This is a genomic window from Sediminicoccus sp. BL-A-41-H5 (genome assembly GCF_050632405.1).
In the GTDB taxonomy this organism is placed as follows: Bacteria; Pseudomonadota; Alphaproteobacteria; order Acetobacterales; family Acetobacteraceae; genus Roseococcus.
In genome coordinates this window covers 4,003,801-4,221,243 of sequence record NZ_CP192601.1, presented here as the reverse complement: position 1 = coordinate 4,221,243, position 217,443 = coordinate 4,003,801, and the positions used below count along the sequence as shown (strand labels likewise).

Here is a 217,443-nt window from a genome sequence, read left to right as displayed (position 1 = left end):
GGCCAGGTAGTATTCGGCATCCACCTGCCGCGCATGGTCGGCCGGGATCGCCTGCTGGACCTCCCGCGGGGAGAGCGGCTTGCGCGGCGGCGCCACCACCCCCGCCAGCCGGAACAGGCCCCGCGCCTCCAGATGGGCGATGAGCCGGCCCCAGGCCGCGTCGTTCTCCCGCAGATTGCCGTGGATCAAGGCTTCGTCGCTGCCATCGGCCGGTGTCAGGCGCGGCGCGAAGGGGCCGCGCTGCAGGTCCCGGTCCACCGGCACGGTCGGGATGCCGGCGGCCAGGGCCGCGGCCTTGAAGGCCAGGTCATCCTGCCGGGGCGCCAGCGCGCGCAATTCCTCGATCAGGCCGAGGTCCGGGAAGAAGCGGGTGTTGTAGAGGATGCCGCGAAAGCCGGTCGCGATGGTGAAGAGGCCGCGCTGGCCCTCCGGCACCTCGCCGAAGATGTCCGGCCCGGCGGTGAGCAGTTCCCAGTCGGCATAGGGCAGGAAGCGGCCGCCCTGGACAGGGATGGCGCGGCACCGATGCCCCACCACGCAGCGATGCCGCCGGTAGGTCTCGACCAGGCAGGCCAGCCAGCCCTCCGGATAGACCATGTCGTCATCCGCGGTGACGATCAGGCGCTCCTCGCCGGCATGGCGGCGCAGCGCCGGCAGCAGTTTGCGGTAGGGGCCGGTGTTCTCGGCATAGACCAGCTCGAATCGCCCCTCGGCCCAGAGCTGGCGCAGGCCCGGCGGCAAGGCTTCCGGCGGGACGCCCTCATCCAGCAGGTAGGGCTCCTGCGAGAGCACGAGCATGACGTGGTCCGGCGCGGGCGACTGCGCGAGGAGGGAGCGGATCACGCGGTCCACATGCCCGATGCGCGAACGGATGGACGTCAGCGAGATGGTGAGCGGCGGGAGATCCTGGGTGGCGCGCGCCGCGATGACCGCGTCCCCGCTCACCCGTCCGAAGCCGGCGCGGCGAAGATGTGGAAATCGGAGAAGGAGGTCTCCGCCCGCTCGTCGGGATTCCAGGGATAGGGATTCGGAATGTGCAGCACGCGGCGCCAGCCCGGCATCCGCGCCGCGACGAAGTCGGTGAAGCGGCGGTGGCGGATGTGCGAGCCGTCGTAGGGCTCCTCGTGATTGCTCGAATAGATCACGACGAAGCGGCGCGCATGGCCGAAAAGGTCCTCCATATGCGCCTCGAAGACCGCATCCTCGACCAGATGGTAGATGACATCGGCCGAGACGGTGATGTCGCAGCGCAGGTCGCCCGGCAGGTCGTCGGGGTGGAGGAAGCGGAAAAGCGGCTGGCCGGCGAAGCGCTCGCGCAGCGTGGCCAGCATGGTGCGGGAGACATCCAGGCCGACATAGGGCAAGGGCGTCATGAGGCTGAGCTGATGGCCGTCGCCGCAGCCGAAATCCATGAGGGAGGTGGCCTTGGTCTCGGCGATCACGCGGTTGATCACCTCGGCCTTGAAGCGCGCCAGCCGCCCGTAGCTGCCGCTGCCGGAATTCTTGCCGCGCTTGTATCGCTTCTCCCAGTAGTTGGCAGAATTGATCATCCGCGGTTCCTTTCCGGGGGACAGGCTTTCGGCGCGAGGATGGTGGGTCGGGAGGGGATCGAACCCTCGGCCGCGAGATTAAAAGTCCCGTGCTCTACCGCTGAGCTACCGACCCGGATTGGTCACCCCGCGCGGCGCGAAACACACCGCGCGGGGCCCCTTGTCAAGCCAGCCTCGGAGGATGGTCCGCGACGGTGGACGCACCGCCGCGGTGGATCATCCTCCCGGCCGGGCTCAGGTATCGGCCAGCACGCGCATGCGGATGAGGCGGTCGGCCGGCGCGGGCACCTGGCCGCTGCCGCCCACGCCGCGCTTGATGCGGTCCACGAATTCCATGCCGGCCGTGACCTGGCCCCAGATGGTGTACTGGCCATCGAGGCTCGGCGTCGGCGCGAACATGATGAAGAACTGGCTGTTCGCGCTGTTCGGGTCCTGCGCGCGGGCCATGCCGCAGGTGCCGCGCAGGAAGCGCGCGCGGGACGGCGGGCTGAACTCGGCGCGCAGATCGGCGAAGCCGCGGTCGCGGAAGCCGCCCATGCCGGTGCCGGTCGGGTCGCCGCCCTGCGCCATGAAGCCCTCGATCACGCGGTGGAAGGGCGTGTTGTCATAGAGGCCCTGGCGGGTCAGCGTCTTGATGCGCTCGACATGCTGCGGCGCCAGGTCGGGGCGGAGCTGGATGACCACGCGGCCATTGTCCTTCAGCTCCATGATGAGGGTGTTCTCGCGGTCCGGGGCGGCTTGCGCCTCGGCTTCGTTGGTCTCGGACATCATCGCTCCTGCTGCGATCAGGGTTGTGGTCATGAGTGCGCGGCGGTTCATGGGTGATCCCTCCGTGGTTGGACTTACTTGCGGACTTTCGCCAGCGTGCGTTCCAGCGTCAGCGCCGGCACGAAGCTGGAAACATCTCCCCCAAGCTGCGCGATCTCCTTCACGAAGCGCGAGGAGATGAAGTGGTTTCTCTCGCTCGCCATGAGGAAGACGGTCTCGATCTCGGGATCGAGCCGGGCATTCATCCCGCACATCTGGAACTCATAGTCGAAATCCGAGACGGCGCGCAGCCCGCGCACGATCATTTGCGCGCCCACCTCCCGCGCGAAGCCGACGAGGAGGCCGGTGAAGGGCCGCACCTCGATCACGCAGCCGGTGCGGGCCGCGATGGCGGCGGTCTCGGCGGCCACCAGCTCGGCGCGTTCCTCCAGCGCGAAGAGCGGCCCCTTGCCGATGTTCATCGCAACACCGATGACAAGGCGATCCACTAGCCGCGCGGCGCGGCCGATGACATCGAGATGCCCATTGGTCACCGGATCGAAGGTGCCCGGATAGAGGGCGATACGCTCAGTCATTCGGGTTGAGCATCCTGTTCTTGTTCCTCCGCTTCGTCTTCCAGCACGGGGAAGCAGCTCGTCACGCGCTCCGCCTCCTCCAGCCGTTGCAGCATGACGCCCTGGGACTGGCGCCCGGTCTTGCGGACCTGCTCCGCCTCGAAGCGGATGGCCTGGCCGCCATCGGTCATCAGCATGATGTGGTCGCCCACCTGCACGGTGAAGCAGGCGACGACCGCGCTGCCCGTGCGGCGGCTCAGGCTGATGCCGTTGATGCCCTGCCCGCCGCGCCCGGTGACGCGATACTCATAGGCGCTGCTGCGCTTGCCGAAGCCACGATCCGTGACCGTCAGTAGGAACTGCTCCGCCGCCTCCAGCTCCGCGATGCGCTCGGGGGTCAGCGTGATCTCCTGCGCCGTCTCCTCGCCCTCCTCGGGCGTGGGCGCCGCCTCGGCCGTCTCCTCCGTCCCGTCGGTGCGGCGCTTGTGCTTGAGGTAGGCGGCACGCTCCTCGACCGTCGCGTTCACATGGCCGAGGACCGCGAGCGCGATCACCTCATCGCCCTTCGCGAGCCGGATGCCGCGCACGCCCGTCGAATCGCGCCCGGCGAAGACGCGCAGCGTGTCCGCATCGGCGACGAAGCGGATCGCCTTGCCCTGGCGGGTGGCGAGCAGCACGTCATCGCCCTCGCGGCAGGTGGCGACACCCACCAGCGAGTCGCCCTCCTCCAGCTTCATCGCGATGAGGCCGGAGGAGCGGACGTTGCGGAAGTCACTCAGGCGGTTGCGCCGGACATCACCGCTCTGGGTCGCGAAGACCAGGTGCAGATGCTCCCACAGGCTCTCATCCTGCGGCAGCGGCAGCACGGCGGTCACGCTCTCGCCCTCCTGCAGCTGCAGCACCTGGCGCAGCGAGCGGCCCTTGCCGTTGGTGCCGCCCTCGGGCAGCTGCCAGACCTTCTCGCGGAAGGCGATGCCGCGGCTGGTGAAGAACAGCACCCATTGATGCGTGTGGCCGACGAAGCTGCGCACCACCACGTCATCCGCGCGGGTGGAGGCCGCACTCCGCCCCTTGCCGCCGCGATTCTGTGCGCGGAAGACGTCGAGCGGCGTGCGCTTCACATAGCCGTCGCGCGTCAGCGTCACGATCATCGAGGCCGGCGCGATCAGGCTTTCGTCATCAATATCCGCCGCGTGGTCCACGATGCGCGTCAGGCGCGGCTGGTTGAGCGTGGCGCGGGTCGCCAGCAGCTCCTCGGTCATTACCTCCATGCGGCGCGGCCGGCTGGAGAGGATCTCCAGCAGCTCGACGATGCGCGCCCCCACTTCCTTGAGCTCGGCATCGATCTTCTCACGCTCGAGGCCAGTCAGGCGCTGCAGGCGCAGCTCCAGGATGCCGCGCGCCTGCGCTTCCGTGAGGCGCATCGTGCCGGCGGGCGAGAGCTCATTGCCCTCGTCCTGCACGAGGGCCACCAGCGGCGCCACATCGGCGGCCGGCCAGTCGCGCGCCATCAGCGCCACGCGGGCGGCGGCGGCGTCCGGGCTTTCGCGGATCAGGCGGATCACCTCATCAATATTCGCCACCGCGATGGCGAGGCCGATGAGGTTGTGCGCCCGCTCCCGCGCCTTCATCAGGCGATGGCGCGAACGGCGGAGGATCACCTCCTCGCGGAAGGCGATGAAGGCCAGCAGCGCGTCGCGGATGCCCATCTGCTGCGGGCGGCCGCCATTCAGCGCGAGGAAGTTCACCGGGAAGCTCACCTGCAGCGAGGTCATCCGGTAGAGCTGGTTCAGCACCACCTCCGCCACCGCCTCGCGCTTCAGCTCGATTACGATGCGCAGGCCGGACCTGTCGGATTCATCACGCAGGTCGCTGATGCCCTCGATGAGCTTCGAGCGCACCAGCTCGGCGATGCGCTCGATCAGCACCGCCTTGTTCACCTGGTAGGGGATCTCGTTCACGACGATGGCCTGGCGGCCGCCCTTCATGTCCTCGATCACGCAATCGGCGCGCAGCGGGATGGAGCCGCGCCCCGTCTCGAAGGCCGAGCGGATGCCCGAGCGGCCCAGGATCAGGCCCCCCGTCGGGAAATCCGGGCCGGGGATGATCTCCATGAGTTCGGCGAGCGAGGTCTCGGGCTCGGCGATCAGCTTGAGCGTCGCGTTGATCACCTCGGTCGGGTTGTGCGGCGGAATGTTGGTCGCCATGCCGACGGCGATGCCGCCCGCGCCGTTCACCAGCAAGTTCGGGAAGGCGGCGGGAAGGACGCGCGGCTCCTCGGCGCTTTCATCATAGTTCGGGATGAAATCGACCGTGTCCTCGTCGATGCCCTCCAGCAGGGCGGCGGCGGACTTGGCGAGGCGCACCTCCGTGTAGCGCATGGCCGCCGGGGGGTCGCCATCCATCGAGCCGAAATTGCCCTGCCCATCAATCAGCGGCACGCGCATGGAAAAAGGCTGCGCCATGCGGACCATGGCGTCATAGATCGCAGAGTCGCCATGCGGGTGATACTTGCCCATCACGTCGCCGACGACGCGGGCCGATTTGCGGTGCGGCTTGTCCGCCGTGTAGCCCGCCTCGTGCATGGCGAAGAGGATGCGCCGGTGCACCGGCTTCAGCCCGTCCCGCACATCGGGCAGCGCGCGGCTGACGATGACGGACATCGCGTAGTCGAGATAGGAGCGGCGCATCTCCTCCTCGAGGGCGATGGGGGCCACGTCCAGGGGCTTGGGATCGTCTTCGCTCAAACTGGGTGATCCTGGTTGGTGGAGACCCAGGGGCTCCGCCCCTGGACCCCGGCAGGAAACTTAGTTTCCTGCACCTTCAACAAATCGTGGTGCAGGAGGCTGGCCTCCTGCTGGGGAGCGCGAGGGGCAAAGCCCCTCGCATCATTCAGAACGGAATATCATCATCCATGTCGGGCTTCTTCCCCGCGTCCCAGCCGCCCGAGCGCGGCGCGCCGCCCCGGGCCGGGGCCGAGCTGCGCTCGCCGGAATAGCCGCCACCGCCGCCACTCCGGCCGGAGGAATAGCCCCCCTCCTCGCCCATGTCGCCGCCACCGCCCGAGGAGCGGCCGCCCACCAGCGCCAGCTCGCCGCGATACTGCCGCAGCACGATCTCGGTCGTGTACTTGTCCTGGCCCGAGGAATCCTGCCACTTCCGGGTCTCCAGCTGGCCCTCGATATAGACCTCGCTGCCCTTCTTCAGATACCGCTCGGCGATCTCGCCCAGCTTCTCGTTGAAGATGGCGACGGCATGCCACTCCGTCCGCTCCTGCTGGTTGCCCTCGCGGTCCTTGTAGCGCTCGCTGGTCGCGATCCGCAGGTTCACGACCTTGCCGCCATTCTGGAAGTTGCGCACCTCCGGATCCTTGCCGAGGCGGCCCAGGATGATCACCTTGTTCACACCGGCCATGCGCGGCGACTCCTTGCAATTTGGTCCCGGAACCTAGCTTTTCCGGAATGCCCGGGCCAGCCCCGGACAAAGGCTTGGCACCAGCCCCCATTATGGTGCAAAAGCCGCGTGAACACAATGCGAACATTCGGATCAGGAGTTCCCCCATGCCGCGCGACACGCCCCCACTGCCGGCAGCCAAGACTGACCTGATCCGCATCCGCGGCGCCCGCCAGCACAACCTGAAATCGGTGGATCTCGACCTGCCGCGCGGCAAGCTCGTGGTCCTCACCGGCCTCTCGGGCTCCGGCAAGTCCTCGCTCGCCTTCGACACCATCTATGCCGAGGGCCAGCGCCGCTACGTCGAATCGCTGAGCGCCTATGCGCGGCAATTCCTCCAGCTCATGCAGAAGCCCGATGTGGACAGCATCGAGGGCCTCTCGCCCGCCATTTCCATCGAGCAGAAGACGACGAGCCACAACCCGCGCTCCACCGTCGGTACGGTGACCGAGATCCACGACTATATGCGCCTGCTCTGGGCGCGCGTCGGCGTGCCCTATTCGCCCGCCACCGGCCTGCCGATCGAGGCGCAGACCGTCTCCCAGATGGTGGACCGGGTGATGGCCATGCCCGAGGGCACGCGGCTGCTCATCCTCGCCCCCGTCATCCGTGGCAAGAAGGGCGAGTACCGGAAGGAGCTGGCCGAATACCAGCGCCGCGGCTTCGAACGCGTGAAGATCAACGGCACGCTGACGCTCATCAGCGAGGCCCCCAAGCTCGACAAGAAGCTGAAGCACGACATCGAAGTGGTGGTGGACCGCGTCGTGGTGCGCGACGGCCTGGCCCAGCGCCTGGCCGACAGCTTCGAGACGGCGCTCGCACTCGCCGACGGCATCGCCTATGCCGAGAACGCCGATGGCGGCGAGCGGACGGTATTTTCGCAAAAATTCGCCTGCCCGGTCTCCGGCTTCTCCATCGAGGAGATCGAGCCGCGCCTCTTCAGCTTCAACTCGCCGCAAGGCGCATGCCCCACCTGCGACGGGCTGGGGACGGAAAGCTTCTTCGACCCGGCCCTGGTCATCCCCAACCCGGCGCTGAGCCTGAAGGAGGGCGCCATCGTCCCCTGGGCCGGCAATGCCAGCAGCCCCTATTATGACCAGACGCTGGTCAGCCTCGCCAAGCACCTGAAGATCGGCATGGAGAAGCCCTGGGAAGAGCTGCCGGCCGAAGCCCAGCACGCCATCCTGCACGGCACCGGCAGCGAGCCCGTCACGCTGCGCTACAAGGACGGGTTGCGCGCCTATGAGGTCCAGAAGCCCTTCGAAGGCGTGATCCGCAACCTCGAGCGCCGCTTTCGCGAGAGCGACAACCCCTGGGTGCGCGAGGATATGGCGCGCTATCAGGCGGACAAGCCCTGCCACGCCTGCGGCGGCCATCGCCTGAAGCCGCAATCCCTCGCCGTGAAGGTCGCCGGCTGCCATATCGGCGAGGCGTCCGCGCTCTCCATCCGCCGCGCGAAGGACTGGTTCGCGGGCGTGATGCAGACGCTCACGCCGCAGCGCCAGGACATCGCCCGCCGCATCCTGCGCGAGATCGAGGACCGGCTGCAGTTCCTGAACGATGTGGGCCTCGACTACCTCTCGCTGGCGCGCAGCAGCGCGACGCTCTCCGGCGGCGAGAGCCAGCGCATCCGCCTGGCCTCGCAGATCGGCTCGGGCCTGACCGGCGTGCTCTATGTGCTGGACGAGCCCTCGATCGGCCTGCACCAGCGCGACAATGAGCGCCTGCTCGGCACGCTGCGCCGCCTGCGTGACCTCGGTAATTCCGTCATCGTCGTCGAGCATGACGAGGATGCGATCCGCACCGCCGATTACCTGGTGGATATCGGCCCAGGTGCGGGCAAGGCGGGCGGCACGGTCGTCAGCCAGGGCACGCCCGAGCAGGTGGCCGCCGACCCCGCCAGCCTGACCGGCGCCTATCTGGCCGGGCGGCGTGAGATCCCGATGCCGGAGCAGCGCCGCGCCATTGACCGCAAGCGCATGCTCCGCGTCGTCGGCGCCACGGGCAACAACCTGAAGGACGTGACGGCCGAGTTCCCGCTCGGCACCTTCACCGCCATCGCTGGCGTCTCGGGCGGCGGCAAGTCCACGCTGGTGATCGAGACGCTGTTCAACGGCCTGTCGCGCAAGCTGATGGGCGCCTCCGTCGTGCCGGCGCCGCATCAGCGGATCGAGGGGATCGAGCTGATCGACAAGGTCATCGACATCGACCAGTCGCCCATCGGCCGCACGCCGCGCTCCAACCCCGCCACCTATACGGGCCTCTTCGCCCCCATCCGCGACTGGTTCGCCGAACTGCCCGACTCACGCAGCCGCGGCTACAAGCCCGGCCGCTTCAGCTTCAACGTGAAGGGCGGCCGCTGCGAGGCCTGCCAGGGCGATGGCGTCATCAAGATCGAGATGCACTTCCTGCCCGATGTCTACGTCACCTGCGACACCTGCAAGGGCAAGCGCTACAACCGCGAAACCCTCGAAGTGAAGTTCCGCGGAAAGTCCATCGCCGATGTGCTGGACATGACGGTGACCGAGGGGCGCGAGTTCTTCTCGGCCGTCCCCAGCATCCATGAGAAGCTGAAGACGCTGGAGGAGGTGGGCCTCGGCTACATCCATCTCGGCCAGCAGGCGACGACGCTGTCGGGCGGCGAGGCGCAGCGCATCAAGCTGGCGAAGGAGCTCTCCCGCCGCGCCACGGGCCGCACCCTCTACATCCTGGACGAGCCCACCACCGGCCTGCATTTCGAGGATGTGCGCAAGCTGCTCGACGTGCTGCATGCGCTGGTCGCCAGCGGCAACACGGTCGTGGTGATCGAGCACAATCTGGAGGTCATCAAGACCGCCGACTGGGTGCTCGACCTTGGCCCCGAGGGGGGCGAGGGCGGCGGGCGGATCGTGGCGCATGGCACGCCGGAGGAGATCGCGGCCAATCCCGAGAGCCATACGGGCCGCTTCCTGGCGCCCATCCTGGCGCGGCATGCGCCCATGGCCACGCCCAAGGCCAGGCGCGCGCGCAAGGCGTAACCGGCGGAGGTCGGGGGGCGAAACGTCCCTGATGCCCCGCACCCTCCGCGCCGCCCTGCTCCTCCTCGCCCTCGCCGCGCCTGCCCGGGCGGAGATGCTGCATATGATGGAAGCGAGCCCGGCGCCGCGCAGCGTGATGCAGGGCCCGGCGCAGGAATTCTTCGTGCGCTTCGATGGCCCGGTGGATCATCACGCGTCACGCCTGATGATCCAACGCGGCGACATGGTTCTCCGCACCCTGCGTCCGCGCCTCGGCGCCTCGCCCAACACGCTCCATGCGGTCGCCGGCGGCCTGCCGCCGGGCGACTACGTGTTGCGCTGGGTGGTGGCGCCGCGCGCCGGCGGGGTGCCCAGCATGGGCGGGCTGGATTTCAGCATCCGCTGAGGGCGCCTCAATGCCAGCGGCGCGGCGGGCCGCCCTGCCATCCGGGGTTGTAGCCGCCGCGATAGGCCGGCTGGTGGTAGGCATAGCCGCGCCCATAGCCGCCGCCGTAGTGGCGCGGATGCGGGGCGACGCAGGCGGCGAGCCCCACCAGGAGGGAGAGCCCCCCCAAAGCACGGGCGATGCGGTGGAAGACGATCCTGGCCATCACGGCCTCCGAAAGCGACGGGGTTGCATCTGTCGCTGACGGGATCAAAGCGCCGCCGCATGGCGGCTGCACGCCGGAATCACGGCGGAATTACAGCGCCATCTTCGCCAGCATGATGTCGGGATCCTCCGGGCTGCGGCTGATGGTGAAACCCAGCTTCCGCACGAAGGCCAGCATGGGCGCGTTGTCCGCCAGCACATGGCCCACGATCTCGGTGACACCTTCGTGCCGCGCCCATTCCATCGCGCGCACCATCAGATGGCGCGCGAGCCCCGTGCCCTTGGCCGCCGGGCTCACCACCACCGCGAATTCGGCCGCGCTGCCCGCGCCCTCGCGGATGATGCGCGCGGTCCCGTAGTTCCGCCCCTCGCGCATGGCGATGAAGGCCATTTCACGCCCGTAATCGATCTGCGTGAGGCGCGCGAGCATGGCCGGCGGCAGCTCCTTCATCGCCGCGAAGAAGCGGAAGCGAACATCCTCGGGCGGCAATTCGAGGAAGAAGGCGCCCTGCGCCGCCGCATCCTCCGGACGGATCGGCCGCACCTCGAAGAGGCTGCCATCGCGCCCGGTGAACGGCGCCACCCACTCGACCGGATAGGGCGGGATGGCAAACAGCGCCGCGGCGCCCGGAGGACGCAGGCGCAGCGAGGCATCGGCCGCCACCACGCCCGAAGCATCGGCAAAGATCGGGTTGGCGCCGAGGGCCATGATCTCCGGGAAATCCACCTGGAGCTGGCTGATCCGCACCAGCGCATCGGCGATGGCGGTCTCGTTCACGGCGGGCCGGTCACGGAAGCCCGGCAGCAGGCGGGAAAGCCGTGTGCGCGCGATCAGCCCATGCGCCAGCGGCAGGTTCAGCGGTGGCAGCTCCAGCGCCTCGTCGGCCGCGATGTCGGCGGTGGTGCCGCCCTGGCCGAAGCCGATCCAGGGGCCGAACATCGCATCCTCGCCGAGGCGCAGGCGCAGCTCCATGCCGCCCCGCCGCGCCATGGGCTGCACGAGGAAGCCGCTGATGGTGGCCTCCGGCGCGCGGCGGGGCACTTCCTCGGCCATCTGCTCGGCGGCGGCGCGCACGCTGTCGAAATTCCGCAGGTTCAGCACCACCCCGCCCACCTCGCTCTTGTGGCGCAGCAAGGCGCGGATCTTGAGCGCGATGGGCGGCCCCAAGGCCACCGCCGCCACCGCGGCCTCCGTCGCGGTCGCCACACGGCGGGGGGCGAGCACGGGAATGCCATAGGCGGCCAGCACGGCCAGCGCTTCATCCTCGAAGAGGTCGCGCCGGCCTTCCGCGCGGGCGGTGGCGAAGATCGCGCGCACCGTGGCGCGGTCCGGCGTCAGCTCCAGCACGTCCGAGGCCGGAAGCTCCGCCGCCGTCGCCCGGTTGCGCTTTTCCTCCGCCAGGTGGGCCGCGCCGCGCACCACCGCTTCCGGCGTGTGGAAGACGGGCAGCCCCGCCTCGGTCAGTGCGGCCCGCTCGGCCCTGGCGCTCGCCTCGCCGGTCCAGCCAAGCAGGATGGGGGCGCCGCGATTGCCGCGCGCGGCCGTCGCGAAGGCCTCTGTGGGCGCGGCCTCCTGCTCGGGCGCGTGGAGTGCGATCACCACATCGACCTCGGCGGCGCCAGCCAGGATGCGCGCGGCCTGGGCGAGGCCCGCGCCCGCCCGGCTGCCGAGCGAGAGCGGGTTGCGCGCCTCCCACCCCGCCGGGATCAGCGGCGCCAGCAGGGCCTCGGTGGCCGGGCTGAAGCGGGCCAGCCGCAGCCCCTGCGCCAACGCCTCATCGGCCGCGAGGCGCGCGACACCCAGCCCATTGGCGATGATGGCGATGCGGTCCGCCTGGCCCGCGCCGCCGCGCGGCTTGGTGCGCGCCAGCGTCTCGGCCGCCGCCAGCCAATCCTCGAAACCCTCGGCGCGCAGCACGCCGGCGCGGCGCAGCACGGCTGCCATCACGCCATCCGCGATGCCGCTCGGGTCATCCATCCGCCCGCCCGCGCGCAAGGCCAGCACAGGCCGCGTCCGCGCCACCGCGCGCGCGGCGGAGACGAAGAGCCGCCGCTGCTTGATGCGCCGGATGTCGAGCATCACGCAGGCGGTGCCCGTGTCCCGCGCCAGCCAGTCGAGCCCCGAGGCGAAGCCCAGGCCATCATTGGAGCCCACGCCGATGATGTGGCTGAAGCCCAGCCCCTCCGCCGTCGCCCAATCGATCACCGCGCGCGCGATGGCCGAGGATTGCGCCATGAGCGCGAGCCGCCCGGGCTTGAGCGGCAGATGCGAGAGCGTCGCGTTCAGACCGATGCCGGGCAGCGCGAGCCCGAAGCTGCGCTCGCCCATCGCATGCACGCCCGCCGCCGCCGCCTTCGCCGCGAGGCCCGGGGCCGCCGTCGGCACCACCACCGCGAAGCAGCCGCGCGCGGCGATGCGCGCCATCTCCCGCGCCTGGGCTTCGGGCGGCACGCAAAGGATGGCGAGGTCCGGCGCGCCTTCCACGGTGGCGAAGCCATCGCCCATCAGTGCGCCGCGAAACCCGCCCTCGGTCAGGTTGCGCGTGAGGATGGCGGTTTCCGGCAATGCCGGGTCGGCCCGCAGCCAGACCGAGCGCGGCTGGAAGAAGGCGGTCTCGCGGAAGCCGCGGCCCGGCCGCCCGGTGAGGAGAAGCGACATAAAATAAGCATAGCAACAGGGGCGGGCTCTGGGGGAGGTTCCCCCGCGCGCCTCCCCTGCTCTAGGCTCATGCCGGAGCGGCCCCGCAGAGGACCGCCGAACAGGGAAGGAACGACCATGCGAAGCCTCTTCGCGCGGCTGGCCGCGCTTGCCATCCTCGCTTTGCCCGGTGCGGCATATGCCCAGGCGCCCATCACCGTCGTCGTGAACTTCGTGGCCGGCGGCCCGTCGGACCTGATGGGACGCCTGCTGGCGCCCGAGCTTTCGGCGGCGCTGGGCACCCAGGTGGTGATCAAGAACAGCGTCGGCGCCGCCGGCGGCATCGGCGCGGCGGAAGTGGCGCGCGCCCGGCCGGACGGCGCCACGCTGCTGCTCTCGCCCATCGGCGCCATGGCGATCCAGCCGCATTTCCGCGCGGACCTGCCCTACAGGCCCGCTGATTTCGCGCCGATCTGCCAAGTGGCCGATACGCCCGTGGTGGTGATGTCAGCCCCCGGCAGCCCGCTGCGGAGTCTCGCCGAGGTCGTCTCCCGCGCGCGGGAGGCGAATGGAAGCTTCAACTTCGGCTCCACCGGCCCGGGCTCGCTGCCGCATATCGCGACCGTGGCCCTGGCGCGCGCGGCCGGCGTGCCGATGACGCACATCCCCTATCGCGGCAATGCGGAGGCGGTGACGGCGCTGCTGCGCGGCGATGTCAGCATCTTCGCCGACCAGCCGGGCACGCTGCGCGCCAACAACCTCCAGGCCGTGGCCCTGCTGGCCGAGCGCCGCACCGCGGAATTCCCCAACACGCCGACGGCGCGCGAGCAGGGCGCGGACCTGGTCTATTCCATCTGGTCCGGCCTGTTTGCCCCGGCCGGCACGCCGCCGGAATTCCTGGCCCGCGTCGAGGCCGCCTGTCAGCGCGCGCTGCAGGCGCCCGCCGTGATCGAGGGGTTCCAGCGCCTCGCCACCCCCATCGTCTTCCGCAACCAGCGTGACTTCGCGGCCTTCTGGGCCTCCGAGCTTGAGAAGTTCCGCGGCATCGTCCAGGCGGCGGGGATTCGCCCGGGCGACTAAGCAGGGTTAGGCTCCTTCTCCGCGCAGAGAAGGAGCTTCCCCCGCATGTCCGATTGGCCCCGCCCGCTGGATGGCATCAGCATCCCCCGCTACGCCGGCCCCTGCACCTTCATGCGGCTGCCGGTGCGCGAGGACGCGACGGGCCTCGACATCGCGCTGATCGGCATCCCCTTCGACGGCGGCACCACCAACCGCCCCGGCACCCGCCACGGCCCACGCCAACTGCGCGAGGCGTCCGGTCTCATGCGCCGCGTGCATCCGATCAGCCTGACCGAGCCCTATACCCTCTGCCGCGTGGCGGATGTCGGCGACCTTCCCACCAACCCGACCGACCTCATGCAGACGCTCGACCTCGTGACCGAGGCGGTGGCGAAGATCCGGCGCGCCGGCGCCTGGGCGCTGGCGGCGGGCGGCGACCACCTGCTCTCCCTGCCCCTGCTGCGCGGCATCGCCCGCGCCGAGCCCGCCCTCGGCCCACTCGGCATGGTGCATTTCGACAGCCACTCGGACACGAACGACACCTATTTCGGCGGCACGCGCTACACCCATGGCACGCCCTTCCGCCGCGCCATCGAAGAAGGCCTGCTGGACCCGAAGCGGGTGGTGCAGATCGGCATCCGTGGCTCGCTCTATTCGGCTGAGGACATGGATTGGGCGCGCGAGGTGGGCATCCGCATCATGACGATCGAGGAATGCGTGGATCTCGGCCCCGACGCCGTGGCGGCCGAGGCCCGGCGCGTGGCCGGCCCCGGCCCCGCCTACCTCACCTTCGACATCGACAGCATCGACCCCGCCTTCGCGCCCGGCACCGGCACGCCCGAGGTGGGCGGCTTCACGCCCCGCGAGGCGATGCGGATTCTCCGTGGCCTGCGCGGCCTGGACGTCATCGCGGCCGACCTGGTCGAGGTCTCGCCGCCCTATGACCCCTCGGGCAATACGGCGATGGTGGGTGCGACCATGATGTTCGAGATCCTGTGCCTGATGGCTGAAACACGGGCACGTTTGCGCCCTCTCTGAGGCAGATCGGGGCTGGGGGCGCGAAATTCCGCCCCCGCCCCGCCTGTCACGCGCGGCGCGGGCGCGCGAGCCTCTGGCGTCCAATTGGGAGAGCCCCGATGCGCCGCGCCCTTCTGCTTCTTGCCTGCCTTGCCCTGCCGCTCGCGGCGGCGAGGGCCCAGACGCCCATCACCATCGTCGTGAATTTCGGCGCCGGCGGCTCGGCCGATCGGATGGCCCGCCTCATGGCGCCCGAGATGAGCGAGATGCTGGGCACCCAGGTCATCGTGAAGAACACGACCGGCGCAGGGGGCGCCATCGGCGCGGCGGAAGTCGCGCGCGCCCGGGCGGATGGCAACACGCTGTTGCTCTCCACCACCGGGCCCATGGCGATCCAGCCCTTCTTCCGCAACGACCTGCCCTATCGCGTCACCGATTTCGCGCCGCTCTGCCAGGTTGGCGACGCGCCGGTGATGATGATGGCTGCCCCCACCGGCCCGGTGCGCGACGCGGCCTCGCTCGTCGCCACCGCGCGCGCCGCGCGGGGTGGCTTCACCTATGGGTCGGCCGGCCAGGGCTCGATCCCGCACATCGTCATGGTGGCACTCGCCCGCCAGGCCAATGTCGAGATGGTGCACGTCCCCTTCCGCGGCAGCGCCGAGGCGGTGATCGCGCTGCTGCGCGGCGATGTCATGGTCTATGCCGACCTTCCGGGGCCGCTCCAGGCCAACAACCTCACCGCGGTCGGCGTGATGGCCGAGGCGCGCACGGCCGAATTCCCCCATGTGCCCACGCTGCGCGAACAGGGCTTCGACCTGGTGCATTCCATCTGGGCCGGCCTCTTCGCGCCGGCCGGCACGCCGCCCCCCGTGCTCGACCGCCTGCAATCCGCCTGCGAGCGCGCCTTGCAGCGCCCGGCCGTGATCGAGGGCTTCCAGCGGATCGCCACCCCCATCACCTATCGCGGGCAGCCGGAGTTCGCGGCCTATTGGCGGGCCGAGCTTGAAAAGTTCCGCGCCATCGTCCAGGCCGCCGGCATCCGCCCCGGAGACTGACATATGTCGACGGAACTTCAGCGCCCCGAGATCGAGCGCATCCTGCCGCGAATCCTGGCCCGCTATACCCCGCTGCGCGAGGGCGCGCTCGCCGACTACATCCCCGAGCTGGCCCGCGTGGAGCCGGACAGCTTCGGCATCGCCATCGCGACCGCCGAGGGCCATGAGTTCAGCGTGGGCGAGGCTGAGCGTCCCTTCACCATCCAGTCCATCTCCAAGGCGCTGACCTTCTGCCTGGCGCTCGAGCTGGCCGGGCCCCAGGCGGTGCGCGCGCGCGTCGGCGTGGAGCCGAGCGGCGACGCCTTCAACGCCATCGAGTTCGATCCGGTGACCCGCCGGCCCTACAACCCCATGGTGAATGCCGGGGCCATCGCCATTTCAGGCCTGCTGTATGGGGTGCTGGGCGAGGCCGCCTTCGAGACGGTGCTGGACCGCCTCTCCCAGGCGGCGGGCCGGCGCCTGGCACTGGACGAGGCGGTCTATCGCTCCGAGGCGGAGACCGGGCACCGCAACCGCGCCATCGCGCATCTCCTGCTTTCGGCCGGCGCGCTCGCGGGCCCGGTGGAGCCCGTGCTGGAGCTGTATTTCAAGCAATGCTCCATCCTGGCGACCGCGACCGACCTCGCGCGGATCGGCGCCACGCTGGGCCATCTGGGCGAACAGCCCTGGACCGGCCGGCAGGTCTTCGAGGTCGGGGCGGTGCGGGACACGCTCTCCGTCATGTTCAGCTGCGGCGTCTATGACTATTCGGGCAATTGGGCGCATGACGTGGGCATTCCGGCCAAGAGCGGCGTGGGCGGGGGCATCCTGGGCATCGTCAGCCGGCAGTTGGGGCTGGCCACCTTCTCACCGCGCCTCGATGCGCGGGGCAATTCGGTCCGGGGGGTCGCCGTGTTCAAGAGCCTGGCGGCCGAGCTCGGCCTGCATGTCTTCGACGCCACGAACCGCGGATCGGCGCTGATTCCCACCTATTTCAAGGTGCCGGACTGAGCTGCCCGGGTTGCAACGGCGACGCCGAGACGCAAATATCGGGGCTTGCAAAGCAGAACCCGACGCCCGCAATTCTTCTACACGACCACCCCCCTCCCCTGCCCCTATCTGCCGGGCCGGACGGAGCGGAAGATCGTGACCGAATTGACCGGCCCGGATGCCGAGGCGCTGCACGACCGCCTCTCCCGCGCGGGGTTCCGCCGCAGCCATAACATCGCCTATTCGCCGGTCTGCCCCGGCTGCCGCGCCTGCGTGCCGATCCGCGTGCGCGCGGCCGACTTCATGCCCAACCGCACCCAGCGCAAGATCATCGCCCGCAACGCCGACCTCGAGGTGCGGCCCGTGCCCGCCCGCGCCACGGCCGAGCAATTCGCCCTCTTCCAGCACTACCAGCAGACGCGCCACCCGGGCGGCGACATGGCGGCGATGGGCTTCTACGACTATCGCGCCATGGTGGAGGACACGCCCATCACCACGGGCCTGGTCGAGTTCCGCGACGGCACGGGCCGGCTGCTCGGCGCCTGCCTGACCGACTGGCTCTCGGACGGGCTCTCCGCCGTCTACAGCTTCTTCGCCCCCGAGGAGGATCGCCGCAGCCTCGGCGCCTATGCCGTGATGTGGCTGCTGGGCGAGGCGGTGCGCGGGGGTCAGCCCTATGTCTATCTCGGCTATTGGGTCGCGGAGAGCCGGAAGATGGCCTACAAGGCCGGCTACCGGCCGGCCGAGGTGCTGGTCCAGGGGCAATGGACGCCGCTCGGCGAGGATGCGCCGGTCTCGGGCGAGAGCGTCATCGCGGGCTGACGGCCCGGAGCCAGACCCAGAAGTTCAACGCGCCCGAAACACATCCGGCCGCACCGCGGCCGGCGCCGCCCCACAGACCTTATGGCGCGGCGAAGCCAAGCGCGCGGAGCGGGCGCCCGGCGTCTGAGGGCATCATCTAACTCTTGTGGACACCCGGCGCAGGTCATAGACCATCTGGCAGCGGCGGCCGGGATGGCTGCCGGTGAAGCGGCGCGCATTGTTCGCGCCCTCGAAGATCTGCCCCGTGCCCGCGCCGAACAGGCCGAAGGGCGGCAGCGTCACCGCGCCATTGGCGCCCACCGTCGCCTCCAGCGGCGGGTCGCCCGGCAGGGCGTCAATCTCGAAGCGGTTGCCGCGCAGCCGCGCCGTCACCCGAGCCTGCCCCGAGCGGCCGGTCGCCTGGCATTCCTGGACGCGCGTGCCCTCATAGGTGCCGTCATGCGGGCTGGTGCGCTGTTGCGCCTGGGCCGGCAGGGCCAGGGTGAGGAAAAGACCGGCGAGAAGAATACGGCGCATCATTCAGCTCCCGAAGCGGTTGCCGCGGGGGAAACCATTGGGCGGGGCCTTGCCCGCCCCGGCGCGGTTGCCCCGCCAGGTGGTGAGGTCGGTCTCGACGCGCATGCGCTCGCCCAGGCGCCAGCTCAAGCCCTCCGCGCGGGTGAAGACCTTGGCATCCGCGAGCCCGCCATCCTTGTAGGATTGCAACTGCACGCCACGGCCTCGCGTCATCACGGGCAATTGCTCGATCGGGAAGACCAGCAGCTTGCGGTTCTCGCCCAGCACGGCCACGTGGTCGCCCTCGGCCGGCACGCAGAGGGCGGCGCGGGTCATGCCCTCCAGCACCAGCACCTGCTTGCCCGTGCGCTTCTCGGCCAGCAGTTCGGCGCCCTCCACCAGGAAGCCCTTGCCGTCCCCGGCGGCGACGAGGTAGCGGGCACCCTCCGTGGGCAGGAACATCGCCAGCACGCCATCCTCGTTGGGCAGATCAATCATCAGGCGCAGCGGCTGGCCATCGCCGCGACCGCGCGGCAGCGTATCGGCGCGCAAGGTATAGGCCTTGCCGTTGCTGGCGAAGATGACGAGGCGGTCGGTGCTCTGCGCGTGCAGGCGGAAGCCGAGCTGGTCGCCCTCCTTGAAGCGCAGCTCGGCATCCTCGGCGAGGTGCCCTTTCAGCGCGCGGATCCAGCCCTTCTCCGACAGCACCACGGTCAGCGGCTCGCGCTCGATGAAGGCGCTCTCATCCACGGCGACGGCGGGCAGGCCGGAGCCGATGGCGGTGCGGCGGTTGCCCAGCGCGCCATCGCCGAACTTCTTCCGCGTCTCCTCGATCTCCTTGCCGATCGCCGCCCATTGCCTGGCCGTGCTGGCAAGCAGGGCCTGCAGCCCCTTCTGTTCCTTGCTGAGCTTCTCGTGCTCGCGCCTGATCTCCATCTCCTCCAGGCGGCGCAGCGCGCGCAGCCGCATGTTGAGGATGGCTTCCGCCTGCACGTCGGTCAGGCTGAAGGCGGCCATCAGCTTGGGCTTCGGCTCATCCTCCGTGCGGATGATGCGGATCACCTCGTCGAGGTTCAGATAGGCGATGAGGTAGCCGTCCAGCACCTCCAGCCGCCGCGCGATGGCGGCGAGGCGATGGTTGGTCCGGCGCAGCAGCACCACATGGCGGTGGTCGAGCCAGGCGCGCAGCGCCTCGCGCAGCGACATGACGCGCGGCGTGCGGTCGGCATCGAGGACGTTCATGTTCAGGCTGAAGCGGCTTTCCAGCTGCGTCGCGCGGAACAGCGTCTCCATCAGCACGGCGGGCTCCACCGTGCGGTTGCGCGGCTCCAGCACCAGGCGCACCTGATCCGTGCTCTCGTCGCGGATATCGGCCAGCAGCGGGAGCTTCTTCTCCTCCAGCAGCAGCGCCACCTGCTCGATCAGCTTGGACTTCTGGACCTGATACGGGATCTCGGTGACGACGATGCTCCAGGCACCACCCTTCGCGCGCTCGACATCCCATTTCGCGCGCAGGCGGAAGCCGCCGCGGCCGGTGGCATAGGCTTCGGCGATGTTCTCCGCACTCTCCACCAGCACGCCGCCGGTCGGGAAATCCGGGCCGGGCACATGGGTCAGCAGCTCGGCATGGCTGATCTGGGGGTTGGCGATGAGCGCGAGTGCGGCGCTGCACAGCTCGCCCGCATTGTGCGGCGGGATGCTGGTCGCCATGCCGACGGCGATGCCCGTCGCGCCATTGGCCAGCAGATTGGGGAAGGCGGCGGGCAGGACGACGGGCTCTCGATCCTCGCCATCATAGGTGGCGCGGAAATCTACCGTGTCCTCGTCAATGCCGGAGAGCAGCGCCTGCGCCACCTCGGTCAGCCGCGCCTCGGTGTAGCGCATGGCGGCCGCGTTATCGCCGTCGATATTGCCGAAATTCCCCTGCCCCTCGACGAGGGTGTAGCGCGCGGCGAATTCCTGCGCCTGGCGCACCAGCGCGTCATAGATCGAGGCATCGCCATGCGGGTGGTACTTGCCCATCACGTCGCCCACGATGCGCGCGCATTTCTTGAAGCCGGCATCGGGGTCGAGCTTGAGCTGGTGCATGGCCCAGAGCAGGCGGCGATGCACCGGCTTCAGCCCATCCCGCACATCCGGCAGGGAGCGCGCCATGATGGTGGACATGGCATAGGCGAGGTAACGCCCGCTCAGCGCCTCGCCGAGCCGCGTCTCGCGGATCTCCCCGCCCTCTTTCACCACATCATCGGCCATCGCTGGCTCCCGTCATCAAGGTCAAGCGGTCCTGCAGGGCCTCCCGCGCGGGGGGGAGCGGGCGGTGCTGCAGGCCGAAGGCATCGCGGGTGAGGAAAAAGCCTGTCACGCGGAGTCCCGCAAGCCATTCCTGCACATCGGAGGGCTGCGTGGGGTCGCGCAGGAAGGCCGGCAGGGGGAGAAGGCGGTCGGCATAGGGTGCGCCGGCCTCGGCCGAGACCGCGCGGCCGGACTTGGGGGAGACGAAGACGAGGTTTTCCGTGGTGCCGGTGGCGGCGCAGGCCGTGAGGTCGAGGCCGTAGCCGAGTTCGGCGAGCAGCGTCGCCTCCCAATGGACGAGGCGCGGCAGGGCGTGTTCCGGGCCGCGGGCGAGCGCCGCGATCACGCCGACCAGGCCGTGGAAGCAGCCCGGATGCGCCTCGCGCTCGGGGAGCGCGCCCTCGGCCACGGCGCAGGCGGCGGTGAGGACGGAGAGCGCCAGCGGGTCGTCCAGCGCCAGGGAGGCGGCGGCATGCACCATCTCGCCCGAGAGGCTGCCGAGCTGATCCGCCAGCCGCGCCACCCAGCGCGCCTCGACCAGGTTGCCCGGCTGCCAGAGCGCGGCCTGGGCGCGCGAGGCGCCGCCCTTGGCAAGGCCGGCGTGGCGGCCATGGGCTTCGGTGAGCACGGTGACGACCGCGGCCCCCTCGCCATGCGGGCGGGCGGCCAGGACCACGGCGGGGGCGTGCCATTCAAGGGACATAGAGAGGGATTAGCGGGAATTGGGCACGGAGTCGTGGGTTGGCCGAAAGCGGACAGACGGTTGCGGCGCAGCCGGCATACTCAGCGAACCCTCTTGAGCCGCGCCACGTTAGGTAGTTGTCGATCCCTACAAGCTTTACCTCGAAGATCCGACACGCCCACCAGCGAGTCCTGCTTGCCGCAGCCGGACGGAGTTGGCACACACGCCCTGGAAAGTCGTGAGTAAGCCCACTCCCGTCACAAGTTGACCTGGCGGCATAACAGGAACGCGGCATGCTGCCTTCGACTCACTCAGACGATGCAGTCTTCGAGGAATTACTTGAAGGCTTCCAGACAGACGTTGCGACAGCCGCGCGATGTTTCTACGCGATAGCGGCGATAAATCACCTCGCGGGGAACGACGCTGGCCTCCTCGCAAAGTTGAACGAGGCTCCAGACTTTTGGAATCTTGTGCAGCGAGCGAACCAGACAACGTTGTTCATCGCGCTCGGCCGAACCTTTGACCAAGGTAAAGACGCGCGCCACAGCCTCGATAAGCTGGTCACTGCTGCGCAGGCCAACAACCGCGAACTGTTTACCGCGCAGCGCCTCGCTGACCGCAAACGCAGGACCAGCGACAATGCCGACAGCTGGCTCCCCGATTACCTGAAGGGCACCTACGTCCCAACGGCGCGCGATTTTCGGGCCGTTCGGACCGCCCGTGATCGCTATCGGAAGGTTTTTGAAGCGTCGTATCGTCCCATCCGGACCGAAATCTACGCACACCCTATGGCTTCCAAAAGCGAGGCGGTGGACCTCTTCTCAGCAACGCGGGTGTCGGAACTACAGCGCATCATCCGCTTCCTGCAGCGCCTCGGCGACGGCCTTTGGGCGCTGTACTGGAACGGCGACAACCCCATGAAGCGTCGGCCATTTCCACCTATTCACATCGAACGGCTCGTCGCCAGTGCCTTTCAGGGCGGGTTCAGTTCCGACCAGCAGATCATCGTGGATGCGACCCGCCGGGTGATGGAGCAGCTGAGAAAACTCTGATCTACCTCACGCTTCTACCCGCCGTACCCGGCAGATCCGGCTTGTTCCAGGATGTACGCTTTGAGGGATTAGCCAGTCAGCCGGGCGCACCCGACATGGGCGCGAGGCAGCTAAACAAGCGCAAGCACACTCCCCTCACCCCTCATCCTCCAGCCCCAGCGCCCTGATCCGCCCCGTCTCCTCATCCCAGCCCGGCCGTTCCTTCACATTGAGGAACAGGTGGATCGGCCGCTCCAGCAGCGCCGTCAGCTCCAGCCGCGCCCGCCGGCCGATCTCCTTGATGCGCGCCCCGCCATCGCCGATCAGGATCGCCTTCTGCGAGGCGCGGCCGACATAGATGGTGCAATCCACCCGCGCGCTGCCATCCGGCCGCTCGGTCCATTGCTCCGTCTCGACGCTCGCGTGATGCGGCACTTCCTCATGCGTCTGGCGGAGGATCTGCTCGCGCACCACCTCGGCGGCCAACATGCGGTTCGGCAGGTCGGAAAGCTCATCCTCCGGGAACATCCAGGGGCCGGGCTGCATGGCTTCCGCCAGCTTGGCGCGCAGCCGGTCGAGGCCCTTGTTCTTCTCGGCCGAGATCATGAAGGTCTCGGCGAAGGGCAGCATCTCGTGCAGCTTCGCCGCCAGCGGCAGCAACTGCTCGCGCTCGATCAGGTCCACCTTGTTCAGCGCGAGCCAGACGGTGCGCTTCTGCTCGGCGAGCCGCTCGATGATGCCGCGCACCGTCTCGGTGATGCCGGTCTTCGCATCCACCAGCAGCAGCGCGAAATCGGCGTCCTTCGCCCCACCCCAGGCAGCCGAGACCATGGCCCGATCCAACCTGCGGCGCGGGGCAAAAATCCCGGGCGTGTCGACCAGCACGATCTGCGCCTCGCCCTCGATCAGCACGGCCCGCACGCGGAAGCGCGTGGTCTGCGGCTTGGGCGAGACGATGGTCACCTTGGTGCCCGCCATCGCGTTCACCAGCGTGGACTTGCCCGCATTGGGCGCGCCCAGGATGGCCACGAAGCCGCAACGCTGGGCCGATACATCACTCATGTCGAAATCCCTGATAGCCAGGCCTCGGCCGCCGCCTGTTCCGCCGCGCGCTTGCTCTCGCCCATGCCCTCGGCCGAGCGGCCGGCCGCCGTCACCTGCACGACAAACACCGGCGCATGCGAGGGGCCGCTGGTCGAGAGCATCGCATATTCAGGCAGGCCGAGCCCCCGCCCGAGCGTCCATTCCTGCAGCCGGTTCTTGGCGCTGACCGGCGGCTTGGCGTCCATCGCCATGGCCTCGGCCCATTCGCGCCGCACCACGGCGCGCGCCACTTCGAGCCCGCCATCCAGATACAGAGCCCCCAGCACCGCCTCCAGCGCATCGGCCAGCACGGTGGCACGCGCACGCAGCCCTGTCCGCCCCTCGGAGGGCGGCACGCGCAGCGCGGCGGCGAGCCCCATGCGCTCGGCGATGGGGGCGATCACCTCCTGCGAGCAGAGCGTGGCGAGCCGCTTGCCGAGGTCCCCCTCGCGCTCCTGCGGGAAGCGTTCGGCCAGCCATTCGGCCATGCAGAGCCCCAGCACGCGGTCACCCAGGAATTCCAGGCGCTCGTTCGAATCGAGCATGCGCCGGCGCGGGTCAGCCGCCGAGCGATGGGTCAGCGCATGCTCCAGCAGGCCCGGATCGCGGAAACGGTGCCCCAGGCGCTCCTGCAGCCCGGCGGTCATCGGCGGCCGTCTATCGGACGGCGCTCAGCAGGCGGGAGTAGCGGATGGCGAAGGGCCAGCCCCAGACCTCCCACCAGCGCGCGCTGCCATCCACCGAGAAGAAGATGAACTCCGCCCGGCCCACCAGATTCTCGATGGGGATCATCCCCACGGCACTCGGCACGCGGCTGTCCAGGCTGTTGTCCCGGTTGTCGCCCATGGCGAAGACGTGGCCATCGGGCACGCGGAACTCCGGCGTATTGTCGAGCGGCCCGTCATCCGATTGCTCGATGATGAGGAAGCTGCGCCCACCCGGCAGGAATTCGCGGTACTGCTGCACCGTCATGCGCGGCCCGTCGCCCTCCGCCACGAAGGGGCCGAGCGATTCGCGGCGCAGCGGCTGGCCGTTCAGGTGCAGGATGCCGCGCCGCACCTGCACGATGTCCCCCGGCAGGCCGATGATGCGCTTGATGTAGTCCTGGCTCGTGTCGCGCGGCAGCTTGAACACCGCGACATCGCCCCGCTCGGGCGTCGTCCCCCAGATGCGGCCCGAAAACAGGTTCGGGCTGAAGGGCATGGAATGCCGCGAATAGCCGTAGGAATACTTGGAGACGAAGAGGTAGTCGCCCACCAGCAGCGTCGGGATCATCGAGCCCGAGGGGATGTTGAACGGCTCGAAGGCGACCGTGCGGATGCCGATGGCGATCAGCGCGGCATAGACGATCGTCTTGACGCTCTCGAGCCAGCCGCCCGTCTTCTTCTTCGACATCAAGGAGGAGCTTTTCGCCATGGAAAGGGGGGGACCACCGGGGGAACTGCAGGGTTGAGCGCACGGGGTTGCGGGTGTCAAGGAAGGCCGCTCCCTTCCGCCGAAAAGAGCGGCCCTGGCGCCCGTGCCTTCAGGTGCCGAGCGGCACCGCGCTGATGATCACGATGGCGCTGGCGTAAGGGTACTCATCCGTCATCGTCAGCTGGATCTCGGCCCGGTGGCCGGGCGGCGTCATCGCCTTCAGCCGCTCCGCCGCCCCGCCCGTCAGGCGCAGCGTGGGCTTGCCCGAAGGCAGGTTCACCACGCCCAGATCCTGCATGAAGACGCCGGCGCGGAAGCCCGTGCCCAGCGCCTTGCTCGCCGCCTCCTTGGCCGCGAAGCGCTTGGCATAGGTGCCGGCCCGGATGCGCTCCGTCCGCCGCTCCGCCTTCGCGCGCTCCAGGGGGGTGAAGACGCGCTCCAGGAAGCGCTGGCCATGCCGTTCCATCACCTGCTCGATCCGGCGGATGTCGCACACATCGTTTCCTATCCCGAGGATCATCGAGGCCCCATCAAAAGCTGTTACGCGCTCCGAGAATCCGGCCGCGAAGCGGCCGGAGGGAGCGCCCGGCGCTACTGGGCACAAGAAAAGGGCGCGCGACCAGTCCGCGCGGCGATGGACGTCATCCGCGCGCCCGATCCACCCGCACCACGCCTTCGCAGGCGCGCAGCGTGCCCATCACCTCGGCCAGGTGCTTCGTGTCCCGCACTTCCACGTCCAGCGCCAATTCGCACTCGTCATCCTCGCGGCGGGAGAGGCGCAGGTTGGTCAGCGTGCCCTTCTGCTTGCTGATGGCATTGGCCACGCCCGAAAGCAGTTGCGGCCCGTTCACCGCCGAGACCGACAGCCGCACCACATGCGCGGCCGGGCCCAGCGCCTCCTGCTCCCAGTCCACGTCGAGGAAACGCTCCGGCGTCGCCACGAAATTCTCCAGCATGTGGCAATCCTGGGTATGGACCGTGACCCCCTTGCCCGTGGTGACGATGCCGACGATGCGGTCGCCCGGGATGGGGTGGCAGCACTGGGCGAAATGCAGCTGCATGCCCGCCACCACGCCGGTGATGGGGGCCGCGGGCACCGCCGTCTGGCTCTTGCCGTTGCGCCCGCCCAGCCGCCCGCGCGGCCCCACCAGCCCCATCGGCTCCAGGCCGCGCGCCGGCGTGCGGAGCTCCGGAAAGGCCGCGTTCACCACGTCGCGCGCCGAGATGCTGCCGGCGGCCACCGCGTGGAACATCTCCTCGATGCCCGATTGCCTGAGCGCCTTCACCGCCGGCTCCAGCAGCTTCTCCTGGAACTCGAGGCCGTTCTGGCGGAAGGCCTTGACGATGGCGGTGCGCCCCTCGTCGCGCTGCCGCTGCTTCTCCTCGGCCTGGGCGAAGCGGCGGATGCGCGCTTGTGCCTTGCCCGACTTCACGAACTTCATCCAGGCCGGGTTGGGCTGCCCGCCCTTGGCCGTGATGATCTCGACCTGGTCGCCGTTCAGCAGCTTGTGATCGAGGCGCACGATGCGCCCATTCACCTTGGCGCCGACGCAGGTGTCGCCCACCTGGCTGTGCACGTGATAGGCGAAGTCCACGGGCGTGGCGCCCTGCGGCAGCTCGATCAGGTCGCCCTTGGGCGAGAAGCAGAAGACCAGCTCCCGATGGAGTTCGAGCTTCGTCGCCTCCATCGCGTCCTGGACCTCGGGCTCGGTCTCCAGGATGTCGATCAGCGCGCGGACCCAGGGGTAGCTTTTCGCCGCCGCCGCCTGGCCGCCCTGCTTGTAGACCCAATGCGCGGCGAGACCGTATTCGGCGATGTGGTGCATCTCCCGCGTGCGGATCTGCACCTCGATCTTCGCCTCGTCCCGCCGCCCCGGCAGCAGCACGCCCGTATGCAGCGACTGGTAGCCATTGGTCTTGGGCGTGGAGATGTAGTCCTTGAAGCGGCCCGCGATCACCTTGAAGGCATCATGGATGGCGCCGAGCGCCATGTAGCAATGCGCGCGCTCGGGCACGATGATGCGGAAGGCCATCACATCCGAGAGGCCCTCGAACGCCACGTTCTTCGCCTGCATCTTGCGCCAGATGGAATAGGGCGATTTCTCGCGGCCCGAGACCTCCTCGACCGGCACGTTGTTGATCTCGAGCGCCTCGCGCAGCTCGGCCTCGATCTCGGGGATGATGTCGGCCGAGCGGCCGCGCAGATAGGTCAGGCGCTGGGCGATGGTGGCCCAGGCATCGGGGTTCAGTTCGCGGAAGCCCAGCGTCTCCAGCTCGGTCTTCAGCGCCTCCATGCCGATGCGCTCGGCGAGAGGCGCGTAGATGTCGAGCGTCTCGCGCGCCGTGCGCAGCCGGCTCTCGGGCTTCGTCACGAAGCCGATGGTCCGCATGTTGTGCAGCCGGTCGGCCAGCTTCACGAGCAGGACGCGCAGATCCTCGCTCATCGCCAGCAGCAGCTTGCGGAGATTCTCGGCCTGCTTGGTGCGCTCGCTCTGCACCTCGATGCGGGAGAGCTTGGTCACCCCATCCACGAGGCGCGCGATCTCGGCGCCGAAGCGCTTCTCGATCTCGGCGAGGCTGTGGGGCGTGTCCTCCACCACGTCATGCAGCAGCGCGGTGGCGATGGTGGCGCTGTCAAGGTGGTAGCTCGCCAGGATCTCGGCGACGGCCACGGGATGGATGATGTAGGGCTCGCCATTCTGGCGGGCTTGGGCCGCATGGGCTTCGGCCGCGAAGCGCCCGGCGCGCAGGATCAGGTCGGCGTCGAGGCGGGGGTCGGCGGCGGTGACGCGGCCGCAGAATTCGAGGACGGCATCCAGGCCCGGGACTGGCGCCGCGCCACCCGAGACGCCATCCGGCGCGCGCGCCACCACCGGCTCATCCGGGGTGGCGCCAGGTTTCACCGGGGGGCGCTCAGTCGCCTCGGCCGCCGAGCTCGGCGGCCAGCTGGGCTTCCAGGTCGTCGGGCGAGAAGTCGTCGCCGCCCATATCGGCCGGCAGCTCCTCGTTCACGTCCATCACGCCGAAGATGTTCTCGTTCGTGTCGATCAGGTCCATCACCTCGTCCTCGACGGGCTCCGGCTCCGGCGCGCGGCTGAGCGACTTGATGAGGTCCTGCTCCAGGGCGGGCAGTTCGACCGTCTGCTCGGCGATCTCGCGCAGGGCGACGACGGGGTTCTTGTCATTGTCGCGGTCGAGGGTCAGGCTCTCGCCCCGGCTGATGTTGCGGGCGCGCTGGGCCGCGAGCAGGACGAGCTCGAAGCGGTTGGGAACCTGGAGGACGCAGTCTTCGACGGTAACGCGCGCCATGGGGCACCTCGGGGGCAGCAAGTGACAGGGGCGGGCGCGAGATGTTGCGCCGCGGCGAAACTTCCAGATAAGCGTTGCGGCCCGACTCCGCAAGCGCTCAGGGCCCGAGCGGCGCGATCTCCTGCGGGGGCAGGCGTGCGATCAGCGCATCCACCCCCGCCCCCGCGCGCGGATGCCGCCAGCGGGGCGCCACCTCGGCCAGCGGGCGCAGGACGAAGGCGCGCTCATGCAGGCGCGGGTGGGGCAGGATGAGGCCCGGGCCGTCCCGCAGCGCGCCGTCGCAATCCAGCAGGTCGAGATCGAGCGTGCGCGGCGCATTGGGATAGGGCCGGGCGCGGTGATGCGCCGCCTCGATCGCATGGAGTGCCGCCAGCAGCGCCTCGGGATCGGCCTCGCCCTCCAGCCGCGCCACGCCGTTCACGAACCAGGGGGCGCCCGGCATGGGCGGGATGGGCGCGCTCTCCCACCAGCGGGAGAGCGCCCGCAGCCGCAAACCGGGCAGCGCGTCCAGCGCCGCCGCCGCCGCGCGGCAGGTTGCGCGCGGCAGTGTGCCATCGGGCGTGGGCAGGCTGGCGCCGATGCCGATCAGGATCAGCGCATCAGCCCCTTCGACTGGATCCAGGCCTGGATGCGGGCGGCGACCTCATCGCTGTTCGTGTCCATCATCATCATGTGGGAGGAGCCGGCGATCCCGGAAGCCGGCAGGTCCAACGTCTCGGCGACGCCGCCCGCGGCGCGGATCTGCTCCTGCCAGCGGGTCACATTGGTTCGGACGCCGCGCCAGAAGGCATTGCCCTCGATATGGTCGCCCCAGACGACCAAGTGCGGAATGCCCCGCACCCGCGCCGCATCGGCGGTCGCGGGCGGCGCACCCGACGGTTCGATCGCGATGATGGCGCGCACCTTGTCGGGCGCGGTCAGCGCCGCGTTGAAGGCGAAATTGCCGCCCTGGCTGTGCACGACGATCACGCAGGGGCAGGCGGCCTGGACATAGGCGTCATAGGCCGCCTGGATCTGCCGGTCCGTCGTCGCCCAGCGCGGCACGGCCTGTGCCATGAACTGGTCCCAGGCGGGAACGGGGAAGCGCGTGTTGTCGAAGGCGCGGCGCTGGGCCGGATTGGCGTTCCAGCCCTCCTGCGGGCCCACGCGGAAGAGGCCCCAGCCCTCGCCCATGGTGCGGAAGACCGGCTCGCCCGGGAGGATTTCGGGGAAGCGCGCCCAGCCGCTCCGGCCGCGCTCCATGGCGTCGGATGTGAAGACGTCATGGCCCTGGCGGAGGAAGAACATCTGCCAACCCGGCCGCCCATCGGGCGTGGTCTCAAAGGTCACGCCGGTCAGGCCGCCGCCATGCCAGAGCAGCAGCGGATAGCGGGCGCGCGGGTTTTGCAACCGGACGTATTGGGCATACATCTGCTCGACGCGGAATTGCCCGTTCGGATTGAGCCGCATGGGCGGCGCGCCCGGGGAGAAGACGATCTCGCGCGTCTCCAGCCCCTCGATGGTGGCGATGCGGCCGCCGATGTGCAGGCTGCCGATCTCGCGCACCGCCAGCGGCTCCTGCGCGAGGGCCGGGAATGCGGCGAGCAGTGCCGCCGCGATGAGTTTCTTCATGGGTTTCCTCCGCCTTCATGGGCGGGGCGAAGGCTAGACCTGGGGCCTTCGGGGGAACAAGGGCACGCACATGAATTGGGGCTCAATCCTCGTGCGGGCTGTCCTGCCGGGGCGCCGGCCGGCGGCGGCGGACGAAGTCCGTGACCGGGCGCAGCAGGATGTTCACCGCCAGCACCATGGCGGCCAGCAGCAAGGCGCCGATCGTCTCGGCAGCGCCCGCCAGCAGGCCGATCGCGGCCACGCACCACATGGTGGCCGCGGTGGAGAGGCCGCGCACCGTCGTCCCGTCGCGCATGATCATGCCCGCGCCGAGGAAACCCACGCCCGTCATCACCGCGCCATAGCCGGCGCCGAGATTGGCGGGCGTCACCTGGGCCAGCATCAGGTCGGCCACCGCCGCGCTGGCGAGTGCGACCAGCGCGCAGGTGCGAAGCCCGCCCGGCTTGTGCCGCCATTCCCGTTCGGCGCCCACCGCCGCCCCCAGCAGGAAGGCGAGCGGCAGGCCATAGAAGGTGGCATCCGCCGGCAGGAACTCCATCAGGCCGAGGGCGGCGCCGCCAGCGCCGCCTCGATGGCGCGGAGCATGGGAGGCGAGTCCGGCGCGGTCTGCGTGGAAAAGCCCTGCACGCGGCGCCCGTCGCGGCTCACCAGGTATTTGTGGAAATTCCAGCGCACCGGCCCCGCCTCGCGCGCCGCCCAGGCGAAGAAGGGGTGGGCGCGCTCACCCCGCACATGGTTCAGCGCCGTCATCGGGAAGGTGATGCCGAACATCCCGTCGCAGAAGTCGCGAATCTTCCGGGCGTCGTTGCTTTCCTGGTTGAAGTCGTTCGACGGCACGCCCACCACCGTCAGCCCGCGCGCCTCATGCGCGTCATGCAGGCGTTGCAGCGCGGCGTATTGCGGGGTGAAGCCGCAGAAGCTCGCCGTGTTCACCACCAGCAGCACGCGGCCGCGATACTGCGCGAGCGGCATGGGCCCGCCCTCCAGCGCCTGGAAGGTGAAGTCGAAGGCATTGGGCGTGCTGGCGAGCGCCGGTGTGCTCAGGGCCAACCCCGCCAGAAGCGCGCGGCGATCAACCATAGCGTTCCTCCAGCCAGGGGTCGGCGTTGTTGTGATAGCCGCGCACCTCCCAGAAGCCGGGCTGGTCCTCGGCGCGGAGCTCGATGCGCGTCACCCATTTCGCGCTCTTCCAGAAGTAGTAGCGCGGGATGACGACGCGCGCCGGGCCGCCATGCACGCGCTCCAGCGGCGCGTTGTTCCAGCTGTGCGCCACCAGCGCATCCTCGGCCGCGAAGACTTCGAGCGGCACGTTCGTCGTGTAGCCGTCATAGGAATGGAAGACGATGAAGCGCGCCTCGGGCCTGGGCCGCGCCAGTGCGAGCAGCTCCCGCGCGGCGACGCCGTGCCAGATGTTGTCGTAGCGGCTCCAGGCCGTCACGCAGTGGATGTCGTTCTTCCATTCGCGCTGCGGCAGCGCCTGGAAGGCGTCCCAATCCAAGGCGAGCTTATTCTCGACCAGCCCCTCCACGCGCAGGCGCCAGCGGTCGAGCTTCACCTCCGGCTGCACGCCGAGGTCGAGCACGGGGAAATCGGTGACGAGGCGCTGTCCGGGCGGCAGGCGGTCCTGCCCGGCCATGCCGGTCAGCAGCCGGCCCTCGCGCGCCCATTTCTCCTTGCTGCTGATCAGCTTGTCCTTCACCGCGCCGGTGAGGGTGACGTCGTCTTCGGCCATGGGTCGGTTCCTTCGCGTGCGCCATAGGTGCCACTTCGTGCCCGCGATGCAAGATGAACGGCAACGCGACCCCTGTTCCCTGCCGGGTGATTGCATTATGTCCACCCCGGGACGAAATGCCGGTGCGCCTGTTGCAACCGGAGATGACCATGACCAACCGCCGCCAGCTTTTGGCCGCCCTCGCCGCAACCCCCGTGCTGGCGGCGCCCGCGCTGGCACAGACGCGCTGGGCGCCGAGCCGTTCCGTCCGCCTCGTCGTTCCCTTTCCCGCGGGCGGCAGCCCGGATGTGCTGACCCGCCTCATGGCGCCGCATGCCCAGGCGGCGCTGGGCCAATCCGTGCTGGTCGAGAACCGCACCGGCGCCGGCGCCACCGTCGGCTCGGGCTTCGTGGCGCGCGAGGCGCCGGATGGCCACACCGTGCTGGCGGCCACCATCTCCTCCCTGACGGCGCCTTTCATGATGAACCCCGCGCCCTATGACCCGGTGCGGGATTTCCGGGCGCTCAGCCTGCTCGCCATCACGCCGACCGTCCTCGTCGTCCGCCCCGACTTCCCGGCGCGGACCGTGCAGGAGTGGCACCAGGTCATCCAGCGCAATCCGGGCCGCTTCACCTTCGCCTCGGGCGGCGTGGGCAATCCCGCGCATCTGGCGGGCGAGCTCTACCGCTCGATGACGGGCGCGAACATCACCCATGTCGCCTTCCGCGGCAGCGCGCCCGCGCTGGTGGAGCTGCGCGCCGGCCGGGTGGATTTCTCCATCCTCGACCTGCCCTCGGCCGCCGCCATGATCGCCGATCGCAGCATCCCCGCACTCGCCGTCGGCACCGCCGAACGCCTGCCCACCCTGCCCGACCTGCCCACGCTCAGCGAGACCGTGGTGCCCGGCTTCGAGGCCTATTCCTGGGTGATGTGGTGGCTGGCCGCCGCCACGCCCGACCCCATCGCCGCCCGCCTGCAGGAGGTGGCGAACGAGGCGCTGCGCCAGCCCGATGTCCAGGCCCGCGGCGCCCAGGCGGGCTTCCTGCTGCGCGGCACGGATGCCGCCGCCGCCCGCGCCCATGTGACGGCCGAGAGCGAGAAATGGGGCCGCATCATCCGCGAGCGGAACATCGTCTTCGACGGCTGATCCGTCGAATCGTGATGGACAAATCGTTGCACGCCCGCCATATGCGCCCCGTCCCGGAACGGCGGGGCGCATTCCGGGAGTGAACCGCATGTCCGACATCACCCTTGGCCGCCGCGCCCTCGCCGGGCTGCTCGCCGCCCCTGCCCTGGCCCCCGGCCTGGCGGCCGCGCAGGAGGCCTACCCGAGCCGCCCCATGCGCTTCATCGTCCCGGTCGCCGCCGGCGGCTCGGCCGATGCCCAGGCGCGCCGCGTGGCGCAACGCCTGGCCGAGCGCTGGGGCCAGCCGGTGGTGGTGGAGAACCGGCCCGGCGCCAACGGCATCGTCGCCGTGCAGAACTTCCTGCAGGCGCCGCCCGATGGGCACACGGTCTTCGCCACGCCCTCCGGGCCCATCGCGATCAACCCGAGCCTCTACCGCAACCTCCCCTACGACCCCTTCCGGGATTTCAGCTTCGCCTCGCTGATCAGCGTGATCCCGCTGGTGCTGGCGGTGCATCCCTCCGTGCCCGCCAACAACCTGGCCGAACTGGTGGCACTGACGCGGCGCCAGGGTTCGGGCTTCGCCTTCGCCAATGCGGGCGTGGGCACGCCCTCGCACCTCTCCATCGCCATGTTCCGCAGCATGGCGGGCGGCGGCGACGTGACCTCGGTGCCCTTCGGCGGCTCGGCGCCGGGACTGACCTCCATCGTGGCCGGCCAGACCCAGGCGATGTTCGACGCGGCGGTCTCCATCGCGCCCTTCATCCGCGACGGGCGGCTCAAGGCCATCGGCGTGGCGCATGGCGAGCGCCTTTCCATGCTGCCCGAGGTGCCGACGCTGATCGAGCAGGGCGCGCCCAATTTCCTCTCCGCCACCTGGATGAGCCTCTGCACCCATGCGGCGACGCCGCGCGAGCGCACCGCGCGCCTCGCCGCCGAGGTGGATTCCATCCTGGCCGAGCCCGCGCTGCGCGAGCTGCTGACCAACCAGGGCGCCTTCGTGCAGGGCGGCACGCCCGAGCAATTCGCGGCCTTCGCCCGCGCCGAGGCAGAGAAGTGGGGCCGCCTCGTGCGCGAGACGGGCGCCAGCGTGGACGCGTGAGGCCAACGCGCAGCTGGGTTACTTTGTAACGTATTGCATGCAATAAGGCGCTGCGCCAGAAGCGGCGCATGGCCGGCCATCCCACCCGCATCGCCCAGGCGCTGCGCGCCCGTATCTTCGCGGGCGAGCACCCGCCCGGCAGCCGCCTCGCCGAGATCCCGCTCGCCGAGGCGCTCGGCGTCTCCCGCACGCCGATCCGCCTCGCGCTGGCTCAGCTGGAGGCGGAGGGCCTGGTCCAGGCCTCGCCCGGCGGCGGATTCCTGGTGCGCCGCTTCACCCTGCCCGAAATCGAGGACGCCATCGCCGTGCGCGGCCAGCTCGAAGGCATGGCCGCCCGCCTCGTCGCCGAGCAGGGCCTGGCCCCGGCCGCGCGCCAGGCGCTGGAGGCCTGCCTCGCCGCCGGCGACGCGGCGCTGGAAGCGCCCGCCCTCGATGCCGTGGCGCTCGACGCCTATGGCGACATGAACACCCGACTGCATGCAATCCTGCTGGAGGCGGCCGGCAATGCCGCGCTGAACCGCGCGCTGGCCGCCATCACCGCCCTGCCCTTCGCCGCCGCCTCCGCCCTCGTCCCGCATGAAGGCAGTGCGGCCGCGCGCCATGCGCTGCTGCGCCACGCGCACCACCAGCACCACCTGCTGGTCGAGGCGCTGGCCGCCGGCCAGGGCAGCCGCGCCGAGGGGCTGATGCGCGAACACGCCGAGAATGCTCGCCGCAACCTCCGCCTGATCCTCGCCACCGGCGAGCCGGGGGTGACCCCGCTCATCATGCAAGCCTGAAGAAGGAAACACCATGTCCAAGCCGCCCTTCCGCGCCGACCATGTCGGCAGCCTGCTCCGCCCCATCCCGCTGCGCGAGGCGCGCGCCGCCCGCGCCGCCGGGACGCTCAGCCCCGAGGCGCTGCGCGCCGCCGAGGACGCCGCGATCACCACGGTCATCGCCGAACAGAAGGCCATCGGCCTCAAGGCCGTCACCGATGGCGAGTTCCGCCGCGCCTTCTGGCATTTCGACTTCCTGGCGGGCCTGGGCGGCGTGGAGATGTACGAGGCCGACCAGGGTATCCAGTTCCAGGGCGGCCAGACCAAGGCCTATGGCCTCAAGGTCACGGGCCCCATCCGCTATGAGGGCCACCCCTTCGTGCGCGACTACGGCTTCGTGGCGGCGAATGCCGGCGGCGCGGCGCCCAAGATCACCATCCCCTCCCCCTCCGTGCTGCATTTCCGCGGCGGGCGCCGCGCGGTGGATGCCCACACCTACCCGGACATGGCGGGCTTCTTCGCCGATCTGGGCGAAGCCTATGCCGCGGCCGTGGCCGATTTCGCCGCCGCCGGCTGCCGCTACCTCCAGCTCGATGAGGTGAACATCGCCTATCTCTGCGACCCCGAGCAGATCGCGCAGCTCAAGGCGCGCGGCGAGGAGACGGAGGGGCTGCTCGGCAAATACGCCGAGCTCATCAACCGCGCCATCGCCGGCCGGCCGGAGGACATGTTCGTCTCCATGCATCTCTGCCGCGGCAATTTCCGCTCCATGCACATCGCCCAGGGCGGCTACGACCCGGTGGCCGAGGTGCTGTTCAACGGCATCAACGTCAACGCCTACTTCATGGAGTATGACGATGAGCGCTCCGGCTCCTTCGCGCCGCTGCGCTTCCTGCCGAAGGGCAAGACGGTCGTGCTCGGCCTCGTCACCTCCAAGCGCGGCGCGCTGGAATCGAAGGAGCTGCTGAAGCGTCGCATCGAGGCGGCGGCGAAATACGCGCCGCTCGAGCAGCTCGCCATCAGCCCGCAATGCGGCTTCGCCTCGACGGAGGAGGGCAATGTGCTCACCGTCGAGGAGCAATGGGCGAAGCTGCGCCTCTGCGTCGAGGTGGCCGAGGAGGTCTGGGGCGGCGTGTGAGCCTGATCGTCCCTGGCGATGTCGCCAGGGGCGTCAGTCAGCCTCACGGCAGGGCGCGTCAGCGCCGCGTCTGACCCGTCAGCCGGCCTTGCGCATCGTAGTGACGGATCGTGTCGCCGCTCACTTCCGAGCGGCCGGTGCTGCGGCCCTGCGCGTCGTAATGGCGCGTGGTGTCGCCCCGCACCTCGCTGCGGCCCGTGCTGCGCCCCTGGGCGTCATATTGCCGGAGCGTATCGCCGCTGCGCTCCACACGACCCACGCTGCGGCCCTGCGCGTCATAGTCGCGCCGCGTGTCGCCGCGGAACTCGCTGCGCCCCGTCGAACGCCCCTGGGCGTCGTATTGCCGCAGCGTGTCGCCATTGCGTTCGGTGCGCCCGATGTTGCGCCCCTGCGCGTCATAGTCGCGCTTGGTCTGGGCGCCGGCAGGCGGGATGGTGAGCAGCAGGGCTGCGAGGAAGGCGGGCCACATGCAGGGAAATCTCCCAGCCGCTCATGGCGTCAATTAGGCAGCAATCGGGCGATGGTGACCCGTTTCTCCATGCCGTCCTCCAGCTCCAGCGTGGTCGGCACGGCGTGGGTGGAGAGCGCGAGAAGCCCCTCGCGCGGCAAGTAGGCGCGGCCGGGATCGGCCACCAGCACCTCGGCGCCCGCCGCCGCCATGGCGCGCAGCCAGGGCAGGATATGCGCCGTCATCGGCGCCTCGTAGCAGACATCGCCGCAGAGGATCACGTCCCAGCGGCAGGGGCTGCCCACCACATCCTCCGCCAGCGTCGCCACCGTCACGCCGTTCAGCGCGGCGTTCATCCGGATGGCGGCGATGGCGAGCGGATCAATCTCCGCCGCTTCCACCAGCGCCGCCCCCGACTGCGCGGCCACGATGGCGGCGATGCCGCAGCCGGCGGCGAAATCCAGCACGCGCCGGCCCCGCACCATCGCGGGCGCGTCGCGGATGGCACGCGCCAGCGCCTGCCCACCCGGCCAGGCGAAGGCCCAGAAGGGCGGCTCGATGCCGGCCTCGCGCAGGAATTCCTCGCTCGCCTGCCAGATGGGCGTGATCTCGCTCGCCAGATGCAGGCGCAGGCCCGGCAGCAGCGGCGTCTCGGCGATGGCGGTCTGGGCGCGGATGAAGGCTTCCACGTCCCGCGCCGTCTCCGGCGCCGCGCTCACAGGCGCCCGATCAGGATGGCGAGGCCCCCCAGCAGCCCCACCTCGCGGTTCAGCTTGAACAGTGTCAGGCAATGGCCGGGATTGTGGATATCGAGGTCCCACACCTGATAGGCGAGCACCGCGGCCGGCATGGCGAGGGCCAGGTAGAACCAGGCATTCAGGCCGGATATCCAGCCGGTCAGCGCCAGCAGGGCCAGCGTCATCGCGTAGCAGGCGGCGAGGAAGGGCCGCGTCCTGGCGCCGAACTTGAGCGCGGTGCTGCGGATGCCCACCATCGCGTCATCCTCGCGGTCCTGGTGGGCGTAGACCGTGTCATAGCCCAGGATCCAGAAGATCGTGGCCGCATAGAGGACCAGCATGGCGAGGCTGAGCCCGCCGCTCGCCGCCACCGGCCCCATCAGGGCACCCCAGCCGAAGGTGAAGCCCAGCACGAGCTGCGGATAATCCGTGACGCGCTTGGCAAGCGGATAAATCAGGATGGGCAGCAGCGAGAGGACGCCGAGCCAGATCGCCGCGCTGTTGAGCTGCAGCAGCACCGCGAGGCCGATGACGCAGAGCAGCGCGAGGAAGGCCACCGCCTGGCGCGGCGAGACCGCGCCCGAGGCGAGCGGCCGGCCGCGCGTGCGCTCCACCTGGCGATCGATGTCGCGGTCCCAGAGGTCATTCACCACGCAGCCCGCGCCGCGCATGACGATGGCGCCGACGAAGAAGAGGGCGGTGAGCCAGATGCCTTGCAGCCAGCCCGTCGCCTGGAGCGTGATGCCCCAGAAGCCGGGCAGGAAGAGCAGCCAGGAGCCGATGGGCCGGTCGGCCCGCATCAGCAGCGCATAGGGGCGCCAGCCGGGCGGCAGGTTCGCGACCAGCCCGCCGGTGCGGATATCCGTATAGCCGCGCGTCTCTTGCATGCTTTGTTGCAGCACGTCAGATCAGCGCATGTCCATCCCCCGTCTGCACGCCGAAGGCCCCCTCGCCCCGGGAGTCGAGCTCGCCCTCACCCCGGCCCAGGCGCACCATATCGGCCATGTGCTGCGCCGCGCGCCCGGGGCCGCGCTGGTGGCCTTCAACGCGACGGATGGCGAATTCACGGCCGAGCTGACCGCGCTGCGCAAGGATCGCGGCGCGCTGCGCCTGGGCGAGCGGCTGCGGGCTCCCGCGCCCGAGCCCGAACTCGTGGCGCTCATCGCCGCCCTGAAGCGCGAGGCGATGGACTGGGCGGTGGAAAAGGCGACGGAGCTGGGGGCCACGCGCATCCAGCCCGTGCTGACGCGCCGCTGCGTCGCCGGCCACAGCAACACCGAGCGCCTCTCGGCCATCGCCCGCGCGGCGGCCGAGCAATGCGAGCGCCTCTCCGTGCCCCTGCTGGGCGAGGCGCGGCCGCTGCACGCGGTGCTCGACGGCTGGGCCAACGGCCCGCTGATCGTCGCGGCGGAGCGGCGCGAGGCGCGGCCCCTGCATGACATTTTGGAAACACTCACGGCGCCCTGCGGCTTTCTCGTTGGCCCCGAGGGCGGCTTTGAGCGCCCTGAGCTTGACGATCTGGCCCGGCGCCCCTTTGTATCGCTCGCAACACTGGGGCCGCGCATCCTCCGCGCGGAGACGGCGCTGGTGGCGGGACTGGGTGCCATCTCCCTGGCACTTGATGCCCGGCGCTGATCTGACAGGAACGAAAGCAACCGCATGTCCAATCCCGGCCAGGCTGACCCCACGCCGATCACCTCCGCGCGCCAATTGGCCGAATGGTTCGCCGCCGGCTGCAAGCCGAAATCCGACTGGCGCATCGGCACGGAGCACGAGAAGTTCGGCTTCCGCCGCAGCGACTTCACGCCGCCCGACTACGAGAACCAAGGCATCCGCGCGATGCTCGAAGGCATCCAGGCCAAAGGCTGGGAGCCGATCCGCGACGGCGCGAACGTCATCGGCCTGACGCGGGCCTCGGCGTCCGTCAGCCTGGAGCCGGGCGGGCAGTTCGAGCTCTCCGGCGGGCCGATGGAGGATCTCCATGCCGCGCGCCTCGAACTCGCCTCCCATCTGCGCGATGTGCACGAGGTGGCGGGGCCGCTCGGCCTCGGCTTCGCGGGGCTCGGCTTCCATCCGGTGGCACGGCGCGACGACATGCCCTGGATGCCCAAGAGCCGCTACGCGATCATGCGGCGCTACATGCCCACGCGCGGCAGCCTGGGCCTCGACATGATGCTCCGCACCTCGACGGTGCAGGTGAACCTCGATTTCGGCGACGAGGCCGACATGGTGGAGAAGCTGCGCGTCTCGCTGGCACTTCAGCCGCTCGCCACCGCGCTCTTCGCCTCCTCGCCGCTGCGCGAGGGCAAGCCCTCGGGCTACAAGTCGCTGCGCGGCCATGTCTGGTCCGACACGGACCCGGACCGCACGGGCATTCCGGGCCTCGTCTTCGAGGAGGGCTTCGGCTTCGAGCGCTTCGCGGAATACGTGCTGGACGTGCCGATGTATTTCGTGGCGCGCGACGGCAAGCTGCTGGACGCGACGGGCCAGAGCTTCCGGCGGTTCATGACGACGGGCCTCGAGAGCCTGCCCGGCATCCCGGCCACGATGGGCGATGTGGCGGATCATGTGACCACCGTCTTCACCGAGGTGCGCCTCAAGAAGTTCCTGGAGATGCGCGGCTCCGATTCCGGTTCGGCCGCGATGATCCAGGCGCAGCCCGCCTTCTGGGTCGGCCTGATCTATGACGACGCGGCACAGAAGGCGGCGCGCGCGCTGACGAAGGGCTGGACCGTCGCGCAGATGCACCAGCTGCGCGACGATGCACCGCGCCTGGCGCTCGAGGCCGAGATCGCCGGCCGTTCGCTGCGCGACGTGGCGCGCGATGCGCTCACCATCAGCGAGGGCGGGCTGAAGGCGCGCGGCCTGGGCGAGGAGATCTATCTCGCCCCCCTCTGGGAGATCGTGGAGAGCGGGATGACCCAGGCGGACCGCATCCTGCAGATGTTCCACGGCCCCTGGCAGGGAGATGCCCGCCAGGCCCTGCCCTTCGCGGAGCTTTGAGGCGGCGCAAGGCCTGGCGCGCCCGCCCGGCCTAGCCTCGGCGCGAACCGCCGAGGAGAGCCCATGTCCACTCTTTCCGTCGCCGATCTCTTCGCCGCCAAGGCGGCCGCCCAGGCGCGCCGCCGTGCCGAGGAGGAGGCCGCGCGCGAAGCCCACCAGGCCGAGCTCAAGGCCTTCGCCGATAAGCTGATGACCTACCGGATCACGGAAGAGGACAAGCAGCGCGCGCTGACCAAGATCCGCCGTGCCTTCGAGAATGGGGAGAAGGAAGCGATGCTCATCCGCTTCCCCTCCGACCTCTGCGAGGACCAGGGGCGGCGCATCAACAACCGGCTGGACGGCTGGCAGGAGACGCTGCCCGGCGTGCTGAAGCACGTGCATGAATGGTGGGAGAAGGAACTCGCCCCGGGCGGCTTCACCTTCGGCGCCCGGGTGCTGGACTACCCGGGCGGGATGCCGGGCGATATCGGCCTCTTCATCGGCTGGCCCGACCAGCTTGGCTGATCGGGCCTTGGCCGGCTGACCTATTGCAGTTCGGCGCAGCCATTGGGCGCCGCGGTGCCCGCCAGGCGATCAGCCATCCAGCTGAGATACATGGGCTCCGCCGAGCCGGGCGTGGTGAAATGGCTCTGCGCGCCGGGCAGTTGCACGCGCGAGACATTGCCGCCCATCCCGCACATCTGCCGCTGATAGGCGGCCCCCATGGCGGGCGGGACGGTCGTGTCATGCGTGCCCCAGTAGATCACCACCGGCGCCACCGGCCGCACCGGCGCGACGCTGCCGGCGACGAAGGCGCGCGCCCAGTTCAGCAGGTTGGTCGGCTGGTCGCTGAGCAGGGAGCGGTAGGTCGTGCCATAGGCGAAGTTCAGCGTGTCGCTCAGCACATGCATGCACTTGCGCCGCATCAGCCCATCCAGCGCGCGGGCGCCATCGGCGGTGAAGATGTCCGTCATCTGCACGTTCGGAAAGGCGTTGGCCGCGCCCCAGATGCTCATGGACATGTGCGCGAAGTCGAAGATGTTGGAGGAGAAGCCGCTCACCAGCCCCTGGACGAAGGCGGCGGCGCTGGCCTCGGTCAGCTCGCCCGGCGGCATGGCGGCCGAGACGACCTCGGGCGCCATGGCCACGAAGCCGCGCATCTGGATGCCGTCGAAGGCCGTCCCGCGCCGCGCGATGTAGTCGCCCAGGCTCGCCGCCGCGACCGCGGCGCCGCCACCCTGCGACCAGCCATAGATGATCGCGCGCCGGTCCGACCCGGCAAGGCCCATGGCGCCCGCCGCGCGGATCGCGTTGATCGCATCCCGCCCATTGGTGGCGGCCACGGCGTATTGGTGCGCCCCCGGCCCGCCCTGCCCCTGATAGTCGGTCGCGACCACGACGTAGCCGCGCTGGATCATCGTCTCGATGCCGGGCACGCCGTAGTCATTCCAGGAATTGCCCGAGGGCATGAAATACTGATTCAGCCCCTGCGCGGGGTCCCACATCTGGGACGGGCCGCAATTGGCCGCCGTGCCGGTCGTGCCATGCGCCCAGGAGATGATGGGCCGCCCGCGCGCCGGCACCTCGCCGCGTGGCGCGATGACGAGAGCGGTGGAGATCGTCGGCCGGTCCTGCACGTCGGAGGAGACATAGGCGATGCGCCAGGCCTGGGCATTGGGGATGGCGGTCGCCACCTGTTCACGCTGCAGCACCTCGCCCAGCTTGCCGCGCGGCGTCAGGCCCTGGGCGCGCTGGTAGAAGGGCGGCAGGGCGACAGGCAGGGGCGCCGCGGCGGGGCGCGCGGCCTGCTGGGCCGGGCGCTGGCTCGGGGCGGGCGCCTGGCCCTGGGCCAGGGCCAGGCCAGGGACAAGGACAAAAAGCCCGGCCGTGAGCAGGCGGGCGAGCGAGGGGGACATGCGGGACTTCCTTCCGGTGACGCGGCGCGGGCCTCCCTTCGAGGGGCGGCCTCGGCCACATCTTGCACGGAAGGCACGAAAAAATGCGTTGCGATTGATCAATCCACGCAACGGGAAACCCGCGCCGCCCGAAGCGGCGCGGGGCGCGGGGCTTCAGTTCCCGATGCGGACCGAGCGCAGCGGGAAGCCGTTATCGGCCTGCTGGACCAGCGTCACATTGTTCCGCGCCGCCCAGACCACCTGCTGCTGGTGCAGCGGGATATAGGCCACGTCCGACTGCAGCAGGCGCGTGGCCTGGGTGATCAGCTCCTGCCGGCGGGCGGGCACGGTCTCGACGGCGATCTGGTCCACCAGCGCGTCGAAGGCCGGGTTGGAATAGCCGCCATTGTTGAAGACGCCGCGCGTGCCATCCCGCGTGCCGGCCAGGTTGAACAGCGCGTTGTGCGCGTCATAGGTGTTGGGCGTCCAACCCAGCAGGTAGAAGCTCGTGTTGTAGCGCGGCGCATTCACCTCGGCGAAGAAGCGGGCGCGGGTCTGCGCCGCCAGCGTCACGCGCACGCCGATGCGCGCCAGCATGGCGACGACGGCCGTGCAGATCGCCTCGTCATTCACGTAGCGGTCATTCGGGCAATCGAGTGTCACGCCGAAGCCGTTGGGATAGCCCGCTTCCGCCAGCAGGCGCCGCGAGGCCTCGAGGTCGAGCGGCAGGCGCGTGTCATTGGCCTCCAGGAAGCCGTTCACGCCCGGGCCGAAGATCTGCCCCGCCGGCCGCGCCTGGCCGCGCATCACGCGCGTCGTGATCGCCTGCACGTCGATCGCCTGATACAGGGCGCGGCGCACGCGGGCATCCTGGAAGGGGTTGCGGCCGCGCACGTCGCTCTTCAGCAGCTCGGCGCGATTCTGGTCCATGCCGAGATAGATGGTGCGCAGTTCCGGCCCCTGGATGATGCGCATGTTCGGCGTGCGGCCGATGCGGTCCATGTCCTGCGGCGGCACGGTGTAGACCATGTCCACCTCGCCGCTCAGCAGCGCGGCGACGCGCGTCGCGTCATTGGCGATGACGTTGAACTCCACGCGCGTCAGGTTGTGCGTCGGCGTGTCCCACCAGAGCGGGTTGGGGGCGAGGACGGTGCGGCGATCGGGCTCGCGGCTCACGAGCACGAAGGGGCCGGTGCCCATGGCGTTGCGGGTGGCGTAGTTCTCCTCGCGCGAGGTGAGGTCGGCCACGCGCTGCGCGCCGTGGCGCTCCAGCCAGGCCTTGCTCATGATGCCGAAGCTGGTGAGCTCCTCCGGCAGGATGGGGCTCGGCACGCGGGTGACGAGGTCCACCGTGAAGTCATCCACCTTCCGCACCTCGGCGACGGCGGCGAAGTAGGAGGTGATGTTGGAGCCCGGCCCACGCGCGCGGGCGATGGAGAAGATCACGTCATCCGCCGTGAAGGGCGAGCCGTCGGAGAAGCGGACATTGCGGCGCAGGTGAAAGCGCCAGACGGTGGGCTCGGCCTGCTCCCAGCGTTCGGCGAGTGCCGCTTCCAACCGCAGGTTGCGGTCGCGCCGGATCAGCGGCTCGTAGATGTTGGCGTTGAAGGTGAGGAGGAAGGTCTCGGACCGGGTGTAGGGGTCCATCGAGTTGACGTCGCCATCATTGGCCCAGCGGAACAGGTTGGCCTGCGCGGGCGCGCCGCCGAGGGCGACGGCGAGCGCCGCCGCGGCCAGGAAGGGACGGAACATGGAACTCTCCCGAAAACGAAAAATGCCGACAGAGGCTAGCCCCGTGCCGGCATCGTGACGAGTGGGAGTCTTGCCGAAATCAGGCGGCGCGGAAGGCCACCGGCAGGCTGGCGACGGCGCTGTCGATCAGCGCGGCATCGGCCGTGGCGTCGTGGCGGGCCACGATGATGTCGCGCACGGCGGCGGTCGCGATCTCGGCGGCGGCGTTGCGGACCTCGGTCACGGCGCTGGCCTCGGCGGCGGCGATCCGGTCCATCGCCATGCGCTCGCGGCGCTTGGCGGCGGCCTCGGCCTCCGCGGCGGCGGCGATGGCGAGGCGCTGCGCCTCGGCCTGCGCGCGCTCGATCATGGCGGCGGCTTCGGCGGTCGCGGCCTCACGCTCGGCCTGGGCCTGGGCCAGCATGGCCTCGGCCTCATGGCGCAGGCGGCTCGCCTCCTCCAGCTCGGCACGGATGCGCTCGCCCCGGGCGTCGAGCATCGCCGTCGCGCGGCTCCAGGCCATCTTGCCGAAGAGGACGATGAAGATGACGAAGCTGGCGGCAACCCAGAACTTGGGATCCTGCAACATCTCAGCGGCCTCCTTGCGTCGCGGCGCGGTCCACGGCGGCGGTCACGTCATTCGCCGGGGCAGAGATGGCGAGGCGGTCCAGCATGGCCGTCGCCGTCTCGCCGGCGACGCCGCGCAGCGCGCCCATCGCCTGGTCCCGCGCGGCGCGGACCTGTTGTTCGGCCTTCGCCACCTGGGCGGCGAGGCGGGCATTGATCTCGGCGGCCTGGGCGGCCGACTTGGTCTGCGCCTCAAGCATGGCGGCCGCGATGGCGGCCTGCGCCTCGGCGCGGGCGGCGGCGGTCGCCGCCCGGATCTCGGCAAGGGCGGCCTCGCCCGCCGCCTGCGCGTCGCGCGCGGCGTCGAGATCGGCCGCGATGCGCGCAGCACGCTCATCCAGAACCGACGCCACCTGCGGCAGCGCGTAGTTCTTCAGGATGAAATAGAGAAAGCCAAAGATGATCAGCAGCCAGACCAGCTTGCTCATCATCAATGGGTTGGCAAAGTCGAGCTGCGGCATGGTGATGTCCTGGGGCTCAGGATCCTGAAAGTCAGGGCCCGATGCAGAGAAACGTGGGCGGAGCGCTCAGCGCCCCGCCCGACGAACTCAGGCGAACAGGATGAGGAAGGCGATCAGCAGCGCGAAGAGCGCCACCGCTTCCGTCAGCGCGAAGCCCAGAATGCCGATCGGGAAGACGGCGTCGCGGGCGGAGGGGTTCCGGGCCACGCTGGTGATCAGCGAGGAGAAGATGTTCCCGATGCCGAGGCCCACGCCGAACAGCGCGATGACGGCGATGCCAGCCCCGAGGGCCTTGGCGGCAGCAACTTCCATGTTCTCAATCCTTCTGTTTGCTGAGAAGCAGGTGGGGACGGCCCGTGCTCAGTGCAGGTGCACGGCGTCGTGGAGGTAGATGCAGGTGAGGATCGCGAACACGTAAGCCTGCAGGAACGCGACCAGCACTTCGAAGCCGACCAGCGCGACATTGATCGCGAGCGGCATGACGGCGATGAACGGACCCACCGCGCCCAGGCCCGCCAGCATCACCACGAAGGTGGCGAAGACCTTCAGCATCACGTGCCCCGCCACCATGTTGGCGAAGAGACGGATGGACAGGCTGATCGGGCGCGAGAGGTAGGACACGATCTCGACCGGGATGATGATGGGCGCCAGCCAGATCGGCGCGCCCTCGGGGAAGAAATAGCCCAGGAACTTCTTGCCATGCAGCGAGATGGCGACCGCCGTGATCAGCACGAAGACGATCATCGCCATGACGAAGGTCATGCTGATGTGGCTGGTGTAGGTGAAGGCGTAGGGGAAGAGGCCCAGCATGTTCCCGAAGAGGATGAACATGAAGAGCGTGAAGACGAAGGGGAAGAAGCGCCGGCCTTCCTCGCCGATCTGCGCCAGCACCATGTCGTCGATGAAGCCGTAGGCGCTTTCCGCCAGGCTCTGCATGCGGCCGGGCACCACGGCGCGGTGACGCATGCCCCAGGCCATCAGCGCCACGATGAGCGCGCCCGAGATGAGCATGTAGAGGTTGGACTGCGTGAAGCCGACCGAACGGCCGACGGCGCCGAGCGCCGGCGCCAGATCGAACTGGCTGAGCGCGTCAATCGCTTTCCCCTCAACGGCCACCGCGCACCTCCAGCAAAAAATCCGTCAATCCTTGCGAGCACCCGACCGGGGATTGAACAGCCGATAGACGTTCAACACCCCCGCGGCGGCCCCCAGCACGAAAAACACCAGGAAGAGCCAGGGCCAGGTGCCGAGCCACCGGTCCAGCGCGAAGCCAAGCCCCACGCCGACCACCAGCGCGGAGAAGACCTCCACACCGGCCCGGAGACCAAACCCCCAGGGGGATGTCGGGCCCCCGCCTTGTCCCGCCTGCGGCCTGTCGAGACCTTGGCGGTCCCGTGCGGCCTTGAGGCGCTGCTTCAGCGAATCCCGGTTTTCCACCATGGCTCCTTCCCTTAAGTTTCCGTTCGGAAGGCGAGGCTGCCTCTATGGCGGCGCAGCATGACTGTCAAGCGCGCGGCCCGCCGAAAAGCGTGCCCGAAGCTACCCTTCCGCCATCGCCACAGCCTCGCCCAGATCCACCGAAAGCAGGCGGGATACGCCACGTTCCTGCATGGTGACGCCGAACAGCCGATGCATCCGCGCCATGGTCAGCGCGTGGTGCGTGACGATGAGAAAACGCGTCCCCGTCTCCGCCATGCTGTCGAGCAGGTCGCACAGGCGCTCGACATTCGCGTCGTCCAGCGGCGCATCCACCTCGTCCAACACGCAAACGGGTGCGGGGTGACAGCGAAAGACAGCGAAAATCAACGAAAGCGCGGTCAGCGCCTGCTCGCCGCCCGACAGCAGAGACAGGGCTGAGAGCTTCTTGCCCGGCGGCTCGGCATAGATCTCGAGGCCGGCCTCCAGCGGGTCCTCGCTGCCCACAAGCGCCAAGTGCGCCCGCCCGCCACCGAAGAGCTTGCTGAACAGGGCCCGGAACTCGCGGTCCACCTGGTCGAAGATGGCGCGCAGCCGCTCCCGCGCCTCGCGGTTCAGATGTCCGATGGAGCCGCGCAGCTTCGCGATGGCCGAACCCACCTCCTCGCGGTCCCGGTTGATGCCGGCGATGCGGGCCTCCAGCTCCTCCAGCTCCGTCTCGGCGCGGAGATTCACGGGGCCGACCTCCTCGCGCTCGCGGATCAGGCGCTCGGCCCGCCTGCGGGCGCGGTCCTCGGCGGCGTCGGAGATGTCGGCGGGGGCGGCGGGCAGTTCGGCCGATTCGCCCAGGCGCTCCAGGATGCGGGCAGCCAGCGCCTCGCCGGCCTGCACCGCCGAGTCCCGCGCGGCCTCGGCGCGTAGCGCCGCTTCCCGCGCCTGGACGAGGGCGGCCTCGGCCATGCGGCGGACCTCCTCGCGCTCGCGGGCGCGGGCCTCGGCGGCGTCGAGCTTCCCGCGGGCCTCCGCATGGGCGGCCTCGGCCGCTTCCAGACGGCGGGCGGCGTCGGCGGCGGCCCCGGCCACGCGCTCGGGGAGCGCCTTCGCGGCCTCGCGCCGGGCGAAGGCCTCGGCGCGGCGCGATTCGAGGCCGGCGAGGCGCGTGGTGGCATCCTGCAGGCGCTGGGCCCAGGCGGCGCGCTCGGCCAATGCCGCCTCGCGGCGTGTCGCGAGGCCCTCGCGCTCGGCCTTCAGCGCCAGAGCCCGGCCGCGCATCTCGGCGGCCTTGCCGCGAATCCCGGAGAGTGCCAACCGCGCCTGGTCCACCTGCGCGCGGGCCTCCCCCAGATCCGGCAGGGCCTGGCGGGCGGCGCGGGCGGCGGCCAGCGCGGCATCCGCCTCGGCCGATTCGGCGGCGATCCGCTCCTGCTGCGGGATGAGAGCGGCGAGTTGCGCCTGGGCGGCATTGTGCCGGCTGCGCAGGCCCGCCTGTTCGGAACGGGCGCGGGCCAGCGCGGCCTCGGCCTGGCGGCGGGCTTCGCGGGCGGCAGATTCGGCGGCCTGGGCCAGCCGCGCCGCCTCGGCCTCGGCCGCGAAGCCGGTGACGGCGGGGCTGGCGGCCAGCAGGGCCTCGGCCTCGGTCAGCGCGGCCTGGGCCTCGGCCGCCTCCTCCGCGAGGCGCTGGGTCTGCGCGGTGTATTCGGCGAGGCGCCGTTCGGCGGCGGCGAATTGGGCGGCGAGTTCGGTGGCGCGGGCCTGGGCGCGGGAATGGGCGGGCTCGGCCGCGTTGCGGGCGCTGCGGGCCTGTTCCTCGGCCGCCTGGGCGCGGGTCTCGGCGGCGGCGGCGGCGGCGCGGGCCTGTTCGGCCGCGCGGGCGGCGGGCGCGGCCTCGGCCAGCCGCGCCTCGGCCTGGCGCAGCCGCGCGAGATTCTGCAGCCGCGCGGCGCCGGCCTTCGAGGCGCCGGGCGCCAGCACATAGCCATCCCAACGCCACAGCGCGCCGGAGCGCGCCACCAGCGCCTGGCCGGGACGCAAGGCCGCCTGAAGCGCCGCGCCATCCTCGACGAGGCCGATCTGCGAGAGGGCCCGCGCCAGTTCGGTCGGCGCGCCGACCAGCCCGGCCAGGGCTTGAGCGCCCTCCGGCAGGGGCGGCGCGGCCTCCAAAGGCGGCAGGGCGCGCCAGAAACGGTTGGCGCCGGAGCCGCGCCCGCCCTCCAGCCCCTCGCCCAGGGCGGCACCCAGCGCCGCCTCCAGCCCATCGGGGATGGTGAGCGTGCGCGCGATGGGCTCCGCCTCGCCGGTGGCATCGCCGGCGGCGGCGCGCAGACCGCCCAGCTCGGCCTTCAGGCGGGATTCGGCGGATTGGGCCGCGGCCTCGGCGGCGCGGGCGGCGGCGGCCTCGCGCGCGGCTTCCTCGCGGGCGGTGCGGGCGGCGGCGAGGCGCGTCTCGGCCTCGCGGAGTGCCGCTTCGGCGGCGGCGGCGGCCTCGCGCGCGGCGGGCAGGAGGTTCGCGTCCGGCATGGGCGGGGCCGCGCGGCGGGCCGCCTCCTCGCGCTGGCGGGCGGATTGCAGGCGCTGGCTGGCAGCGTTGCGGGCGCGTTCGGCGGCCCCGCGCTCGATCTCGGCGGCGCGGGCGGCGTCACGCGCGGCATTGGCGCGACGCTCGGCCTCGGCGCGGGCGCGCTCGGCGGTCTCGAAGCCGGTGCGGGCCTCCTCCAGCGCGGCCTCGGCGGCGGTGAGCGCCGCATCCGCCGCATCCAGCGCCGATTGCGGCACGGATTGCGCCTCGGCGGTGGCACGTTGGCTGACCATCTGGGCGAGCTGCTCGGACAGGCGCCGCGCCCGCTGGTCGCTGAAGGCGAGTTCCGCCGCCAACTGATTGGCCCGCGCGGCGAGCGAGGCGGCCGCCTCCGTCGCAGCCTCATTGGCGGCCTCCGCGGCGGCGAGTTCGCCCTCCAGCCCGGCCGCCTCGGCCTCCGCCGCCTCGATCCGGGCGGGAAGCTGCGCCTCGGCCGAGGCAAGGCCCGCCGCCTCGCGCTGGGCGCGGGTCTCGGCGGCGCGGGCATCGCGCTCCACGCCCGTGGCGTCCTCCAGATCGGCGAGCAACTGGGCGAGTGCGGCCTCGGCCTCCGCCAGCGCCTCGGCGGCGCGGCCGGCTTCGGCGGCGATGTTCTCGGCCTCGACGCGGCGGCGTTCCAGCAGCGTGCGGGCCACGCCCTCCTCGGCGCGGGGCGTCTCGATGGCGGAGAGGGCCGCGGCATGCAGGCGCACCGCCTCCTCCGCCGCGGCCTCGGCATGTTGCAGCGCCTGGGCGCGGCCCGACTGATTCTCACGCGCCGCCTCGATCGCGGCCTCGGCCCGCGCCACGAGGATGGCGAACCAATCGCCCTCCGCCTCGCGCACAAGCCCTGACAAATTCCGGTAGCGGTTGGCCTGCCGCGCCTGCTTGCGCAAAGCCTCCTGCTGGATGTTGAGCTGCGCCAGCAGGTCCTCGCTGCGCGCGAGATTGGTCTCGGCCTGGCGCAGCTTGAGCTCCGCCTCGTGCCGGCGGGCGCGCAGCCCGGCGATGCCGGCCGCCTCCTCCAGCACCGAGCGGCGTTCCTCGGGCTTGGCGCCGATCAGGGTCGCGACGCGCCCCTGGCTCACCATGCCCGAGGCGCGCGGGCCGCTGGCGAGGTCGGCGAACATGGTCTGCACGTCGCGCGCGCGCACCTCGCGCCCATTGATCCGGTAATGGCTGCCCGAGCCGCGCTCGATCCGGCGGATGACTTCCAGTTCCGCCGCCTGGTCCATCGGCGCGGGGGCCACGCCTTCCGCATCCTCCAGGCTCAGCACCACCTCGGCCAGGTTGCGGGCCGGGCGGGTCGCGGTACCGGCGAAGATGATGTCATCCATCTCGCCGCCGCGCAGGGACCGGGCCGAGCTTTCGCCCATCGCCCAGCGCAGCGCCTCGACGACGTTGGACTTGCCGCAGCCATTGGGGCCCACGATGCCTGTGAGCCCGGGCAGGACGGGGACCTGCACGGGCTCGGCGAAGCTCTTGAAGCCGGCCACCCGCAACCCGGTCAGGGTGGCGGACAACCGGCGGGGCGCGGGAAGTTCGCCGGAGGGCTCCGGCGTATCCTCCGTCACGTCTTCGGCGCGTCCTGCACCAGACGGGCGAATTGCTCGAAGGGCAGGTTGCCGCTGTGCAGGCGGCCGTTGAAGGCGAAGGAGGGCGTGGCGCGGATCTGGAATTCGCGCTCGGCCGCCATGCGCTGCTCCAGGATCCCCCGCCGCAGCGCCTCATCGGCCAGCACGGCGTCGAAGCGGGCGCGGTCCATGCCGGCGAGTGCTGCGATGCGGGCCAATTCGTCGATCTGGCGCCCCTGGGCGAAGGCCCAGCGATCCTGCGTCTGGAAGAGCGTGCCGATGAAGGCCTCGTAACGGTCCTCGGGCAGGGCGCGGGCGATGGCGGCGGCGGCGAGTGCCACGCCGTCCAGCGGGAAATCGCGCCAGACCATGCGCATGCGCCCGGTATTCACCAGCTCGGTCTTCACGCGCGGCCAGACCTGGTTGTGGAAGGCCGCGCAATGGCCGCAGGTGAGCGAGAAGAACTCGATGACCGTGACCGGCGCCGTCGCCTGGCCGGTGCTGCGGACGCCGAGGCGCGCATCGGCCGGCGCGGCCGGCCCCTGGGCCAGCGCGAGGCCCGGTGCGCCGAGGGTGATCCCGAAACCCATCAATCCGACGTTGCGGCGGGTGATCTGCATGGCCTGCCTCCGGCTCTGTTCCATGCCCCTAGAGATGGCGCAGGGGGGGCGGGATGTCCACCTTCAGGGCTTGCGGGCGAAGACCCCCTGGGCGAGGCGCTCCAGCGCCATCCGCAATTCCTCCCCCGGCACCGCGTCCAGGCTCTTCTCGACACGCGGCGGCAGGGGGCCGGGCGGGGGGCGCTTCGGCCGGGCGGCCTCCACCCGCGGCGCACGCTGCACGAAGGCGAGCTTGCGGACCGCGATCCGTCCCAGATGCGCGTTGATCCGCTGGATCAGCGCCGGCGCCCCCATGCCGAGTTCCATCGCGGCCGGCCCGGTGCAGGCCAGCGTCAGCGTGCCGGCCGAGATCCGCACGGGCTCGGCCATGCGGGCGATCTCGGGGCCCACCACCTGGGGCCAATCCGCCAGGATCTGCGCCGCGTCCGGGCTGCGCTTGCGGAAGGCGGGGCGCGTCAGGCGCGGTACCAGCGCCCCCAGCTCCTGGAGGCCCCCCCTGGACACGAACGGGGTCGGCGTCTCTGACTTGGCCAATGATGCATCCCTCCGCCGCCGAACTGCTCGCCTGGTATGACCGCGCGGCCCGTCGCCTCGCCTGGCGCGAGACGGCGCCCGATCCTTACCGCATCTGGGTGAGCGAGGTCATGCTCCAACAGACGACGGTCGCGGCCGTCGGCCCGCGCTATGATCGCTTCCTGGCCCGCTTCCCCGATGTGGCGGCGCTGGCGGCGGCGGATTGGTCCGAACTTGCCGAGGAATGGGCGGGCCTCGGCTACTACGCCCGCGCCCGGAACCTGCATGCGGCGGCGCGCGCCATCGTGGCGGCGGGCGGCTTCCCGGCGGATTCCGCCGGCTGGCGCGCCCTGCCGGGCATCGGACCCTATACGGCGTCGGCCATCGGCGCCATCGCGCTGGGCGAGCCGCTGGTGCCGCTGGACGGCAATGTGGAGCGGGTGGTGGCGCGCCTCTTCGCCATCGAGACCCCCCTGCCCTCGGCCAAGCCCGAACTGGGGCGCCTTGCCGACGGCTTCACCGCCCAGCCCGAGATGCGCGCCCGCCCCGGCGATTTCGCCCAGGCGCTGTTCGACCTCGGGGCCACCATCTGCACGCCGCGCAGCCCGGCCTGCGTGCTCTGCCCCTGGCGGGCGGATTGCCGGGCGGCGGCGCGCGGCATCGCGGCGGAACTGCCGCGCAAATCGCCGAAAGCCGCACGCACCGCGCTGCATGGCGTGCATTTCGCCCTGCTCGATGCCAAGGGCCGCATCCTGCTGGAACGGAGGCCGGAGAGCGGGCTGCTTGGCGGCATGCTGGCCCTGCCCGGCACGCCCTGGCGCGCCGAACCCTGGGGCGAGGCCGAGGCCCTGGCCCATGCCCCCCGCCCTGGCCTCGCCTGGGAGGCGCGGCCGGGTGTCGCGCAGCATGGCTTCACCCATCGCGAGCTGACCATGCGGGTGATGCTGGCGCGCGTGCCGGCGCTGCCCGAGGGCGTGCCGATGGAGCAGGCAGCACGCAGCCTGCCGAGTGCGATGAAGAAGCTGCTGCCGCTGCTGTGAGCCGCCGCCTCAGGCGGCCCGCAGGGCATTCAGGAAGCCGTCCACATTGCTCCGCAGCGTGGCCGCCTCCCGGTTCAGCCCGGCCGCGGCCTGGCTCAGCTCGGTGGCGGCGGAGCTGGTCTGCTCCGCGCCCGCGCGGAGGCCAGCGACGTGGCCGCTCGCTTCCGAATTGCCGATCGCGGCATCGCTGACCGCACGGCCGATCTCCCGCGTCGCGGCCGCCTGCTGCTCCGCCGCCGCCGCGACCTGGGTGGAGATGGTGTTGATCTGGTCCACCGTCCGCGCGATCCCGCGGATCGCCTCCACCGCCGAGGTGGTGTCGGACTGCATGGCGCCGATCTGCGTGGCGATCTGCTCGGTCGCCTTGCTGGTCTGCGCGGCCAGGGCCTTCACCTCGCTCGCCACCACGGCGAAGCCCTTTCCGGCATCGCCCGCCCGCGCCGCCTCGATCGTGGCGTTGAGCGCGAGCAGGTTGGTCTGGCCCGCGATGTCACCGATGAGGCGCACGACCTCGCTGATGCGATCCGCGCCGGCGGCGAGGTTGCCGACCGCGGCATCGGTCTGGCGGGCTTCGGCGGCGGCGGCGGAGACCATGCGCGCGCTCTCGCTCACCTGGCGCGCCACCTCGGCGATGGAGGCGGACAATTCCTCGACGGAGGCCGCGATGGCCTGCACATTGACGCTCGCCTGCTCGGACGCCGCGGCGGCCTGGCCGGCGAGGGTGACGCCCTCGGTCGCCGCCCCGCCCATCCGGAGCGCCGTCTGGTCCAGACGGCCGGCGGAGAGGGACACCGCCTCGAGCGCGCCCATCGCCTCCCGCTCAAAGCCCTTCACCATGTCATCCACGGCGGCCTTGCGCAGCGCGGCGCGCTCGGCATCGGCCGCCTCGCGGGCGCGCCGCGCCTCGGCCAGGCCATCGCGCAGCCGGGCCAGCGTGGCCGCCATGCCGCCCAGCTCGTCCCGCCGGCCCGCGCCGGGGACCGGGCTGACATCATCGCCATCGCCCAGCGCGGCCATGCGCGCCTGCAGGGCGAAAAGCGGGCGCACCACGGTCCGCTGCAGGAAGAGGAAGGCGCCCAGGCCGATCATCACCACCATCGCCAGCACGCCGAGCGCCGTCATCCAGGTCTCGCGGAGGATGGCGGCCGAGAGCGCGATCCCGGTGCCCTGGGCGTTGCGGGTCATCTCGTCGCTGAAGCGGGAGACGCGGCCCTGCAGCTCGACCACCAACGCGCGCCCATCGGGCTGCCCCCAGGAACTGCGGGTCGCGTCATCATGATCCGCCGCGCCGGCCGCCTTGATCGCGATGGTGCGCATCGCGCTCTGGCGGAGGCGGGATACCGTCTCCTCCGCATAGCTCTGCATCGGCCCCGCCTCGGGAAGGCCGATCGCCTTCATCTGCGCGAGCGTCTGGTCGAGATTGCCGAGGATCTCGCGGATGGAGGTGTCGAGCGCGCCGATGCGGCCGGGATCGCGCAGGAGCTGGACATTGTTCAGCTGCCGCCCGAGATCGGCGACATCGCCGCGCAGCCGCAGCGAGAGATTGGCCACCACCATCTCGCGCTGGATCAGGCTGGAGAGGGTGCGGTCCGCCGCGAGCATCCGGCTACTCAGGAGTGCGGTCACGCCCAGCGCCAGCAGCGCCAGGAGCGACACGATGGCAAGGACTTTCGTTCCGAGGGAGGCTTCGGTCATTCGTTGCATGAGGTGCTTCTCCGACAGGGAGCGGGTGATGATGCCCGGGCACCTGAATGACAGGAATTCAATAACGCGGGCTTAAGCCCGAGGCTTGCTCGGAGCCCTACCGCAGCGCCCCCCGCAGCTTATCGATCAGCGCCGCGCGGCTTGCCTCGTCGCCCGCCTTCTCGATCGCCTCCTCGATGCCGAGCAGCAGGGCCGCGCGCGCATTGTGCCAATCCGGCCGGCCGACGCTCTCCGGATGCGCCCGCCGCCCGGGCCGCGCCGGCAGGCGCTCCGGGATGGCATGCGGGGCGAGGCGGAAGCCCTCATCCAGCACCGGGCGGAGGATGCGCGCCGGGCTGATCCCCGGGATCACGCCCGCCATCACCTCCATCGCCTCCGGCTCGCCATGCACCAGGAAGAGCCCGCCCTTCACCGGCCCGCGCGCCGCGATCCAGCGCAGCAGTTCCGGCTGGTCGGCATGGCCGGAGTAGCCTTCCACCATCGCGATGCGCGCCGCCACCTGGATGGTCTCGCCCTGGATGCGCACCCGGCGCGCGCCATCCTGCAGCAGGCGCCCCAGCGTGCCCTCCGCCTGGAAGCCCACCAGCGCCACCGTGGCGCGCGGGTCCCAGAGGCGCGCCTTCAGGTGGTGCCGGATGCGCCCCGCCTCGCACATGCCCGAGCCCGCCAGGATGATCTGGAATCCCTCCTGCCGGGCCAGCCTCCGGCTCGCCTCGCCATCCACAACATGCTCCAGCCGGCGCGAGGTGAGTGCCGCGCGCAGGGCATGCCCCGCCTCCGTGTCCAGCGCGTGCCGGGCAAACACCTTGGTGGCGCGCGTCGCCAGCGGGCTGTCGAGATAGATCGTCGCCTCCGGGATCGCGCCCGACTGCATGAGGGCGACGAGATCCATCACTACCTCCTGCGCGCGCTCCACCGCGAAGGTCGGGATCAGCAGCGGCCCGCCGCGGCGCGCGGCGTCGCGGACGATTTCGGTGATGGCGGCGCGGCGGGCGGCCTCGTCCACCGGGGGGCGGTCCTCGTCGCCATAGGTGCTCTCGCAGATCAGGTGGTCCACGCCGCCGGAGGGGCCATCGGGGTCAGGCTGCATGGCGCTGATGTCGGGGCCGATATCGCCCGAGACCAGCACGCGCATCTCGCGCTCGAATTCCAGCTCGATGGAGGCGGAGCCCAGCATGTGCCCGGCATTCCACCAGCGCGCGCGCAGCCCGGCCACCGGCGTCACCCATTGCCCGTAGCTGACGGGGGTGAAGGCGGCGAGCGCGTCCTCCGCATCGGCGGCGGTGTAGATGGGCTCCACCTCATCCTGGCCGCGATGGCGGTTGCGGCGGTTGAGCATCCGCACCTCGCTTTCCTGGATGTGCCCGGAATCGGGCAGCATGCAGGAGCAGAGTTCGATCGTCGCCGCCGTCGCGTGGATCTGCCCCGTGAAGCCCTGCTTCACGAGGCGCGGCAGCAGGCCGGAATGGTCGATGTGCGCGTGGGTGAGCAGCACGGCGTCCACCTCGCGCGGATCGAAGGGGAAGGGCTCGTGGTTCAGCGCCTTCAGCGTCTTCGGGCCCTGGAACATGCCGCAATCCACCAGCACCTTCTGCCGGCCCCATTCAAAGAGCAGGCAGAGCCCCGTGACGGTGCGCGCGGCCCCGCAGAAGGTGAGTGTCACGGCCATGGCGTTTCCCCTGTGCGCTGCGCTTGGATGGCAGCGTTGAGGGGCGCATCATGCGCTCCATCCGGCACATTCTCCAGCCGGGCAGGATGCGCCCATGACCGAAGACGCGACCCACTCCCCCGCCTATCGCCTGGCGCTCTTCGACCGCGATTTCCTGCTCAGCCCCGCCATGCGCGGCGTGCGGCTGCAGGTGGAATTCACCAAGGCGGATGACGCGCTGCGCTCGGCCGGCATCCGCTCCACCATCGTGGTCTTCGGCAGCTCCCGCGTGCGGGAGGATGGGCCGGGCCGGCAGGCGCGCTGGTATGAGCAGGCGCGGCATTTCGGCCGCATCGCCTCCGAGCGCGGCGGCGCGCTGCACCCGGTGGCAGGCGCGCGGGACCATGTGATCGCGACCGGCGGCGGCCCCGGCATCATGGAGGCCGCCAATCGCGGCGCGCATGACGTGGGCGCCCCCAGCATCGGCTTCAACATCCGACTGCCGCATGAGCAGGTGCCCAACCGCTATACGACGCCCGACTTCACCTTCCAGTTCCATTATTTCGCGCTGCGCAAGATGCACCTCGCCATCCGCGCCCGCGCGCTGGTGGTCTTCCCCGGTGGCTTCGGCACGCTGGACGAGCTGTTCGAGCTTTTGACGCTCAGGCAGAGCGAGCGCCTGGGCCATGTCCCCATCGTGCTGGTGGACGAGGCCTATTGGCGCCGCATCGTGAACTGGGAGGCGCTGGCCGAGGAGGGGATGATCGCGCATGGCGAACTGGAGCTGCTGCGCTTCGCCGAGGATGCCGAAGGCGCCTGGGCCGAGCTCGACATCCGGCCGCCGCGGTAGAGCTGATCCAGCTGGCGGCCCGCAGGGCCGGGAGCGCGAATGCGCGCGCCCGGCGCCCGAGGGGCGCGAAGGCTCTGCCTTCGTGCGGTTCAATCAGGCCCAGAGGCGCTCGCGCTGCAGGTTGGTATAGAGCCCCGCCACGAACTCGCCATAGCCGTTGAAAAGCCGCGTCGGCACGCGCTCGCCGGAGCCGAGGAGACGTTCGGTGGCCTGCGACCAGCGGGGATGCGCGACCTCGGGGTTCACATTGGCCCAGAAGCCGTATTCCGAGGGCTGGATCTTGAACCAGAAATTCTCGGGCCGCCGGTCGGTCAAGGTGACCCGCACCACCGACTTGCCCGACTTGAAGCCGTATTTCCACGGAAAGACCACGCGGAAGGGCCCGCCATTCTGCGCCAGCAGCGGCTTGCCATACATGCCGACGGGCATGAAGGTCAGCTCGTTCATCGCCTCCGCGATGGTGCAGCCCTCCACATGCGGCCAGGGATACCAGCTCTGCCGCAGGCCCGGCATCACGGCCGGCAATTGCGCCGTGGTGAAGGAGACGTAGCGCGCGCCGGCGGTGGGCTCGACCAGCTTCAGAAGTTCCGAGAGCTGGAAGCCGGTCCAGGGCACGGTCATCGCCCAGGCCTCGACGCAGCGCAGCCGATAGATGCGCTCCTCGATCGGCAGCATGCGGATCAGGTCGTCCACGCCATAGGTGGCGGGCTTGGCCACCATGCCGTCCACCTGGATGGTCCAGGGGCGCAGGGGCATGCGGCTCGCCTCGCGGACGATGTTCTTGCTCGTGCCGAATTCGTAGAAGTTGTTGTAGGTGGTCGCCTCGCGCTCGGGCGTGATCTCGCGCTCTGGGCGGTAGCGCAGGTTGCGCTGGTGGGCGGGCAAGGGCGGCACGGGGCCGGAGGCCTGCTGGGCGAAAGCCGTGGCGGGCAGCAGGGCGGCGCCAGCGCCCATCAGCGCGCGCCGGTTCAGCACGAGATGCTCGGGTGTCACCTGGCTCTCGGGGATTTCATAGCCTCGGCGGCGGCGGATCAGCATGGGGATGGCTCCTGGCGCTTGTTCCACGCCCAAGGGTGGGGATCAGACCTTCTTCGTCAAGGCGCGCCCGAAGGTAACGCCCGCCTCACCAATCGGGAGCCAGCACGTACAGCCCGTTCGCCTCGACGATGCGGTCCCGCCCCGGCCGCAGCCCAGCGCGCGCCAGCGCCAGGCTTTCCGCGTCGCGCAGCACATACATGACGCCGGGCTCGGGCCGGCCCTCGGCGAGGCGCGCGGCCATCTCGGCGCGCAGGGCCGCCACGCGGCGCCAGTCGCTGCGCGCCAGGTAGATCGCATCCGTCGCCATCCGGTTCGTCGCGGCGAAGACCGCGATCTCCTCCCAGGCGGCCCCCTGGTTGGCGGCGGGCACGGCGCGGATGGCGCGGTAGCGCGTCGCCGCCTCGGCCCAGAACGGATCGGAGAGGCGCAGCGGCAGCTGGGCCGGCATCGGCTGAAAAAAATAGGCGAGCCGGGCCACGCCAGGCCGCAGGTCCGCCGCCTGGACGGTGAGCAGCGCCGCCAGCACGAGGCCCGACCAGCGCGGCCCGAACAGCCGCAGCAGCCCCGCGATGCCGCCCAGCATGGCCGCATAGGCGACGGGCCAGAAGAAGCGCTCCGAGGCGCGCAGCGCCCCCATCCACTCCACCACCCGCGCCGGCAGCGGCAGCAGCGTGATCTGTGAGCCGCCGATGGAAGGCCGGTGGGTGATGGCGAAGGCCAGCATGGCCAGCAGCACCGCCAGCAGCGGCGCGTGCCGCCAGCCCGGCCGCAGCCAGGCGAGGAAGGGCAGCAGCAGGAGCGCACCCAGCCCTGGATAGCTGCTCGCGACCTCCAGATGCGCCGGATCGGGCAGGTCGGGCAGGAAGCGCCCCCAATAGGCCGGGTCGAAGGGCGCCAGCAGATCGAGCTGCATGGCCCCGTACATCTGGCCGCCATGCCCCGTGCGCAGCAGGAAGAAGCCCGCCGCCCAGAGGCCCGCCACCCCGGCCGCCGGCACCATCGCGGCCTCGGTACAGTTGCGCCGGCGCCACCAATCGGCGGCCCAGAGGCCAAGCACCATGGGGAGCAGGTAGGAATGGATGAGCGAGGCGGCCAGCACGAGCGCCGTCCAGCGCCAGCGCCCCGCGCCCTCCAGCACGAGCCAGAGCCCCCAGAGCAGCAGGAAATGCGCGCCCAGCGCGAAATGCCCGCCGAGGCGGTTCAGCAGCATGGGCTGCAGCACGAAGAGCATGGCCCCCGCGAGGCGCGGCAGCGGCGCCTCCGTCCAGCGCCCGATCAGCCGCCAGGCGAGCCAGCCCTGCAGCGCACCGCAGGCCAGCAGCCACATGCCCCAGTACTGGCCGATCTCGACCACGCCCCGCAGCGCCTTGAAGAGGAAGGCCAGCAGCGGGATCGCATCGGCGTAGAAGACGGAGGAGGAGAGCTCCATCCCGAAATCCGGGCTGATGCCGGGCGGCACCCCCCAGGGCGCGTCGCGGAAGAAGGTCCAGCCCAGCCAATACTGCACCGGATCGGGTCCGATGCGGCCCGACAGCATCCAGCCCGTCGCCCCGGGCGGGACGATGCCCGGCCCGAAGACGCCGAGGATGACGCCCGCGCCCAGCAGGGCGGCGGCCGTGGCGCCGATGGCGGCATGGAGTGATGGAGCGCGCAGCGGCTGCCCTTTCCCGGTGTGGAGGCCGGGAAGAAGCCCGCATCATGCGGCCAGATGATGGCGAAGTCATCGGCCCGCCATGCGGGCCGGGGTTCAACCGGAGCGGATCAGCCCGGCCCCTCCGCCTTCAGGATGTCGCCCAACGGGATCACATCGGACTCGCCCAGCACCTTGAAGGCGACGCTGCCCTCATCCTCGCCGTTCCAGGCGCGGCTCAGCACCGCGCCGATCACCGGCAGCCAGGAGGATTCGGCCAGCGCCTTGCTGACATGCGCGACCAGCGTGCCGCGGTCATCATGCATGGCGGTGACGTGCCGCACCCAGACGCCCTCGCCCAGGCTGGATTCATCATCGGGCGCCTCGCGCGTCAGGATGCGGAGCAATTCGCGCACGCGGCCATCGGTCCGGGCCAGGCGGTCCAGCCGCCAGGGTTCGTCGCTCGCATTATGGGCGGTCATCGTCGGATAGACTGGGCGCAACGCGGTGTTCCTCATCCCGGAGCGGCGGCGCGCATCACGGGCGGGCCTGTCGCACGCCCGGAGGGTTATCCTCCCAGGCATGTAACAATCCTGCATGAGGTTGACGCAACGGCAAGAAGAATCTTGGAGGCGACAGAGCGGGCCCGCCGCGCGGAACGTTCCAAATCAGGAACTTCTGAGACAGCCTCTCACGGCGCACCCGGTCTCACACAAGGTGAGGCCTGGCATCAGCCCTTGGGATGCGGCCGGTCCCGGAAATAGGGGAGCACCTCGCCCTGCATCTTCATGGTGAGCGGCAGCCCGTTGCGCCCCACCTGCTTGCCCATGATGAGGCGCACCCAGCCCTCGCTCACGCAATACTCGTCCACATTGGTGCGCTCGACGCCCTTGAAGATCACGCCCACGCCGCGCTCCAGCGCGCGGGCGTCGTGGAAGGGGCTCTTCGGGTCGGCCGCCAGGCGGTCGGGAGGGGTGTCGGGGAGTTCTGCGTCGGACATGCGCGTGTCCTACCCCCGTTTCGGGCAAATTGGCCAGCGGCGCGCCTTCCGATTATGTCTGGCGGCTCAACCTGAACCGGTGCCGTCATGACCCGTTTCCGCAAGGCTCAACTCAACTCCCCTGGCATCCGCAGCCCCCGCGGCCTCGACATCACCTGCCGCCAATGGACCACCGAGGCAGCGATGCGGATGCTGATGAACAACCTCGATGACGAGGTGGCGGAGCGCCCGGGCGAACTCGTCGTCTATGGCGGCATCGGGCGCGCGGCGCGCGACTGGGACAGCTATGAGCGCATCGTCGCCGCCCTGAAGAAGCTGGAAGGCGACCAGACGCTATGCGTGCAGTCCGGCAAGCCGGTCGGCGTCTTCCGCACGCACCCGGATGCGCCGCGCGTGCTCATCGCCAATTCCAACCTCGTCCCCGCCTGGGCGAACTGGCAGCACTTCAACGAGCTCGATCGCAAGGGGCTCATGATGTACGGCCAGATGACGGCCGGCTCCTGGATCTACATCGGCAGCCAGGGAATCGTGCAGGGCACCTACGAGACCTTCGTGGAGGCCGGGCGCCAGCATTTCGGCGGCTCGCTGGCCGGCCGCTGGATCCTCACGGGCGGCCTGGGCGGCATGGGCGGCGCGCAGCCGCTGGCCGGCGTCTTCGCCGGCGCCTCGGTGCTCGCCGTGGAATGCCAGCCCTCCAGCATCGAGAAGCGGCTTGAGACCAGGTACCTCGATCACCGCGCCGAGGACCTCGACACGGCACTCGCCATGATCCGGACCGCCTGCGCGGAGAAGCGCGCCATCAGCGTGGGCCTGCTCGGCAATGCCGCCGAGATCTTCCCCGAACTCGTCCGCCGCGGCGTGGTGCCCGACATCGTCACCGACCAGACATCCGCGCATGATCCCGGCAATGGCTACCTGCCGGCCGGCTGGACGCTCGCCGAATGGCAGCAGAAGCGCGAGAGCGACCCCGCTGGCGTCGCCGCCGCGGCCAAGCGCAGCATGGTGCAGCATGTGCAGGCCATGCTCGACTTCCAGAAGATGGGCGCGGCCGTGCTCGACTACGGCAACAATATCCGCCAGATGGCGAAGGATGAGGGCCTCGCCAATGCCTTCGACTTCCCGGGCTTCGTGCCGGCCTATATCCGCCCGCTCTTCTGCCGCGGCATCGGCCCCTTCCGCTGGGCCGCCCTCTCCGGCAACCCCGACGACATCGCCAAGACCGACGCCAAGGTGCGCGAGCTGATGCCGCATGACACGCACCTGCATCAGTGGCTCGACATGGCGAAGCAGCGCATCGCCTTCCAGGGCCTGCCGGCCCGCATCTGCTGGGTCGGCCTCGGCGATCGCGACCGCATCGGCCTCGCCTTCAACGAGATGGTCGCGAAGGGCGAGATCGGCCCCGTCGTCATCGGCCGCGACCACCTCGATTCCGGCTCCGTCGCCAGCCCCAACCGCGAGACGGAGGCGATGATGGACGGCTCGGATGCCGTCTCCGACTGGCCGCTGCTGAACGCGCTGCTCAACACCGCCTCGGGCGCCACCTGGGTCTCGCTGCACCATGGCGGCGGTGTCGGCATGGGCTATTCGCAGCATTCCGGCATGGTCGTCGTCTGCGACGGCACGCCGGATGCCGCGCGCCGCCTCTCCCGCGTGTTGTGGAACGATCCGGCGACGGGCGTGATGCGCCACGCCGATGCGGGCTACGAGATTGCGCGCGATTGGGCACGCCAGAAAGGGCTCGACCTGCCCGGCATCCTGAAGTAGCCCGCGCGGTGCAGATCCTCTTCCTGCATCAGAACTTCCCCGGGCAGTATCGCCACCTCGCGGTGGCGATGGCCAAGCGGAAGGGCGTCAAGGTCATCGGCCTCGGCCAGACCGACACGACCGCCCTGCCCGGCATCACGCAGCTCCGCTACAAGCCGCCCGAGCCCGGCAAGACGACGCCCCACCCCTATCTGGTCCGCACCGAGGGCCACATCCGGCACGGCCAGGCGGCCGCTCGCGCCGCCGTCGAGTTGCACAAGAAGGGCTTCCGGCCGGACCTCATCTGCGCCCATCCCGGCTGGGGCGAGGGCCTCTTCCTGAAGGACGTCTTCCCCGAGGCGAAGATGGTCCTCTACTGGGAGTACTTCTTCCGCTCATCCGGGCGGCGATATCGGCTTCGACCCGCCCGGCGTGCCCGTGGGCCTGGACGAGGCCGCGCGCACGCGCGTGCAGAACACCATCCAGCTCATCCAGCTCGACGCCGCCGACTGGGGCGTCTCGCCCACGCGCTGGCAATGGTCGCGCTATCCGGAATGGGCGCAGAGCCGCATCTCCGTCATCCATGAGGGAATCGACACCGCCATCGCCTCGCCGCACGGGCCGGCCGACTTCACGCCTGCCCGATGGACGCACGCTGACGCCGGCGGACGAGGTCGCAGCTTCGTCGCGCGCAACCTCGAACCCTATCGCGGCTTCCCGCAATTCATGCGCGCCCTGCCCGCCTTCCAGAAGCTGCGGCCCCAAGGCGCATGTCGTGGTCGTCGGCGGCGACGGCGTCTCCTACGGCCGCGCGCCCGCCGAAGGCGGCAGCTGGCGCGAGGTGATGCTGCGCGAACTGGACGGCCGCCTCGATCTCAGCCGCATCCACTTCACGGGCCGCGTGCACCTACGCCGACCTGCTCAGCCTGTTCCGGCTGACGCGCGCGCACCTCTATCTCACCTATCCCTTCGTCCTCTCCTGGTCGATGCTCGACGCCATGGCCTGCGGCGCGCCATCCTGGGCTCCGCCACACCGCCCCGTGCAGGAAGTGATCCAGGACGGCGTGAATGGCCGCCTCACCGACTTCTTCAACCCCGAGGCCATCGCCGAAAACCTGGCAGCCATGCTGGCCGACCCGGAGGCCCAGGCGCCCCTCAAGGCCGCCGCGCGCCGCCACGTCGAAACGCATTACGACCTGCACAAGATCTGCCTGCCCCGGCAGATGGCGCTGCTCGACGCCATCGCGAACGGCCAACCGGCACCGAGTTTCCACGGCTGAGCGCGACAGCGCCCAGGTGCCGCATGTGAGGCTGGGAAGGGCGCCGCCCTTCCCAGACCCATCCCGCCAAGGGCCGAAAGGCCCTTGGAACCCAGGACAGGGCTTGTCGAGGGAGGGGGCAAGAGCACGCGCGTGCATCACGCGCGCGCCCTTGAGCCCCCTCCCTCAACAAGCCCAATTCTTGAAGGGGTCCACGGGGCCCTGGCCCCTGGCGGGGAGAGGTTTGGAGAGGGGCGGAGCCCCTCTCCAACTCACGCGCGCACGCGGATGCTGCCGCGTTCAGCCCGCGAATTCGGCGCGGATGGCGGCGTCGTGTTGGCCGAGGCTTGGGACCGGGCCGTATTCGCGCGCGCCGTCGCTGAATCGGGCGGCGGGGGCGACGATGGGGATGGGGCCTTTTTCGGTCTCGACGGTGATGCGGCGCAGCGCCTTGTGGCTCGCGAGGCCGGCGACGTTGTTGACGAAGCCGTAGGCGGTGTTGGCGCGCGTCAGGCGTTCGACGCAGGTGTCGCGATCATAGGATTTGAAGACCGAGGCGATGTGCGCATCCACCATCGGCCGCTGCGCGACGCGTTCGAGGTTGATGCGGAAGCCCTCGCGTTCGGTGAGGGATTTGTCGCCCAGGAAGTGCTCGGCGAATTGCGCCCATTCGCGCTCGTTCTGGATGGAGATGAGGATGAGGGCGCCGTCCTTGGTCTCGAAGGCGCCATAGGGGCAGAGCGAGGGGTGCGCGAGGCCGATGCGCTGCGGCTCCTTGCCCGTGCCTTCGAGGTAGAGGAGCGGCACGTTCATCCAGTCCGCCATGCCGTCGAAGAGCGAGACGGCGATGCCCTTGCCGCGGCCGGTGATGCCGCGCTCGATGATCGCCTCCAGCACGGCGGCGTGGGCGTTCATGCCGCAGGCGATGTCGCAGGCCGAGACGCCGACGCGGCCCGGGCCTTCCGGGCGGCCGGTGACGGAGGTGAGGCCGCTTTCCGCCTGCACCAGCAGGTCATAGGCCTTCATGCCGGCATAGGGACCGTCCTCGCCATAGCCGCTGATGTCCACGGTGATGAGGCGCGGATGCTTCGCGCGCAGTTCAGCGGAGCCGAAACCGGCACGCGCCATGGCGCCGGGGGCGAGGTTCTGGATGAAGACATCGGCCTTCGCCAGCAGGCGCGCGAGCAGCGCCTTGTCCTCCGGCTGCTTGATGTCGAGGCGCAGGCTTTCCTTGCCCCGGTTCAGCCAGACGAAATAGGTGGACAGGCCCTTGCAGGCCGCGTCATAGCCGCGGGCGAAATCGCCTTCCGCGCGTTCGATCTTGATGACCCGCGCGCCGGCATCGGCCAGCTTCATCGAGCAGGTGGGCGCCGCCACCGCCTGTTCCATCGAGACCACCAGCAGGCCGGCCAAAGGTTTGCCGCTCACGTTTCCTAACCCTCTCGTTCCATGCGTGCGGCGCGGATGAAGGCGCCCCACCGGGCGTGTTCGCCTCGGATCAATGCCGCCGCAGCCACCGGGCCGTGCTGCACACCCAGGGGCGTGATGACGGAATTCGGCGGCCAGGCTGCGCGCCAGCATCTCATCCCCCAGCGCGCCCTCCAAGGCCCGGGCCAGGCTTTGGATCATCGGCGCCGGCGTGCCCGCGCGCACCGTCAGCACATTCCAGATGGCGAGCTGCGGCATGGCGAGGCCGGCTTCCGCCGCCGTGGGCACGGTCGCGAGCTCGGGCAGGCGGTGCGGATGCAGGACGACGATGGCGCGCGCCCCCAGATGGGTGGCGGGAATGGCAGTAATGGTCTGGTCCACCATCACGTCGAGCAGCCCGGCCTGGAGGTCCTCCAGTGCCGGCCCGCCGCCCGGGTAGGTGACGATCTCCCCGCCATCCCCCAGCGCGCGCATGAGCATCATGCCGCCCATGAAGAGCGCGCTGCCCCGCCCGGCGCTGCCGATGGAGAGATGCCCCTGCTGCGCCCGCTGCCGCAGGCTCGCGACGTCGGTGATGCCCGAGGCGACGCTGGCCAGCAGGACCATCGGGTTGGTGCCGATCAGGCCGATGGGGGCCAGATCGGTCAGCGGGTCGTAGGGGAGGCGTGCGAAAAGATGCGGGTTGAAGGCGAAGAGGCCCGGATTGCCGATGAGGAGGGTGCGGCCATCCGCGGGCCGCGCCATGAGGTGGCGCAGGGCGCGCTGGGCGCTCTCGCCCGGCATGGCCTCCACCCGCACCGCCTCGCCCAGCTGCCGGGCCAGGACGGGGGCGAGGAGTTCCGCCAGGCGGTCGGTCGCGCCACCCTGGGCGAAGGGGACCAGCAGCGTGATGGGTTCAGCCGCCGCGGCCGCGGGAATGGATGCGAGGGCCGCGAGCGTGGCGCGGCGTGTGAAACCTGGCATGCTGGTCCTTCCAGCTATCCGGCGCCGCCGGATCGCACCATACTGCGGTGAGACTGCCATCGCCGGGCCAAAAGGTTAAGCGTTCCGCCAGACCGCGCCACCCGGCGCGGCGGGCGGTGATCAGGGAACCATGCCCATGTCGCAGCACGCCACGCCATGACCACCAGCTGGGGAGAGAAGTATCGCGCGGCGAAGCCCGCCCGCGTGACCGAGCTGGAAAAGCCCTTCGCCGGAATTCCGGCCGGCGCGCAGCTTTTCATCGCCTCGCCCAAGGTGATCGACGCCTATCTGCGGGGCATCCCGCCCGGCCGCACCAAGGATGTGGCGGCGATGCGGGAGGCCTTGGCGAAGAAGCACAAGGCGGACGCCACCTGCCCGACCTCGACCGCGATCTTCCTGCGCATCGTGGCGGAATCGGCACTGGAGCGCGTGGCGGCGGGCGAGGCGCCGAGCGCCGTCTCGCCCTTCTGGCGCGTGGTGGAGCCGGGCGGCGCGCTGGCGCAGAAACTCTCCTGCGGGCCGGATTTCATCGCGCGGCAGCGCGCGCTGGAAGCGGCCGCGAAACCCTCCCGCAAGAAGGCCGACACCGCATGATCACCCGTATTCCCGGCAAGGTGGCGAGCCGCAGCCGCGCCGTGATCCACAATGGCATCGTGACGACGGTCGCGACGTCGCCGGTGAAATCGGCCTCGATGCTGGAACAGGCGCGGCTCGCGCTGGCGGCGATCGACCAGAACCTGGCGGATGCGGGCACCAGCAAGGCGCGGATCATCACGGCGATGGTCTATCTGGCCGACATGTCCCGGAAGGGAGAGCTGAACCAGGCCTGGGACGAGTGGGTGGACATGGGCAACCCGCCGCAGCGGGCGTGTTTGGGCGTGGCGCTGGAGGGGGCGGATCTGGTGGAGATCGTGGTGACGGCGGCGGTCTAGGCCGCCCAGCGGCGACGGCCACCCAAGAGCGGCACCGCCCACCGAGGATGCGGCCGCAAAGCGGCCGCCGCGCCCAGACTACCCTTGCCCCCCGCGCACGCTACGCGGCGCGAAGCCAAGCGCGCGGAGCGCGCGCCCGGCGCCTGAGGGCATCACAAACTAATAACTTCTCGGCATGCCGAGCACGTGCTCGCCCAGATAGCTCAGCACGAGGTTCGTGCTGATCGGCGCCACCTGATAGAGCCGCGCCTCGCGGAACTTGCGCTCCACATCGTATTCCTCGGCGAAGCCGAAGCCGCCATGGGTCTGCACGCAGGCTTCCGCCGCGGCCCAGGCGGCGTCGGCGGCCAGCATCTTGGCGGTGTTCGCCTCCTCGCCGCAGGGCAGCCCGGCCTCGAACTTCTCCAGGCCCTTGTGCAGCAGGGCTTCCGCCGCGCGCATCTGCGCATAGGCCTTCGCGATGGGGAACTGCACGCCCTGGTTCTGGCCGATCGGCCGGCCGAACAGGATGCGCTCCTTCGCGTAGGCGACGGACTTCTGCGTGAACCACTTCGCGTCGCCGATGCTCTCGCTCGCGATCAGCAGGCGCTCGGCGTTCATGCCGTCCAGGATGTAGCGGAAACCCTTGCCCTCGACGCCGACCAGGTTCTCGGCCGGAACCTCCATGTTGTCGAAGAAGACCTCGCAGGAATTGTGGTTCATCATCGTGCGGATGGGGCGGATGGTCAGGCCGTTGCCGAGCGCCGCGCGCATGTCCACGATGAAGGTGGACAGGCCCTCGGTCTTCTTCGCCACCTGGTCCTTGGGCGTGGTGCGGGCCAGCAGCAGCATCAGGTCGCTGTGCTCCGCGCGGCTGGTCCAGATCTTCTGGCCGTTCACGATGTACTTGTCGCCCTGCTTCACGGCGGTGGTGCGCAGGTTGGTGGTGTCCGTGCCGCTGGTGGGCTCGGTCACGCCGAAGGCCTGCAGGCGCAGCGTGCCCTCCGCGATGCCGGGCAGGTAGCGCTGCTTCTGCTCCGGGCTGCCATGCTTGAGGATGGTGCCCATGATGTACATCTGCGCGTGGCAGGCGGCACCGTTGCAGCCTTCCGCGTGGATGGTCTCGAGGATGGCGGCGGCGGCCGAGAGCGGCAGGCCCGCGCCGCCGAACTCCTCGGGGATCAGCGCGCCGAGATAGCCGGCCTCGGTCAGCGCGCGGACGAATTCGGTGGGATAGCCGCGACGGGCATCGAGTTCGCGCCAATACTCGCCGGGGAAGCGGGCGCAGAGCTTGCGCACCTCCTCGCGGATCTCGGCATGGGGGTCGGCGGAAATCAGGGCTTGGTCCATGGGGCGTCTCCTTGCCCGATGGATTAGGCCCCGATCCCCGCCAGGGCAAGGCTGCCAGCCCGCGTCGCCCCGCGCCTTTCGCACGCGCCACAATTGCGGAAAACGCAGAGAGGTCACGCGTGACCATGGGTGTGCGCCATCCGGTGTCGTTGAACGCACCGGGACCGGAGAAATCGAGGTGATGGAAGCAGCTGCCGGTGGTCGGCACGAGCCGCCAGGCTTGCGATGGCATGGCGCAGGGGGCGGTAACCGCGGGCCGTGGGTCGGGCTTTGTGCCCGTCAGGGGCCGGCGCGCCCAGGGACAGGCGACCAAGCTGAAGCGCGGATGAGCGTCAGTCGGCCGTCGCACCCGAAAGCCGCACCACCTCGGTCCAGCGCGCCATGTCCTCGCGCAGGAAGGCGGCGTATTCCGCACGGCTCATCGGCGAGGGATCCGCGCCGGCCGAGCGGATGCGCTCCACGATCACCGGGTCGCGCAGCATCTCCTGCGTCATGCGGTTCAGCGCCTCCAGCACCGGCTCGGGCGTGCGGGCCGGCGCCACGAAGCCGAACCAGGCGCGCACGTCGAAGCCGGGCAGCACCGTCTCGGCCAGCGTCGGCACATCGGGCGTGAAGGGCCAGCGCTGCGGCGTGGTCACCGCGAGCAGCCTGATCCGCCCCTCCCGCACATGCGGCAGGTAGAGCGGCACATTGTCGATGACCACACCCACCTGCCCGCCCAGGAAATCCACGACGAGCGGCGCCGAACCGCGGAAGGGCACATGCACCATGTCGATGCCCGCGCGCAGCTTGAAATACTCCTGCGTGACATGGCCCGAGGTGCCATTGCCGGGCGAACCGCAATTGAGCCGGCCGGGCTGCGCCTTGGCGAGCGCGATCAGCTCCGCGATGCTGTTCACCGGCACAGAAGGGTGCACGAAGATGCCATTGGCGACGACGGAGATGGCGCTGATCGGCGCGAAGTCGCGCAGCACGTCATAGTTCAGCCGCCCCGCGCGCAGCGCGGCGCCCGCCGTCATCGAGATGGAGGTGGAGAGGAAGGTGTGCGCGTCATCCGCGCGCGCCGTCTGCTCATTGGCCAGCGTGCCGCCGCCGCCCAGGCGGTTCTCGACGACCACCGGCTGGCCCAGCAGGGGTGAGAGCCGGTCGGCCAGCATGCGGGCGTAGATGTCGGGCAGGCCACCCGGCGGGAAGCCCACCAGCATGCGGATGGGCCGCGTGGGCCAGCCCGGCACGCCGGAACCCTGCGCCCGCGCGGCAGCAGGAAGAAGCGCGGGGGCCGCCAGCACATGGCGTCGCGTGAGGCCTCATGGTCCATCTCCCGAAAGACAGGGCGATCGGACCATGATGCGGAGACAGCGGAAAAGCGGAATCCAAATCCCCGCCGCGGGGTCCCGCGGCGGGAATGCCTGTTCCTCAGTCAGCCTGGATGCGGAATTCGCGCACCAGGCCGCCCCATTGGGCGATCTGACGGTCGAGGAAGGGGCCGAGCACCGACTTGTCGCCCAGCACCACGCGGGCCTGCTGGGTTTCCGTCATGGTGCGGTTCACGCGCTCCTCCTGGAAGGATTCCTTCAGCGCCGCGTACATGCGCGCCTGGATGGCGTCGGGCGTGCCATGCGGGGCGAAGACGCCCCACCAGGCCTCGGCCTCCAGGCCCTGGAAGCCGCCTTCGACCGCGGTCGGCACCTGGGCCAGCGCGGGCAGGCGCTCGGGGCCGAACTGCACCACGGGGCGCAGCGTGCCGCCGGCGATATGCGGGGCGACGACGGCCGCGCTGCCGATCATCATCTCCACATGGCCGGCGACGGTGTCATTCACCGCAAGCCCGCCGCCGCGATAGGGCACATGCGCCATGCGCACATTGGCGCGCGAACCCAGCAGGATCATCGTCAGATGGCCGATTGTGCCATTGCCCGTGCTGCCATAGCTGATCGCCTCGGGCCGCGCGCGCGCGGCCGTCACGATGTCGGCCAGCGTCTGATAGGGCTTGTCCGGGCGCGTCGCGATCACGTAGGGCGCGCCGCCGATCAGCATGACGGGATCGAGGTCCCGCGTGATGTTGAAGGGCAGGTTGGGCAGCAGGGCGGGCAGCGTCGCGTGGCTGTCGAAGGTGAGCAGCCAGGTCTGGCCATCAGGCCGTGCCGTCGCCACCACCTGCGTGCCGAGCGAGCCGGCCGCGCCGCTGCGGTTCTCCACCACCACCGGCACGCCCAGGCGCTGCGAGAGGCCGGGCGCGGCCAGGCGCGCCACCGCATCCGTGCTGCCGCCGGGCGCGAAGGGCACGACGATGCGGATGCTGCCGGAGGGCCAGGACTGCGCGCTGGCGATGGCGGGTGCGGCGAGGATCGCGCCCAGCGTGGCGCGGCGTGTGATGCGGATCATGGTTCCCCCGGTTCTATTCCAGCCTGGCACCCGTGGCCGCCACGATGGGCCGCCACTTCGCCTGTTCGGCCGCGATGTAGGCCCCGCTCTGGTCGGGCGACAAGCGCCCCCCCACCTCGAAGCCCGCCGCCTCCAGCTCGGTGCGGAATTCCTGTACCGCGAGGGTCGCGGTGATGGCGGCCGAGAGCCGCGTGCGGATCGCCTCCGGCGTGCCCATCGGCAGCATGACGGCGAGCCAGACCGCGGCCTCGAAGCCCGCAAGCCCCAGCGCCTCGGCCACCGTCGGCACCTCGGGCACCAGCGGGCTGCGGGCCGTGGAGGCAACGGCCAGCATGCGGGCGCGGCCCGAGCGGTGCTGCTCCAGCGTGGTGGCCACCGTATCGGTCAGCGCATCCAGGTGGCCGCCCAGCAGGTCCGCCATGGCGGGCGCGCTGCCGCGATAGGGCACGTGCTCGATGTTCACCTGGGCCTCGCGCTTGAACAGCTCGAAGGACATGTGGAGGTAGCTGCCGGTGCCGGGCGAGCCATAGCGCAGCTGCCCCGGCCGCGCGCGCGCGGCGGCGACGAGGGCGGGCAGGCTGTCCGCCACGCCGGGCCGCACCACGAAGGCGACGGTGGCGGCACCGGGGATGGCGACGGGCAGGAAATCCCGCAGCGGGTCGAATTGCGGACGCTCGGCGAGCAACGGATAGAGGCCGAGCGTGCTCGCCGTGCCGAAGAACAGCGTCTGCCCATCGGGCCTGGCGCGCGCCGCCTCCAGCGTGCCGATGGCGCCGGCGGCCCCCGTGCGGTTCTCGATCACCACGGTCTGGCCAAGCTCCGCCGGCAGCCGCGCGGCGAGGCGGCGGGCGAAGACGTCGGTCGCCCCGCCCGGCGGGAAGGGCACGATCATGCGCAGCGGCCGGTCGGGCCAGGTCTGCGCGATGGCGGGTGTCGCGAGGCTCGCGAGGAGAAGGGCGCGGCGCTTCACAGCCCGGCCTCCCGCCAGCCGGGCGCCGGCTCGTCCGGATGCGCGCCGAGGCCGGCCGCGCGGATGCCCATGATCGCCGCATATTCGTCGCGGTCCGAGGCATCGCCCGAGACGCCGACGGCGCCGATCGCCTCGCCCGCCGCGTTCAGGATGAGCACGCCGCCGGGAACCGGGATGAAACGCCCGTCACTCGCCGCCGCGATGGAGGCCTGGAAGGCCACGCGCTCCTTCAGCCGGTCGCGCACCACGCGGCTGCCGATGCCCATGCCGAGTGCCGCCTGCGCCTTGCCGCGCGCGATCTCGAAGCGCAGCACGCCGCAGCCATCCTCGCGCCGGAAGGCGACGAGCTGCGCCCCAGCATCGAGCACGACGACGGCAAGCGGCAGGAGATCGGCCTCGCGCGCCGCTTTCAGCGTGCCATCCAGCACGGCCTCGGCCTGCGCGAGGCGCAGCGCCGAAGCGACCGGGACCAGGAAATAGCCTTCGCCCATGCGGACGCATCCTCCCAACTCTTGTTGTCACGAGACTATCGCATCGCGGGCGCATCCGGGAGGGCGCGACTTGATCCGGCGCAAGGCGGCGGGGCACGGTTTAACCTAAACGGATTGCAACGCGCCGGAATTTGGCGCGGATCGCCGGAAGGAACGCAGACGCATGAAATCCAAGGACCTGATGACCACGAACCCCGTGGTCGTCTCCCCCGACACGCCCGTCGCGGCGGTGGCCGAGCTGCTGGCCGCGCGCGGCATTTCCGCCGTGCCTGTGGTGGATGCGGAAGGCGTGCCCCAGGGCATCGTCACCGAGGGCGACCTGATCCGCCGACTGGCCGAGCGCCCGCCCGGCCCGCTCAGCTGGTCCTGCAGCTCTTTGAAAGCTCCGAGCCGCTGGTGGAGCGCTTCTCCAAGGCGCATGGCAAGACCGCCGCGGATGTGATGACCAAGGCGCTGGTGACCGTCAGCGAGACGGAATCGGCCGAGCGCGTGGCGCAGCTGATGGAGCAGAACCACATCCGCCGCGTGCTGGTGGTGAAGGGCAACCACCTGGTCGGCATCGTCAGCCGCGCCGACCTGCTGCGCGCCGTGCTGCGCGGCAACGTCACGCCGCAGGAGATCCATGACGACCACGGCATCCAGCTGGCGCTGGTGAAGGCCATGCGCGACCAGCCCTGGTGGAGATCCTAATCGGTCTATCCTTCGGTGAAGGCCGGCACCGTCACCTTCCACGGCTTCGCCCGCAACGACACGATGCGCCAGGGCCTGGCCATCATGGCGCGTGAGATCCCGGGCGTGGTGGGCGTGGAGGACAAGATGGCGCCCATGCCGCTGATCCTGCGGGCCAGCTTCTAATCGGCACGCGCCGCCCCATATCGTGCAGACCGCGATATGGGGCGAGACATGCAGGACGAGAGCAATCCGCAGCGCGAAGTGACGATCGCCGGGAAGTTCCTGGGCCTCGGCATCGTCGGCTGCACGGTCATCTACTGCATCTTCGTGGAAAAATTCGGCGCGCCGGAAGCCCAGGCGAGGCTGCTCTGGGTCTTCCTGGGTTCGGTCGCAGCGGGCGTGATCATCCCGCTGCTCTTCTGCCGGCGGCCGATACGCTGATCGACGTTCGCGCCCTCGATCACATTGCCGAAGCGCACCCAGCCCGAGCCATCCCAGCGCTGCAGCTGCATCTGCCGGATCACGTTGAAGTTGGTGGGCTGGCTCTGCACCTTCACGCCAGGCAGCAGGGTCGCCACGTCCATCGGCGCGATGTTCGTGGCCTGGCGCATGATGTTCTCGCGGCTGAAGTCGTTGCCGCATTGCCGGAGCACCTGGATCATGGTGGTGCCGACGCCATAGCCATAGGTGAAGTTGTTGTCCGCCAGGTCCCCATTGGGGATGAAGCGCTGCATGAAGCCGCGCCATTCGGTCATGCCGGGATCATTGGCCCAGGCCGGGTCGCTCTGGTCCTTGCGGTAATCCGAGGTGATGAGGCCGACGCCCCGCTCCTTCCCCGCCGGCTCCATCACCGCGCCGACCGAGACCGAGACGTTCGTCATGAACATCATCGGCCGCCAGCCGATGTCGTGCACGCGGCGGATGGCCTGGGCCGCGAAGCGCGGGATGACGCCGCAGATGAGCACATCGGCGCCGCTCGCCTGGAGCTGGACGATCTGGCTGTCCACCGTCGGGTCCGTCGCCTCGTTGGTGGCGACGCGCACCATGGAATCGAAGCGGTTGCCCAGCACGTCGCGCACCCCGTTCAGATAGTCACGGCCGAAGTCGTCATTCTGGTGCAGCAGCGCGATGCGGGCGTTGGGGCGCGTTTCCAGCACATGCTTGGCGTAGATCTGCGCCTCGGTCCGGTAGCTGGGCTGCCAGCCGATCGTGCAGGGGAATTCGCGCGGATTGGCCCATTTGTCGGCGCCGGTCGCGAGGAAGAGGTGGGGCACGCGGCGCTGGTTCATGTAGCGGTGCACGGCATTGTTGGTGGGCGTGCCGAGCTGGTTGAAGGTGAAGGCCACGCGATCCTGCTCGACCAGGCGGCGGGTCTGTTCCAGCGTGCGCGGCGGCGAATAGGCATCGTCATAGACGGTGAAGTTCACGCGCCGGCCGGCGATGCCGCCCTCCTCGTTCAGGCGGCGGAACATGGCGGTGAGGCAGGTGGAGATCACCGAATAGGCCGAGGCGGGCCCCGACAGCGAATTGGTGCTGCCGATGCGGATCTCATTGGCGGTCACACCCGGCGCTTCCTGCGCGGGGGCGATGTTGGGCGCGGCCAAGCTGGCGCCGGAAGCGATGAACAGCGTGCGACGGGTGGTGGTCATGAGGGTTCCCTCCCAGGAATGACGCGTTTCTTGGTGGTGAGGCGGCGGACCAGCCCGGCCACGCCGTCCGGCAGGACAAACAGGAAGAGGATGAGGATGGCGCCATAGATCACGCCGGGCGCCGAGCGGCTGATGGATTCCGCGAGATTGGGCACGAAGAGCACGAAGAGCCCGCCAAAAACCAGACCAGGATGGAGCCCACACCGCCCACCCCCACCATGCCCACGAAGAGGCTGATGGAGAGGATGAAGGTGAAGCTGTCAGGCGCCACGAACTCCACCACCGCGGCGGAGAGCGAGCCCGCCATGCCGGTGATGATCGCACTCACGGCAAAGGTGCGCGTCTTGATGCTGGCGAGGTCCATGCCCATCGCCTCGGCGGCGGTCGGGTTGTCGCGCACCGCCATCATGGCGAGGCCGATGCGGCCATGCAGAAGGTTGGCGGTGAGGAGGTAGCAGACGCCCGCCACCAGAAGCGCCACCAGATACATGTACTGGTCCGGGTTGAGCTTCAGCCAATCCGGCGCCTCGGGCTTGAGCAGGAAGAGCCCCTGCACGCCCCCGGTCCAGGCCTCGACAGCCTTGTGCTTCAGGATCTGCGGCACGGCGACGGCGAGCGCGAAGGTGGTGAGCGCGAGATAGAGTCCGCCCAGGCGCAGTGCCGGAAAGCCCACGCCCCAGCCCACCACGCCGCAAACGAAGGCCGAGACGGGCAGCGTCGCCCAGAAGGACCAGTCGAGCAGCGACATGGGGATCGCCGTCGCATAGGCACCGACGGCGAAGAAGGCGCCATGGCCGAGCGAGATCTGGCCGTTATAGCCGGTCACGATGTTCAGCCCGAGCACGGCCAGCGCCATGATGACGGCCTGCGTCAGCTGGAAGAGGTGAAACCCCTCCAGCAGCCAGAGTGGCAGCAGAGCCGCCAAGCCGGCGATGAGGAGAAGCGGCCGCATCCGCTCAGACCCAGCTGAAGACGACGCGGCCGAAGAGGCAGGAGGGCCTGACGACCAGCACGCCGATGATGATGATGAGTGCCACCGTGAGCTTGAGTTCCGTGCCCACCACATAGGCGCCGGCCAGGTTCTCCAGCACGCCCACCAGGAAACCGCCCGCCACCGCGCCGCCCGGATTGTCGATGCCGCCCAGCAGGGCGCCGGCGAAGGCATAGAGCAGGATGCCCAGCATCATGTTCGGGTCGAGGAAGACGGCCGGTGCGACCATCATCCCCGCCACCGAGCCGATGGCCGCCGCCAGTCCCCAGCCCAGCGCCAGCATCCAGCCGACACGAATGCCCACCAGCCGCGCCGAGCGCGGATTGTAGGCGGCGGCGCGCATGGCGAGGCCGAGCGAGGTGTGCGCGAAGAAGAGATAGACCAGCAGCAGCACTGCCAGCGTCACCACCGTGCTGCCCAGCTCATGCGCGGAGACCAGGCCGCCGAAGAGCAGGCCCTGGCTTTCGAAGGGCGTCGGGAAGGCCTTGGTGGTGTGGCCGAAGATCCAGCCCGTGGCATTGCTGATGATGAGCAGCATGCCGATGAAGACGCCCACATGCGTCAGCACCGGCGCGTTCTGCACCGGCCGCATCAGGATGCGCTCCACCGCGGCCCCCATCACGAAGGAGACGACAAGGGTCGCGAAGAAGGCCGCCCAATAGGGCAGCCCGGCCTGGATCATGGTGAGCGCGATGAAGGTGGAGAGGGTCGCCATCTCCCCCTGCGCGAAATTCACGTGATGCGTCGCCTGGTAGATCATGACGAGCGCCAGCGCGACCGAGGCATAGATGCCCCCCGTCGCGATGCCGGCGATGAGCTGATGCGCGAAGCCGTCCATGCTCAGTACCCCAGATAGGCGCGGCGGATGGCCTCATCCTGCCGGATCTCGGCGGCGGGGCCCGAGGTCACGATGTGCCCCGTCTCGATCAGATAGGCGCGGTCGGCGAGTTCCAGCGCGAAATTGGCGTTCTGCTCGACGAGCAGGATGCCCACGCCGCTTTCCTCACGGATGCGGCGCATGATGCCGAAGATCTCCTGCACGATGAGCGGCGCGAGGCCGAAGGAGGGCTCGTCCAGCAGCAGCAGCTTCGGCCGCATCAGCAGCGCGCGGGCGATGGCGAGCATCTGCTGCTCGCCGCCCGAAAGCGTGCCGGCCTGCTGCTTCCAGCGCTGTTTCAGGCGCGGAAACCACTCCCACATGCGCCCGAAATCCGCCTGCACCTGCGCGTCGCGCCGCGTATAGGCGCCGAGGCGGAAATTCTCCTCCACGGTGAGTTCCATGACCCATGGTTCAGCCCGCCCGCGGGCTCATCCAGCAGCAGCAGTTTCGGTTGCGAGATCAGCGCGCGCGCCATCTCGACGCGCTTCTGCGTGCCGAAGGGCAGGTCCGCCACCGGCACATCCGCCACATTCTCCAGCGCGAGCAGGCCGAGCAATTCGTCGGCGCGGCGCGCCGCCACGCGGTCCTCCTCGCGCGCGCCAGGCAGGCGCAGCGCAAGCGCCAGAAACCCAGCACGGCCCTGCGAATGTGCGCCCGACAGCACGTTCTCGCGCACCGACATGCTGCGGAACAGGGCCAGGTTCTGGAAGGTGCGGCCGAGGCCCAACGGCGCCATCGCGTGGCGCGGCAGGCCGGTGGTGTTGGTGCCGGCGAAGGTGACGCTGCCCTCGCTCGGCCGGTAGATGCCGCTGATGATGTTGAAGAGCGTGGTCTTGCCCGCGCCATTAGGCCCGATCAGCCCGCAGATCTGGCGCTCCTCGACGGCAAAGGACACGCCGCCGACCGCCGTGACGCCGCCGAAGCGCATCACGACATCGCGCACCTCAAGCAGCGCCAAGCGCCGCCCTCCAGGTGGTGGGACGCATCGCTTCCTCCCTCGGCCGCTTCGCGGTCGGTTGTTTTCAGAGCCTGAATGCAGCCTGAAAACGCGGAGCCCCGCAAGGAAAATTCACATGGCGCGCGCGCCCTCCGGCAGCACGCCGCCCATGGCCTCTGTCAGCGCCGCCGCCGCCGCCCGCACGCGCGGGCCCATGCAGGCCACCTTCGCATCATCCATCCGCACCGTGGGGCCGGAGATGGACACACCGCCCACCGGCTCGCCGAATTCATTGAACACGGCCGCCGCCACGCAACGCATGCCGAGGTTGCGCTCCTCGTCATCCACCGAGAAGCCGCGCGCGCGGATGCCGATCAGATCCGCCACCAGGCTCGCGCGCGTCGCATGCGTCTTGGGCGTGAAAACCTCGAGCGGCAGGCGCTTGAAGAGCGCGTCGCGCTGGCGCGGTTCGGTGAAGGCGAGGATGGCCTTGCCGATGCCCGAGGCATGCAGCGGGCTGCGCGTACCGGGGCGGAAGAAGGCACGGATGGCCTCATGCGTCTCCACCTGGCTCACGAAGACCACGCAATCCTCATCGGCCAGCGCGAGATTCGCCGTCTCGCCCGATTCCAGCATCAGATCCTGGATGATGGCGCGCCCCTGCTCGGCCAGCTTTCGGCGACGCAGGAAGCCCGCGCCCATGCGGAAGGTCTCGATGCCGATGAACCAGAGCTGGTCGGCCTCGTTGAACTCCACCATTCCGTGCGCCTGCAGCGTGGTGAGCATGCGATAGGCGGTGGAGGCCGCGATGCCCGATTGCTGCGAAATCTCCGTCAGCGAGAGGCCATTGCCGGCCGAGAGCAGCTTCATCAGCACGATGGCGCGATCAAGCGACTGGACCGAGGCGGCCTCGCTCGGCTGGGCCGTGCCGCGGGGCCGCCCGCGGGAGCGCTTTTCGGTGACGGGCCTCGCCGAAACGCCGGAAATATTTTTTGCCATCCGGAAAACCCCCAGCGCGATGGAAAACCTTAATCGCCGTCCGAGCAACAGGTTAGACCTATTTTTCCGCATTGCAAAATAATATTCTGGAAAAATTGCACCAAAACGCGGCAGCTGTCATTCATCCCCCGTCACAATGACCTCGGAGGAATGAACTCATGGCCAAGATGCGCGCAGTGGATGCAGCGGTTCTCGTGCTGGAAAAGGAGGGCATGGACTGCGCCTTCGGCGTCCCCGGGGCCGCGATCAACCCCTTCTATTCCGCGCTGAAGAAGCGCGGCTCCATCCGCCACATCCTGGCGCGGCACGTGGAGGGCGCCTCGCACATGGCCGAGGGCTATACCCGCGCCAAGGCCGGCAATATCGGCCTGTGCATCGGCACCTCCGGCCCCGCCGGCACCGACATGATCACCGGCCTCTACTCCGCCCAGGCCGACAGCATCCCCATCCTCTGCGTCACCGGCCAGGCGCCGCGCGCCAAGCTGCAGAAGGAGGATTTCCAGGCGGTGGACATCGCCTCCATCGCCGGCCCCGTGACCAAATGGGCGGTGACGGTGATGGAGCCCTACCTCGTTCCCATGGCCTTCCAGAAGGCCTTCCATCTGATGCGCAGCGGTCGCCCCGGCCCGGTGCTGATCGATCTTCCGGTGGACGTGCAGGTGGCCGAGATCGAGTTCGACATCGAGACCTACACGGCGCTCCCGGTCTACAAGCCCGCCGCCAGCCGCGCCCAGATCGAGAAGGCGCTCTCCATGCTGAACGAGGCGGAGCGTCCGCTCATCGTCGCCGGCGGCGGCATCATCAACGCCGATGCGAGTGCCGAGCTGGTCGAATTCGCGGAGATCACCGGCATCCCCGTGATCCCGACGCTGATGGGCTGGGGCACCATTCCCGACGATCATGACCTGATGGCCGGCATGTGCGGGCTGCAGACCAGCCACCGCTATGGCAATGCCAATATGCTCGCCGCCGACTTCGTGCTGGGCATCGGCAATCGCTGGGCCAATCGCCACACCGGCAGCGTGGAGAAATACACCGCAGGCAAGAAGTTCATGCATGTGGACATCGAGGGCACGCAGATCGGCCGCGTCTTCGCGCCCGACTACGGCATCGTCTCCGACGCGCTCGCCGCCCTCGACCTCTTCGTGAAGGTGGCGATCGAGTGGAAGACGGCTGGCAAGCTGCGCGACCGCAGCGCCTGGGCCGCCGAATGCCTCGCGCGCAAGCGCTCCATGCTGCGCGAGACGCATTACGACCAGGTGCCGCTCAAGCCGCAGCGCGTCTACCAGGAGATGAACGAGGCCTTCGGGCGGGACACCTGCTACGTCACCACCATCGGGATCTCGCAGATCGCAGGCGCGCAGCACCTGCGCGTCTACAACCCGCGCAACTGGATCAATTGCGGCCAGGCGGGCCCGCTCGGCTGGACGCTGCCGGCGGCACTCGGCGTCCGCGCCGCCGATCCGGATCGCGAGATCGTGGCCCTCTCGGGCGACTATGACTTCCAGTTCCTCATCGAGGAGCTGGCCGTCGGGGCCCAGCACAAGCTGCCCTACCTGCATGTGGTGGTGAACAACTCCTATCTCGGCCTCATCCGCCAGGCGCAGCGCGGCTTCGAGATGGATTTCGAGGTCTCGCTCTCCTTCGAGAACATCAACATGGAGCATGACGAGGCCCTCTCGGGCTATGGCGTGGACCATGTGGCGGTGGCGGAAGGCCTGGGCTGCAAGGCCATCCGCGTCCGCAGCCCGAACGAGTTCAAGCAGGCCTTCGCCGATGCCAGGGCGCTGATGACAGAGCACCAGGTGCCGGTGGTGATCGAGTTCATCCTGGAGAAGGTGACCAACATCCCGATGGGCACCGAGCTCGACAACATCAACGAGTTCGGCGGCGCGCTGGACATGGCGCCGGCGGCGCGGGAGATGGCGCCGGCGAAGTGAGGCAGAAGGGCCTCCGGCGGCTGGGGCCGGGAGGCCCCAGACCCCAGGACGTCAGGGGGCATCAATGACTGAGGCGTCACACCTTGTCCGGCGGTTCCACCATGAGGTGTGGAACCGGGCGGATGAGGATACCGGACGGGAAATCCCGGCGCCCGACTTCCGCTTCCGCGGCTCGCTCGGGGCGGACGGCTTCACCGCCTCCCTGCGGCTGATCCACGCCGCGTGTGCCGATTACCACTGCGAGATGCAGGCCCCCATCGAGGACGGGCCGCGCCCGGCGGCCCGCATGCGCTTCTCCGGCCGGCATCGCGGCCCGCGCTTCGGCATCGCCGTGACCGGGCCCCATCGCCTGGTCGGGCGCTGCCTTCTTCGAGACCGACGACAGGCAGATCACCGCCCTCCGGGTGTCGGCCGGCGTGGATGCCGTGAAGCGCCAGCCCGGCATTGAGGACGGCCTCAACGCCCCTGATCGCTATTGGGGCCTGACACCCATGGCGATGGTCCGCTCATCCATGCGCGGGTCATGGCGCAACCCGCGCCGCACCGCCCAGGTGTTGAGATACTGCACCAGCTGGATCACCGGCCGCTCCTCGGCGAACATGGCCACCGCCTCCTGCCACATCGCCTCGCGCCGCTCGTCATCCATGGTGGCGGAGGCCTCCGCCGTGAAGGCGTCGAAGCGCGGGTTGGAATAGCGGGCGTTGTTGTTCGCACCCGTCAGGCGCTGGCGGTCATGCGTCGCGACGATGTTCACCAGGAAGTTCGACGCCTCGCCCGTCGAACTCCCCCAGGCGCCGATCTGCATGCCGAACTCGATGCGCGCGCGGCGCGGCACGAAGCCTGTCCAGGGCAGCGCATCCACCTGGGTGCGCACGCCGATGCGCGTCCACATCTGCGCCACGGCCTGGGCGAGGCGCGCATCATTGGGCCAGCGGTCATTGGGCGTGGAGAGCGTCAGGCGGAACCCGTCCGGGAAGCCCGCCTCGGCCAGCAGGCGGCGGGCGCCATCGGGGTCGAACGGGTCGGGGCGGACCTGCGGATTGTAGCCGAAGGCGCCGGGCGGCAGCCATTGCGCGGTGGATTGCGCGGCCCCTTCCATCACGCGCTCCACCAGCGCGTCGCGGTTGATGGCGAGGCTCAGCGCGCGCCGCACCCGCGCATCCTTGAACGGGTTGGCGGCGAGGGGCTGGCCGGCATTGTCGGTCACGCCCGGCGGCGCCGTGTCACGCGAGTAGTCGGGCGCCATGTAGACGGTGCGCAGGCTCGGGATCTCCGTCACCGTGATGCGCGGATCGCGGCGCAGGCGGGCGAGGTCGCTCGTCGGGATCTGCTCGATGATGTCCACATCGCCCGCCAGCAGCGCCGCGGTCCGCGAGGCGTCGTTCAGCAGCATGCGGTAGCTGACGCGCGCCCAGGGCTCGGCCCCGCCGAAATAGGCGTCGTTGCGCGTCATCTCCACGCGGTCGCCCGCGCGGAAGCTGACGAAGCGGTAGGGCCCGGTGCCGATGGCGGCGCGGCCGCTGTTGAAATCCTCCGTCGCCGCTCCTTCCGCCGCATGGCGCGCGATGATGGAGACCGAGGCGAGGTCGAGCGGCATGAGCGGGTGCGGCGCGCGGGTGTGCAGCCGGATGAGGTGGGGGTTCACCACCTCCACGCGCTCGATGGCGCGGAGGAAGCCGCCGAAGCCGCCCGGGCTGTTGGGCACATTGGGAACGCGGGCGAAGGTGAAGACCACGTCGTCGGCCGTGAAGGGCTTTCCGTCATGCCAGGTCACGCCCTGGCGCAGCTCCAGCTCCCACACCCGGTCGCCCACGGGGCGCCAGGCGGTGGCGAGCGAGGGGTGCGGGCGCGCCCTTCCGTCGCGCTCGATCAGCCGGTCGAAGATGTGCATGGTCAGCGCGTTGTTCGGGCCGACATTGTGGAAATGCGGGTCGATCGTCGTGACCGGCGCGCCGGACCCCACGCCGAGCGTTTGCGCCTGCGCCGAGACGCTGATCGCCGCCGCGACAACCGCCGTGAACCACTTGCCCATGATCACCTCCCGCCGTTTCTCAGGAAGGCTAACATCACGGCAAAGCGGGCGGCTACTCCTCCTCGCGCCGGAAGCGGCTTTGCACCACGGGGCGGCTCGGCCCCGCGCCCTGGCGGCTGATCGGGATGGAGCGGACCTTCACCTCCGGCATGGGGCGCTGGAGGTCGATATGCAGCAGCCCGTTGTCCAGGAAGGCGCCCTCCACCTCGATCCCCTCGGCCAGCACGAAGGCGCGCTGGAACTGCCGGGCCGCGATGCCGCGATGGATGAAGATGCGCCCCTCCGTGTCGTCCCGCTGGCGGCCGCGGATGACGAGCTGGTTGTCCTCCTGCGTGATGGCCAGGTCATCCATGGAGAAGCCGGCGACGGCCAGCGTGATGCGCAGCCGCGCCTCGCCCGTCTGCTCGATATTGTAGGGGGGATAGCCCTCGGCGTTCTTCTGGACGCGGTCGAGCATCTGTTCGAGGTGGTCGAAGCCGAGAAACAGCGGCGAACCGAACACCGAGGATCGAGACATGCAGCCTCCTGCCGGGAGCGAGGACATCCCGGGCGCCCCGTTCTGGCGGCGCCCAGCCAGCCAAGACTTGGCCCGGCCAGCCCCCGCTTGCAAGGTCCGTTGCCAGGGTGGGGGCCAGGCGCTACCTCACGGCCATCATGAGCGACGAAAAACTCCCCATCCTGCTGGTGCCCGATGCGCGGCTCCGCCTGAAATGCCGCCCGGTGGGCGAGGGCGATGGCGATGCGGTCCGCGCCCTGGCCCCGCGCATGCTGGCGACGATGTATGCCGCGCCCGGTATCGGCCTCGCGGCGCCCCAGGTGGGCTCCGACCTGCGGCTCTTCGTGCTGGATTGCGGGCCGAAGGACGCGCCCGAGCCCATGGTGCTGGTGAACCCCGAGATCATCGCCGAAAGCCAGGAGCGCGGCCTCCGCGAGGAGGGCTGCCTCTCGCTGCCCGGCCTCTATGCCGATGTGGAGCGCCCGCAGCGCATCAAGATCCGCTGGCGCGAGCTGGACGGCACGCGCCGCGAGATGGAGGCGGACGGGCTGCTCGGCGTCTGCATGCAGCATGAGATGGATCACCTGAACGGCGTCCTCTTCGTGGACCATCTCTCGGCGCTGAAGCGCAACATGATGCTGCGCAAGCTCGCCAAGGAGCTGAAGAACAAGGCGCGGGACGCTGAGGGTGGGTGACACCGCTGCGATCGCGGAGCACCGCAGCCGCATAGCGGCGAGGAGCGGCGCGTGAATCGCAGCGGCAAGCCCCGCGCGATCGCGGAGCACCGCAGCCGCATAGCGGCGGGGAGCGGCGCGTGAATCGCAGCGGCAACGCCCTCCGCATCGCCTTCATGGGCAGCCCGGACTTCGCCGTGCCCGCCCTCCAGGCCTTGCACGCGGCGGGGCATGACATCCGCGCCGTCTATACCCAGCCGCCCAAGCCCGCCGGGCGCGGCCAGCAGGAGACCCCCTGCCCCGTGCATCGCGCGGCCCTCGCCCTCGGCCTTGAGGTGCGCACGCCCGCGCGGGTGAAGCGGGACGCGGCGGCGCATGAGGCCTTCGCGGCGCTCGATCTCGATGTGGCGGTGGTGGCCGCCTATGGGCTGATCCTGCCGCCGGCCATGCTGGAGGCCCCGCGCCGCGGCTGCCTGAACATCCATGCCTCGCTGCTGCCGCGCTGGCGCGGCGCGGCCCCCATCCATGCCGCCATCCTGCATGGCGATGCCGAGAGCGGCGTCACCATCATGCGGATGGAGGAGGGGCTGGACACCGGCCCCATGCTGCTGCGCGAGGCCGTGCCGCTGACCGCCCGCAGCACCACGCCCGATCTGCATGACGCACTCGCCGCGATGGGCGCGCGGCTGATCCTGCGCGCGCTGGACGAGGCCCCGCCCGAGACGCCGCAGCCCGAGGAAGGCGTCACCTATGCCGCCAAGCTCAACAAGGCGGATGGGCTGCTGGACTGGGCGCAGCCGGCGGCCGCGTTGGATGCCCGGGTGCGGGCGATGAACCCCTGGCCCGGCGCCTATTTCCCCCATGCGGGCGAGGTGCTGCGCGTGCTGGCGGCCGAGCCCGCCGAAGGCGCGGGCACGCCGGGCACGGTGCTGCCGGGGCCGGGCCTCGTCGTCGCCTGCGGCAGCGGCGCGCTGCGCCTCACGCGCCTGCAACGCCCGGGCCGCGCCGCGATGGAGGCGGAGGCCCTGCTGCGCGGCTATGCGCTGCCCGCCGGCACCAAGCTCGGCTGATGCCGAGCTATGCCCTCCTCGTCGAATATGACGGCACGGGCCTGGTCGGCTGGCAGCGCCAGCCCAACGGCCTGTCCGTGCAGCAGGTGATCGAGGAAGCGGCAGCACGCCTCAATGGCGGCGTGCCGGCGCTCGCCACCGCCTCGGGCCGCACCGATGCCGGCGTGCATGCGGAAGGCCAGGTCGTGCAGCTCGCGGTCAGCGCCGATCTGCCGCCCGCCCGGCTGCGCGCGGCGCTCGACTTCCACACGCGCCCGCACCGCATCGCCATCCGCGGCGCGGCCTTCGCGGCCGAAGGCTGGTCCCCGCGCTTCTCCGCCATCCAGCGCCACTATCGCTATCGCATCCTGAACCGCCCGGCGAAGCCCGCGCTGGAGGAAGGGCGTGTCTGGCACGTGCCGCTGAAGCTGGATGCGGAGGCCATGCATGCGGCGGCGCAGCAGCTTCTCGGCCGGCACGATTTCTCGGCCTATCGCGCCGCCTCCTGCCAGGCGGAATCGCCGCTGCGCACGCTGGACCGGCTGGACGTGATCCGCATGGGCGAGGAGGTGCATCTGCTCGCCGCCGCCCGCAGCTTCCTGCACCACCAGGTCCGCAACCTGGTCGGCACGCTGCATGAGGTGGGGCTGCATCGCCGCCCGGTGGCTTGGCCGCGCGCGGTGCTGGACGGGTGCGACCGCCGCGCGGGCGGCCAGACCGCGCCGCCCCAGGGCCTCACCTTCCTGCGCGTGGATTTCGCGGAGCCGGTGGACTGGTCCTGATCAGTTGCCGGAAATCCGGCCCGTCACACCGCCGATGAACAGCCCCAGCGCGAGGTCCAGCACCACGAACATCACCGCCGTCATGCTTTGCACGCCGAGTGCCGTGCGCGCCACGAACCATTCGAGCCACACGGCGTAGCCGACGGCGGCGAGGCCCAGCGCATTGCCCACCCAGGCGGGCAGACCCAGCGCCGGCGGCACCAGCAGCAGCACCAGCAGCAGGTACTGGACGATGTTGGACCAGTTCCACGCGGCGATGAATTGCGGCCATTGCGCGGCGCGGCCCGCCTGCTCGGCCAGCATGCGCGAGGCGAGCGCGAAGGCGACCCAGCCCAGCACATAGCCCACCAGTTCCCCGGCCAGCGCCACCATCACCCCGGCCGGCGGCGGCGCCTGCATCCACCAGGCGATGAGGCGGAGCGCGATGAAGAGCGGCAGGCAAAGCAGCGCGGCGGTGAAGGAATGGCGCGCGGAGTCCATGCCCGGCGGGATGAGGAGCAGCCCCTCCGCCCGCCCGCGCGCGAAAAGCCAGGCCGAGGCGAGGCCGTTGACGATGCCGGGGGCGTTCAGCGGAGGCACTCCTCAAGGACGGCGCGGTAGACGCCCGCCAGCGCGCGCAACTCCTCCACTGGCGCGCATTCGTCGCGCTGGTGCAGCGTGGCGCCGACCGCGCCCAGTTCCGCCACCGGGCAGTAATGCGTGATGAAGCGCGCATCCGAGGTGCCGCCGCCCGTGTCGAGCTTCGGTGTCACGCCGGTGCTGCGCTCGACGGCGCGGGTCAGCGCCTCGACGAAGGGGCCGGGCTCGGTCAGGAAGCTCTCGCCCGAGACCTGCGCGCGCATCTCGTGATCCGGCGCGTGCTCGGCCAGCACGGCGCGCAGATGCTCCGTCAGCGCCGCGGAATTGTGCCGGTCGTTGAAGCGGATGTTCAGGAAGGCGCGTGCTTCGGCCGGGATCACGTTGGTGGCTGTGTTGTCCACCTGAATGCCCGTGACCTGCAGCGTGGACGCCTCGAACCAGTCGCTGCCCTGATCGAGCGGCGTGCTGGTGAGCGCGTGCAGCACGCGCGTCAGGCGGTGCACCGGGTTGTCGGCCTTCTGCGGATAGGCGCTGTGGCCCTGCTTGCCGCGCACCGTGATCCAGGCATTCATGCTGCCGCGCCGGCCGATCTTGATCGTATCGCCCAGCACCTGCTGCGAGGTCGGCTCGCCCACCACGCAGACATCGGGCGTGTGGCCATGCTCGGCCATCCATTCCAGCACGCGCCGCGTGCCATCCACCGAGGGCCCTTCCTCATCGCCCGTGATGAGCAACGAGATGGAGCCGGGATGGCCCGGGTTAGCGTTGAGATAATCCGTCAGCCCGGCGACGAAGGCGGCGATGCCGCCCTTCATGTCGCAGGCGCCGCGGCCATAGAGCATGCCGTCGCGAATCACGGCGGCGAAGGGATTGTCGGCCCAGGCGGCCTCGTCGCCCGGCGGGACCACGTCGGTGTGGCCCGCATAGCAAAGATGCGGCCCTTCCGTGCCGCGGCGCACGAAGAGGTTGTCCACTTCGTTGAAGCGCAGCCGTGTGCAGGTGAAGCCGAGCGGCCGGAGTGCGGCCTCCATCACGTCCAGCGCGCCGTCATCCGCCGGCGTCACGCTGCGGCAGCGGATGAGGGCCTGGGCGAGGGGGATCGGGTCGGCCGCAGCGTTGGTCACTGGGGCCGCTCCGCGGCGGGGCGGCAGCGGATCAGCGCCCGCGCGAGCGGGATCGGGTCCGTGGGCTGGTTGCTCTGCGTCACGCCTCAGTCACGCAGCAGGTCGTTGATGCTGGTCTTGGCGCGGGTCTGCGCGTCCACGCGCTTCACGATCACCGCGCAATACAGCGAGGGGCCGGGCGAGCCATCGGGCAGCGGCTTGCCGGGCAGGCTGCCGGGCACCACCACCGAATAGGCCGGCACGCGGCCCACGAAGATCTCGCCCGTCGCGCGGTCGATGATCTTCGTCGTGGCCGAGAGAAACACGCCCATGGAGAGCACCGAGCCCTGCTCGACGATGACCCCCTCCACCACCTCGGAGCGCGCGCCGATGAAGCAGTCATCCTCGATGATGACGGGGTTGGCCTGCAGCGGCTCCAGCACGCCGCCGATGCCGACACCGCCCGAGAGATGCACGTTCTTGCCGATCTGCGCGCAGGAACCGACGGTGGCCCAGGTGTCCACCATGGTGTTGGCGCCGACATGCGCGCCGAGATTCACGAAGCTCGGCATCAGCACCACGTTCGGCGCGATATAGGCGGAGTGCCGGGCCACGGCGCCGGGCACGGCGCGGAAGCCCGCTTCCTTCCAGCGGTTCGGGCCCCAGCCGGCCCACTTCAGCGGCACCTTGTCATAGGCGCCGGCGGCGGTGTCCATCGGCGCCGAATCGCTGAGCCGGAAGGAGAGCAGCACGGCCTGCTTCAGCCACTGGTTCACCTGCCAGCCATTGGCGCCCTTCTCGGCCACGCGGGCCTCGCCACGGTCCAGCATCTCGAGCGCGGCCATCACGTCCTCGCGGGGCGCGCCCTGCGTCGTGGCGGAGAGCGTGTCGCGCTTCTCCCAAAGGGCTTCGATGCGGGCTTGCAGGGTCATGGCGTGCGGCCTCCTCCGGATGTCGGGCAGAGGCTTCGCAGCGAGGGGGCGGGGTGTCAATCTCGCCCGGCTCTTCCGGCGCGCGGCGGGGCTTTGGTAAACGCGCAAAGGCCCTCCGCAGGACACACCGCATGGCATCGCTCCCCTGGACCGCCCTTCCCGCCCTGGCGCTGGCACTCGGCCTTTCGGGGGCCGCCCTGGCGCAGCAGCGGCCACAGGCACCCGCACCCGCGGCGGCGCCCGCGGCCCCGCCCCCGCCGGCCGACCTGCCGGACCGCACCCAGGCCAATTTCGGCGACTGGCTCATGCGCTGCGAGACCCAGCGCCCGCAGGGCCAGCCGGTGGTCCGCGTCTGCGAGACCGCGATCGCGATGAACGACCAGCGCGGCCAGCCCATCGCGCAGATCGTGCTGGGGCGGATCGGCCGCACCGACGCCTATCGCATGCTGGTGCAGCTGCCGCTCGAACTCCGCGTGGACCAGGCGGCGCGCCTGTTGCTGGACCCGGCGGCCACGCCGCCCGAGGCGATCACCCTGCCTTTCCGCCTGTGCAGCGCCTCACGCGGCGGCTGCTTCGGCGAGGTGGAGGCGCTGGCGCCGGCGGTGATCGCCCGGCTGCGCGCGCGCGGCGAGGGCCAGGGCCGGCTCGACTTCCGGGACAGCGCGGGGCGCGAGCTGCAGATCCTCTTCAGCTTCCGCGGCTTCGGCCAGGCGATGGATGCCCTGGCAAGGGAGACCGGCGGCTGAGGCCGCATTGACGCGAAACGCGCGCATGCCAAGCTCCCCGCCTGCTTCCGGGGAACACGACACTTGGCCGATGCCGATCTGAACAGCGCCGCCTGGCGCGTCCCGCCCAGCGCCTACTGGGCCTCCCGCCCGGCGGAGTTCACGCTGCCGGAGAAGCCCATCTCCCGCTACGTCACCATGCGCGATGGCTGCCGCCTCGCGGTGGATGTCTGGCTGCCGCAAGGTGCCGCCGGCCCCGTCCCGGCCATCCTGATCCACACCCCCTATTACCGCCGCTTCGCCATGCGCCCCGGCGGCCAGGGCGAGTCCTGCCCGAATGCGGCGAAGTTCCGCGACGCCTTCGTCCCCCGCGGCTATGCGCTGGTGGTGGTGGACATCCGCGGCACGGGCGCGAGCTTCGGCACGCGCGACAGCTTCCGCTCGCCGCGCGAGCGCGAGGATGCGCGCGAGATCAGCGACTGGATCGTCTCGCAGCCCTGGTCCGACGGACGCATCGGCGCGACGGGCATCTCCTATCCCGGCGCGGCGTCGGATTTCCTCGCCAGCACCGGCCATCCAGCGGTGCGCGCCATCATCCCCCTCTTCGCCGTCTGGGACACCTGGGCGGACCACTACTATCCGGGCGGCGTGTTCCTGAACCGCCTCGCGCAGGTCTATGACGAGCTGATGGTCGCGATGGACCATGACCGGCGCGATCTTCTCGGCAAGGTGAGCTACTTCGCCAACCCCGACCTCGCCGGCCCCGCGCCGGTGGATGAGGACCCGGATGGCAGCCTGGTGCGGGAGGCGGTGGCGCAGCATCTCGGCAATTTCCGCATGCCGGATTTCATCACCGACCTCGCCTTCCGCGAGGAGGCGCTGCCGTATGATCCGAACTTCTCCTCCGCGCAGATCAGCCCTTACGCCGTCAGCCATGAGATCCCGAAGGATGTGGCGATCTATGCCGTCTCCGGCTGGCTGGACGGCGTGGGCTACGCCAATTCGGCCATCGCGCGCTACCTGACCATGCGGGGCAACCCGACGCACCTCCTGCTCGGCCCCTGGGATCATGGCGCGCGCTGCAACGTCTCGCCCTGGCGCGGGCGGATCGAGCCGGAATTCGCGCTGCTGGGCGAGATGCTGCGCTTCTTCGACGAATACCTGATGGGCCGCAGCACGGGCCTGCGCGACGAGGCGCCGATCCACTACTTCTCCATGCATGGCGAGACCTGGAACGCGGCTGAGCAATGGCCGCCCATCCCGGCGACGACGCGGCTGCATTTCAGCGGGGCCGCGCTCGGCACCGCACCCGCCGGCAACGAGGTCGCGCATCACCCGAGCGACTTCGCCTGGGGCTCGGGCGAGGGCACGCGCTATGAGCGCATCGCCGCCATCAACGCGCTCGACTACCACACCGACTGGACCGAGCGCGTCGCCGCACTCCCTGCCTACGACACCGCGCCCTTCGAGCGCGACATGGTGCTGAGCGGGCATGTCATCGCCGACCTCATGATCGCCTCCAGCGAGGCCGACGCCTCCATCCTCTGCTACATCTCGGAGATCGAGGCGGACGGCACGGCGCGCTACGTCACCGAGGGCCTGCTGCGCGCGCTGCACCGCAAGGAAGCGTCCAATCCGCCGCATTACCAATCCACCTGGCCCTACCGGAGCTTCCATCGCGCGGACGCGAAGCCGCTGACGCCGGGCGTTGCCGAGCGCATGCGCATCCCTCTCCTGCCCACCTCATGGGTGTTCAAGGCGGGCTCGCGCCTGCGCTTCTCGCTGGCGGGGACCGACGCGCATCACATCAAGCAGATCCCGCATGGACGCCCGCCCGTGCTGAGCCTGCATCTCGGCGCCTCCGCGCTCGACCTCCCCCTCAAGCCGTATCAGGAGTGACCCGCATGCGTGCCACCCGCCGCGCCCTGCTCACCTTGCCTCTCCTTGGGCCCCTCCTTGGGCCGCTCGCCACCCCCGCGCTGGCGCAGCTTCCCGCGCGCACCTTCCGCATGATCCTGCCGCAGCCGCCCGGCTCGGCGAATGACACGGTGGCGCGCATCATCGCCGAACCCATGGGCCGCGTGCTGGGCCAGCCCGTGGTCGTGGAGAACCGACCGGGCGCGAACGGGATGGTCGCGATCAACCTGTTGAAGCAGCAGGCGCCGGATGGCTCGGCCATGCTGCTCTCGGGCGTCTCGCAGCTGTCCTTCAACCCGCATCTCTACCCGAACCTGCCCTATGACCCGGTGCGCGACTTCACCTATGTCGCCCCCGTCACCGATGCGCCCTTCATCCTGATCGCGAGCAAGCGCTCGGGCCTCACCAATGTCGCGCAGTTGCTGGACCGCGCGCGGGCGGAGCCGGGCAAGCTCACCTATGCCAGCGCGGGTATCGGCAATTCCACGCATCTCTCGGTCGAGATGATCGCCGATCGCGCGAATGTGCGCTTCACCCATGTGCCCTATTCCGGCACGGGCCAGGCGCTGACCAGCGTCATCTCGGGCGAGACGGATTTCATGATCATCGTCCTCGCCGTGGCGCTGGGCCAGGTGCGCGCCGGCGCGGTTTCGCCACTCGCGCTCGTGGCGCCGAGGCGCCTGCCCTTCCTGCCGGACCTTGTGACCCAGGCCGAGGCCGGCATCACCGCGCCGCTCATGCCCGGGTGGTTCGGCCTGGTGGGCCCGGCCGGCGTGCCGGAGCCGGTGGTGAATCAGGTCAACGCCGCGGTGCGCGCCGCCCTCGCCGATGAGGGCGTGCAGCGGCGCCTCGTGGATGTCGTGCTCGTGCCCATCCCAGGCTCGCCGGCCGATCTGCTGGCACGCATGCGGCAGGACAGCGAGGTCTGGGGGGCCTTCATCCGGGCGCGGGGGCTGCGGCCGGAGTAAAACAAGAAGGGCCTCCGGCGGCTGGGGCCGAGAGGCCCCAGACCCCAGGACTTGAGGCCATCTTGCGTTATGGGCGGGGGCGGCGTGTCATTCAGACGTAAAGAGGAAACGACGCATGAAACTCGCCTATTCGCCCGCCAGCCCTTACGTCCGCAAATGCTTGGCCAGCGCCATCGCGCGCGGCATCGAAGGACAGGTCGAGCTCTGGACCATCCCCACCGCGGACCCCGCGCTGGTGCCGGTGAACCCGCTCTCCAAGGTGCCCTCCCTCGTCACGCCCGAGGGGCAGTGCCTCTATGACAGCCCGGTGATCTGCGAATATCTCGACAGCGTGGGCAGCGCCGCGCCGCTCTTCCCCGCCCCCGGCCCCGCGCGCTGGAACGCGCTGCGCCAGCAGGCGCTGGGCGATGGCATCATGGACGCGACACAGCCGCGCCGGCGCGAGGTGGCGCTGCCGCAGGATGAAGGCCGCATCACCTACATCCAGGGCCAGCAGCTCAAGGTCGCCCGCGCGCTGGACGCGCTGGAGGCGGAGGCCGACACCTTGGGCATGCTCACCACCATCGGCGAGATCACCATTGCATGCGCCTTGGGCTATCTCGATTTCCGCTATGCGCATGAGCCCTGGCGCCCCGGCCATCCGAAGCTCGAGGCCTGGTACGCCAAGGTCGTCGCGCTGCCGCCCATGGCGCGGACCATGCCCCCGGCTGGATGACATTTTCGCGACGGGGGTTCGCCGCAACCCCCGTCGCGCTTAACATGGAGGGCGTTTCCGGAGACCGCCCGCATGTCCCACACCGACCCGCGCCTCGCCCAGATCGCCGCGCTCATCGAGCTGAAGGCCGATGGCCAATACGGGCTTGCCGACATCAACCAGCGCCAGCACGCGCTGCAATCCGCCTGGCTCGCCGAGCGCGCCGGCTGCACCGCCTCGCTGATCGCCGCCGCCCTGCTGCACGACATCGGCCACATGGTCCACAACCTCGGCGAGAACCCGGCCGAGCATGGCGTGGATGACGAGCATGAGCGCCTGGGCTACGAGTTCCTCGCTTCCATGTTCGGCCCCGAGGTGACCGAGCCGGTGCGCCTGCATGTCGCCGCCAAGCGCTATCTCTGCGCGACGGAGGCCGATTACTTCGGCAAGCTCTCCAAGGATTCCATCCTCAGCCTCAGCCTGCAGGGCGGGCCCATGTCGCCCGAGGAGGTCGCCGAGTTCGAAGCCGTGCCGGAATACAAGGATGCCGTGCAGCTCCGCCGCTTCGACGAGCAGGCCAAGGTGAAGGGGCTGCAGACGCCGCCCGCCGCGCACTTCATGCAGTATGTGGAGCGGGTGATCCGCCCCGCCTGAGGCGCGCTATTCCCGCTCGATCCCCGCGCGGCGCACCACCTCCGCCCAGCGCGCGCGCTCGGCGGTGAGCATGGCGTCCATCTCCTCCGGCGTGCCGCCGACGGGCTCGGCGCCCCAGCCGGCCAGCCGCTCGCGCACCTCGGGGATGCGGAGGATGGCGTCAATCTCACGCGCGAGGTGCCGCCGGATCTCGATCGGCGTGCCGGCGGGGGCGGCATAGCCCAGCCAGGCGTTCGCCTCGTAGCCCGCGATGCCCGCCTCCTGCAGCGTCGGCACATCGGGCAGCAGGGAGAAGCGGCGCGCGCCGCCGACCGCGAGCGGCTTCAACCGCCCGGCGCGGAAATCCTCGAGGAAGGAGGGCGCCTGCTCGATGACGAGCTGGATGCGCCCGGCCAGAAGATCGGTCCGCGCCGGCGCGCCGCCGCGATACTGCACCATCTCCATCTCCACGCCGCCGGCCAGCGCGCGGAACATCTCGACCGTGAGCCGGGACGCCATGCCGGAGGTCGCGAAGTTGATGGAGCCGGGGCGGGAGCGCGCCAGCGCCAGGAATTCCGCCACCGTGCCGACGCCGAGCGAGGCCGGCACCACCATCACATAGGGGATGAGCGCCACCATGGAGACGCCCACGAGATCCCGCGCCGGGTCATAGGGCAGCGTGCGATAGACGAAGGGATTCACCGCCATGGGCCCAGGGCTGCCGGCAAGCAGCGTGTAGCCATCGGGGGCGGATTTCGCCACCGCATCGGCGCCCAATATGCCGAAGGCGCCGGCGCGGTTTTCCACCGCCATCTGCTGGCCGAGCGGGCGGGCCAGGTTCTCGGCGATCAGCCGCGCGATGAGGTCGGTGGCACCCCCCGGCGCGAAGGGGACGACCACGCGCAAGGGTCGCGCGGGCCAGGCTTGCGCCCGTGCGAGCGAGGGTGCGGCAAGGGCGGCGAAGGTGGCGCGGCGCGTGAGGCTCATTCGGCGGCCCTCTGCGCGAAGAAGCGGTTCTCCGGCCGCGCCAGGCCCAGATTGTCGCGCAGCGTGCGCCCCGAATACTCGGTGCGGAACAACCCGCGCCGCTGCAATTCCGGCACCACCAGCCGGATGAAGCGCTCCAGCCCCGTCGGCACCACGGGGGCCGCGATCATGAAGCCGTCGCAGGCCTTCTCCAGGAACCAGCGCTCCATCAGGTCGGCCACCTGCGTCGCGCTGCCCTTGAAGAAATTGCCCGCCATCTGCGGCAGGATGGCGCGATAGGTCTCACGCACCGTCAGCTTCTGCTCCAGCGCCTTGGCCACGATCGCCTTGCCGATGCCGGTCGGGCCGATGTGTTCGAAATCCAGCGCCGGAAAGGGCCCGTCCAGCGGATAGGCCGACATCTTCACCCCCACCATCTTCGAGAGGTAGTCGAGGCCGACGGCGGGCGGCACCAGGTCATCCAGCTCGCGCGCCAGTTGCTCGGCCTCCTCTGCCGTCTCGGCGGCGATGATGGTCACGCCGCTCAGGATCTTCAGGCTGTCCGCGTTGCGGCCGTATTTCGGCAGGCGGCCCTTGAGGTCGGCATAGAGTTTCTGCGCGCGCTCGATGGTGCCTTCGATGGCGAAGACGCAATCGGCGGTGGCCGCCGAGAGCTCTTTGCCCGTTTCCGACTGCCCGGCCGAGAAGATCACGGGGTGCCCCTGCGGCGGCCGCGGCGCGTTGAGCGGGCCGGCCACCTGGAAATGCTTGCCCTTGAAATTCAGCGCATGAACCTTGGACGGGTCGAGGAAACGCCCACTCGCCTTGTCCTGAGGAAAGGCGTCATCCGCCCAGGAATCCCACAACCCCTTCACGATCTGCGCGAATTCCCCCGCGCGCTCATAGCGGTCATCGCGCGGGACGTGTTCCTCGTGGGAGAAATTCAGCGCATCGCCGGGGTTGGAGGTGGTGACGAGATTCCACCCCGCCCGCCCCTTGCTGATGTGATCCAGCGAGGCGAAGCGCCGCGCGACCGAGAAGGGCTCGTCATAGGTCGTCGTCGTGGTGGCGACGAGGCCGACATGCTGGGTCACCATGGCCAGCGCCGAGAGCAGCGTCACCGGCTCGAAGACGCCGGGCCGATCGGAAGGGCTGGTCGCCGCAAACAGATCCGGCTTGTCGAGGTTGCGGACGCCATTGCCATCGGCGAGGAAGAGCAGGTCGAACTTGCCGCCTTCGGCGATGCGCGCGAGGCGGATGGCGTTCTCGAGGTTGCTGGCGGGCTTGTCCCAGGCGGTCGGGTGGCGCCACTCGCCCACGTGCGAGCCCTGGGCATTGGCATTGGCGGCGAGGATCATGTGCTTCGGCATTGGCGCACTCCTGGAATGACCAAGCTTCGCGCCGGAGGCGCGCCGCATGCAAGCGTGGCTTGACGCTTTCCACGCGGGGCGGCGCAATGCGCGGATGAACCGCCGCAGCATCCTCGCCTCCGCCCTCGCCCTGCCCCTCGCCACGCCCACGCTGGCCCAGACGGCAGGCACTGGCTTCCCGAGCCGCCCCATCCGCATCCTGGTCGGCTTCGCCGCCGGCGGCTCCACCGACGTCTTCGCCCGCAGCATGGCGCCGCGGCTGCAGACGCTGCTGGGCCAGCCCGTGGTGGTGGAGAACCGCCCCGGCGCCGGCGGCAACATCGCCACCGAGGCGACGGCCCGCAGCGCGCCGGACGGCTATACGCTGCTGCTCGGCACCATCGGGCCGCTCGCCATCAACCCGACGCTCTATGGCAACCTGCCCTTCGATCCGCTGACCGACCTGACCGCCATCACCCTGGTGGGCGAGGTGCCGAATGTGCTGGCCGTGCCGGCGGACCGGCCCTGGCGCAGCGTGGCCGAGATCATCGCCGCCGCCCGCGCGCGGCCGGGGACGCTGAATTTCGGCTCCTCCGGCGTGGGTTCCGCGGGGCATGTGGCGGGCGAGCAGCTCAACCTGATGGCGAACATCCAGACGACGCATGTTCCCTTCCGCGGCGGCGGCGCGCTGATGCCCGAGCTGCTGGCCGGCCGCGTGGATTTCGCCTTCACCACCGCACTCAACGCCATGCCCCAGGCCGAGTCCGGCCGCCTGCGCGTGCTGGCCGTGCCCAATGCGACGCGCGTCTCGCTCATCCCACAGGTGCCGACGGTGGCCGAAAGCGGCCTGCCCGGCTTCGACGGCATGGACTGGGCGGCCCTGATGGGCCCGCGCAACCTGCCCGCGCCCATCCTCGCGCAGCTCAACCAGGCCGCCACCACCGTGCTGCGCGACCCGGAGCTGGTGCAGAACATGGCCGGCCGTCGCCTGGTGCTGATGCCCGGCACGCCCGAGGAAGCCAGCGCCTTCCTGCGCGCCGAGACCGCCCGCTGGGCGCCGGTGATCCGCGCCTCCGGCGCGCGGCCGGACTGAGCGCGTGCGGGTCTATCTCAGCCACGGCACCCTCTCCTTCCCCGGCTATTTCGGCGAGCGCGCGCTGGAGGCGCTGAGCCGGCACGCGGAGGTCGTCCGCAACATGGGCGAGGCCGAATTGCGCGACGAGGCGCTGGCCGAGGCGGCGCAGGGTTGCGACGCCATCATCGCCTATCGCGGCAGCCCAGGCACGGAAGCGACCTTCGCGAACAGCCCGGACCTCAAGGCCTTCCTGCGCTGCGCGGTGGATATCAGCACGGTGGATGTCACCGCCGCCTCGCGCCACGGCATCCTCGTGACGCAGGCGACGCCGGGCTTCGTGGATGCGGTGGTGGAGCTGGGCATCGGCTTCATGGTGGACCTGGCGCGCGGCGTCAGCCGCTCGGTGCAGGATTACCGCGCGGGGCGCATTCCGGAGGTGCGCGCCGGGCTGCAATTGCGCGGCGCGACACTGGGGCTGGTGGGCTATGGCCGCATCGCGCGGCGCATGGCCGAGGTCGCGACGGCCATGGGGATGCGCGTGCTGGCCCATGACCCCTCGACGGGCACGCACTCGCTGGCCGAGGTGCTGGGCGAGGCCGACATCGTCGTCTGCCTCGCGCTCTCCACGCCCGAGACGCGGCACATGATGAACGCGGCGGCCTTCGCCGCCATGCGGCGCGGGGCCTGTTTCATCAACCTCTCGCGCGGCGAATTGGTGGATGAGGCGGCGCTGGAGGCGGCGCTCGATTCCGGCCATCTCGCCGGCGCGGCGATGGATGTCGGCAGCTTCCCGGACCAGATGCCCAATCCGCGCCTCGCCGCGCGCGCCGATGTGATCGCGACACCCCATGTGGGCGGCCTGACGCCCGCCGCGGCCGAGCACCAGGCGATGGACACGGTGCGGCAGATCGCGGCGCTGGCCGCCGGGCGAATGCCCGAGGGCGCGGTGAATGCGGCGCAGGCCACGCGGCTTGGCTTCGCCTGAGGCGGCCCGCGTTCACGTCACGCGCGTACATCCACCTCTGATCACACCGGCGCCTGCGACGCTGGAAACACCATGCTTGCCGATACGAACAGACAGGCAATAGGCAGACGCCTCAACGGCGGAGCCCTGCATCTTGACGATGCCACGATGGTTGCCGGCTGGCGTCTTCGTCGCGGCCATCCTCGCCTTGGCCGCGCGCCCCGCCTGGGAGATTCTCGCCATCCTTCTCCACGATCCCCTATCGGACCACGGGGCTGCGGTGTTCTCGTTCGTGAATGAGCGACCCGATGACGTCCGGGTCGTCGGCCTTCGCCTGGGAGGTGACGTGCGTTTGGACGAGGGCACCTCGGGCCGCGGGTTCACCATGCCGGGTCCGGCGGGACGCGGGACCATGTCACCGGCCATGCTCTCGGAACGCCAGGGCCGACAGACCGCCGAAATCCAATACCGCCTGGGCGACAGCGAGCAGGTGTCGGTTTTCCGCTTCGACGTCGAACTCATCGCGCAGAGCCAGTGCGATGTGATCACGCGGTTTGACGCGGACGGGCCCCGTGTGAATGGCTGTCACAACCATCGCCCTGCCTCCTACGGGGGCACCTGGCGGCACTGAAGGGCGGAAACCCGCTAACCCCGCTTCCGCCGGTGCCGCCACCAATCCTGCACCGGTCCCAGAACCAGCAATGGCGAGGCGGCCAGCGTCATCAGCGCCAGCACCGCGGCCCAGCCACGCGCGCCCGAGGCGAAGGCCGCGATCGTCGCCCCCGCCAGCGCCCCCACCACGATGCCGCCCAGCGCGAAGAGCCCGATGATCAGGCGGTGCCGGCGGGAGAGCCATTCGGGCGGCGGCACCTCCGGCGCCATCGGCTTGCCGTCGCGCCCCACATCGGTCACGCGCGCCGGGTCCAGCCCGAAGGGCCGTTCCTCCGCCATGCCGCCCTACTTGCCGCCCTTGAGCAGGTGGCCCCAGCCGAGCCCCAGCAATTCCCCCACCAGCGCGGAAATCTCCGCCTGGAAGCCCGCGAAGCCCGGCGCGCGCTCCACCCGCGCCTCATCCATGTAGAGGTGGCGCGCCATCTCGATCTGGATCGCGTGGATATTCTCGCGCGGGCGGCCGTAATGGCGGGTGATGTAGCCGCCGGCATAGGGATCGTTGCGCCGCACCCGCCGGCCGCGCGCCTGCAGCAGCGCCTCGATCGCGCGCGTGGCCCGCGGCGCGCAGGCCGAGCCATGCGCGTCGCCCAGCACGAATTCGGGCGCTTCCCCATTGGACGCCACGCCGCTCGGCATGGAATGGCAATCCACCAACAGGCAGGTGCCGAAGCGTTCGCGCGTCTCCGCCACCAACGCCGCCAGCGTGGCGTGGAACGGCTCCCAGGACAGCCGCACGCGCCGCTCCGCCTCCTGGAAGGAAAGCCGCCGCCGGTATATCGCCTCGCCATTCGCCACCACGCGCGCGATGGTGCCGAGGCCCGCGCCCACGCGCGGGCTCGCGCTGTTCACCCAATCGGGCAGCGGCTCGTCGAACATGCCGGGATCGAGTTCCCAGGCCTCGCGATTCGCATCGCACCAGGCGCGCGGGAAACGGGCGGCCAGCAGCGGCGCGCCCAGCGCGGGGGCCGCGGCGAAGAGCTCCTCCACGAAGGCGTCCTCGCTCTTGCGCAGCGCCGTGGCATCGAGCCGCGCGGCGGCCAGGAACTCCTCCGGATAGTCGCGCCCCGAATGCGCGGACACAAAGACCAGCGGCGCCACGTGATGCACGGGGCGCGTCAGGTCGAAGGCGCGCGGGCGCAATTCGGCCGGGGCGATCATGTCAGGCGCCAGCACGCGTCATCCGCGCGGCGCATCCGGGCGATGGCCCAGCCCGCCCTCGTATTTCTCCTGCGCCTCGGGCGGCAGATAGGCCTGCTCCAGCGCGCGGATCTCATCGAAGCCCGAGAATTTGTGCAGGTTGCCGAGGCGATGGTTCGACAGCCGCTCCGTCATCCGCGCCTCCGCCATCGGCCCGTCGCGGCGCAGCTCGGCCGCCAGATCCCCCATCGCCATGATGGATTGGCGCAGCAGCGCGCCGGGCAGGATGCAGGTGGCGATGCCCAGCTCGCCCATGCGCTCGGCGCTCATGCGCGGCGAGATGCCGGTCATGTTGTAGAAGACCGGACCCTTCACCTCGCGCGTGATGCGCTCCACCTCCGCCTCGCTCGCCGGGCCTTCGACAAAGGCCTGGTCGGCGCCGGCATCGAGGAAGGCATTCGCCCGCCAGATCGCCTCCTCCAGCGAGCCGCCATGCGCGCCGCGGCTGTCGGTGCGCGCGATGATCAGGAAGCTCGGATCAATCGCGCTGCGCGTATCGGCGGCCGCGCGAATCTTCGCCACCGCCTCGGTGCGGCCGATCACCTCGCGCCCCGCGACATGCCCGCAGCGCTTGGGCGCCACCTGGTCCTCCAGATGAATGCCCGCCACACCCGCGCGGATGAATTCCTCCACGCAGCGCACCACGTTGATCGCATTGCCATGGCCCGTATCGCCATCCGCGATCACCGGCACGCTGACGGCGCTCGCGATCATCTTCGCGTTCAGCGCCATCTCGGAGAGCGTGGCCAGTCCCGCATCCGGCAGGCCCAGGAGCCCGATCGAAGTGCCGTAGCCGGACATGTAGACCGCCTCGAACCCCGCCTCCTCCAGGATCAGCGCCGAGAGCGCGTTGTAGCAGCCCGGCACCACCAGCGGCTTGTGCTGGGCCAGCAAGGCCCTGAACCGTTCCCCCGGGCGTCCCGTCTGCGCCTGACCCAACCGCATGCCGCTCTCCAGTCTTCCGCCGGGCAAGGCCCCGTGCCACGCTGCCGACAATAACAGGAGAAAACCGCCATGCCAGATGGATCGCCCGAAGCGCCGCTCAACGCCGCCGCCATCGCCGAACAGGCCCATGCCCTGACCGATCTGCTCCGCCTGCGGACCCTGCCCATCGGCATGAAGCTCTTCCGCGACGCGGAGGAGATGGCCGCCGTCCAGGGTCTGCGCCGCCCCACGCCGGGCAAGCGTTTCTCCACCTGCCAGCTCGTCACGCAAGCCCGCCTCGCCGGCTTCACCCTCGGCGTCACGCACGAGAACGTCCCCGAATTCAGCAATTGCGGCGGTGTAATCGGCCTGAACACGCCCTCCGAGCTCTACCTTTCCGGCCGCAAGATGGAGGGCGTCTGGTTCGAGAACATCGAGGCCTCCGCCGCGCACCAGGCGCAGATGCCGCGCGTGCCCGCCGAATATCACGGCCTCGTCATCTCGCCGCTGCGCTCGGCGCGGCTCGATCCGCCGGACATCTGCCTCTTCTACGGCAACCCGGCGCAGATGATCCTCTTCATCAACGGGCTGCAGTGGCGCAACTACCAGCGCTACGACTTCTCCATCACCGGCGAGAGCGCCTGCGCCGACAGCTGGGGCCGCGCCCTGCGTGACCGCACCGTCTGCCTTTCGCTCCCCTGCTACGCCGAACGCCGCTATGGCGGTGTCGCGGATGACGAGATGCTGATGGCATGTCCCCCGGCCGATCTTGCACGCGCCGTGACGGGGCTGCGCGGGCTGTCGAAGGCCGGGCTGCGCTATCCGATCATGCCCTATGGGCCGCAGGCCGATCCCGCCGAGGGGATGGGGAAGAGCTACGCGAATAAAAGCTAAGCGCGGGCTCCGCCCGAACCCGCCGGGGCCGCCCTGTAATTAATTGGCTGCCCCGGACCCCACCACCGCAACGCCCATCCAGGGCCGGAGCACTTCGGGGACCAGAATGGTCCCATCCGGTTGCTGGTGCGTTTCCATCACCGCGATGAGCGCGCGGCCGACCGCGACGCCCGAGCCGTTCAGCGTGTGCGGCAAAACCATCTCCTTGCCACGCTTGAACCTGGCCTTCATCCGCCGCGCCTGGAAATCCCGGCAATTCGAGCAGGAGGAAATCTCCCGCCAGGCCTTCTGCCCGGGCAGCCAGACCTCCAGATCATAGGTCCGCGCCGCGCCGAAACCCGTATCCCCCGCACACAGAAACACCCGCCGCCAGGTCAGGCCGAGCGCCGTCAGCACCGCCTCGGCACAGCGCGTCATGCGCTCATGCTCGGCATCGCTGTCCTCGGGCCGCGTGATGGAGACCATCTCCACCTTGCTGAACTGGTGCTGGCGCAGCATGCCGCGCGTATCGCGCCCGGCCGAACCGGCCTCGGAGCGGAAGCAGGGCGTGAGCGCGGTGAAACGCAGCGGGTCCATGGGCTCGGCGATCACCTGGTCGGCGACGAGATTCGTCAGCGGCACCTCGGCCGTCGGGATCAGGTAGTGGTCGCCCGTCTTGAACAGGTCTTCCTCGAACTTCGGCAGCTGGTTCGTGCCGTAGAGCGTGGTGGCGTTGACCAGCAGCGGCGGGTTCACCTCCATGTAGCCGTGCGTGTCCACATGGAGGCCCAGCATCCATTGGCCGAGCGCCCGCTCCAGCCGCGCGAGCTGGCCCTTCAGCACCACGAAGCGGCTGCCGGAGAGACGCGTCGCCGCGGTGAAATCCATCAGGCCCAGCGCCTCGCCCAGCTCGAAATGCTGCTTGGCGTCGGGCAGTTCGGCGGGCGTGCCATGGGTGTGCAGCACCACATTGGCCGTCTCGTCGCGGCCCTCGGGCACCTCGGCGTCGAGGATGTTGGGCAGCACCTCCAGCCCCGCGGTCAATTCACGCTCGCGGATCGCCGGCAGGTCGGACGCCGCATGCGCCTGGATCGCCGCGACCTCGGCCTTCAGCCGCTCCGCCTCGGACGTGTCGCCGCGCTTCATGGCGGCGCCGATCTCGCGGCTGAGTTCGTTGCGGCGGCTCTGCGCCGCCTCGGTGCCGCGGATCGCCTCGCGCCGCGCATCGTCCAGCGCGATCAGCATGGCCGATTGCGGGGCGAGCCCCCGCCGCGCCATCGCCGCGTCGAATGCGGCCGCGTCGGCGCGCACCGCCCTGATGTCATGCATGGTCAGTTCACCGTGAAGAGAGAGACTACGCCGTTTCTTCCGGCGGCGGCTTTGGCGTCGTCCAGGCCGCGAAGAGGATCGAGATCTCGTAGAGCAGGATCAGCGGAATCGCGAGGCCGACCTGGCTGATCACGTCGGGCGGCGTGATGATGGCCGCCACCACGAACATGCCCACGATCGCGTAGCGCCGCCCCTTGCGCAGGCTCTGCACATTCAGGATTCCCACCTTGCACAGCAGGACAAGGCCGACCGGCATCTGGAAGGCCAGGCCGAAGGCCAGGATCATGTGCATGACGAGCGAGAGATACTCGCTCACCTTCGCCTCCAGCTGGATCGGCACCGTGCCCGCGCCGGCCGGCGTCTCGAAGCTGATGAAGAAGTGCCAGGCCAGCGGGAAGATGAAGTAGTAGGCGAGCGCGGCACCCAGCAGGAACAGGATGGGCGAGGCGATCAGGAAGGGCATGATCGTCCGCTTCTCGGAGCGGTAGAGCCCCGGCGCGATGAACAGCCAGAGCTGCGTCGCCCAGATCGGGAAGGAGAAGAAGATCGCGCCGAAGAAGGCCACCTTCAGGTAGGTGAAGAAGGCCTCATAGAGCGCGGTGAAGATCATCCGCCGGTCGCCGCCGCCCTGCTCATACAGCACGTTGGCCAGGGGCTGCGCCAGGAAGCCATAGATGTTCGTGCTGAAATAATAGCAGAGCGCGAAGGCGATGAAGAAGGCGCCGACCGACCAGAGGAGCCGCTGGCGCAGCTCCATCAGGTGCTCGATGAGCGGCATCGGCTTGTCGTTGATGGGATCGTCGTCTTGCGCGGTATTGGACAAGGCGGCCTCAGGCGGTCTTGGCGGCGGCTTCCGCCGCGGGCGTGGCAGGGGTCGCAGTCGGGGTCGCGGGCGCAGGCATGGCGGCGGGTGCCGGCTCCGGCGGCGGGGCCACGTTCAGCGGCGCGGGCGTGGACGGCGGCACGAAGGAGGGCATGTCGGGCGCGGGCGGCGGCGGCACCGGGTCGGGTGCCTTGTAGGGCGCCATGGTCTGCGGCGGGATCATCGCCGGCGCGTCGGGCGTGTCGCGTGCGGTCGGCGGCGGCGTCCAGGCCGGCGTGCTGCTGCCGCCCAGCGGATTCTCCGAGAAGGTCTTGGTCAGCGTGCCGTCCGAATCCACGGCCTTGGTGATCTCGCCCTTCAGGTCGAAGCTGCGGATCTCGTTCAGCGCGCCCTTCACATCGGCGATCTGGTTGCGGACCTCGTCCAGCTTCGCCTCGCGCACCAGCTCATCCGCCTGCTGCTGGAAGCTGGCGAGCTTCTTCTTGCCCGTCTTGATCAAATCCGCGATTCCGCGAATGGCGCCGGGCAGGTCCTTGGGCCCGATCACCACCAGCGCCACGACGGCGATCAACAAAATCTCGGACCAGGCGAGGTCGAGCATCCCATCCCCAATACGGTTTCAGCAGTCCTGGATACCAGCAGGCCGGGCTGTCGCCAATGCGGCATGGGCTATCTAGGCGTTCAGGGCCTCGGTTGCACCAGGGACACCCCCGCCCGAGCGGGGAAAAGCGAAAGCGCGGCCGGGATCGAGCGCCACGCCCACCATCTGCCCCCGCGCCAGGACGGCGCCGGGCGGCAGCCGCGCATGCAGGTGCAGCACGCCCCCCTCGCCATCCGGCACCGCCATATGGACCAGGGTGGTGGCACCCAGCAGGCGGCAGGCCTCGACCTCGGCCAGGGTGCTGCCCGCCTGCCCGGCCGGCACCACGCGCAGGCCTTCGGGGCGCAGCAGGAGTTCGGCCGGGCTGCCCTCGGCCAGGCCCCCCGCCGGCGCGCAGCCGATCACGCTCCAGGCCTGGCCCTCGCGAATCCGGGCCGGCAGGCGGTTCACCTCGCCCAGGAAGGTGGCGACGAAGGGGTCCACCGGCTTGAGATACAGCTCCTCCGGCGTGCCGAGCTGGACCACCCGCCCCTCCCGCATCAGCGCGATACGGTCGGCCATGAACATCGCCTCCTCGGCGTCATGGGTGACGATCAGCGCCGGAATCCCGGCCTCCTGCAGCACATGCAGCGTGTCATCGCGCACCTGTTCGCGCAGGCGGGCATCGAGGCTGGCGAAGGCCTCGTCCAGCAGGAGCACGGCCGGGCGGGGCGCCAGAGCGCGGGCCAGCGCGACCCGCTGCTGCTGCCCGCCCGAGAGCTGGTGCGGCCAGGCGCTGGCATAGGCTTCCAGGCCCACCCGGGCCAGCGCCTCGGCCACGCGCCAGACGCGGTCCCCCTTCGGCATGCCGCGCAGGCCGAAGGCGACATTCTCCTGCACGGTCAAATGCGGGAACAGCGCGTAATCCTGGAAGACGAAGCCGACATGGCGCTGTTCGGGCGGGATTTCCTGCCCCGGCTCGGCCAGCACCCGCCCATCGAGCAGGATGCGGCCCTGTTGCAGGTGTTCCAGCCCTGCGACGAGGCGCAGCAGCGTCGTCTTGCCATCGCCCGAGGGGCCGAGCAGGCAGACGATCTCGCCGCGCGCCACCTCGATGGTGATGCCGCGCAGCACCTCGCGCTCGCCATAGCTGTGGCGGATCTCGGAGAGGATGAGGCTCATGCCGCCTTGTGGGCGGGTCGGCGCGCCCTGTCCATAAGCCTCAGGCCGCGCGGGTGCCCTCGGCGATGAGCGGCGGCGCGCCCGTGGGTGGCGGCGCCAGCTCCATGGCCGCGATGTCGTTGGAGACCAGCTCCTCCTTCCGGGGCAGCTCGTTCAGGGATTTCAGGCCGAACTGGTCGAGGAATCGCGCGGTGGTGGCCCAGAGGGTCGGCCGGCCCGGGGCCTCCTTGCGGCCGCGCGGCGCGATCAGCCCCGCATCCAGCAGCGCGTCCAGGCTGGCCTGGGCCAGCGCCGCGCCGCGGATCTCCTCGATTTCAGCCCGCGTCACGGGCTGATGGTAGGCGATGATGGACAGCGCCTCCATCGCCACGCGCGGCAGCCGGCGCGGCACCTCGACCACGCGGGTGATGGCGGGTGCCAGATCCTGCGCGGTGCGGAAGGCATAGCCGCCGCCCACCTCCACCAGCTCCACCGCGCGGCCGGCGGTGCGGGCCAGGAGCGCGGTCAGCACGCTCTGCGCATCAATGCCGGGCGGCAGCGCGAGCTGCACGCGGGCGGCCGGGACAGGGCGCTCGGAGGCGAAGATCAGGGCCTCGGCCACGCGGAGCGCATGCTCGAAATCGGCCGGGGTGGCGACGCTGGGCGCCGCGGCTTCCGCATCAGCTGGCATGATAGAGTTCCCCCTCATGACGGCGCAGCAGGATGGGACCGAAGGCCTCCTCCTGGCGCAATTCGACGCCGCCGCCCCGCGCGGCCTCCAGGGCGGCGATCAGCGTGCTGGCCACCGCCGCCTTGCGATCCAGCGGCGAGAGCAGGCCCTCGGGCAGGAAGCTCGCGAGCGTATTCCAGCCGGGCGTGCTGCCGATCAGCCATTGCAGCCGGGCCAGCGCCTCGGCCACCGACCAGAGCTTGCGCGGCTTGGGCGTGAAGGGCCGGTCCGCGGCACCCCGCCGCCGCGCCGTGGCATAGGCGCGCAGCAGCGAGGCGAGGTCGGCCACGATGCCGGAGCGGTCCTCGATGCGCAGCGATTCCGGAGCGCCGCGGGCGAAGACCTCGCGCCCCAGCTGGGCGCGGCTCTGCAGCCAGGCGGCGGCGGCGCGCATGCGGTCCAGCTCGGCCAGGCGCTCGGTCAGGCGATGGGCGGCGAGGATGGGGTCCTCCTCCTCCGGCCCGCGCTCCTCCTCGGGCAGCAGCAGGCGGGATTTCAGCCAGGCGAGCCAGGCGGCCATCACCAGCCAGTCGGCGGCGAGCTCCAGCCGCACCCGGCGGGCGCCCTCCACGATGGCGAGGAACTGGTCCACCAGCGCCAGGATGGAGATCTGCCGGATATCAACCTTCTGCGCGCGCGCCAGCTCCAGCAGCACATCCAGCGGGCCCTGGTAGCCCTCCAGCTCGAGCTGGAGCGATTCCTGGACGCCGCTCACGGCGTCACCCCGGCGGCGCGCAGCGTGAAATCGAAGGCAGGGCGGATGATTTCGCGAACGAAGACATCCATCGGCTGGAAGGCCGGGATCAGGGCCGGCAGAAGGAACAGCACGCCGATGACGATGAACAACCCCGCGGGCTCCAGCCGCGCATAGGCCATGGCCGCCCGGATCGGCAGGATGCCGACCATGATGCGGCCGCCATCGAGCGGCGGAATGGGGAAGAGGTTGAACAGGCCAAGCACCAGGTTCGCGAGGATGGAAAGGGCCAGGAAGCGATAGACCAGCGCCATCGAGTCGGCCGAGAGAGTTCCCTCCAGCCAGGAGGCGGGGTGGATCAGCAAGGCCGCGATCAGGGCGAGGGCGAAGTTCATGGCGGGCCCCGCGATCGCCACCCACATCATGCCCACGCGCGGATTGGCGAAGTTGCGCACATCCACCGGCACCGGCTTGGCCCAGCCGAACATGACATCCACCCGCCCCGTCGCCAGCAATTGCGAGACGAGCAGGATGCCCGGGACCAGCAGCGTCCCCACCGGGTCCACATGGCGGATCGGGTTCAGCGAGATGCGGCCCATCCACTTGGCGGTGGGGTCGCCCAAGGACAGCGCCGCATAGCCATGCGCCGCCTCATGCAGGGTGATGGCGATGACGCTCGCCAGCACCGCCACCGCGAGCTCGGGCAGCATGTCGAACACGCGGTCAGGCCGCCCGGCTTTGCCCGCGCGAGGCCGCGAGACGGGCCAGGGCGCGCTCGGTGAGCGGCGGGCAGGCCTCCAGCACGGAGGCGGTCTCGGCGAAGCGGCCCGAGCAGTGCAGCACCGCGTCGCAGCCCGCACCCAGCGCGGCGAGTGTGAGGTCCGGCAGCGTGCCGGCCAGGGCCTTCATCCCCAGATCGTCCGAAAGGAGGAAGCCCTCGAAGCCGATCTCACCGCGGATCACCTCGGCGATGACGCTGGGCGAAAGGGTGGCGCAGCGCCCCTCATCCAGCGCGGTGTAGAGGATATGCGCCGTCATGCCCCAGAGATCCGGCGTGCCGAGCGCCCGGAAGGGGGCGAAATCGGCGGCGAGCTCCGCGCGGCTGGCGGTCACCACGGGCAGCGCCTCATGGCTGTCGAGCTTGGCGCGGCCATGGCCGGGGATGTGCTTGAGGACGGGCTGCACGCCCGATTGCCGCAGCCCCGCGATCCAGGCGCCGGCGAGGCGCGTGACCTCGGCCGGCTCGGCCGAGAAGGCGCGGTCGCCGATCACCTGGTGCATGCCGGGCAGCCGCAGGTCGAGCACCGGGGCGCAGACCACGTCGAGGCCGACGGCGCGGCATTCGGCGCCGATCGCCGCCGCCGTCGCCTGGGCGGCGGCCTGGGGGCCGTTCTCGAAGGTGGCGGCGGGGGGATGGGCGCGCCAATGCGGCGGCTTGAGCCGGGCCACGCGCCCGCCCTCCTGGTCCACCAGGATGGGCGCCTCGCGGCCCAGGCATTCGCGGATTTCGGCGGTCAGCGCCCGCAGCTGGGCGGGGTCCGCCACATTGCGGGCGAAGAGGATGGCGCCGAGCGGCCGGTGCCGGCGCAGCAGCGCCGCCTCCTCCGCCGTGAGGCGGAGGCCGGAGACCCCGATGATGGCGGCTTTCATCTCAGCCGCCCGCGGTGATGCAGGCGATATCCCGCGCGCGGATCGGCTCGCAGAAGGCGCGGGCGGCGGCGGCATCGGCGAAGCCGCCGGTGCGGACGCGCCAGAGCGTGGGCTGCCCCTCCCGCTCCAGCCGGGTGATGATGGGCTGGCGGCCGGCGAGTTCGGGGATGCGGCGCTGCAGCCGCTCCCACTCGCTGCGCGCGGCCTCCTCGCTGCGGGTCGCGGCGAATTGCACCATGAAGCGGCCGCCGGTGGCGGGCGCCGGGCGGGCGGCCTGCTGGGCGGGCGCGGGTGCCGCGGCCGGGCGCGCGGGCGGCTGGGCCGCGGCCGGCGCCGGCGTGGCGGGTGCCGCGGCAGCGGGCGCCGGCTGGCTTTGCGCGCGCAGCGCCTCGGGGCGCGGCGCCTCGGGCCCGGGGCCCAGGCGCGCCTCGCCCGGCCGGTCCGCCCGGTTGTTGCGCTCGAAGATCAGTTCCTGCTGGTGCGGCACCACGGCGCCGCCGGGCGTGTCGGGCCTGACCTTGAAGGGCCGGCCATCCGTCTCGATCAGGGGCACGCCGCGCGGCCCCATCTTGGACATGCCCCAGATGATGCCGCCCGCCAGCAGGATGGATCCCGCGAGGCCGGCGCCGATCATCCAGACTTTCGGCGGGATCCCCCATCCCGACGACTCCCTCTCGGGCGGGCGGACCCGCCAGGAGGGCTGCATCACATCGCTCATCTCATCTCCTCGACCGGCATGACCCCCATCACGCGCAATCCGGACCTGACAACAGCCGCCGTGGCGGCCACCAAGGCGAGCCGCGCCTGCGTCGCCGCCGGCTGGTCCGCCTGGATGAAGCGCAAGGTGGTGTCCTCCTTGCCCTTGTTCCAGAGTAGATGAAAGTCGCTCGCCAAGTCATTCAAAAAGAACGCCACGCGATGCGGCTCCCGGGCGGCCGCCGCGGCCTCCACCACGCGCGGCCAGGCGGCGATGCGGCGGATCAGGCCAAGCTCGGCCGGGTCGGTCAGGCTGTCGAGCGGGGCATCGGCCAGGCTTTCCAGCGAGGGGTCGCCCGCGCCGCGCAGCACGGAGCGGCAGCGGGCATGGGCGTATTGCACGTAGAAGACGGGATTGTCCCGCGATTGCTGGAGGACGAGGTCCAGGTCGAACTCCATCTGCGCGTCGGACTTGCGGGTCAGCATGGTGAAGCGCACCGCGTCGCGGCCGACCTCATCGATCAGGTCCCGCAGGGTGATGTAGCTGCCCGCGCGCTTGGACATCCGCACCGGCTGGCCGTCCTTCACCACATGGACGATCTGCGTCAGCACCACATCGAGGCTCACGCGCTTGCCGCTCAGCGCCGCCACCGCCGCCTGCATGCGCTTCACATAGCCGCCATGATCCGCGCCCCAGACATGCACCAGCGCATCGAAGCCGCGCTCGATCTTGTGCAGGTGATTGGCGATGTCGTTGGCGAAATAGGTGCCCGAGCCGTCCGATTTCCGCAGCGGGCGGTCCGTGTCGTCGCCGAACTGCTCGGAGCGGAAGAGCGTCTGCTCGCGCTCCTCCCAATCCTCGGGCAGCTTGCCCTTGGGCGGCGGCAGCGTGCCGCGATAGATCAGGCCCTGGCTGTCCAGCAGCGCCTCGGCCTTCTCGAGCAGCCCGTCGCGCACCAGCGCGGCCTCGCTGATGAAGACGTCATGCTGGACGCCCAAGGCCGCCAGATCCTCGCGGATCTCGGCCATCATCGCCTCGACGGTGAAGGCGCGCACCGGGGCCAGCCAGAGATCGGGGCCGGACATGCCCCAGCCATGCACCGGGTCCTCCACCGCGAGCGAACTGCCATGGCTCGCCATCAGCGCCTGGCCGACCGGGATCAGGTATTCGCCCCGATATTGCAGCCCGCCGGGGATGAGCTGGGCGTACTCCTCCTCGGTCATCCGCGTGCCGAGCGCCTGGAGGTAACGCCAATAGGCCGCATAGGCGAGCGCCTGCACCTGCGCGCCGGCATCGTTGATGTAGTACTCGCGCGTGACGCTGTACCCTGCCTTGGCCAGCAGCCCGGCCAGCGCATCGCCCACCACCGCGCCGCGGCAATGGCCCACATGCATCGGCCCGGTCGGATTGGCCGAGACATATTCCACATTCACCGAACCGGGCTTGGTGGCACCCTGGCCATAGGCCTCGCCCTCGCGCAGCACCACCGCCACCTGGCCGCGCACATAATCCTCGCGCAGGCGCAGATTGACGAAGCCCGGGCCCGCCGGCGCGGCCTCCTCGACCTCGGGGAAGTCGCGCATCGCCGCGGCCAGCTCGGCCGCCAGCTTGGGCGGGGCCATCTTCGCCAGCTTGCCCACCACCAGCGCCGCATTGGTCGCCATGTCGCCATGCGACGCATCGCGCGGCGGCTCCATGATGACGCGCCCAAGCGCCTCCTCCGGCACCTCCGGCAGAAGGGCGCGCAGCGCCGTGATGGTCCGATCCCGCAAATGGGCGAAAATGTCGTGGCTCATGATGCCCCGCTTGTGACGCCGCCGGGCCGTTTCGCGCAAGGGGGCGAGGCATGCCCCGGGGAGGATGCCGTCCTCCCCAAACCCCTCCTGCCAAGGGCCGAGAGGCCCTTGGAACCCAGGGCTGGGCCTTGGGAGGGAGGGGGCATCGCGGGCTCGCCCGTGGTCAGGGGCACGCCATGCCCCCTCGCTCCCAAGGCCAACTCACCGCGGGTCCGGGAGGGCAGCGCCCTCCCGGGGGACGCGCGCCCCCTTACGAGAACGCGTTCTGCAGGAGTCCCAACTGGGCCTCAGCTTCGGCGACCAGGCGGCGGACCACTTCGCCGGCGGGCGGGAGGTCTTCGATGAGGCCGGCGCATTGGCCGGCCCAGGCGAATCCTTCGTCCATGCGGCCTTCGTCGGTGGCGATGGCGTTCACCGTGCCGGCGATCATCGGGATGAGCTCTTCGGGCGGGGCGCCGGCGTTTTCCCGGGCGAGGAGAGCTTGCGCATAGGCGCTGACCAGGGCGCGGCCCGGCTGGCCCAGGCTGCGCTTGATGATCATGGTGCCCGAGGGCTCGGCGGCGAGGATGGCGGCCTTATAGTTCGCATGGGCCTGCGCTTCCTGCGTGGCCACGAAGCGCGTGCCCATCTCGACGCCCTCGGCGCCCAGCGCGAGGGCGGCCAGCAGCCCCTGGCCGGTGGCGATGCCGCCCGAGGCGAGGACGGGAATCGAGACGGCGCGGACGACGCGCGGCACCATGATCATGGTGGTCTCGTCCGAGCGGCCGAGATGGCCGCCGCCCTCGTAGCCGACGGTCGCCACCATGTCGGCGCCCGCGGCCTCGGCCTTCTTCGCGAGTTCGGGGCCGGCGATGAGGACGAGGGTCTTGGCCGCGCCGTTGATGCGCTTGATCCAGGGCGCGGGGTTGCCGGCGGTGAGCGCGATGACGGGCACGCGCTCTTCCAGCGCCACCTCCAGCATGGCCGTGATGTCCATGCGGCCGAGCGGGAAGTTCACGCCGAAGGGTTTTCGCGTGAGCGCGCGGCATCGCCGGATTTCCGCGCGCAGCGAAGCGGCACCCGCATCGCTCGCGAGATCGAGGCCCGCGGTGGCGATCTGGCCGAGGCCGCCGGCTTCCGAGACGGCGGCGCAAAGCTCCGCCTTGGCGACGCGCGCGAGCCCGCCCTGCACGATCGGATAGGCGATGCCGAGCATCTCGGTGACGCGGGTCTTCATTCGGCGGTGGCTCCGGAGAGACGGACGGCTTCCGCCCATTTGGTGATTTCGGTCTGCAGGAAGGCGGGGAAGCGGTCGGGGCCGATGCCGCCGGGCTCGATCCCCATGCCGCGCAGCCGGGCGGCCTGGGCTTCGGTGGCGGCGAGGACCACCTGCGCCACGCGCTCCACCAGCGGCATGGGCGTGCCGGCGGGCGCCATCAGCGCCTGCCAGGCGACGGCCTCGAAGCCCGGCCAGGTCTCGGCGACGGCGGGGACGTCGGGCCAGTCCGGCAGGCGGTTCGCGGTGGACATGGCGATGGCGCGGATGCCGCCGGCGCGGATCTGCGGCGCGCTGGGCGGCAGGTTCTCGAAGGTCGCCTGGATGCGGCCGGAGAGAAGTTCGGTGATGGCGGGCGCCGAGCCGCGGAAGGGCACATGCACCGCCTGGAAGCCGGCGCGGTGGCGCACAAGCTCCATCGCGAGATGCGGCAGCGTGCCGATGCCCGCACTGCCATAGGTGACGCCCTGCGGCTGAGCCCGCGCCCAGGTGATGAATTCGGGGAAGCTCCGGGCGGGCACCGAGGGGTGCACGGCCAGCACATTGGGCACGAGGCCGACGACGCAGACGGGCACGAAATCCCGCACCACGTCGAAGGGCAGGCGGCGGTAGAGGGTCACGTTGGCCGCGTGGGCGGCCGCGATGGTGAGCCAGGTGCTGCCGTCATTCGGCGCGCGCGCCACGAATTCCGCACCCAGATTGCCGCCCGCGCCGGGCCGGTTCTCGACGACGACGGGAACACCCATCGCCTCGGTGATCGCCTGCGCCGCGAAACGCGAGAGCGTGTCCGAGGCGCCGCCCGGCGTATAGGGGCTGACGATCCGCATCTGGGCGGGTTGGGCCTGGGCCAGCGCCGGGAGCGCGAGGCCCGCCAACAGCGTGCGGCGCTTCATGCTCACGCTCCCCCCATGGATGATTTGATCATGTCCTTCGCGATGAGCAGGCGCTGTACGTCCGACGCCCCCTCGAAGATGCGGAAGAGCCGCACGTCGCGGTAGAACTGCTCCACCACCGTGCCGCGCATCCAGCCCGCGCCGCCATGGATCTGCACCGCATGGTCCGCCACGCGGCCCACCATCTCGGAGGCGAACAGTTTGCAGCAGGCGATATCGGCGATGATCGGGCCCTGCGCTTCGCCCGCCGCGTCGAAGGCACGGGCGGTTTCCAGGATCATGCTGCGCGCCGCCTGGGTCTCGGCCCGCATGTCGGCGAGCTTGGCCTGGACGAGCTGGAATTCGGCGAGCGGCTGGCCGAACTGGCGGCGGTTCATCGCATGGAACAGCGCCTCCTCGATCAGGCGCTGCGCCTGGCCCACGCAGGTGACGGCCACATGCAGCCGCGCATGGTTGATGCCGCGCATGGCGGTCTTGAAGCCGCCGCCCTCGCGCCCGCCGATCAGGTTCTCGGCCGGCACGCGCGCATCGTTGAAGAAGACCTCGCTCGTGGCGCTGCCATCCTGGCCCATCTTGCGGTCGGCCGGGCCGAAGCTGACGCCCGGCGTCTTCGCCGGCACGATGAAGGCGGAGATGCCGGCGGCATCGCGCGTGCCGGCGGCGGTGCGCGCCATGACGATGAGCACGTCGGCCTGGCGCGCATTGGTGATGTAGCGCTTGCTGCCGTTGAGCACGTAGTCCGCGCCGTCCGGTACGGCCATGGTGCGGACGCCGCCGGCATCGCTGCCGGCCTCGGGCTCGGTCAGGCAGAAGGCGGCCGTCACCTCGCCGCTCGCCATGCGCGGCAGCCATTCGGCGCGCTGCGCATCCGTGCCGTTGTAGAGGATGGGCTGGGAGCCGAGGCCGATGGTGGTGGAGAAGCGCGCGCGGAAGACGCTGCTGGCGCGCGTCACCTCGAACATCACGCGCACCTGCTGCTCCATGGTCAGCCCGAGGCCGCCCCAGCGCGTCGGCATCGAGATGCCGAAGAGGCCCGCCTGCCGCAGCAGCTGCGTCAGGTCTTCCGGGAGCGTCTCCTGGCCTTCCAGGCGAGGTTCGGCCGGGATCAGCCTCTCCCGCACCAGGCGTTCGATGCCATCCAGATAGGATGCGAATTCGGCCGGTGTGGCGACCTCCGCCATGGGCAGGGCGTCGTTCATGGGTTCCTCCATTTTGCCGGCAGCATCCGGCCACGCGGGCGGGCGAGTCAAACACCGCGAGGCGGAGGTATTCAGCGCGGCCGCAAACCCGGTATGGTGCGGGGGAAAGCATCCGAGGAAGGCCAAGCTTGCAAACGCCGCCTTTTCACCTGCGCCTGCCGGCGAGCCTGGACAGCGTGAGCACCCTGCTCGACGCGCTGGAAGCCTATGCGGAGGAGGCCGAGCTGTCGCCCGGCATCGCCGCCCGCCTCAACCTGGTGGCGGAGGAGATCGCGGCCAATGTCGCCATGCACGCGACCGGCGCCAGCTTCTTCGAGTTGCGCGTGACGCCCGGCGCCGGCGCGCTGGCCATCGCCATCGAGGATGACGGCCCGGAATACGACCCGCTCGCCCGCGCCGCGCCCGATACCGGCGCCTCCGTCGAGGACCGCGACATCGGCGGGCTTGGCGTGCACCTGGTGCGCGAGATGACGCAGGATGCGCGCTATGAGCGCGAGGCCGGGCTGAACCGCCTCTCCTGCGCGCTGCCGCTGGGCTGAACGGCCCCGCTTTGGGCTTTGCCGCATTCTCGGCTAGCCTTCCCACTATGGGCCGCGCCGACGCGCGGCAGGTTCACTTCAAGGAGACTGCGCTGATGGAGATCACCGAAACCCAGGAAGGCGGCAAGGCCGTGGCCATCCTCGACGGCCGGCTGGACACCGCCACGGCCGGTCTGACCGAGACGCGCCTGCTCGCCATGCTGGAGAAGGGCAGCGTGATCGCCGACCTCTCCGAGGTGCGCTACGTCTCCTCCGCCGGGCTGCGCGTGCTGCTGAAGGCGGCGAAGCAGGCCAAGGCCACGGGGGCGAACTTCGCCGTGGTGGGCCTGCAGGCGCCGGTGCGCGAGGTGTTCGAGATCAGCGGTTTCGACAAGATCATCCCGGCCTTCGCCACCCGCGCGGAAGCCGCCGCCGGCTGAAGATGGCGCGCGGCACCGCCGCCGTCGCGACAGGGACCGGCCAGCAGGAGGCCGTGCTGGCGGCGCTCGGGGAATTGGCGGGCCTCGCCCCCTCCCCCGTGCTCACGGCGCGGTTGCAGCGCGCGGCCCCCCTCGTCGCCGCCTGCGACCCGCGCGCCGCGCATCCGGAAGACCCCGCCTGGGCCGCGCTGCTCGATGCGGTGACGGTGCAGGAGACGCGGCTCTACCGCCACCCGCCCCAGGCCGATCTGGTGGGCGCGCTGCTGCCCGCGAATCTGACCCGCGCCCGGGCCGAGGACCGGCCGCTGCGCATGCTCTCGGCCGGTTGTGCCACGGGGGAGGAGGCCTTCACCCTGGCCGCCCAGGCGCATCACGCCATGGCCGATGCACCGGGCACGGGGCTTGAGATCCAGGGCCTCGATCTCTGCCGCCCGGCGCTGGAGAGCGCCTCGGCCGGCGTGATCGCGCCGGGCCTGGGCGACCCCCTGGGGCTGGTACCGGAGGCGCTGCGTCCCTGGCTCGCGGGGGCCGATGGCGCGCCCCGCCTTCATCCCGCGCTGCGCCGCAGCCTCGCCTTCCACCGCGCCAACCTGCTGGACGGCTTCGGCACGGCGCCGGGCTTCGACGTGATCTTCTGCCGCAATGTGCTGATCTACCTGACCGATGCGGCGCGCGCCCGGGTCACGGCCGCGCTGGCGACCGCGCTGCGGCCGGGCGGCGTGCTCGCGCTGGGCCCGACCGACCGCGCGCCACCCGGCCTGCTGGCCCAGGGCGAATCCGTCTGGATCAAGCCGGCATGAGCCGCCATCCGCTCCCTGGCGGCGGCTGGTTCACCATGGCCGAGGGCGAGGCCCGGCGGGATGATGCGCCGCCGCGTCCGCCCACCCCCGCCCCGCCGCGCCTCGCCGCCGCCGCCCCCATGCCGCCGCCCCGGCGGGCGATGGGCCTCGCCGCGCTGCATCTCTCGCTGGGCGGCGTGGCGCTTGCCATCCCCTCGGCGCTGGCCGAGCACATCAACGCCATGCCGCCGCTCCGCCCGCTGCCCGGCGCGGCACCCGGCGTCGCGGGCCTCGCCGAGGCCGATGGCGCGCCGGTGCTGGTGCTGGAGACGGGCTTCGTCGCCGGCCAGCCCGCCCCGGTGGAGGAAGCGCCCGGCCTGCTGCTGGTGCTGCGCGAGGGCGGGCGGCGCTTCGGCCTGCCCGCCGCGCGGATCGAGGCCGGGCCCGCCATCGCCGCCGCGCGCGCCTTCCAGGCCTGGCTCGCCTCGCCCGAGGCGGCGGCGGCCCTGGCCTTCGCGCCCGCCGCCGTGGAAGCGGAGGCGCAGCCGCCCGTGCCGCAACGGCGCCTCGTCATGTTCCAGGCGGCGGGAATGGAGCTGGCCCTGCCGGCGGAATCCGTGGTGGCGGTGCTGCCGGCCACGCAACCCCTGCCCACGCCGCGCCAGGGGCTCGCCGGTCTCGTCGCGCATCGCGGCGCGGTGCTGCCGGTTCTGGATGGCGGGCTGGTGCTGGGCGGCCGCCCGGCGCTGGCATCCGGGGCCGCGCCGCTGATCCGCCTCGCCCTCTGGCCCGAGGTGCTGGTGGCGGTGGAGCAGATCGGCGGCGTGCGCGCCCTGCCGGCGGCCGACGTCGCGCCGCTCGCCCAGCGCGACGGGCTGGTCGCGGCCTTCGCGCGGCTGGGCGGCGTGCCCGTGCCCATCCTCGCCCCGCACCGGTTCGGCGCGCTGTGAGCCCGCCCATCCCTGTGCTGGTGGTGGATGACAGCGCCTTCATGCGGATGGCGCTGCGCCGCATCATCGAGGCCGATGGCGACCTCCGCGTGGTGGCCGAGGCGGCGGATGGCGAGGCCGCCATCGCCGCCGTGCGCCAACACAACCCGGCCGTGGTGGCGATGGATGTGGAGATGCCCGTGCTGGGCGGCATCGAGGCGACGCGGCGCATCATGGCCCTGCCCCACCCGCCCGCCATCATCATGGTGAGCCAGCACACGCAGGATGACAGCCCGGCCGCCATCGCGGCCCTGGCGGCGGGTGCCTCCGACTACATCAGCAAGGAGGCGGGGCTGGGCGGGCTCGACCTCGGCCATCTCGACCAGGCGCTGCGCGGGCGCCTGCGCCACTGGGCCGGGCAGCGGCGCGCGCCCGCCGAAGCCGCCCTGCGCCCCGCGTGCCCCGCGGCGCCGGAAGCGCCGCCGCCGCTCGTGCTCATCGCGGCCTCCACCGGCGGGCCCGATGCGCTGGCGGCACTTCTGGCGGCAAGCGGGCCCCTGCCCGTGCCGGTTCTGATCGCCCAGCACATGCCCGATGGGCTGGCCCCCGAACTCGCCACGCTGCTCACGCGCCGTGCCGGCTGGCCCGTGGTGGTCGCCACCAGCGGCGCGCCGGTCGCACCGGGCCAGGCCACGCTGCTGCCGACCGATGGCGTGCTGCTGCGGGCCGGCGGCGGCATCGCGCTGCGCCTGGCCCCCACCGGCGCGCCGGTCCATCCCTCGGCCGACCTGCTGTTCCGCTCGGCCGCCCTGCTCGCCCTGCCCGCCTGCGGCGTGGTGCTGACCGGCATGGGCCAGGACGGCGCGGCGGGGGCGGCGGCGCTCGCCGAGGAAGGCGGGCGCATCCTGGTGCAGAGCAGCGAGACTTCGGTTGTCGCCGGCATGCCGGAGGCGGCAAGCTCGCGCCTGGGCGGGGCCGAGGCGCATTCGCCCGAGGGGCTGGGCCTCAGGCTGCGGGGGATGTGGAGGGCGTGATGGACGAGGAGCTGCTGGCCGCCTTCCGCGAGGAATTCGCCCCCCTCTGCGCCGCGCTGGCGGCGGCGGCGGATCTGCCCGCCGCGCAGCGCCTCCTCGCGCAGATGCAGGCCATGGCGGATGGCATGGAGATCGCCCCCCTCCAGGCCCGGCTGCGGGCGCTCGGCGAGAGCGAGGCGCTGGCCGAGCTGACCGCCGCCGCGCCCGCGCTCGCGGCCTTCGGCAGCGCCCCCCCGGAGGCCGGGGAGCCCGTGCCGGAAGCCCCGGCGCCACCGGCCGAGCGCGGCCCCGTGCGCACCCTCATCGTGGATGACAGCGCCATGATGCGCCGCTTGCTCCGCGGCATCCTCGCGGGTGATCCGCGCTTCCATGTGGTGGGCGAGGCGGGCGACGGCGCGGCCGGCCTGATCGCCCAGGCCGAATTGCAGCCGGAGCTGACCCTGCTCGACCTCGAAATGCCGGGGCTGGACGGCCTGGGCTTCCTCGCCGAATGGACGCTCTCCGGCCATGGGCAGGTGGTGGTGGTCTCCTCCGCCGCGCATCCGGGCAGCCCGGCGGCGCTGGAGGTGCTGCGGCGCGGCGCCTGGGCGGCGGTCGCCAAGCCCTCCGGCGCGCTCTCGCCCGATCTCGCCGAGCGCAGCGGCGCCGAGCTCCTGGCCACGCTGCGCGAAGCGACCGGATTGGCGGCCTGAGGCGATGGAAGCCGACGATCCCCTCTGGGAAGAATTCGCGGCCGAGACGGCCGAGCACCTGGATTCGCTGGAAACCGGCCTGGCCGGCGACGGCCAGGTGGATGTGCTGTTCCGCGCCATGCACAGCCTGAAGGGCATGTCGTCGGCCATCGGCGCGCATGGCATCGGCACGCTGGCGCACAAGGCGGAGGATGTGCTGGGCCTGGCCCGCGCCGGGCGGCTCGCGCTCGGCCCGCCGGTGCGGGCGGCGCTGCTGGCCGCCGTGGATGCGCTGCGCGGCCAGCGCCTGGCGCTGCTGGAGCGCCGGCAGGACCAGCCGCCGCCGGCAGAATTGCTGGCCCGCCTCGGCGCGCTCGCCGAGGGGCGGCCCGCGCCCGCCGCCCCCAGCGCCGCCCCTGCCGCGGGCGAGGACCCGCTGCGGGCCACCCTCGCCTCCCGCCTCGTGGATGAATTGCCGCGCCTGCAGGCGGAGCCGCAGCGCGCCACGCGCCTGGCCACCCTGGCGCGGGAGGGCTCCCTGCCGCGCCTCGCCGCGCTGCTGGAGGCCATTCCCGGCGCGGCGGACCCGCTCGCCGCCCTCGGCCGGCTGCGCCGCGCGCTGATGCTGCTCCAGCCCGGCGAGGCGGTGCCGCGCCTGATGGGCGACCTGCGCGCCCAGGCCGAGGCGACGCGGCTGGCCCTCTCCGGCCCGCGCCGCGCCCTGGCGGAAGCGGCCGGCACCCTGGCCGCCGCCGCCGATGCCCTGGGCGAGGAGCAGGCCGAGCTGCTGGCCCGGCAGATCCAGGACCTCGCCGCCCGGCCGGGCGAGGCGCCGGCGCAGCGCCTCGCGGAATCGCGCGCCGCCTTCGCCACGCTCCTGGCCGCGCCCAGCCTCGCGCCGCTCGCCGAGACGCTGCGCCCCGCGCCGCCCCCACTGACGCCGAGCCTCGCCGCCGCCCTGCCGCCCTCGGCCCATGCCCGCGCCGCCGCCGCCATGGCGGCGGGCCGGCGCATCTGGCGCCTGCGCCTTGGGCCCCTGCCCACCGCCGAGTCGATCGCCGAGCCCTTCCTGGCCCGCGTCGGCGAGGTGCTGGGCAGCTCCGGCCCGCCCGAGGCGCTGGACATCTTCCTGGCGAGCGACCTGCCGCCCGGCGAACTCGCGGCGCTGCGTGCCGAGGCCGACCCCGATGGCGGCGCGCTCACCGACCTCGCCGCCGCCGATGCGCCGCCACCCGCCCCCACCATGCGCGTCCGGCAGGACCGCATTGACGCGGTGATCGCGCTGGAGGCCGAGCTGCGCGCCGCGGCCCTCTCGCTGGGCGAGGCGATCGCCGCCCCCCAGGCCCGCGCCGCCTTCGAGGAGCTGGCGGCCCTCCAGGCCACGCTGCCGCCCGCCACCGCCGCGCGGCTGGCCGGCGCGGTGGAACGGCTGCGCGCGGCGACGGGCGCCGCCGAACGCGCGCAAGGCCGGCTTTCCATCGCGCTCGGTCAGCTCGACGAGGCGGTGCTCGAATTGCGCGTCACCCCCTTCGCGACGCTCGCCATGCGCCTGCCCCGCGTGCTGCGCGCGACGGCCGAGGCGCAGAGCAAGCAGGTGGCGCTCGAGGTGGTGGGCGAGGAGGTCCAGATGGACCGCTCGCTGTCCGACCTGCTGGCCGATCCGCTGCTGCATCTGGTCCGCAACGCGGTGGACCACGGCATCGAGACGGCGGAGGAGCGCATCGCGCTGGGCAAGCCGGCCACCGCGCGGCTGCTGCTGGTGGCCGAGCGCCTGCCCGGGCGCCTCGTGCTCAGCTTCTCCGACGATGGGCGCGGCATTGACGAGAAGGCGGTGCTGGCGCGCGCCCTCTCGCGCGGGCTGATCACGCCCGAGGCCGCCGCCCGGATGGGACAGGAGGAGATCCACGCCCTGCTCTTCCTGCCCGGCTTCTCGACGCGCGAGGCGATCAGCGAGACCTCGGGCCGCGGCGTCGGCCTCGATGTGGTGCAGGATGCGGCGCGGCGCGCGGGGGGGTCGGTGCGCGTGGAAAGCCGGCCCGGCCAGGGCACGCGCTTCGTGCTGGACCTGCCGCTGACGGCGGCGATGCAGCCGGTGCTGCTGGTGGAGGCGGGCGGCCAGCCCTATGCGCTGCCGGCCGGCCGCGTGGAATCCGTGATCCGGCCCGAGCAGGTCTCGCCCGGCCAGGCCATCACCACGCTGGAGGCCGTGCTGCACCTGCCGCCCGCCGAGAGCAGCGCCATCGTGCTGGTGCGCCGCCCGGTGGGGCCGCTGGCGCTGGCGGTGGAGCGCGTGGGGCGCCGGACGGACCTGCTGCTGAAGCCGCTGCATCCGGCGCTGGCCGGCACCCCGGGCGTGGGCGGCGTCGGCGTGCTGGGCAATGGCGAGCCGGTGCTGCTGCTGGAGCCCGACAGCCTGGAGGGCACCCTGCCCGCCGCCTATCCGGCGTAGCGCACCGCCAGCACCGTCACGTCATCGGCGGGCGGCGCGTCCCGCACGAAACCCGCCACCTCCCGCAGCAGGGCCGCGATGGCGGCGGCGGGCTCGGCCTCCTGGCCCAGGGCCGCCAGCACCCGCTCCTTGCCGAAGAGCGCCTTGTCGGGGTCATGCGCCTCGGTCACGCCATCGCTCAGCAGCAGCATCGCCTCGCCGGGGGCGAGGGTGAAGGGCGCGCTGGCATAGGGCAGGTCCTCCATGATGCCGAGCGGCGGCTGGATCTTGAAGCCGTCCATCACCGTGACACCCTGCGTCGAGAGCCGCAGCGCGGGCTCATGCCCGGCCACGCAGATGCGCCCCTCGCCCGTCTCGGCATCCAGGATGGCCAGCGCCGCCGTCACGAAGGTCATCTCCGGGTTGTTGGCGGCCAGGTCCCCATTGGCGAGCGCCATCAGGTCGGCCGGGTCGGGCACCTCGCCCCGGCTGGCCGCCATCTGCATGCCGGCGCGGATGAGGCCCAGGCTGCGCGCCATGGTCAGGCCGGCGGAAGCGCCCTTCCCCGCCACATCGGCCACCACGAACATGAGGTGCCGGGGCCCGATCCACTGCATGTCGTAGAGGTCACCCCCCACCTCGCGCGCCGGCTCCATATGGGCGGCGACGGTGATCCGGCCACGCGAGATCGCCTTGAAATCGCTGGGCACGAGGGAGAGCTGGGCGCGCCTGGCACTCTCCAGCTCCGTCTCAAGCGCGTGCAGCCGCTCGGCGGCGAGGTCACGCAGGCGCTTCTTCTCCAGCACCGCCTGCAGGCGCGCGCGCAGCAGCGGCGGGTCGAAGGATTTGGGCAGGTAGTCCTCGGCCCCCAGCTCGATGCAGCGGATCACGCCCGACATCTCGGTCTGCGCGGAGATGACGATGACCGGCGGCGCATTGCCCCGGCCGTGCAGCCGCTCCAGCACGCCGATGCCGTCCAGCTCGGGCATTTCGAGGTCGAGCAGGACCACGTCGAAGGGCTGCGCCGCGATGGCGGCCAGCGCCTCCACGCCATTGGTGGCCATCGCGGGCTCGGGATAGCCGAGTTCGGCGAGGCGGCGCTTCAGCAGCAGCCGGTTGAAGCTGCTGTCATCCACCACGAGGATCTGGGGCGCCACCGGGATCGCGGCGCTCATGCCGGGCGGACCGCCATGCTCTCCACGGCGCGCCGGGATTCCGCCGCGAGGCGGGAGAGATCGATCATGGTCACGGTGATTTCCTCGGCGGCGGTGGCGTTGGACTGGCCGATGCGGGTCAGCGTCGCCACACGCTCATCGAGCGAGGCGACGGTGGTCTGCTGCTCTTCCATCGCCACCGCGATGGCGGCGGCGAGACGCGCGCTCTCGCCCGTCAGCTGCTCGAAGCCGTCCATCGCCACGCCCACGGCGGCGGCGGTGCCCGCCCCCTCGCGCGTGCGGCGGCCGGCGGCGAGCACGACATCGGCGATCTCCTGCGCCAGCGCCTCGGTGTTGGCGGCGAGTGCCCGGACTTCCTCGGCCACCACGGCCAGGCCGCGGCCGTGCTCGCCCGCGCGCGCCGCCTCGATCGCGGCGTTGATCGCGAGGATGTTCGTCTGGGTGGCGATCTTCGCGATGGTGCCGGCGATGCGGGTCACGCGCTCCGTGTCGTCGCCCACCGCATCCACCGTCTCGATCAGCTGGCGCACCTTCTCCAGGCTCTCGCCCAGCAGGCTCTGCGCGCGGCTCGCCGTGTCACGCGCCTGCTGCGTGCTGCGGCCGACATCGGCGACCGCATCCGCGGTGTGGGAGAGCGCGTCCGAGACCTCGCGCAGCTCGGCGAGCTGGGTCATGGCGCCCTCGCTCACCTGGCCGATCGCCTGGCTCGCCTGGTTGGTGACGACGGCGGTGCGGCGCGCGCCTTCCAGCGCCTGCTCCATGAGGCGGTTGGAGTTGGCGAGATTCGTCTTGAACACTTCCACGGCGCGCGCCATCTCGCCCACCTGGTCGGAGCGGCCGCCGCCCGGGATCTCCACCTCCGCATCGCCGCGCGCGAGGCGCTGCATGGAGACGGCCAGGCGCGAGAGCGGCCGCGCCGTCAGCAGCACCAGCACGAACCAGACGAAGCCAAGGCCGAGCAGGCCGATGCCGGCGGCGATGTAGGTGTATTTCCGCCCCTCCTCCTGTAGCGCGCGCGCGGTGGCGAGGTTGGCGTCCGCATCGGCCTTGGTAATGGCGCGCGCGCGGCTGGCGAGGTTGTTGAAGGCCACCACCATGTCCAGCCACTCCTCCTGGAGCGGCGCGTACTGGTCCCGCGCGCGGCGGGCGAAGGCGTCGCGCACGCGCTCGCCGAGGTCGGGCAGGCGGGCGGCCATGTCCTGCGCGGCGGCGGCGACCACGCTGTCCATCCTGTCGCCCACGATGCCGAAGAGGAGGTTGAAGCTCTCGGTGATGCCGGCCGCGTTGCGGACCATGCGCGGCGCGGTGACGGTGGGCGGCAGCACGCCGGCGAGCACTGCGGCGAAGGCCTGGGCGAAATCGGCCACGTCGTTCGAGAAATCGTCCACCGCCTCGATCGCGGCGCGGTCGCGCACGCCCATCTGCTCGATGATGGCGCCCTGGCGCGTCAGCATGAAGAGCGAATTGGCGGCGAGGAAGGCCAGGACCGAGAACATCAGCGCCAGGATGAGCGCCGCGCGCGTGCCGATGCGGCCGAGCAGCTTCACGCGCGCCTGGGGGCGCGGCGCGGGCGGATCGCTCGCGGTCTGGGTCATGCCGGGGGCCTGGGTGTCGGGAGCCATCGGGGGCTAGGATAACCGCATTTCTCGCACCTCGGCCACCACTGGATCAGGACCTCCGCATGACCTGCCGCATCCTCGTCGTGAACAGCAACACCACGGATTCCGTCACGGCGCGCATCGCCCGCGCGGCGGAGGCCGCCCTGCCCCCCGGCTGCAGCGTCGAGTCGGTGAGCGCCCCCTTCGGCCTGCCGCTGATCGTGACGCGCGCGGATTGGTCGGTGGCGGGGCCGGCGACGGTGGCGGCGCTGGCCGCGCGGCGCGGGGAGTTCGATGCCGCCGTCGTCGCCTGCTTCGGTGACCCGGGCGTGGAGGCAGCGCGGGAATTGTTCGACGTGCCGGTGGTGGGGATCAGCGAGGCCGCCTTCCACGCCGCCTGCATGCTGGGGCGACGCTTCGGCATCGTGAGCTTCACGGCCGCACTCAAGCCCATGTTCGTGGATTGCCTGGAGCATGCGGGCCTGGCCCATCGCTGCGCCGGCTTCCGCATGGGCCCGGCCTTCGCGGGCGATCCGGGGCGGGTGGCGGAGGAGCGGCGGGACATGATCCTCGAGCTCTGCCGCGCCAGCATCGAGCAGGACGGGGCGGAGGTGGTGATCCTGGCCGGCGGGCCGCTCGCCGGTCTCGCGCCGGAACTGGCGGCGGATGTGCCAGTGCCGCTGGTGGATGGCACGGCGGCTGGCGTGCGGCTGGCGGCGGCGCTGGCCGGCCTGGCACCCACGCGCCGGCAACACCGGGCGCGCGGGCTGACCGGCTACGAGCCGGGGCTGACGACGCTCTATGCCGAGGGCGCCCGCTGATGCCCCGCACGCTGCGCCTGCAACCGCTGACGGCCGAGGCCTTCCGCCCCTTCGGCGACGTGATGGACCCGCCCGCCCTCGGCGCCCGGCCGGCGCTGGGCGAGACGCTGGTGGCGCGCGATGGGGCCACACTTCCGGGCCTCGCCTTCAACCATGCGGAGCCCGTGGCGCTGCCGCTGCTGGCGACGCAGATGGAGCGGCACAACCGCTCCTCCCAATGTTTCGTGCCGATGGATGTGGCGCGCTGGGTGGTGATGGTGGCGCCCGACCGCGACGGCGCGCCGGACATGGCTGGGCTGCGTGCCTTCCTCGCGCGCGGCGACCAGGCGGTGAACTACCACCTGGGCAGCTGGCACCACCCGCTGCGCGTGCTGGACCGCCCGGGCCGCTTCGCCATCCTCATGTGGAGCACGGGGGAGAAGGCGCGGGACGAGGAATGGGCGACGCTGCCGGAGCCGGTGCTGCTGGTGGAGTAGCGCGCGGGCGGCGTCTGAGGGCGAGTGAACCTCCCAGAACCTTCCGGCCGCAAGGCGGCCGGCGCCGCCCAACTGACCTCATGGCCCACCGCACCCGTCGCGCGGCGAAGCCAAGCGTGCGGAGCGCGCGCGTCGTGCCGAATGCACGCCTCCGGCGTGACGCGTCTGAGGGCGGAAAAAATTACGGAGGCGGCTCGGCGCCGACCTGCTCGACGATGCGCCGATAATGCTCGGGCCGCCGATGCTGGGCGAAGTTGAACATCTTCTCCTTGCCCTGCAGGCAGTCATCCAGATCCGCCTCGGCCAGGATCACCTCGTCGCCCAGCGTCTTCGCCTGGGCCACGATGATGCCGTTCGGGCTGACGATGCAGGAACCGCCGATCAGGCCCGAGCCATCCTCATTGCCCGCCTTGGCGACGGCGACCGCCCAGGTCGCGTTCATGTAGGCATTGGCCTGGACCGACATGGTGGAATGCTGGGTGCGCAGTTCGGCGCTCTCGCTCTCGCCGCCATTGGGGTCATAGGCGGCGGAGTTGTAGCCCATCACCATGACCTCCACGCCCTGCAGCCCGTAGCAGCGCCAGCCCTCGGGCCAGCGGCGGTCATTGCAGATCAGCATGCCCATGATGGCGCGGTGCCACTCGGCGGGGCCGCGGAAGGCGGGGAAGCCGAGGTCGCCATATTCGAAATAGCGCTTTTCCAATTGCTGGAAGCGCGCGCCGGGGCGCGGCTCGACGGAGCCCGGCAGGTGCACCTTGCGATACTTGCCGAGGATCTGCCCGTCCGGCCCCACCGTGATGGCGGAGTTGAAGCGCTGCCCTTCCGGCGTGAGCTCGGCATAGCCCAGGTGGAAGCCCACGCGCAGCTCGCGCGCGCGGTCGAAGAGGCGCTGGCAATTGGGGTTGGGCATCGCCCGCTCGAAATAGGTGTCGAGCTCCTGCGTGCTCTCGATGAACCAGCGCGGGAAGAAGGTGGTGAGCGGCAGCTCGGGGAAGACCACGAGCTGGGCGCCCTGCTTCGCCGCGGATTCGAGCAGCGCGATCAGGCGGTCGAGCGTGTGGGCGCGGCTGTCGGCGCGCTGGATGGGGCCGGTCTGCGCACCGGCGAGCGTGAGAATGCGAGGCATCCCCGCACTTCATGTCCGAAGGGACGGGGCGTCAATGCCCCGCCCCTGTCGGCATGCAATCACCGCATCGGGGTGATTTCGATGGCCAGCGCCTCTTCATAGGTCATGTCCACCTGCTCGCCCACGCGGAGCTGGCTGATGAAGCGCCGGATATCCGGGTTGGTGGCGGTCACCGTGCGGTTCAGGCCGCCGGGGCCGGTGAAGCTGACCGTGCTGGTCGCGTTGTCCACCGCCGTGATGGTCACGCGGCCGCTGCGCACGCGCGTCACCTCGCCACCCGGGCGGGCGGCGTCACGCTCGGCGGTGAAGCTCGCGGTGGCGGGCGGCGCGCTGGAGAGCGGGCGGGCGGCGCGGGCCACGAGGGCCTGGAAATACACGACCGTGACGTTGTCGCCCGCGCGGAGCTGGTTGAAGCGGGTCACGCCCCGGCCGGCGATCATGGTCAGCAGGCCGCCGGACTGCGCGCCGGCATTGCCGCGGACCAGCACCTCGCGCGAGGTCTGGTCCACCGTCTCGATCACGCCGCGCAGGATGGTCGTCTGCTCGGCATCCACCGAGGCGCAGGCCGAAAGCAGGGGCAGGCCCATGGGAAGGGCAAGGAGGGTGCGGCGCTTCATCTTCTTCTCCGTTGTGTCGGGCGGGATTCTCCCCGCCTTCGCGATCACGTTGCAGGCGGCTGTCGCATGCGGCCTGAGCGGGCGCGGCATGATCCAGTGCATGCTGAACAAAGCATGCCACATGACGCGCAACAACGGGCGAATGCCTGCGATCGACGGAAGGAAAAATTTGTAACCCGCCTGTCAGCGCTTGAAAAAATGCGTCGCCGTCATTTCGATGACCATGATGTCATCGGCGAGGCGCGTGCCGATGTGGCGGAACACCGCCACCCCCAGCTCCGGGCGCGAGCGGGAGGGCTTGAGGCTGGCCACGATGCTCTCTACCGCCACCGACTCGTCCGGGCGGAGCGGCGCGGGCCATTTGGTGGTGATCTCGCTGCCGCCCAGGCTCACCTCGCGGAAGATGCCGCTGCCCAGGATGAGGCCGAAGCAGGCGCCCATGGTGTGCAGGCCGCTCGCCACCAGCCCGCCGAAGAGAGGGGCGGATTTCGCGGCGACGGGGTCGGTGTGGAAGGGCTGGGGGTCGAATTTCTCGGCATAGGCGATGATCTCGGCCTCGCTGAGCGAGAATTGCCCGAAGGCGAAGCGTTGCCCGACGGTGAGCTCGTCGAAGGATTTCAGCGGTTTCAATGGATCACCCGTCCCCCCGTGAGCCAGGAGATGAGCAGATAAAGACCACCCCCGGCCAGGGCCCCCACCAGCGTGCCGTTCACGCGCACGAATTGCAGGTCGCGGCCCACGCGCAGCTCGATCTTCTCGGTCACTTCCTTCGTGTCCCACCCCTTCACCACGCCGGCGATGAAATCGGACAGACGCTGCTGCGCCGAGGGCAGGAGCGTGGCGAGCGTGCCCTCCACCGCCGCGTTCAGCTTGCGCCGCGCCGCCGCATCCTCGGCCAGGAACTGCCCGGCATTGGCGAGCGCCCCTTCCAGGATGGCCACGGTGCGGCCATTGGGGTTCACCGCATCGGCCGCCAGCGCGCCGCGCAAGCGGGCCCAGGCATCGCCCAGCCAGTCCGTCACGGTGGGGTGGGACAACGCGCGGCGGATGGCCGCACCCAGGGCCGCGGCGCGCTCGGGCTCGGTCTCCAGGCGGGTGATCTCGGCGTCGATCCAGGCCTCGAAGGCCTGGCGCAGCTCGCTGTCGCCCGGCTCCTGCTTGTCGAGCTCGGCGTTCAGCACGGCCAGGACGCGATCCGCCACATAGGCGCCGGCCGCCCAGCCGACGACGGCGCCGCCCGTCTCGCGCACGCGGCGCTTGATGGCCTCGCGCAGCTCCTCCTGCTTGGCGAGCAGGATGGTCTTGAGCTGGGCGAGAGCGACATCGAACACCGCCTGGTGCTGGCCGCCGGCGATGAGGCTGCGCAGCGCGCGGGCGACGACGGGCGCGGCCCCCGGCCCGCCCGCCACGCGCGGCAACAGGCGGGAGAGGAGGCGCCGGGCCCGGCCATCCTCCAGCGTGACGAGCAGCCGCGGCAGGGCGGCGGCCAGCGCCTGGGCGGCGGGGCGCGACGCCTCGCGGTCGGCCAGGAAGCCGGCCAGGATGCCGGCGACGTCGAGCCGGGCGATGGTGCGCTTCACCTCCGCCTCGGTGAAGACGTGGTTGGCCACGAAGCGGCCGAGGCCCTGGCCCAGCCGCTCCTTCTGGCGCGGGATGATGGCGGTGTGCGGGATGGGCAGGCCGAGCGGGCGGCGGAACAGCGCCGTCACCGCGAACCAGTCGGCGAGGCCGCCGACCACGCCCGCCTTGGCGGAGGCGGCCAGCAGATCGGCCCCGAAGCTGGGCGGAAGCTGATAGGCCAGCCAGACCAGGCCCCCCATCAGGACCAGGAGGAAGGTGGCGAAGGCGCGATGCCGCGCGAGGGCGCGGCGCAGATCATCGTCGGTATGGGCCATGCGGGTGTTCATAGGGGGGGATGGCGCGCAGGGGAATCAGCAAAGCCCGCAGGCGGGACCCAGCCATGCGCGGGCGCGAATGCATTGGCGCGGCGGGGCGCTCATGTTATGGGATAACATCATGCCCGACTGGACCCACCCCCTCGATCTCGCGGCTTCGGCCCGGCTGCGCCTTGGCTGGGCGGCGGGGATCGTCACGGGCCTCTGGTTGGCCATCGCCTGGGCCCTCACCGCATGAGCCGCCCCGCGCTCCAGGTCGAGAACCTCACCGTCACGCATGGGCGGCACCCCGCCGTGCATCATGTCAGTTTCGCCCTGAAGCCGGGCGGCCTGATGGCCGTGGTCGGGCCCAATGGCGCCGGCAAGTCGAGCCTGCTGCGCGCCATCGCCGGCCTGCACAAGCCGGCCGAGGGCCGCGTCGCGGGCTTCGCGCCCGGTGAGGTCGCGCTGCTGCCGCAGCAGGCCATGCTGGACCGCGCCTTTCCGTTGACCTGCCGGGATGCCGTGCTCTTCGGCCTCTGGGGCGAAAGCGGCGCCTTCGCGGCGACGCCGAGACCCGAGCGGATCGAGGCGGCGCTGGATGCGGTGGGGCTGCATGGCTTCGCGCGCCGGCCGGTGGGTTCGCTCTCGGCCGGGCAGTTCCAACGCGTGCTCTTCGCCCGGCTGCTGCTGCAGGACGCGCCGGTGATCCTGCTGGACGAGCCCTTCAACGCGCTGGATGCCCGCACCGCGGCCGACCTTCTGGGCGTGATGCGCCGCTGGCATGGCGAGGGGCGGACCATCCTCGCCGTGCTGCACGACCTCGACCTCGTCCGCCGTGAATTCCCCGAGACGCTGCTGCTGGCGCGCGAGGCCGTGGCCGTGGGCGCCACCGAGACGGTGCTTTCGGCCGAGAACCGGCTGCGCGCGCGCATGATGTCCGAGGCCTGGGCCGAGGATGCCGCCCTCTGCGAGCGCGAAGCCGCCTGAGCCATGGTTTATGAGGCGCTGATCGCGCCCTTCGCCGAATTCGGCTTCCTGCGCCGCGCTTTGGTGGGGTGCCTGGCCATCAGCCTCTCGGCGCCGCCACTCGGCGTCTTCCTCATGCTGCGGCGGATGAGCCTGACCGGCGACGTGCTGGCGCATGGCATCCTGCCCGGCGTGGCGCTGGGCTTCGTGGTGGCGGGGCTCTGGCTGCCGGCGCTGGCCCTGGGCGGGCTGCTGGCGGGGCTGGTGGTGGCCCTCGGCGCGGGGGCGCTGGCGCGGGCCACGGGCGGGCGCGAGGATGCGGCGCTGACCGGGCTCTATCTCACGGCGCTGGCCGCCGGTGTGACACTGATCTCCTGGCGCGGCTCGGCCGTCGAACTCACGCAGTTGCTCTTCGGCTCGGTGCTGGGGGTGGATGACGCGGCGCTGCTGCTGATGGGCGGGGCGGCGACCGCCACCCTCGCCTTCCTCGCGATCGCCTGGCGGCCGCTCATCCTGGAATGCTTCGACCCGAGCTTCGCCCAGGCGGTCGGGCTGCGCGGCAGCGTCTGGCACCTGGGGCTGCTGGCACTCGCCGTGCTGAACCTGGTCGCGGCCCTTCAGGCGGTGGGCAGCCTGATGGCGGTGGGGCTGATGATGCTGCCGGCCATCGCGGCGCGGCACCTGGCGCGGGAGCTCGGGGGCATGGTGCTGGCGGCGGTGGGCATCGCGGTGGCGGCGACGCTGGTGGGGCTGCTCGCCTCCTACCACCTCGATGTGCCGAGCGGGCCGACCATCGTGCTGGTCGCCTCGGCCTTCTGGGTCATCGCCCTGGTGGCAGGCCCGGTGGACGGGCTCTTGGCGCGGCACCGGCCGCGCCGCCATCTGGAAGGCTGATCACACCGTCGCGCGTTCGACCAGCGGGCCGGGCGGGGGCGCGACCGCCACCTCGCGGATGATCTTGCGGCGCACCGCCTGCTCGAAGCTCTCGAAGCCGTCGGCCACCATGAGGAAGGCGCCCGGGCCGCCGATCACGCGCTCGCGGTAATATTCATCGAGCGGCTGCATGGCGCCCAGGCCCGGCGGCGGCGGCGTGCGGTCGAGCACGGCGAGGCCGTTCAGGACGATGCCCTGGTTCAGCGCCTCCTCGCGCGCCGCCCCCACCTCGCGGCCGGAATTGTTGATGCCGTCGCCCGAGATATCCACCACGCGGCGCGTGCCCTCATAGCCCTGGCCGAACAGCTTCGCCGCATAGTCCATGGCGCCGGAGATGGAGGTGTAGAGATGCGTGCGGCGCGGCGCGGCGTCGATCGCCTGGGCGAAGCGCTCGGCGGCCTGGGGGCCGTCCAGCTTCATCCAGGGCACCAGATGCTCCTGGATGTTCCAGTCGGACCAGGTGAAGAGGGTGCAGGCAATGGAGCCGATGGGCCCGCGCGACATCGCCTCGACGAGCCGGCGGTCGCGGAAGGCGGCGGCATAGCCGCGCATCTGCATCTCCTGCTCCTCATTGTCCACGGAGCGCGAGACATCCACGGCGAGGACCAGTTCCACATCCACGGGTTCGGTCGCCCGCGCGGCATGGGTGCGAAGCACCACCGGCGCGGCCAGGGCGGCGGTGATGAAGTGACGACGAAGCATGCGAGCCCCTCTTGGTCTGATGGAGCCGTGCTTGCGGTTCTTCCCGTTACGAAATCGTATCTACGCGGGTTCGGTCAGAGTTCAAGACCCAATTTGTGCAGTGCAGCACAAGTTTGCCCGCCCGTCCCGTGACGGTTGCGTCATTCCGCTTAATAAACAATTAATCCGGCTGAAAAAATTCGCCGGGCGGCCTCACCCCTTGAAGGCGGTCCCGCCGATCCGGGGGTCGGCGTTCAGCCGCGCGGCCAGGGCCGAAAGGCGCGGGAATCGGCCGGTGATGAGGTCCGGCATCACGCGCGCCGCGAAATCATGGCCGCAGAGCGCGGTCACATCCGCCTGGGTCAGGCGGCCGAGGCAGAGGTGATCGCCGGTCAGCATGGCTTCCAACGCGGCGAAACCGCCCAGGAACTGGCCCTCCAGATTGGCCAGCCCTTCTGACCAGGTCAGCCCCTCGGGCCGGCGCTGGCCTTCGTAATAGGCGGCGACGGCCTTCTCGGCGGCCCCCAGGGCGATCTGCACCACGCGCATCACCTGCCGCCGCTCGGCCCCCGCGCTGGGGATGAGGGCGCCGGCGCCGGCCAGCTCGTCCAGGTGGTCGATGATGGCGCTCGAGTCGATCAGCACCTCGCCATCATCCAGAATCAGCGAGGGGACGCGGCCGACCGGGTTGTAGCCCTTGATCGCCGCGCCATCGGTCACGGTGGAGAGCGCCAGGCTCTCATAGGGCAGGCCATAGACGGCGAGCGTCACCGCGACGCGGCGGACGAAGGGGGAGAGGGTGCGGCCGACGAGCTTCATGGCGTTGTCCTGGACGTTGTGCGGCCGCATTGAACCCGGTCCGGCGGCGCGGTCAAACCCTGCCTCAGAACCCCGCGCCGGGCTGGGCCAGATAGGCCTGCTCGGCCGGTGTGCTTTCGCGGCCCAGGATGCCGTTGCGATGCGGGAAGCGGCCGAAGCGCGCGATGACGGCGCGATGCGCCCAGGCATAGGCGATGGTGCCGCCGGGGGCCGCATGCGCCGGCCAGTCGCGCAGCCCCTCGAAGAGCGCGACGGAGAGGTCCTGCGCATCGAGCGATTCGGCGTGCTCGAAGGGCAGGTAGAGGAAGACGCGCTGCGTGGGCGTGAGCCGGAGGTCCAGCCGCTGCTCCAGCACCACGCGGCGCGCGAGGGCCAGCGCATGCGGATCGCTCGCGAAAGCCTCGGGCGCACCACGGAAGAGGTTGCGCGGGAACTGGTCCAGCAGGATCAGAAGCGCAAGCGCGCCCTCCGGCGTCGCGGCCCAGTCATCCAGCGTGCCCTCCCGCGCGGGCGCCACCAGCGTGCCGAAGCGGCGCGCGATCTCGGCATCGAAGGCGGCGTCCTTGGTGAACCAGGCCTGGCGGAACTGGTCCGGGCCATCGGCGAACCAGAAGTCGAGGATCTCCCTCACAGCGAGCGGTCCAGCACGCGTATGGAGTGCAGCGCCTCCCGCCCGCTCAGATCCGCGATCTGGTGGCGGCAGGAAGTGCCGTCGGCCACGATCACCTCGCCGGGCGCGGCGGCGCGCACAGCGGGCAGCAGCGAGAGTTCGGCCATGGCCTTCGACGTCTCCAGGTTCTTCGCCTCATAGCCGAAGGCGCCGGCCATGCCGCAGCAGGAGGAGGCGATGGGCTTCACCTCCATGCCCGGCACGCGCTTGAGCGCCTTCACCGCGGCAGGGAACGCGCCAAAGGCCTTCTGGTGACAATGGCCATGGATATGGGCCACGGGCGCGCCGGGCTTGAGCGCGGGCAGCGTGCCTTCCTTCTCCAGGAACTCGGTCACGAGGAAGGCGCGCCTGGAGAGCGCCTCGGTCTCCGGGCCCGGGAGCAGCGCCTGGAATTCGTCGCGCAGCGTCATCAGGCAGGAGGGTTCGAGGCCGATCACCGGCGCGTCGGATTGCGCCAGCACGGCGAGCGTCCGCCGCGCCTCGGCCCGCGCCTCCTCCACCATGCCCGCCGCCAGATAGGTGCGGCCGCAGCAGAGCGGCCGGCCGCCGGCACTCGCCACCTGCGCCGAATAGCCGGCGGCGTTCAGCACGCGCACGGCGGCGTGCAGGTTCTCGGGCTCGAAGTAGCGGTTGAAGGTGTCGGCGAAGAGCAGCACCTCGCGCGCCTCGCCCTCCTTGCGGCAACCATCGCGGTCGAGGAAGGGGGGCGCGGCGAATTCCGGCAGCTTGCGATCGGCCGCGATGCCGGTGACGCGCTCCATCAGCTTCGCCAGCAGCGGCACGCGGTTCCGGAGGTTGGCGAGCCAGGGCAGGCTGGCCGCCCAGGGCGCGTAGTGCGGCAGCGCGGCCACCAGGCGGTCCTTCAGCGGCACGCCCTGCTTCGCGTTGCGCGCGGCCAGCACCTCGATCTTCATGCGCGCCATGTCCACGCCCGTGGGGCATTCGCGCTTGCAGCCCTTGCAGGAGACGCAGAGCGACATCGCCTCCTGCACCTCGGGGCTCGCGATGCCGCCCGGAATCTGCCCGGTCAGCGCCAAGCGCAGCGTGTTCGCGCGGCCGCGCGTCAGGTGCTGCTCGTCGCGCGTCACGCGATAGCTCGGGCACATCACGTTGGCGTCGAACTTCCGGCAGGTGCCGTTGTTGTTGCACATCTCGACCGCGCCCAGCAGGCCGGCCTGCGGCCCGGGATGCGCCGACCAGTCGAGCACGGGCTTCACGTCGGAGAGCGGCGTGTAGTCGGGCGGGTAGCGGAAGAGGCTGCGGTCATCCATGCGCGGCGGGCGCACCACGCGGCCAGGGTTGAGCAGCGCGTTCGTGTCGAACTCGTCCTTCACCGCCTCGAAGGCGCGGACGATGCGCGGGCCGAACATGCTCTCATGAAATTCGGAGCGGACGATGCCATCGCCATGCTCGCCCGAATGGCTGCCCTTGTATTCACGGACCAGCTCGAAGCAGCGCTCAGCGATCTCGCGCATCTTCCGGACGTCGCCGCCCTCCTTCATGTTCAGCACGGGACGGACATGCAGGCAGCCGACGCTGGCATGGGCATACCAGGTGCCCTTCACGCCGTATTCGTCGAAGACGGCGGTGAGGCGCTCGGTGTAGTCGGGCAGGTCCTCCAGGCTGACCGCCGCATCCTCGATGAAGGAGACCGGCTTCGCATCCTGCTTCTGGCTCATCATGATGTTGAGCCCGGCCTCGCGCACCTCGGCGATGGCGGCCTGGAAGCCGGCATCCACCGCATGCACCACCTGCCCCGGCAGGCCGAGATCGCCCATCATCTCATCGAGCATCGCCAGCTGGCGCATCAGCTTCGCGTCGTCATCGCCGTGGAACTCGACGATGAGCAGGCTGTCCGGCTCGCCGATCACCATCTGGTCGATCGTCGCGCGATAGATCGGGATGGAGCGGCCGAGGTCGATCATCGTCCGGTCCACCAGCTCCACCGCCTCGGGGTCGAGCGTGACCAGATGCTTCGACGCCTCCATGGCGCGGCGGAAGGTGGGGAACTGGCAGATGCCCACCACCTTGCGCGGCTTGATGGGCCAGAGCTTGAGGTCGAGCGCGGCCGAAAACGCCAGCGTGCCTTCCGAACCGACCAGCAGCCGCGCGAGGTTGCCGCGGCCATTGGCGCGCGCATCCGGCGTCAGCGCATCCAGGTTATAGCCGCCGACGCGGCGGAGCTGCGCGGGGAATTTCTCCGCGATTTCGGCCGCCTCGCGCTCGCCCAGCGCGTGCAGGCGGGCGACGAGGTCGGTGTTGGGCGCGTTCTCGCCGAAGACATGGCGCGAGCCATCGGCGAGGATGGCATCGATGGCGCGCACATTGTCGGCCATCAGCCCGTAGCGGATGGATTTCGAGCCGCAGGAATTGTTCCCCGCCATGCCGCCGATGGTGCAGCGCTGCCAGGTGCTGGGGTCCACCGGGAAGAACTGCTTCGTGCTCTTCAGCGCCTCGTTCAGCGCGCCCAGCGTGATCCCCGGCTCCACGCGCGCCGTGTCGCCCTCCACGCTCAGCACGCGGCGCAGATGCTTGGTGCAGTCCAGCACCAGCGCGCGGTTCACCGTCTGCCCGCATTGGCTGGTGCCGCCGCCGCGCGGCAGGACGGGCACGCCCTCCTCCCGGCAGATCGCCATGGCCGCTTCCACATCGGCGGTGGTCCTGGGCACCAGAACCCCGATGGGCTCGACCTGGTAGATGCTGGCATCGGTCGCATAGCGGCCGCGATCGGCGGGGGCGAAGAGCACGCTCCCTTCCGTCTCGCGCTGCAGCCTGCGGGCCAGGCGGGAATCTCCGATTTGGGGTGCGATGGCGTTCATGGCGCCGTTTTAGCCCCGCTTCGGCGCGGCGCCAGATGGATAATCCTCATGCCGTGCACAAGCCGAACTCATTGGCAGGCAGGGCCGGTTCGGGGCATGAGGGGGCAACCCAGGAGGACCCCATGGCCTATTTCCAGACCCGCACCAGCCCCGGCCGCCATTTCCTGCAGATCCCCGGCCCCTCCAACGTGCCGGACCGCGTCCTGCGCGCCCTCGACAACCCGACGATGGACCATCGCGGCCCGGATTTCGGCGTGATGGGCAAGCAGGTGCTGGGCAAGGTCAAGAAGATCTTCCAGACCGAGAGCCACGTCATCATCTTCCCGGCCTCGGGCACCGGCGCCTGGGAAGCGGCGCTGGTGAACACGCTGAGCCCCAATGACCGCGTGCTGATGTGCGAGACGGGCCATTTCGCCAGCCTCTGGCGCGAGATGGCCGAGCGGCTCGGCATCCGCCCGGAATTCCTCAAGGGCGACTGGCGCCGCGCCGCCGAGCCGGAGGCGATCGAGGCCTATCTGCGCGCCGACAAGGGGCATGAGATCAAGGCCGTCTGCGTCGTCCACAATGAGACGAGCACGGGCTGCACCAGCCGCATCGCGGAAGTGCGCGCCGCCATCGATGCCGCCGGCCACCCCGCGCTGCTGCTGGTGGACACGATCAGCGGCCTCGGCTCCATGGAGTTCAAGCACGACACATGGGGCGTGGACGTCACCGTCTCCGGCTCGCAGAAGGGCTTGATGCTGCCGCCCGGCCTCTCCTTCAACGCCGTCTCGGCCAAGGCGATCGCGGCCAGCAAGAACGCCAAGCTCGTGCGCAGCTTCTGGGACTGGGGGCCGATGATCGCCTCCAACGCCACCGGCTATTTCCCCTACACGCCGGCGACGAACATGCTCTACGCGCTCGACACCGCGCTCGACATGATCTTCGAGGAAGGGCTGGACAATGTCTTCGCGCGCCACGACCGCATGGCGGAAGCGACGCGCCGCGCCGTGCGCGCCTGGGGCCTGGAGATCCAGTGCGCCGAGCCCCGCCACTATTCCTCGGTGCTGACGGCGGTGCGCCTGCCGGAGGGCCACAGCGCCAATGCGCTGCGCGCCACCATCGGCGAGCGGTTCAACATGTCGCTCGGCAATGGCCTGGGGCAACTGAATGACCGCGTCTTCCGCATCGGCCATCTGGGCGATATCGGCGAGCTGCACCTGATGGGTACGCTGAGCGGCATCGAGATGGGGCTGCGCATCGCGGGCGTGCCGCACAAGCCCGACGGCGTGCGGGCGGCGATGGATTATCTGAGCGGGAACGCCTAAAGGGTTTCCCCACGAAATCGCTTCGCGCTTTCGCGGGGGCCCCGACAGGGCGCCGGTTTGGCACGGGCGGTTCTTCCTCGTGAGGCCAAGCCTCACGAGGGTGCCGGGGGGCGGAGCCTTCTGGTGGTTCGTCAACAATCACTCAGGAACGTCCATGCCCAAGTTTGCTGCGAACATCTCCATGATGTTCAACGAACTCCCCTTCCTCGACCGCTTCGCCGCCGCGCGGTCCGCGGGCTTCGAGGCTGTGGAATTCCTCTTCCCCTATGAGTTCCCGGCGGCCGAGATCGCGAAGCGCCTGGAGGGCAACGGCCTCACCCAGGCGCTGTTCAACGCGCCCCCGGGCGACTGGAACGCCGGCGAGCGCGGCATGGCCTGCCTGCCCGAGCGCCGCGCCGAATTCCGCGAGAGCATCAAGCGTGCCCTCGAATACAGCGTGGCCCTGAAATGCCCGCGCCTGCACGTGATGGCGGGGCTGACGCCGGCCGGTGCTGCGCGCGACACGCTGCTCTCCTGCTACGCCGCGAACCTCGACTTCGCGGCGGAGGAATGCGCCAAGGCCGGCGTGAAGCCGGTGATCGAGCCGATCAACCATCGCGACATCCCGGGCTTCTTCCTCAACACGACGAAGGAGGCGACGCGCATCATCGACGCGCTGGGCATGGACCGCGTCGGCCTGCAATTCGACCTCTATCACTGCCAGATCACCGAGGGCGACGTGGCGCGCCGCGCGGCCGAACTCCTGCCCTACATCGCCCATATGCAGGTGGCCGATAACCCGGGACGCCACGAGCCCGGCACGGGCGAGGTGAACTGGGATTTCGTCTTCAACGCGATCGACGCCAGCGGCTTCCGCGGCTGGATCGGCTGCGAATATCGCCCGAAGGGCGAGACGGTGGCAGGCCTGGGTTGGTTCGCGAAGTATCGCGGATAGAGCAGTGCGGGACCTGCTGTCTCAACCGTTTCTGGCATCCCTGTCCGGCAGTTTGATTAGTGCTGCCGTGACCATCGCCGGGGCTCTTTGGCTCTGGCGCTTCCAGGTCAGGGGTAAGCGCCGAGCGGAAGTAGCGGAAGAAGCTCTTATCGCATTTCAAGAAATTGTTGACCAGCTAAACTACTGCCGCCTTGGTACTCGCCACTTACAAATTGAGCATGAAATTCCTGACGATGTTTCGGAACGCTGGGGAGAGCATGGGAGGGATTTCAAGCTCGTATTAGAAAGAATCGCCTCCCAGGCGCATCTATTTGCAACAATCCGAAAACATCAGCTCCTCTGCGAGGTACACTTCGGGCACGTACCCGCGGGAGCCTTTGCCGATCTCAGCGAAATAATTGTGGAAATCCGGCGCAAGGCAACCCTTGGTGCGAGGTTATCCGAGGTCCTGGCGCGGGATAAGCCGGTACTGGAGGCATCGGGAGAAAACGGCCCGCATAGTGCCAACCTGCGGGATGCCACCGAAGCGCAGGGATTTGTCTTTGGTATCCCAGAGGACAAGGTAGGAGATCGTTTAGCTACCGCCAACGCGAACCTACTCAGGCACCTCAAGCCTGCCATCAACTAGCATCGTCAACTCATTCGACAGGACACGTCCCACATGAACATCGGTTTCATCGGCCTCGGCATCATGGGCCTGCCCATGGCGCAGAACCTCGCCAAGGCGGGCCACACCATCATCGCGCCCGAGCGCGCCTCGCTGAAGGCCGAGACGCGCGCGGCCTTCACCATCGTGGCCGATGCCACGGCGGTGGCGAAGGCGGCCGAGATCATCATCCTCATGGTGCCGGACACGCCCGATGTGGAGCGCGTGCTGTTCGGCGCGAATGGCGTGGCGGCGGGCCTCTCCGCCGGCAAGCTCGTCATCGACATGTCCTCGATCAGCCCGACGGCGACGAAGGACTTCGCCGCGAAGATCAACGCGCTGGGCTGCGACTACATCGACGCGCCCGTCTCGGGCGGCGAGATCGGCGCGAAGAACGCGGCGCTCACCATCATGGTCGGCGCCTCGGAAGCCGCCTTCGCGCGCGCCCTGCCGCTGTTCGAGCTGATGGGCAAGAACATCACCCGCGTGGGTGAGAACGGCGCGGGCCAGGTGACCAAGGTCGCCAACCAGATCATCGTGGCGCTGAACATCGAGGCGGTGTCCGAGGCGCTGGTCTTCGCCAGCAAGGCGGGCGCCGACCCGGCCAAGGTCCGCCAGGCGCTGATGGGCGGCTTCGCCAACAGCCGCATCCTGGAGGTGCATGCCGAGCGCATGATCAACCGCACCTTCAACCCGGGCTTCCGGATCGAGCTGCACCAGAAGGACCTGAACCTGGCGCTGCAATCGGCGAAGGAGCTGGGTGTGGCGCTGCCCAACACGGCCTCCGCGCAGCAGCTCTTCTCGGCCTGCGCCGCCATGGGCGGGAGCCAGTGGGACCATTCGGGCATGGTCCAGGCGCTGGAGAAGATGGCCGACCACAAGATCGGCTGAGGCGCGCCGGCTTCAGTGGATGCGCGGGCCGGGCGGAAAGCGCGGCCCGCCCTCCGGCGGCGGCGTGCCGCGCGGCAGGCCTGGCGTCTCGTCCGGCACATCGGCCTGCGGCATGGGCGGCATGGCCGGCGGCACGATCACGCCGCCGCGCGGGACGCCAGGCGGCACGATCACGCCATCGGGCCGAAGCGGTGGCCGCTCCAGCCGCTCGGGCGGCGTGACGCCCGGCGCCGGCGCCGGGCCTGGCAGGTCCCGCGGCACCGGCGCGGGCACCGCCTGCGCCATCAGCAACAGACCGGCCAGCGGCAGAAGGATCATGCGGGGCATGGGCGGCACTCCAACCGAAGAAGGTTGAAACGGCCGAGCCGCCCCGCCGGTTGCGCGTCAGCTCGGTTCCAGCCCCACCTCGCGCGCCAGCCGCGTCATGCTGGTGATCTGGTTCTGCAGATAGTCGCGCCACTGCTCGGGCTGCATGGCGCGCGGCGCGAAGCCAAGGCGGCCCAGGCGCTCGCGCACATCGGCCTGGGCCAGCACCTTTTCCAGCGCCGCGTTGAAGCGGCCCACCACCGGCGCGGGCGTGCCCGCAGGTGCCGCGAGGCCGAACCACACCGTCAGCTCGTAGCCCGGCAGCGTCGCCGAAATGGGCGGGATCTCGGGCGCCAGCGGGAAGACGCCGGGCGTGGTGACACCCAGCGCGCGCACGCGGCCCTCGCGCACCTGGGCGAGGCCCGAGGCGAAGTCGGTCAGCGTGGAATCGATGCGGCCGGCCAGCACTTCGGTCAGCGCCTCCGGCCCGCCGCGCGAGGGCACGGCCAGCATGCGCACACCCCCCATGCGGTTCATCAGCTGGCTGCCGATGAGCGCACTCGCATTGCCGTGGCTGAAGGTCAGCTCGCCCGGGCGGCGGCGCGCCAGTTCCAGCAATTCCGCCACGTTCCGCGCCGGCGAGGAATTGGGCACCACCAGCAGATAGGGCGCCTCGGCGAGAAAACCCATCTGCGTGAAGTCGCGGATCGGGTCATAGGCGAGGTTGCGGACAAGGTAGGTGTTCAGCGCGCCGTTGGTCACGCTCAGCACCGCCATGGTGTAGCCGTCCGGTGCCGCACCCTTCACCGCCATGGTGCCGACCACGCCATTGCCGCCGGGCCGGTTGTCGATGATCACGGTCTGGCCGAGTTCGCGCGAAAGCGGCTCGACCAGGTTGCGCACCAGGCTGTCGGTCACGCTGCCGGCGGGGAAGGCGACGACGATGCGGATCTGCCGCTCGGGCCAGGACTGCGCGTTGGCGGCGAGGGGCGCGAGCAGCGCGGGCGCGGCGAGGACCGCGCGGCGAGAAAGGGTCATGACTTGGCGTTTCCCGTGATGTAGCGATGGATTTCCGTGTTGTCCGCGCGCGGCCCCAGCACGCCCAGCGCCTCCGTCCAGCGGGCGCGCAGGAGGGCCAGCAGCGGCGCTTCCGCCCCCGTGGCGGCCGCGATGCCGCCCGCCGTCTCCAGGTCCTTGCGCATGAGGCCGAGCTGGAAGCCGCCGGCATAGCGGCGCGACGTGATCTCCTGCGCGAGCTTGGTCTCGGAGGCGATGTTGCGGCCGGAGCTGGCGTTGAGCACGGCCGCGAAGATGCCGAGGTCCAGCCCCTGCGCCTCGGCCATCTGCGCCGCCTCGCTGACGGCCAGCAGGCCGGCGGCATAGACGTAGTTGTTCAGCGCCTTCATCGCATGCGCGCTGCCGATGGCACCGGTGCGGATGATCGCCTCGCCCATCGCGCGCAGCACCGGCTCGGCGCGGGTGAAGTCCGCATCCGCACCGCCCACCATGATGGCGAGCGTGCCGGCGCGCGCCTTCGGCACGGAGCCCGAGACCGGCGCGTCCAGCATGGCGCAGCCCTTCTCCGCCAGCGCCTCGGCCCAGCGCCGCGTCTCGCCCGGCTCGCTGCTGCCCATGTCGATGACGAGGGAGCCCGGTTGCAGCGCGGGCAGCAGGCCGCCCATCACGCTGGCCACCGCCTTGCTGTCGGGCAGCATGAGGATGATGAGGCGGCATGCGCCGGCCAGCGCCGAGGCGTCGGCCACCGCCGGCACGCCCTCCAGCGTGACACCCGCGGCGTCGAATGTGGTGAGCGGCACCTGCTTCGCCGCCAGATTCATCGCCATCGGGCGGCCCATCATGCCGAGCCCGACGAAGCCCACATGTTCCATGCGGCCCCCCTCCCTTTTTCTGTGCAGCCATGTTCCGATGCACGTCTGAGATTGTCCAGGACGCCCCCATGCGCACGCTCCACTTCACCTCCCCCACCGGCCCGGTCCATGCCGAGATCACCGACCTCGTCATCGCCGGCTGGACCGGACGCGACGCGCACAAGCTGCAGGAGCACATCGACGAACTCGCCGCCCTCGGCGTGGCGCCGCCGGCCACCGTGCCCTGCTACTACCGCGCGGGGCTGGAGACGCTGACGCAGGCGCCACTCGTGGATGTGCTGGGCCATGACAGCAGCGGCGAGGGCGAATGGGTGCTGATCGAGACCGCCGGCGGCCGCTTCATCAGCTGCGGGTCGGACCACACGGACCGCAAGGTCGAGGCCTATTCGATCATGGTGTCGAAGCAGATGTGCCCGAAGCCCATCAGCCACGCCGTCTGGCCCTGGGAGGAGGTGGCGCCGCATTGGGACAGCCTCGAGATCCACAGCGAGATCCGCGAAGGCGGCCAGTGGGTGACCTATCAGCGCGGCGGCGTGGCCGCGATGCGCCACCCCGATGACCTGATCGAGAAGGCGCGCGCGCTGGGCGTACCGAAGGGGCCGGGCCTGCTGATGTTCGGCGGCACGCTCGCCGTGCAGGGCGGCATCCGCCCCGCCGCCGATTTCCGCGTGACGCTGCACGACCCGGTGCTGGGCCGCAGCCTCAGCCACGGCTACACGGCGCGGACCGTCTGAGGCGGGGCGCTCAGCCGGTTTCGATGGGCAGGGATTCGTCGCGCGCCCATTCGTTCATCGAGGCGTCGTAGACGGCCAGGTCGGTATGGCCGAGCTGGTGCAGCAGGAAGGCATCGAGCGTCGCCGCGATGCCGCCGCCGCAATAGAGCAGCTTGCGCCTGGCGGGCTCCGCACCCACCGCCGCGAAGATCGCGGCCACCTCGTGGGCCGGGCGGAAGGTCATGCTGGCGGGGTCCACCAGCGAGGCCACGGGCACGTTCACGCTGCCCGGAATCCGGCCCGGGCGGCCATAGCGCGGGTTCTCGCCGCTGTGCAGGTCGGGCGCCAGCGCGTTGATGGTGCAGGTCGCGGCATCGCCGATCGCGCCCTGCATCTCCTCCTTGCCGACGAAGAGGCCGGGGCGCGGGCGGGCCGTGAGCCGGGCGCCGGGATAGTGCCGCGCGCCGGCCTCGACCGGGCGGCCCTCGGCGGCCCATTTGTCGAAGCCGCCATTGAGCACCGCCGCATCATCGAAGCCGATGGCGCGCAGCATCCACCACACACGCGTCGCCCATTGCATGTTCTTGCGTGAATACAGCACCACGCGCCGCCCCTCGCCCACGCCCCTGGCCGCGAAGCGCGCCGCCAGCAGCTCAGGTGCGGGCATGGTGAAGTTGAAAGGGCTGGTGGTGTCGGACAGCTCGCCTTGCAGGTCGAGGAAGGCCGAGCCCGGGATATGCGCCGCCTCGTAATCCGGCCGGCCGCTGCCGATCCGATAGGGCCGCCCGGTGCCGGTCTCATAGAGCAGGTAGGTGGTGCAGTCGAAGACCCGCAGCTTCGGGTCCGCGAGATTCTCCGCCAGCCATGCGGTCTCGACGATGGCTTCGGGATGGGCGTAGCGCGCCTCGTTCGGCATGGGTGTTCCTCCGGCGTTGATCGGCCGCCTTCAAGCCTAGCCAAGCCGTCCAGGGCGGGCCAGCCCGCGCTCACGCCCCGGCGCGATCTTGGCGCGCGCCTTCCGGCGGGACCATACTGCCGCACAGCAGCGAAAGTCCGAGGCCATGAAGGTCACCGCCCTCCGCATCCATCGCACGCTGGCCCGGCCGAGGCGCATCCTCGCCACCCTCACCCTGCTGCTCGTGCTGCCCCTGGCCGCGCTGGCGAACGGCGCCTGGACGGGCGAATGGATCACCAGCTGGCGCGATGATGGCGACCACCTGGTGCTCCAGCAGGAGGGGAACCGCGTCACCGGCAGCTACCCGCTCTATGGCGGACGGATCGAGGCGGTGGCGGATGGCCGCAGGCTGGAAGGCAGCTGGAGGCAAGGCCAGGAGGCCGGCCGCTTCGTCTTCGTGATGGACCGCGACGGCCACAGCTTCACCGGCCGCTATGACGAGGGCGAGTGGTGGACCGGCGCACGGACGGAGGCCCGCCCGGCCGTCACCGGGCTGAACCAGGCGACGCCGCGCGACGCCTTCCGGCAATTCATCGTCAGCGCCAACCTGGCCCGCGGCGGCCGCGCCGACGCCTGGGCGACGGTGATCAGCACCATGGATTTCTCCGCGCTGGAGGGCGATCTGGGGCGGCAGGAGCATCTGCGCCTGGTGCAGGAACTCTTCACGCTGATCGACCTCACGACCTTCCGGATCAGCGCCATTCCGCTCGCCACCGATGCGACCGAGGTTCCCGTCACGCTGCACCAGTCGGGCAGCGATGCGCGGCTGCAGCTCACGCTGATCCGCGGCCAGGACGGGTTGTGGCGGCTCGTCATGCCCGATGCCGCGGCGCGGGATTCGGCGCGGCGGCGCCTGCTGGCGCTGACCGGCGGCCGCTTCCCGTCGGCGGATGCCTACCGGCAGATGCGCAACCCGCGCGATGCCATGCGCAGCTTCCTGGAGGGCATGGCCGATTGGCAGGGCGAGGGCCGCGCGCTGGCCCTCTCGGCGCTCGACCTCTCGGCCGTGCCCGAGGTGCTGCGCGAGGGCGAGGGCGCGATGACCGCGCAATTCCTCCGCCGCGCGCTGAATCACATCGGCCTGGTCGGGCTGCAATCCATCCCGAATGACGGCGCCGATCGCGCGCCCTATGTCCATTTCAGCCACCCGGCGGGCAGCATCGTGATCGCGCCCCTGGGGCAGGAGGCGAACGCGCCCTGGCGCTTCACCGCGCAGACCGTGCGCGACGCGGCCCGGATCTTCAACGCGGTGGAGAGCCTGCCGCCACCGCTCGCGACACCCCCCGGCCTGATCCCGCCCGCCCGTTTCTTCGAGTTGCGTGAACTGGCGAAGATGCATGCCCCGGTCCTGCTGGGGCGGATCGGCCAGACGGAATACTGGCAGATCCTCATGGGATTGCTGGTGATGACGAGCGCCGTGCTGACCGGCACCTTCGGGGCGCGGCTCGCGCGGCGCGGCATGGACTGGATGGTGGGCGGCGAGGAGAGCGGCGCCAGCTTCACCTGGGCGCTCGGCATCGTCATCGGCCTCAGCCTCGCCGCCTTCTTCCCCGACCTGATCGGCATGCCGGAGCATTTCCGTCGCTACTCCCTGCCCTTCTTCGGCATCTGCCTCACCATCGCGGCCTGCGTCGTCGCCTGGCGCGTCTTCGGCGCGGCGGGTATCATCCTCGCGCGCATCTCCAGCCGCTCCGCCAGCGCGACCGACGACATCCTCTTCACCCTGCTGCTGGCGACGGCGCGGCTGCTGGTGGTGGTGGCGGGCTTCCTCAGCGCCGCGCATTTCCTCTCCATCCCGACGGGCGGGATCGTCGCGGGCCTCGGCATCGGCGGCCTCGCCTTCGCCTTCGCCTCGCGCGAGACGCTCTCCAACGTCTTCGGCGCCGGCATCCTGGTGACGGACCGGCCCTTCCAGCGCGGCGACTGGATCAGCAGCGGCGAGATCGAGGGCGCCGTCGAACATGTGGGCATCCGCTCGACGCGCGTGCGCACGGCGCAGGACAGCGTGATGGTGATCCCGAACGGCAAGCTCTCGGATTCCACCATCAACAATCTTGGCTCGCGCCGGCTGCGCCTGCTCAAGACGACGCTGCCAGTGACGGCGGGCGCCAATCCACAGGCGCTGGAGGCCTTCATCCAGGCGCTGCGCCAGCGCATCCGCGAGGATGAGGTCTTCGTCGCCGAGCGCACCGATATCGGCCTCTCGGGCATCACCGAGGGCGGCATCGGCGTGGACGTCATCACCTACATGAAGGTGGCGAGTGCCGCGGCCGAGCGCGAGACGAAGCACGAATTCCTGCTGGATGCGGTGCACATCGCCCAGGCCTGCGGCCTGACGCGGGGGCAGGGCATGCTGGCCCCGGAGGGGCCGGCGGCTTGAATTTTTGATGCCCTCAAACGCCGGGCGCGCGCTCCGCGCGCCTGGCTTCGCCTCGCCAGGGATGCGCCGGGCCAAGCGCCCGGTTGGGCGGCGCTGGCGGCTTACGCCGCCTTCTCGCCCAGGTCCCACCACATGCCGGCGAAGGCCAGCAGGCCCTCGCGCGCGGGGGCGGGGAGCAGGTGCTCGTCCGGGCCGTGCTGCTTGCAGCCATTGTAGCTGTGCGGCACCCAGACCAGCGGCACGCCCAGGTGATCCACGAAGACATCGCCCGGCAGCCCGCCCGAGGAATTCGGGATCACCTGCACATGCTTGCCGAGCGAACGCTCCATGCTTTCGCGCGCCCAGCGCACCCAGGGATGGTCGGGCGAGGTGCGGGAGGCGGGCATGCGGATGCCCGCATTCTCGATCGCGACGTTCTGGAAGCCGTTGGCGTCCAGATGGCGGCGCAGGCTCGCCTCGAAGGTCGCGGGGTCCGTGTCCACCGTGTAGCGGATCTGGCAATGGGCGCGGGCGTCCGGCGCCACCGCGTTCACGGGGGAGTGCGGCTGGCCGCTGGTCATCGCCAGGATGATCAGGCTGTTCCAGCCATAGATCTTCTCGGCGGCCGTCAGGCCGGGCTCGCCCCAACCCGGATCAATCGTCGCCGCCTCGCCGCCGCCGCCGACCTCGCAGCCGGCCAGCACGCCGCGCACCTCGGCCGGCACGCCGTTTTGCGGCAGCCAGTCGCGCACCAGGATCTTGCCGTTGCGGTCCATCATGCAGCCCAGCGCGTGGGAGAGCATGATCGCGGGGTCGGTGGTCAGCCCGCCCCAATGGCCGGAATGCACGCCGCCCTCGCGCAGCTTCACCACGAGATCGAAGTGGAAGGTGCCGCGCGTGCCCACCGCGATGGTGGGAATCTCCGGCATCACGCGCGGGCCATCGCTCGCGATCAGCGCGTCGGAGGCCAGCAGCTTCGCGTTCTGCGCCACGAATTCGCGCAGGCCCTTGCTGCCACGCTCCTCGGCCATCTCCAGCACCAGCTTCACATTGCCGCCGAGCTTGCCGCCGCGCGCTTCCAGCACAGCTTCGAGCGCCATCAGGTTGATGATGTGCTGGCCCTTGTTGTCCGCCGTGCCGCGCCCGTACCAGAGGCCATCGCGCTCCGTCACGGTCCAGGGCGTGAGGCCCGGGCTCCATTGCTCATCCATGCCGCGCACCGTGTCGCCATGGCCGTAGAGCAGCACGGTCGGGCGTGCCGGGTCCTCGATGCGCTCGGCGGTCAGGATGGGGCCGAAGCCCGTGACCGGGTTCGGGTGGATGGTGACGGTGAAGCCGAGGCGCTCGACCCAGGGGCGGATCGCCTGGTCCAGATACTGGTGCAGCGCGGCCTCATAGGCCGGGTCCTGCGCGGTGGAGGGGATGGCGACGAACTCGGTCAGCCGGGCCTTCAAGGCGCCGGTATCGAACATCTCCGCCGCGCGGGCGAGCGCGGCCGCACGGGTCTGGGTCTCGGTCATTCTGCGTCACTCTCAGGGTTCAGGAAGAAGTGCGGTGAAGCCTGCCCCGGCCGGGGCGCGGCGTCCACGGGGCGGCCCGCTCAGGGTGGGTTGGCCGCCCGCCAGGCGCGCCAGGGGGCGAGGTCGGCCTCGCGCTTCGGGTCGAGGCTCGGCCCGGTCACCTCCAAAGCCACGGGCGGCGCGCCCTCCGGCACGGGCAGGGTGAGGCGCAGCGCCACGCGGTCCTGCGGCAGGTCGACCGTGCCGGAGAGGCCGAGCGCGAGGCCCGCCTCGGCCCCCAGCGCCACCTCGGTGAGGGTGAGCTTTCCCTCGGCCAGGGTGAAGGCGGCGCGGCCGCGCTCGATGGGGGTGGCGCCGGCATGCAGCGCGGCGGCGAGCGCGGTGCCCGGATCGGCCCATCCCAGCGCGGCGGCGGCGGCGGGCGCGTCGAAGCCCTGCACAACGCCGTCGCGGAGCGTGAGGCTCCCCTCGCCCGTGGCACTGCGGAGCCAGGCCCCGGGCGTGGCGCCGGTCGCCTCCAGCTTCAGCTCGCCCGAGAGCCGCCCCGCGGCGATGTCGAGCGGCCGGCCGGTGAGCGGCGCGGCGAGCACGATGTCGGCCATGCCGCCTTCCAGGGTCAGGCGGGGCCCGGCGCGCTCCAGCCGCAGCGCGGCGGTGATGCTGCCCCCGGCCATGCTCGCCCGCCCTTCCTCCAGGCGCAGCGCGGTCGCATCGGCGCGCAGCCTTCCGCTCGCCGCCTCCAGCACCGGCAGGCCCCGCGGCACGATGCGATCCGCCGTGACGGCGAGATCGAGATCGAGGCCCGGCCAGGTGGCGAGGTCGAGGCCGCGCCAGTCGGGCAGCGGCAGGCGCTCGAGCGCGAGGCGGCCGCTCAGCGCCGGCCGCTCGCCCGCGAGCGCGAACTGGCCGCGGCCGCGCAATTCGCCCGCCACCACCTCCAAGCTTTCCGCGTTCCACGAACCCGGCCGCCAGCCGAGATTGGCGATGAGGGAGAAGGAGCCCTCGCCGATCCAGCCGGGGGCGGGGATGGCCAGGGCCTGGCTGAGAATGCGGGCCGCGCCGGGGTGGCGCGCGGTCAGCCGCGCCTGCACGCGCTCCTGCGGCCAATCCACGGTGAGCTGCGCCTCCAGCCGCGCCTCGGCGAGGTCGCTCTCCAGCCGCAGCGCCAGCGCGTCGAGCGGCCCCGCGCCGGAAAGGCGCAGGCGCAGCGGCGCGGCGGCGAGGTCGGGTCGCGCCACGCCGAGGCGGCCGAGCAGCGGGCCCGCGGGCCCCTCGGCCTCCAGCGTCATCTCGCTGAGGCGCGCGGCGGCGCCGTTGCCGGAGAGCGTGCCGGCGAGCACGACATCCAGGCCGAGATGCCGCCCCGCCAGGCGGCGCAGCACGATGCGGCCGTTTTCCGTGGCGCCATCCAGCGCCAGCCGCTCCCACAGATCGCCGCCGAGGGTCAGCCGGGCGAAGGAGAGGCGCAGTTGCAGATCGGCCTCGCCCGCCGCCTCGCGCAGGGCGGAGGCGAGTTCCGCCTGGGATTGCGGCAGGGTGAGCTCGTCGAATTCCAGGCCGAGGGCGAGGTTGGGCCGAGCCCCGGGCCGCCAGACGAAGCCGCCGCCGATGCGCGTGGGCCCGAGCTGCGCCACGAGTTCCGTCACCGAGAAGGCGCCCCCCTCCCAGGAGAGGCGCAGGCTGCCGAGCGCCGGGCCCTCGGGCGGGGCCAGGCGCGGCGCGAGGCCCGCCGCCGCCAGCCACTCCGCGGGCCGCGCCGAACGCCAGCGCAGGCCGAGCTCCAGCCGCGTGGCGCCGCCGCCGCCGGACAGCTCGAGCATCGTCTCGCCCGGCATCACGGCGCTGATGCGGCCCAGCGTGAGTTGCTCGTTCCGCAGATGGGCGGTGGCGCGCAGCTCGCTCATCCGCAGCGGGCCGAATTGCGCGGCCTCGGCCGAGAGGTCGAGCGAGAGGGGAATGGCCTGCGCGCCCGCGCCCCGCAGTGCGGCGAGCCAGGGCTCCAGGTCCAGGCTGGGGGCGGTGATGGTGAGTTCGAAGCGCGGCTCGGGCACCAGGCGCAGCAGCGCGCCGCCGCGCACCGCATCGCTGCCGAGGGTGAGTTCGAGCTGGTTGGCGACGATCAGCTCGGCGCCGGCGGCGAGGTTGGCGGTGGCGCGGAAGGCGCCGGCGGGCGCGGGGATCAGCGCGGAGAGGTCGGGGCCGGATGCCTCCAGCCGTCCCGCGAAGCCCCCCTCGGTCAGCAGCACGCCGCGCGCGCGCAGATTGGCGCCGCCGGCCGAGGCGGTGACATCGAGCGGCGCGACCCCCGCATCCCCGGCGCGGCCCAGCACGGCCTGGAAGCGCATGGGCCGCCCGCGCCAGGCGAGGCTGCCCTCCGCCGTCAGTGCCTCGCCGATGGTACCTGCCATCAGGCGCGCATTCACGCCCTCCACCACCGCGCCCCCGATCTGGATGCGGCTTTCCTCCAGCCGCGCGTCGAGCGCCGTGAGCCAGGGCGGCGGTGTCAGGCCGGGGAGCGCGGTGGGCGGCCAGGGCAGCCGGATATCGGCGCCGACCAGGGCCAGCTCGCGCACCTCAAGCCGGCCCATGAGCAGCGCCCAGAGGTCGAGCCGGAGGCGCAGCGCGCGGGCCGACATCTGGATCTCATCCGCCGCCTCGCCGATGACGATGCGCGAGGCCTCCAGCAGGGGCTGGGGCAGCAGGACCAGGCCCACCTGACCTTCGAGGGCGACGGGCCGGCCCAGCCGTTCGGAGGCGATCTCGGCCAGCGCGCCGCGGTGCCGGTCCCAGTCGAGCCAGCGGGGCAGAAGCCATGCGGAAGCGGCGGCCAGCAACAGCAGGCCGGCCGTGAGCGTGAGGAGGAGAAGCCGCCTCACCCTTCTCCCCAGGCGCCGCCGCCGGGCGTTTCCACCACCAGCACGTCACCGGGTGCCAGATCGGCCTTGCCGGCATTGCCGGGGATGGGTGTGACCGAGCCATCGGCGCGCTCCACCCATTGCCGTCCCGGTGCGCCATCGCCGCCGCCATGCAGGCCATGGGGGGCGACATTGCGGCGGGAGGCGACGACCACCGCCTGCATGGGGCGCAGGAAGCGGATGCGCCGGCGCGAGCCATCGCCGCCGTTCCACCGTCCCTTGCCGCCCGAGCCGCGCCGGATGGCGAATTCCTCGAGCCGCACCGGGTAGCGCATCTCAAGGATCTCGGGATCGGTCATGCGGGTGTTGGTCATGTGGGTCTGCACGGCGGAGGTACCGTGGAAACCGGGGCCCGCGCCGGTGCCGCCGCAGGTGGTCTCGTAATACTGGTAGGTCGCGTCGCCGAAGAGCGTGTTGTTCATCGTGGCCTGGGCGCTGGCGCAGGCGTCGAGGGCCGCCAGCAGCGCGTTGCAGGTCATCTGGCTGACCTCGGTGTTGCCGGCGACGACCGCCCGGCCCGGCGTGGGCGAGAGGAAGGAGGCGGGCGGGACGATGATCTCGATGGGCTTCAGGCAGCCATCATTGAGCGGGATGTCCTCGCCCACCAGCGAGCGGAAGCAGTAGAGCACCACGGCGCGGCAGACGGCGGCGGGCGCGTTGAAATTGTCCGGCCGCTCGGGGCCCGTGCCGGTGAAGTCGATCACGGCGCGGCGGTTCGCGCGATCCACGCGGACGCTGACCACAAGCGGCGTGCCGTCATCCGTGGTGGTGGCGAAGCTGCCATCCTTCAGCGTGGAGAGCACGCGGCGCACGCTCTCCTCCGCATTGTCCATCACGTGGCGCATATAGGCCTGGACGGTGGCCAGGCCGAATTCGCGCACGGCGCGGCGCAGTTCCTGCACGCCCATCTCATTGGCCGCGATCTGCGCCTTGATGTCGGCCACGTTCACATCGGGGCTGCGGGCGGGATACTTGGCACCCGAGAGCAGCGCGCGGAACTCGGCCTCGCGGAAATGGCCGCCATCCACCAGCAGGAAATCGTCGATGACGACGCCCTCCTCCTCCAGCGTGGCGGAGCCGGGGGGCGTGGAGCCGGGCGTCAGGCCGCCGATATCGGCATGGTGGCCGCGGCTGCCCACGAAGAAGAGGATGTCCTTGCCCGCTTCATCAAACACGGGCGTGATGACCGTGACATCCGGCAGATGCGTGCCGCCATTATAGGGGTTGTTCAGCGCCACCACGTCGCCCGGGCGCAGCGTCTCGGCGCGGGAGCGGATGACGGTGCGGACACTCTCGCCCATCGCGCCGAGATGCACCGGCACATGCGGCGCATTCGCCACGAGCTGGCCCTCGCGGTCGAAGATGGCGCAGGAGAAGTCCAGCCGCTCCTTGATGTTCACGCTGAGGCTGGTGTTCTGCAGCACCACGCCGGTCTGCTCGGCGATGGACATGAAGAGGCTGTTGAACAGCTCCAGCATCACCGGGTCCACGCGGCCGGTCTCGGCGGTGCGGGCGGCGGCGCGGGCCTCGATGCGATGGAGCACCAGGTGGTTGAGCGGCGTGACGCGCGCCTCCCAGCCCGGCTCGACCACGGTGGTGGCGATCGCCTCGCGGATCAGGGCGGGGCCGCGGATGGCATCGCCCGCGCGCAGCGCCTCGCGGTCATGCACGGGCGCGTCATGCGCGGCCCCCTGCGCGAAGAGGGTGACGCGGCCGAGCTGGGGCACCGCCTCGCCCGGCGCGCGGGCGGCGAGCTTCTGCTCCTCCACGGCCTCGCCCGGCATGGTGATTTCGGCCAGCGCGGCCTCCACGATCACCTGGCGTTCGGGTGTCGCGAAGCCGAAGCGGGCGCGGTGCGCCTCGGTGAATTCGTGCAGCACATCGGCATGGGCGCCGAACCCCACGGGGAGGAAGGCATCGGTCCCGGCATAGCGCAGGTGCAGGCGATGCGCGGCCTGGAGGCGCGCGGCATCGGCGCCCTGGCGCACCAGCTCGGCGCGCCCGGCGGCTTCCAGCTCGGCGAGCCTGGCTTCAAGTGCCGCCATGCCCTCGGCCGAGAGCGGCTTCTCGATCGCGGCCTCGCGGATCACGGACTGGTCGGCGAGCCCCATGCCATAGGCGCTGAGCACGCCGGCGAAGGGGTGGATGAAGACCGTCTCCATGCCGAGCTCGTCAGCCACCAGGCAGGCATGCTGCCCACCCGCGCCGCCGAAGCAGGTCAGCGCGTATTTCGTCACGTCATAGCCGCGCTGGAGCGAGACCTGCTTGATGGCATGCGCCATGTTGGAGACGGCGATGCGCAGGAAGCCCTCGGCCACGTCCTCCGGGCGGGGCGTGGTGCCCGTGGCGGCCGCGATCTCGGCGGCCAGCGCCGAAAACTTCTCGCGCACCACGGCGGCGTCCAGCGGCTGGTCGCCATCGGGGCCGAAGATCGCGGGAAAATAGGCGGGCTGGACCTTGCCGACCATGACGTTGGCGTCGGTCACGGTCAGCGGCCCGCCGCGGCGGTAGCAGGCGGGGCCGGGCACCGCACCCGCGCTCTCGGGGCCCACGCGATAGCGCGCGCCATCGAATTTCAGGATGGAGCCGCCACCGGCCGCGACCGTGTTGATCGCCATCATCGGCGCGCGCATCCGCACGCCGGCCACCACCGTCTCGAAGGCGCGCTCATACTGGCCGGCATAGAGCGCGACATCGGTGGAGGTGCCGCCCATGTCGAAGCCGATGATCTTCTCGAAACCAGCCATGGCGGCGGTGCGGGCCGCGCCCACGATGCCACCGGCGGGGCCCGAGAGGATGGCGTCCTTGCCCTGGAAGCTTGAGGCTTCCGCCAGCCCACCGCTGGACTGCATGAAATACAGCTTGATGCGTTGCTGCCCGGCCGATTCACGCCCGGCTTCGCCGGACGATCGGACGGGGCCACCCAGCTCATCCGCCACCTGCGCCACATAGCGCCGCAGGATCGGGGACAGGTACGCATCCACCACCGCCGTATCGCCGCGCGGCACGATGCGCGGCAGCGGGCTCGCCTGGTGCGAGAGGCTGATCTGGGTGAACCCCTCCTCCGCCGCGATCTGCCCCACGCGCAGCTCATGCGCCGGATGCGCCCAGGCATGCATGAGCACGACCGCCACGGCGCGGACCCCTTCCGCATAGGCGGCCTTCAGCGCGGCCCGCGCCGCGGCTTCGTCGAGCGGCGCGATCTCGGTCCCGTCCACCGTGATGCGGCCGCCGATCTCGGCGACGCGCTCATGCAGCAATTCGGGCAGCCTGATGTTGAGGTCGAAGAGGCGCGGGCGGGCCTGGTTGCCGATGCGCAGCATGTCCGCGAAGCCCCGGGGCACCAGCAGCAGCACGCGCTCGCCCTTGCGCTCCAGCAACGCGTTGGTGGCGACGGTGGTGCCCATCTTCACCGCCTCGACCACGCCTTCGGGCAGGGGGGCGCCCGCCGGCAGGCCCAGGATCTGGCGGATGCCGGCCACGGCCGCGTCCTTGTAGCGCTCCGGGTTCTCGGAGAGCAGCTTGGCGGTGGAGAGGCTTCCATCCGGATGGCGGGCGACGATGTCGGTGAAGGTGCCGCCGCGATCAATCCAGAACTGCCACTTGCCCACCGACATGCCCGAACTCCTATGGCCTTGCCTTCCGTTTGCAAGGCGGGCGCGGGGCGCGCAAGGGGATTGCGGCCGGTTTCCCGCAATGCCACTGCCATTTTCGCCGCGCCGTGCTATCTGCCACAGGCTGGAGAGGGATCGGCTTGGGCTTCTGGGGCAAGATCATTGGCGGGGTGACCGGTTTCATGACCGGCGGGCCGGTCGGCGGGCTTCTGGGCGCGCTGGCGGGGCACGCCGCGGATGGCCGCCCGCGCCTCGGCCCCAATGCGGCCAACCTCGCCGCCATGCTGGGCTCGAAGGAGCAGCTCTTCGCCATTTCGGTGGTGGTGCTCTCGGCCAAGCTCGCCAAATCCGACGGGCCGGTGGTGCGGGCCGAGATCGACGCCTTCAAGCGGATGTTCCGCATCCCGCCCGAGAACATGCGCGACGTCGCCGCCCTCTTCGACGAGGCGCGCGAGACGGCCGAGGATTTCGAGCCCTTCGCCGACCGCATGGGCGAGGCCTTCGCCCATGACAAGGCGATGCTGGAGGATGTGCTGGGCGCGCTCTTCACCATCGCCCGCGCCGATGGCCCGCTGACCCGCGGCGAGGTGCGCTTCCTGCAGCGCGTCCAGCTCGGCTTCAAGCTGGAGGCCCGCGAATGGGAGCGCGCGCGGGACGGCCAGGCCCGGCCGGGCGGGGGGGCGAGCCAGCCGCCCGGCATTGACGCCTATGCCGTGCTCGGCCTGCCGCCCAATGCGAGCGACGAGGAGGTGCGCGCCACCTGGCGCCGCCTGATGCGCGAGAACCACCCGGATGCGCTGGCCGCGCGCGGCGTGCCCAAGGAGCTCATCGACCGCGCCACCGGCAAGGTGGCCGAGATCAACAGCGCCTGGGACCGGATCAAGCGCGAGCGGAAACTTTAGGCTCGCTCCGGCCGGCCCCAGGCCCTGTCGCAACCCGCTTCGCCAGCGAAGCGGTGGGGACCGGATCAAGCGGGAACGCAAAGTTTAGGCCCAACCCCGCCTTTCGGCGGTTTCACGCCTTCCGCTGTTCCCCCCCTGGCCCCTCATGCTCTAGCCTCGGGGCCCAGAGGAACCCAACGGCCGCCACGAGCCGGAACCGGAAAGCGCGCCATGCCCGACACCCTGCTCCAGCCCGAAACCGACACCCGCACCGAGCATTTCGACGTGCTCATCGTCGGCGCCGGCATTTCCGGCGTGGGGGGCGCCTATCACCTCACCACCCAGCGGCCCGCCACCCGCTTCGTGGTGCTGGAAAGCCAGGCGGGCTTCGGCGGCACCTGGCGGACGCACAAATATCCAGGCATCCGCTCCGACAGCGACCTCTACACCTTCGGCTACCGCTTCAAGCCCTGGGTCGGCCCGCCCATCGCGGCGGCCGAGGAAATCCTGCGCTACATGGGCGAGGTGATCGAGGAGAACGGGCTCGCCCCGCATATCCGCTACAACCACCTGATCCACAGCGCCGCCTGGGACGGCACGACGAAGCTCTGGACGCTCATCGCCACCAACACGGCGACCGGCGAACGCCGGCGCTTCACCACGAACTTCCTGTGGATGTGCCAGGGCTATTACCGCCACGCCGAGGGCTATACGCCCGGATGGCCCGGCATGGCGGAGTACAAGGGCCGCATCGTCCATCCGCAGACCTGGCCGGAAGACCTCGACTACACGGGCCAGCGCGTGCTGGTCATCGGCTCGGGCGCCACGGCGGCGACCGTGGTGCCTGCCATGGCGGGCAAGGCCGCGCATGTGACGATGCTGCAGCGCTCGCCCACCTGGTTCCGCATCGGCCGCAACGGCATCGACATCGCCGACCAGCTGCGCGAGCTGAAGGTGGATGAAACCTGGGTCCATGAGATCGTCCGCCGCAAGATCCTCTTCGAGCAGGCGAAGTTCACAGCGCGCAGCTTCAGCGAGCCCGACCGCGTGGCGGAAGAGCTGCTGCGCGAGGTGAAGCGGATCGTGGGCCCCGACTACGATGTCGGCACGCATTTCACCCCGCGCTACCGCCCCTGGCATCAGCGCCTGGCCTATGTGCCGGATGGGGACCTGTTCCAGGCGGTGGCCGATGGCAAGGCCAGCGTCGTCACCGATGAGATCGAGCGCTTCACCGAGAAGGGCGTGCTGACGAAATCGGGCCAGGAGCTGGAGGCGGACATCATCGTCACCGCCACGGGCTTCCACCTGAACGTGCTGGGCGACATCGCCTTCACCATTGACGGCAAGCCGCTCGATTTCCACGAGACGGTGACCTATCGCGGCATGATGTTCACAGGGCTGCCGAACCTCGTCTGGGTGTTCGGCTATTTCCGCGCGAGCTGGACGCTGCGCGCCGACCTCGTGGCCGATTTCGTCTGCCGCCTGCTGGCCGAGATGGAGGAGCGCGGCGCGCGGCAGGTGGAAGTGGCACTCCGCCCCGAGGATCACAACATGCCCCTGCTGCCCTGGATCGATCCCGCCAACTTCAATCCGGGCTACCTGATGCGCGGCATGCACCTGCTGCCGAAGCGCGGCGACAAGCCCGAATGGCAGCACAACCAGGATTACTGGAGCGAGAAGGACCAGTTCCCGGCCATCGACCTGAAGGATGCCGCCTTCGTCTACAGCCGATGAGCCTTCGCATCATCGAGCACCCCTCGCCCAACCACGAGCCGCGGCCGGAGGGCGCCGTCGTGGATGTGCTGATGCTGCACTACACCGGCATGAAGAGCGGCGCGGAGGCCATCGCGCGGCTCTGTGACCCGGCGGCCGTGGTCTCCTCGCATTACGTGGTGGAGGAGGATGGGCGGGTGTTCCGCCTGGTGCCGGAGGGGCTGAAGGCACGGCATGCGGGCGTCTCGCATTGGCGCGGGCAATCGGCGCTGAACGCGACCTCCATCGGCATCGAGATCGTGAACCCCGGGCATGAATGGGGCTACCGCCACTTCCCCGCCTTGCAGATGGCGGCCGTCGCCGACCTCTGCCTGGAGATCCTGGAGCGGCACCCCATCCCGCCGCGCAATGTGGTCGGCCACAGCGACGTGGCACCCGACCGCAAGCAGGACCCGGGCGAGTTGTTCGATTGGCAGGAGCTGGCGGCGAACGGCATCGGCCTCTGGCCAGGCGCGGACGGGCCGGCCGAGGGGGATGCGCTGACGCTGCTCGACCGCATCGGCTACCGGACGGACCTGCCGCTGGACGTTCTGGTGACGGCCTTCCAGCGCCATTGGCGGCCGGAATGCGTGGATGGGCGGGTGGATGCCGGCACGCTGGCCAGGCTCAATGCCGTGGCGGCGCTCGTCGAGGCTTGACCCGGCACGGGCTTGGGGCGCAACAAGGCCGGGATACCGGATGGCTGGGCGACCGCTGGCGCCGCGAGAGATCGCGGTTCTGGAGGAAAGTCCGGGCTCCACGGAAATACGGTGCTGGTTAACGACCAGCAGGCGAAAGCCTAGGGAAAGTGCCACAGAAAACAAACCGCCAGCCCGGTTTCGGCCCGTCTGGCAAGGGTGAAACGGTGGGGTAAGAGCCCACCGCGCTTCCAGCAATGGCGGCGGCACGGCAAACCCCACCGGGAGCAAGGCCGAATAGGGAGGGCCGTCACGGCGTTTCGGCGCTGGTGGCAGGGGCATTTCCGCCCCGTCCTCCGGGTTGGCCGCGCGAAGCCTGCGGCGACGCAGGCTCCAGAGGAATGGTCGCACATGGCCCGAAAGGGCCAGGACAGAACCCGGCTTACAGGCCATCCGGTATCACCTTGCGGGACTCCGGGCGGATGGCGGCGCAAGGCCGCGACCAAGCTTCCCACAGCTTCAGCTTGGCATTGTTGCGCGATTGCCACACCGCCCCGGCAAACATGGCGCAATGTTTCGCCGAGTCCAGGTCAAACCCATGCAACCGTCTGTCTTAAAACAAAAAACACCGATTCATCACCTCTGGGTGATTTTGTGATATCCCTTGATCACCCATCCGAGACCATCTAAACCCACATCAGCCCAATACGGATGCCGCAAGCTCGGGGGGGCGAGCGCATCAGGAAAAGGGCTGGTCGGGCGAGCCGACGGGGTTCCGGGGGGGACCTCGTCGGCCGCTGCCCGAGACCTCTGAGAAGCACCCCCCAAGCAGGCGACATCAGCTCAGAAACGGGGGGCATCCAGCGGCACGATGACCCAATTCCGAGGCAAGTTCATCAACGGTCTGGACAAGAAGGGGCGCTGCAGCGTGCCGGCCTCCTTCCGCGCCCGTCTCGCCGGTGATGGCCTGGTTCTGCGCCGCTCGACCAACCCCGATCACCGCTACATCGAAGCCTGGCCCATCGCGCAGTTCGACGCCGCGAGCCGCGACGCCAGCCCGCTGAACCCCCTCTCCCCCGACCAGGATGCCGAGGACTACGCCTTCGTGGTGGATGTGGCGGAAGTGACGCCCGACCCCGAGGGCCGCGTCATCCTGCCGCGCGACCTCATCGAATATGCCGGGCTGACCGATGGCGTGGCCTTCCTCGGCCGCCTCAACTGGTTCGAGATGTGGGAACCGGCGGCCGCCGAGCGCCGGATCGAGGAGGCGCGCCGGGCCATCGCTGCCCGCAGCGCGGCCGCCGCGCCATGAGCCATATCCCTGTCCTCCTCGACGAGGTGCTGGAGCACCTGGCCCCCCAGGCCGGCGCGGTGATCCTGGACGGCACCTTCGGCGGTGGGGGCTATAGCCGCGCCATCCTGGAGGCCGCCCCCTGCACCCTCTGGGCGCTGGACCGCGACCCGGAGGCGATCGCGCGCGGCGCGGCGCTGGCCGCCGCCCATCAGGGCCGCCTGCACCTGATCGAGGGCCGCTTCGGCGACATGCTGGCGCTGCTGGCCGCGCGCGGCGTGACGCAGCTGGACGGCGTGGTGCTGGACCTCGGCGTCTCCTCCTTCCAGCTCGACACGCCGGAGCGCGGCTTCTCCTTCCGCTTCGACGGGCCGCTCGACATGCGCATGGGGCGCAGCGGGCCGACCGCGGCCGACCTCGTGAACACGCTGCCCGAGGCGGAGCTGGCCGACCTCATCTGGGAATTCGGCGAGGAGCGGCATTCGCGCCGCGTGGCGCGCGCCATCGTGAAGGCGCGCGGCGAGGCGCCGTTCACCACCACGCTGCAGCTGGCCGAGGTGATCCGCCGCGCCGTCCCGCGCGACCCCTCCGGCATCCATGGTGCCACGCGCAGCTTCCAGGCGCTGCGCATCCGCGTGAATGACGAGCTGGGCGAGATCGAGCGCGCGCTGGAGCAGGCCATGCGCCTGCTGGCGCCGGGCGGGCGGCTCGTCATTGTCTCTTTTCATTCTTTGGAAGATCGGCTGGTGAAGAAGGCTTTCCAGCGGGCCGCGGGCCGCAGCCCCGGCGCTTCCCGCCATAATCCCGCGATGCTGCTGGCGCCACGCGGCCCAGCTCCGTTTAAGTTGCTGACGCCACGCTCGATTCGCCCGGGCGAGGCCGAAACAGCCACCAATCCCCGCGCCCGCTCCGCCCATCTCCGTGCCCTGCAGCGTTCGCCCGAAAGTCACGCCGCATGATCCACCCGCTCACGCTCGTCACCTTCGCCGCCTTCCTGGGCTCGGGCCTCTACGTGTTCCAGACCAAGGAGCAGGTCCGCAAGCTCGACCAGGAACTGCGGACGATCCGGATGGAGACCGAATCCCAGCGCGCACAGACCCAGACGCTCTCCGCCGAATGGGCGCGGCTGAACGACCAGGACCGGCTGCGCCAGATGGCCGCCGCCCATCTGCGCCACATGCAGCCGATGGAGCCCGTGCAGTTCCAGCGGATCGAGGACGCCCAGCGCCGCATGCCCCAGGCGGTCGCCTTCGCGCCCGTGCCCTCGGGCTTCCAGCGCCGCGCTGATGCGCCCTCCGCCCCGGGCGAGGTGCTGGTCTTCACGGTGGCGAGCCAGCGCCGCGAGGCCGAGCCCGCGATCGCGCGGGCGACACCGCCCGCGCCGGCTCCGGTCGCCGCCGCGCCTGTGGTGGCGGCGCCGCCCGCGCCCGTGGTGGCCAGCCCGGCGCCCGCGCCCGCCATGGCGCCCATCCCGGTCGCCCTCGCCCAGCCCGCGCGCCCAGCCGAGGCTCCCCGTCCGGCCCCGCGCCCGCGGCCCGAGGTCGCGGCCCTGCCGCCCATCGCAGGCCCCGCCAACCCCCGCGCGCCGGCGGCCCAGGCGCAGGCGCAGGCGCGCCCCGCGCCCGCCGCCCCGCCCGTCCGCACCGCGCTGCATGTCCAGCCCGCCTCCACCGGCTCCTTGCTCGGCGTGGGCGCCGGCAGCCTTCCGCCCCCGGTACCCTTCAATCGATGAGCGACCTTCCCCCCCCCTCCCCCCACTCGATCCCGCATCACCGGGCCGAACCCGTGCGCCCGGCCGAAAGCCCGTCCCGCGCCATGGTGCGCGTCACCGGCAGCGCGGCCACGCATCAGCGGCGCATGCCGGGGCGGCTGCTCTTCGCCTCCATCGGCTTCGGCGTGCTCTTCGTCGCGATCGGCGTGAAGCTGACGGACGCCACCATCCTCTCGCCCGCGCCGTCGCGCATCGCGCAGGCGCCGCGCGTCCCGGCGCCCGAGCCGCCGGTGAGCCGCGCGGCCATCACCGACCGCAATGGCGAGGTGCTGGCCGTGACAGTCCGCGGCACCGCGCTCTATGCGCGGCCGGCGGAGATCGACAACCCCGCCCGCGTGGCCGACCAGCTGGTCCGGATCCTGCCGCATCTGGAGCGTGACCGCGTGCTGGCGCGCATCAGCCCGCCGCGGCAATTCGCCTATCTCGACCGCTTCATCACGCCGCGCCAGCAGCAGGCGATCAATGACCTCGGCATCCTCGGCCTCTACTTCGAGACGGCCGAGCGCCGCACCTATCCGCGCGGCCGCGACGCGGCGCATGTGCTGGGCGCGGTGGACGTGGATGGCGAGGGCATCGCCGGCGTCGAGAAATGGTATGACGAGCGTCTGCGCACGCTGCGCGAGCCGCTGCGCCTCGCCCTCGACATCCGCATCCAGCGCGAGCTGCGCGAGGCGCTGGAATGGTCCATCGAGCGCTTCAACGCGATCGGCGGCTCGGCCATCCTGATGGATGTCAACACGGCGGAAGTTCTGGGCATGGTCAGCCTGCCCGATTTCGCCGCCGCCAACCTCGCGACCGCACCTGCCGAGCAGCGCTTCAACCGCGCGGTGACCGGCGTCTATGAGCCGGGCTCCACCTTCAAGCTCTTCACGGCGGCGATGGCGCTGGAGGAAGGGCGCGTGACACTCTCGGGCGGCTTCGACGCCTCGCGCCCCATCCGCATCGGGCGGCACGAGATCAACGACTTCAAGGGCAAGAACCGCTGGCTCTCGCTGCCCGAGATCATCGCCTATTCCTCCAACCTCGCCAGCGCGCATATGGCGATGGCGGTGGGGCCGACGCGGCATCGCGAATTCATGGGCCGCATCGGCATGCTGAGCCGCAGCGGCGTCGAGCTGCCGGAATCGGCGGCGACGCTTCACCCCTCGCAGCGCAACTGGCGCGACATCAACACCATGACCATCGGCTTCGGCCACGGCATCTCGGTGACGCCGCTGCACATCGTGAACGGCGTTTCGGCGCTGGCCAATGGCGGCACGCTGCGAAGCCCCACCATCCTCGCCGTGCCGCCGGGCGTGGAGCGCGAGGGCACGCGCGTGATCAGCGAGCGCACCTCGGAGCAGCTGCGCCGGCTGATGCGCGTCGCCGTCACCGATGGCTCCGGTCGCCAGGCGGACAGCCCGGGCTATTTCGTCGGCGGCAAGACCGGCACGGCGCAGAAGACCAATGAGCGCGGGCAATACCAGGAGAACCGGCGCATCTCCTCCTTCGTGGGCGCCTTCCCGATGAACGCGCCGCGCTATGCGCTGCATGTGCTGGTGGATGAGCCCAAGCCCCGCGCCGACACCGGCGGCTATGCCACGGCGGGCGTCGTCGCCGCCCCCACCGCGCGGCGCGTGGTGGAACGGGTAGCGCCGCTGCTCGGCATGGTGCCCGAGACGGACCGCATCCCGCAGATCCAGGCCAGCATCGCCCTGCCGCTGAGCGGCACGCGCGCGCGCAGCGGGACGGCGGCCGCCCCCACGCCGCGCCCGGCCGCACCCACCACGCCCACCCCCGCCATGCTGCCGCGCACCCCCGCGCCGACGCTGGACCAGCCCGCTCCCCCCATCCGCCGCACCGATGCGCATGATGGCATTGCCATGCCGCGCCTCGTCCTCGCGCCCATCTCCCCCGAGACAGGCCGTGCGGCGCGATGAGCTCCCTGCCCTGTTCCCGGGGCTGAGCGCCGAGGCGCTTCAGGGCATCACGGCGGATAGCCGCACCGTTAAACCAGGGTTTCTCTTCGCGGCGCTGCCGGGCAGCAAGGCCGATGGCACGCGCTTCATCGCCGATGCGGTGGCCGCGGGTGCCGCGGCCGTGCTGGCGCCCGAGGGCACGACCTGGCCCGCGGATGTGCCGCCGCGCCCTTTTCTGGCGAGCCCCGACCCGCGCCGCGCGCTGGCGCTGATCGCGGCCGCCTTCCATGGCGCGCAGCCCGAGCGCGTCATCGCCATCACCGGCACCAACGGCAAGACCAGCACAGCGGATTTCCTGCGGCAGCTGCTGGGCGCGCAGGCGGCCTCGCTCGGCACGCTCGGCCTCATCGCGCCGGGCTTCCCGCCGGGCGAGAGCCTGACGACGCCCGACCCGGTGAAGCTGCATGCGACCCTCGCCGCCCTCGAGCGCGCGGGCATCACCGACCTCGCGATCGAGGCGAGCTCGCACGGGCTCGATCAGCGGCGGCTGGATGGAGTGCGGCTGGCCGCGGCGGGCTTCACCAACCTGACGCGCGACCACCTGGACTACCACGGCAGCATGGAGGCCTATCGCGCCGCCAAGCTGCGCCTCTTCGACACGCTGCTGCCGGCGGGCGCGCCGGCCGTGCTGCACACGGAGATGGATGGCGCGACGCTGGCCGCGTTGCGTTCGGTGATCGCGGCACGGGGCCTGCGCGGGCTGGAAGTGGGCGAGGCGGGGGGTGACCTGCGGCTTGTCGCGCAGCGCGCCCTGCCCGGCGGGCAGGTGCTCCTGCTCGAAGGCTTCGGCGAACGGGCGGAGGTGACGCTCGCCGTGCCCGGCCGCTTCCAGGCCGATAATGCGATGGTCGCCGCGGCACTCGCCATCGGGCTGGGGCACGCAGCGTCGCGGGTGATCGCCGGTCTCACGCGGCTGGCGCCCGTGCGCGGGCGGATGGAGCTGGCGGCGACGCTGCCGAACGGCGCGGCCGTCTATGTGGACTATGCGCATACGCCCGATGCGCTGACCCGCCTTCTGGCGGCGCTGCGGCCGCATCTGGGCACGGGCGGCCGGCTGCATGTGCTGTTCGGCGCGGGCGGCGATCGCGATCCGGGCAAGCGGCCGCTGATGGGTGCGGCGGCCTCCGCCGGCGCCGATGTGGTCTGGGTGACCGATGACAATCCGCGCAGCGAGGACCCGGCCCTGATCCGCGCCGCCATCCTGGCCGCAGCCCCCGGCGCGCGCGATGCGGGCGAGCGGGAGGCGGCCATCGCCCGCGCTCTGGATGCGCTGCGTCCCGGCGATGTGCTGGCGGTCGCCGGCAAGGGGCATGAGAGCGGGCAGACCATCGCGGGTGTGACCACGCCCTTCGACGATGCCGAGGTGGTGCGCCGCCTGGCGGGCGGGCGCGCATGAGGCCGCTCTGGACCGCCGCGGAACTTCGCGAGGCGACGGGGGGGGCCTGCGCCGATGACCTCGCCGTCACGGGTGTTTCCATTGACACGCGGACCATCCAGCCGGGCGAGCTCTTCGTGGCCCTGCGTGATGCGCGCGACGGGCATGACTTCGTGGACCAGGCCTTCGCGCGCGGCGCTGCCGCCATGGTGGACCGCGACATCGCGGGCCCCAAGGGAGCGCAGATGCTCCGCGTGGCGGATACGCTGGCCGGGCTGACGGCGCTGGGCGCGGCCGGCCGCGCACGGATGGCCGGGCGCGTCATCGCCGTCACCGGCAGCGTGGGCAAGACGACGACGAAGGAGATGCTGAAGCGCGCCCTCGGCGCCCTCGGCCCCGCGCATGCTTCGGTCGCGAGCTACAACAACCAATGGGGCGTGCCGATCACGCTCGCCCGCATGCCGTGCGGCACGGAATGGGCGGCCATCGAGATCGGCATGAACCACCGGCATGAGATCGCGCCGCTCTCGCGCCTCACGCGGCCTCATGTGGTGATCGTGACCGCCATCGGCACCGCGCATATCGGCCATCTGGGCAGCCAGGAGGCGATCGCGGATGAGAAGGCGGAGATCGCGGCGGGCATCGAGCCCGGGGGCATCGCCATCCTGCCGCAGGACAGCCCCTTCTTCGGACGGATGGCGGCCGTGGCGGAGAGTTGCGGCGCCGCCGTGGTGGGCTTCGGCGAAAGCCCCGAGGCCTCGGCGCGGATGCTGCACTGGCGCGGGACGGACAGCGCGAGCGAGGCGGAATTCGCCCTCGCCGGCCGGCATGTGACCGTGCGACTCGAACAGCCCGGCAAACACATGGCGCTGAACGCGCTGGCGGCACTCGCCGCGATCCAGGCCGCCGGCGGCGATACGGGCCTCGCGGCGGCCGCCCTTTCGGGCTTCGGGGCCGGGGCGGGGCGCGGCGAGATGCGGCGGATCGCCACGCCCGACAATGGCACCGCGCTGCTGCTGGATGAGAGCTACAACGCATCGGACAGCGCGATTCGCGCCGCACTGGCCGTGCTTTCGGCGCAGAAGGCGAAGCGGCGCATCGCCGTGCTGGGCGACATGCGGGAACTCGGCGAATTCGGCCCAGACCTGCACCGCGCGCTGGCCCCCGATGCGGCCCGCGCGGCCGACCTGGTCTTTGCATGCGGCCCCCTGATGCGGCATCTGTTCGACGCGCTGCCGGCCTCGGCCCAGGGAATCCATACCGAGGATGCGGCGAGCCTCGCGCCGCTCGTGGCGGCGGCGCTGCGTGATGGCGATGCCGTCCTGGTGAAGGGCTCGCTCGGCATGCGCATGGTCCAGATCATCGGCGCCCTGACGGCGTCCCAGAGGAACGACGAATGATTCCGCTGCTGCTCTCTCCGCTCGCGGATGAGTTCATCCTCTTCAACCTCGCGCGCTACCTGACCTTCCGCGCGGGGGCGGCCTGCATGACGGCGCTCTTCGTGGCGCTGGTCTTCGGCAAGAGCGTGATCGAATGGCTGCGCAGCTTCCAGCGCGGCGGCCAGCCCATCCGCGAGGACGGTCCGCAGAGCCACCTGCTGACGAAGAAGGGCACGCCCACCATGGGCGGCGTGCTGATCCTGCTCTCGCTCTCGGTCTCGGTGCTGCTCTGGGCCGATCTGCGCAACGGCTTCGTCTGGGCGGTGCTCTTCGTCACGCTCGGCTATGGCGCGCTGGGCTTCGTGGATGACTGGCTGAAGGTGACCAAGCGCAACACGAAGGGTGTCTCGGGCCGCGCCAAGCTGGTGGCGCAGGGCGGCATCGCCTTCATCGCGGCGCTGTGGTTCATGTGGCTGCTGCCGCCGGGGCTGTCGGACAACCTCGCCGTGCCCTTCCTGAAGGAGGTGCTGATCCCGCTCAGCATCGTCTTCCCCTTCGTGGCGGCCTTCGTGATGATGGGCTCCTCCAACGCGGTGAACCTGACGGACGGGCTGGACGGGCTGGCCATCGTGCCGGTCATGATCGCCGCGGCGGTCTTCGCGCTGATCGCCTATCTCGTCGGCAACCGCATCTTCGCCGATTACCTGCAGCTGCATGGCGTGCCGGGCGCGGGTGAGCTGGCGGTCTTCTGCTCGGCGCTGATCGGCGCCTCGCTCGGCTTCCTCTGGTTCAATGCGCCGCCGGCGGCGGTGTTCATGGGCGATACGGGGTCGCTCGCCCTCGGCGGGGCGCTGGGCTCGATTGCGGTCGCCACCAAGCATGAGATCGTGCTGGCCATCGTGGGCGGGCTCTTCGTCGTGGAGACGCTCTCCGTCATCATCCAGGTCTTCTGGTTCAAGCGGACCGGGCGGCGCGTCTTCCTGATGGCGCCACTGCATCACCATTTCGAGAAGAAGGGCTGGGCCGAGCCCACCATCGTGATCCGCTTCTGGATCATCGCGATGGTGCTTGGGCTGATCGGCCTCTCGACCTTGAAGATCCGATGACGCCCTTCGCAGGCCAGCGCGTCGCCGTCGTGGGGCTCGGCAAGGCCGGGCTTCCGGCCGCGCGCCGCCTGCGCGACTGGGGTGCCGATGTGACCTGCTGGGATGATGGCGAGGCCGCGCGGGCCGAGGCGGCCGCGCTGGGGCTGCGCGTGGCGGACCCGGCGCTGCGTTTCGACTTCGACGCGTTGCTGCTCTCGCCCGGCATCCCTCACATCCTGCCGCGCGTGCATCCGGCGGCTGCGGCGGCGCGGGCGGCGGGCAAGCCCATCCTCGCCGATGTGGAGTTCCTGTTCCGCGCCGTGCGCGCGGCCGGCAGCCGGGCCCGCTTCGTTGGCATCACCGGGACCAATGGCAAGAGCACGACGACGGCGCTGCTGGGCCATCTGCTGGGCCGCGCGGGGGTTCCGGTCGAGATCGGCGGCAATCTCGGGCCGGCCGCGCTCGACATGCGACTTTTGGGTGATAAAGGCGTCTATGTGCTCGAAATGTCGAGTTATATGCTGGAACGAATCGCTGATCTTCGATTCAATGCCGCAGCGATGCTCAACCTCTCGCCGGATCATCTGGACCGCCATGGCGACATGGCCGGCTACCGCGCCGCGAAGGCGCGAATCTTCGCGCGCCAGACGCGCGAGGATGTGGCCGTGCTCGGCCAGGATGATGTGGAGACGGCAAGCCTGCGCGGCGCGCTGACGGCACGTTGCGTGCCCATCTCGGCCCATGCGCCGCAGCCGGGCGGCATCTGGGCCGAGGGCGCGCTGCTGCGTGACGATCGGGGCGTGATCGCGGAGCTTGCCGCCTGCCCCACCCTGCCCGGCGCGCATAACGCCCAGAACGCGGCGGCCGCCTCGGCGCTGGCGCTCGCCTTGGGCCTGCCGCGCGACGGGCTGGCCGCGGGCCTTGCGAGCTATCCCGGCCTGCCGCATCGGCAGGAGCTGGTGGGGCGGATCGGGGCTGTCCGCTTCGTGAACGACAGCAAGGCCACCAATGCCGACAGCGCGGCGCGCGCGCTGGCGAGCTATGGCCGCATCCTCTGGATCGCGGGCGGCATGGGCAAGGAGGGCGGCATCGCGCCGCTCGCCGCATATTTCCCGCGCATCGCGGAGGCCTTCCTGATCGGCCGCGACGCGCCCGAATTCGCCGCCACACTCGCCGCCCATGGCGTGGCGCACCGGATGTGCGGGACGCTCGCCGAGGCTGTGCCCATCGCCGCGCAAGCCGCGGCGTCCGGCGCGGCCGATGTGGTGCTGCTCTCGCCCGCCGCCGCCTCCTGGGACCAGTTCACCGGCTTCGATGCGCGCGGCGACGCCTTCCGCACCCTGGTCCGCGCCCTGCCCGGAGTGGAATTCTGATGGCCGTCTCCCGCACCGACACCTCGACGCTGGGCCGCTGGTGGTGGAGCGTGGACCGCTGGACGCTGGGCGCGCTGCTGGCGCTGATCGCCATCGGCTATGTGATGATGCTGGCGGCCTCGCCCGCCGTCGCGCAGCGCATCGGCGCCTCCTCGCGCCACATGTTCCTGGAGCGGCAGGTCTTCTACTCCACGCTCGCCATCATCGTGATGGTGGGCTGTTCGCTGCTCGATACGCGCTGGGTGCGCCGGCTCGCCATCCTGGGCGCGATCGGCGCGCTGGGGCTGACGGCGCTGACGCTGGTGGCGGGCACCGAGATCAAGGGCGCGCGCCGCTGGCTCTCCCTGCCCGGCATGTCCTTGCAGCCCTCGGAATTCCTCAAGCCCTGCCTCGCGGTCGTCTGCGCCTGGCTGATGGCGGAGGGCAAGCGCTCGCGCCGCTTCCCCGGGCTGATCCTGGCCTTCCTGCTGATCGGCATCGTCGCCGTACTGCTCAAGCAGCAGCCCGATATCGGCATGCTCGCCGTCATCGTCGCCGTCTTTCTCGCGCAGGTCTTCGTCTCGGGCATCAACCTGATGTGGGTGGTGGCGGGCGGGGGCTGCGTGGCCGCCCTTGCCGTGCTGGCCTTCACGCTGCACGGGCATGTGCGTTCCCGCGTGCAGCGCTTCCTCGACCCCGAGGCGGGGGACAATTTCCAGATCCGCATGTCGCTCGAGGCCTTCGGCAATGGCGGCCTCTTCGGCCGCGGCCCGGGCGAGGGCCGGGTGAAGGACGCGCTGCCGGACGCGCATGCGGACTTCGTCTTCCCCGTGGCGGCGGAGGAATTCGGGCTGATCGCCTGCCTCATCATCCTCGCCATCTTCGCCTTCGTGGTGATCCGCGGCCTGCTGCGGCTGATGCATGAGCGCGACATCTTCGTGGCGCTGGCCGCGACCGGGCTGCTCGTGCAGTTCGGGCTGCAGGCCTTCATCAACATGGGCTCCTCGCTCCACCTGATCCCGACCAAGGGGATGACGCTGCCCTTCGTGAGCTATGGCGGCTCCTCCTCCATCGCGCTGGCCATCGGCATGGGCTTCCTGCTGGCGCTGACGCGCCGGCGCAGCGCCAGGGCGGAAGAGGCGCCGCCCTACGCCCAGCCCGTGACGACATGAGGGCGCCGGCCATGCGCGCCATCGCCATCGCCGCCGGGGGCACCGGCGGCCATCTGTTTCCGGCGGAGGCGCTGGCCGCCGAGCTTTCCGCGCGCGGCGAGCGCATCGTGCTCTTCACCGATGCGCGCTCCGCCGCCTTCGACAGCCCGGCCTTCGCCAATGCCGAACGCTTCGTGCTGAAGGGCGAGGGCATCGCGGGCCGCAGCCCGCTGCGCGCGGCGAAGGGGGCGGCGCTGCTGGCATCCGGCATGCTCACGGCGCGCAAGCTGCTGAAGCGGCTGGATGCCGCCGCGGTGGTTGGCTTCGGCGGCTATCCGGCCATCCCGCCCGCGCTGGCCGCGCTCAGCCTCGGCAAGAGGCGTCCCGCGCTGATCCTGCATGAGCAGAATGCCGTGCTGGGCCGTGCCAATCGCGCGCTCGCCACGCGGGCCGAGCTGCTGGCGCTGGCCTATGAGGAGACGACGCGCGTGCCCGAGGGGGCGCGGACGCGCTGGGTGGGCAATCCGGTGCGGCCGGCGCTGGCCGCGCTGGCCGGTGGCGGCTATCCGCCGGCGGATGGGCCGCTGCGGCTGCTGGTGACCGGCGGTTCGCTTGGCGCGCGCGTGTTTGCCGATCTCGTACCAGCCGCGATCGCGGCCCTGCCCGAGGCCATTCGCGGGCGGCTGCTCATCGCGCAGCAATGCCGCGTGGAGGATCTGGAGCGCGTCCGCGCCGCCTATTCCGAGACGGGCATCCCGGTGGAGCTCTCGCCCTTCTTCCCCGACATCGCGGGGCGGCTGGCGGGCGCGCATCTCGTCATCGCGCGCGCCGGCGCCTCGACCGTGGCGGAGATCGCCTGCGCGGGCCGGCCCTCGCTGCTGGTGCCGCTGCCATCGGCCATCGACAACCACCAGGTGGCCAATGCGCGCGCGCTGGAGGCGGCCGGGGCGGCCCTGGTGCTGCCCCAGGCGACCACGAATCCGGAGCGCCTGACCCAATTGCTGGCGGAATGGCTGGGCTCGCCCGAGAGGCTTGCCGAAGCGGCCCGGCATGCGGCATCCCTCGCCCGCCCCCAGGCGGCGCGGGAACTGGCGGACCTCGTCCTCGCCCACGCCGCCCGAACCCAAGCCACCCAGGAATCCCGCTGATGCGCGCGCTGCCACTCTCCATCGGGACCATCCATTTCGTCGGGATCGGCGGCATCGGCATGTCGGGCATCGCCGAGGTGCTGCACAATCTGGGTTACGCCGTGCAGGGCAGCGACATCGCCGAGGGCTACAATGTGGCCCGGCTGCGCGAGGCCGGCATTCCGGTGATGATCGGGCACGCCGCCGAGAATTTGCGCAACGCGCAGGTCGTCGTCGTCAGCACGGCGGTGAAGAAGGACAATCCGGAGGTTCAGGCCGCGCGCCGCCGCCTGCTTCCCGTCGTGCGCCGGGCCGAGATGCTGGCGGAGCTCATGCGTCTGAAATGGGGCATCGCCGTCGGCGGCACGCATGGCAAGACGACCACCACCAGCCTGATCGCCGCCGTGCTGGAGCAGGCGCGGCTCGACCCCACCGTCATCAATGGCGGCATCATCAACGCCTATGGCACCAACACCCGCATGGGCACGGGCGAATGGATGGTGGTCGAGGCCGATGAGAGCGATGGCAGCTTCCTTCGCCTGCCCAGCACCGTCGCCGTCGTCACCAACATGGATGCCGAGCATCTCGACCATTGGGGCACTGAGGACGCGATGCGCGAGGGCTACGCGCAATTCGTCGGCAACATCCCCTTCTATGGCTTCGCCGTGCTCTGCGCCGATCATCCGGCGGTGCAGGCGATGATCCCCAAGCTCGACCGTCGCCTCGTCACCTATGGCTTCTCGCCCCAGGCGGATGTGCGGGCCGAGAAGGTGCTGACCAACCGCATGGGTGCCAGCTTCGAGGTCACGGTGCAGGACCGCATGACCGGCCGCGCGCGCACGATGCAGCCCTTCCGCCTGCCCATGCTGGGGCAGCACAACGTCCAGAACGCACTCGCCGCCATCGCCATCGGCGTCGAGATGGATGTGCCGGAGGATGTGATCCGCGCGGCACTCGCCGGCTTCAAGGGCGTGAAGCGCCGCTTCACCCGCGTGGGCGAGACGGGCGGAATCACCGTGATCGACGATTACGGCCACCATCCGGTGGAGATCGCGGCCGTGCTGAAGGCGGCGCGCCAGGCCGGCGCGCGGGACGTGATCGCGGTGGTGCAGCCGCATCGCTATTCGCGCCTGAACCAGCTCTTCACCGAATTCTGCACCTGCATGAATGATGCGGGCAGCGTCATCGTGGCCGATGTCTATGCCGCCGGCGAAGCGCCCATCGAGGGGGCCGACAAGGATGCGCTGGTGGAAGGGCTGCGCGCGGCCGGCCATCGCAGCGTGGTGCCGCTCCCCGAGCCCGCGAGCCTGCCCGAGATGATCAACGCCATGGCCAAGCCGGGCGACTACGTGATCTGCCTCGGCGCGGGCACCATCACCAACTGGGCGCATGCGCTGCCGGCACAGCTGGCCGAGTTGCAATCCCAGGCGGGGGCGCGCGTCTCGCCGCTCAAGCGCGCATGAAGAAGATGGCCGCCACCCGCGCCATGCCGGTGATCCGCGGCCGCGTGGAGGCGGGCGCGCCGCTCGCCCCCTTCACATGGTTCCGCGTGGGCGGCCCGGCCGAGTGGCTCGCGCGCCCGGCGGATGCGGAGGATCTGCTGGGGCTGCTGGCGGCGCTCGACCCGGCGATGGAGCTGACGGTGCTCGGCGCGGCGTCGAACCTCATCATTCGCGATGGCGGCGTGCCCGGCGTGGTGCTGCGGCTGCCGGCGCGCGGCTTCGGCGCGATCCAGGTCGAAGCGGATGGCGTGGTGGCGGGGGCCGCCGCGCTGGATGCGACGGTGGCGGAGCATGCGGCGGCGGCGGGGCTGGCGGGCCTGGAATTCCTCAGCGGCATTCCGGGCAGCATCGGCGGCGCCATCGCGATGAATGCCGGCGCCTATGGGCGCGAGATCCTGGATGTCCTGGACTGGGCGGAGATCGTCACGCCGGGGGGCCTGGTCCGGCTGGATGCCGCCGGCCTCGCTCTGGCCTATCGGCATGCGACGCTGCCCCCGCGCGGCGTGGTGGTGCGGGCGCGGCTGCGCGCGACGCCGGGGGATGCCAGCGCCATCGCGGCCCGCATGGCCGAGATCCGCCATGCCCGCGAGGCCACGCAGCCCGTGCGCGCGCGCACGGGCGGCAGCACCTTCCGCAACCCCGAGGGGCACAAGGCCTGGGCGCTGATTGACGCCGCCGGCTGCCGCGGCCTCACGCGCGGGGCCGCGCAGGTGAGCGAGAAGCATTGCAACTTCCTGCTCAACACGGGCGGCGCGACCGCCGCCGATCTGGAAGGCCTGGGCGAGGAAGTCCGCGCGCGCGTGCTGGCGCAGTCGGGCGTGGATCTGCATTGGGAAATCAAGCGTATTGGCCAAATGGGGAAAACCACGGCATGAACGCGATCACGCCCATGCCAAACGCCGCCCGCACGCATGTCGCGGTCCTCTATGGCGGCATCTCGGCGGAGCGGGAGGTCAGCCTCTCCACCGGCCAGCAGGTGATCGCGGCCCTGCGCGAGGCGGGGTTCGAGGTCTCGCCCATCGAGGTGACGCAGGATCTGCCGGCCACCATCGGCGCGCTGGCGGCGGCCAGGCCGGATGCCGTGTTCAACGCGCTGCATGGCCGCTTCGGCGAGGATGGCTGCATCCAGGGCGTGCTGGACTGGATGGGCCTGCCCTACACGCATTCGGGCGTCCGCGCCTCCTCCGTCGCCATGGACAAGTCGGCGGCCAAGGCGGTGTTTTCGGCCCATGGGCTGCCGGTGGCGGCGCATCGCGTCGTCTCGCCCGAGGAGCTGGCCGAGGCCGATCCGCTGCCGCTGCCTTACGTCGTGAAGCCGGTGGATGAAGGGAGCAGCGTGGGTGTCACCATCCTGCGCGAGGGCGACAACCGGCGCGAGGAGATCGCCCGCGGCTGGCGCTTCGGCAAGCGCATCATGGCGGAGAGCTTCATCCCCGGGCGTGAACTCACCGTGGCCGTGATGGGCGAGGAGGCGTTGGCCGTGACCGAGATCGCGACCGGCAACGCCTTCTACGATTACGAGGCGAAGTATGCCGATGGCGGCAGCCATCACGTGCTGCCCGCGCCCATCCACCCGGATGTGACGGCGGAGGCCATGCGGATCGCCGTCGCCGCGCATCGCGCACTCGGCTGCCGCGGCGTCTCGCGCTCCGACTTCCGTTATGACGACACGGCGGGCGAGCCAGGGCGGCTCTATCTGCTGGAAGTGAACACCCAGCCCGGCATGACGCGCACCTCGCTGCTGCCTGAGCAGGCGGCGCATCGCGGCATCGCCTTCTCGGAGCTCTGCGCCTGGATGATCGGGGAGGCGCGCCATGGCCCGTAAGCCCAGTGAATCCGCGGGCCGCACGCGCACCGCGCCGCCGCCCAAGCGGCCCTCGGCCACGCGGCTCTGGTTCAAGAAGCGCCGCGCCTGGCTGCGCGGCATCGGCATGGTGACGCTGGCGGGCGTGGCGGTGGGTGCGGGCGTGCTCGGCGTCATCGCGCTCGATCCCATGGCGCGCGTGCGGGAGACGACCTCCTGGCTCGCCGAACTCGGCCGGGGCCCGGGGCTCTCCGTGCAGGAGATCCGCATCGAGGGCCGCGAATTCGCGCCGCGCGAGGCGCTGCTGGCCGCCATCGGCATCACGCCGGGCGACGCCATCCTGGATTTCGACCCGGGTGCGGCCAAGCAGCGGCTGGAGCAGATCGCCTGGGTGGAAGACGCGCATGTGGAGCGGCGCCTGCCGGGCACCATCCTGATCCGCATCAATGAACGCCGCGCCTTCGCCGTCTGGCAGCGCGAGGGCCGCTTCTCCGTCATTGACCGCGAAGGCCGCGTGATGGCGACCGAGCGGCTGGAAGCCTTCGGGCCGCTGCCGCTGGTCGTCGGCGTCGGTGCCGAGCGCGTGGCCGCACCCATGATCGACCTGCTGCGCAGCGCCCCCGAGATCGCCGACCGCGTGCAGGCCATCATCCGCGTCTCCGAGCGGCGCTGGAACCTGCGCCTGCAGAACGGCGCGGACATCATGCTGCCCGAGGGCCATGAGGAGGCGGCGATCACGCGCCTGGCCGAGCTCCAGGCGCGCGACAAGCTGCTTGATCGCCCGCTGGCGGCGGTGGATATGCGCCTGCCCGACCGCCTCGTGGTCCGCATGCAGACGCCCGTCACGCCGCCGCCGGCATCTACGCCCGCCCGGAGCCAACGCGGATGAACGAGATCGTTCGCTACCAGCCGCCCCATGGCGATGTGCCGACGCGCGGCATCAAGCTCGGCCGCGCGCGCCCCGGCGTCTTCGGCGTGCTGGACATCGGCTCCACCAAGGTGGTCTGCCTCATCGCGCGCATCGAGAGCGACGGCACCCCGCGCGCGCTCGGCTTCGGCTGGCAGAAATCGCGCGGCGTGAAGGCCGGCTCCATCGTGGACATGGAGGAGGCCGAGCGCAGCATCCGCGCCGCGGTCGCCAGCGCCGAGGAGATGGCGGACACGCTGCTCAAGGGCGTCATCGTCAACCTCTCCTGCGGGCAGCCGGAGAGCCGGACGCACAACATCCTCTGGCAGGTGGGCGGGCGGGCCGCCACCATGGCCGATCTCAACGGCATCATGACCGAGGGCGTGCGCCGCACCCAGGCCGAGGGGCGCGAGGCGGTGCACAGCTTCCCGCTCGGCTTCACCGTGGATGCGACGGGCGGCGTGGATGACCCGCGCGGCATGGTCTGCGACACGCTGGGTGCCCGCCTGCACGTGCTGGACGCGGCGAGCCACGCGCTGTTCAACCTCGGCCAGTGCCTGCACCGCTGCGAACTCGAGGTGGAGGAGATGGTCTCCTCCCCCTTCGCGGCCGGGCTTGCCACGCTGGTGGATGACGAGCGCGAGCTGGGCGCGGTCTGCGTGGACATGGGCGGCGGCACCACCAGCATCGCCGCCTTCGCCGACGGCCGGCTGATGCACACGGCGCAGCTGCCGGTGGGCGGCTGGCAGGTGACGAATGACCTGGCGCGCGTGCTCTCCACGCCGATCAGCCATGCCGAGCGGCTGAAGACCATGCATGGCAGCGTGCTGGAAGCGACCGAGGATCGCGGCGAGATGCTGCCCGTGCCCATGGTGGGCGAGGATGACGACCAGATCGCCCGCGTCCCGCGCGAGATGGTGGTGAAGATCATCCGCCCGCGCCTGGAGGAGAGCTTCGAGCTGCTGCGCGACCGGCTGGAGGGCAGCGGGCTGCCGGCCGAGATGCGCCGGCGCATCGTGCTGACGGGCGGCGCTTCCCAGCTGATCGGCGTGCGGGAGCTGGCGGGCCGGGTGCTGGGGCGCGATGTGACGGTGCGCCTGGGCCGTCCCCGCCTGGTGCGCGGCCTGCCCGAGACGGCCTCCGGCCCCGGCTTCGCGTCCGCGATCGGCCTGCTGGCCTGGGCGGCGGGCGAGGGCAAGCCGATCCTGGAGCTGGTGCCCGCCCCCTCCCATGCGCCGGGGCTGCTGCGCCGCGGGCTGGCCTGGCTGCGGGAACGTTTATGAAGGATTCCCGAGCAGCCTCCTGTGGAAAACGGGGACAAATAGGCTGTCTTGGGCAGACACGAATCGAAACCGGTGGTCTAACCTAGGCTGAGGAGAACCTGCCCCATGACCCTGAACCTGACCCTGCCGGTGACCCAACACACGGATTTCTCGCCGCGCATCGCCGTCATCGGCGTGGGCGGGGGCGGCACCAATGCCGTCAACAACATGATTCATCTGGGGCTCGACGGCGTCGAGTTCATCGTGGCCAACACCGATGCCCAGGCGCTGGTGAACAGCCGCGCCGAGCGCCGCGTGCAGCTGGGGCCCCACCTGACGCAGGGCCTGGGCGCGGGTGCCAAGCCCGAGATCGGCCGCGCGGCGGCGGAAGAGGCCACCGATGAGCTGGCCCGCCATCTGGAAGGCTGCCACATGGTCTTCGTGACCGCCGGCATGGGCGGCGGCACGGGCACGGGCGCGGCCCCCGTCATCGCGCGCATGGCGCGCGAGCGCGGCATCCTCACCGTCGGCGTCGTCACCAAGCCCTTCGACTTCGAGGGACCGAAGCGCCGCAAATCAGCCGATGCGGGCCTGGAAGAGCTCCAGCAGTTCGTGGATACCCTGATCGTCATCCCGAACCAGAACCTGTTCAAGCTGGCGAATGACCGCACCACCTTCGCCGAAGCCTTCAAGATGGCCGACAACGTCCTCTACATGGGCGTGCGCGGCGTGACCGACCTGATGGTCAATCCCGGCCTCGTGAACCTGGACTTCGCCGATATCCGCACCGTCATGGCCGAGATGGGCAAGGCGATGATGGGCACGGGCGAGGCCGAGGGCGATGGTCGCGCCACCCAGGCCGCGGATGCCGCCATCAACAACCCGCTGCTGGAGGATACCTCCATGCGCGGCGCCAAGGGCGTGCTGATCAACATCACCGGCGGCCTCGACATGACGCTCTTCGAGGTGGACGAGGCGATGGCCCGCATCCGCCGCGAGGTGGATGAGGATGTGAACATCATCTTCGGCTCGGCCATTGACGAGACGATGAATGGCCGCGTGCGCGTCTCCGTCGTCGCCACCGGCATTGACGTGGCCTCCATGGGGGCCGCGATGAACCCGGCCGGCCCGCGCCTGGCCGTGGTGAACCAGCCCGCCGCCGCCCCGGCCCCCGCGCCGGCCGCGACGCGCGCCCCCTCCGGCCCGCTGGGCGCCCCCGTGGTGCCCGCGCCGCGCCGCCCCGTCACGGTGGGTGGCGCCGGCCTGCTGCGCCAGCCGGCCGCCGCCGCGGGTGCCGCCACCGCCATGGCCCCTGCCGCCGCCCCGGTGGCGCAGGAGCAGGCCTATGTGGAACCGATGCCGCAGCCGGAGGTGGTGCAGCCCGCCCCCGCCCCGCAGCCCGTCGCCTACCAGCCGCCCATGCAGCAGCCCTCGCTGCCGGAAGTCGCCCCGGCGCCGCAAGGCCAGGGTGCCGGCTGGCGCGGCCTGTTCCGCAACGCGACCGGGCTGATGCGCCGCAATGTGGAGGAGGCGCCCGGCGCCCCCGCCGCGCGGATGGAGCCGGCGGCGAGCCAGCAGCCCAAGGCGCCGCAGCCGATGCGCGCCGCCCAGCCGCAGCCGGACGAGATGGGCCTCGACATCCCGACCTTCCTGCGCCGGCAGAGCAATTAGTCTCCGCCCTCAAGCGCCGGGCGAGAGTTTTTCTCGCCCTCAAGCGCCGGGCGCGCGCTCCGCGCGCTTGGCTTCGGAATGCTGAAGCATTCCGCCGCGCCTATTCGGCGCGGACCCTCTGTTGTTGTGCCATCAGACGCCGGGCGGCGGCTCCGCCGCCTGGGCTTCGGGATGCTGGAGCATCCCGCCGGGCCCGTTCGGCCCGGATTCTCGCGGCGCGCGCCCTGATCCATCGGCGCGGGCGTTCACCCCGGCGCCTTCACCTTGTCCTTGTAGTTGCAATGCTGGGCGGCCACGCAGCGCCAGCATTCGGGGGCGCGCGCCTTGCAGATGTAGCGCCCGTGCAGGATCAGCCAGTGGTGCGCGTCGCGCAGCAATTCGGGCGGGATGCGCTTCACCAGCCCATCCTCCACCGCGCGCGTAGTCTTGCCGGGCGCCAGGCCCGTGCGGTTGCCCAGGCGGAAGATGTGCGTGTCCACCGCCATCGTCGCCTCGCCGAACATCACGTTCAGCACGACATTGGCGGTCTTGCGGCCGACGCCGGGCAGCGCCTCCAGGGCCGCGCGGTCGCGCGGCACCTCGCCGGCATGGCGCTCCACCAGCATGGCCGACAGCGCCGCCACATTCTTCGCCTTGGCCTGCCAGAGCCCGATGCGCCGGATGAGCTGGCCGATGCCCTCCGCACCGAGGGCCGCCATGGCCGCCGGCGTGGGCGCGGCGGCGAAGAGGCCGGGCGTCACCTTGTTCACCATCGCATCCGTGGTCTGCGCGGACATGACGACGGCGACGAGCAGCGAGAAGGCGTCGGTGTAGAGCAGCTCCGTCTCGGGGGCGGGATTGTCCTGCGCGATGGCGCGGATGAACAGGCCCGCCTGCTCGCGCGACATGAGGCGCGCGCGGCGGGGCGCGGTGGCGGTGCCGTGCGGGGCACTGGTCTTTTTGGGGGTTCTCACGCGGGAATTCATCCTATCTGATGAGGACATGCCAGAAACCCCGGTGATTTTCGAGGCCCGCTCCGCGCCGCTGAACAGCATGGGCGAGCAGGGATTCCGCATCGTCGCCGGCATCCTGCTGGCCGGCTTCACCTTCACCGGCACGGTCTTCACCATCCTGGGCGCCTGGCCCGTGCTGGTCTTCGCGGGGGCCGAGACCTTCATGGTGATCGGCATGCTGGCGCTCTATCGCCGCCACGCGCGGGCCAGCGCGGAGGTCATCACGCTGTCCTCGGGCGAACTCGTGATCCGCCGGCGCGAGGGGCGGCGGAGCGAGGAAGCGCGCTTCGACCCTTTCTGGGCGCGGCTCTCCTGGGAGGAGACGCGACTCTTCATCGGCCATCGCGGCAGCGCCATGGAGATCGGCCGCTTTCTCACAGCGGAGGAGCGCGAGGACTTGGCGCGCAGCCTGGGCGAGAGCCTGCGCCGCTACCGCGAGCCGGTCTTCGACAATCCGCAGCTCCGCTAGCCGGCTCAAGCGCGGCGCGGTAAACCGCGAGGCATGACGACCGCGCCCCGCCCCGTGATGCCCCGTCCTGTGATGCTGGTGATCCTCGATGGCTGGGGGCACCGCGAAGACCCCGCCGACAATGCCGTGGCCCAGGCCCGCACACCGCGCTTCGACGCGCTCTGGGCGAGCTGCCCGCATGGCTTCCTGCGCACCTCCGGCCTCGATGTCGGCCTGCCGGAGGGGCAGATGGGCAATAGCGAGGTGGGGCATCTGAACATCGGCGCCGGCCGCGTGGTGATGCAGGATCTGCCGCGCATCGACGCCACCATCACCGATGGCTCGATGGCGACCATGCCCGCGCTGCGCGACTTCGTGGCGAAGATGAAAGCCTCCGGCGGCACGGCGCATCTGGTGGGGCTGGTCTCGCCAGGGGGCGTGCACAGCCATCAGCGCCATGCGGCGGCCCTTGCGAAGATCCTGATGGCCGAGGGCGTGCCGGTGGTGATCCACGCGCTGACCGATGGGCGCGACACGCCACCGCGCTCGGCAGGCGAGGCGCTGGCCAGCCTGCCGCCCGAGGCCACGATCGGCACCGTCATCGGCCGCTACTGGGCGATGGACCGCGACAATCGCTGGGAACGCGTGCGCAAGGCCTGGGCCGCCATGGTGCTGGCCCAGGGCGAGGCGACGGCGCCGGACGCGCAAACCGCCGTGGCCCAGGCCCATGCGCAGGATGTGACGGACGAGTTCATCCCCGCCACCGTCCTGCCGGGCTATGCGGGCATGAAGGATGGCGACGGGCTGCTCAGCTTCAACTTCCGCTCCGACCGCGCGCGCGAAATCCTGACCGCGCTGCTGGACCCTGGCTTCACCGGCTTCCCGCGTGAGCGTTTGCCGCGCTTCGCGGCCGCGCTCGGCATGGTGGAATACGCGGCCGAGCTGAACCCCTTCATCGCCACGCTCTTCGCGCCGCAATCCATGTCGGACATCCTGGCCGAGGTGGTGAGTGCGGCCGGCCGCACCCAGCTGCACATGGCGGAGACGGAGAAGTATCCCCACGTCACCTACTTCCTGAATGGCGGCGAGGAGAAGGCCTATCCGGGCGAGACGCGCATCATGGTCCCCTCCCCCAAGGTCGCCACCTATGACCTCCAGCCGGAGATGAGCGCGCCGGAGCTGACCGAGCGCGCGGTGGCGGCGATCCACGAGGGGAAGCAGGACCTGATCGTGCTGAACTTCGCCAATGCGGACATGGTGGGCCATACCGGCAGGCTGGAAGCGGCCACCAAGGCCGTGGAGGCGGTGGATGCCGGCCTCGGCGCCATCACGGACGCGGTGCGGGCGGCGGGCGGCGCGCTGCTCGTCACGGCCGATCACGGCAATGCCGAATTGATGCGCGACCCCGCGACGGGCGGGCCGCACACGGCGCATACCACCAACCCGGTGCCGGTCTTCCTCATGGGCGGCCCGGCCGGCGCGCGCCTGCGCGATGGCCGCCTGGCCGACCTCGCCCCCACCCTGCTGGCGCTGATGGGCCTGCCGCAACCCGCGGCCATGACCGGCCAGAACCTGATCGAAGGAGCCTGAACATGGCGCTGCGCGTCGCGGTCCAGATGGACCCCATGGAGAGCATCGGCATTGATGGCGACAGCAGCTTCGCCCTGATGCTGGAAGCCCAGGCGCGCGGGCATGCGCTCTGGCACTACCATGTGAAGCATCTCTCGATGCAGGCCGGGCGCGTCATCGCGCATGGGCACCCGGTGACGGTGCGCCGCGAGAAGGGGAACCACTTCACCTTCGGCGCCCCGGTGGAGCTCGACCTCGCGAAGGATGTGGATGTGGTGCTGATGCGCCAGGACCCGCCCTTCGACATGGCCTATATCACGGCCACCCACCTGCTGGAGCATATCCACCCGAAGACGCTGGTGGTGAATGACCCGGCCAGCGTGCGCAACGCGCCGGAAAAGCTCTTCGTGCTGAATTTTCCTGAATTGATGCCGGAGACGCTGGTGTCGTCCGACACGCGGGAGATCAACAAGTTCCGCATGAAGCATGGCGACATCATCGTGAAGCCGCTCTTCGGCAATGGCGGTGCGGGCGTCTTCCACCTGCAGCCCAATGACCCGAACCTGAACTCGCTGATCGAGATGTTCACCGAACGCTCGCGCGAGCCCTTGATGGTGCAGCAATACCTGCCGGCCGTGCGCCAGGGCGACAAGCGCATCATCCTGGTGGATGGGGTCGCGATGGGTGGCATCAATCGCGTGCCGGCGGCCGGCGAGGCGCGCAGCAACATGCATGTGGGCGGCCGCCCGGAACCCACCAAGCTCACCGACCGCGAGAAGGAGATCTGCGCCGTGATCGGGCCGGAGTTGAAGAAGCGCGGCCTGATCTTCGTGGGCATCGACGTGATCGGCGGCTACCTCACCGAGATCAACGTCACCTCGCCCACCGGCCTGCAGGAGCTGGCGCGCTTCGACGGCATCCATCTGGAGCGCGCGATCTGGGATGTGATCGAGGAGAAGCGGCGCGGCTGAGATGCGCGCCGCCTCGCCCGCGCTGCGCCTCACGCTCAGCGTCCGCGAGGCCATGTCGCCGCCGCCGCCGGGTTTCGCGGCCGAGACACCGCTTGGCGCCGTCCTCGCCGGGCTGCGCGAGGCGCGGGATTCCGCGGCGCTGGCGCTGGATGATGCGGGCCGGCCCATCGGCATCCTCACCGAGCAGGACATCGCGCGCCGCGTCACCTTCCGCCTGCCGGAGGGCGCACCGCTCTCGGCCGCGATGTCGGCGCCGCTCATCACCTGCACGCCCGATGCCGGGCTCTGGCGCGCGGTGGCTCTGCTGCGCGCGCACCGGCTGCGGCACCTGCCGGTGGTGGATGGATCGGGGCGCTGCATCGGCCTGCTGCACCGCGCGGCCGTGCTCGCCGCCGTCTCGGGCCGCATGCTCCAGCACCTGGACGCGCTGGCGGGCGATGACGCGGCGGTGAAGGCGGCACAGGCGGGGCTTGCCACCGCGCTGCTGGCCGAAGGCATCCCCGCCCCCGCTTTGGTGCGGCTCGTCAGCGGCATCAACCTCGAGCTGCATCGCCGCGTGCTGGACCGCGCCCTGGCGGAGGGCCCGCCGCCGCCCTTGGGCTTCACCCTGCTCGTCATGGGCAGCGCCGGCCGGGGCGAAAGCCTGCTGCGGCCCGACCAGGACAATGGCCTGATCCTGGAACCCTATCCCGACGCCGCCCATGCCGAGGTGGATGCCTGGTTCCGCCCGATGACGGAGCGGTTCAATGCCGGGCTGGCGGCGGCGGGCTTCCCGCTCTGCCCGGGCGGGATCATGGCGCGCAACCCGCTCTGGCGGAAAACGCGGGCGCAATGGGAGGCGCAATTCGCGCTCTGGGCGCGGCGGCGCAGCGGGGCGGCGCTGCTCTTTGCCGACATCGCCTTCGATTTTCGCGGCATCGCCACGATCGGGCCGGTCACGGGGGATCCGGCGGGCGAGCTGCGCGCGGCCATCGCGCCCATCCTCGCCGCACAACCCGCCCTGCTGGGCGCGCTCGCCGCACAGGACCAGCGGCTGCGCGTGGGCCTGACCCTCTGGGGCGGCTTCGCGGATGACGAGCCCGGCCCGGGCGCGCGCACCGACCTCAAGCTGCATGGGCTGATGCCGCTGGTGGCGGCGACGCGGCTGCTCGCCCTCCAGCAGGGCGTGGCGGAGACGGGCACGCCTGAGCGGCTCGCCGCACTCGCCGCGCGCGGCGTGATCGCCGAGGGGGAGGCCCTCCAGGCCGCCTTCGCGCTGCTGCTGGAGGCGCTGCTGCGCCAGCAGCTCACCGATCACGCGGTGGGCCAGCCGCCCGGGAACCTGGTGGACACGGCGGCCCTGCCGAAGCCCGAGCGCGCCGCGCTGCGGGAGGCGCTGCGCGCCATCCGCAGCTTCGCCAAGTCCAGCTTCGCGGGCTTCACGGGGGAGCTCTGGTAGGGCTCAGAAATGCGCGGCCGAGGCCGCCATCTGCGCTTCCATCCGGGTGCGGCGGGCGAGGTCGCTCAGATCCGCCACGCCGCGGGCGCCGGCGCGGGCCAGCAGCCGCACCCAGAGCTCGGCCGTGGCGCGCGCATCGCCCAGCGCCTCGTGCCGGCCGGCGATGACGATGCCCTCGCGCCCGCAAAGCCCGTCGAGGGAATGATCCGCCTCCTGCGGGTCGAGCCAGCGGGAGACGATGAGGCTGCACAGGAAGGGCTGGGCGAGCGGGGGCGCGCCGCGATGCTCCTCCATGAAGAGCAGGCTGCGGTCGAAGGCGGCGCTGTGCGCCACCAGAACGGCGCCCTCGGCGAAGTCGCGGAAGCGGGCGATGGCCTCGGGCGCGCGGGGGGCGCCGGCCAGGATCTCGGCCGTCAGCCCGTGATAGCGGGTGGATTCCGCCGGGATGTCGCGGCCCGGCTCCACCAGCGTCTGGAATTCCGCGACGGGGGCGGCGTCATGCAGGCGGACGGCGCCGATGGAGAGCAGCGCATCGCCACGGCTGGGCTTCAGGCCGGTCGATTCCAGGTCGAAGACGACATAGGGCTGGGCGGCGACGGGGCCCGTAGGCCAGGGGGCGTGGAAATGCGCGCGGGCTTGGAGGAAGGCCTGGCCATCGGGGGTCAGGGCGCGCCGCAGCCAGTCCCCGATGCCCTTTGCCATCGGCTTGGCCTCAGCCGCGCCGGAACACGCCGCGCACGCGCTCGATCTGCCGGTCGCCCCATTCCATGGCCTTCACCTCCCGCGCCTCGATCCCTGGGATGAGGTGCGGCCAGCGGCGGTCGATCACGCTGACGCCGCGATAGGCCCAGACATACTGATCCCGCAGGATGAAGGTGCCGAGGCCCACGAAGATGAAACCGGGCAGGATCGGCAGGATCAGCCCCACGGGCCCCAGGCAGAGGCAGCCGATTCCGATGGCCTTGCGGCGGCGTGAGGGACGAAGCTCGATCATTTCCTTGCACTTGGCATCGTGGACCCCGCCAGACAAGCGGAAATGACACGAAGGTCAGGTTAACGCCTCATCGCGCCGGGTGGATGGGCACGAAGACCGGGCGCAGCAGCCAGCGACGCGCGATCTGAAAATAGCCGCGGAAGACGAAATGCCCGTTATGGGTCAGCAGCTTCTCGCGGTTGCGGCGCCAGAAGCCCGGGATCTCGAACCAGGGCATGGTGGGATAGAGGTGGTGCACGATGTGCAGGTTGTTCCAGAGGAACAGCAGGCCGAAGATCCAGTTGCTCTCGACGGAGGCGGTGCGCTCGCCCGGCCGGTCGCCCCAGCGATGCTCGATGAAGGCGCGCAGAAGGCCGAGCGAGATGCCGGGCAGCACCCAGACCAGGTAGTAGTGCCCGATGGACATGTGCGCGACCTGCGTCACGAACCAGAGCACGGCCGCGAGCCCGACGGCGAAGCCGAGCCAGGCCGGCACATCGGAGACATCGCCGCGCCGGAGCTTGCCGGTCTCGACGATCACGAGCTTGCGCAGCCTGAGGATGGGACCCACGGTCAGCCGGCCCAGCAGCGTCTGGTTGAAGAGGAGCACGGCGCGGAAGGCCGGCGTATAGCCGCTCCAGTCCTCGCGCTTGTGATACTGCGTCTCCGTGTCCTCGCCGGGATAGGTGAGCCAGGTGTTGCGGTGGTGCCTGCTGTGGCTGCGCTTGTAGAGCTCGAAGGGCCACCAGCCGCCGATGGGCGGCCAGACGATGGCGGTGCGCAGCCAGTTGGGCAGGCTGCGCCAGCCATGGATGGCCTCATGCTGCAGCGAGAAATGCCAGGCGAGGATATAGGCGGCGAGCAGCGCCTCGATCGGCCAGGGCACATATTCATGGTAGATCAGCAGCGTCGCCCAGCTCGCATAGATGGCGATGGCCACCCCCCAGGTCGGCAGTTCCCAGCGGCGCCAGAAGGCGCGGGGTTCGGCGGCGTCGGGCAGGGTCGCGGGCTTGGCCATGCCTGCGATGCTGCCATATCGCGCCGCAGTGCAGCAATCGCGTTGCGCAACGGACTCTCCCTGCCTAGGCTCACGCCATGCCCGCACCCAAGACCCTCGCCGAACTCGAAGCCGATGTGGCGCGGGACCTCGACATGACGGGCCATCCCCGGGCGCCCTGGCTGGCGGCGAAGCGCGTGGCGGGCGCGCCGGCGCTGGATGTGCTGATCATCGGCGGCGGGCAATGCGGCGTGGCCGTGGCCCATGCGCTGAAGCGCGACAAGGTGGACAATATCCTGGTGCTGGACCGCGCGGGCCAGGGCCAGGAAGGCCCCTGGACCACCTATGGCCGCATGCGCACGCTGCGCAGCCTGAAGGACATGACGGGGCCGGATCTCCGCCTGCCCAGCCTCACCTACCAGGCCTGGCACGAGGCGAATTTCGGCACGGCGGATTGGGAGGCGATGCGCTTCATCCCGAAGGAGCTGTGGAACGACTACCTGCTCTGGTTCCGCCGCGTGACCGGCGTGCCGGTGAGGAACGGCGTGGAGGCCGGGCTGATCTCCCCCGCCACCACCGAGGACGGCCTGCCCGCCTTCCGCGTCGAGACGAGCGATGGCCCCATGCATGCGCGCAAGGTGGTCCTCGCCACGGGCCAGGAGGGCATCGGCGGCTGGTGGATGCCGCCGCACATCGCGGCCCTGCCGCGAGAGTTCCGCGCGCACACCAACGAGATGATCGATTTCGCGGCCCTGCGCGGCAAGGTGGTGGCGGTGCTGGGCGCGGGCGCCTCGGCCTTCGACAATGCGGCGGTGGCGCTGGAGGAAGGTGCCGCCGAGGCGCATATCTTCTGCCGCCGGGCGGAGCTGATGGTGGTGCAGCCCTATCGCTGGCTGACCTTCGCGGGCTTCCTGCGCCACATGGGCGAGATGACGGATGAATGGCGCTGGCGCTTCATGTCCCATGTGCTCGGCATGCGCGAGGGCTTCGCGCAGGATCACTACGACCGCGTGAAGCGCTTCGCGAATTTCCGCCTGCACACCGGCGCCGAATGGCAGACGGCGCGCATCGAGGATGGCCGCGTGGTGCTGACCACGCCGCAGGGCGAATTCACCGCCGATTACTGCATCACCGGCACCGGCGTGCGCATGGATGCGAGCCTGCGCCCCGAGCTGGCCCTCTGCGCCGACAATATCGCGACCTGGGGGGACCGCTACACGCCGCCGCCCTCCGAGGCCAATCCGCGCCTTTCGGGCTATCCCTACCTGAATGCCGACAGCGCCTTCGAGGAGAAGCGCCCGGGCGAGACGCCCTGGATCTCGGGCATCCACTTCTTCGGCATCGGCACCACGATGAGCTTCGGCCCGGCCGGCAGTTCGATCAACGCCATGGCCATCTCGGCGCCGCGCGTGGCCGCCGGCATCACGCGCAACCTCTTCGCCGAGGACATGCCGCGCCTCTACGCCGAGCTCTGCGCCTATGACGAGAAGCAGGTGCATGTGGACGCGGCCCGCCTGGCCGCGGAGTAGGCGCGCTGGCCCCCGACAACCGCAAAGGGCTGCTGCTGATGGTGGCGGCCATGTTCGTCTTCGGCTGCCAGGACGCGATCTCGCGCTACCTCGCCGAGGTCTATTCCGTGCTGGGCATCCTGCTCATCCGCTACTGGTTCTTCGCGGGCTTCGTGGTGCTGCGGGCGGCCCGCGCGCCGGGCGGGCTTGGCCGCGTGATGCAGAGCAAGCGGCCCGTCGTGCAATGCCTGCGCGGCGTGATGCTGGTGGTGCAGGTCTGGATGATCGTGAACGCCTTCAAGCTGCTGGGCCTCGTCGAGACGCACGCCATCTTCGCCTGCTATCCGCTGATCATCACGGCCCTCGCCGGGCCGGTGCTGGGCGAGCGTGTCTCGCTGATGCGCTGGCTGACGATCCTGGCGGGCGCGCTCGGCGTGCTGCTGATCCTGCGCCCCGGGCCCAACATGTTCACGCCGGCCGCGCTTCTGGTGCTGGTGGCCGCACTGAACTTCGCGGCCTATGGGCTGATCACGCGCCTCGTCGCGCGCCATGACCCGCCGGATACGAGCTTTTTCTACACCGGCCTCGCGGGGGCCGTGGCCATCACACTGCTGACGCCCTGGATCTGGACGCCGATCGCCTTCGCCGATTGGGGCTGGATGGGGCTGCTCTGCGTCTCCGGCACGCTCGGCCACTACTTCCTGATCCGCGCGCTGGATCTGGCGGAGGCGAGCCGGCTGCAGCCGCTGGCCTACCTCCAGCTCGTCTTTGCCGCCGCACTCGGCGTGCTGGTCTTTGCCGAGCCCCTGCCCTGGACCACGGTGCTGGGCGGGGCCGTGGTGGTGGTGGCCGGCCTCGTGAACCTGCGCCTGACGCGGCTGGGGCGTTAGCCCTTCAGCAGCGCGGCCAGCTCGGGCGAAAGCCCGATGCTGTTGCGCCCGCGCGGGGCTGCGAAGCTGCCCGCGCTGGGCTTGGGCAGCTTCAGCGTGACCAGCATCTCGGCGAGCTTCACGCCGCAGGCCATGCCGTCCAGCAGCGGCACCGCCGCTTCCGCCTGCATGCGCGCGGCATAGCCGGCCAGTGCCGCGCCCCCCAGGATCACGCTCTCGGCACCCTCGGCCACCGCGCGTGCGATGCCCGCCGCCACCTTGCGCTGCACGCCCTCGGGGTCGCGCACGCTTTCCTGCGGCGTCGCCTCCACGCCCACCAGCGAAGCGCAGCGTGAAGCCAGGCCATGCTGCGCGATGCGCTCGCGATAGGTGTCCACGCCGCCGAAGGTGACCAGGCCGAAGCGCCCGCCCAGGAGGCAGGCGGTGAAGCAGGCGGCTTCCGTCATCCCCACCACCGGGCAGGGCATGAGCTGGCGCGCGGCCTCCAGCGCCGTGTCATGGCTGACGGCCAGCACCACGCCATCCACCTGCCCCGCATGCTCGGCGAGAAGCGCCAGCAGCGCATGACCGGCGATGATGTTCTCGGCGCGCGTGCTGATCACCTCGGGGCCGAAGCGCGGCGTGGCGGCGATGATCTCCGTCCCCGGGCTCGCGGCGCTGCGCGCGGCCTCGGCGCACATCCGCGTGATGGCCTCGGTGGTGTTGGCATTGGCGATCAGCAGACGCATCCTGTGTTCCTTGTTCCCATTTCGCGCGGCGATCCCGCCATGCGACACGAAAAGAGGACACCATGGAAGCCAAGCTCGACCTGCCCTTCGACAATGAGGCCATGCTGGCCGGCCTCCGCACCTGGGTCGAATGCGAAAGCCCGACGCATGACGCCGCCGCCGTGAACCGCATGATGGCACTCGCCGCGCGGCATCTCGCGCTGATGGGTGCCACCGTCGAGACCATCCCCGGCCGCATGGGCTTCGGCGATTGCGTGCGCGCGCGCTTCCCGCACACGTCGAACGAGCCGGGCATCCTCGTGCTGGCGCATCTGGATACGGTGCATCCCGTCGGCACGCTGGCGAATGGCCTGCCCTTCCGGCGCGAGGGCGACAAGGCCTATGGCCCCGGCATCCAGGACATGAAGGGCGGCACCTATCTCGCCATCGAGGCGATCCGCCAGCTCGCCATCGCCGGCATCGCCACCTCCAAGCCCGTCACCGTGCTGCTGACGCCCGATGAGGAAGTGGGCAGCCCCTCGACGCGGGACCTGATCGAAGCCGAGGCCGCGCGCCATTCCGTCGTGCTGGTGCCTGAGCCCGCGCGGCCCGATGGCGGCGTCGTCACCGGCCGCTACGCCATCGCGCGCTTCAACCTGCGCACCACGGGCCGCCCCTCCCATGCCGGGGCGCGGTTGGGCGAGGGCCGCAGCGCGATCCGCGAAATGTGCAAGCAGATCATCGCCATCGAGGAGATGACGACCGAGGCCTGCACCTTCTCGGTCGGCGTCATCCATGCGGGCCAATGGGTGAATTGCGTGGCCACCTATTGCGACGCCGAGGCGCTCTCCATGGCCAAGCGCCAGGAGGACCTGGATGCGGCGGTCGAGCTGATGCTGAAGCGCAAGCCCTCGGGCAATGACGTCTCGCTCGAGGTCACGCGCGGCGTCACCCGCCCGGTCTGGGAGCCGGACGCCAAGGTGCTCGCGCTGCATGCCAAGGCGGAGGCGATCGCGAAGCGCCTCGGCTTCGCGCTGCCGCACCAATCCTCGGGCGGCGGTTCGGACGGCAATTTCACCGGCGCCATGGGCATCCCGACGCTGGATGGCCTCGGCATCATCGGCGCCCAGGCGCACACGCTGGAGGAGCATGTGATCGTCAGCAGCATGGCGCCGCGCGCGAAGCTGTTCGCGGGGCTGCTGCAGAGCGTGTAGATCGGTATTTTCTATCGGAAATATCGGATTTCCGGTCTCACGCCTATCAAGGGCCGGGCGTTAATCCTTCTCTCACCGGCGGGGGGCATCCTCCCGCGCCTGAGAGAGAGGGACCACCGCCATGCGCCGCATCGCCATCGCCACCGCCCTGCTGATCGCCGGCCTGGCGGGGGCCGACGCCTCGGCGCAGGGCGTCGCCCCCAATGGCGTGGTGTATGGCCAGTCCTGGAACCTGCCGCAGGACCTGTCCAAGGCGCAGAAGATGCAGGCGGCCCAGGGCTCCGGCTCCGCCGCCGACCGCGCGGCCCGCGCCGCCCGCCAGGCGCAGTTCAACCGCAACTACCCCGGCACGCCCAGCCGCCGACCGGCGACGCGCTGAGCGGGAAAGGCGGAGCGGAAGGGAGGACGCGCCGCGCAACAGGAGGAGACATCGCCGCATGAAACGCCTCTCCCTCACCGCCCTGCTGCTGCTGGCGCCCGTGGCGGCGCCGATGGCGCAGGGGGTCGCGCCCAATGGGGTGATCTTCGGCGATGGCCGCGATCCGGGCCAGGATTTCATCCGCCCCGGCGAGGCGCAGGGCCGGCCGGCCACGGCCCCCTCCGAGCGCGAGCGCCGGGCCGAGCGGCAGCGGCAGATGAACCAGAATTTCCCCGGAACGGGCCGGCCGGTGGCGGCCGCTCCGGCGCCGCCCCGCACAGCCGCGCCCGCGCCCCCGCCCCCGCCCCGCGTCAGCGCGCCGCCCGCCCCTGCCCCGGCGGCGCCCCCGCGGCCGCCCGCGGCCACGGGCCCGGCCGAGACGCGCACCGGCACGGCCGCGCCGCCGCCTGGGCCGCGGGCCGCGCCCGTCGTGATCCAGCCGGGTCAGTCCACCGGGGCGGCCAGGGGGGCGGCCAGCGGCACGCCGGCCTCGCGGTAGTAGCGCAGCGCCCCCGCATGGAAGGGCAGGACGCGGTTATGCGCCGCGTTCGCCGCCCGTGTCGTCGCCGCCACCGGGCCGATGTCCCGCGCCGGATCGGCCACGGAGAGCACCGCGCGGGTGATGGCATAGGCGGTGGCCTCGCTCAGCGCGCGATTGGCCACGATGAAGTTCCAGGCGGCGAAGCTCTCGATCGGCGCCGTCTGGCCGGGATAGGTGCCGGGCGGCAGGGTGGTGGGCGCCAGCATGGACAGGCGCTGCGTGACCCGCGCCACCACCTCCGCGCCGGGGCCGAAGACCACGCCCGGGGCCCGCGCCAGGGCCGCGAGGATGGAGGGGATGGGCACGATCGCCCCCTGCCAGAGCGCATCCATGCGCCCGGCCAGCAGCCCCTCGGTCATCTCCGCCGGGCTGCCGCTGACGATCTGGATGCGGATGCCGGCCGCTTCCGCCGCCGCCTGGAGGAAGGTCTCGGCCGGGCCGCGCGCGGGGCCGGCGCCCACGCGCTTGCCATCGAGTTGCGCGAAGCGGGTCAGGCCGCTGGTGGCGAGGGCCGCCACCTGGAAGCTCGTCTCATACATGGGCCAGAGCGCGCGCACGCGCGTGTGCCGCCGCCCGCCCGCCGCCGGCGTGCCCTGCAGCGCATCCCAGGCCGAGCCCAGGAAGGCGGTGCCCAGCGCGTTCGGGTTGTCCTCCACCGCCGTCAGGTTCTGCAGGGAGCCGGTGCTGGCGGCGACCGTGGCCGTGACGCCGTTGCGCCCGAGCAGGGCGGCGATCGCCTCGCCATAGGTGACGAAGGGGCTGCCCTGCCCCGCCGTGTGGATCACCAGCGCGGGGGGCGCCGGTTGCGCGGAAGCCCCGCCGGCCATGGCGAAGGCGGCGGGAGAGGCGATCAGCGAGCGGCGCATCATCCGGTTGATCCTCGGTCGTTTCGGGGCGATGAAAGCACGGTCCGCCCCGATGGAGCCATCGGCGTAAATATTCATTTTTTGAAATTTCTTTCCCGCCAAGGATCGCATGCCCCAGATCGCCGCCGCCCGCCTCTGGTTCGAGGGCAACAGCTTCGCGCCCGAGCCCACGCCGCTCTCCGCCTTCCAGGGGCGCGAATGGCTCTCGGGGGCCGAGGCGCTCTCCCGCTATGCCGGGACGGCGACGGAACTTGGCGCGCTCGCCGCCTTCGTCGCCGAACGGCCGGACTGGCAGCTCGCCATGCTGCGCTGCGCCGCCGCCCAGCCCGGCGGCCCGATGAGCGACCTCGCCTTCGAGGCCTGGATGAGCGAGGTGGAGGAAGGGCTTTCGCGCGGCCATTGGGACGGCGTCTATCTCTCGCTGCATGGCGCCTGCGTGACGGAGAGCGACCCGGAGGCGGACCTCACCATCATCCGCCGCGTGCGGGCGCTGGTGGGGCCCCGCGTGAAGCTGGTGGCGAGCTTCGATTTCCACGGCAATGTCTCGCCGCAGATGGTGGGGCTGCTGGATGGCGCCTCCGTCTACCGGACCTATCCGCATGTGGACATGGCGGAGACGGCGCTGCGCGCGCTGCGGCTTCTGGAACGCGCGCTCCAGGGCAAGACCAACCACGGCGCGCTGATGAAGCTGCCCATGGTGCTGCACAGTTTTCACATGCGCGACGCGGAAGGGCCGATGGCCGAGGTCTGGGCCGAAGCCCGCGCCGCCGAGCACGCGCCCATCCTCGACGCCTCGCTCTTCGGCGGCTTCGCCTGGGGGGACAGCCCGCATGCCGGGCCTTCGGCCATGGTCTGGGCGGAGGAGCATGGCGCGGCGCGCGCGCTGGCCAAGCGGCTGGTGGCGGAAATCGAGACGCGGCGCGCGCGCTTCGCGGTGAGCCTGCCCACGCCGGAAGAGGCGCTGGCCACCGCGCTCGCGGCCCCGCCGGGCCTGGTCGCGCTGCTCGATCCGGCGGACAACCCGCTCTCGGGCGGGGTCGCCGACACGCCGGGATTGCTGCGCGTGCTGATGCAGGCGCCGCCCGAGGTGGAGACGCTCTTCTGCTTCCTGCATGACGCCGACGCCGTGGCCGCCGCCCGCGCGGCGGGTGTGGGCGGCGCCTTCGCGCGCGATCTGGGCGCGCGCACCACGCGGCAATTCGGCCCGCCCGTGCCGTTTTCGGGCGTGGTGGAGGCGCTGACCCATGGGCGCTTCCTCAACACCGGGCCCATGGAGCATGGCGCGCCGGTGGATCTGGGCCCGACCGCCATGGTGCGGGCCGGGAAGCTCCGGATCATCCTCACCAGCCGGAAGGAAGCGGCGGTGGACCCGGCCTTCTTCGCGCTGCACGGCGTGGACCTCGCCGGCGTGCGGCTCCTGGCGAACAAGGCGAAGAACCATTTCCGCGCCGCCTTCGCCCCGCTGTGCAGCGCCATCGTGGAATGCGACGTGCCGGGGCCCGCCGCGCTGGATCTCGCTTCCCTGCCGTTCCGGCATGTGCCGCCGGGGTGGCGGAACGGCTGACGCCCCTCAGCTCACCAGCTCGTCGGTGAAGACCTTGAAGCCGGCCAGCGTGCAGGCGCCGAAGGTGGTGGCGATCGCCACATCGGTCGCGTCGCGGCCGCGCGCCATGAGGATGCGGCCGATCCGCGGCGTGTTGTTGCGCGGGTCGAAGGCGTGCCAGCGGTCGTCGAGAAAGACCTCGAACCAGGCGGCGAAATCCATCGGGTCCGGGTTGTCGGGCACGCCGATGTCGCCGAGGTAGCCGGTGCAGTAGCGCGCGGGCAGGTTCACGCAGCGGCAGAGCGCCACGGCCAGATGCGCATAGTCGCGGCAGACGCCGCGCCGCTCCTGATACGCCTCGGAGGCGGAGCGCGTGGCGCTCGCATGCTGGTAGCCGAAGGTGATGTGCGCATGCACCCAGTCGCAGATGGCCTGCACGCGGTTCCATCCCCTGAGGTGCCCGAAGAGCGACCAGGCGATCTCGCCGAGCTTGTCCGTGTCGCAATAGCGGCTGCCCAGCAGGTAGATGATCTTGTCGTCGGGCAGTTCCTCGATCGGGCGCTGCCAGGCGGCGGGCGACACCTCGTCCGCGCGGCCGGAATCCTGGATGACGAAGCGCGTGCCGATGGTGATCCGGCCGGCCGGCGCCGTGATGCGGGTGCAGGTGTTGCCGAAGCTGTCGCGGTAGTTCCGGTGCGGGATGGGCGGGTCGAACCGCATCTCGTGCGGGCCCCGCAGGTCGGGCAGGCGCGAGGGATGCGGGCTGATCATCAGCAGCATGGGGGTGGGCTGGGGGCAATCATAGATGATTTCGCAGCCGGCGCTGATCCGCATGGAACCTCCGTTCAGCCCCGATAAACGCCGAACGGAGCCTGGGTTGCGTCAGGCCTCGCTTTCGAGGCGCCGCTTGCGCAGCCTGAGCCAGACGATGGCCGCGACCAGCGGCACCAGGATCGCGATGATGGTCTCGACCTTGGTGCCGTAGCTCTCCCAGGGGAGCGGCTTCAGCAGGTAGCCCACCACGGTCAGCAGGTAATAGGTGATGCCGGCGACGGAGAGGCCCTCCACCGTCTGCTGCAGGCGGAGCTGGGCGCGGCCGGTGCCGGCGAGTGTGGCCAGCTGCTGCTCGGCCTGGGCCTCCTGCGTCACGGCCACGCGGGCGCGCAGCAGGTCCACCAGGCGCGCGGTGCGGACCGAGAGGGCCGAGATGCGCGCGCCGGTCGCCGAGACGGTCGCCATGGCGGGCTCCATCCGGCGGTCGAGGAAGCGGGTCAGCGTGGGCAGGCCGACCAGCGGCGTCTCGCCCAACTCCGAGAGGCGGCGCAGCACCAGCCGGTGATAGGCGGCACTGGCCGAGAAGCGCTCGGCCGTCGCGGCATTGGCGCGCTCGATCTCGCCGCCGATCTGGGTGAGTTCTTCCAGCGCCTCGCGCTCGGATTCGAGCGTCTCGAGCGAGGCGAGGCGCTCGGAGAGGCGGGTCAGCTGCTCGGAGGCGGAAGCGAGGCCGGGGCCGACCGCGCGCGCGGCCGGCAGCGCCAGCAGGGCCAGCGCCCGATAGGTCTCGATCTCCCAGAGGGTCTGGGCGAGGCGGCCGGCGACGAGGGGCGAGGGGTGCTCGGCCACCAGGATATGCGTCGTGCCATCGGCATGCAGGCGGAAATCGGTGAAGACCATGGCCTCGCCGCCCGCGACGGCGGCGCCTGAGAGGCTGTCGCCCGCGAAGCCGCAAAGCTCGGGCGCGGTGTCCACCAGCGTGATGTGCATGGCCGCGATGGCCTGGCCCGGCAGGGTGGCGAGCCATTCGGGCGGCAGGGCGGCCAGCGCCGGATTCTCGAAGGGCTTGGAGGGGTCCGCGCCATCGGCCACGAAGTTCCAGCCGGTGAATTCCGTGTGCCGCTCGAAGCGCAGGCGGAAGGCGCCGAAATCGGCCAGGAACCAGGTGGCGCCCGGCGCGGGCGGCTGCACGCCGTGCCGCGCGCAGAGGGCGGCCAGATGCGCCTCCTCCGCCGCGCGGTCGGGGGCGAGCATCGCAAGCCGCGACAGGCGCGCGGGGCCATGGATCGGGATGGCCGGGCGGGCGTGGAGCTCGCCCACGAGGGATTCGCGGGCGGGATGGGTGGGGAAATTCATGCCAGCTCTCACTAGAGCAGATCGCACAGGGCTGGAATCAGCCATTGCGTGAATCTGCCCCGAATCATGCGGCCAGGGCGGCTGCGGCTCCTGCGGCGGCCGCCCCGGCGTGTGGAGGCCCCGGGCGTCACCCTCGTCAGTGCGGGAAACTCGTGCCAATCATGGGGCCATGGAGATCCGGAACATCACGGCGGCCGACATGCCGGCCCTGCTCGCCCTCAACAATGCCGAGGCGGAGCGGGTGAACGCGCTGACCCCGGCCGCGCTGGAGGGGTTGCTGAGCCATGCCTTCGCGGCGCGGATGACGACGGACGGCCAGGCCTTCCTCATCGCCTTCGACCACGCGAGCCCGCCGCAGGGGCCGAACCACGCCTGGTTCACCGCGCGGGAGAGCTACTTCGCCTATGTGGACCGCGTGGTGGTGGCGCCGGGGGCGCGGGGCAAGGGTGTCGCGCGCGCGCTGTATGACGACCTCACGCGCATCGCGAAGAGCGAGATGACCAACCTGCTGGTCTGCGAGGTGAACCTCGATCCGCCCAACCCGGAGAGCCTGGCCTTCCACGAGAAGCTCGGCTTCACCGCCTGCGGCGAGGCGGTGGACCGGCGGAACGGCAAGCGCGTGCAATACATGCGCAAGCCGATCTGAACCCGAACCGATGAGACCGTGACCCGCCATCGCTGGATCACGGTCTCGCCGTGTGGGCAGGGTGATTCACCGCTTCGGTGACTCCACCCCAGCGGATCATGCGCTAGAGCGTCATCCGGTCTGACTGAATCGTGGGGATTCCCGGAACGGCTGTTTTCTGATTCACGCTGTCTTCCGGAGCGTGGAGGCCGGGCTGGATGTCGAAGGCGCTCTCACTGGATCTACGGCAGCGCACGCTGGCTGCGGTGTTGGAAGAAGGCCTCACGCACCGCCAGGCGGCCGAGCGGTTCAAGGTCAGCGCAGCCAGCGTCAGCCGCTGGCGTACCCTTGCCGCCGAGGGTGCGGTGCCGATGCACGGTCCGCTTGGTGGTGATCGGCGCAGCCATGTTGTGGAGGCCGAGGCTGAGACGATCCTCGAAGTGTTTCACGCGCAGCGCGACATGACGCTGCTGGAACTGCGCGTAGCCCTTGCCGAACGGGGCCTGCGCTTCGGCTACGGCACGCTTTGGCGCTTCTTCGACCGTCGCGGCTACACGCGCAAAAAAAGACCGCGCACGCAGCCGAGCAGCAACGCCCCGACGTCCTGAGCCGGCGCGAAGCCTGGTTCGAGGCGCAGCTCGACCTCGATCCTGAGCGCCTGATCTTCGTCGACGAGAGCTGGGCCAGCACCAACATGGCCCGACGCCATGGCCGCTGCCCGCGTGGCGAGCGCCTGCGCATGGCAATCCCCCACGGCCATTGGAAAACCACCACGCTGATCGCCGGGATGCGCAGCAGCGGCGTGGTCGCGCCCTTCGTGATCGACAGCCCAGTCAACCGGCTCATCTTCGAAGCCTGGGTGGAGCAAGCGCTCGTGCCGGAACTGCGGGCCGGCGACATCGTGGTGATGGACAACCTCAGCAGCCACAAAGGCCCGGCCGTGCGGGCCCTCATCGAGGCCAAGGGTGCGCATCTGCTCTACCTGCCGCCCTACAGCCCGGACTTCAATCCAATCGAGAACCTGTTCGCCAAGCTGAAGGCGCTGCTGCGCCGCGAGGCTGCGCGGACCATCGACACCCTGTGGAACGCCATCGGGCGCATTCTCGACCGCGTCACCCCGCGCGAGTGTCAGCGCATGTTCGCCGCAGCAGGGTATGATCCAGATGGATGGGATTAAGCTCTAACGGATCAGCCGGTTGATCAGCGCCTCCGGCTCTTCCGCGCCGGGAATGGCGCGGTCGAGCATGAGGTGGGCGAGGCCATGCACCATGCCCCAGCTCCGGATCGCCGAATCCCGGTCTGCCGCATTCGCCTGGAGCGCCCCGAAGGCGGCCTTTGAGGCGGCGAGCAGCGCGGGATGGTCGCCGGCGCGGGCCAGCAGCGGGCCGAACATCAGGCGGAAGCGGCCCGGGCGCGCGAGGGCGAAGCGCAGATAAGCGCGGCCGCGGGCGACGTAGGGCGAGGCATCACCCGCCGCGACGGCTTCCTGCATGGCCGCGCCGAAGGCCTCAAACCCGCGCAGCGCGACCGCCGCCAGCAACGCCTCCTTGTCCGCGAAATGGCGATAGGCGGCGGTGGCGGAGACGCCGGCCCTCCGCGCGGCTTCGCGCAGGCTGACGGCACCGTCGCCACCCTCGTCCAGCAGCGCATCGGCGGCGTCCAGCAGGGCGGCGCGCAGGTCGCCGTGGTGATAGGGTTTCTCTGATGTTGACATCGCTTACATTCGCCTTATGTTGACGATGCTAACATACGAAAGGCGATCCCGCCATGCTCTTCCTCCATCTCGGTTTCTCCCTGCTGGCGCTGGCCGCCATCCTCGCGATCATGCTGCTGCCCAAGGGGCGGCTCGCGCATCGCTGGCTGGGGCGCGTCGCGGCCGGGGCGCTGGTGCTGAGCGCCCTCTCCTCCTTCGGCATCCAGGCGCGCGGCCATCTCTCCTGGCTGCACATCCTCTCGGTCGTGACGCTGGTGAATGTCGCCTGGGCGGTCTGGGCCATCCGGCATGGGCGGGTGGCCAGCCACAGGCGGGCGATGATGGGGGGCGCCGGCGCGCTCTTCATCGCCGGGCTCTTCGCCACCTTCGCGCCGGGGCGATACCTCTACGGCGTGTTCTTCGGCTGAGCGCGGAGTTCGGCGACCTCGGCGCGCAGCGCGCGGACCTCCTGCACCAGGGCGCGGATGTCCGTGCGGTCCGCGCTCCTCTCGGCCGCCTCCGCCGCCGCCGCGCCGGCGCCGCGATCGTCCCGCAGCGTCTGGATGCTCTCGACGATGACGCCGATGAAGAGGTTCAGCACCACGAAGGTCGAGATCACGATGAAGGGCATGAAGAAGAACAGCGCCAGTGGCTCGGCCTCCATCGCGGGCTTCACGATGTTCGCCCAGTCATCCAGCGTCATGAGCTGGAACAGGGTGAAGAGGCTGGCGCCCATCGTGCCGAACTCCTCCTCCATCGCGGAACCGAAGAGCTTCGTCGCCATCACCGCGAAGACGTAGAAGAGGAGCGCCATGAGCAGCACGATGCTGCCCATGCCGGGCAGCGCGCCCAGCATCGCCTCCACCACGTTGCGCAGGCTCGGCACCACCGAGATCAGGCGCAGGACGCGCAGCACCCGCAGGGCGCGCAGCACGGCGAGCGGGCCGCTGGCCGGCATCCAGGCGATGGCGACGACGATGAGGTCGAAGATGCCCCAGGGGTCGCGGAAGAAGCGGCCGCGGAAGGCGTAGATCCGGAGCGCCAGCTCGGCCGTGAAAAGCCAGAGGAGGACCGCATCCACCGCCAGCAGCAGCGTGCCATGGGCCTCCATGATGCTGTCGCTGGTCTCGAGGCCCAGCGTGACGGCGTTCAGCAGGATCAGCCCGATCACCACCCGCTGGAAGAGCGGCGCCAGCACCAGCCGCGCCACGCGGGCGCGCGCGTCATTCCCGGCGTCGAGGGCGGTCAGGGCTTCCTGCATGTCCGAATCTCCATGTTCCGGCCATGCAATGGCGGCGCGCGCGCCCGGGATCAAGCCCCGCCCGGTCGTATCAGAACGGCAGCGCCGGGTAGCCGAAGAGCCAGGGATGCGCCACCAGCAGCCCGATCCAGGCGAGCCCGCCGATGATCCAGACCAGGCGCGGGATTTCCGCCAGTACCAGCCTGTTCCGCCCCGCCAGGATGGCGAGGAAGGGCAGGATGGAGGTGGCGGGCGCGAGGCGCGCCCACATCGCCGGGTCCCGCGCCGCGAGCTTGCGGTCGATCGAGGGCATGCCCACCAGCGCCGTCACCAGGAAGGCCCCGAAGAACAACACGCCCGAGAGGCTGCCCTTGGCGATGAGGTGCAGCGCCGCCCAGCCCGCGAAGGACCAGAGCATGGGGTGGCGGGTGATGCGCTGAATGCCGCGCGGGCCCTCCTCCCCCAGCTTGCCGGCGACGGCGGTGGGATTGGGGGTGGCGACCGAGGCGACGAAGAGGATCATGACCGGCAGCATGAGCAGCGCCATCAGCCAGCGATACCAGTCCGGCGCGGTCCAGAGGGGAATATAGGGCGCGGCCTGCCAGGCCATGACGAGCAGGGTGATGCTCACCACCGAGACCAGCGAATAGGCGATGCGGAACCCCGCCTCGCCGAGCCGCTGCGCGAGGTGCGCGCGCACCGCCGTGCCCGCGATGCCGACATGCACGCCGACCCAGAGCATGGCGGCGGCGAGGAGGAGAGCCATCATGCGGCCCAGCATAGCGGGGCCGGAGCGCGCCCCGCCATGGCGAAAATCGCCTCAGCCGGCGGCGAGGCCCGCGATATCCGCCCGCACCATCTCGGCCACCATCGCCTCCAGGCTGGTGCTGGGCCGCCAGCCGAACTTCTCCCGCGCCTTGCTGGCGTCGCCGATCAGGAGGTCCACCTCGGCGGGGCGGAAGAAGGCGGGGTCCACGCGGACCAGCACGCGGCCGGTGGCGCGGCAGCGGCCGATCTCCTCCGGGCCCGTGCCCTCCCAGTCCAGTTCCACGCCCACCTCGCGGAAGGCGAGGCGCGCGAAGTCCCGCACGCGATGCGTCTCGCCGGTGGCCAGCACATAGTCATCGGCCACGGGCTGCTGGACCATGCGCCACATGCCCTCGACATAGTCGCGCGCATGGCCCCAGTCGCGCTGGGCCTCGAGATTGCCCAGCGCCACGTGATCCTGCCGGCCGAGATGGATGGCGGCGACGGCGCGGGTGATCTTGCGGCTGACGAACCCCTCGCCGCGGCGAGGGCTCTCATGGTTGAACAGGATGCCGTTGGAGGCATGCATCCCGTAGCCCTCGCGGTAATTCACCGTGATCCAGAAGCCGTAGAGCTTGGCCACGCCATAGGGCGAGCGCGGATGGAAGGGCGTCAGCTCGTTCTGCGGCACGGCGCGGACCTTGCCGTAGAGCTCGCTGGTCGAGGCCTGGTAGAAGCGCGTCGTCTTCTCCAGGCCGACCAGGCGGATCGCCTCCAACAGGCGCAACGTGCCGAGGCCATCGGCATCGGCGGTGTATTCCGGCACTTCGAAGCTGACGGCGACATCGCTCTGGGCGGCGAGGTTGTAGAGCTCGTCCGGCTGGCAGTCCTGGACGACGCGGATCAGGTTGCCGCCATCGGTCAGGTCGCCCTCGTGCAGGATCAGGCGGCCCTCATTCGCGGGCGTGATGAGGTGCGCGATGCGGGCGCGCGCGGCTGCGCCGCCCCGGCGCACCAGGCCGTGCACCGTGTAGCCCTTCTCCAGCAGGAGTTCGGCGAGGTAGGAGCCATCCTGTCCGGTGATGCCGGTGATGAGAGCCGAGGGCATGCGGGGCCTTGTCGCGGTTTGCGCCCCAGCCATAGCGCAAGCGCGGCCGGGCACCAATCAGTCCGCATGCCCCAAGAAAAAGGCGCCGGAGGTTGCCCCCCGGCGCCCGTCATCCCCGCGGGGGATGTGGGATCAGTGCTTGAAGTTCGCGGCGCTGGCAGAGCCGTCCGCGTTCTCGGCGAAGATGTCCCGCTTGTAGGTCTCGGGCACCATGAAGATGCCGATGACCACCGTCGCGAGCGCGATGACGATCGGGTACCAGAGGCCGGCATAGACGTCGCCGGTCTGGGCGATGATCGCGAACGCCGTCGCCGGCATCAGGCCACCGAACCAGCCATTGCCGATGTGATAGGGCAGCGACATGGAGGTGTAGCGGATGCGGGTGGGGAAGAGTTCCACCAGCGCCGCCGCGATCGGGCCGTAGACCATGGTCACGTAGATCACCAGCAGCGTGAGCATCAGGATCAGCACGGCCGGCTGCTCGCGGAAGACGTCGAAGGGACCCGACATCTTCACCACGGTCGGGTTGGCCGCCGTCGGGTAGTTCACCGCGTTCAGCGCCGCGGTGAGCTGGGCCTGGAACTGCGGGTTGATGCGCGCCTGGCCGTTCTCCACCACGGTGGCGTTCACCACCGGCTGGTTGGCCACCTGCACCGTCACGGCCTGCTGGCCCGGGGTGTTCTGGACGCGGTAGTTCACCGAGGCGCGGGCGAGCGCGGCCTTGGTCACGTCGCAGGGCTGGGTGAAGCGGGCCGTGCCCGTCGGGTTGAACTGGAAGGAGCAGCCCGCCGTATCGGCCGAGACCACGACCGAGATGTTGGCATGCGCGGCCGAGAGGGCGGGATTCGCCTCATGGCTGATCAGCTTGAACATCGGGAAGTAGGTGAGCGCGGCGATGAGGCAGCCGCCCAGGATGATCGGCTTGCGGCCGATCTTGTCGGACAGCCAGCCGAAGAACACGAAGCCGCCCGAACCCAGCACCAGCGACCAGGCGATGAGCATGTTGGTCGTGAAGCCATCCACCTTCAGCACGGAGCCGATGAAGAACAGCGCGTAGAACTGGCCGGTGTACCAGACGACGGCCTGGCCCATGACGAGGCCGAGCAGCGCGAAGAGCGCGATCTTGGCGTTCTTCCACTGGCCGAAGGCCTCGCCCAGCGGCGCCTTGGAGACCTTGCCCTCGTCCTTCATCTTCTGGAAGGCCGGGCTTTCCTGCATCTGCATGCGGATCCAGACCGAGATGGCGAGCAGCGCGAGAGAGAGCAGGAAGGGAACGCGCCAGCCCCAATCGGCGAAGGCGGCCTCGCCCAGGATGGAGCGGGTGCCCAGGATCACCAGCAGCGAGAGGAAGAGGCCCGCCGTCGCCGTGATCTGGATGAAGCTGGTGTAGAAGCCGCGGCGCCCATTGGGGGCGTGCTCGGCCACATAGGTCGCGGCCCCGCCATACTCGCCGCCCAGCGCCAGCCCCTGGAGCATGCGCAGGATGATGAGGCCGATGGGCGCGAGAATGCCGATCTGGTCCGAGGTGGGCATGATGCCGACGATGAAGGTCGATGCACCCATGATCACGATGGTGACGAGGAAGGTGTATTTGCGGCCGACAAGGTCACCCAGGCGGCCGAAGACCAGCGCGCCGAAGGGCCGGACGAGGAAGCCCGCGGCGAAGGCGAGCAGCGCGAAGACGTTGCGCGTCGTCTCGTCATACATGGAGAAGAACTTCACGCCGATGACGGCGGCGAGCGAACCGTAGAGGTAGAAGTCATACCACTCGAACACGGTGCCGAGGGAGGAGGCCAGGATGACCTTCTTCTCCTCGGGCGTCATCGGCTTCGGGCCCGATGCCGCGACTGCTGCTGATGCCATTCCCAACCCTTTCTTTTTTCAGACGAAAACGTCCATGCGAACACGGGCTGGAGGCGCGGGGCGACCAGCGAGGCAGTGTCAGCAACAGAACAGGTTGGTTGTGGCCGAGACCTTGCGCCGGATCAAATTAAGGGTGCATGCCGAAGGTGTAATTCATTACATTGCTGCACCGCAAAAATTAACGTGAATTCAAAAGACTACGAATGGTTTCTGCGGCATCGAAACGACGCTCCAGCTCCTGCTGCGTGCTCACGATCTGGAAGCGCAGCGCGCCCTTGATGGCGAGGCTTTCGCCCCGCCGCTGATCGGCATGAATGGGCAGGGTGGCGAAGAGCACCGGCTCGGCCAGGAGCGGCAGCCGGTGCGCCGGCAGGGCGGGCTCGGCCTGCAGCCCGGCCAGGTGGTGGGACAGCGTGTCACGCGCCGCCTCGGCGCTGGCCAGTTCCTCCGCGGGCGGCGGTTCGGCGAGAAGGGCGGCGGCATGCAGCGGGGCCAGCGCCGCCGCCAGCTCCCCTTCCCGGCCCGGGGCGTGGGGGCGCAGATGGGCTTCGATGAGCGCCGTCACATCGGTCAGCGCCGAGAAGAAGACCTGCCAGCGGCAATGCGCCAGCGCCACCTGGAAATCCGGGTCTCCGAAGAGCTGCTTTTCGCTCCTCCCCGCCTTGACGCGGCAGTAATCCAGCACGGTCTTCTGCGCGACATAAGCGGCCTGGGCATGCAGGAAGCGGCCCAGCGCCTCGGGCGAGGCCTCGGGGCGGCGGCGGAAAAAATCGAGAAGGGCCAAGGGCTGCACTCCGGAGGGGGCGGGTATGGCGCGAAAGCCACGACCTTTCCATGGGATTAAAGGTTAACCATTCTTAACTAAACGGGCCGATCTGCCTTCGTTAGATGACAAATTGGAGGGCGTGGGTCGGAAACCCGCGCCGGGAGGAGAGAGAGCATGCCCTTAGTTGAGTCCGGTCCCGAGCCGGAATCCGCAACCACCGCGGCCGTGGACCCGGCCACCGCGCAAGCCTATTGGAAGAAGACCTCCGGCCTGATGTGGACGGTCCTCGCCATCTGGTTCGCGGCTGGCTTCGGCGTGCATTTCTTCGCGCAGACGCTGAACCCCATCCATATCTTCGGCTTCCCGCTGGGCTTCTACATGGCCGCCCAGGGCAGCCTGATCATCTTCGTCGTCGGCCTCTTCTGGTTCGCCAAGCGCCAGAACGAGATCGACGAGGAGTTCGGCGTGCAGGAGGACGCGTAAATGGCTGACGCCACCGGGGCGAAAGACCCCTTCATCGCCAATCTGAACAAGATCTATGTCGGCTACACGGGCGGCTTCGCCTTCTTCGTGGTGCTGCTGGGCATCCTCGAGCAGATGGGCGTGCCCGACCGCATCATCGGCTACCTCTTCGTCTTCCTGACGATCGGCGTCTATGCCTATATCGGCATCATCAGCCGCACCCAGGTCGCTTCCGAATACTACGTCGCGGGCCGACGTGTTCCCGCGATATATAACGGCATGGCCACCGGCTCCGACTGGATGTCGGCCGCGAGCTTCATCGGCATGGCCGGCAGCCTCTATGCGCTGGGCTATGGGGGCCTCGCCTTCATCCTGGGCTGGACCGGCGGCTACATGCTCGTCGCCATCCTGCTCGCGCCCTATCTGCGCAAGTTCGGCCAGTACACCGTGCCGGACTTCCTGGGCGCCCGATTCGGCGGCAACTGGGCGCGCTCCATCGGCGTCATCGTCCTGATCACCGCCTCCTTCGTGTACGTCGTGGCGCAGATCGTGGGCGTGGGCATCATCACCCAGCGCTTCCTGGAGGTCTCGTTCCTCACGGCGGTGTTCCTGGGCCTGGCCGGCATCCTGGTCTGCTCCATGCTGGGCGGCATGCGCGCCGTCACCTGGACCCAGGTGGCGCAGTACATCATCCTCATCATCGCCTACCTGATCCCGGCGATCCTGATGTCGGTGAAGATCTCGGGCGTGCCCATCCCGCAGCTCATGTACGGGCTGGCGCTGGAGCGCATCGAGGTGCTGGAGCAGGGCTTCCGCGCGGCCGGCATGACGCCGCCCCCGGGCGTGGTCGGCTGGCACACCGCCCCCTTCATCGGCGCGAACGGCCAGTTCAGCATGAACGCGGCGGTCAACTTCTTCGCGCTGATCTTCTGCCTCATGGTCGGCACCGCGGCCCTGCCGCACGTGCTGATGCGCTACTTCACGACGCCGTCGGTGCGTGAAGCCCGCGCCTCGGTCGCCTGGTCGCTGTTCTTCATCTTCCTGCTGTACTTCACGGCGCCGGCCTATGCGGCCTTCGGCAAGCTGGAAATCTACCAGACCGTGATCGGCCAGCCGATCGCGAACCTGCCGGAGTGGATCAAGAACTGGCAGATCATCTCGCCCTACGGCACGCCCTGGGTGAACATCGTGGACGTGAACCGGGACGGCATCGTCCAGTGGGGTGACTTCCGCATCCATCCGGACGTGGTCGTGCTCGCCACCCCGGAAATCGCGGGCCTGCCCTACGTCATCGCGGGCCTGGTGGCGGCCGGTGGCCTCGCCGCCGCGCTCTCGACGGCGGATGGCCTGCTGCTGGCGCTGGCCAATGCGCTCAGCCACGACGTCTACTACAAGATGATCAACCGCGACGCGCCGACCGCCAAGCGCCTGATCATCTCCCGCGTGCTGCTCCTGATCGTGGCGGTTGCCGCGGCCTGGACGGCGGGCTCCATGGGCGCGGACATCCTGTTCCTCGTCGCCTGGGCCTTCTCCATCGCCGCCGCCGGCCTGTTTGCCGCGCTGGTGATGGGCGTCTGGTACAAGAAGACCACCAATGCCGCCGCCTGCTGGGGCATGGCCGTGGGTTACCTCGTGACCTTCTTCTACCTGATCTGGTCCGAGTTCTTCGGCCTGCACTTCATGCAGACCTTCGGCACCAAGGAGGCGATCCTGCGCGCCGCCACCGCCACGGCCGCGCTGCCGATGGCCTCGGCGGAGCTCAAGGCCTATGCCGCCGGCCTCGTCGCCAATGCCTCGGCGATCCAGGACGGCACCCTGGCCTGGTTCGGCTCCATCTGGGCCGGCAGCGGGCTGCCGACGGACCATGTGGTGCTGCGTGGCCGCGTGGTCGGGCGCCTCTGGGGCCTGAACAACATCTCGGGCGGCGTCTTCGGCGTGCCGCTCTCCTTCCTGACCATCTACCTGGTCTCGAAGTTCACCACCGCCCCGTCTCAGGCGATGCAGAACTTCGTGGAAGACATCCGCATCCCGCGCGGTGGGGTTCGCCTGGCCGACCGTCGCGAGGCGGTGGACTGAACAACACCCCGGCTTTCGGGTAACAGGGGCGGCCGTGGCAACGCGGCCGCCCCATCTTTTTTTGAGGGGAGCATGATGCGTCGAGGCGGCATCGCCGAGGCGCTGAATCATCCTCCCGAGGAATCTTTCGCAGCGCCAGGACCCATGGAACAGCCGCATTTCGTCTTCGGGCACCTGCCCTTCTGGCTCATCACCTACACGCTGGCGCTGACGGCCTGGGCCTGCATCGGCCGCTTCATGATGAGCTTCTTCCTGCCTTACGACAGCCCGAACTACATCTGGCGCGGCTTCCGCGTGCTGAGCGACTGGGCGGTCTGGAGCGCGGCGCGCCTGGTGCCGAGCTACATCTCGCCCATGTACCTGCCACTGGTGGCCATGTGCTGGCTCTTCGGGCTCCGGCTCGTCTTCGGCATCTTCATGATTTCCGCCGGCTGGGCGCCCCGCCTGGCGCCGGCCGCGACGGGGGGCTGAGCCATGACGCCGCAGGGCCTCTTCGTCACCATCGTCGCCGTCTGCCTGATCAACGGCTTCATCTCGCCCATGCTGGCCGTGGTCTGGCACCTCCATCCGGTCTGGATGCCCGAGATGATGCCCGCCACGCGGGAGACCATCTTCTACGGCGCGAGCCTGATGGTCTCGACCGGCACGCTGCTCCTCTCCGCCGTGCCGGGCGCCATCGCCGAGCGGCTGGGGATGTCGCTCACCAACGCCATGTGGGTCTGGCTCGGCAGCGCCGTGCTGCTGGTGATGTTCGGCTTGCGCTGACGACAACCCCTGCGTGTAGGATCAGGCTCTCCCGGGCTGGAGAACCGCATGGATCGCCTCGACGCCTTCGCCGACATCTCCATCCGCCGCGCCTGCGCCTTCGTGGGGCTTGGCGCCGTCACGGTCATGCTCTCCCTCTCCTTCGACCTGGTGCTGGCCTTCCGGACCGGGGCGGAGATCGCGGCGATGCTGGCCGCGGGCCTCGCCTTCGCCGCCTGGCGCGCGCCGCGCCGCAACATCCGCCACAGCGAGGTCTATGCCATGCTGCGCGGCGCGGGCGTGCCGGCGAACTGGCTCAGCGCCGAGGTGAACCGCGCGCAGATCGTCTCCGTGCTGCGCGCGCGCCTCGCCTGGCATGCCGAGCGTGTGGCGGTGACCGCCGTCTCGCTCTGGGCGCTGGCGCTGCTGTTCTGGCTGCTCAAGCCCGGCTGATCTGGCGGGGCCGGGGCGCCCATGGCATGAAGCCCGCATGACGCAGATCGGCATTGCCGGCATCGCCGGCCGCATGGGCAAGCTCCTGGCCGAGGAGGTGGCGGCCGCCGGCTGCACCCTCACCGGCGGCACCGGGCGGGCGGACGACCCCCGCGCCCTCTTCGAGAAGAGCGAGGTGGTGATCGATTTCACCCACGCGCACAGCGCGCCGCGCCACGCGGCGCTGGCGGCCGAGCTGGGGCGCGGCCTCGTTCTGGGCTCCTCCGGCCTCTCGGCCGAGGAGGAGGCGGCGGTGGCCGAGGCAGCGAAGCGCGCGCCCATCGTCTATGCGGCGAATTTCGCGACGGGCGTGAACCTCGTCATCGCCATGGCCGAGAAGCTGGCCGCCGCCCTGCCCGGCAGCCAGTACGACGCCGAGATCGTGGAAATGCATCACCGGCAGAAGGTGGATGCGCCCTCGGGCACCGCAATCGCGATGGGCCGCGCGGTGGCACGCGGGCGCGGCACCACGCTGGAGGAAGCCGGCCGCGAGTCGGGGCGCGACGGCCATACCGGCGCGCGCGGCACCGGCACCATCGGCTTCGCGGCGCTGCGCGGCGGGCAGGTGGTGGGCGAGCACACGCTGCTTTTCGCCGCGGGCTCGGAGCATATCGCGCTGACCCATCGCAGCTTCGACCGCCGCGCCTATGCGACCGGCGCGGTGCGCGCCGCGCAATGGCTGAAGGGCAGGCCGCCCGGCCTCTATTCGATGAATGACGTGCTCGGCCTCGGGTGAGCCGCTTCGTCTTCCCCCTGGCCGAGGCCATGGCCGCGCCGCCGGAACCGGGGCGGATCTCGGCCCGCATCTTCGGCCATGGCAGCCTGCAATTGCGCTGGTACGCGCCGCGCGGCGAGGACCCGCAGGGGCCGCATGAGCAGGACGAGGTCTATGTGGTCGTCACCGGCCAGGGCTGGTTCCGGCGCGGCGAAGAGCGCCTGCCCTTCGGGCCGGGCGATGCGATCTTCGTGCCCGCCCATGTGCCGCATCGCTTCGAGGATTTCTCGCCCGACCTCGGCGTCTGGGTGATGTTCACCGGGCCACCCGGCGGAGAGGCCGCCTAACGCGCCACGCGCGGCGGGTGGTTGCCCAGCGTCGCCCATTCCGGCCAGCCGATGAGGCGCTCCACCAGGACCAGCGCGGCGCAGAAGGCGAGCACCGCCACCATGATCCGCACATGCTGGCGCGAGGGCGGGTTGCGGAACCATTGGGCGAGGCGGATGCCCCAGCGGATCATCGGATCCATCAGCGGGCTTCTCCGGGTGTGATTCCGAAGGCCGCGCGGAAGGCGGCGCCGAAGGCGGGCGCGCTGGCATAGCCCACCGCCGCCGCCGCCTGGGCGGGCGTGGCCCCCTGGGCCAGCAGGGCGGCGGCCTCGGTCAGGCGCAGCGCCTGGCGCCAGCGGGCGAAGCCCATGCCGGTCTCGGCCTGGAAGAGGCGCGCCAGGGTGCGCGCGCTGGCGCCGCAGCGCGCCGCCCATTCCTCCAGGCTGAGGTCGCTCGCCGGCTCCGCCGCCAGCGCCTCGGCGAGGCGCCTGAGCCGCGCATCGCGCAGCGCGGGCACGCCGAAGGGCAGGCGCGGGGCGCGCGCCACCTCCTCCGCGATCAGCGCGGCCAGGTGCCCGCCGCGCCCGGCCTCGTCCCATTCCAGCGGCTCGGCGCAGGCGGCCAGGATCAATTCGCGCAGCAGGGCCGAGACGCCGAGCACGGCGGGCGCCGCCTCCCCCACCCGCGCCGCATCGGCGCGGAAGAAGAGGGCGCGCATGGCGACCCGCCCCTCGGTGCGGACCTCATGCTCCATCCCCGCCGGCACCCAGAGGGCGCGGCCGGGCGGCACCACGAAGCCCGCGCCGGGCGTGGCCACGCGCATCACGCCCTGTGTGGCGTAGAGCAGCTGCGCGCGGGCATGGGCGTGCCACCCCGTCGCCTCGCCCTCCGCATAGTCGCGCGCGAAGGCGGCGAGCGGGCGGTCCACCCGCTCATGGGCGATGGTTCTCAGGTTTTGGCCGATCAGCGACATAGATCGTCCTGGCGTTGCTGGACAGACAGGCTAGCCTGCCCACCCTGGAAAGGAAACTCCCATGACTCCCGCCACGCGCCAGGTCTGCTTCATCAACGCCGCCCATAGCTTCACCCATTACGGCCTTCTGGTTCTCGCCACCGCCGTGCTCGCCATGGTGCAGCAGGAGGAGGCCTTCGGCGGCGATTACGGGCCGATCCTGGCGCTGGGCACCGCCATGTTCGTGCTCTACGGGCTGGGCGCGCTGCCGATGGGCTGGCTCGCGGACCGCTTCGGTCGCAAGGCGATGATGTCGGCCTTCTTCCTGGGCTCGGGCGGCGGCATGGCGCTGGCGGGGCTGGTGGCCGGGCCCTGGGGGCTGGCGATCGCGCTCGCCATGATGGGGGCGTTTTCGGCCATCTATCACCCGATCGGCACGGCCATCATCGCCGAAGCGGGCGGGGATCGCGTGGGCCGCGCCATGGGAATCAACGGCGTCTTCGGCAATCTCGGCGTGGCGCTGGCGCCGGTCGTCACCGCCTTCCTCGCCGCGGAATTCGGCTGGCGCTATGCCTTCGTCCTGCCGGGCCTGGTCTGCATGGCCATCGGCCTGCTCTATCTGCGCGAGCCCCCCTTCGACGCACGGAAGGCCGGCGTGCAGACGCGCCCCTTCCCGACCATCCCGGCCGATGTGGTGCGCCGCGCCGTGATCTCGCTCCTCGCCATCGCGACCGTCTCGGGCCTCGTGTTCAACGCCTATACGCTGCTGCTGCCGAAGCTGATGCAGGAGCGGCTGGCGGGCAGCCCGGACCTGCTGCCGGTGGTAGGGCTGCTCGCCTTCCTCGCCACCATCTGCGGCGGTGTGACGCAATACACGGTGGGGCAGATGATTGATCGCCGCACGCTGAAGAGCGTCTTCATGCCGCTCGCCATCGTGCAGGTGCCGGGGCTGCTGGCGCTCTCCTTCCTCGATGGCTGGGCGGTGCTGCCGATCTCGGCGATGGTCGCCGCCGCCATCTTCGGCCAGGTGACGGTGAACGAGACGATGACGGCGCGCTACGTGGCGCCAGAGCTGCGCGCGAAGCTCTACTCCATCCGCTTCACCGTGGGCTTCCTGGGCGCGGCCCTGGCCTCGCCGCTGGTGGGCCTCCTGCATGAGGCGACGGGTGACATGGCGCTGGCCATGGTGGTGCTGGCGGGTGTGGCCTCGGTCACGCTGGCCTGCGCGCTCTGGTTCCCGAACCGGCCGGAGGAGCTGAAGCCCGAGATGTGGAACCAGGCTGCGCCCAGCCCGCCCCGCGCGCCCGCGCCGGCGGAGTGAACCGTCAGGCCCGCGCCGTCACATAGGCGCGGCGGGAGGGGTATTCGACCTCCGGGTAGGGCTCGCGCACCAGGGATTCCGTGACGGTGAAGCCCGCCGCCCGGAGCGCGTCATCCAGCGCGCCCTCGGCGAAGAGGCGGAAGCCGAGGCGGACCGGCACGCCCCACATCGCCTCCGGCCGCAGCACGCCCTCGCCCAGATGCACCGCCGCGCGGAACACCCCGCCCGGGATCAGGGCCCGGTGGCAGGCACGGAGCGCGGCCGGCAGCTCCGCTTCCTCCAGATGGATCAGGGAATACATGGCGACGGCGCCGGCGAAGCGGCCGGGCCGCTGGCCGAGGGCACGCAGGTCGCCCACCTCCCAGGCCAGGGTGGGGTGGGCGGCGCGGGCCAGCGCGACCATGGCGGGCGAGATGTCCAGGCCCAGCGTCTCGGCGCCCTCAGCGGCGAGGAAGGCCGCGAAGTGGCCCGGCCCGCAGCCGAGATCGGCCACCAGGCCGCGGCCCGCCATTCCGCGCGCGAAGCCCTGCAACCAGGCGCGGTCCATCGGCTTGTGCGCGAGTTCGCCCGCCACATGGCGGGCATATTCGGCGGCGAGGGCGTCATAGTCGCGGGCGGTGGGGTCCATCCGCCGAGCCTGGCACAGCGCGATGCGCTTGACCCGCGCCGCCTCCGGGCACCAAGGAAGAGCTCGCATGACCTTCCCATCGCCCCAGCAGCTCCGCTACCTCGCAGCCCTGGCGGAGCATGGGCATTTCGGCCGCGCGGCGCAGGCCTGCGCGGTGACGCAATCCACGCTCTCGGCCGGCATCCAGGCGCTGGAACGGCAATTGGGCGCGACCCTGATCGAGCGCGGCACCACCAGGCGGCCGGTCTTCACCTCCCTCGGCCTCGAGGTGCTGGAACAGGCGCGGGTGGCGCTCGCCGCGCTGGAAGCGGTGAGCGAAGCGGTGACCGCCTCGCGCGATCCGCTCTCGGGCACGCTGCGCCTCGGGCTGATCCCGACCATCGCGCCCTTCCTGCTGCCGCGCCTCACCCCCGCGCTGCGCGGCGCCTTCCCCCGCCTGCAGCTCATCCTGCGCGAGGAGATGACCGAGCGCCTGATGGCGCAGCTCACCGAGGCGCGGCTCGACCTGCTGCTGCTGGCCCTGCCCTGCGACTGCGCCGCGGCCGAGATCCAGCCCATCGCGACCGATCCCTTCCTGCTCGCCTTGCCGCCCGATCACCGGCTGGCCGCCCTTCACGAGGTGCCGCTGGGCGCGCTGGCGGGCGAGCGCATGCTGCTGATGGAGGATGGGCATTGCCTGCGCGCCCAGGCGCAGGAGGCCTGCGGCCTGCCGCGCGGCATGTCCTCCGGCGGTTTCGCCGCCACCTCGCTGCACACGCTGGTGCACATGGTGGCGGGGGGCTTCGGCGTGACGGTGCTGCCGCGGCTGGCCATCGAGGGCGGCGTGCTGGGGGGCACGGATCTTGTGGTGCGGCCCATGCTGGCGGATATGCCGCCGGCGCGGACGCTCGCGCTGGCCTGGCGCCCGCGCAGCCCGCGCGCGGCGGAATTCCGCGCCCTCGCGCAGGCCATCGCGGCCGGATTGGAGTGAAGGAATGGACCTCGGACGGATCTTCGGCGCGGTTCTGGGCGGGGCCGCGCAACCGCCAAGGCGGCGGGCCGGCGGCACCACGCGGCGTGCCACCGGCGGCAGCGGCCTGTTCGGCATGACCCAGGCCGAGACGCGGCAGGTGGGCCGGGCGCTGGGCGCGCTCGCCACCATCGCGGCCGAGGCGCTGGCCAAGTCCGGGCAGCAGCCCGCGCCCGCGCCGCAGAAGGCGCCGGCCCCCGCGCCTGCACAGCGCGCTCCGGCACCCCAGGCGCCGCCCGCACGTCGCCTGCCGGAGGTGACGGCGAAGGCCCCGCCGCCGCCCCCCTCCCCTTCCGCCGAGCATGCCGAGGCGCGCCTCCTGCTGCGCGCCATGATCGCCGCCGCCCGCGCCGATGGCGTGGTGGACCGCGCCGAGCGCCAGGCCATCGCGGCGCAGCTCGACGCCGCCGGGCTGAGTGCGGCCGAGCGCGACCAGGTGCTGGCGGATTTCGACCGCCCCGCGACCGTGGAGGAGTTGTCCAATGCCGCGCGGGACCCCATCCTGCGCGCGCAACTTTACGCGGCCGCCTTCGCCGCGGCGGGCGAGATCAGCGCGGAAGAACGCGCCTGGCTCGACCGGCTCGGCGAGGGGCTGAAACTGCAACCGGCGGCCCGCCAGGCCATCGAGGACAGATTGGGGAAATGACCATGTTCACGCTCACCCCGGCCCAGGTCCGGATTCGCGATGCCGCCCGGGAATTGGCGCAGGAGGCCTTCGCGCAGGCGGCGGAGACCGACCGCAGCACGCAATACCCCTGGCCGATGGTCCAGAAGATGACGCAGGCCGGCTTCATGGGCATGACCGTGCCGCGCGAATGGGGCGGCCAGGGCGCGTCCTACCTCGATGCCGTCCTCGTCGTGGAGGAGATGGCCAAGGGCTGCGCCGTCTGCGGGCGCATCGCGGTCGAGGCGAACATGGGCGCGATCGGCGCCATCATGGCCTATGGCACGCCGGCCCAGAAGCGCATCGCGGCCGACCTGGTGCTCGCCGGCGACAAGCCCGCCATCTGCATCACCGAGCCCGAGGCCGGCTCCGCCGCCTCCGAGATGACCACCACGGCCGTGAAGCGCGGGGACAAGTGGGTCATCAATGGCGTGAAGCACTGGATCACGGGCGGCGGTGTCTCGAAGCTGCACCTGATCTTCGCCCGCGCCATCGAGAACGGGGTCGAGCAGGGGATCGGCGGCTTCCTCGTCGTCCGCAACGGCGCGAATGATCCGGCGAACCTGGTGGTGCACAAGCGCATCCCCTCCATGGGCCTCTGCGGCATGCCCGAGGCGGAGCTGCATTTCCGCGACCTGGAGGTGGCGGATGACATGGTCCTGCGCGCGCCGGGCGGCTTCAAGCGCGGCTTCGGCAAGCTGATGGACGCCTATAACGGCCAGCGCGTGGGCGCGGCCACGGCGGCACTCGGCATCGCCGCCGGCGCCTATGACCGCGCGCTCGATTTCGTGCAGCAGCGGCGCCAGTTCGGCCGCCCCATCGCGGAATTCCAGGGCCTGGGCTGGATGCTGGCCGACATGTCCATCAAGCTCGAAGCCAGCCGCGCGCTGATCTGGCAGGCGGCCGCCTCGGCCGGGCCGAACGGCTTCCCGGACCGGCTGATGGCCGCCCGCGCCAAGGTGCTGGCCGCCGACAGCGCCGTCGAGGTCACCAACATGGCGCTGCAGCTCTGGGGGGCGGCCGGCTATTCGCGCGAGAACCCGATGGAGCGCGCGGTGCGCGATGCGCGGATGTTCCCGATCGCAGGCGGCACGGCGCAGATCCTGCGCAACCAGGTGGCGGAACAGCTGCTCGGCCGCAAGCTGCCGCAGACGCGCGACGGCCTGCTGAAGATCGCCATGGAGGAGGCCGCGAAGGTCGCCGCCGAATGAGACCGAGCCTGGAGCAGCAGGTCACCTTCCTCTACGCCGAGAACCCCGAGGAATGCTGGCGCTTCTATGAGGAGGTGCTGGAGCTGCCCCTGGTGCAGGACCAGGGCAGCGTGCGGATCTATGGCATTGACGGCACGCGCGCCTTCGTGGGCATCTGCCGCGCGCGGGCGCCGCGCGCCTCGGACAATCCGCGCGTGGTGGGCGGCGTGGTCTTCACGCTGGTGACGCCGGATGTGGAGGGCTGGCATGCCTTCCTCACCGCCAAGGGCGTGACGCTGCCGATGCAGCCCACCTATTCCGAGGCCTACCGGATCACGCATTTCTTCTTCAACGATCCGGCCGGCTACACGATCGAGGTGCAGCGCTTCGAGCGGCCGGATTGGCCGGCGATCTGATCAGCCGGGCGAGAGGCGGCGCAGCAGGGTGACGAGTTGGGCGCGTTCGCCCTCGGAGAGGCCGGCCATCAGAGCGTCATTGGCGCGCATCCCCGCCTGGCGGCCTTCCTGCACCACCGCCTCGCCCTCGGCGGTGATGGTCAGCACGCGCAGCCGCCGGTCCAGCGGGTCGCTCGCGGTGCGCATGAGGCCGCGGGCGATCAGGCGGCGCACCACGCCCTGGATCGTCGCGGAGTCCATGCCCGCCAGGCGCCCCAGGTGGTTCTGCGTCGCGCGGCCCATCTGGGAGAGGCGCACGAGGGTCGCGAATTGCGGGCCGGTGAGGCCGAGACCCTGGGCCCTTTCCTGGAACATCGCCTGGTAGCGCTGATGCGCGAGGCGCAGCAGATGCCCGGCCGAGGCGTCGAGACAATATTCGGGCGGCGAGGGCGCGCGGCGGGGCCGGCGCCCGGCAAGGCTCACGGGTTCAAGGATTTCGCTCATCGGACCCCGGCATTTGGCCGTCTTCGTTGCGATGTCCCTGGGCAAGAGTCAAGAAGGAAGGGCGAACAACTCCGCCATTGCACAACTGTTTCCCATTGTTTAAGGCGACGCCACAGCGCGGCACAAGCAGCGCCTCGCATGGGAGCGAAATGATGACCGAAACCGAAAATGCCGGCCGTCGCGGCCTGTTGAAGGCCTCCGCCGTCGCCGCCGTGGGCGCCGCCGTGCTGGCCACCCCGCAGGTCAGCCGCGCGCAGACCGTCACCCTGCGCTTCCAGTCCACCTGGCCGCAGCGCGATATCTTCCACGAATTCGCCGGCGACTATGTCAGCCGCGTCAACGCCATGGGCGGCGGCCGCCTGCGCCTCGAGCTGCTGGCCGCGGGCGCCGTCGTCGGCGCCTTCCAGCTGCTCGACGCCGTGCATGCCGGCACCTTGGATGGCGGCCATGGCGTCTCGGCCTATTGGTTCGGCCGCAACCGCGCCTTCAGCCTCTTCGGCACCACGCCGCCCTGGTTCGGCGACGCCAACCAGCTGCTCGGCTGGTTCTATTATGGCGGCGGTGAGGCCCTGTACCGCGAACTGATGCACGACACGCTGCGGATGAACGCGGTGGGCTTCCTGAGCGGCCCGATGCCGACGCAGCCGCTGGGCTGGTTCCGCAACCCGATCGAGCGCGCCGAGCAGATCCGCGGCCTGCGCTACCGCACCGTGGGCCTCGCCACCGACCTCTTCCAGGAGATGGGCGCGGCCGTCGTGGCGCTGCCGGGCGGCGAGATCGTGCCCGCGCTGGAGCGCGGCGTCATCGACGCGGCGGAGTTCAACAACCCCTCCTCCGACCGCGTCCTCGGCTTCCCCGACGTGGCCAAGAACTACTACATCCAGTCCTACCATCAGGCGGTGGAGGCCTTCGAGATCCTGTTCAACCGCCAGCGCTTCGACGCGCTCCCGGCGGAGAACCAGGCCCTGCTGCGCCACTGCGCGGAAGCCGCCTCGGCCGACATGTCCTGGAAGCTGCAGGACCGCTACTCGCGCGACCTGCTCGCCATGTCGCAGACCCAGGGCGTCAATGTCCGCCCGACCCCGCGCCCCATCCTGGACGCCCAGCTCCAGGCCTGGAACCGCGTGATCGAGCGCCAGGAGGCCGACAACAGCAACCCCGCCGCCGGGCCCTTCTTCAAGAAGGTGTGCGACAGCCAGCGCGACTGGTGCCGCCGCGTGGGCAACTTCATGCTGCGCTACCAGGTGAGCCCGGTGGTCTCCTACAACCACTTCTTCGCCCGCGGCTGAGCGGACGGAGCGTCACTTCCCGGCCCGGTGAGCATCCCTCACCGGGCCGGTTTCGTATCAGGGACACTGAACATGACCGACAGTTTAGTGACAGGCGGCCTCGCGGGCCTCGTCGTCGTCGCCCTCATCATCGGCATCGCCTTCTCCACCAATGAGGTGGTGAGCCGCGCGCTGCTGGCGGTGGACCGGTTCTCGACCCTGATCGGCCAGACCTTCTCCTGGACCATCCTGCTGCTGACGGCGGCCATCACCTACGAGGTGATCGCGCGGCGCTTCTTCTCGGCCCCCACCAACTGGGGCTACGACGTGCAGTACATGCTCTACGGCACGCTCTTCATGTTCGCGGGCGCCTATGCGCTCAGCCGGAACGGCCATGTGCGCGGCGACTTCCTCTACCGCATGATGCCCGCGCGCCGGCAGGCCATGCTCGACCTGCTGCTCTACATCCTGTTCTTCTTCCCCGCGATCTTCGCCTTCATGGTGGCCGGCTGGCACTTCTTCGAGCTGAGCTGGATCCAGAACGAGCGCAGCATGTTCTCGCCCTCCGGCCCCATCATCTGGCCCTTCAAGGGCATCATCCCCGTCGTCGGCTTCATCATGCTGCTGCAGGGGCTGGTGGAAGTCGTGCGCTGCGTGCGCTGCATCCGCTCGGGCGAATGGCCGCAGCGCCTCTCCGACGTGGAGGAGCTGGACCAGATCATCCTCGCCAAGGCGGCCGAGAAGTCGCCCGAGGAGCTCGCCCGCGAACTGGCGGAAAACGCCGACGCCGCCCTCTCCGCCAAGGGACAGTAAGCCACCATGATCTCCGACGCCGGCCTTGGCCTGACGCAGCTCCTGCTGTTCCTCTTCTTCATCCTGCTGGGCTTCCCCATCGCCTTCACGCTGATGGCGATGGGCCTGTTCTTCGGCTATCTCGGCATGGGCGAGCGCGTCTTCGATCTGCTGATCCAGCGCACCTATGCGGTGATGTCGAGCGACGTGCTGATCTCCGTGCCGCTCTTCGTGCTGATGGGCTACATCATCGAGCGCGCGAACATCCTGGACCGGCTGTTCCGCGCGCTGCAGATGGCCTCGGGCAACATCCCGGGATCGCTGGCCGTCGCCACACTCGCCACCTGCGCGCTGTTCGCCACCGCCACCGGCATCGTGGGCGCGGTGGTGACGCTGATGGGCCTGCTGGCCTTCCCGGCCATGCTCCGCGCGGGCTATGACGTGAAGCTCGCGGCCGGCGTGGTCTGCGCGGGCGGGTGCCTCGGCATCCTCATCCCGCCCTCCATCATGCTGATCCTCTATGGCGCGACGGCCGGCGTCTCGGTCGTGCAGCTCTACGCCGCGGCCTTCATCCCGGGCATCACGCTGGCCGGTCTCTACATCGCCTACGCGATCGGCATCGCCATCGTGAAGCCGGAAGTGGCCCCCCGCCTGCCGCCCGATGCGGTGCAGGTGCCCTTCGGCAAGCTGCTCTGGGCGCTGCTGACCAGCTTCTTCCCGCTGGCGCTGCTCATCGCCATGGTGCTGGGCGCGATCCTGATGGGCCTCGCCACCCCCTCCGAGGCGGCCGCCATGGGCTCGCTCGGCTCCATCCTCCTCGCCGTCGCCTATCGCTCCTTCTCCTTCCAGAAGCTGAAGGAAAGCGTGTTCCTGACGGCGCGCACGAGTGCCATGGTCTGCTGGCTCTTCGTCGGCTCCTACATCTTCTCCTCGGTCTTCGGCTATCTCGGCGGCCAGGGCGTGGTGGAGGAGTTCGTGAAGAGCCTGCCGCTCAACACCTTCACCTTCATGCTGCTGGCGCAGGCCATCATCTTCGTCCTCGGCTGGCCGCTGGAATGGACCGAGATCATCGTGATCTTCGTGCCGATCTTCCTGCCGCTGCTGGATGATTTCGGCGTGGACCCGCTGTTCTTCGGCATCCTGATCGCGCTGAACCTGCAGACGAGCTTCCTCTCGCCGCCGGTCGCCATGGCCGCCTTCTACCTGAAGGGCGTCGCACCCAAGCACGTGAAGATCGAGGACATCTTCAAGGGCTGCATGCCCTTCATCTACATCGTCGTCTTCACCATGCTGATGGTCTACGCCTTCCCGGGCCTGGTCACCTGGCTGCCCGAGCAGCTCTATGGCGGTGACGCCGGCCCGCCCGCCGTCTCCATGGAATCCCCGCCCGAGGGCGGCTTCCAGGAGGAGGAGATGCCCGAACTCCCGCCGCTGCGATGAGTGCGGCCGAAGCGGCGAAGTTCCTGGGCGAGGCCTGGGAGACGGGGCATTCGCTGGCCCCCTTCCCCGATGACCTCCGGCCCGCCGATGTCGCGGCGGGCGAGGCGATCGCGGCCGAGCTGGTGGAGGCGCTGGGCCTGCCGGTCTGCGGCGTGCGCCTCGCGCCCGGCCCGGATGGGCTGACCCTGCTCTCCGCGCCGCTGCTGGCACCCCGCATGCTGCGCGTGGGCACGCCGGTGGCCCTCTCCGCGCTGCGCAGCCCACGCATCTCCGTGGGCGTGCTGGGCGTGCTGGGCGAGGCCTTCGAGGGCGGCGAGCCGGTCTTCTCCGCCTTCCATCCCGTGCTCGACATCGCGGCCACGCGCTACACGGCGGGGGCCGCGGATGCGGCGCATCAGGTGGCGGATCTGGGCGGGCTCGGCCTCGTGCTGGTGGGCAAGCGCTGGATCGGCACGCTGCCGGAGGATGGCGAGGCGCGGATCGGCCTCACCGGCGCCCGGCCGCGCCCGCTGCGCGCGCCGCTGGCGGCCCTCATGCGCCAGGCGGGCGAGGAGGCATTGCGCTGGGGCGGGCTGCCGGCGGGGGCGGCGCTGGTGGTGACCGGCCTCGCCACGGGATCGCCGCCGGTCGCGGGGCAGAAATGGGCGGGCGCGGTCTCGCCCGTGGGCCGGATTTCGGCGGTGCTGGGCTGAGCCGCGAAAGGCTTGCGTTAACATTCCAGGCGTAGCGTTGTCGCTCCGCAAGGCCGGAGAGTGACGTGACGACCCAGACGAGCTGCCGGGGATGCCGCGACGGCGCCGGCTTCCCGCACGCCATCACCATGGCGTTCCAGCCCATCCTGAACATCCGCACCGGCGAGGTCTTCGCGCAGGAGGCGCTGGTGCGTGGCGCGGATGGCGCGGGCGCGGGGGAGGTGCTTTCCCTCGTCACGGAGGAGAACCGCTACGCCTTCGACCAGCTCTGCCGCACCACGGCGATCGAGCTGGCGGCGGGGCTCGGCCTGGCGGAAAGCGGGGCCGCGCTCTCGCTCAATTTCCTGCCCAATGCGGTGTATGAGCCCAAGGCCTGCATCCGCCTGACGCTCGCCACCGGCATGCGGCACGGCCTGCCGCTCGACCGCATCATCTTCGAATTCACCGAATCAGAGAGCGTGGACACGGCGCATCTGCTGAACATCCTGCGCGCCTACAAGGCGATGGGGTTCAGGACCGCGATCGATGATTTCGGCGCGGGCTATGCAGGGCTCAGCCTGCTGGCGAGTTTCCAGCCGGACATCGTCAAGCTCGACATGGCGCTGGTGCGCGGCCTCGATGAGGATCGCGCGCGCCGCGTCATCCTGGCGGGCACGCTGCGCATCCTGGCCGAGCTGGAGATCACCGCGATCTGCGAGGGCGTGGAGACGGCGGGCGAATATGCCGTGCTGCGGGACATGGGGGTGGAGCTGATGCAGGGCTACCTGATCGGCCGGCCGGCGCTGCGGGCGCTGACCCTCCCGGCCTGCCCCGCGCCGCCGCCGCCCGGCTGGGGGCGGGGCGGGATGCGCGTGGCGGCGCGCGCCTGACGCGCTGACCCTCAGGCCGCGCGGCGGAAGGCGGCCAGGCCGCCGCTGCGGAGCAGGTTGGAGGGCAGGCGGTGGCCCACGATGCGCTCGGCCAGCTTCGCGGCCTCGATCAGCGCGTCGAGATCAATCCCCGTGGCGATGCCCATTTCCTCGCAGAGGAAGACCAGCTCCTCCGTCGCGATATTGCCCGGCGCGCCCGGATGGCCGGCGAAGGGGCAGCCGCCCAGGCCCGCCACGGCCGCGTCGAAGGCCGCCACACCCAGGCGAAGGCCGGCCGCGGCACAGGCGATGCCGAGGCCGCGCGTGTCATGCAGGTGCAGCGAGAGCTTGGGGCCCGGAAACCTCTCCCGCACGGCGGCCACCAGGCGCTCGACCAGCAGCGGATTGGCCCAGCCCATGCTGTCGGCCAGCGAGATCTTTTGGATGTCGCAGCCGGTCTCCTCGGCGATCCGCATGGCGTCGGTCAGTGCCGCCATGGCCTGGGCGGTGGAGACGGCGCCGGAAAAATTGCAGCCGAAGGCGGCCTGGAGCGAGACGCGCGTGATGGGCACGCCGGCCGCCTGGTGCTCGGCCACGTGCCGGCGCTGGGCCAGCAGCTGCTCGGCATGGCTGCGGTTGAGGTTGCGCTT

At 70.7% G+C, this 217,443-nt stretch carries 218 protein-coding genes, 1 tRNA gene, 1 other RNA gene and 1 pseudogene (2 of these 221 cut by a window edge); 108 read left to right on the top strand and 113 right to left on the bottom strand.

The features are described 5' to 3' along the window. The 7 genes from ACQ860_RS20685 to ssb all read right to left on the bottom strand — a co-directional run. Nucleotides 1-945: the 5' portion of a methyltransferase domain-containing protein gene (locus ACQ860_RS20685; protein WP_431305212.1), read on the bottom strand. It extends 753 nt beyond the left edge of the window; only the first 945 of its 1,698 coding nucleotides appear in the window; the start codon lies at nucleotides 943-945; the stop codon falls past the left edge of the window. Then, on the bottom strand, nucleotides 942-1,550 hold the full coding sequence (locus tag ACQ860_RS20680) for a class I SAM-dependent methyltransferase (protein ID WP_431305211.1): 609 nt from the start codon (nucleotides 1,548-1,550) through the stop codon (nucleotides 942-944). The genes ACQ860_RS20685 and ACQ860_RS20680 overlap by 4 nt, the downstream gene beginning before the upstream one ends. Before the next feature lie 40 nt (nucleotides 1,551-1,590). Then, nucleotides 1,591-1,665: transfer RNA gene (locus ACQ860_RS20675), tRNA-Lys, on the bottom strand. 119 nt (nucleotides 1,666-1,784) lie between these two features. Continuing rightward, on the bottom strand, nucleotides 1,785-2,318 hold the full coding sequence (locus ACQ860_RS20670) for a peptidylprolyl isomerase (RefSeq protein ID WP_431305210.1): 534 nt from the start codon (nucleotides 2,316-2,318) through the stop codon (nucleotides 1,785-1,787). A gap of 74 nt (nucleotides 2,319-2,392) precedes the next feature. After that, nucleotides 2,393-2,893: a pantetheine-phosphate adenylyltransferase gene (gene coaD, locus ACQ860_RS20665; protein ID WP_431305209.1), complete on the bottom strand. Its 501-nt coding sequence runs from the start codon at nucleotides 2,891-2,893 to the stop codon at nucleotides 2,393-2,395. Then, complete coding sequence (gene gyrA / locus ACQ860_RS20660) at nucleotides 2,890-5,562, bottom strand: DNA gyrase subunit A (RefSeq protein ID WP_431305796.1); 2,673 nt, start codon at nucleotides 5,560-5,562, stop codon at nucleotides 2,890-2,892. The genes coaD and gyrA overlap by 4 nt, the downstream gene beginning before the upstream one ends. Nucleotides 5,563-5,764: 202 nt before the next feature. Further along, nucleotides 5,765-6,286: a single-stranded DNA-binding protein gene (ssb, locus tag ACQ860_RS20655; protein ID WP_431305208.1), complete on the bottom strand. Its 522-nt coding sequence runs from the start codon at nucleotides 6,284-6,286 to the stop codon at nucleotides 5,765-5,767. A 146-nt stretch (nucleotides 6,287-6,432) separates the two neighbouring features. Between ssb and uvrA the strand changes: the two genes are divergently transcribed. Further along, nucleotides 6,433-9,342: an excinuclease ABC subunit UvrA gene (gene uvrA, locus ACQ860_RS20650; protein WP_431305207.1), complete on the top strand. Its 2,910-nt coding sequence runs from the start codon at nucleotides 6,433-6,435 to the stop codon at nucleotides 9,340-9,342. 31 nt (nucleotides 9,343-9,373) lie between these two features. Then, entirely contained in the window at nucleotides 9,374-9,727 is a 354-nt protein-coding gene (locus tag ACQ860_RS20645) for a hypothetical protein (RefSeq protein ID WP_431305206.1), read from the top strand. Nucleotides 9,728-9,734: 7 nt separating this feature from the next. Here ACQ860_RS20645 and ACQ860_RS20640 read toward each other — a convergent pair whose 3' ends face one another. Together ACQ860_RS20640 and ACQ860_RS20635 are read right to left on the bottom strand one after the other, a co-directional pair. Then, on the bottom strand, nucleotides 9,735-9,932 hold the full coding sequence (locus tag ACQ860_RS20640) for a hypothetical protein (protein ID WP_431305205.1): 198 nt from the start codon (nucleotides 9,930-9,932) through the stop codon (nucleotides 9,735-9,737). Between the two features lie 90 nt (nucleotides 9,933-10,022). Next, nucleotides 10,023-12,590, bottom strand: a complete 2,568-nt coding sequence (locus ACQ860_RS20635; RefSeq protein ID WP_431305204.1) for a GNAT family N-acetyltransferase — start codon at nucleotides 12,588-12,590, stop codon at nucleotides 10,023-10,025. A gap of 117 nt (nucleotides 12,591-12,707) precedes the next feature. Between ACQ860_RS20635 and ACQ860_RS20630 the strand changes: the two genes are divergently transcribed. The 5 genes from ACQ860_RS20630 (at nucleotide 12,708) to ACQ860_RS20610 (ending at nucleotide 17,491) form a co-directional block, all read left to right on the top strand. Beyond that, nucleotides 12,708-13,649 (top strand): Bug family tripartite tricarboxylate transporter substrate binding protein, encoded by a 942-nt coding sequence (locus tag ACQ860_RS20630; RefSeq protein WP_431305203.1) that lies wholly within the window; start codon nucleotides 12,708-12,710, stop codon nucleotides 13,647-13,649. 45 nt (nucleotides 13,650-13,694) lie between these two features. Next, nucleotides 13,695-14,666 carry an agmatinase gene (gene speB / locus ACQ860_RS20625; RefSeq protein ID WP_431305202.1) on the top strand — a complete coding sequence of 324 codons (972 nt, stop codon included), beginning with the start codon at nucleotides 13,695-13,697 and terminating at the stop codon, nucleotides 14,664-14,666. A gap of 98 nt (nucleotides 14,667-14,764) precedes the next feature. Further along, complete coding sequence (locus ACQ860_RS20620; RefSeq protein WP_431305201.1) at nucleotides 14,765-15,700, top strand: Bug family tripartite tricarboxylate transporter substrate binding protein; 936 nt, start codon at nucleotides 14,765-14,767, stop codon at nucleotides 15,698-15,700. 3 nt (nucleotides 15,701-15,703) lie between these two features. Then, nucleotides 15,704-16,690 (top strand): glutaminase A, encoded by a 987-nt coding sequence (gene glsA / locus ACQ860_RS20615; protein ID WP_431305200.1) that lies wholly within the window; start codon nucleotides 15,704-15,706, stop codon nucleotides 16,688-16,690. Nucleotides 16,691-16,735: 45 nt separating this feature from the next. After that, a complete protein-coding gene (locus tag ACQ860_RS20610; protein WP_431305199.1) occupies nucleotides 16,736-17,491 on the top strand; it encodes an arginyltransferase in 756 nt (251 codons plus the stop codon). Between the two features lie 132 nt (nucleotides 17,492-17,623). Here ACQ860_RS20610 and ACQ860_RS20605 read toward each other — a convergent pair whose 3' ends face one another. The 3 genes from ACQ860_RS20605 to recO are packed head-to-tail and all read right to left on the bottom strand — an operon-like array spanning nucleotide 17,624 to nucleotide 20,981. Next, the gene (locus ACQ860_RS20605; protein ID WP_431305198.1) at nucleotides 17,624-18,007 is read right to left on the bottom strand and encodes a hypothetical protein; all 384 of its coding nucleotides are present in this window, start codon (nucleotides 18,005-18,007) and stop codon (nucleotides 17,624-17,626) included. A gap of 3 nt (nucleotides 18,008-18,010) precedes the next feature. Beyond that, nucleotides 18,011-20,239 carry a DNA topoisomerase IV subunit A gene (parC, locus tag ACQ860_RS20600; protein WP_431305197.1) on the bottom strand — a complete coding sequence of 743 codons (2,229 nt, stop codon included), beginning with the start codon at nucleotides 20,237-20,239 and terminating at the stop codon, nucleotides 18,011-18,013. Next, nucleotides 20,229-20,981, bottom strand: coding sequence for a DNA repair protein RecO (gene recO, locus ACQ860_RS20595; protein ID WP_431305196.1), 753 nt, complete (start codon nucleotides 20,979-20,981; stop codon nucleotides 20,229-20,231). The genes parC and recO overlap by 11 nt, the downstream gene beginning before the upstream one ends. Nucleotides 20,982-21,253: 272 nt before the next feature. On the opposite strand from recO, the gene ACQ860_RS20590 reads away from it, so the two are divergent. Continuing rightward, nucleotides 21,254-22,012: a hypothetical protein gene (locus ACQ860_RS20590; RefSeq protein ID WP_431305195.1), complete on the top strand. Its 759-nt coding sequence runs from the start codon at nucleotides 21,254-21,256 to the stop codon at nucleotides 22,010-22,012. A 135-nt stretch (nucleotides 22,013-22,147) separates the two neighbouring features. Here ACQ860_RS20590 and era read toward each other — a convergent pair whose 3' ends face one another. The 11 genes from era to ACQ860_RS20535 form a co-directional block, all read right to left on the bottom strand. Beyond that, entirely contained in the window at nucleotides 22,148-23,053 is a 906-nt protein-coding gene (era, locus tag ACQ860_RS20585) for a GTPase Era (RefSeq protein ID WP_431305194.1), read from the bottom strand. Next, nucleotides 23,050-23,721, bottom strand: coding sequence for a ribonuclease III (gene rnc / locus ACQ860_RS20580; protein ID WP_431305193.1), 672 nt, complete (start codon nucleotides 23,719-23,721; stop codon nucleotides 23,050-23,052). Before rnc ends, era begins: the two co-directional genes overlap by 4 nt. A 10-nt stretch (nucleotides 23,722-23,731) precedes the next feature. Beyond that, entirely contained in the window at nucleotides 23,732-24,469 is a 738-nt protein-coding gene (gene lepB, locus ACQ860_RS20575) for a signal peptidase I (protein ID WP_318648228.1), read from the bottom strand. 130 nt (nucleotides 24,470-24,599) lie between these two features. Then, nucleotides 24,600-25,010, bottom strand: coding sequence for a holo-ACP synthase (acpS, locus tag ACQ860_RS20570; RefSeq protein ID WP_431305192.1), 411 nt, complete (start codon nucleotides 25,008-25,010; stop codon nucleotides 24,600-24,602). Nucleotides 25,011-25,131: 121 nt separating this feature from the next. Continuing rightward, on the bottom strand, nucleotides 25,132-27,393 hold the full coding sequence (locus ACQ860_RS20565) for a RelA/SpoT family protein (protein WP_431305191.1): 2,262 nt from the start codon (nucleotides 27,391-27,393) through the stop codon (nucleotides 25,132-25,134). Nucleotides 27,394-27,403: 10 nt separating this feature from the next. Further along, nucleotides 27,404-27,799, bottom strand: a complete 396-nt coding sequence (rpoZ, locus tag ACQ860_RS20560) for a DNA-directed RNA polymerase subunit omega (protein WP_213615049.1) — start codon at nucleotides 27,797-27,799, stop codon at nucleotides 27,404-27,406. 97 nt (nucleotides 27,800-27,896) lie between these two features. Then, on the bottom strand, nucleotides 27,897-28,346 hold the full coding sequence (gene folK, locus ACQ860_RS20555; RefSeq protein WP_431305795.1) for a 2-amino-4-hydroxy-6-hydroxymethyldihydropteridine diphosphokinase: 450 nt from the start codon (nucleotides 28,344-28,346) through the stop codon (nucleotides 27,897-27,899). 44 nt (nucleotides 28,347-28,390) lie between these two features. After that, a complete protein-coding gene (locus ACQ860_RS20550) occupies nucleotides 28,391-29,410 on the bottom strand; it encodes an alpha/beta fold hydrolase (RefSeq protein ID WP_431305190.1) in 1,020 nt (339 codons plus the stop codon). A gap of 82 nt (nucleotides 29,411-29,492) precedes the next feature. Then, complete coding sequence (locus ACQ860_RS20545) at nucleotides 29,493-29,948, bottom strand: MgtC/SapB family protein (protein WP_431305189.1); 456 nt, start codon at nucleotides 29,946-29,948, stop codon at nucleotides 29,493-29,495. Next, nucleotides 29,948-30,490, bottom strand: coding sequence for a glutathione peroxidase (locus tag ACQ860_RS20540; RefSeq protein ID WP_431305188.1), 543 nt, complete (start codon nucleotides 30,488-30,490; stop codon nucleotides 29,948-29,950). Before ACQ860_RS20540 ends, ACQ860_RS20545 begins: the two co-directional genes overlap by 1 nt. Continuing rightward, the gene (locus tag ACQ860_RS20535; RefSeq protein WP_431305187.1) at nucleotides 30,483-31,142 is read right to left on the bottom strand and encodes a sulfite oxidase-like oxidoreductase; all 660 of its coding nucleotides are present in this window, start codon (nucleotides 31,140-31,142) and stop codon (nucleotides 30,483-30,485) included. The genes ACQ860_RS20540 and ACQ860_RS20535 overlap by 8 nt, the downstream gene beginning before the upstream one ends. Before the next feature lie 149 nt (nucleotides 31,143-31,291). Between ACQ860_RS20535 and ACQ860_RS20530 the strand changes: the two genes are divergently transcribed. From ACQ860_RS20530 to ACQ860_RS20515, 4 genes are all read left to right on the top strand, one after another. Further along, nucleotides 31,292-32,269: a Bug family tripartite tricarboxylate transporter substrate binding protein gene (locus ACQ860_RS20530; protein ID WP_431305186.1), complete on the top strand. Its 978-nt coding sequence runs from the start codon at nucleotides 31,292-31,294 to the stop codon at nucleotides 32,267-32,269. Between the two features lie 88 nt (nucleotides 32,270-32,357). Next, on the top strand, nucleotides 32,358-33,350 hold the full coding sequence (locus ACQ860_RS20525; RefSeq protein ID WP_431305185.1) for a Bug family tripartite tricarboxylate transporter substrate binding protein: 993 nt from the start codon (nucleotides 32,358-32,360) through the stop codon (nucleotides 33,348-33,350). A gap of 68 nt (nucleotides 33,351-33,418) precedes the next feature. After that, a complete protein-coding gene (locus ACQ860_RS20520) occupies nucleotides 33,419-34,129 on the top strand; it encodes a GntR family transcriptional regulator (protein ID WP_431305184.1) in 711 nt (236 codons plus the stop codon). A gap of 13 nt (nucleotides 34,130-34,142) precedes the next feature. Then, on the top strand, nucleotides 34,143-35,246 hold the full coding sequence (locus ACQ860_RS20515; protein ID WP_431305183.1) for a 5-methyltetrahydropteroyltriglutamate--homocysteine S-methyltransferase: 1,104 nt from the start codon (nucleotides 34,143-34,145) through the stop codon (nucleotides 35,244-35,246). A 58-nt stretch (nucleotides 35,247-35,304) separates the two neighbouring features. Here ACQ860_RS20515 and ACQ860_RS20510 read toward each other — a convergent pair whose 3' ends face one another. From ACQ860_RS20510 to ubiA, 3 genes are read right to left on the bottom strand one after another with little or no spacing between them, the layout of a single operon-like run. Continuing rightward, a complete protein-coding gene (locus ACQ860_RS20510; RefSeq protein ID WP_431305182.1) occupies nucleotides 35,305-35,715 on the bottom strand; it encodes a type IV secretion protein Rhs in 411 nt (136 codons plus the stop codon). Nucleotides 35,716-35,744: 29 nt separating this feature from the next. Beyond that, nucleotides 35,745-36,413: a class I SAM-dependent methyltransferase gene (locus ACQ860_RS20505; RefSeq protein ID WP_431305181.1), complete on the bottom strand. Its 669-nt coding sequence runs from the start codon at nucleotides 36,411-36,413 to the stop codon at nucleotides 35,745-35,747. Continuing rightward, the gene (ubiA, locus tag ACQ860_RS20500) at nucleotides 36,410-37,318 is read right to left on the bottom strand and encodes a 4-hydroxybenzoate octaprenyltransferase (RefSeq protein ID WP_431305180.1); all 909 of its coding nucleotides are present in this window, start codon (nucleotides 37,316-37,318) and stop codon (nucleotides 36,410-36,412) included. Before ubiA ends, ACQ860_RS20505 begins: the two co-directional genes overlap by 4 nt. A 28-nt stretch (nucleotides 37,319-37,346) precedes the next feature. On the opposite strand from ubiA, the gene ACQ860_RS20495 reads away from it, so the two are divergent. From ACQ860_RS20495 to ACQ860_RS20485, 3 genes are all read left to right on the top strand, one after another. Beyond that, entirely contained in the window at nucleotides 37,347-38,066 is a 720-nt protein-coding gene (locus ACQ860_RS20495) for an RsmE family RNA methyltransferase (protein WP_431305179.1), read from the top strand. 24 nt (nucleotides 38,067-38,090) lie between these two features. Beyond that, entirely contained in the window at nucleotides 38,091-39,434 is a 1,344-nt protein-coding gene (locus ACQ860_RS20490; RefSeq protein ID WP_431305178.1) for a glutamate--cysteine ligase, read from the top strand. 63 nt (nucleotides 39,435-39,497) lie between these two features. Next, nucleotides 39,498-39,938: a hypothetical protein gene (locus tag ACQ860_RS20485; RefSeq protein WP_431305177.1), complete on the top strand. Its 441-nt coding sequence runs from the start codon at nucleotides 39,498-39,500 to the stop codon at nucleotides 39,936-39,938. A 20-nt stretch (nucleotides 39,939-39,958) separates the two neighbouring features. Here ACQ860_RS20485 and ACQ860_RS20480 read toward each other — a convergent pair whose 3' ends face one another. From ACQ860_RS20480 to ACQ860_RS20435, 10 genes are all read right to left on the bottom strand, one after another. Continuing rightward, the gene (locus tag ACQ860_RS20480; RefSeq protein WP_431305176.1) at nucleotides 39,959-41,329 is read right to left on the bottom strand and encodes an alpha/beta fold hydrolase; all 1,371 of its coding nucleotides are present in this window, start codon (nucleotides 41,327-41,329) and stop codon (nucleotides 39,959-39,961) included. Between the two features lie 153 nt (nucleotides 41,330-41,482). After that, complete coding sequence (locus ACQ860_RS20475; RefSeq protein WP_431305175.1) at nucleotides 41,483-43,060, bottom strand: ABC transporter substrate-binding protein; 1,578 nt, start codon at nucleotides 43,058-43,060, stop codon at nucleotides 41,483-41,485. 79 nt (nucleotides 43,061-43,139) lie between these two features. Beyond that, the gene (locus tag ACQ860_RS20470; protein ID WP_431305174.1) at nucleotides 43,140-43,628 is read right to left on the bottom strand and encodes a F0F1 ATP synthase subunit B; all 489 of its coding nucleotides are present in this window, start codon (nucleotides 43,626-43,628) and stop codon (nucleotides 43,140-43,142) included. Nucleotide 43,629: 1 nt separating this feature from the next. Further along, nucleotides 43,630-44,127 (bottom strand): F0F1 ATP synthase subunit B', encoded by a 498-nt coding sequence (locus ACQ860_RS20465; RefSeq protein ID WP_431305173.1) that lies wholly within the window; start codon nucleotides 44,125-44,127, stop codon nucleotides 43,630-43,632. 87 nt (nucleotides 44,128-44,214) lie between these two features. Continuing rightward, a complete protein-coding gene (locus ACQ860_RS20460) occupies nucleotides 44,215-44,439 on the bottom strand; it encodes an ATP synthase subunit C family protein (RefSeq protein ID WP_213615086.1) in 225 nt (74 codons plus the stop codon). Between the two features lie 48 nt (nucleotides 44,440-44,487). Further along, a complete protein-coding gene (locus tag ACQ860_RS20455) occupies nucleotides 44,488-45,243 on the bottom strand; it encodes a F0F1 ATP synthase subunit A (RefSeq protein ID WP_431305172.1) in 756 nt (251 codons plus the stop codon). 24 nt (nucleotides 45,244-45,267) lie between these two features. Continuing rightward, the gene (locus tag ACQ860_RS20450) at nucleotides 45,268-45,567 is read right to left on the bottom strand and encodes an AtpZ/AtpI family protein (protein ID WP_431305171.1); all 300 of its coding nucleotides are present in this window, start codon (nucleotides 45,565-45,567) and stop codon (nucleotides 45,268-45,270) included. A gap of 99 nt (nucleotides 45,568-45,666) precedes the next feature. Then, nucleotides 45,667-49,671 carry a chromosome segregation SMC family protein gene (locus ACQ860_RS20445; RefSeq protein WP_431305170.1) on the bottom strand — a complete coding sequence of 1,335 codons (4,005 nt, stop codon included), beginning with the start codon at nucleotides 49,669-49,671 and terminating at the stop codon, nucleotides 45,667-45,669. Beyond that, on the bottom strand, nucleotides 49,668-50,291 hold the full coding sequence (locus ACQ860_RS20440; protein ID WP_431305169.1) for a DsbA family protein: 624 nt from the start codon (nucleotides 50,289-50,291) through the stop codon (nucleotides 49,668-49,670). The genes ACQ860_RS20445 and ACQ860_RS20440 overlap by 4 nt, the downstream gene beginning before the upstream one ends. Before the next feature lie 63 nt (nucleotides 50,292-50,354). Next, nucleotides 50,355-50,795, bottom strand: coding sequence for a DUF721 domain-containing protein (locus ACQ860_RS20435; protein ID WP_431305168.1), 441 nt, complete (start codon nucleotides 50,793-50,795; stop codon nucleotides 50,355-50,357). A gap of 29 nt (nucleotides 50,796-50,824) precedes the next feature. Here ACQ860_RS20435 and ACQ860_RS20430 point away from each other — a divergent pair, with 29 nt between their 5' ends. After that, on the top strand, nucleotides 50,825-51,844 hold the full coding sequence (locus ACQ860_RS20430) for an A/G-specific adenine glycosylase (RefSeq protein WP_431305167.1): 1,020 nt from the start codon (nucleotides 50,825-50,827) through the stop codon (nucleotides 51,842-51,844). Nucleotides 51,845-51,853: 9 nt separating this feature from the next. On the opposite strand, the pseudogene ACQ860_RS20425 reads toward ACQ860_RS20430, so the two are convergent. Together ACQ860_RS20425 and ACQ860_RS20420 are read right to left on the bottom strand one after the other, a co-directional pair. Continuing rightward, nucleotides 51,854-52,897, bottom strand: a pseudogene (locus tag ACQ860_RS20425) (methyl-accepting chemotaxis protein); the annotation flags it as partial. Nucleotides 52,898-53,645: 748 nt separating this feature from the next. Next, the gene (locus tag ACQ860_RS20420; protein ID WP_431305166.1) at nucleotides 53,646-55,217 is read right to left on the bottom strand and encodes an MBL fold metallo-hydrolase RNA specificity domain-containing protein; all 1,572 of its coding nucleotides are present in this window, start codon (nucleotides 55,215-55,217) and stop codon (nucleotides 53,646-53,648) included. A gap of 94 nt (nucleotides 55,218-55,311) precedes the next feature. On the opposite strand from ACQ860_RS20420, the gene ACQ860_RS20415 reads away from it, so the two are divergent. Continuing rightward, nucleotides 55,312-56,046, top strand: coding sequence for an LOG family protein (locus tag ACQ860_RS20415; RefSeq protein ID WP_431305165.1), 735 nt, complete (start codon nucleotides 55,312-55,314; stop codon nucleotides 56,044-56,046). Between the two features lie 93 nt (nucleotides 56,047-56,139). On the opposite strand, the gene msrP is transcribed toward ACQ860_RS20415, so the two are convergent. From msrP to ACQ860_RS20395, 4 genes are all read right to left on the bottom strand, one after another. Further along, a complete protein-coding gene (gene msrP / locus ACQ860_RS20410) occupies nucleotides 56,140-57,084 on the bottom strand; it encodes a protein-methionine-sulfoxide reductase catalytic subunit MsrP (RefSeq protein WP_431305164.1) in 945 nt (314 codons plus the stop codon). A gap of 85 nt (nucleotides 57,085-57,169) precedes the next feature. Beyond that, nucleotides 57,170-58,690 carry a DUF6311 domain-containing protein gene (locus ACQ860_RS20405; protein ID WP_431305794.1) on the bottom strand — a complete coding sequence of 507 codons (1,521 nt, stop codon included), beginning with the start codon at nucleotides 58,688-58,690 and terminating at the stop codon, nucleotides 57,170-57,172. A gap of 155 nt (nucleotides 58,691-58,845) precedes the next feature. Continuing rightward, nucleotides 58,846-59,217, bottom strand: coding sequence for a hypothetical protein (locus ACQ860_RS20400; RefSeq protein ID WP_431305163.1), 372 nt, complete (start codon nucleotides 59,215-59,217; stop codon nucleotides 58,846-58,848). A 227-nt stretch (nucleotides 59,218-59,444) separates the two neighbouring features. Further along, the gene (locus ACQ860_RS20395; RefSeq protein ID WP_431305162.1) at nucleotides 59,445-59,714 is read right to left on the bottom strand and encodes a DUF3297 family protein; all 270 of its coding nucleotides are present in this window, start codon (nucleotides 59,712-59,714) and stop codon (nucleotides 59,445-59,447) included. A gap of 87 nt (nucleotides 59,715-59,801) precedes the next feature. Between ACQ860_RS20395 and hutU the strand changes: the two genes are divergently transcribed. From hutU to ACQ860_RS20375, 4 genes are read left to right on the top strand one after another with little or no spacing between them, the layout of a single operon-like run. After that, nucleotides 59,802-61,478 carry a urocanate hydratase gene (gene hutU, locus ACQ860_RS20390; RefSeq protein ID WP_431305161.1) on the top strand — a complete coding sequence of 559 codons (1,677 nt, stop codon included), beginning with the start codon at nucleotides 59,802-59,804 and terminating at the stop codon, nucleotides 61,476-61,478. Between the two features lie 8 nt (nucleotides 61,479-61,486). After that, a complete protein-coding gene (locus ACQ860_RS20385) occupies nucleotides 61,487-62,044 on the top strand; it encodes a hypothetical protein (protein ID WP_431305160.1) in 558 nt (185 codons plus the stop codon). Continuing rightward, nucleotides 61,926-62,396: a hypothetical protein gene (locus ACQ860_RS20380; protein WP_431305159.1), complete on the top strand. Its 471-nt coding sequence runs from the start codon at nucleotides 61,926-61,928 to the stop codon at nucleotides 62,394-62,396. The genes ACQ860_RS20385 and ACQ860_RS20380 overlap by 119 nt, the downstream gene beginning before the upstream one ends. Next, nucleotides 62,330-62,737, top strand: coding sequence for a glycosyltransferase (locus tag ACQ860_RS20375; RefSeq protein ID WP_431305793.1), 408 nt, complete (start codon nucleotides 62,330-62,332; stop codon nucleotides 62,735-62,737). The genes ACQ860_RS20380 and ACQ860_RS20375 overlap by 67 nt, the downstream gene beginning before the upstream one ends. Before the next feature lie 279 nt (nucleotides 62,738-63,016). Here the strand turns inward: ACQ860_RS20375 and ACQ860_RS20370 are convergent, their stop codons facing one another. Then, entirely contained in the window at nucleotides 63,017-65,107 is a 2,091-nt protein-coding gene (locus ACQ860_RS20370; RefSeq protein ID WP_431305158.1) for a tripartite tricarboxylate transporter substrate-binding protein, read from the bottom strand. Nucleotides 65,108-65,263: 156 nt separating this feature from the next. Between ACQ860_RS20370 and ACQ860_RS20365 the strand changes: the two genes are divergently transcribed. Further along, complete coding sequence (locus ACQ860_RS20365; RefSeq protein WP_431305157.1) at nucleotides 65,264-65,701, top strand: hypothetical protein; 438 nt, start codon at nucleotides 65,264-65,266, stop codon at nucleotides 65,699-65,701. Continuing rightward, nucleotides 65,698-66,039 carry a RidA family protein gene (locus ACQ860_RS20360; RefSeq protein WP_431305156.1) on the top strand — a complete coding sequence of 114 codons (342 nt, stop codon included), beginning with the start codon at nucleotides 65,698-65,700 and terminating at the stop codon, nucleotides 66,037-66,039. The genes ACQ860_RS20365 and ACQ860_RS20360 overlap by 4 nt, the downstream gene beginning before the upstream one ends. A gap of 159 nt (nucleotides 66,040-66,198) precedes the next feature. Here ACQ860_RS20360 and ACQ860_RS20355 read toward each other — a convergent pair whose 3' ends face one another. The 5 genes from ACQ860_RS20355 to ACQ860_RS20335 all read right to left on the bottom strand — a co-directional run bounded on the left by ACQ860_RS20355 (nucleotide 66,199) and on the right by ACQ860_RS20335 (nucleotide 71,214). Beyond that, entirely contained in the window at nucleotides 66,199-67,368 is a 1,170-nt protein-coding gene (locus ACQ860_RS20355; RefSeq protein WP_431305155.1) for an acyl-CoA dehydrogenase family protein, read from the bottom strand. Nucleotides 67,369-67,700: 332 nt separating this feature from the next. Then, on the bottom strand, nucleotides 67,701-68,603 hold the full coding sequence (locus ACQ860_RS20350; protein WP_431305154.1) for a Bug family tripartite tricarboxylate transporter substrate binding protein: 903 nt from the start codon (nucleotides 68,601-68,603) through the stop codon (nucleotides 67,701-67,703). A 181-nt stretch (nucleotides 68,604-68,784) separates the two neighbouring features. After that, nucleotides 68,785-69,753, bottom strand: coding sequence for a Bug family tripartite tricarboxylate transporter substrate binding protein (locus ACQ860_RS20345; RefSeq protein WP_431305153.1), 969 nt, complete (start codon nucleotides 69,751-69,753; stop codon nucleotides 68,785-68,787). Between the two features lie 13 nt (nucleotides 69,754-69,766). After that, nucleotides 69,767-70,723: a Bug family tripartite tricarboxylate transporter substrate binding protein gene (locus tag ACQ860_RS20340; protein WP_431305152.1), complete on the bottom strand. Its 957-nt coding sequence runs from the start codon at nucleotides 70,721-70,723 to the stop codon at nucleotides 69,767-69,769. Beyond that, nucleotides 70,720-71,214: a GlcG/HbpS family heme-binding protein gene (locus ACQ860_RS20335; RefSeq protein ID WP_431305151.1), complete on the bottom strand. Its 495-nt coding sequence runs from the start codon at nucleotides 71,212-71,214 to the stop codon at nucleotides 70,720-70,722. The genes ACQ860_RS20340 and ACQ860_RS20335 overlap by 4 nt, the downstream gene beginning before the upstream one ends. A gap of 163 nt (nucleotides 71,215-71,377) precedes the next feature. Here ACQ860_RS20335 and ACQ860_RS20330 point away from each other — a divergent pair, with 163 nt between their 5' ends. From ACQ860_RS20330 to ACQ860_RS20320, 3 genes are read left to right on the top strand one after another with little or no spacing between them, the layout of a single operon-like run. Beyond that, nucleotides 71,378-71,656 (top strand): CBS domain-containing protein, encoded by a 279-nt coding sequence (locus ACQ860_RS20330; RefSeq protein ID WP_431305150.1) that lies wholly within the window; start codon nucleotides 71,378-71,380, stop codon nucleotides 71,654-71,656. Then, nucleotides 71,611-71,904: a CBS domain-containing protein gene (locus ACQ860_RS20325; RefSeq protein WP_431305149.1), complete on the top strand. Its 294-nt coding sequence runs from the start codon at nucleotides 71,611-71,613 to the stop codon at nucleotides 71,902-71,904. The genes ACQ860_RS20330 and ACQ860_RS20325 overlap by 46 nt, the downstream gene beginning before the upstream one ends. A gap of 15 nt (nucleotides 71,905-71,919) precedes the next feature. Continuing rightward, nucleotides 71,920-72,069, top strand: a complete 150-nt coding sequence (locus ACQ860_RS20320) for a BON domain-containing protein (RefSeq protein WP_431305148.1) — start codon at nucleotides 71,920-71,922, stop codon at nucleotides 72,067-72,069. A 131-nt stretch (nucleotides 72,070-72,200) separates the two neighbouring features. Here the strand turns inward: ACQ860_RS20320 and ACQ860_RS20315 are convergent, their stop codons facing one another. From ACQ860_RS20315 to bhcR, 6 genes are all read right to left on the bottom strand, one after another. Beyond that, nucleotides 72,201-73,535 carry an ABC transporter substrate-binding protein gene (locus ACQ860_RS20315; protein WP_431305147.1) on the bottom strand — a complete coding sequence of 445 codons (1,335 nt, stop codon included), beginning with the start codon at nucleotides 73,533-73,535 and terminating at the stop codon, nucleotides 72,201-72,203. Between the two features lie 109 nt (nucleotides 73,536-73,644). Continuing rightward, nucleotides 73,645-74,487, bottom strand: a complete 843-nt coding sequence (locus ACQ860_RS20310; RefSeq protein WP_431305146.1) for a branched-chain amino acid ABC transporter permease — start codon at nucleotides 74,485-74,487, stop codon at nucleotides 73,645-73,647. 4 nt (nucleotides 74,488-74,491) lie between these two features. Continuing rightward, the gene (locus ACQ860_RS20305) at nucleotides 74,492-75,364 is read right to left on the bottom strand and encodes a branched-chain amino acid ABC transporter permease (protein WP_431305145.1); all 873 of its coding nucleotides are present in this window, start codon (nucleotides 75,362-75,364) and stop codon (nucleotides 74,492-74,494) included. Nucleotides 75,365-75,366: 2 nt separating this feature from the next. Next, nucleotides 75,367-75,807, bottom strand: coding sequence for an ABC transporter ATP-binding protein (locus ACQ860_RS20300; RefSeq protein ID WP_431305144.1), 441 nt, complete (start codon nucleotides 75,805-75,807; stop codon nucleotides 75,367-75,369). Continuing rightward, entirely contained in the window at nucleotides 75,702-76,364 is a 663-nt protein-coding gene (locus ACQ860_RS20295; protein WP_431305143.1) for an ABC transporter ATP-binding protein, read from the bottom strand. Before ACQ860_RS20295 ends, ACQ860_RS20300 begins: the two co-directional genes overlap by 106 nt. 111 nt (nucleotides 76,365-76,475) lie before the next feature. Next, a complete protein-coding gene (gene bhcR / locus ACQ860_RS20290) occupies nucleotides 76,476-77,342 on the bottom strand; it encodes an HTH-type transcriptional regulator BhcR (RefSeq protein ID WP_431305142.1) in 867 nt (288 codons plus the stop codon). Between the two features lie 158 nt (nucleotides 77,343-77,500). On the opposite strand from bhcR, the gene gcl reads away from it, so the two are divergent. Beyond that, nucleotides 77,501-79,282, top strand: a complete 1,782-nt coding sequence (gcl, locus tag ACQ860_RS20285; RefSeq protein ID WP_431305141.1) for a glyoxylate carboligase — start codon at nucleotides 77,501-77,503, stop codon at nucleotides 79,280-79,282. Nucleotides 79,283-79,346: 64 nt separating this feature from the next. After that, nucleotides 79,347-79,730 (top strand): ester cyclase, encoded by a 384-nt coding sequence (locus ACQ860_RS20280; protein WP_431305140.1) that lies wholly within the window; start codon nucleotides 79,347-79,349, stop codon nucleotides 79,728-79,730. Between the two features lie 24 nt (nucleotides 79,731-79,754). Here the strand turns inward: ACQ860_RS20280 and ACQ860_RS20275 are convergent, their stop codons facing one another. Together ACQ860_RS20275 and ACQ860_RS20270 are read right to left on the bottom strand one after the other, a co-directional pair. Beyond that, a complete protein-coding gene (locus ACQ860_RS20275) occupies nucleotides 79,755-81,314 on the bottom strand; it encodes an ABC transporter substrate-binding protein (RefSeq protein WP_431305139.1) in 1,560 nt (519 codons plus the stop codon). Between the two features lie 52 nt (nucleotides 81,315-81,366). Continuing rightward, the gene (locus ACQ860_RS20270; RefSeq protein WP_213616179.1) at nucleotides 81,367-81,831 is read right to left on the bottom strand and encodes an Hsp20 family protein; all 465 of its coding nucleotides are present in this window, start codon (nucleotides 81,829-81,831) and stop codon (nucleotides 81,367-81,369) included. 137 nt (nucleotides 81,832-81,968) lie between these two features. On the opposite strand from ACQ860_RS20270, the gene def reads away from it, so the two are divergent. From def to truA, 3 genes are all read left to right on the top strand, one after another. Next, nucleotides 81,969-82,505: a peptide deformylase gene (gene def / locus ACQ860_RS20265; RefSeq protein ID WP_431305138.1), complete on the top strand. Its 537-nt coding sequence runs from the start codon at nucleotides 81,969-81,971 to the stop codon at nucleotides 82,503-82,505. Between the two features lie 119 nt (nucleotides 82,506-82,624). Then, nucleotides 82,625-83,554, top strand: a complete 930-nt coding sequence (fmt, locus tag ACQ860_RS20260) for a methionyl-tRNA formyltransferase (RefSeq protein WP_431305137.1) — start codon at nucleotides 82,625-82,627, stop codon at nucleotides 83,552-83,554. Further along, nucleotides 83,554-84,315 (top strand): tRNA pseudouridine(38-40) synthase TruA, encoded by a 762-nt coding sequence (truA, locus tag ACQ860_RS20255; protein ID WP_431305136.1) that lies wholly within the window; start codon nucleotides 83,554-83,556, stop codon nucleotides 84,313-84,315. The genes fmt and truA overlap by 1 nt, the downstream gene beginning before the upstream one ends. On the opposite strand, the gene ACQ860_RS20250 is transcribed toward truA, so the two are convergent. The 3 genes from ACQ860_RS20250 to dapD all read right to left on the bottom strand — a co-directional run bounded on the left by ACQ860_RS20250 (nucleotide 84,316) and on the right by dapD (nucleotide 86,929). Next, nucleotides 84,316-84,894, bottom strand: a complete 579-nt coding sequence (locus ACQ860_RS20250; protein ID WP_431305135.1) for a hypothetical protein — start codon at nucleotides 84,892-84,894, stop codon at nucleotides 84,316-84,318. Further along, nucleotides 84,882-86,018 carry a succinyl-diaminopimelate desuccinylase gene (dapE, locus tag ACQ860_RS20245; protein ID WP_431305134.1) on the bottom strand — a complete coding sequence of 379 codons (1,137 nt, stop codon included), beginning with the start codon at nucleotides 86,016-86,018 and terminating at the stop codon, nucleotides 84,882-84,884. Before dapE ends, ACQ860_RS20250 begins: the two co-directional genes overlap by 13 nt. An 86-nt stretch (nucleotides 86,019-86,104) precedes the next feature. Beyond that, entirely contained in the window at nucleotides 86,105-86,929 is an 825-nt protein-coding gene (gene dapD, locus ACQ860_RS20240) for a 2,3,4,5-tetrahydropyridine-2,6-dicarboxylate N-succinyltransferase (protein ID WP_431305133.1), read from the bottom strand. A gap of 131 nt (nucleotides 86,930-87,060) precedes the next feature. Here dapD and ACQ860_RS20235 point away from each other — a divergent pair, with 131 nt between their 5' ends. From ACQ860_RS20235 to ACQ860_RS20215, 5 genes are all read left to right on the top strand, one after another. Then, the gene (locus ACQ860_RS20235; RefSeq protein WP_431305132.1) at nucleotides 87,061-87,675 is read left to right on the top strand and encodes an invasion associated locus B family protein; all 615 of its coding nucleotides are present in this window, start codon (nucleotides 87,061-87,063) and stop codon (nucleotides 87,673-87,675) included. 63 nt (nucleotides 87,676-87,738) lie between these two features. After that, a complete protein-coding gene (locus tag ACQ860_RS20230; protein ID WP_431305131.1) occupies nucleotides 87,739-89,553 on the top strand; it encodes a CocE/NonD family hydrolase in 1,815 nt (604 codons plus the stop codon). Nucleotides 89,554-89,558: 5 nt separating this feature from the next. Continuing rightward, nucleotides 89,559-90,539 carry a Bug family tripartite tricarboxylate transporter substrate binding protein gene (locus ACQ860_RS20225; protein ID WP_431305130.1) on the top strand — a complete coding sequence of 327 codons (981 nt, stop codon included), beginning with the start codon at nucleotides 89,559-89,561 and terminating at the stop codon, nucleotides 90,537-90,539. 115 nt (nucleotides 90,540-90,654) lie between these two features. Next, on the top strand, nucleotides 90,655-91,254 hold the full coding sequence (locus ACQ860_RS20220) for a glutathione S-transferase N-terminal domain-containing protein (protein WP_431305129.1): 600 nt from the start codon (nucleotides 90,655-90,657) through the stop codon (nucleotides 91,252-91,254). A gap of 72 nt (nucleotides 91,255-91,326) precedes the next feature. Then, nucleotides 91,327-91,887 carry an HD domain-containing protein gene (locus ACQ860_RS20215; RefSeq protein WP_431305128.1) on the top strand — a complete coding sequence of 187 codons (561 nt, stop codon included), beginning with the start codon at nucleotides 91,327-91,329 and terminating at the stop codon, nucleotides 91,885-91,887. Between the two features lie 6 nt (nucleotides 91,888-91,893). Here ACQ860_RS20215 and ACQ860_RS20210 read toward each other — a convergent pair whose 3' ends face one another. Both ACQ860_RS20210 and ACQ860_RS20205 read right to left on the bottom strand, forming a co-directional pair. Beyond that, a complete protein-coding gene (locus ACQ860_RS20210; protein ID WP_431305127.1) occupies nucleotides 91,894-92,853 on the bottom strand; it encodes a Bug family tripartite tricarboxylate transporter substrate binding protein in 960 nt (319 codons plus the stop codon). Beyond that, the gene (locus ACQ860_RS20205; RefSeq protein WP_431305126.1) at nucleotides 92,850-94,202 is read right to left on the bottom strand and encodes an LLM class flavin-dependent oxidoreductase; all 1,353 of its coding nucleotides are present in this window, start codon (nucleotides 94,200-94,202) and stop codon (nucleotides 92,850-92,852) included. The genes ACQ860_RS20210 and ACQ860_RS20205 overlap by 4 nt, the downstream gene beginning before the upstream one ends. 46 nt (nucleotides 94,203-94,248) lie before the next feature. Between ACQ860_RS20205 and ACQ860_RS20200 the strand changes: the two genes are divergently transcribed. The 3 genes from ACQ860_RS20200 to ACQ860_RS20190 all read left to right on the top strand — a co-directional run bounded on the left by ACQ860_RS20200 (nucleotide 94,249) and on the right by ACQ860_RS20190 (nucleotide 96,851). Beyond that, on the top strand, nucleotides 94,249-95,274 hold the full coding sequence (locus ACQ860_RS20200; RefSeq protein ID WP_431305125.1) for a Bug family tripartite tricarboxylate transporter substrate binding protein: 1,026 nt from the start codon (nucleotides 94,249-94,251) through the stop codon (nucleotides 95,272-95,274). A 4-nt stretch (nucleotides 95,275-95,278) separates the two neighbouring features. Continuing rightward, the gene (locus ACQ860_RS20195; RefSeq protein ID WP_431305124.1) at nucleotides 95,279-96,241 is read left to right on the top strand and encodes an NAD(P)-dependent oxidoreductase; all 963 of its coding nucleotides are present in this window, start codon (nucleotides 95,279-95,281) and stop codon (nucleotides 96,239-96,241) included. A gap of 139 nt (nucleotides 96,242-96,380) precedes the next feature. Next, complete coding sequence (locus ACQ860_RS20190) at nucleotides 96,381-96,851, top strand: hypothetical protein (RefSeq protein WP_431305123.1); 471 nt, start codon at nucleotides 96,381-96,383, stop codon at nucleotides 96,849-96,851. Nucleotides 96,852-96,865: 14 nt separating this feature from the next. Here the strand turns inward: ACQ860_RS20190 and ACQ860_RS20185 are convergent, their stop codons facing one another. Genes ACQ860_RS20185 through ACQ860_RS20175 form a run of 3 tightly spaced genes read right to left on the bottom strand, consistent with a single transcriptional unit; the run spans nucleotide 96,866 to nucleotide 99,034 of the window. Beyond that, nucleotides 96,866-97,171 carry a hypothetical protein gene (locus tag ACQ860_RS20185; RefSeq protein WP_431305122.1) on the bottom strand — a complete coding sequence of 102 codons (306 nt, stop codon included), beginning with the start codon at nucleotides 97,169-97,171 and terminating at the stop codon, nucleotides 96,866-96,868. Nucleotides 97,172-97,177: 6 nt separating this feature from the next. Next, on the bottom strand, nucleotides 97,178-98,050 hold the full coding sequence (locus tag ACQ860_RS20180) for an N-formylglutamate amidohydrolase (protein ID WP_431305792.1): 873 nt from the start codon (nucleotides 98,048-98,050) through the stop codon (nucleotides 97,178-97,180). An 18-nt stretch (nucleotides 98,051-98,068) separates the two neighbouring features. Then, nucleotides 98,069-99,034, bottom strand: coding sequence for an isocitrate lyase/PEP mutase family protein (locus ACQ860_RS20175; RefSeq protein ID WP_431305121.1), 966 nt, complete (start codon nucleotides 99,032-99,034; stop codon nucleotides 98,069-98,071). Nucleotides 99,035-99,103: 69 nt separating this feature from the next. On the opposite strand from ACQ860_RS20175, the gene ACQ860_RS20170 reads away from it, so the two are divergent. Then, nucleotides 99,104-99,907, top strand: a complete 804-nt coding sequence (locus ACQ860_RS20170; protein WP_431305120.1) for a DUF169 domain-containing protein — start codon at nucleotides 99,104-99,106, stop codon at nucleotides 99,905-99,907. Nucleotides 99,908-99,946: 39 nt separating this feature from the next. Here ACQ860_RS20170 and serS read toward each other — a convergent pair whose 3' ends face one another. From serS to ACQ860_RS20105, 13 genes are all read right to left on the bottom strand, one after another. After that, nucleotides 99,947-101,215, bottom strand: coding sequence for a serine--tRNA ligase (gene serS / locus ACQ860_RS20165; RefSeq protein WP_431305119.1), 1,269 nt, complete (start codon nucleotides 101,213-101,215; stop codon nucleotides 99,947-99,949). A 25-nt stretch (nucleotides 101,216-101,240) separates the two neighbouring features. Then, the gene (tatC, locus tag ACQ860_RS20160; protein WP_431305791.1) at nucleotides 101,241-101,993 is read right to left on the bottom strand and encodes a twin-arginine translocase subunit TatC; all 753 of its coding nucleotides are present in this window, start codon (nucleotides 101,991-101,993) and stop codon (nucleotides 101,241-101,243) included. 52 nt (nucleotides 101,994-102,045) lie between these two features. Continuing rightward, on the bottom strand, nucleotides 102,046-102,639 hold the full coding sequence (gene tatB / locus ACQ860_RS20155) for a Sec-independent protein translocase protein TatB (protein WP_431305118.1): 594 nt from the start codon (nucleotides 102,637-102,639) through the stop codon (nucleotides 102,046-102,048). 72 nt (nucleotides 102,640-102,711) lie between these two features. Then, a complete protein-coding gene (locus ACQ860_RS20150) occupies nucleotides 102,712-103,800 on the bottom strand; it encodes an ABC transporter ATP-binding protein (protein WP_431305117.1) in 1,089 nt (362 codons plus the stop codon). Between the two features lie 40 nt (nucleotides 103,801-103,840). Further along, nucleotides 103,841-104,470: an SMC-Scp complex subunit ScpB gene (gene scpB / locus ACQ860_RS20145; protein WP_431305116.1), complete on the bottom strand. Its 630-nt coding sequence runs from the start codon at nucleotides 104,468-104,470 to the stop codon at nucleotides 103,841-103,843. Continuing rightward, the gene (locus tag ACQ860_RS20140; RefSeq protein WP_431305115.1) at nucleotides 104,460-105,224 is read right to left on the bottom strand and encodes a segregation and condensation protein A; all 765 of its coding nucleotides are present in this window, start codon (nucleotides 105,222-105,224) and stop codon (nucleotides 104,460-104,462) included. The genes scpB and ACQ860_RS20140 overlap by 11 nt, the downstream gene beginning before the upstream one ends. Further along, entirely contained in the window at nucleotides 105,221-105,913 is a 693-nt protein-coding gene (locus tag ACQ860_RS20135; protein WP_431305790.1) for a site-2 protease family protein, read from the bottom strand. The genes ACQ860_RS20140 and ACQ860_RS20135 overlap by 4 nt, the downstream gene beginning before the upstream one ends. A 13-nt stretch (nucleotides 105,914-105,926) precedes the next feature. Beyond that, nucleotides 105,927-106,853 (bottom strand): beta-N-acetylhexosaminidase, encoded by a 927-nt coding sequence (gene nagZ / locus ACQ860_RS20130; protein WP_431305114.1) that lies wholly within the window; start codon nucleotides 106,851-106,853, stop codon nucleotides 105,927-105,929. A 1-nt stretch (nucleotide 106,854) separates the two neighbouring features. Continuing rightward, nucleotides 106,855-107,571: an SPOR domain-containing protein gene (locus tag ACQ860_RS20125; protein ID WP_431305113.1), complete on the bottom strand. Its 717-nt coding sequence runs from the start codon at nucleotides 107,569-107,571 to the stop codon at nucleotides 106,855-106,857. Beyond that, nucleotides 107,568-109,346, bottom strand: a complete 1,779-nt coding sequence (gene argS, locus ACQ860_RS20120; protein WP_431305112.1) for an arginine--tRNA ligase — start codon at nucleotides 109,344-109,346, stop codon at nucleotides 107,568-107,570. Before argS ends, ACQ860_RS20125 begins: the two co-directional genes overlap by 4 nt. A gap of 250 nt (nucleotides 109,347-109,596) precedes the next feature. Continuing rightward, nucleotides 109,597-110,562, bottom strand: a complete 966-nt coding sequence (locus ACQ860_RS20115; RefSeq protein ID WP_431305111.1) for an NAD(P)H-dependent flavin oxidoreductase — start codon at nucleotides 110,560-110,562, stop codon at nucleotides 109,597-109,599. Further along, complete coding sequence (locus ACQ860_RS20110) at nucleotides 110,559-111,494, bottom strand: tripartite tricarboxylate transporter substrate-binding protein (protein WP_431305110.1); 936 nt, start codon at nucleotides 111,492-111,494, stop codon at nucleotides 110,559-110,561. The genes ACQ860_RS20115 and ACQ860_RS20110 overlap by 4 nt, the downstream gene beginning before the upstream one ends. Before the next feature lie 2 nt (nucleotides 111,495-111,496). After that, on the bottom strand, nucleotides 111,497-112,693 hold the full coding sequence (locus tag ACQ860_RS20105) for an acyl-CoA dehydrogenase family protein (protein WP_431305109.1): 1,197 nt from the start codon (nucleotides 112,691-112,693) through the stop codon (nucleotides 111,497-111,499). Nucleotides 112,694-112,821: 128 nt separating this feature from the next. Between ACQ860_RS20105 and ACQ860_RS20100 the strand changes: the two genes are divergently transcribed. The 7 genes from ACQ860_RS20100 (at nucleotide 112,822) to ACQ860_RS20070 (ending at nucleotide 119,513) form a co-directional block, all read left to right on the top strand. Continuing rightward, entirely contained in the window at nucleotides 112,822-113,232 is a 411-nt protein-coding gene (locus tag ACQ860_RS20100; protein WP_431305108.1) for an ATP-binding protein, read from the top strand. Between the two features lie 95 nt (nucleotides 113,233-113,327). Then, a complete protein-coding gene (locus ACQ860_RS20095) occupies nucleotides 113,328-113,651 on the top strand; it encodes an STAS domain-containing protein (protein WP_431305107.1) in 324 nt (107 codons plus the stop codon). A 2-nt stretch (nucleotides 113,652-113,653) separates the two neighbouring features. After that, nucleotides 113,654-114,451 carry a CheR family methyltransferase gene (locus tag ACQ860_RS20090; RefSeq protein WP_431305106.1) on the top strand — a complete coding sequence of 266 codons (798 nt, stop codon included), beginning with the start codon at nucleotides 113,654-113,656 and terminating at the stop codon, nucleotides 114,449-114,451. Then, the gene (locus ACQ860_RS20085) at nucleotides 114,448-115,380 is read left to right on the top strand and encodes a chemotaxis protein CheW (protein WP_431305105.1); all 933 of its coding nucleotides are present in this window, start codon (nucleotides 114,448-114,450) and stop codon (nucleotides 115,378-115,380) included. Before ACQ860_RS20090 ends, ACQ860_RS20085 begins: the two co-directional genes overlap by 4 nt. Beyond that, nucleotides 115,377-116,393, top strand: coding sequence for a chemotaxis protein CheB (locus ACQ860_RS20080; RefSeq protein ID WP_431305104.1), 1,017 nt, complete (start codon nucleotides 115,377-115,379; stop codon nucleotides 116,391-116,393). Before ACQ860_RS20085 ends, ACQ860_RS20080 begins: the two co-directional genes overlap by 4 nt. Then, nucleotides 116,393-117,085, top strand: a complete 693-nt coding sequence (locus ACQ860_RS20075; protein ID WP_431305103.1) for a response regulator — start codon at nucleotides 116,393-116,395, stop codon at nucleotides 117,083-117,085. The genes ACQ860_RS20080 and ACQ860_RS20075 overlap by 1 nt, the downstream gene beginning before the upstream one ends. Before the next feature lie 4 nt (nucleotides 117,086-117,089). Continuing rightward, nucleotides 117,090-119,513 carry an ATP-binding protein gene (locus ACQ860_RS20070; RefSeq protein WP_431305102.1) on the top strand — a complete coding sequence of 808 codons (2,424 nt, stop codon included), beginning with the start codon at nucleotides 117,090-117,092 and terminating at the stop codon, nucleotides 119,511-119,513. Here ACQ860_RS20070 and ACQ860_RS20065 read toward each other — a convergent pair. After that, nucleotides 119,501-120,667 carry a PP2C family protein-serine/threonine phosphatase gene (locus tag ACQ860_RS20065; protein ID WP_431305101.1) on the bottom strand — a complete coding sequence of 389 codons (1,167 nt, stop codon included), beginning with the start codon at nucleotides 120,665-120,667 and terminating at the stop codon, nucleotides 119,501-119,503. The genes ACQ860_RS20070 and ACQ860_RS20065 overlap by 13 nt on opposite strands. Beyond that, on the bottom strand, nucleotides 120,664-122,262 hold the full coding sequence (locus ACQ860_RS20060; RefSeq protein WP_431305100.1) for a methyl-accepting chemotaxis protein: 1,599 nt from the start codon (nucleotides 122,260-122,262) through the stop codon (nucleotides 120,664-120,666). The genes ACQ860_RS20065 and ACQ860_RS20060 overlap by 4 nt, the downstream gene beginning before the upstream one ends. Before the next feature lie 86 nt (nucleotides 122,263-122,348). Here ACQ860_RS20060 and ACQ860_RS20055 point away from each other — a divergent pair, with 86 nt between their 5' ends. Beyond that, nucleotides 122,349-123,086: an aspartate/glutamate racemase family protein gene (locus ACQ860_RS20055; RefSeq protein WP_431305099.1), complete on the top strand. Its 738-nt coding sequence runs from the start codon at nucleotides 122,349-122,351 to the stop codon at nucleotides 123,084-123,086. Then, nucleotides 123,086-123,562 (top strand): ureidoglycolate lyase, encoded by a 477-nt coding sequence (locus tag ACQ860_RS20050; RefSeq protein WP_431305098.1) that lies wholly within the window; start codon nucleotides 123,086-123,088, stop codon nucleotides 123,560-123,562. Before ACQ860_RS20055 ends, ACQ860_RS20050 begins: the two co-directional genes overlap by 1 nt. A gap of 181 nt (nucleotides 123,563-123,743) precedes the next feature. Here ACQ860_RS20050 and ACQ860_RS20045 read toward each other — a convergent pair whose 3' ends face one another. Together ACQ860_RS20045 and ACQ860_RS20040 are read right to left on the bottom strand one after the other, a co-directional pair. Next, nucleotides 123,744-124,688 carry an N-carbamoyl-D-amino-acid hydrolase gene (locus ACQ860_RS20045; RefSeq protein ID WP_431305097.1) on the bottom strand — a complete coding sequence of 315 codons (945 nt, stop codon included), beginning with the start codon at nucleotides 124,686-124,688 and terminating at the stop codon, nucleotides 123,744-123,746. A gap of 59 nt (nucleotides 124,689-124,747) precedes the next feature. Then, nucleotides 124,748-125,305: a hypothetical protein gene (locus ACQ860_RS20040; RefSeq protein ID WP_431305096.1), complete on the bottom strand. Its 558-nt coding sequence runs from the start codon at nucleotides 125,303-125,305 to the stop codon at nucleotides 124,748-124,750. Between ACQ860_RS20040 and ACQ860_RS20035 the strand changes: the two genes are divergently transcribed. After that, nucleotides 125,292-125,480, top strand: a complete 189-nt coding sequence (locus tag ACQ860_RS20035; RefSeq protein WP_431305095.1) for a hypothetical protein — start codon at nucleotides 125,292-125,294, stop codon at nucleotides 125,478-125,480. The two genes, ACQ860_RS20040 and ACQ860_RS20035, sit on opposite strands and share 14 nt — an antisense overlap. An 8-nt stretch (nucleotides 125,481-125,488) precedes the next feature. On the opposite strand, the gene ACQ860_RS20030 is transcribed toward ACQ860_RS20035, so the two are convergent. Both ACQ860_RS20030 and ACQ860_RS20025 read right to left on the bottom strand, forming a co-directional pair. Next, a complete protein-coding gene (locus tag ACQ860_RS20030) occupies nucleotides 125,489-125,935 on the bottom strand; it encodes a MaoC/PaaZ C-terminal domain-containing protein (RefSeq protein WP_431305094.1) in 447 nt (148 codons plus the stop codon). After that, entirely contained in the window at nucleotides 125,932-127,200 is a 1,269-nt protein-coding gene (locus tag ACQ860_RS20025; RefSeq protein WP_431305093.1) for a DUF445 domain-containing protein, read from the bottom strand. The genes ACQ860_RS20030 and ACQ860_RS20025 overlap by 4 nt, the downstream gene beginning before the upstream one ends. A gap of 234 nt (nucleotides 127,201-127,434) precedes the next feature. Here ACQ860_RS20025 and ACQ860_RS20020 point away from each other — a divergent pair, with 234 nt between their 5' ends. Beyond that, nucleotides 127,435-128,169, top strand: a complete 735-nt coding sequence (locus ACQ860_RS20020) for a metal ABC transporter ATP-binding protein (protein ID WP_431305092.1) — start codon at nucleotides 127,435-127,437, stop codon at nucleotides 128,167-128,169. A gap of 3 nt (nucleotides 128,170-128,172) precedes the next feature. After that, on the top strand, nucleotides 128,173-129,042 hold the full coding sequence (locus ACQ860_RS20015) for a metal ABC transporter permease (RefSeq protein WP_431305091.1): 870 nt from the start codon (nucleotides 128,173-128,175) through the stop codon (nucleotides 129,040-129,042). Here ACQ860_RS20015 and ACQ860_RS20010 read toward each other — a convergent pair whose 3' ends face one another. The 4 genes from ACQ860_RS20010 to ACQ860_RS19995 all read right to left on the bottom strand — a co-directional run bounded on the left by ACQ860_RS20010 (nucleotide 129,043) and on the right by ACQ860_RS19995 (nucleotide 134,070). Next, nucleotides 129,043-129,783: a DUF1194 domain-containing protein gene (locus tag ACQ860_RS20010; protein WP_431305090.1), complete on the bottom strand. Its 741-nt coding sequence runs from the start codon at nucleotides 129,781-129,783 to the stop codon at nucleotides 129,043-129,045. Between the two features lie 192 nt (nucleotides 129,784-129,975). Beyond that, nucleotides 129,976-130,581: a glutathione S-transferase family protein gene (locus tag ACQ860_RS20005; RefSeq protein WP_431305089.1), complete on the bottom strand. Its 606-nt coding sequence runs from the start codon at nucleotides 130,579-130,581 to the stop codon at nucleotides 129,976-129,978. A 64-nt stretch (nucleotides 130,582-130,645) separates the two neighbouring features. Further along, a complete protein-coding gene (locus ACQ860_RS20000) occupies nucleotides 130,646-131,212 on the bottom strand; it encodes a DUF924 family protein (RefSeq protein WP_431305088.1) in 567 nt (188 codons plus the stop codon). Next, a complete protein-coding gene (locus tag ACQ860_RS19995; RefSeq protein ID WP_431305087.1) occupies nucleotides 131,209-134,070 on the bottom strand; it encodes an FAD-binding and (Fe-S)-binding domain-containing protein in 2,862 nt (953 codons plus the stop codon). The genes ACQ860_RS20000 and ACQ860_RS19995 overlap by 4 nt, the downstream gene beginning before the upstream one ends. Nucleotides 134,071-134,192: 122 nt before the next feature. On the opposite strand from ACQ860_RS19995, the gene ACQ860_RS19990 reads away from it, so the two are divergent. From ACQ860_RS19990 to ACQ860_RS19975, 4 genes are all read left to right on the top strand, one after another. Then, a complete protein-coding gene (locus tag ACQ860_RS19990) occupies nucleotides 134,193-135,377 on the top strand; it encodes a pyridoxal-phosphate-dependent aminotransferase family protein (RefSeq protein ID WP_431305086.1) in 1,185 nt (394 codons plus the stop codon). 154 nt (nucleotides 135,378-135,531) lie between these two features. Next, on the top strand, nucleotides 135,532-136,311 hold the full coding sequence (otnI, locus tag ACQ860_RS19985; RefSeq protein WP_431305085.1) for a 2-oxo-tetronate isomerase: 780 nt from the start codon (nucleotides 135,532-135,534) through the stop codon (nucleotides 136,309-136,311). 4 nt (nucleotides 136,312-136,315) lie between these two features. Further along, complete coding sequence (locus ACQ860_RS19980; RefSeq protein ID WP_431305084.1) at nucleotides 136,316-136,939, top strand: hypothetical protein; 624 nt, start codon at nucleotides 136,316-136,318, stop codon at nucleotides 136,937-136,939. Nucleotides 136,940-136,972: 33 nt separating this feature from the next. After that, nucleotides 136,973-137,848: a 2-hydroxy-3-oxopropionate reductase gene (locus ACQ860_RS19975; protein WP_431305083.1), complete on the top strand. Its 876-nt coding sequence runs from the start codon at nucleotides 136,973-136,975 to the stop codon at nucleotides 137,846-137,848. Between the two features lie 12 nt (nucleotides 137,849-137,860). Here ACQ860_RS19975 and ACQ860_RS19970 read toward each other — a convergent pair whose 3' ends face one another. The 3 genes from ACQ860_RS19970 to ACQ860_RS19960 are packed head-to-tail and all read right to left on the bottom strand — an operon-like array spanning nucleotide 137,861 to nucleotide 140,043. Further along, nucleotides 137,861-138,175: a hypothetical protein gene (locus ACQ860_RS19970; RefSeq protein ID WP_431305082.1), complete on the bottom strand. Its 315-nt coding sequence runs from the start codon at nucleotides 138,173-138,175 to the stop codon at nucleotides 137,861-137,863. Between the two features lie 57 nt (nucleotides 138,176-138,232). Beyond that, nucleotides 138,233-139,192: a Bug family tripartite tricarboxylate transporter substrate binding protein gene (locus ACQ860_RS19965; protein ID WP_431305081.1), complete on the bottom strand. Its 960-nt coding sequence runs from the start codon at nucleotides 139,190-139,192 to the stop codon at nucleotides 138,233-138,235. After that, nucleotides 139,189-140,043: an NAD(P)-dependent oxidoreductase gene (locus tag ACQ860_RS19960; protein WP_431305080.1), complete on the bottom strand. Its 855-nt coding sequence runs from the start codon at nucleotides 140,041-140,043 to the stop codon at nucleotides 139,189-139,191. The genes ACQ860_RS19965 and ACQ860_RS19960 overlap by 4 nt, the downstream gene beginning before the upstream one ends. A gap of 68 nt (nucleotides 140,044-140,111) precedes the next feature. On the opposite strand from ACQ860_RS19960, the gene ACQ860_RS19955 reads away from it, so the two are divergent. Next, nucleotides 140,112-140,777, top strand: coding sequence for a DUF2848 domain-containing protein (locus ACQ860_RS19955; RefSeq protein WP_431305079.1), 666 nt, complete (start codon nucleotides 140,112-140,114; stop codon nucleotides 140,775-140,777). Between the two features lie 10 nt (nucleotides 140,778-140,787). On the opposite strand, the gene ACQ860_RS19950 is transcribed toward ACQ860_RS19955, so the two are convergent. After that, nucleotides 140,788-141,672: a sulfurtransferase gene (locus ACQ860_RS19950; RefSeq protein WP_431305078.1), complete on the bottom strand. Its 885-nt coding sequence runs from the start codon at nucleotides 141,670-141,672 to the stop codon at nucleotides 140,788-140,790. A gap of 145 nt (nucleotides 141,673-141,817) precedes the next feature. Here ACQ860_RS19950 and ACQ860_RS19945 point away from each other — a divergent pair, with 145 nt between their 5' ends. Beyond that, nucleotides 141,818-144,091 (top strand): mechanosensitive ion channel domain-containing protein, encoded by a 2,274-nt coding sequence (locus tag ACQ860_RS19945; RefSeq protein WP_431305077.1) that lies wholly within the window; start codon nucleotides 141,818-141,820, stop codon nucleotides 144,089-144,091. A gap of 101 nt (nucleotides 144,092-144,192) precedes the next feature. On the opposite strand, the gene ACQ860_RS19940 is transcribed toward ACQ860_RS19945, so the two are convergent. From ACQ860_RS19940 to ACQ860_RS19930, 3 genes are all read right to left on the bottom strand, one after another. Further along, a complete protein-coding gene (locus ACQ860_RS19940; RefSeq protein ID WP_431305076.1) occupies nucleotides 144,193-145,590 on the bottom strand; it encodes a M20/M25/M40 family metallo-hydrolase in 1,398 nt (465 codons plus the stop codon). 80 nt (nucleotides 145,591-145,670) lie between these two features. Next, complete coding sequence (locus ACQ860_RS19935) at nucleotides 145,671-148,466, bottom strand: AsmA family protein (RefSeq protein ID WP_431305075.1); 2,796 nt, start codon at nucleotides 148,464-148,466, stop codon at nucleotides 145,671-145,673. Continuing rightward, nucleotides 148,463-152,122 carry a hydantoinase B/oxoprolinase family protein gene (locus ACQ860_RS19930; protein ID WP_431305074.1) on the bottom strand — a complete coding sequence of 1,220 codons (3,660 nt, stop codon included), beginning with the start codon at nucleotides 152,120-152,122 and terminating at the stop codon, nucleotides 148,463-148,465. The genes ACQ860_RS19935 and ACQ860_RS19930 overlap by 4 nt, the downstream gene beginning before the upstream one ends. A 137-nt stretch (nucleotides 152,123-152,259) precedes the next feature. Between ACQ860_RS19930 and ACQ860_RS19925 the strand changes: the two genes are divergently transcribed. From ACQ860_RS19925 to ftsZ, 20 genes are all read left to right on the top strand, one after another. Beyond that, nucleotides 152,260-153,021, top strand: coding sequence for a TerB family tellurite resistance protein (locus ACQ860_RS19925; protein ID WP_431305073.1), 762 nt, complete (start codon nucleotides 152,260-152,262; stop codon nucleotides 153,019-153,021). Between the two features lie 210 nt (nucleotides 153,022-153,231). Continuing rightward, nucleotides 153,232-154,734 carry a flavin-containing monooxygenase gene (locus tag ACQ860_RS19920; protein ID WP_431305072.1) on the top strand — a complete coding sequence of 501 codons (1,503 nt, stop codon included), beginning with the start codon at nucleotides 153,232-153,234 and terminating at the stop codon, nucleotides 154,732-154,734. Beyond that, on the top strand, nucleotides 154,731-155,411 hold the full coding sequence (locus tag ACQ860_RS19915; protein WP_431305071.1) for an N-acetylmuramoyl-L-alanine amidase: 681 nt from the start codon (nucleotides 154,731-154,733) through the stop codon (nucleotides 155,409-155,411). Before ACQ860_RS19920 ends, ACQ860_RS19915 begins: the two co-directional genes overlap by 4 nt. A 36-nt stretch (nucleotides 155,412-155,447) precedes the next feature. Further along, nucleotides 155,448-155,851, top strand: an RNA gene (gene rnpB / locus ACQ860_RS19910) — RNase P RNA component class A. Between the two features lie 410 nt (nucleotides 155,852-156,261). After that, on the top strand, nucleotides 156,262-156,702 hold the full coding sequence (locus ACQ860_RS19905) for a division/cell wall cluster transcriptional repressor MraZ (protein ID WP_431305070.1): 441 nt from the start codon (nucleotides 156,262-156,264) through the stop codon (nucleotides 156,700-156,702). Next, the gene (gene rsmH, locus ACQ860_RS19900) at nucleotides 156,699-157,640 is read left to right on the top strand and encodes a 16S rRNA (cytosine(1402)-N(4))-methyltransferase RsmH (RefSeq protein WP_431305069.1); all 942 of its coding nucleotides are present in this window, start codon (nucleotides 156,699-156,701) and stop codon (nucleotides 157,638-157,640) included. The genes ACQ860_RS19905 and rsmH overlap by 4 nt, the downstream gene beginning before the upstream one ends. Next, complete coding sequence (gene ftsL, locus ACQ860_RS19895) at nucleotides 157,637-158,413, top strand: cell division protein FtsL (RefSeq protein ID WP_431305068.1); 777 nt, start codon at nucleotides 157,637-157,639, stop codon at nucleotides 158,411-158,413. Before rsmH ends, ftsL begins: the two co-directional genes overlap by 4 nt. After that, the gene (locus ACQ860_RS19890) at nucleotides 158,410-160,371 is read left to right on the top strand and encodes a peptidoglycan D,D-transpeptidase FtsI family protein (protein ID WP_431305067.1); all 1,962 of its coding nucleotides are present in this window, start codon (nucleotides 158,410-158,412) and stop codon (nucleotides 160,369-160,371) included. The genes ftsL and ACQ860_RS19890 overlap by 4 nt, the downstream gene beginning before the upstream one ends. Further along, nucleotides 160,304-161,806, top strand: a complete 1,503-nt coding sequence (locus tag ACQ860_RS19885; RefSeq protein WP_431305066.1) for a UDP-N-acetylmuramoyl-L-alanyl-D-glutamate--2,6-diaminopimelate ligase — start codon at nucleotides 160,304-160,306, stop codon at nucleotides 161,804-161,806. Before ACQ860_RS19890 ends, ACQ860_RS19885 begins: the two co-directional genes overlap by 68 nt. Then, nucleotides 161,803-163,185: a UDP-N-acetylmuramoyl-tripeptide--D-alanyl-D-alanine ligase gene (locus tag ACQ860_RS19880; RefSeq protein ID WP_431305065.1), complete on the top strand. Its 1,383-nt coding sequence runs from the start codon at nucleotides 161,803-161,805 to the stop codon at nucleotides 163,183-163,185. Before ACQ860_RS19885 ends, ACQ860_RS19880 begins: the two co-directional genes overlap by 4 nt. Beyond that, nucleotides 163,182-164,270, top strand: a complete 1,089-nt coding sequence (gene mraY, locus ACQ860_RS19875) for a phospho-N-acetylmuramoyl-pentapeptide-transferase (RefSeq protein WP_431305064.1) — start codon at nucleotides 163,182-163,184, stop codon at nucleotides 164,268-164,270. Before ACQ860_RS19880 ends, mraY begins: the two co-directional genes overlap by 4 nt. Beyond that, nucleotides 164,267-165,622: a UDP-N-acetylmuramoyl-L-alanine--D-glutamate ligase gene (murD, locus tag ACQ860_RS19870; RefSeq protein WP_431305063.1), complete on the top strand. Its 1,356-nt coding sequence runs from the start codon at nucleotides 164,267-164,269 to the stop codon at nucleotides 165,620-165,622. The genes mraY and murD overlap by 4 nt, the downstream gene beginning before the upstream one ends. Beyond that, nucleotides 165,619-166,773: an FtsW/RodA/SpoVE family cell cycle protein gene (locus ACQ860_RS19865; RefSeq protein WP_431305789.1), complete on the top strand. Its 1,155-nt coding sequence runs from the start codon at nucleotides 165,619-165,621 to the stop codon at nucleotides 166,771-166,773. The genes murD and ACQ860_RS19865 overlap by 4 nt, the downstream gene beginning before the upstream one ends. Nucleotides 166,774-166,784: 11 nt before the next feature. Beyond that, the gene (murG, locus tag ACQ860_RS19860) at nucleotides 166,785-167,900 is read left to right on the top strand and encodes an undecaprenyldiphospho-muramoylpentapeptide beta-N-acetylglucosaminyltransferase (protein WP_431305062.1); all 1,116 of its coding nucleotides are present in this window, start codon (nucleotides 166,785-166,787) and stop codon (nucleotides 167,898-167,900) included. Beyond that, nucleotides 167,900-169,342, top strand: a complete 1,443-nt coding sequence (gene murC, locus ACQ860_RS19855) for a UDP-N-acetylmuramate--L-alanine ligase (protein WP_431305061.1) — start codon at nucleotides 167,900-167,902, stop codon at nucleotides 169,340-169,342. The genes murG and murC overlap by 1 nt, the downstream gene beginning before the upstream one ends. Continuing rightward, complete coding sequence (murB, locus tag ACQ860_RS19850; protein ID WP_431305060.1) at nucleotides 169,339-170,256, top strand: UDP-N-acetylmuramate dehydrogenase; 918 nt, start codon at nucleotides 169,339-169,341, stop codon at nucleotides 170,254-170,256. The genes murC and murB overlap by 4 nt, the downstream gene beginning before the upstream one ends. After that, complete coding sequence (locus ACQ860_RS19845) at nucleotides 170,253-171,206, top strand: D-alanine--D-alanine ligase (protein WP_431305059.1); 954 nt, start codon at nucleotides 170,253-170,255, stop codon at nucleotides 171,204-171,206. Before murB ends, ACQ860_RS19845 begins: the two co-directional genes overlap by 4 nt. Continuing rightward, complete coding sequence (locus ACQ860_RS19840) at nucleotides 171,196-172,074, top strand: cell division protein FtsQ/DivIB (RefSeq protein ID WP_431305058.1); 879 nt, start codon at nucleotides 171,196-171,198, stop codon at nucleotides 172,072-172,074. The genes ACQ860_RS19845 and ACQ860_RS19840 overlap by 11 nt, the downstream gene beginning before the upstream one ends. Then, complete coding sequence (gene ftsA / locus ACQ860_RS19835; protein ID WP_431305057.1) at nucleotides 172,071-173,375, top strand: cell division protein FtsA; 1,305 nt, start codon at nucleotides 172,071-172,073, stop codon at nucleotides 173,373-173,375. Before ACQ860_RS19840 ends, ftsA begins: the two co-directional genes overlap by 4 nt. 105 nt (nucleotides 173,376-173,480) lie before the next feature. Continuing rightward, nucleotides 173,481-175,025, top strand: coding sequence for a cell division protein FtsZ (gene ftsZ / locus ACQ860_RS19830; RefSeq protein WP_431305056.1), 1,545 nt, complete (start codon nucleotides 173,481-173,483; stop codon nucleotides 175,023-175,025). Nucleotides 175,026-175,270: 245 nt separating this feature from the next. Here the strand turns inward: ftsZ and nth are convergent, their stop codons facing one another. Continuing rightward, entirely contained in the window at nucleotides 175,271-175,912 is a 642-nt protein-coding gene (gene nth / locus ACQ860_RS19825; RefSeq protein ID WP_431305788.1) for an endonuclease III, read from the bottom strand. A 94-nt stretch (nucleotides 175,913-176,006) separates the two neighbouring features. Between nth and ACQ860_RS19820 the strand changes: the two genes are divergently transcribed. From ACQ860_RS19820 to ACQ860_RS19805, 4 genes are read left to right on the top strand one after another with little or no spacing between them, the layout of a single operon-like run. After that, entirely contained in the window at nucleotides 176,007-176,486 is a 480-nt protein-coding gene (locus ACQ860_RS19820) for a DUF2244 domain-containing protein (protein WP_431305055.1), read from the top strand. A 57-nt stretch (nucleotides 176,487-176,543) separates the two neighbouring features. After that, nucleotides 176,544-178,055 (top strand): 2,3-bisphosphoglycerate-independent phosphoglycerate mutase, encoded by a 1,512-nt coding sequence (gene gpmI / locus ACQ860_RS19815; protein WP_431305787.1) that lies wholly within the window; start codon nucleotides 176,544-176,546, stop codon nucleotides 178,053-178,055. 2 nt (nucleotides 178,056-178,057) lie between these two features. Further along, nucleotides 178,058-179,005 carry a glutathione synthase gene (gene gshB, locus ACQ860_RS19810; protein WP_318648380.1) on the top strand — a complete coding sequence of 316 codons (948 nt, stop codon included), beginning with the start codon at nucleotides 178,058-178,060 and terminating at the stop codon, nucleotides 179,003-179,005. A gap of 1 nt (nucleotide 179,006) precedes the next feature. After that, nucleotides 179,007-180,443, top strand: a complete 1,437-nt coding sequence (locus ACQ860_RS19805; protein ID WP_431305054.1) for a DUF294 nucleotidyltransferase-like domain-containing protein — start codon at nucleotides 179,007-179,009, stop codon at nucleotides 180,441-180,443. Nucleotides 180,444-180,446: 3 nt separating this feature from the next. On the opposite strand, the gene ACQ860_RS19800 is transcribed toward ACQ860_RS19805, so the two are convergent. From ACQ860_RS19800 to ACQ860_RS19790, 3 genes are all read right to left on the bottom strand, one after another. Further along, entirely contained in the window at nucleotides 180,447-181,145 is a 699-nt protein-coding gene (locus ACQ860_RS19800; protein WP_431305053.1) for a 3'-5' exonuclease, read from the bottom strand. A 10-nt stretch (nucleotides 181,146-181,155) separates the two neighbouring features. Next, complete coding sequence (locus ACQ860_RS19795; RefSeq protein WP_431305052.1) at nucleotides 181,156-181,437, bottom strand: hypothetical protein; 282 nt, start codon at nucleotides 181,435-181,437, stop codon at nucleotides 181,156-181,158. Nucleotides 181,438-181,504: 67 nt separating this feature from the next. Beyond that, nucleotides 181,505-182,434, bottom strand: a complete 930-nt coding sequence (locus tag ACQ860_RS19790) for a fatty acid desaturase (RefSeq protein ID WP_431305051.1) — start codon at nucleotides 182,432-182,434, stop codon at nucleotides 181,505-181,507. A 77-nt stretch (nucleotides 182,435-182,511) separates the two neighbouring features. Between ACQ860_RS19790 and ACQ860_RS19785 the strand changes: the two genes are divergently transcribed. Beyond that, nucleotides 182,512-183,942 (top strand): NAD(P)-binding domain-containing protein, encoded by a 1,431-nt coding sequence (locus ACQ860_RS19785; RefSeq protein ID WP_431305050.1) that lies wholly within the window; start codon nucleotides 182,512-182,514, stop codon nucleotides 183,940-183,942. A gap of 5 nt (nucleotides 183,943-183,947) precedes the next feature. Next, nucleotides 183,948-184,811: a DMT family transporter gene (locus ACQ860_RS19780; protein ID WP_431305786.1), complete on the top strand. Its 864-nt coding sequence runs from the start codon at nucleotides 183,948-183,950 to the stop codon at nucleotides 184,809-184,811. On the opposite strand, the gene ACQ860_RS19775 is transcribed toward ACQ860_RS19780, so the two are convergent. Continuing rightward, complete coding sequence (locus ACQ860_RS19775; RefSeq protein ID WP_431305049.1) at nucleotides 184,808-185,539, bottom strand: aspartate/glutamate racemase family protein; 732 nt, start codon at nucleotides 185,537-185,539, stop codon at nucleotides 184,808-184,810. The genes ACQ860_RS19780 and ACQ860_RS19775 overlap by 4 nt on opposite strands. A gap of 62 nt (nucleotides 185,540-185,601) precedes the next feature. On the opposite strand from ACQ860_RS19775, the gene ACQ860_RS19770 reads away from it, so the two are divergent. From ACQ860_RS19770 to ACQ860_RS19760, 3 genes are all read left to right on the top strand, one after another. Continuing rightward, a complete protein-coding gene (locus ACQ860_RS19770; RefSeq protein WP_431305048.1) occupies nucleotides 185,602-186,732 on the top strand; it encodes a M20/M25/M40 family metallo-hydrolase in 1,131 nt (376 codons plus the stop codon). A 121-nt stretch (nucleotides 186,733-186,853) separates the two neighbouring features. Then, nucleotides 186,854-187,111: a hypothetical protein gene (locus ACQ860_RS19765; RefSeq protein WP_431305047.1), complete on the top strand. Its 258-nt coding sequence runs from the start codon at nucleotides 186,854-186,856 to the stop codon at nucleotides 187,109-187,111. A gap of 58 nt (nucleotides 187,112-187,169) precedes the next feature. Further along, nucleotides 187,170-187,649: a hypothetical protein gene (locus ACQ860_RS19760; RefSeq protein WP_431305046.1), complete on the top strand. Its 480-nt coding sequence runs from the start codon at nucleotides 187,170-187,172 to the stop codon at nucleotides 187,647-187,649. Here ACQ860_RS19760 and ACQ860_RS19755 read toward each other — a convergent pair. Further along, nucleotides 187,595-188,560: a TAXI family TRAP transporter solute-binding subunit gene (locus ACQ860_RS19755; RefSeq protein ID WP_431305045.1), complete on the bottom strand. Its 966-nt coding sequence runs from the start codon at nucleotides 188,558-188,560 to the stop codon at nucleotides 187,595-187,597. The genes ACQ860_RS19760 and ACQ860_RS19755 overlap by 55 nt on opposite strands. A gap of 106 nt (nucleotides 188,561-188,666) precedes the next feature. On the opposite strand from ACQ860_RS19755, the gene ACQ860_RS19750 reads away from it, so the two are divergent. Then, nucleotides 188,667-190,121, top strand: coding sequence for a M81 family metallopeptidase (locus ACQ860_RS19750; RefSeq protein WP_431305044.1), 1,455 nt, complete (start codon nucleotides 188,667-188,669; stop codon nucleotides 190,119-190,121). Between the two features lie 6 nt (nucleotides 190,122-190,127). Here the strand turns inward: ACQ860_RS19750 and ACQ860_RS19745 are convergent, their stop codons facing one another. Together ACQ860_RS19745 and ACQ860_RS19740 are read right to left on the bottom strand one after the other, a co-directional pair. Next, nucleotides 190,128-190,934: a transglutaminase-like domain-containing protein gene (locus ACQ860_RS19745; RefSeq protein WP_431305043.1), complete on the bottom strand. Its 807-nt coding sequence runs from the start codon at nucleotides 190,932-190,934 to the stop codon at nucleotides 190,128-190,130. Nucleotides 190,935-190,982: 48 nt separating this feature from the next. Continuing rightward, complete coding sequence (locus tag ACQ860_RS19740; protein WP_431305042.1) at nucleotides 190,983-192,230, bottom strand: DUF3422 family protein; 1,248 nt, start codon at nucleotides 192,228-192,230, stop codon at nucleotides 190,983-190,985. A gap of 169 nt (nucleotides 192,231-192,399) precedes the next feature. Between ACQ860_RS19740 and ACQ860_RS19735 the strand changes: the two genes are divergently transcribed. Continuing rightward, nucleotides 192,400-192,876 (top strand): GNAT family N-acetyltransferase, encoded by a 477-nt coding sequence (locus tag ACQ860_RS19735; protein ID WP_431305041.1) that lies wholly within the window; start codon nucleotides 192,400-192,402, stop codon nucleotides 192,874-192,876. A gap of 197 nt (nucleotides 192,877-193,073) precedes the next feature. Next, nucleotides 193,074-194,032, top strand: a protein-coding gene (locus ACQ860_RS19730) for an IS630 family transposase (RefSeq protein ID WP_431302838.1) whose coding sequence is annotated in 2 segments (ribosomal slippage) — nucleotides 193,074-193,425 and nucleotides 193,425-194,032 — 960 coding nt in all. Because the reading frame shifts where the segments join, the coding sequence is not laid out codon by codon here. A 3-nt stretch (nucleotides 194,033-194,035) separates the two neighbouring features. Here ACQ860_RS19730 and ACQ860_RS19725 read toward each other — a convergent pair. Beyond that, nucleotides 194,036-194,569 (bottom strand): TetR/AcrR family transcriptional regulator, encoded by a 534-nt coding sequence (locus tag ACQ860_RS19725; protein ID WP_431305040.1) that lies wholly within the window; start codon nucleotides 194,567-194,569, stop codon nucleotides 194,036-194,038. 53 nt (nucleotides 194,570-194,622) lie between these two features. Between ACQ860_RS19725 and ACQ860_RS19720 the strand changes: the two genes are divergently transcribed. Further along, a complete protein-coding gene (locus ACQ860_RS19720) occupies nucleotides 194,623-194,976 on the top strand; it encodes a hypothetical protein (protein WP_431305039.1) in 354 nt (117 codons plus the stop codon). Here the strand turns inward: ACQ860_RS19720 and ACQ860_RS19715 are convergent. From ACQ860_RS19715 to ACQ860_RS19695, 5 genes are all read right to left on the bottom strand, one after another. Then, nucleotides 194,955-195,809, bottom strand: a complete 855-nt coding sequence (locus tag ACQ860_RS19715) for an ion transporter (protein ID WP_431305038.1) — start codon at nucleotides 195,807-195,809, stop codon at nucleotides 194,955-194,957. The two genes, ACQ860_RS19720 and ACQ860_RS19715, sit on opposite strands and share 22 nt — an antisense overlap. 70 nt (nucleotides 195,810-195,879) lie before the next feature. Then, complete coding sequence (locus ACQ860_RS19710) at nucleotides 195,880-196,557, bottom strand: NnrU family protein (RefSeq protein ID WP_431305037.1); 678 nt, start codon at nucleotides 196,555-196,557, stop codon at nucleotides 195,880-195,882. A gap of 51 nt (nucleotides 196,558-196,608) precedes the next feature. Continuing rightward, a complete protein-coding gene (gene gmd / locus ACQ860_RS19705) occupies nucleotides 196,609-197,643 on the bottom strand; it encodes a GDP-mannose 4,6-dehydratase (protein WP_431305036.1) in 1,035 nt (344 codons plus the stop codon). Nucleotides 197,644-197,775: 132 nt separating this feature from the next. Further along, complete coding sequence (locus ACQ860_RS19700) at nucleotides 197,776-199,506, bottom strand: MFS transporter (protein WP_431305035.1); 1,731 nt, start codon at nucleotides 199,504-199,506, stop codon at nucleotides 197,776-197,778. Nucleotides 199,507-199,684: 178 nt separating this feature from the next. Further along, the gene (locus tag ACQ860_RS19695) at nucleotides 199,685-200,290 is read right to left on the bottom strand and encodes a hypothetical protein (protein WP_431305034.1); all 606 of its coding nucleotides are present in this window, start codon (nucleotides 200,288-200,290) and stop codon (nucleotides 199,685-199,687) included. Between the two features lie 156 nt (nucleotides 200,291-200,446). Between ACQ860_RS19695 and ACQ860_RS19690 the strand changes: the two genes are divergently transcribed. From ACQ860_RS19690 to ACQ860_RS19660, 7 genes are all read left to right on the top strand, one after another. Next, nucleotides 200,447-200,755 carry a DUF4212 domain-containing protein gene (locus ACQ860_RS19690; protein WP_431305033.1) on the top strand — a complete coding sequence of 103 codons (309 nt, stop codon included), beginning with the start codon at nucleotides 200,447-200,449 and terminating at the stop codon, nucleotides 200,753-200,755. After that, nucleotides 200,756-202,810 carry a sodium:solute symporter family protein gene (locus ACQ860_RS19685; RefSeq protein ID WP_431305032.1) on the top strand — a complete coding sequence of 685 codons (2,055 nt, stop codon included), beginning with the start codon at nucleotides 200,756-200,758 and terminating at the stop codon, nucleotides 202,808-202,810. Nucleotides 202,811-202,954: 144 nt separating this feature from the next. Further along, nucleotides 202,955-203,281 (top strand): hypothetical protein, encoded by a 327-nt coding sequence (locus tag ACQ860_RS19680; protein ID WP_431305031.1) that lies wholly within the window; start codon nucleotides 202,955-202,957, stop codon nucleotides 203,279-203,281. Between the two features lie 3 nt (nucleotides 203,282-203,284). Beyond that, nucleotides 203,285-203,575, top strand: a complete 291-nt coding sequence (locus tag ACQ860_RS19675) for a hypothetical protein (protein ID WP_431305030.1) — start codon at nucleotides 203,285-203,287, stop codon at nucleotides 203,573-203,575. A 48-nt stretch (nucleotides 203,576-203,623) separates the two neighbouring features. Beyond that, complete coding sequence (locus ACQ860_RS19670; RefSeq protein ID WP_431305029.1) at nucleotides 203,624-204,007, top strand: hypothetical protein; 384 nt, start codon at nucleotides 203,624-203,626, stop codon at nucleotides 204,005-204,007. Between the two features lie 37 nt (nucleotides 204,008-204,044). Beyond that, nucleotides 204,045-204,782, top strand: coding sequence for a 4-hydroxy-tetrahydrodipicolinate reductase (gene dapB, locus ACQ860_RS19665; protein ID WP_431305028.1), 738 nt, complete (start codon nucleotides 204,045-204,047; stop codon nucleotides 204,780-204,782). Continuing rightward, the gene (locus ACQ860_RS19660; RefSeq protein WP_431305027.1) at nucleotides 204,779-205,108 is read left to right on the top strand and encodes a cupin domain-containing protein; all 330 of its coding nucleotides are present in this window, start codon (nucleotides 204,779-204,781) and stop codon (nucleotides 205,106-205,108) included. The genes dapB and ACQ860_RS19660 overlap by 4 nt, the downstream gene beginning before the upstream one ends. Here ACQ860_RS19660 and ACQ860_RS19655 read toward each other — a convergent pair. After that, complete coding sequence (locus ACQ860_RS19655) at nucleotides 205,105-205,290, bottom strand: hypothetical protein (protein ID WP_431305026.1); 186 nt, start codon at nucleotides 205,288-205,290, stop codon at nucleotides 205,105-205,107. The two genes, ACQ860_RS19660 and ACQ860_RS19655, sit on opposite strands and share 4 nt — an antisense overlap. Then, nucleotides 205,290-206,063 carry a helix-turn-helix domain-containing protein gene (locus ACQ860_RS19650; protein WP_431305025.1) on the bottom strand — a complete coding sequence of 258 codons (774 nt, stop codon included), beginning with the start codon at nucleotides 206,061-206,063 and terminating at the stop codon, nucleotides 205,290-205,292. The genes ACQ860_RS19655 and ACQ860_RS19650 overlap by 1 nt, the downstream gene beginning before the upstream one ends. 61 nt (nucleotides 206,064-206,124) lie before the next feature. Here ACQ860_RS19650 and ACQ860_RS19645 point away from each other — a divergent pair, with 61 nt between their 5' ends. Continuing rightward, nucleotides 206,125-207,363 (top strand): MFS transporter, encoded by a 1,239-nt coding sequence (locus ACQ860_RS19645; RefSeq protein WP_431305024.1) that lies wholly within the window; start codon nucleotides 206,125-206,127, stop codon nucleotides 207,361-207,363. Nucleotides 207,364-207,367: 4 nt separating this feature from the next. Here the strand turns inward: ACQ860_RS19645 and ACQ860_RS19640 are convergent, their stop codons facing one another. Then, nucleotides 207,368-207,991 (bottom strand): class I SAM-dependent DNA methyltransferase, encoded by a 624-nt coding sequence (locus ACQ860_RS19640; RefSeq protein ID WP_431305023.1) that lies wholly within the window; start codon nucleotides 207,989-207,991, stop codon nucleotides 207,368-207,370. A 67-nt stretch (nucleotides 207,992-208,058) separates the two neighbouring features. Here ACQ860_RS19640 and ACQ860_RS19635 point away from each other — a divergent pair, with 67 nt between their 5' ends. From ACQ860_RS19635 to ACQ860_RS19620, 4 genes are read left to right on the top strand one after another with little or no spacing between them, the layout of a single operon-like run. Beyond that, complete coding sequence (locus tag ACQ860_RS19635; protein WP_431305022.1) at nucleotides 208,059-208,961, top strand: hydrogen peroxide-inducible genes activator; 903 nt, start codon at nucleotides 208,059-208,061, stop codon at nucleotides 208,959-208,961. A gap of 4 nt (nucleotides 208,962-208,965) precedes the next feature. Continuing rightward, nucleotides 208,966-209,646, top strand: coding sequence for a DUF533 domain-containing protein (locus tag ACQ860_RS19630; protein WP_431305021.1), 681 nt, complete (start codon nucleotides 208,966-208,968; stop codon nucleotides 209,644-209,646). 2 nt (nucleotides 209,647-209,648) lie between these two features. Next, nucleotides 209,649-210,875 carry a 3-sulfinopropanoyl-CoA desulfinase gene (acdA, locus tag ACQ860_RS19625; protein WP_431305020.1) on the top strand — a complete coding sequence of 409 codons (1,227 nt, stop codon included), beginning with the start codon at nucleotides 209,649-209,651 and terminating at the stop codon, nucleotides 210,873-210,875. After that, a complete protein-coding gene (locus ACQ860_RS19620) occupies nucleotides 210,872-211,270 on the top strand; it encodes a VOC family protein (RefSeq protein WP_431305019.1) in 399 nt (132 codons plus the stop codon). The genes acdA and ACQ860_RS19620 overlap by 4 nt, the downstream gene beginning before the upstream one ends. On the opposite strand, the gene ACQ860_RS19615 is transcribed toward ACQ860_RS19620, so the two are convergent. After that, nucleotides 211,271-211,753: a MarR family winged helix-turn-helix transcriptional regulator gene (locus ACQ860_RS19615; protein ID WP_431305018.1), complete on the bottom strand. Its 483-nt coding sequence runs from the start codon at nucleotides 211,751-211,753 to the stop codon at nucleotides 211,271-211,273. 152 nt (nucleotides 211,754-211,905) lie between these two features. On the opposite strand from ACQ860_RS19615, the gene ACQ860_RS19610 reads away from it, so the two are divergent. From ACQ860_RS19610 to ACQ860_RS19590, 5 genes are all read left to right on the top strand, one after another. After that, on the top strand, nucleotides 211,906-213,042 hold the full coding sequence (locus ACQ860_RS19610) for a TRAP transporter substrate-binding protein (RefSeq protein ID WP_431305017.1): 1,137 nt from the start codon (nucleotides 211,906-211,908) through the stop codon (nucleotides 213,040-213,042). Between the two features lie 72 nt (nucleotides 213,043-213,114). Then, nucleotides 213,115-213,834 (top strand): TRAP transporter small permease subunit, encoded by a 720-nt coding sequence (locus ACQ860_RS19605; RefSeq protein ID WP_431305016.1) that lies wholly within the window; start codon nucleotides 213,115-213,117, stop codon nucleotides 213,832-213,834. A gap of 6 nt (nucleotides 213,835-213,840) precedes the next feature. Beyond that, on the top strand, nucleotides 213,841-215,253 hold the full coding sequence (locus ACQ860_RS19600) for a TRAP transporter large permease (protein WP_431305015.1): 1,413 nt from the start codon (nucleotides 213,841-213,843) through the stop codon (nucleotides 215,251-215,253). Continuing rightward, on the top strand, nucleotides 215,250-215,945 hold the full coding sequence (locus ACQ860_RS19595; RefSeq protein WP_431305014.1) for a hypothetical protein: 696 nt from the start codon (nucleotides 215,250-215,252) through the stop codon (nucleotides 215,943-215,945). Before ACQ860_RS19600 ends, ACQ860_RS19595 begins: the two co-directional genes overlap by 4 nt. A gap of 65 nt (nucleotides 215,946-216,010) precedes the next feature. Continuing rightward, the gene (locus ACQ860_RS19590) at nucleotides 216,011-216,814 is read left to right on the top strand and encodes an EAL domain-containing protein (RefSeq protein WP_431305013.1); all 804 of its coding nucleotides are present in this window, start codon (nucleotides 216,011-216,013) and stop codon (nucleotides 216,812-216,814) included. An 11-nt stretch (nucleotides 216,815-216,825) separates the two neighbouring features. Here the strand turns inward: ACQ860_RS19590 and ACQ860_RS19585 are convergent, their stop codons facing one another. Continuing rightward, nucleotides 216,826-217,443, bottom strand: the 3' portion of a protein-coding gene (locus tag ACQ860_RS19585; RefSeq protein ID WP_431305012.1) for a hydroxymethylglutaryl-CoA lyase. The gene runs 339 nt beyond the window's last position; 618 of the gene's 957 nt are visible here — the last part of the coding sequence; its start codon lies off the right edge, out of view — the gene reads right to left on this strand; the stop codon is at nucleotides 216,826-216,828.

Excerpts from the sequence above, each read along its gene's own strand:
- ACQ860_RS20680 (WP_431305211.1), bottom strand. The coding sequence starts at position 1,550 with ATGATCAATTCTGCCAACTACTGGGAGAAGCGATACAAGCGCGGCAAG.
- ACQ860_RS20670 (WP_431305210.1), bottom strand. The coding sequence starts at position 2,318 with ATGTCCGAGACCAACGAAGCCGAGGCGCAAGCCGCCCCGGACCGCGAG.
- coaD (WP_431305209.1), bottom strand. The coding sequence starts at position 2,893 with ATGACTGAGCGTATCGCCCTCTATCCGGGCACCTTCGATCCGGTGACC.
- gyrA (WP_431305796.1), bottom strand. The coding sequence starts at position 5,562 with ATGCGCCGCTCCTATCTCGACTACGCGATGTCCGTCATCGTCAGCCGC.
- ssb (WP_431305208.1), bottom strand. The coding sequence starts at position 6,286 with ATGGCCGGTGTGAACAAGGTGATCATCCTGGGCCGCCTCGGCAAGGAT.
- uvrA (WP_431305207.1), top strand. The coding sequence starts at position 6,433 with ATGCCGCGCGACACGCCCCCACTGCCGGCAGCCAAGACTGACCTGATC.
- ACQ860_RS20645 (WP_431305206.1), top strand. The coding sequence starts at position 9,374 with ATGCCCCGCACCCTCCGCGCCGCCCTGCTCCTCCTCGCCCTCGCCGCG.
- ACQ860_RS20640 (WP_431305205.1), bottom strand. The coding sequence starts at position 9,932 with ATGGCCAGGATCGTCTTCCACCGCATCGCCCGTGCTTTGGGGGGGCTC.
- ACQ860_RS20635 (WP_431305204.1), bottom strand. The coding sequence starts at position 12,590 with ATGTCGCTTCTCCTCACCGGGCGGCCGGGCCGCGGCTTCCGCGAGACC.
- ACQ860_RS20630 (WP_431305203.1), top strand. The coding sequence starts at position 12,708 with ATGCGAAGCCTCTTCGCGCGGCTGGCCGCGCTTGCCATCCTCGCTTTG.
- speB (WP_431305202.1), top strand. The coding sequence starts at position 13,695 with ATGTCCGATTGGCCCCGCCCGCTGGATGGCATCAGCATCCCCCGCTAC.
- ACQ860_RS20620 (WP_431305201.1), top strand. The coding sequence starts at position 14,765 with ATGCGCCGCGCCCTTCTGCTTCTTGCCTGCCTTGCCCTGCCGCTCGCG.
- glsA (WP_431305200.1), top strand. The coding sequence starts at position 15,704 with ATGTCGACGGAACTTCAGCGCCCCGAGATCGAGCGCATCCTGCCGCGA.
- ACQ860_RS20605 (WP_431305198.1), bottom strand. The coding sequence starts at position 18,007 with ATGCGCCGTATTCTTCTCGCCGGTCTTTTCCTCACCCTGGCCCTGCCG.
- parC (WP_431305197.1), bottom strand. The coding sequence starts at position 20,239 with ATGGCCGATGATGTGGTGAAAGAGGGCGGGGAGATCCGCGAGACGCGG.
- recO (WP_431305196.1), bottom strand. The coding sequence starts at position 20,981 with ATGTCCCTTGAATGGCACGCCCCCGCCGTGGTCCTGGCCGCCCGCCCG.
- ACQ860_RS20590 (WP_431305195.1), top strand. The coding sequence starts at position 21,254 with ATGCTGCCTTCGACTCACTCAGACGATGCAGTCTTCGAGGAATTACTT.
- era (WP_431305194.1), bottom strand. The coding sequence starts at position 23,053 with ATGAGTGATGTATCGGCCCAGCGTTGCGGCTTCGTGGCCATCCTGGGC.
- rnc (WP_431305193.1), bottom strand. The coding sequence starts at position 23,721 with ATGACCGCCGGGCTGCAGGAGCGCCTGGGGCACCGTTTCCGCGATCCG.
- lepB (WP_318648228.1), bottom strand. The coding sequence starts at position 24,469 with ATGTCGAAGAAGAAGACGGGCGGCTGGCTCGAGAGCGTCAAGACGATC.
- acpS (WP_431305192.1), bottom strand. The coding sequence starts at position 25,010 with ATGATCCTCGGGATAGGAAACGATGTGTGCGACATCCGCCGGATCGAG.
- rpoZ (WP_213615049.1), bottom strand. The coding sequence starts at position 27,799 with ATGGCGCGCGTTACCGTCGAAGACTGCGTCCTCCAGGTTCCCAACCGC.
- ACQ860_RS20550 (WP_431305190.1), bottom strand. The coding sequence starts at position 29,410 with ATGAAGAAACTCATCGCGGCGGCACTGCTCGCCGCATTCCCGGCCCTC.
- ACQ860_RS20545 (WP_431305189.1), bottom strand. The coding sequence starts at position 29,948 with ATGGAGTTCCTGCCGGCGGATGCCACCTTCTATGGCCTGCCGCTCGCC.
- ACQ860_RS20540 (WP_431305188.1), bottom strand. The coding sequence starts at position 30,490 with ATGGTTGATCGCCGCGCGCTTCTGGCGGGGTTGGCCCTGAGCACACCG.
- ACQ860_RS20535 (WP_431305187.1), bottom strand. The coding sequence starts at position 31,142 with ATGGCCGAAGACGACGTCACCCTCACCGGCGCGGTGAAGGACAAGCTG.
- ACQ860_RS20530 (WP_431305186.1), top strand. The coding sequence starts at position 31,292 with ATGACCAACCGCCGCCAGCTTTTGGCCGCCCTCGCCGCAACCCCCGTG.
- ACQ860_RS20525 (WP_431305185.1), top strand. The coding sequence starts at position 32,358 with ATGTCCGACATCACCCTTGGCCGCCGCGCCCTCGCCGGGCTGCTCGCC.
- ACQ860_RS20520 (WP_431305184.1), top strand. The coding sequence starts at position 33,419 with ATGGCCGGCCATCCCACCCGCATCGCCCAGGCGCTGCGCGCCCGTATC.
- ACQ860_RS20515 (WP_431305183.1), top strand. The coding sequence starts at position 34,143 with ATGTCCAAGCCGCCCTTCCGCGCCGACCATGTCGGCAGCCTGCTCCGC.
- ACQ860_RS20510 (WP_431305182.1), bottom strand. The coding sequence starts at position 35,715 with ATGTGGCCCGCCTTCCTCGCAGCCCTGCTGCTCACCATCCCGCCTGCC.
- ubiA (WP_431305180.1), bottom strand. The coding sequence starts at position 37,318 with ATGCAAGAGACGCGCGGCTATACGGATATCCGCACCGGCGGGCTGGTC.
- ACQ860_RS20495 (WP_431305179.1), top strand. The coding sequence starts at position 37,347 with ATGTCCATCCCCCGTCTGCACGCCGAAGGCCCCCTCGCCCCGGGAGTC.
- ACQ860_RS20490 (WP_431305178.1), top strand. The coding sequence starts at position 38,091 with ATGTCCAATCCCGGCCAGGCTGACCCCACGCCGATCACCTCCGCGCGC.
- ACQ860_RS20485 (WP_431305177.1), top strand. The coding sequence starts at position 39,498 with ATGTCCACTCTTTCCGTCGCCGATCTCTTCGCCGCCAAGGCGGCCGCC.
- ACQ860_RS20480 (WP_431305176.1), bottom strand. The coding sequence starts at position 41,329 with ATGTCCCCCTCGCTCGCCCGCCTGCTCACGGCCGGGCTTTTTGTCCTT.
- ACQ860_RS20475 (WP_431305175.1), bottom strand. The coding sequence starts at position 43,060 with ATGTTCCGTCCCTTCCTGGCCGCGGCGGCGCTCGCCGTCGCCCTCGGC.
- ACQ860_RS20470 (WP_431305174.1), bottom strand. The coding sequence starts at position 43,628 with ATGTTGCAGGATCCCAAGTTCTGGGTTGCCGCCAGCTTCGTCATCTTC.
- ACQ860_RS20465 (WP_431305173.1), bottom strand. The coding sequence starts at position 44,127 with ATGCCGCAGCTCGACTTTGCCAACCCATTGATGATGAGCAAGCTGGTC.
- ACQ860_RS20460 (WP_213615086.1), bottom strand. The coding sequence starts at position 44,439 with ATGGAAGTTGCTGCCGCCAAGGCCCTCGGGGCTGGCATCGCCGTCATC.
- ACQ860_RS20450 (WP_431305171.1), bottom strand. The coding sequence starts at position 45,567 with ATGGTGGAAAACCGGGATTCGCTGAAGCAGCGCCTCAAGGCCGCACGG.
- ACQ860_RS20440 (WP_431305169.1), bottom strand. The coding sequence starts at position 50,291 with ATGCAGATCACCCGCCGCAACGTCGGATTGATGGGTTTCGGGATCACC.
- ACQ860_RS20430 (WP_431305167.1), top strand. The coding sequence starts at position 50,825 with ATGATGCATCCCTCCGCCGCCGAACTGCTCGCCTGGTATGACCGCGCG.
- ACQ860_RS20420 (WP_431305166.1), bottom strand. The coding sequence starts at position 55,217 with ATGGCCGTGACACTCACCTTCTGCGGGGCCGCGCGCACCGTCACGGGG.
- ACQ860_RS20415 (WP_431305165.1), top strand. The coding sequence starts at position 55,312 with ATGACCGAAGACGCGACCCACTCCCCCGCCTATCGCCTGGCGCTCTTC.
- msrP (WP_431305164.1), bottom strand. The coding sequence starts at position 57,084 with ATGCTGATCCGCCGCCGCCGAGGCTATGAAATCCCCGAGAGCCAGGTG.
- ACQ860_RS20395 (WP_431305162.1), bottom strand. The coding sequence starts at position 59,714 with ATGTCCGACGCAGAACTCCCCGACACCCCTCCCGACCGCCTGGCGGCC.
- hutU (WP_431305161.1), top strand. The coding sequence starts at position 59,802 with ATGACCCGTTTCCGCAAGGCTCAACTCAACTCCCCTGGCATCCGCAGC.
- ACQ860_RS20370 (WP_431305158.1), bottom strand. The coding sequence starts at position 65,107 with ATGCCAGGTTTCACACGCCGCGCCACGCTCGCGGCCCTCGCATCCATT.
- ACQ860_RS20365 (WP_431305157.1), top strand. The coding sequence starts at position 65,264 with ATGACCACCAGCTGGGGAGAGAAGTATCGCGCGGCGAAGCCCGCCCGC.
- ACQ860_RS20360 (WP_431305156.1), top strand. The coding sequence starts at position 65,698 with ATGATCACCCGTATTCCCGGCAAGGTGGCGAGCCGCAGCCGCGCCGTG.
- ACQ860_RS20355 (WP_431305155.1), bottom strand. The coding sequence starts at position 67,368 with ATGGACCAAGCCCTGATTTCCGCCGACCCCCATGCCGAGATCCGCGAG.
- ACQ860_RS20345 (WP_431305153.1), bottom strand. The coding sequence starts at position 69,753 with ATGATCCGCATCACACGCCGCGCCACGCTGGGCGCGATCCTCGCCGCA.
- ACQ860_RS20335 (WP_431305151.1), bottom strand. The coding sequence starts at position 71,214 with ATGGGCGAAGGCTATTTCCTGGTCCCGGTCGCTTCGGCGCTGCGCCTC.
- ACQ860_RS20330 (WP_431305150.1), top strand. The coding sequence starts at position 71,378 with ATGAAATCCAAGGACCTGATGACCACGAACCCCGTGGTCGTCTCCCCC.
- ACQ860_RS20315 (WP_431305147.1), bottom strand. The coding sequence starts at position 73,535 with ATGACCACCACCCGTCGCACGCTGTTCATCGCTTCCGGCGCCAGCTTG.
- ACQ860_RS20310 (WP_431305146.1), bottom strand. The coding sequence starts at position 74,487 with ATGCGGCCGCTTCTCCTCATCGCCGGCTTGGCGGCTCTGCTGCCACTC.
- ACQ860_RS20305 (WP_431305145.1), bottom strand. The coding sequence starts at position 75,364 with ATGGACGGCTTCGCGCATCAGCTCATCGCCGGCATCGCGACGGGGGGC.
- ACQ860_RS20300 (WP_431305144.1), bottom strand. The coding sequence starts at position 75,807 with ATGGAACTCACCGTGGAGGAGAATTTCCGCCTCGGCGCCTATACGCGG.
- bhcR (WP_431305142.1), bottom strand. The coding sequence starts at position 77,342 with ATGGCAAAAAATATTTCCGGCGTTTCGGCGAGGCCCGTCACCGAAAAG.
- gcl (WP_431305141.1), top strand. The coding sequence starts at position 77,501 with ATGGCCAAGATGCGCGCAGTGGATGCAGCGGTTCTCGTGCTGGAAAAG.
- ACQ860_RS20280 (WP_431305140.1), top strand. The coding sequence starts at position 79,347 with ATGACTGAGGCGTCACACCTTGTCCGGCGGTTCCACCATGAGGTGTGG.
- ACQ860_RS20275 (WP_431305139.1), bottom strand. The coding sequence starts at position 81,314 with ATGGGCAAGTGGTTCACGGCGGTTGTCGCGGCGGCGATCAGCGTCTCG.
- ACQ860_RS20270 (WP_213616179.1), bottom strand. The coding sequence starts at position 81,831 with ATGTCTCGATCCTCGGTGTTCGGTTCGCCGCTGTTTCTCGGCTTCGAC.
- def (WP_431305138.1), top strand. The coding sequence starts at position 81,969 with ATGAGCGACGAAAAACTCCCCATCCTGCTGGTGCCCGATGCGCGGCTC.
- truA (WP_431305136.1), top strand. The coding sequence starts at position 83,554 with ATGCCGAGCTATGCCCTCCTCGTCGAATATGACGGCACGGGCCTGGTC.
- dapD (WP_431305133.1), bottom strand. The coding sequence starts at position 86,929 with ATGACCCTGCAAGCCCGCATCGAAGCCCTTTGGGAGAAGCGCGACACG.
- ACQ860_RS20235 (WP_431305132.1), top strand. The coding sequence starts at position 87,061 with ATGGCATCGCTCCCCTGGACCGCCCTTCCCGCCCTGGCGCTGGCACTC.
- ACQ860_RS20225 (WP_431305130.1), top strand. The coding sequence starts at position 89,559 with ATGCGTGCCACCCGCCGCGCCCTGCTCACCTTGCCTCTCCTTGGGCCC.
- ACQ860_RS20220 (WP_431305129.1), top strand. The coding sequence starts at position 90,655 with ATGAAACTCGCCTATTCGCCCGCCAGCCCTTACGTCCGCAAATGCTTG.
- ACQ860_RS20215 (WP_431305128.1), top strand. The coding sequence starts at position 91,327 with ATGTCCCACACCGACCCGCGCCTCGCCCAGATCGCCGCGCTCATCGAG.
- ACQ860_RS20210 (WP_431305127.1), bottom strand. The coding sequence starts at position 92,853 with ATGAGCCTCACGCGCCGCGCCACCTTCGCCGCCCTTGCCGCACCCTCG.
- ACQ860_RS20205 (WP_431305126.1), bottom strand. The coding sequence starts at position 94,202 with ATGCCGAAGCACATGATCCTCGCCGCCAATGCCAATGCCCAGGGCTCG.
- ACQ860_RS20200 (WP_431305125.1), top strand. The coding sequence starts at position 94,249 with ATGCAAGCGTGGCTTGACGCTTTCCACGCGGGGCGGCGCAATGCGCGG.
- ACQ860_RS20190 (WP_431305123.1), top strand. The coding sequence starts at position 96,381 with ATGCCACGATGGTTGCCGGCTGGCGTCTTCGTCGCGGCCATCCTCGCC.
- ACQ860_RS20185 (WP_431305122.1), bottom strand. The coding sequence starts at position 97,171 with ATGGCGGAGGAACGGCCCTTCGGGCTGGACCCGGCGCGCGTGACCGAT.
- ACQ860_RS20180 (WP_431305792.1), bottom strand. The coding sequence starts at position 98,050 with ATGATCGCCCCGGCCGAATTGCGCCCGCGCGCCTTCGACCTGACGCGC.
- ACQ860_RS20175 (WP_431305121.1), bottom strand. The coding sequence starts at position 99,034 with ATGCGGTTGGGTCAGGCGCAGACGGGACGCCCGGGGGAACGGTTCAGG.
- ACQ860_RS20170 (WP_431305120.1), top strand. The coding sequence starts at position 99,104 with ATGCCAGATGGATCGCCCGAAGCGCCGCTCAACGCCGCCGCCATCGCC.
- serS (WP_431305119.1), bottom strand. The coding sequence starts at position 101,215 with ATGCATGACATCAGGGCGGTGCGCGCCGACGCGGCCGCATTCGACGCG.
- tatC (WP_431305791.1), bottom strand. The coding sequence starts at position 101,993 with ATGCCGCTCATCGAGCACCTGATGGAGCTGCGCCAGCGGCTCCTCTGG.
- tatB (WP_431305118.1), bottom strand. The coding sequence starts at position 102,639 with ATGCTCGACCTCGCCTGGTCCGAGATTTTGTTGATCGCCGTCGTGGCG.
- ACQ860_RS20150 (WP_431305117.1), bottom strand. The coding sequence starts at position 103,800 with ATGAGCCTCATCCTCTCCGAGATCCGCCACAGCTATGGCGAGCGCGAG.
- scpB (WP_431305116.1), bottom strand. The coding sequence starts at position 104,470 with ATGCCAGCTGATGCGGAAGCCGCGGCGCCCAGCGTCGCCACCCCGGCC.
- ACQ860_RS20135 (WP_431305790.1), bottom strand. The coding sequence starts at position 105,913 with ATGCTGCCCGAGCTCGCGGTGGCGGTGCTGGCGAGCGTCATCGCCATC.
- nagZ (WP_431305114.1), bottom strand. The coding sequence starts at position 106,853 with ATGAAAGCCGCCATCATCGGGGTCTCCGGCCTCCGCCTCACGGCGGAG.
- ACQ860_RS20125 (WP_431305113.1), bottom strand. The coding sequence starts at position 107,571 with ATGAGCGATGTGATGCAGCCCTCCTGGCGGGTCCGCCCGCCCGAGAGG.
- argS (WP_431305112.1), bottom strand. The coding sequence starts at position 109,346 with ATGAGCCACGACATTTTCGCCCATTTGCGGGATCGGACCATCACGGCG.
- ACQ860_RS20115 (WP_431305111.1), bottom strand. The coding sequence starts at position 110,562 with ATGAAGACCCGCGTCACCGAGATGCTCGGCATCGCCTATCCGATCGTG.
- ACQ860_RS20110 (WP_431305110.1), bottom strand. The coding sequence starts at position 111,494 with ATGAAGCGCCGCACGCTGTTGGCGGGCCTCGCGCTCCCGGCGCTGGCC.
- ACQ860_RS20105 (WP_431305109.1), bottom strand. The coding sequence starts at position 112,693 with ATGAACGACGCCCTGCCCATGGCGGAGGTCGCCACACCGGCCGAATTC.
- ACQ860_RS20095 (WP_431305107.1), top strand. The coding sequence starts at position 113,328 with ATGGAGATCACCGAAACCCAGGAAGGCGGCAAGGCCGTGGCCATCCTC.
- ACQ860_RS20090 (WP_431305106.1), top strand. The coding sequence starts at position 113,654 with ATGGCGCGCGGCACCGCCGCCGTCGCGACAGGGACCGGCCAGCAGGAG.
- ACQ860_RS20085 (WP_431305105.1), top strand. The coding sequence starts at position 114,448 with ATGAGCCGCCATCCGCTCCCTGGCGGCGGCTGGTTCACCATGGCCGAG.
- ACQ860_RS20075 (WP_431305103.1), top strand. The coding sequence starts at position 116,393 with ATGGACGAGGAGCTGCTGGCCGCCTTCCGCGAGGAATTCGCCCCCCTC.
- ACQ860_RS20070 (WP_431305102.1), top strand. The coding sequence starts at position 117,090 with ATGGAAGCCGACGATCCCCTCTGGGAAGAATTCGCGGCCGAGACGGCC.
- ACQ860_RS20065 (WP_431305101.1), bottom strand. The coding sequence starts at position 120,667 with ATGAGCGCCGCGATCCCGGTGGCGCCCCAGATCCTCGTGGTGGATGAC.
- ACQ860_RS20060 (WP_431305100.1), bottom strand. The coding sequence starts at position 122,262 with ATGACCCAGACCGCGAGCGATCCGCCCGCGCCGCGCCCCCAGGCGCGC.
- ACQ860_RS20055 (WP_431305099.1), top strand. The coding sequence starts at position 122,349 with ATGACCTGCCGCATCCTCGTCGTGAACAGCAACACCACGGATTCCGTC.
- ACQ860_RS20050 (WP_431305098.1), top strand. The coding sequence starts at position 123,086 with ATGCCCCGCACGCTGCGCCTGCAACCGCTGACGGCCGAGGCCTTCCGC.
- ACQ860_RS20045 (WP_431305097.1), bottom strand. The coding sequence starts at position 124,688 with ATGCCTCGCATTCTCACGCTCGCCGGTGCGCAGACCGGCCCCATCCAG.
- ACQ860_RS20040 (WP_431305096.1), bottom strand. The coding sequence starts at position 125,305 with ATGAAGCGCCGCACCCTCCTTGCCCTTCCCATGGGCCTGCCCCTGCTT.
- ACQ860_RS20025 (WP_431305093.1), bottom strand. The coding sequence starts at position 127,200 with ATGGCCCATACCGACGATGATCTGCGCCGCGCCCTCGCGCGGCATCGC.
- ACQ860_RS20020 (WP_431305092.1), top strand. The coding sequence starts at position 127,435 with ATGAGCCGCCCCGCGCTCCAGGTCGAGAACCTCACCGTCACGCATGGG.
- ACQ860_RS20015 (WP_431305091.1), top strand. The coding sequence starts at position 128,173 with ATGGTTTATGAGGCGCTGATCGCGCCCTTCGCCGAATTCGGCTTCCTG.
- ACQ860_RS20010 (WP_431305090.1), bottom strand. The coding sequence starts at position 129,783 with ATGCTTCGTCGTCACTTCATCACCGCCGCCCTGGCCGCGCCGGTGGTG.
- ACQ860_RS20005 (WP_431305089.1), bottom strand. The coding sequence starts at position 130,581 with ATGAAGCTCGTCGGCCGCACCCTCTCCCCCTTCGTCCGCCGCGTCGCG.
- ACQ860_RS19995 (WP_431305087.1), bottom strand. The coding sequence starts at position 134,070 with ATGAACGCCATCGCACCCCAAATCGGAGATTCCCGCCTGGCCCGCAGG.
- ACQ860_RS19990 (WP_431305086.1), top strand. The coding sequence starts at position 134,193 with ATGGCCTATTTCCAGACCCGCACCAGCCCCGGCCGCCATTTCCTGCAG.
- otnI (WP_431305085.1), top strand. The coding sequence starts at position 135,532 with ATGCCCAAGTTTGCTGCGAACATCTCCATGATGTTCAACGAACTCCCC.
- ACQ860_RS19975 (WP_431305083.1), top strand. The coding sequence starts at position 136,973 with ATGAACATCGGTTTCATCGGCCTCGGCATCATGGGCCTGCCCATGGCG.
- ACQ860_RS19970 (WP_431305082.1), bottom strand. The coding sequence starts at position 138,175 with ATGCCCCGCATGATCCTTCTGCCGCTGGCCGGTCTGTTGCTGATGGCG.
- ACQ860_RS19965 (WP_431305081.1), bottom strand. The coding sequence starts at position 139,192 with ATGACCCTTTCTCGCCGCGCGGTCCTCGCCGCGCCCGCGCTGCTCGCG.
- ACQ860_RS19960 (WP_431305080.1), bottom strand. The coding sequence starts at position 140,043 with ATGGAACATGTGGGCTTCGTCGGGCTCGGCATGATGGGCCGCCCGATG.
- ACQ860_RS19955 (WP_431305079.1), top strand. The coding sequence starts at position 140,112 with ATGCGCACGCTCCACTTCACCTCCCCCACCGGCCCGGTCCATGCCGAG.
- ACQ860_RS19950 (WP_431305078.1), bottom strand. The coding sequence starts at position 141,672 with ATGCCGAACGAGGCGCGCTACGCCCATCCCGAAGCCATCGTCGAGACC.
- ACQ860_RS19945 (WP_431305077.1), top strand. The coding sequence starts at position 141,818 with ATGAAGGTCACCGCCCTCCGCATCCATCGCACGCTGGCCCGGCCGAGG.
- ACQ860_RS19940 (WP_431305076.1), bottom strand. The coding sequence starts at position 145,590 with ATGACCGAGACCCAGACCCGTGCGGCCGCGCTCGCCCGCGCGGCGGAG.
- ACQ860_RS19930 (WP_431305074.1), bottom strand. The coding sequence starts at position 152,122 with ATGTCGGTGGGCAAGTGGCAGTTCTGGATTGATCGCGGCGGCACCTTC.
- ACQ860_RS19920 (WP_431305072.1), top strand. The coding sequence starts at position 153,232 with ATGCCCGACACCCTGCTCCAGCCCGAAACCGACACCCGCACCGAGCAT.
- ACQ860_RS19915 (WP_431305071.1), top strand. The coding sequence starts at position 154,731 with ATGAGCCTTCGCATCATCGAGCACCCCTCGCCCAACCACGAGCCGCGG.
- ACQ860_RS19905 (WP_431305070.1), top strand. The coding sequence starts at position 156,262 with ATGACCCAATTCCGAGGCAAGTTCATCAACGGTCTGGACAAGAAGGGG.
- rsmH (WP_431305069.1), top strand. The coding sequence starts at position 156,699 with ATGAGCCATATCCCTGTCCTCCTCGACGAGGTGCTGGAGCACCTGGCC.
- ftsL (WP_431305068.1), top strand. The coding sequence starts at position 157,637 with ATGATCCACCCGCTCACGCTCGTCACCTTCGCCGCCTTCCTGGGCTCG.
- ACQ860_RS19890 (WP_431305067.1), top strand. The coding sequence starts at position 158,410 with ATGAGCGACCTTCCCCCCCCCTCCCCCCACTCGATCCCGCATCACCGG.
- ACQ860_RS19885 (WP_431305066.1), top strand. The coding sequence starts at position 160,304 with ATGGCATTGCCATGCCGCGCCTCGTCCTCGCGCCCATCTCCCCCGAGA.
- ACQ860_RS19880 (WP_431305065.1), top strand. The coding sequence starts at position 161,803 with ATGAGGCCGCTCTGGACCGCCGCGGAACTTCGCGAGGCGACGGGGGGG.
- mraY (WP_431305064.1), top strand. The coding sequence starts at position 163,182 with ATGATTCCGCTGCTGCTCTCTCCGCTCGCGGATGAGTTCATCCTCTTC.
- murD (WP_431305063.1), top strand. The coding sequence starts at position 164,267 with ATGACGCCCTTCGCAGGCCAGCGCGTCGCCGTCGTGGGGCTCGGCAAG.
- murG (WP_431305062.1), top strand. The coding sequence starts at position 166,785 with ATGCGCGCCATCGCCATCGCCGCCGGGGGCACCGGCGGCCATCTGTTT.
- murC (WP_431305061.1), top strand. The coding sequence starts at position 167,900 with ATGCGCGCGCTGCCACTCTCCATCGGGACCATCCATTTCGTCGGGATC.
- murB (WP_431305060.1), top strand. The coding sequence starts at position 169,339 with ATGAAGAAGATGGCCGCCACCCGCGCCATGCCGGTGATCCGCGGCCGC.
- ACQ860_RS19845 (WP_431305059.1), top strand. The coding sequence starts at position 170,253 with ATGAACGCGATCACGCCCATGCCAAACGCCGCCCGCACGCATGTCGCG.
- ACQ860_RS19840 (WP_431305058.1), top strand. The coding sequence starts at position 171,196 with ATGGCCCGTAAGCCCAGTGAATCCGCGGGCCGCACGCGCACCGCGCCG.
- ftsA (WP_431305057.1), top strand. The coding sequence starts at position 172,071 with ATGAACGAGATCGTTCGCTACCAGCCGCCCCATGGCGATGTGCCGACG.
- ftsZ (WP_431305056.1), top strand. The coding sequence starts at position 173,481 with ATGACCCTGAACCTGACCCTGCCGGTGACCCAACACACGGATTTCTCG.
- nth (WP_431305788.1), bottom strand. The coding sequence starts at position 175,912 with ATGTCGCGCGAGCAGGCGGGCCTGTTCATCCGCGCCATCGCGCAGGAC.
- ACQ860_RS19820 (WP_431305055.1), top strand. The coding sequence starts at position 176,007 with ATGCCAGAAACCCCGGTGATTTTCGAGGCCCGCTCCGCGCCGCTGAAC.
- gpmI (WP_431305787.1), top strand. The coding sequence starts at position 176,544 with ATGCCCCGTCCTGTGATGCTGGTGATCCTCGATGGCTGGGGGCACCGC.
- gshB (WP_318648380.1), top strand. The coding sequence starts at position 178,058 with ATGGCGCTGCGCGTCGCGGTCCAGATGGACCCCATGGAGAGCATCGGC.
- ACQ860_RS19805 (WP_431305054.1), top strand. The coding sequence starts at position 179,007 with ATGCGCGCCGCCTCGCCCGCGCTGCGCCTCACGCTCAGCGTCCGCGAG.
- ACQ860_RS19800 (WP_431305053.1), bottom strand. The coding sequence starts at position 181,145 with ATGGCAAAGGGCATCGGGGACTGGCTGCGGCGCGCCCTGACCCCCGAT.
- ACQ860_RS19795 (WP_431305052.1), bottom strand. The coding sequence starts at position 181,437 with ATGATCGAGCTTCGTCCCTCACGCCGCCGCAAGGCCATCGGAATCGGC.
- ACQ860_RS19790 (WP_431305051.1), bottom strand. The coding sequence starts at position 182,434 with ATGGCCAAGCCCGCGACCCTGCCCGACGCCGCCGAACCCCGCGCCTTC.
- ACQ860_RS19785 (WP_431305050.1), top strand. The coding sequence starts at position 182,512 with ATGCCCGCACCCAAGACCCTCGCCGAACTCGAAGCCGATGTGGCGCGG.
- ACQ860_RS19775 (WP_431305049.1), bottom strand. The coding sequence starts at position 185,539 with ATGCGTCTGCTGATCGCCAATGCCAACACCACCGAGGCCATCACGCGG.
- ACQ860_RS19770 (WP_431305048.1), top strand. The coding sequence starts at position 185,602 with ATGGAAGCCAAGCTCGACCTGCCCTTCGACAATGAGGCCATGCTGGCC.
- ACQ860_RS19765 (WP_431305047.1), top strand. The coding sequence starts at position 186,854 with ATGCGCCGCATCGCCATCGCCACCGCCCTGCTGATCGCCGGCCTGGCG.
- ACQ860_RS19760 (WP_431305046.1), top strand. The coding sequence starts at position 187,170 with ATGAAACGCCTCTCCCTCACCGCCCTGCTGCTGCTGGCGCCCGTGGCG.
- ACQ860_RS19755 (WP_431305045.1), bottom strand. The coding sequence starts at position 188,560 with ATGATGCGCCGCTCGCTGATCGCCTCTCCCGCCGCCTTCGCCATGGCC.
- ACQ860_RS19750 (WP_431305044.1), top strand. The coding sequence starts at position 188,667 with ATGCCCCAGATCGCCGCCGCCCGCCTCTGGTTCGAGGGCAACAGCTTC.
- ACQ860_RS19745 (WP_431305043.1), bottom strand. The coding sequence starts at position 190,934 with ATGCGGATCAGCGCCGGCTGCGAAATCATCTATGATTGCCCCCAGCCC.
- ACQ860_RS19740 (WP_431305042.1), bottom strand. The coding sequence starts at position 192,230 with ATGAATTTCCCCACCCATCCCGCCCGCGAATCCCTCGTGGGCGAGCTC.
- ACQ860_RS19735 (WP_431305041.1), top strand. The coding sequence starts at position 192,400 with ATGGAGATCCGGAACATCACGGCGGCCGACATGCCGGCCCTGCTCGCC.
- ACQ860_RS19725 (WP_431305040.1), bottom strand. The coding sequence starts at position 194,569 with ATGTCAACATCAGAGAAACCCTATCACCACGGCGACCTGCGCGCCGCC.
- ACQ860_RS19720 (WP_431305039.1), top strand. The coding sequence starts at position 194,623 with ATGCTCTTCCTCCATCTCGGTTTCTCCCTGCTGGCGCTGGCCGCCATC.
- ACQ860_RS19715 (WP_431305038.1), bottom strand. The coding sequence starts at position 195,809 with ATGCAGGAAGCCCTGACCGCCCTCGACGCCGGGAATGACGCGCGCGCC.
- ACQ860_RS19710 (WP_431305037.1), bottom strand. The coding sequence starts at position 196,557 with ATGATGGCTCTCCTCCTCGCCGCCGCCATGCTCTGGGTCGGCGTGCAT.
- gmd (WP_431305036.1), bottom strand. The coding sequence starts at position 197,643 with ATGCCCTCGGCTCTCATCACCGGCATCACCGGACAGGATGGCTCCTAC.
- ACQ860_RS19700 (WP_431305035.1), bottom strand. The coding sequence starts at position 199,506 with ATGGCATCAGCAGCAGTCGCGGCATCGGGCCCGAAGCCGATGACGCCC.
- ACQ860_RS19690 (WP_431305033.1), top strand. The coding sequence starts at position 200,447 with ATGCCCTTAGTTGAGTCCGGTCCCGAGCCGGAATCCGCAACCACCGCG.
- ACQ860_RS19685 (WP_431305032.1), top strand. The coding sequence starts at position 200,756 with ATGGCTGACGCCACCGGGGCGAAAGACCCCTTCATCGCCAATCTGAAC.
- ACQ860_RS19680 (WP_431305031.1), top strand. The coding sequence starts at position 202,955 with ATGGAACAGCCGCATTTCGTCTTCGGGCACCTGCCCTTCTGGCTCATC.
- ACQ860_RS19675 (WP_431305030.1), top strand. The coding sequence starts at position 203,285 with ATGACGCCGCAGGGCCTCTTCGTCACCATCGTCGCCGTCTGCCTGATC.
- ACQ860_RS19670 (WP_431305029.1), top strand. The coding sequence starts at position 203,624 with ATGGATCGCCTCGACGCCTTCGCCGACATCTCCATCCGCCGCGCCTGC.
- dapB (WP_431305028.1), top strand. The coding sequence starts at position 204,045 with ATGACGCAGATCGGCATTGCCGGCATCGCCGGCCGCATGGGCAAGCTC.
- ACQ860_RS19655 (WP_431305026.1), bottom strand. The coding sequence starts at position 205,290 with ATGGATCCGATGATCCGCTGGGGCATCCGCCTCGCCCAATGGTTCCGC.
- ACQ860_RS19650 (WP_431305025.1), bottom strand. The coding sequence starts at position 206,063 with ATGTCGCTGATCGGCCAAAACCTGAGAACCATCGCCCATGAGCGGGTG.
- ACQ860_RS19645 (WP_431305024.1), top strand. The coding sequence starts at position 206,125 with ATGACTCCCGCCACGCGCCAGGTCTGCTTCATCAACGCCGCCCATAGC.
- ACQ860_RS19640 (WP_431305023.1), bottom strand. The coding sequence starts at position 207,991 with ATGGACCCCACCGCCCGCGACTATGACGCCCTCGCCGCCGAATATGCC.
- ACQ860_RS19635 (WP_431305022.1), top strand. The coding sequence starts at position 208,059 with ATGACCTTCCCATCGCCCCAGCAGCTCCGCTACCTCGCAGCCCTGGCG.
- ACQ860_RS19630 (WP_431305021.1), top strand. The coding sequence starts at position 208,966 with ATGGACCTCGGACGGATCTTCGGCGCGGTTCTGGGCGGGGCCGCGCAA.
- acdA (WP_431305020.1), top strand. The coding sequence starts at position 209,649 with ATGTTCACGCTCACCCCGGCCCAGGTCCGGATTCGCGATGCCGCCCGG.
- ACQ860_RS19620 (WP_431305019.1), top strand. The coding sequence starts at position 210,872 with ATGAGACCGAGCCTGGAGCAGCAGGTCACCTTCCTCTACGCCGAGAAC.
- ACQ860_RS19615 (WP_431305018.1), bottom strand. The coding sequence starts at position 211,753 with ATGAGCGAAATCCTTGAACCCGTGAGCCTTGCCGGGCGCCGGCCCCGC.
- ACQ860_RS19610 (WP_431305017.1), top strand. The coding sequence starts at position 211,906 with ATGACCGAAACCGAAAATGCCGGCCGTCGCGGCCTGTTGAAGGCCTCC.
- ACQ860_RS19605 (WP_431305016.1), top strand. The coding sequence starts at position 213,115 with ATGACCGACAGTTTAGTGACAGGCGGCCTCGCGGGCCTCGTCGTCGTC.
- ACQ860_RS19600 (WP_431305015.1), top strand. The coding sequence starts at position 213,841 with ATGATCTCCGACGCCGGCCTTGGCCTGACGCAGCTCCTGCTGTTCCTC.
- ACQ860_RS19595 (WP_431305014.1), top strand. The coding sequence starts at position 215,250 with ATGAGTGCGGCCGAAGCGGCGAAGTTCCTGGGCGAGGCCTGGGAGACG.